The organism is Candidatus Mycobacterium methanotrophicum, from assembly GCF_023515995.1.
Classification (GTDB): domain Bacteria; phylum Actinomycetota; class Actinomycetes; order Mycobacteriales; family Mycobacteriaceae; genus Mycobacterium; species Mycobacterium methanotrophicum.
This window is the reverse complement of record NZ_CP097320.1, coordinates 340,411-565,619: the sequence shown is the minus strand read 5'-3', so window position 1 is coordinate 565,619 and position 225,209 is coordinate 340,411. Positions and strand designations below refer to the sequence as shown.

The following is a 225,209-nucleotide window of genomic DNA, read 5'->3' as shown; positions in this document are numbered from 1 at the left end:
GCGTCGGGGGTCCACGCCGGCCAAGCCGACGAGCCGACGAGGAAGCCGTCGTTCATCTGCGCGATGATGCGGGGGCCTTGCAGCGCGCTGTTGTCGTACACGGTTGTCGAATCGCATCGGCTGGTCGCGGCGGCGACGAGCCCCCAAAGACGTTGGTAGCGTTCGCGAATCTTATCCTCGGGCACATGATGTCCGCCGGCGCTGACGCGGTGCCGGACCCGCTCGACCGCGAGCTCCTCGGGGATCAGCATGACATGCAGGACGATCGTGTAGTCGCCCGCGTGGGCGGTATCGATCAGTTCGAGCTTTGACGGATGGGAGAACACCGTCTCGGCGATGAACGATGCGCCCACCTCGATGAGCCTGGCCCTCGTCTCTGCCGCCACCCGCGCAGCCTGATACGCATGCGAGGCGGGGTCATCGGGCCAGCGTTGTCGGGCGATCTCGTCGGCATTGACGAAGGCACTGCCGGGCAGCAGCGGCGCCAAGGTGAGTTCGACGAACGTCGACTTGCCGGCTCCGTTGGGTCCGACGACCAGATCGAGCCGCTTCATCGGGTGGGCGCGGCGCGGGCCTTCCTGCGTCGTGGCGCTCGCCGTTTCGTGGCCAGCACGACCGAGGACCCATCAGGGCGGTGCTCGACGATGTCACCGTTCTCGTCGAGGGCCACGGTGGTGATGCCGCGCTCGGCCAGCAGCGTCCCGTAATTCGATCCCGCCAATCTCTCTTCGACGGCCGCGGCGATCTCGGCGTTGAACACCGCGCCCTCTTCGACGCTCAGCTCGCGCAGCTCCAGATCGCCGGTCAGCGCGGCCTCGACCCGGCGCCGGGCCGCCGTCTGCTGACTCGACACCGCGCGTCCCACCCGCGCCCAGTGGTCGAGCTGCTGCTTGGCCGAGCGGCTTTGTCGCGCACCCTCGGCGGCCGCGCTGTCCATTAGGTCGGCGGCGACGCGGGTCACTCGATCAGCGGTGTTCGCCATAGCGCCTCCCTGATGTAGCAACCTGCTTCAACGGTAGCACATTGCTACAGGTTGAGCCGTATAGTCGATAGGACCGCCTACGACGTCCGCTGCGAAAGAGACCTCAAGGCGAACACCGTCAAAGGTGTTGCGGTACAGCAGCGGCCAGCCGTGCAGCAGGCCGCGCCACTGCAGCGGAACGGCGGAGGCTCCGTAGGCGGCACCGAGCAGACCGCCCGCGATCGCGGCGACGGTGTCGGTGTCATGACCCGCGCGCACAGCAGCATCGAGTGCCAGCCGAAAATGATCGGCACGGAATACCCCGCGAGCTGGATCGTCAACGGGGACGGGCGTGGTCGCGATCGCCGACCACGCGCGCGTCCAAAGCAGTTGGCTACTGCGCCGGGCGTCAGCGAGCAGACCTCGACAATGACGAGCTTCTGCGGCTCGCCGTGATTTCGGCGACTTCAGCGTCAGAGATCCATGCGCCGGTGTCGGGGTCACGCACCGCTCCGGGGTATTTGACCGGCGTCCAGGCATCCTCGCCGATGATGGCGATCGCCGCGGTTACCGAGCGGTTCTTGGTCAGCACCAGCCAGAAGCGGGTCCCGGCTCGCCGGCAGGTGGCCACGACGACGCCCTGGCCGCCTGGAGGACGAATCGCCGCGCACCAGGATCTGCCCGCTCACCCCGGCAGCACGCGCGGTGGCCACGGCTTGGGCGATCATGCGGGCTGCGCCTTTATCGGAGTTGGTCTTGCCCGCGCGCACTCGCGCCCCGGCGATCACCGGGGCAGCGTGCTTGGCGCTGATCGTGGCGACCAATGGGGAGAGCCCTTTGCGCAGGATCTGCATCACAAGCCCCAAGTGAGAAAACCTCAAATAAACAACTGTCCGAAAACGGCCGGGCAGGTCACCCCGACTGGAATGCTGCCGCGCGGCCGCGCATCCCGCCGCCATTGCTCGACACCTACGACCGTAATGGCGATGCGCGCCGCGCGCTCGACGCGATAACTCCTGCCCGCACCACACTGCCCGCGTGGCGTATCGTGCCGCCGGCCCCGGCCGAACAACTGCTGGGCCTCTATCACCAGGCCGAGGCGGAAACCGGCGCGGCGGGTCGCTACCTGGCCGCGAACAACTTCGCCACCGATCGCGATCACGCCATCTACCGCTACAACCATGCCGGCGACTATGTGCGCGCGGTGAATCAATACGCCGCGCTGATCGGTGGCGACCCCGCCGCGTTTGCCGGCTACTACCGATGGGACGTGTACTGCCGCACGACCGCTGGAGATGTGTTGCTGCCCATCGGATATTTTGCAGCAGAACCGATTCCGGCTGCGGACTACATCGCGGCCCACCCGCAGTGAGTCACGCTTTTGCAGCAGGGCGCCTGCGGCCGTAGCGGGTGATGGCAGCGGGCCTGACGTTCGATCGGGATCCGTCACGCCTATCCTGGCCCGAGTGGCCGAACCGTCCGTCGCAGAACTGCGCACGAAGTTGGCGAGCCTGACGTTTCGTGACACGGCCCGCCTGGGCAGGCGACTGAAGAATCTGCGCACCGCGGATCCGGCGAAGCTGAGGCAACTCGCCGCGCAGGTCGCCGCGGCCGAGGCGCTGGTTGCCGGCCGGCAGGCCGCGGTTCCGACGATCACATACCCGGACCTGCCGATTACCGCGCGGCGTCAGGAAATTGCCGACGCCATCCGGTCGCACCAGGTCGTAGTGGTCGCCGGCGAGACCGGATCGGGAAAAACCACCCAGTTGCCCAAAATCTGCCTCGAGATAGGTCGCGGCGTGCGCGGGATGATCGGGCACACCCAGCCTCGCCGGCTCGCCGCTAGGACCGTGGCGCAGCGCATTGCCGACGAGGTGGGCAGCCCACTGGGTGACGTGGTCGGCTACACGGTGCGGTTCAACGACCAGGTCGGGGCTCGCACCCTGGTCAAGCTCATGACCGACGGCATTCTGCTCGCCGAGATTCAGCGCGACCGTCGATTGATGCGCTATGACACCCTGATCATCGACGAGGCGCACGAACGCAGCCTCAACGTCGACTTCCTGCTGGGCTACCTTCATGGTCTGCTGCCGCGCCGACCCGACCTGAAGGTGATCGTCACGTCGGCCACGATCGAGCCGCGGCGGTTCGCCGACCACTTCGGCGGCGCACCGGTGGTCGAGGTGTCGGGTCGCACCTACCCGGTGGAGATCCGGTATCGACCGCTCGAGGTGCCGGTTCGCTCTGACGCGCAGGGCAATCCCGACGACCCCGACGACGAGATCGTTCGAACCCAGATCCGCGATGAGGTCGAGGCCATCGTGGATGCGATTCACGAACTCGAGTCCCAGCCACCCGGAGATGTCTTGGTGTTCTTGTCGGGCGAACGCGAAATCCGCGACACCGCTGAGGCTTTGAGCGGTCTGCAGCATACCGACGTCCTCCCGTTGTACGCTCGGCTGCCGACGGCGGAGCAGCAGAAGGTCTTCGCGCCGCACACTCGGCGCCGCGTCGTGCTGGCAACCAACGTCGCCGAGACATCCCTGACCGTTCCGGGCATCCGGTATGTCGTCGACCCGGGTAGCGCGCGCATCTCGCGCTACAGCCGGCGATTGAAGGTGCAGCGGCTGCCCATCGAACCGATTTCGCAGGCCTCGGCGCAGCAGCGGGCCGGGCGGTGCGGTCGCGTCGCGCCGGGCGTGTGCATTCGCCTGTACTCCGAGCACGATTACGACGCTCGGCCGCGCTACACCGACCCCGAGATCCTGCGGACGAACTTGGCCGCGGTGCTGTTGCAGATGGCGGCGCTCGAATTGGGCGATGTGCAGAATTTCCCGTTCCTGGACCCACCGGACCGGCGCAGCATCGGTGACGGTGTGCAGCTCCTGCAGGAACTCGGTGCGTTCGACCGGCAGGGCGAGATCACCGACCTGGGCCGACGGGTGGCGCGACTGCCCGTGGACCCGAGGTTGGCGCGCATGATTGTGGCCGCCGACAGCGAAGCATGCGTGCGCGAGGTGCTCATCGTGGCCGCGGCGCTGACGATTCCCGACCCGCGAGAGCGCCCCGCCGACCGGGACGAGGCCGCCCGCCAGAGCCACGCGCGCTTTGCCGACGAACACTCCGACTTCATCTCCTATCTCAATCTCTGGAACTATCTGCGGGCACAACGAAACGCTCTTACCGGCAATGCATTTCGCCGAATGTGCCGCAGTGAATTCCTGCACTATCTCCGGATCCGGGAGTGGCAGGATCTGGTCGGGCAGCTGCGTGGTATCGCGCGCGATCTCGGCGTCGTCGAATCCGCTGAGCCGGCCGACGCCGCACAACTACATGCGGCGCTGCTGGCAGGATTGCTCTCACACGTTGGGATGCGCCGCGAGGACGGGAAAGAGTTTCTCGGAGCTCGCAATTCACGATTCGTCTTGGCGCCTGGGTCGGCCCTGGGCAAGCGCCCGCCGCGCTGGGTGGTGGTGGCCGAACTCGTCGAGACCAGCCGGTTGTTCGGGCGCACTGCGGCGCGTATCCAGCCGGAGGTGGTCGAGCGGGTGGCCGGCGACCTCGTGCAGCGCAGCTACAGCGAACCGCATTGGGACGCAGCGCGGGGCGAGGTGATGGCCTACGAGCGGGTGACGCTCTACGGTCTGCCGCTCGTCACCCGCCGGCGTGTCGGGTATGCCCGGATCGAACCGGCGGTGGCGCGCGAGCTGTTCATCAGACACGCACTCGTCGAGGGGGACTGGCTGACCCGCCACCACTTCTTGCGCGACAACGCCCGACTACGGGCTGAAGTCGCGGAGTTGGAGGAGCGGGCCCGCCGTCGCGACCTCCTGGTGAGCGACGACGAAGTCTTCACGTTCTACGACAGCCGTATTCCCGCGGACGTCGTCTCGGCCCGGAATTTCGACGCGTGGTGGCGTAAGCAGCGGCACACCACGCCGGAGTTGCTGACCTTGAGCCGCGACGACCTGTTACGCAACGACGACGCCGACGCCGAGCGGCCGGACACCTGGCAATCCGGCGACGTCACGCTGCCGTTGAGCTACCGGTTCGAGCCCGGCGCCACCGACGACGGGCTCACCGTTCATGTTCCGATCGACGTGCTCGCCCGGCTTGGCGGCGACGAGTTCGCTTGGCAGGTACCCGCATTGCGGCAGGAGTTGCTGACGGCCCTGATCAGGTCATTGCCGAAGGACCTGCGCCGCAACTTTGTTCCCGCTCCCGACACCGCCCGTGCCGTGCTGGCCGGGATAACGGCGACGGACGGGGAGTCGCTGCTGGCGGCATTACAGCGTGAATTGCGGCGTCGCACCGGCATTATGGTTCCCATCGATGCTTTCGACCTGGAGAAGCTTCCGGCGCATCTGCGGGTGACCTTCGCCGTGGAATCCTCCGACGGCACCGAAGTCGCACGAGGGAAAGACCTCGCGACATTGCAGCAAAGGCTGGCGGCGCCGGCACGTCAGGCCGTAGCTACCGCTGTTGCCGGCGACCTGGAACGCGCCGGATTACGAAGCTGGCCAGCTGATCTCGACGATCTGCCCCGGGCGGTCGAGCGGACGGTCGAGGGACGCGTGGTGCGCGGCTATCCCGCCTTTGTCGATACCGGCAACGCCGTGGACCTACGCATGTTCGCCACAACCGGACAACAGGCCGACGCGATGGGCGCCGGCCTGCGACGGATGATCCGGATGAGTGTGCCATCACCGGTCAAAGCGATTGAGCGCCGGCTTGACCCGCGCACCCGACTGCTGCTGGGCAGCAATCCCGACGGCTCACTTGCCGCGCTTCTCGACGACTGCGCGGACGCCGCCGTCGACGCGCTGGTCACCGAACCGGTCTGGGAGCGCGACGCGTTCACCGCGTTACGCGACCGGGTCGCCACGACTTTGGTGGCGACGACGTCGGCCGTGGTGGGCGACGTCAAGGACGTGCTGGCCGTAGCGCACGAGGCGCAGGTGGCGATGCCCACCGAACCATCGGATGCGCAAGCTGCGGCGATCGCGGACGTCCGCGCTCAGCTGGATCGTCTGCTACCCCGGGGGTTTGTGACCGCGACCGGCGTTGCGCGCCTTCGCAATCTGGCCCGCTACCTGACCGCGATCCGGCACCGCCTTGGCCAGTTGACCGGCGGTGTCAACGCCGATCGAGAAAAAATGGCGACGGTGCACGCGGTCAGAGACTCCTACGACCAGCTGATCCGAGCGCTGCCGTCAGCACGCACCACCGCACCCGACGTCGCTGACATCGCATGGCAGATCGAGGAATTACGAGTGAGCTTGTGGGCCCAACAACTCGGCACCGCACACCCGGTCAGCCCGCAACGGATCTACCGGGCGATCGACGATGCCGCGCAACGTGATTGAAGCCGTGATCAGCTGCCGGCGCTGATGATCTTGATCGCAAAGATCAAGCTGTCGCCCTTCTCGATGCCAGCTTGCGGCATACCGTCGGGGTAGCCGTCGGCTGAGCTCATCGCGACACCGACGGTGGAGCCGACCTTTTGACCGGCGATCGCCTTCTGAAAGCCCGGTACGACGCCGCCGAGGGGGAACTGCGCCGGAGTACCGCGCTCGTTAGGAGCTGTCGAAGACTTTGCCGTCACGACCGTCAACGCCCATGTAGCACACCGTCACGGTCGCCGTGGGTGCCATGACCGGGCCGTCCCCGGCATGCAAGGTGTGGACCTGAGTCTCGGACACGCTGAACGGCCGTGTGACAGTGATCAACGGCGCGTTCTTATCCGTCGAACCCGTCACCGCCACGCTGCCGGTTGCCCCGCTCAGCGTCCACTCCGGGGTACCGGGACCGCCTGGAGCCTGGTGGGACAGCCGCTGTCAGCGGTCGGCGGCGCTGCTGCCGTCATGGCGGGTGCACTGGCGAGCGCGGTGGACGTGCTCGGCGCCGAAGACGGCTTGTCTGATCCGCATGCGGAGAGCGCGACGACCGCCCACGCAACGCTGGCGGCGAGCCCAATGGTGGAGGACATCCGGGAACAATTCACGGTCGCCACGTTACCGCCGAGCGTGAGCGAATCCATTAGGGTGACCGGGACGGCAGCTATGGCGATGCGCCACGCAGGCCCTCACAGCTATCGACACCGCCGAGCTTCCTGACGAATCGGTGACCAGCGCGATAACGCTGGCCGAGAACTCCGAGCGGCCACGCACCCGCGCTAGGCAGCCGCGGGAAGACGAGGCCGTCGAGGAGTTCTTGTTCAGGTCGCTTGCCAATCCGTCTCGCCGCCCGGTATGCGGCCGGGCGAAGGTTTTCGTGGAATGAACGCAGTTGGTTAACGCGAACCAGTTCGGTGACCTACCTGCGCCCCTCAATCAGGGCCGTCAGTCGGAGCAGCTTGCAGCTATAACTGCGAACCGATGGGTAGCGACGACTGTCGCTGCGCGTACTCGACAAACGCGTTCAGGGTGGCGATCAACCGCATGTCCTCGACGGTGCGGGCTCGGCTGTTAAGTAATTCGCCGGTGCACACAAGGTAGGCCAGACAGCGGGCACGGCTGATGGCGACGTTGAGCCGATTGCGGGAGAACAGGAAGTCCGCGCCGCGGGTGACGTCGTCACCGCTAGAGGTCGCCATGCTGAAAAAGACCACTGCGGCCTCACGGCCCTGGAACTTGTCGACGGTCCCAACCGGTACTCCGGCCGTGCGCGGGTCACTGTCTAGTCGGCCCCGAACCATATGAACCTGATCGTTGTAAGGCGCGACGACCATGAAATCGCCTGTGGCCAATGGCTTTACCACACCCTCGCGATCGGTCCATTTGGTGCCGATCAGCCGGCCAATCTCATCGGCGATGAGCTCAGCTTCCTCTGCGGAACAGGTGGTGTTGTCGTGGTGCTCGGCGCGAAGCCAGCGCAGCCCAGTTCCGGCGACCGTGGATTGTCGAGAGCAGTCGGAATGACTGCCCAACCGGCCCCCATAGATCTGCTCCGAGATGAATTCACATACATCGGGATGCATGCGGCGGGTCTCAGACAAAAAGACGCCTCGGTAGTCGGACAAGGTGGCGTCGGTGCTGAGTATGTGCTGGAGGACACTTTTCCCGCTCCCGTCGGAGTGGAGGGCCTGAGCGACCTGTGCCAGTTGCAGCGGATCACCCAGCAGTATCAAATTTTTGGCCGAGCACGACGCGGCCAAGGCGTCGGCGAGCGATAACTGGCCGGCTTCGTCGATCAATAGGACATCCACGGGCGCGCTCTGCATATGGTTGGACGAGAACAGCCAGGTTGTTCCGGCGACCAGGTTGAATTCGCTTTTCGCACAGATGGCGTTGCCGCCGTGAGTGATACCGAGAAGCCGGGTGGGATCGCTGCCGGCATTGCGTACCGCGTTGAGGCGTTCGGCATCACCATTGGCCTTGAACACGGCAAGAACTTCGTCCAGCAGATTGGCGATCGCATGGTGGCTCATCGCAGTGATACCCACCCGGAAGCCGGCGAGGATCAGGGCATGCACGAGATGCGCACCACTATAAGTCTTTCCGCTCCCCGGCGGTCCCTGAATGGCAACGTAGCTGTTGTCAAGCCGGGTCACCCAGTCGGTCACGTCGGACAGGTCGTCACTGAACTTGCCGCCAGCCGGCCTGGGTCCAGCGAACCGTGGCAGCTCTCGGCGCAGCAGCGACATCGTCACCGCGTTGTGCGGACGGTCTTCCAGCATATCGTCAGCGAAAGCTTGCAATGCCAGAGCTTTTGGCTTCGGATCGACCCAATCGTTTAACACCACCACCCGCGGCAAGTACCCTGTCTCCTCGAGCTTCTGGCGCCAGACCAGATCCACCTCGCCCGCCTCGCCGTCGAGCCGATCGATGGTTGCATAGCAAAGCTGAGCGTCCGGAATGACAAACATGACTGCACCGCCCTGTCGTGGGAACCGGTCACACGCCTGGGGCGGGAAGGTAAACCGCATCGCCGGGATGATCGGCTTGCCATTCTTACCGACCCGCGCGACAGACCCGATGGCCCTCAAGTCGGCCAGAGCGCCGGGGTTCTCCAGCACCTCCGCAGGGTCTTCTTTCAGAGCCGCCATCTTCGGCGCGATGTAGGCCCGCCACTCCCGCCACCAGTAGCCCAACAGGTCACCGAGCAGATACTGGTCCGTTTCCGGGTCGAACTGATGCAGACGGGTCACTCGCTCATCAAGCTCCGGAATGCCGGGTGGTGGTTCTAAATATGAGTCGCGCCAAGGCATCGCCGCGGGCCGATACTCGTTCAACCAATTACGCAGCGCCAGCGTCGCACGGACATCGTCTTCGTTGTAGGCCGCGATGGCGTCAAGATCGGATTGGTCCCTGTCGGCCATGTAGTGCTCATACCGGACGACGGCGCCCGCGCCTCTATCGATCTCATGACTGCGCTCAAAGTCGCTAAGTCGCTCAACATACTTCAACCCGTAAGACTCCACGCCCGCCTGAATGCTGTTGTGCGCCACGACATACAGATCGACGAATGCGCCTGTGTCGACCAACTGGGCCAAGGCTGCTTCCGCGACTCCGTGAGACTGGGTCAGTTTCTGCAATTCGGAGCGCTCGGTGTGGTTGTAGTGGAAGATGTGCATGTCCGGGAACTGTTCGCGGCGTTGCGTCAAGTAGTTCACCAATTCGGTAACCGCGGTGGATTCCTGCTGTTGATCATGGGCCCACCACGTTCGGTAGCGCCAGCATCCGTCGCTATCGCGTTCCAACAAGCCGAACAGGAAGAACAACCCGAGGTCGGCGCGCCAGAACGGGTCGCCCTCGAAGTCGAGAAACACATCCCCGTCGTCGGGCTGCGGCAGTTTTTCCAGGCCGTGCCCCCACTCCGTATCTGTGCCCGGAGTGATGAGCGAGAACGGCGGCGGTTCGTCGGGTCGCGAAGTTGCCCGAACCTGCAGTGCGGCCTGATCCGCCAACCGTGCCAGCCGCTCGGGTCGCAACCCGTCCACCTGGTCTGGGGTCTGCGCTAGCTGAGTCAACGTGGCAACGCCGGCAGTCGTCAACGCGGCGATGTCAAGCTGGCGAATGTCCGCCACATAGATCAGCGAGTCCTCGCTACGCCATTGCCGCTCGCAAAGCGAGTAGAACTCGCAGAACTCGCAGTGCGAGCACGGTCGCGGGACCGTCGGCCCCGTCGGGCCGGCGACCAAAGCGTCGGCAAGTTGGCTTCGCAACCGCCGCCAATAGGGAAGGAAATCGTTCACCCGCAACGTCTCCCGCCGACCCGAACCCAACCAGATATGCATGTGCGGTGGCGGTTGGCCGGTGAGCGCCTCGATAGCCTCGGAGTAGAAACACAGCTGAAGCACATGACCGGGCTTCGCAGCCTCCCGCGTCAACTTGGCATCCACCGCTTCATACGACACTGTGTGGCCATCGGCGACGCGCTCAACGAAGTCGGCGATACCGCGGACGCCGTCGTGGATGAACGGCATCTGATAAACCACGTCCCAGCCGTCCTCGAACGGATTTCCGCCCCGCTTCACCCACGCCGAGAACGTCTCACCGTCCCGCCGCGGTGAAACGTCGAGAATCGACTTACCCCGCCGTAGGTAATCTGCGCGGCATTCTTGCTCGTGGACGAGACCCTTCTGCATCAGCAGCCGGGCGAACGACCCGAACGATGGTTCGGGCTCGGTCAGAGAGCCGGTGTCGACCTGGTGCCGCAAAGTCAGGTAGTGCGGGCAGTCCACCCACGCGGTGACCTTGGAAGGCGTCATCAACCGTTGCATCGGGTGCCCCGCCGTCATCGCATCATCCTCCTCAACGGTGACCATATTCGGGTGGACGGACAACTGTGCCGCGTTTGCGGTCAACCCCGGTGGAGGCGCCGCCGATTCCACGTCGTGTTGAGGATCCTGCTCCTGCGTGTTGCCGAGCGGTATGCGGCGGGGAGAAGGCGCATCCGGAAAATGAACGTGCTAAACGTCCGCAATCGATCGGATGAATCGACGCCGCGATCCGGGACGCCGGGGGGCGTCCACGGTGTGTTGACGTTATCCATATAGTGACGCGTTCAATTCGGCAATCCGGTCACGAGCAAATAGCTTGTCGCCGTAGAGGTAGAGCTCGCTTGCTGGTGTCGGCCGGACCTCGGCGAGCCGGGAGCCTCGACTTCGAGGAGCTGTGGTGCTTCGAGGCAGCACTGACGTCGGGGACTGGTTGCTCGAGCATGGCTGGGATGTGTCGGTGCTGACGACCGAGGACATGATGGCCCTCTATGACCGCCACCCTCCGGAGGGCATCGGGGACGGGTCACCGGATACCTTGTTCGTGTCGGCGTAACGGTCGCTGTTGTAGCGACTAGGTCCTGTTACATGTAACATCGCCGTATGACTGAACGCAGAGTTCGACACCGGGTCGCCGCCCATCGGGAGCGTTTGCGCCGACAGGGCTTGCGGCCGGTGCAGATCTGGGTCCCCGATGTCCGGGCGCCTGGATTCGCGGCTGAGGCTCATCGCCAGTCAGCGTTGGCGGCGGCCAGTCCCCATGAAGCTGATGATCAGGCTTTTGTCGATGCGATCTCGTCGTTCGGCGACGACGAGGAGTGAGACGGGGCGAGCTCTGGACGGCCGCGGGCGGCAAGCACTATGCCGGCAAACCGCGCCCGGTGCTGATTGTCCAAGACGATCGGTTTGATGCGACGTCCTCGATTACGGTCTGCCCGTTGACCAGCGATCCCACCGAGATTCCGCTGTTGCGGGTTCCGCTGGATCCCGATGACAGCAACTGCCTGGATGCACCGAGCAGCATCATGATCGACAAGATCACGACGATGGCGCGGTCCAAGCTCGGTGCGCGCATCGGCAAAGTTTCGGATGCCGGTATGCTCGCGCTCTCCCGCAGTCTGGTGGTTTTCCTCGGCTTCGCATGAATAGGGCAGGCGCTGCGGCGCCCAACCGATCACACGAATCCTTCGTCGACGAGGATTGCGCCTTCGGAGGTGATGAGGTGGGCCTGACCGGAGCCGCCGACGATCCGGCACCAGCTCTTTACATCGAGAATGTCCTCCAGCAATGTGATGTGGAAGCCGCCGTACATGCCGGGCACGGGGAACCAGATCTGCTGGTCCGGAACCTCGTGCATGATCTCGACGGGCGGGTAGCGCAACACCTTTCGGGGATCGCGGCCGTCGTAGAGCACGCCACGGATTCGGCTGTCGATCACCTCGCCAAGGTGCTTGTCCAGCGCACGGATTTGCTCGGGCGCCAGCGGTGAGGGCGGTGGTTTCAGATAGCGCTCACGCAAAACCAGGAACTTGCGCTGCTGTACCGCAACACCTTTGACGGTGTTCGCCTTGAGGTCTCTTTCGCAGCGGATGTCGTAGGCGGTGCGTCCACGGGAATCAGTCAGCGAACGCAGGGCGCCGCGCCGGATCAGTTCTCCCGTGCCAGGCCGCTTGGTGTAGAACGGTGAACCACGCGGGTCCGCCGGGACCCCCGGTCGCGGCAACTTCTGCGATCGCGATCGCCATCGCGGTGTCGTCGGTCCACTCCCCGGCCTCCCAGCCGCGGCCACCGCCCATGGTGACCTCGAGCTCGGGACCGCGGGGCTGTCCGAACTCGTATGGCGCGCCGAGTGCGTCGCCTGCCGCAGTGCCTAACAGAACCCCTTCGACGCGGTCGTTTCGTGACGTCATGGCTACCATCCCCTCGACAAATAGCGTTTGCGCGTTTGTGAGCTAATTGCCTTCACTGTACGCTAGGGCACCGACATGACCGACCGAACGCACCGAGACACCAGCGGGCGCCGCCTGGCCGACTACCCGCGGCCGTCGGTCGCGGTCGACACCGCGGTGCTCACTCTGGATCCCGATCTGGGGCTTGCGGTCCTGCAGGTGCGCCGGCCCAACGGCAGGGGCTGGGCGCTGCCGGGGACGTTTCTGCACGAAGGTGAGACGCTCGCCGACGCCGTTGACCGTTCGCTACGAGTCAAAGCCAACGTGCGCGGATTACGCCCACGCCAGCTGCATGTGTTCGACGACCCGCACCGCGATGATCGCGGCTGGGTGCTTTCCGTCGCCCACGTCGACGTTGTGCAGGTCGATCGACTGAGCTCGCGCCTGGCTGCGGGAACCAGGCTGATGCCCGTCCGGGCGCCCGGGCGCCTGCCCTACGACCACGCCGACATCATCGCCCGGGCGGTCGATCACCTTCGGTCGTATTACCGCGACAAGCCGGATCCCGACTGGTTGCTCGGTGAGGAATTCACGCTGCGTGAACTTCGCCTGGCCCACGAAGCGGTCGCGGAAGGGACGTTGCAGCGTGACGCATTCCGCCGCGCGATGGAGTCCCAGCTGGTCGCGACCGGGACCATGACCACCGGGACGCGGGGACGTCCCGCGGAGCTCTTCCGGCGATCTGCCACGTATCGCTGATCACGCCGGTAGCACGGATGCGACTATGCTGCAGATGATTTGGACCTCAGCGGCCGACGGCTGCATCTCGTAGGCGTGGACATGGCAGGCGGTGCTGAGCCGATTCCAGGCCAGCGCCGCGTCGTCGGCAGCCTCGCCGGCGGCCAGGGCGCGCAACACAATCAACGTGCTGCGCATGGACGCACAGGACGCTGAGGCGTTCAGGGCCGCGCAACGCTCGTCGACGATCTCTTCGAGCGCCTGCCGGGCCAAGATAGCGGCAAGCCGCGGCGAAAGCCCGCCCGCGACAGAGTAAGTGAGGATGCGCTGCGCTGCCGCCAGCAGCTCGGCGGCGTTCATGCAAGCGCCAGCACTTCCTTGACCGTCCGCTCAAGGTCTCGGGCATCATCGATGTCGACCGGGCTGGCCGCGCCGTGCGCGCCCGCGTTGCCGATCTTCAGGCTACGACGCCGTTCCTGCTTGGAGTCCAGCCAGCCGGTCAGATCCGCAGCAGAGTTGCCATGCACGACCAATGCAAGTCGCGCTCCGGTCTTCTTGGCCGTGGACCAGGCTGTCTCTGAGACATCCCGTGCGACACCAGCCTTCGCCTGTTTGGTGAAATACGCTTGTCTGGCGGCTGATTCCAGTGCCGTTCGGAATAGCGGGGGCACCGCACGTCGTTTGATGTCGTCGGGCAAGCCGTCGTCGTTGATCAGCGCAAAGACATCGTCGACCTGACGGAGTGCCGGATTGATATTGTCGGGTAAAGATATTCGCGATGCCGTCTCGCGCACGACTTCGATGAGCCTGGCGTCGAAGCCGGTCTCCCGGATCACTGATGCCAGACGGTCGTCGTGAGAGAACACGATGACCTGATGGGTGCGGGCGATGTCGCCGAGCGCGTGGACGAACCCATCGATCTTGCTTGGGTCCATCGCTTGGATGGGATCATCGAGGACAACGAAGCGGAAAGGGCTGCCCGGTGCAGTCGCGCGCGGCAGAAACAGCGCCAGCGCCAGAGCGTGCTGTTCGCCCTGGTTCATCACCGGCAGCGCTTTGGTCGGTTCGCCGTCGACCGATCCATCCAATATGGCGTGCCGTCTGTTGGCCGTTCCGGCTAACGTGATGTCGCTCAAATCGACGTTGCTTCCTTGGCGTAGCTGACTCCAGATCGCGCGGGCTCGCGCGGCGATGGGTTCGAGCCGCCGATTGCGGAACATCCCGACTTTGTCGGTCATCCACTTCTTGGCGGCGGTCAATGTCGTGACCGTGTCGTCGAGGGCGCACGCCTGCTGCTCGACCGGAACCCAGGCCGCCAGTTGCGCAGCCAGCGGAGGCCAGGCGCTCTCCCGTTGTGACAGCGCATCTGCGGCCTGCGCGCGCAAAGCCTCCGCGGCGCCCAATGCCTCGACCACGGCCGATTCCAGGTGGTCGGCCATCGCGTGGTCATCGTCGGGAGCCGACGCGGCAGCTGATGACGCGGTTCGCAATCGGGTCGCGACGGCCGAGACATCCTCGAGCGACGGGCTTTCCAAAGCGGCCAGGGCCTTGAGCGCGGGTACCACCTGTTGCTGTGCGTCGTCGGCTCCGGTCGCCAGCGCGAGAAGTTCATCAAGCGATGCAGCCTTCTTGGCGAGCAGGCGGCTCGCGTGCTGCGCTCGCTCGTCGGCGGCGTTTGCGAGCACCTCGCGCAGTGCCTTGCGCTCAGCGTCGGCCCGGTCGCGTACAGATTTGGTCGTCTTCAGTTCGGCGGCAAGCCACTTCTCGGCGTCGGCGAGGACTTCCAGCCCGAGCAACTTGGCCAGCGCGTCATACAGCGCGGCCGGGCCGCCGTCGAAGGGTCGGCCGAGTTCGTCGTAGGACAGCATCGGTCGGTACACCTCCAACGGCCGCGACCAGCCCAGCCCCTCGGTGCCGTCCACCCTTTTTCTGCTGCGCCGTCTGCGTCCACACCGCACGCTGCGGCAATTCCGCACCCGTGGCCCAGTCCATGCCGACGGTGATGGGATCGCCGCCCTCTCTGGTGAATTCGGCGCGGATTTCGCAGGGGCTGGGGTGATGCAGGTTCTGCCACGACTGCTTCCACAGCGTTTCCTTGCGACGCCAGCGGTAGCTGGTACCGGTCAACACCAGCTCCAGGGCTTCGGCGAAACTCGATTTGCCGGAGCCGTCGCGTCCGCTGACCACGGTCAATCCGTGCGCCGGGTACAGCTGAAGCCGCGTCCGCTTGCCCGGAGTCGTCGCGGTGTCCGAGCGCGGCGAGCGCATTGAGCACCACGTCCTTGACGTCGGCGTGCACCAAGGCATCGGCGTCGAGCATTTCCAGAATGTCGTCTTGCACCGACTTCTCGGCCTGATCGATGTGCTCCGGCGCGGGGCTCTCCGGCGGTTCCGTCATGTCTACCATGCCGCGATTGAACAACGTCCGGGCGACAAGGTGTTGAGGATCGGCATCTACGGTCGGTTCCAACGGTGGCAGCCGGGTGATATCAGTGCATATGCTCTGATAGCATTCGCGGGATGAAGCAGCTGTTGCTCCGGGTACCCGAGGAGCTTCACCGACGGTTGGTCGCTCGCGCCAGGCGCGAGGGGCGCAGCCTCAACGCGGTCGCGACCGAGATTCTTGACGCGGCGGCCGATGCCGATAGTGGGGACCGGCGCTCGCAAGTACGCGCCGCGGCTGCCGCCGCGGGCATGCTGCGCACGGTGAACGCTCGGCCGGCCAGTTCAGCGCGACGGCGGCGGATCATCGAGTCGACCCGCGGCCTGGGGTCACAAATCGACCAGTTGCTCGCGCGAGAGCGCGAGCGGCCGTGATCGCGTACCTGGACTCCTCGGTCCTCGCCCGCGCGTACCTTGTCGATGAGGACGGACACCAACAGGCGGCCGCACTGCTCGCCGACCCGGCGATTGCAACCGTCACCGGGACATGGACACGGATCGAGGTTTCGGGCGCACTGGTTCGTGCCGCGCGCGCAGGCCGCGCTGACGAAAAGGGCTTGCTCGCACTGCTGGACGCCGACCTTGCGGGCCCGGTGATTGTGCTCGGCGCGCCGCAGGAGCAGGTCGAGCAGCACGCCCTGGAACTCGTTCGCCGACATGCGCTGCGCGCGATGGACGCCTGGCACCTGGCGGTCGCCGCACTGGTTGTCCCCCCGTTGTTGGAGCCCGGCGAGCCGCGGGCGTTCGCCTCGCGCGACGAGGCGCAACAGAAGGTCGCCGAAGGGCTCGGGTTCATCGCGATCTGATCGGCATCGACTCGGCGGCAGGTGTCGAGGACCGGTCGCTGGTGTCTGCACACTCAGCAACAAACGTTCGAATCGAGTTATCTCGATCGATCGGTCTGGGGTTTCGGTTGAGATCTTGCGCTCGGATCGTCGGGGGACTGGCCCGCAGATTGTGCCCGCATGGATGATCGTTGCCGTGTGGGAGCACCTGCGCCAGGACGGCGAGTTGACTCACCATGAGTTGCTCCACGAGCGGAACGTGAAGCGCTCGGCTTTTGTGTGCGCGTTGCTGGCGCAGTTCCCAGACGTCGTCGTCCGGTCGACTAGGCCGATAGTTCTAGAGCTGATTTCGCGCTGAACTGCGTTCATGCTCACCACGATTCACGTCCATGACGGCGGGAAGCTGATGTCCAGCCGCTCGGTCTGTCTGTACGCTGACCACGTCGGCACACCTGCAGGCTGCACGCGGTAAATGCCGAGCGCCGCGGCCACGACCCGGTCATGCTGCGTCGGCCACTGGATCTCGGATGCGACCTGCTCCAGTATGTCTCGGTCGCGCTCCAGCACCCGGTCGACAATCGACACCGCCGGCAGCGCACCACTCTTGTCACCGTTACAGCGGGCACAGGCCAGCACCAGATTGGCTAGGCCGTCGATGCCGACCAGGGACCAAGGCAGCACGTGATCGACCGGATTGTTCACGGGGAGATGCGTGCCACAATAGAAGCAGTGCGGTCCGAACACCTCCTTGAATGACTCCCGAACGGCAGTCAGCGCCGTGCGCTCACGACCAAAAAGGTGGCCGGCGACATCGGGAACCTTCTCGTAGAGGAACTTGTTCATTCGCCGCACGTCATCGACCCACATGATCTCCAACGCCGGCTTCAGCAGTCCCGCGAGCCGGGCAAGACCATGCGCCACGCCGGGTTTCAGTTCGATCGCGTCGCCGTGTGCGCGCAGTGTCGACCGTGAAACCTGGTCGTGCAGAAAAGAGTCGTCGTACAGAAACGGATCACTCGTCGACGAGCCGGGCAGTTTCTGCAGCCGATGTAGCGGCTGCTGCGCCAGGCACAGCGTGATCTCGTTGATCGCGTTTCGGTATGCAACACTGGCGCGCAGCCTGGCGATGTCTAGCGATGCACCAGTGTGCGTGCCGCCAGCGGCCTCACGTAACGCATTCGTGGCGATCAGGATTCGTGCGCGCGGCTGCGTGGACTGGCGCAGGTCATGCCCGTCGAATGGGCGCACCTGCTGCCAGTAGATCTCCAGCACCCGGTGCGCCAGATCGGGTATCGGCACGCTCAGCACATCGTCGGTTCGCTCGGGCATGTTCTCGATGCAGTGTTCGATCAGTGCCATCAGCGTGGCGAGCTTGTAGGTGGCCGTCCGCAGACCGGTTTCGAGGATTGCCACCACGCGTTGCCCAAGCCACAGGGGTTCTGGTGCATCAACGCCCATGGCTCATCCGCAACGTCCGCGCTGTCGGGTACAACTGCACTACGACATTATTGCGAGGGTGAGGGATGAGCGTGGGCAAACTGGTCCGGGACAAGATTCCCGACATCATTAGAGCCTCTGGACGCACACCGCGCGTGACGACGCCGGCTTCGCGCGAGTTTCAGCTCGCAATTACGGACAAGCTGGACGAAGAGGTCGCCGAACTTGTCGCCGCGCGTACCACGGACGCGGTCATCGAGGAGGCCGCTGACGTCGTCGAAGTGCTTATTGCAATGGCCGGCGAGCGGGGTGCGATTCTCGACAACATCCTGAAAGCCGCACATCGCAAGCGCACGGAGAGGGGAGGGTTCGGTCGACGGCTCTGGCTGGATGGGATCGACCAGTAGTCACTGCCGTAAGCTAAGCCGCAGGCCTGTCGCCCGCACCGCCCGCCGTTCGATCGCGAGTCTCACGGCTGCCTCCGATCCGACCACCCGAACCTTCTCCTTGGCCCGAGTCATCGCGGTATAGAACAACTCCCGGGTCAAAAGCCGCGAATCCTCCGATGGCATCAGCACTGTCACCTCGTCGGCCTGGCTGCCTTGGGATTTGTGGATCGTCATCGCGTGCATGGTCTCGACGTCGGAGAGCCGGCTGGTCGCGAAGTGCAGCGGCCCGCCGGCGCCCGCGATGACCGCCCGAAGGCCCTCGGCTCCCGCCATCACCACACCGGTGTCGCCGTTGTAGACCCGCAACCCGTAGTCGTTGGTCGTCACCAGGAGCGGACGGCCCGGGTACCACTCCGACCACGGCGGCTGGCCCGTGGCTTCGGACAGCCATTTCTCGACCTGCCGGTTCCAGTGCCGCACCCCGTACCGGCCTTCCCGATGTGCGCATAGCAGCCGATGCTCATCCAACGTCGCCAGCGCCACATTGCCGGCCCCCAGCAATGCCGCCTCCCGCAGCCGCAACGCATGCGGCAATAAGATCGGACGCAGCCCATCAGGGGCACCGGCTTCAATGAACTCGATATGTTCGTCGCCCGAGCGCAACAACTCCAGCGCCCGATCCGCGTCGCCAACCCGGATCGCCTCGGCCAGAAGACCGATTGCCTCACCGAACCGGTGCGATGTCCGCAGCGCCGCCACCCGCACGTCGCTGCGCGCTGACAGGCCGTCGACCAAGTCGGCCAGCACGGCACCGGCTTCCACCGACGCCAACTGGTCGGCATCGCCGACCAGAATCAGCCGGGCATCAGGTCGCACCGCCTCCAGCAGCCGCGCCATCAAAGTCAGCGACACCATCGACGTCTCGTCAACCACAATCACGTCGTGCGGCAACCGGTTTCCCCGATTGTGCCGAAACCGTGACGACGAGTCCGGCCGACTGCCCAGCAGCCGATGCAGGGTCATCGCCTGCAGCTCACCGAGCCGGTCCTGATCGGCGGCGTCCAGCTTGGCCACCTCATGCTGCACGGCTTCCTGCAGCCGCGCTGCCGCCTTGCCCGTGGGTGCGGCCAGCGCGATCCGCAGTCGCGACGTCCCCGCCTGCTCAGCGAGCAGGGCCAGCAGCCGCGCAACCGTCGTGGTCTTTCCGGTGCCCGGGCCTCCCGTCAGCACCGTAACCGCCTGCGCCAGTGCGATCTCGGCAGCCTCGCGCTGTTCTTCGAAACCGGTCGGGAAAAGTCGCTCGAAGGCGGGCGCATCGCCTATCGGTCCCGACACCCGCAATGCCAGCAGGTCGTCGCACACCTGCTTTTCCTCGCGCCAGTACCGGTCGAGGTAGAGCAGCCGATCGTCGTAGAGATGCAGCACCGGCGGCTCGCCGAGCAACGCACTGGCCCGCACCGTCGCCAGCCACCCCTCCGGCTCCGGCCACGGGACGTCCTCGACGCCGACCGCAGAGGCAATCGAAGCCAGCTCGATGCACACCGATCCGCTGCGCAGCCCGCGCACCAGGAGCGCCACTGCCAACGCCACCCGCTCGTCAGTCTCCTTGGCGAGAAAGCAGATCCGCTCGGCCACCCGCACATCCGAAACGTCCAGCACGCCCGCCTCGTTGAACGCCTGCAGCAAGCCGCTCACGCCGACGGCTGGCTCCACATCCGTGACGGTCATGCTGCGTGGCTTCCCTCGTCGAGCAGATCCGAGAGCGCCACCACCAGCTCGGCCGGGGGCTGCCAGCTGAACACCCCGCACGGCTGACCGTCGATCACCGGTGTGTCAGCACCGCACATGCCGCGCACGAACAGATACAGCACCCCACCGAGATGCCGTGTCGGGTCGTAATCCGGCACCCGCCACCGCAGAAAGCGATGCAGCACAACGATGTACAACAGCGCCTGCAGCGGATAGTCCGAGTGCAGCATCGCCTCGGCCAACCGCGCCTGGCTGTAGTCGGCGGCATTCTCGCCGAGATAGTTGGTCTTGTAATCCACCACCAGGAAACGGAAGTCAGGCAGCCGCAGCACCACGTCGATCGAGCCCGCCAGATATCCGCGCAGCGACTGGCCGCCCAACCCCGTCGACAAAAGCCGATCGGCATACGGCGCCACCGGGTCATCGGCCGCCACGTAAGCGCGCAGCAACTCACCCACATCGGACACCGACACATTCGGCGCAGCGCCGCGCACATCGCCGCCGGCCAGCGGGATCTCGAAGGCCAATTCCCGCAACCGATCCCGCAGACCGATCTGCCGCAACGTCATGCCGTCCGCCAGCGGACCCAACGACGTCTCATGCATCGGCACCAACGCTGCCGCCAACTCGGTGGCCGTCACGTCCACCGACCACCACCTCAGCTGCCGTGCCGCCTGAGCCTCGAGTTCGGCGGCGAAGTCCGCAGCGCCGGGATCGGCGGTCTCCAGCACCGCGTGCACCAGCGAGCCGAACGTCGCACCCGACGGCATCGCCGCCATCGGTGAGGCAACGTCGCTAACCGGGCTGGGCGAGGTGACGACAACGCCCTCCACCTCGTCGTCGCGCGCGTTGACCTCCGCCTCGCTCTGCACGCCGACCGGTTCTGCGCCGCGTACCAACGCCGAATACGAGGTCCGCCGCCAACTGGTGTCGATGGTGCGGTGAAAGTGCCGCACCTCGAAATCCGCCGCTGGCGGCAACTCTTCGGCAGCGGCGGGGGAGCCGATCACCGATTCCTCCACCGACGGCCCGCCCTCGGCCTGCCACTTTGTGAACAGTGCCCATGCATCTTCGTCGGTGATGGCCGATTCGCATGTGTCGGGCACGTCGGCCTCGCCGATGTCGCGTCCGCGCAACAATCGCGACAGGCCGCCATTGCGCTCATCCCATGACGGCGCCCACCACGCCACCACCTGTGTTTGGGCCCGGGTGAGCGCGACGTAGGTGAGCCGGATGTTGTTGCGGGCCTCTTCGGTCCGGTGCAGCTGCTCGACGTCGCGGCGATCGGGACTGTCCTTGCCGCCGATGTGCAGGCAGCGGGTGTCCTTCTCGTCGTGGTACAGCAGAATGTCGTCCCTGCGGACATTTCGGTTGAATGCGAACGGCAAATACACGACCGGAAACTGCAGACCCTTGGCCACGAACACCGTCATGATCTGCACCGCCGCGGCGTCACTGTCCACGCGGCGGTTGTGCTCAGCCGCGCGGTCGCGGCCGTCGCACTGACGTCGCAGCCAATCACGCAGTGCCGGAAGACCGTACCGTTCCCGATGCGCCGTCTGGTGCAGCAGCTGCGCGATGTGCGCCAGGTCGGTCATCTGCCGCTCGCCGCCCTGCTGGCGCAGCACCCGACGGCCCATGCCGCGCAGCTGGGCGGCCTCGAATACCGCCGCCACCCCGCGCTGCCGGGCCTGGTTTGCCCACTCCCGCAGTGTGGCCGCCACGCGATCGGTGAGCGTGTCACCGTCGGCGGCAAGGGTTTCCGCCGTCTCGCCGAAGAACATCGTGCAGGCGGCGGCGCGGACCAGCCCGCTGCGGTTTGGTGCGTCGAATGCCTCCAGCAAGCACATCCAGTCTTTCGCTGCCTCGGAGCCGAACACATCGGTGTCGCCGGTGTAGATCGCCGGGATACCCGCCGCCGCCAACGCATCGCGGCAGGGCCGCGCATCCTTGTGGTTTTCGACGATCACCGCGATATCCCCGGCGCGAACATGACGGCCGTCATACCTGGCGTCGCTGGCCAGCAGCGCCGCGATGTCGGCCGCCAGGTCGTCGGGAATGTGGCGGCGCAGCGCGTCGATCGGGACGTTGGCGGTGTCTTCAACGGCTCCGTAGCCGAGGGTGGGCCGTTTGACCACGCGCAGCCGAAACGGTGCGTTGCGCGGCGCGTCGGCCAGCCGATGTCCGTCGTAATGGGCGTCGACGTCGTGGACAACGATCTCGGGGTGGCCCAGCGCGGCCCCGCGCAGCACCGTCTGCACACTGTCGACCAGCGCGCGGTCGCCGCGCCAGTTGACACCCAGCGTGTAGCGGGCGTCGGCCGTGCGGGCCGCCGTGAGGTAGGTGTAGATGTCGCCGCCGCGGAAACCGTAGATGGCCTGCTTGGGGTCGCCGATCAGGATCAGTCTCGAATGGCCGGCGAACGCGCACTCCAGCACCCGCCATTGGATCGGGTCGGTGTCTTGAAACTCGTCGACCAGGACGATGCGCCAGCGGGCCCGCATCCGGTCGCGGGCCGGAGAGTCTTGCGCCTCAAGGGCTTTCGCGAGCCGGGTGAGCAGGTCGTCGAAACCCAGGATGCGCAGCCGGCGCTTGCGCTGCTCGAGCTCGTTGAGCACATCGGTGACGAAGCGCAACCGCACTGTGGCCGTGGTGTCCGGCTCGGGATCAAGCGGTCGCAGTTGCGCGCATGGGTCGTTGACGACAGTGCGGGCGAGGGTGAGCGCGTCCTTGTAGGTCAGCACCGGAGCGCTGTCTTGGCGCCCGAACCGCGCAAGGTAAAGGTCGTCGACGATTTCGGTGACTAGGTCATCGAGGCTTTCCTTGAGTTTGGCGTCGGCGGCGGTATCACCTGCAACGCCAAGAGACTTCAGCACCGATCCGCAGAACTCGTGTGTGGTGGCGATGGTCGCCGCGTCGAAATGCGCCAGCGCGTCGCGAAGCCGTGCCCGCCTGCGTGCGCGTTCGTCGCCGCCGGCGCGCACGAGATGCTCGACAAGGTCGCTGCCGGGTGGCACGCGACCGTCCAGGGCGGAAACCGCGTCGAAGATCTGGCTGCGCACGCGTTCACGCAGCTCCCGGCTGGCCGCGCGGTTGAACGTGATCAGCAGCATCTCGTCGAGCGTCGCGTCGGTTTCGGCGAGATATCGGGTGACCAGCCCGGCGAGCGCGAAAGTCTTGCCGGTGCCGGCACTGGCCTCCAGCACGGTGGTGGAGCCCGCTTTGGGCAGCGGCCCCAGCAACTCGAACCGGTCCATCAGCGGGGCTTCCCTTCGGCAATCAGCGCCGGCAGCCACAGCCGGGCGGCCAGCGCGCCGAGCCGGGTGTCCTCCCCCGGCATTTCGAGGCCCGGCGCGACGGGACCGAGCAGAACCTCGAATGGCGCCTTGAATCCCCACACCCTTGCATGCGCGGGTTCGCAGTCTTCGCCCTGGTGAAAGTTGTTGCTTTCCCACTTACTGCGGGCGTATTTCACCGGATCCTTTCCCTTGTGCCGTCTTTCCGCCCACGCATACGACGTTTTGAGCGGCAGCGGCAGCGGCTCGCGGTGCCCGGCGTCGAAAAGCCCGACCAGGTCACGCACAACGGCCAGCGCGTCGGGCGGCTTACCGAATGAGCAGACCTCGATGGCGTCTTTGGGGCCGCGCCCGACGCAGACCGCGCACCAGTCGCGACTAGGATCGCCGGCCGTGAGCGCAACCAATGAGATCCATGCCTGGAGTTTGTGTTTGGCGGCCAGCTTGGAGAAGGTCACCTCGACGAGGCGATCATCGAACACGCGACCCAGGGTGCCGGTCACGCGACGGCCATTACCGACGTCGATGGCGACGTCACGGGCATGTGCGGGCGTCCGCTGATGGCTTTGGGCGATGCTCACGAGTTGGGCGGCTGTTCGGCTGATCGTCTCGGCCATGCGCCAGCCGAGCTTTCCGGGCGGCAGTGTGCCGCGGCGCCATTCGGCGTTCATCGCCACCTTGGGGTCCATGCCGCGCATCATGTCGCGCAGCATCCGGTCGCCGACGGACCACTCGTCGAGCGCGTCGATCTCGACCGGCATCTGGTCTTTGACGGTGTCGAGGTCCCATGGCAGCGTGTAGTCGAGCTGGCGGAAGAAGCCTTTGACCGGGTCTTTGAAGAAGTCGAGCAGATCGGCCAGCGTGACGTCAGTGGCAGGTGGAGCGGGCAGCGGATTGGTGAAAAACCTTGCAGGCTCACAGCGTTTCCCGCTAGCGGACTCGGCGGCGGCCAGGGCGGTGGGGTCGAAGGTGAACGGCTTGCCGGGCACCAGTGCACCGGGTGTCACGTTCTTGACGTCGAACGGCTGCAGCGGGTGCTTCGTCACGATCTCCCCGCGCACTGGCGATTCCGTCGTCTGGTCCAGCGCATCGAGCAGCTCGGCCAGTGGCACCGCGGGCGGACACGGGTGCCCGGTGTGCTCGTCAGCGCCGGTGTACGTGATGACCAGGGTCTCGGTGGCCGCGCCGATCGCGTCGAGCAGCAATTGCCGGTCCTCCGAGCGGATGTCACGCTCACCGGTCATCGGCCCGCGCGCCAGCACGTCGTCGCCGTCGGGAACATTGAGCCGCGGGAACACTCCGTCGTCGAGTCCGACCAGGCAGACGACCCGGTGCGGCACCGAGCGCATCGGCACCATCGTGCACACGGTCAGCGTGCCGGTACGAAAGTTGGCCCGGGTCGGCCGCCCTGCCAGATGACCGGCCAACAGCGAGCGAACGTCGGGCAGCCGCAGCGGCGTCGAAGCCCGCGAACCCGCGTGCGCGAGCACATCGGCGAATTCCCGGCGCACCTGTGCGTGTTGCCAGGCGTCGTCCGAAGCGGCCAGGAGGTCGATTCCGATGCTCAACGACTCCAGCCACTCCGTTAAAGACTTCGTGCCGCTGAGCGTTTCGACGACGCGGTGTAGCCGTTCGACGTGTTCGGCCAGCCGCCCGGCCAGCTCGACCCGGTTGCTGCCGACGTCGTCGAGGGGCAGCGCGGTGCCGAGCCAGGCCTGCGAGTCGTCAGACATCGCCACGCCGGTCAGGATGCGGTCGACGCCGAACCGCCAGGTGTTGTGGACGACGCGTTCGAGCCCGTAGGTCGCGCGGTGCTGCGCGTCGAACCCCCACCGAATGTTCGAGTCGCGTACCCAGCCGGTGATCGCATCGAGATCGTCGTCGCTGAAACCGAACCGGGCGCGCACCGGCGCCCCCTGCGCCAGGTTGAGCACTTGGCTGGCGGTGGCTCTCGTTCCGGCGATCGCGAGCAGTTCGGCGGCCACCCCGAGCAGAGGGTTGGTGTGGGTCAGCGCGCGATCGGCGAGCCTGACTCTCAAGCGGTGTGCCGGGTGGCTGTCGCCCGCGGTCTCACCGAGCCCGAAGCCCGCGACGATCAGCGGCGCGTAGGTCTCGATGTCGGGGCACATCACCACGATGTCGCGCGGCTCCAGCGTCGGGTCGTCTTCGAGCAGGCCGAGCAGCACCTCGCGGAGCACGTCGATCTGGCGGGCCGGGCCGTGACAGGCGTGCACCTGCACGGAGCGGTCGTCGGGCTTGCGCCCGCGGCCCTCGGGTCTGACCGCGTTGGCGGCGATGTCCGCTTGCAGCCAGCCCAGCAGGGTATCGGGTTTGGTTGCCCCGCTTAAGAATTCGTCTGCGGCGCGGCTGGCCGGTAGTGCGCGTTGCAGTTCACGCAGGTCGCGGCCCAGCGTTTCCAGCAGCGGATGCTTGGCCTCCGTCCGGCTGGTGTCGTCGCGTCGAGGCACGGCGCCGTGCGTGTCGTTCAGCGACCGCCACAGGCCGTCGCTGGGATGCGGCAGCCACAAATGCAGGTCGTGGTGGGTGGCCAGGGCGTCGAGCAGCTCCACCTCGGTGCACGCCAGGCGGGTGTGCCCGAACAGCGACACTCGTGCCGGCAGGTCGGTGGGGCCCTCACGCAGCCGGGCGACGGTCTTGTGGTGACGGATATGCGGGGGATCGGCGGGGACGCGCTCGACCAGTGTTCGCCAGAGCTCCGGTTGCCAGGCCAGGTCGGCGTCGAGGCCGGCGGTATTGCCGTCCAGCCAGTCGGCCAGCAGGTGCGGACGCTGGCGCGCATACGACGCGAACAGCCCCGCCAGCCGGCGCGCCACCGAATACCGTCGACCCCGGCGCAGCTCGGCCTCCGCGTCGGTCGGCTCGAAGTGCCCCAAATGCGTTGCCAGCGTTCGACACCACGGCTCATCTAGTGAGGCGTCGATTGTTTCCAGCAGCGGCCACGTCATCGCGTCAGGCGACCATGCGTCGTCGTCGACCGTGCCGGTGATCTCGGCGATCAGCGAGGCCGGGCTGCGGAACGCCACCCCGGCGCACACCCCGTCGCCGCCGTTGGCAGCACCCAGCACATGCGAGAGATGCTGGCTCAGCCACCGCTCGATGCCGCGCGCCGGCACCAGCACCAGTTCCTCGGCGAAGGGGTCGGGCAGCGGGTCGGCCAGCATCGCGCCGAGCCGGTCGGCCAGGAGGTCGGTGCGTTCGGCGCGGTGCAGATGAAGCGGCATAGGGGTGCCACCATAGACCGCTAGACCGACGCCGCGCGGGGGTTCGCCTGTCATACCTTTCTGCCATAGTGAGCGCGTGCCGGCAGAAACCACCTCACCGCGTCTCACACCGAAATTCGTCGAGGCGGTGCGGTACGCGGCGGAGAAGCACGGGAGCCAGATCCGTAAAGCCAGCGATGTCCCCTACCTCGGGCATCTGCTGTCGGTGGCGGGGTTGGTCATCGAGGCCGACGGCACCGAGACGCAGGCCATCGCCGCGTTGCTGCACGACGCCGCCGAAGACCAGGGCGGTGAAGAGACGTTGGCGGAGATCCGCGAGAAGTTCGGCGCCGACGTCGCCCGGATCGTCGCGGAATGCAGCGACACGTTCGAGACGCCGAAACCGGCCTGGCGCCAGCGCAAGGAAAACTACATCCGCCACCTGCCGGACGCATCAGACGGCGCCATCCTGGTATCGCTGGCCGACAAACTCGACAACGCGCGCGCGATCCTGCGTGACTTCCGGGCACACGGCGACGAGCTCTGGCGGCGGTTCAGCGTTCAGGACCCGCAATTGCACCTGTGGTACTACCGGTCGCTATTCGAGGTATACGACCAGCGGGTCGACAACTGGATGGTCGACGAGCTTCGGGATGTGATCGGCGCGCTGGAGCAAGCGGTCAGCCAATCGAGGTAGAGTGCCACTTGGCGTTAGCTGCGTTAGTTGCGTATCCTTCGTAACAAGGAGCAATGTCATGACTGGGTTTTTTGTAGTGGAACCGGTCGCGGTCGATGAGCAGGGTCGTCGCGTCCCGGACGATCTTCCGGTGGAGACACCCGCACGCGACAAGCTCGAGAACGCCCTCCGCGCGTCGGGCTACGCCATCATCTCGGTCGATGCCGACGCGGCCGCACCCGCCAGTCGTACCGGCACGACGCAATTGCGTGCTGCCGTAAAGGCGTTGGTGAATGAGGCAGACGACTCGGAGCTCGACCGATTAGAGGCTGCGGCAACCGCTGAGTCACCCGATGATCTCGACGAGCGGTTCTGGGGCCCCGGCCCCGATTCGGTGACTGCAGCGAAAGCTGTTTTCGCCGACTTGAGTGACCAGTTCGCGCAGCGACAGCAATTGGCGGCCAACGGCATCAGCAGAGACGACGCAGCGAAGCTTCTCGGCATCACCGCACAAAGCGTCACTGCCAAGCTGGCTTCCCGGAAGCTTGTCGGCATCAAATCAGGTCGCGAATGGCGGCTTCCCACTTGGCAATTCGATCCTGACGTTCCCACCTGCGTGCTACCCGATCTGGACGCACTGCAAGCGGTATTCCCCGGCGGGCCGGTAAGCCTGTCGTCGTGGATGCTGAGGAGTCAGCCGGAGTTCGAAGGGCGCACCGCTCGCGAGGAGATGATCCTTCACGGCAGTGCACCGGTCATCGAACTCGCACGGGTACTGACCGCCACCGGATGGTAAAAAAGCTCGACCATCCGACGCGCCCGCTGCCGAAGGCGCCGTTCGTGTGGTGGTGGGAGCCGCGGCCGGAGGCAACCCGCTGGCGCTGGTGCCGCGTCTACCACCAAAGCAAGCACGCACCCGATGGGGCTACTTTCCGGGGATATGGGCCGCTTTCGCGACTCGACCACCATCAGCCGGCCGACCCACCGGTCGTTGCCCCGAGCAGTCGGCGAATCCTCTACGTCGGTGAAGATCTCGCAACCTCGGCCAGCGAGGCATTCGGCGAGAGCGGCAACGCGCGGCTTTGTCCTCGCTATAGGGTCTCAATCCTCGCACCGACACGGCGTCTCGCGATGTTTGACCTCGCGCGAAGCGGGTCAGCCATGGCGATCGGTGCCCTGCCGTCGCTTGCCGACGGAAGCGAGCCCCGACCGTTGACGCAGGAGTGGGCGCGCGCCATCTATGAAGATCAGCCGGCGGGACCGGAAGCCACCGGAATTCGCTACCGGACCGGCTACAACTTCGGTTACTCACTCGCACTATGGGATTGCGATGACGGCGTCGAAATCGTCCGCGACGTCCGCGGACATCGCCAAGACATGGCGCTCACCGACCCGCGCGTCCTGCTTCGTTTGCAAGTGCAAATGAGGAAGCGCCTGATCACCGTCACCACGGTGTCCTCGGATGAGTGCACCGAGTGCAAGAAGCCGACCTGAGTGTCGCACGCCTGCCGCTCCCGTGCGGTGGCAGCATGGTGGAGCTGAAAAGTCGCTCTGAGGCGGGCATTTCGCATAGTGGTTCGGCAGCGTGACGGGTGTGACAGATGCGACGCGCCAATGCGGAGGCTGCTCGCCTCACCCAATCGGAGAGGTCGGCCTTGTTCAAAACCCAAGCATCAGTTGGTCGCCGAGAGCATCGTCGTCGACTGTTGCAGGAACGACGGATTCGTGGAGAAGTTCGTCAAGGCGGGTTACATCGGCCAGCTCATCGGCACCCTGCTTAACGAGCGCGCAGTTCCCGGCGCCGCTGCCCCGCCCAGTCCATGATGCAACGCGGCCATACTGATTCTTGAGTGCCTCAGTCGCACCCGCCCATGCACCGCCACTCTCGTTATCAGTGGCTACGACGACTGTGCAGCGGGCCAGTCCGTAAATAATCTTGTTGCGCCCCATCGCGTTTCCGATTGAGAACGGCGCGGCGGGCGCGTAGGGCGTCATCAGACAGATCTGACCATTGGCCACACCGCGTCGGGTGCCTGGGCGCGAAACGGCCGGCTCGGGGGAGTCCGCGAGGACACCAACGACCTGCCCGCCCACCTCAAACGCAGCGTTCATCGCGTCCTGGTCGACACCACGTGCTGCCCCGGAAACCACGGGTAGCCTCGCCTTCACCGCCGTCCGGGCGATCTCACGTGCGACCTGGGAGCCTTCCTCGCAGATGTCCCGGGAGCCGACCACACCCACACCATCTGTGTCCAGCAGCGAGGCGTCGCCCACACCGTGGAGCACAACGGGTGCGGCAGGACCCAGTCGGGCGCGCAGCCGCTCAGGGTAGTGATGACCGACGCCGGTGATGGTCCAGATCCCGGAGTGGTCCAGCTTCTCGAGAGCGACTGCGATACCGGCAGCGCGGTCGGACAGCCGGGCAATGCGCTCGGCGTCCTCGCCCGAGATCGCCAGCGTGGACGCCAGCTGAATCGCCGTCATTCCCTGCAGCGCTGATGGCTCAACACTTCGGCGCAGCACCCAAAACTCTCCAGAGGACAAGGGCTTAACCGCCGACTCGACCAAGCGGCTGGTCAGCGCCAGCGCAGCCAAGTCCTGTTCGTCAAGCATCGTCATCCCTTTGTCTTGCCCACGGTAAACGGATAAACCGGGCCGCTACCCGCTGCCAGTAACAGGTCACCCAACACCGTTATTGTCCACCTTGAGTCCGCCACATCGTCGACAAGCAACGCCGGGCCTGTCGGCACGTTTCCGCGGATCGCGAACACCCCGTCGACGTTGCGGAGTTGTTGGGCGCTGTTTTCCATCAACTTCTGGGGAGCATTCTTCCGCACCTTAACGAGGCAGTCGGACAACGGCACTTGGAGTAGCCGCGCAAGGCGGCCCGCGAAGTTCGGGACCAGCGTGCGAGCGGGATCGAGGCTGGGCACATACACAAGCGTGCCGTCGAATCCAGGCATCCAATCCTGGACGAGCGTGCCCGCGGCCTCGACAAGCTCGTCGCTCAGGAGTCCGCCGCTGCGTTTCGCTTCAAGCAGTTGGTCGCCCCAGCCCGGGTCGGTGAGGTAGCACAACGCTCGGCCCGGCTCGACAAGATTCGCAATCGTCCCGGACCGGTGCCCCACCCATCTCTTGCGAGGCTCGATGGTGATCGACCGCCCCCTGATGAAGGTGAGGGCCTGAGCTATCAGGTTCGGACCCGCCTTTCCGTCATGGCGATAGCCCGTGCAGTTGTCGCACCGGCCGCAGGCGCTGGCATCGGACTGTGTCAGCGACGGTGAGGCAGTAGACGATGCCCGAACCGCTCAGGCGCGGGATCCACTGAGCGAGCCACGCCAGCCGCTCTACGACTGTGGGGATCCTGACGGCAGACAGTGACAAGCTCTCGCGATCGAGGCCGCCGCGGATGACCTTGAGTTCGGCGCCGAGTTGGTGGCGGATATCTTCGACCACACGGTCATTGGCGGTTGCCGTCGTGCAGAGCACAGGTACTCCCGACGGCATGCGCTCGAGCACTCGGACAAGACGGCGGTAGTCCGGGCGGAAATCGTGACCCCAGTCGCTGATGCAGTGCGCCTCGTCGATCACCAGAAGGCCGGCGTTGCGAGTGAGCGGCTCGAGGAGCCGGTCTCTGAAGTCGGCGTTGTTGAATCGTTCCGGGGACACCAGCAGGAGATCGACCTTCCCGCCGAGCAGATCCTCTTCGGTTTGTTCCCAATCGTCCTTGTTGCTGCTGTTGATCGTTCCCGCGTGCAGGCGCAACCGGGACGCCGCCTCGATCTGGTCGCGCATGAGCGCCAACAGCGGCGAGACGATGATTGTGGTCCCCGCACCCCTGTCCCGCAGCATGCGGGTGGCGACGAAGTAGACCGCGCTCTCGCCCCAACCGGTGCGTTGCACGACCAGAAGGCGACTGCGCTGTGCAACCAACGCCTCGATAGCTTCAAGCTGGCCCTCGCGGAACCGCGCTGAAGGGCCCAGCGCCCGCCGGAGGACCGCCAGCGCAGCATCCTCGAAACCCGTGGTCAACGCTTTACTGCCTTTCGCGGTGAACCGTGATTGACGACGGCGAGCTTAACCGGGGAGACCGACAGACCTCGGTGGATGCCGCCGGGAGCTGATCGCCTTACCGCCCCACGCGGCTCCATCGGAGATAATCGCTCCCGTGACGGCGAACCGAATGAACCGCGAGCAGTTCTTCCGGGTGGTGTGCGGGCTCGACGAGGATCGCCTGCGCAAGGCGCTGCCGTCGGTCACAGCAGGGTCCCAAACCTCATCTGCACCATTTCCGCCTCTTACCCGGCGTGGTTAGGCGCTCTTGTCAGACCCGGTCGTTATAGTGCGGGCATGCAGTCGCTGATGTATCCGTCGATCGACCTGGGCAGCACGTTCGACGTCCTTGACGCCGATACCTGGCGCCGCGGCGTGACCTATGCGCGGCAGGGCCGGGTGCGGAGCTGCGTCTGGGATCCGAAGCTTCACCGCCTTTTCGGCGCCGTCGACGGTAGCCAAGGCCGCGCGTACACAACAACGGTGCAGCTTCTGCCGGTAGACGCCGACACCTACGCACTCGGCAGCGGGTTCTGTAGCTGCCCGGTGCACGCGGACTGCAAGCATGTCGCGGCAATCGTCATCGCCGCCGCGGGGCCCACCGAGATGCGTGCCCCCAGTATGCCGGCTCCGCCGGCCGCCCCGCCATGGCAGCAGTCGCTGGATGCGCTTCTTCCGCCGGCTCCAACGGATGGCCGCATCGGGACACCACTGGCGATCGAGCTGAGCCCGTCGATGAGCGGGCCGGTGCCGATTCTCGACGCGCGGCTGGTGCGGCCCGGAAAGCGCGGCGGCTGGGTGGCCGGAGATCTGAGCTGGGACAAGCTACCCATGCTGCGCCACCGCGACTATCCCGACGCTCAGCTCCGCCTGCTGCAGGAGTTCTACGCGGCCTACCGGGCGTCGCGCTCGAATTCGATTGGCTACTACGGCTATTCGCACCAGAGTTATGGGTACGGCGACGGGAAGACGATCTCGCTGCTGCGATTTGAATCGCCGCAGCTGTGGCCGCTGCTGGACGAAGCGCGCCGGGTCGGGGTGCAGCTGGTGCAGGCACGGCCACTGCAGGAGGTGCCGGCCTATGCCGCGGCGCAGCTGTGCCTGGACGTCAGGGTCGACGACCCGGGCGATCTCACCGTGGAGCCCGTGCTTCAGGTCGACGGCGCCGCAACACGGCCCGTGGCGTTCATTGGAAAGTCGGGTCATGGCGTGGTATACGCCGACGGCGGGTTACGGCTGGCCCGGCTGGACAAACCGGCGCCGGAGGCGTTGCAGCGCATGGCACTCGGTGATAAGCCGCTGGTCGTACCCGCGGACCAGGCGCAGCGCTTCGCCGCGGAGTACTACCCGAGGCTGCGCCACATCGCGGCCATCACGTCGTCGGACGAGTCGTTCACCCCGCCCGAAATCGTCGGCCCGACACTGGTCCTCGAAGCCCACTACCAGGCCGAGCACCAGCTCGAGTTGGCTTGGCAATGGGCATACCGGTTGGGCGACTCTGATTTTCGCATTCCCGTAGGCACGTCGGAGTATGTCGCATACCGCGATCTGGGAGCGGAGAATGCGCTCGCCTTGAGCATCGAAGCGCCGTTGGAGCAGTTGGGGCTGCGGGCTGGCGACGGCACGCTCACCGGAACGTGGTTGTCCGGCCTGGAGACAATGCGATTCGCCACCGAACTTCAACCGCTGCTCGCCGAGCTTCCCGATGTCGCGCTGGAAGTGATCGGCGACCCGGTGGACTACCGGGAGGCGGGCGGCTCGCTCGTCATCGCGGTGACGACGGACGCGGTGGCCGGCGAGACGGACTGGTTCGACCTGGGTGTCACGATCAGCCTTGAAGGCAAACACGTTCCATTCGTCAGCGTGTTCACCGCGCTCGCGTCCGGGCAGTCGCACCTGCTGCTCGCCGACGGCGCCTATTTCGCCCTGGACAAGCCGGAGCTGGCGAAGCTGCGCCAGCTCATCGAAGAGGCCCGCGCGCTCACCGACGCCGAAGAGGGGCCACCGCGGATCAGCAGATTCCAGGTCGGGTTGTTCGACGAACTCGCCGAGCTTGGGGTCGTGACCCGACAGGCCGCCGAGTGGCGGCGCCAGGTCGACGGGCTGCGGGCGCTGCAGGGTCTGGAACCGGCCGCGGTGCCGACCAGCCTGCGCGCTGCGCTGAGGCCGTACCAAGTCGATGGGTTCTCGTGGCTGGCGACCCTGCACGGCCACGGGCTCGGCGGGATCCTCGCCGACGACATGGGCCTGGGCAAGACCGTCCAGTCGCTCGCATTGATCTGCCATGTCCGCCAACAGCATCCGGGCATGGCACCATTTCTGGTAGTCGCCCCGGCCAGTGTGGTGGCGAACTGGGCCGCCGAGGCCAGGCGGTTCGCACCCGAGCTGTCGGTTGTGTCGCTGTGCGACACGCTGCGCCGCGCCGGAGCCGACCTCGACCAGCTTGCGGCGGGCGCCGACATCGTGGTCACCTCCTACACGCTGTTTCGGCTGGATTTCGACGCCCACGCGGCCCGAACGTGGTCCGGGCTGATCCTGGACGAAGCCCAATTCGTGAAGAACCATCACGCCAAGACCTACCAGTGCGCACGCCGGTTGGCCGCACCGTTCAAGCTGGCGATCACCGGCACACCGATGGAGAACAACCTCATGGAGCTGTGGTCGCTGCTGTCGATCACCGCCCCCGGATTGTTCCCCAACCCGGTGAAGTTCGCCGAATTCTTCGCCAAGCCCATCGAAAAGACCGGCGACCACGAGCGTCTGGCACTGTTCCGGCGCCGCATCAAGCCATTGGTCAAACGCCGCACCAAGGAGCTCGTGGCCGCCGACCTGCCGGCCAAGCAAGAACAGCTCCTCGACATCGAGCTGCCGCCGCGGCATCGCGCCCTGTATAACAAGCGACTGCAACGAGAGCGGCAGAAGGTGCTCGGCCTGCTCGACGACATGCAGCGCAACCGGTTCACGATCCTCAAGTCTTTGACCGTGCTGCGACAGATGGCGCTGCATCCCGGTCTCGTCGACCCCGGACACGACACGCTGGCCAGCCCGAAAGTCGACGCGCTGGCCGAGCAGCTCCGCGACGTTGTCGACGGTGGCCACCGCGCGCTGGTGTTCAGTCAGTTCACCCGTTTCCTCGGCCGGGTCCGCAATCGCCTCGACGCCGAGGGAATCGATTACTGCTATCTCGATGGGCGAACCCGCAACCGTGCAACGGTGGTCCAGCGGTTCAAGGACGGAGACGCACCGGTTTTCCTGATCAGCCTCAAGGCCGGTGGGTTCGGGCTGAACCTCACCGAGGCCGACTACTGCTTTCTGCTCGACCCGTGGTGGAATCCGGCCACCGAGGTCCAGGCCATCGACCGCACCCACCGCATCGGCCAGACCCGCAACGTCATGGTGTACCGGCTCATTGCCCACGACACCATCGAGGACAAGGTGATGGCCCTCAACGCGCGCAAAGCCAAACTGTTCGCCAGTGTCATCGACGACGGTGACGCGTTCGGCTCCGCGCTGACCGCCGACGACATCCGCGGACTGATCGCCTGAGCGCACAACCGAGCGGCATCGCTTTGGCTCCCCAGCGCATCAGTGCAAGACGGCGACCCGAGCGTCACCTGCCGGCCGCACCCGTGCGGTGGCAGTATGGACAGGGACTGGCAGATGAGAGGACGCAGAGGACGCAATGGAAACGCGGTATCCCGCTGACGGACCGCTCAAGCCCATCGATAAACCCGTACGAGAACACAAGGGCGACTACGGAATCGATGGATCCTTCCATAGAGTCTCCGCGCGGGCACAGGCGATCGGAATCGCGGTGTACGCTGCCGCCTTGGCGGTGGGGTCCGGGATCAGCTTGGCTCGCGGCAAGCGGCGCACGGCAGCAGTGACGGGCGCATCGTCGCTCGGGATTGTCGCAAGCGCAGCCCTCTACATCCATGCCACCAGAGTCGGCAAGTTCGAAGTCTGGAACCAAATCTTCGACGACCTGCAGCTGCGCGGCGACGAGGCGGTGCTCGATATGGGATGCGGCCGCGGAGCGGTGCTGCTGGCCGCGGCCAAGCGGCTGCCGCGCGGGCGAGCGATCGGCGTCGACATCTGGCAGGCCGACCAGACCCACAACTCGGCGTCGGCCACCCTGGCCAATGCGAAACTGGAGAACGTCGCCGAGCGCGTCGAGCTGCACACCGCCGACGTGACCGCGCTGCCGTTCGACGACAACAGCGTCGACGTCGTCGTCAGTAGCCTTGCCATCCATAACATTCCGACGCACGACGGACGGCGCCGAGCCCTTTGTGAGGCGATGCGTGTGCTGCGTCCCGGCGGTCGGCTCGCCATCGTCGACCTGTGGGAGACCCGCCAGCACGCCGACCACCTCCGCGACCGCGGCTGGCACAACGTTCAGCGCCGCAGCGTCGGCTGGCGCATGTGGTACGGCGGGCCGTGGGTATCCGCCCGACTAGTCACCGCGATAAAGCCCGGGTGAATCACGCGAAAACGGCGATCAGGATCCCGATGCGCGCAGCTTGCTCGCCTACACTTTGCGGTCCAATGAAATTCAGCAGCCCGCTGCGGCATCCGCCCCGAGTACCGCGCGTCGAAAAGCCGCTCGCGGAAGGCCGTTTCCACTTGGACGACGGTCGTCGACTTGGCTACGCCGAATTCGGTGACCCAACAGGTGCGGTGGTGCTGTGGTTCCACGGCACACTCGGCGCTCGGCGCCAATTCCCGGTGCTGGGGCGGCGTGCCGCGGAGTACCTCGGCCTGCGGGTGATCGTCGTAGAGCGGCCAGGTACGGGGCTCTCCGATTCTCACCGGTACTCCGCGGTGACCGACTGGGTCGCCGACATGGGGCACGTGGCCGACACGCTCGACGCGAAGCGGATCGGCGTCGTAGGCCTGTCCGGGGGAGGTGCATATGCCTTGGCCTGCGGCGCGCTGCCGCCGATGGTGGATCGCGTGGCCGCGGTGGGCGTTCTCGACGGCACCGTTCCGGCGGTCGGTCCGGAGGTCACCGACGGTGGCGTCACCGACGTCGCCCGCCGGTTCAACCCCGTCATCACGCAATTGCGCCGGCCGTTGGCGGTCCTCAGTACCGTGCTGCTGGCACCGCTGATCCCGTTCGCGCATTACGCTTACGGGGTTTATGCCAGCATGTGGCCCGAGGACGACCAACGCGTACTCAACGACCCGGAAATCGAGGCGATCTTCGTCGACGACATGGTCAACGCGTTCCGGGGCCGCTGCCTGGCGATGGTCGACGATGCCCGGCTGTTGGGGCGGGACTGGGGTTTCCGGTTGGCCGACGTGAAGGTGCCGGTGCGGTGGTGGCATGGCGAGTCCGACCACGTCGTCCCGATCGCCGGCGTCCGCGCTGCTGTCTCACGCCTGCAGGACGGCGAGCTCACCGTGCGCTCAGAGAGCCACCTCGGCGGCTTCGCCAAAATCGACGAAGTGCTTGAGCACCTACGCGGATACCTTTGAACCGCAAAGGCTTTCGTCGCTACCTCAGCGACTCGCGCTCAACAAACTCGTCGAGCACCTTCACAGTCGCCATCGCTGACTTTCTATCACGCGGCGAGACTGTGCTCGATACGATCCTTGCGACCCGGACCGCCTAGTCGATTTCGTAGTGGGCGAATCGAGCCACGATCGAGGGAACCTCGGCGTGCAGCGATGCTCTATCCGGCGCAGGGCCCGGGGGAGTTCAATCCCGATCAGCGTCGACGATACCCACGGTGCCAGCGTGTGCGCGTCGAGCCAGTCGGCGAGGGTATTGCTTTCAGGTTCACGCCGTATCAGTTTCATTAAGGCCGACGTGCCGAGGCACAGCACCTGACTCGTTATGTTGTGCCGTCGACAAACACCGCCATCGATGCGGTAAACGCATGCAACGCGTTTCGCCCGGCGACCGGACCTATCTCCCCGGCTGCGAAGAAACCGGCCAGGCCACCCGAGCTGGTGCGGACGAAGTCCAGCCCGAATGCCTCGGCGGGCAGCCCGGACGCCAGCCACACCGCAACTGCGGGCTCGTCCTCGATCTCGCGGCGACCGGCCACCACCGTCTGGGCCACGCACCCAATCAGCGCGGGCGGGTCGAGCATCTCCTGCACTGCGTCGAGCGCCTCGGCAGCCTGGTCGCTGTGTGCTCGCGACCCAAGCAGCACGGCCAGGGACGGCGCGTCAGCTGCGAGCTCGTCGCACGCTTGCGCGGTAGCCTACACCGCGGCCTGGCGTGCGTTGGGCACGTTGGACACCCAGAACCTCCGCCAGCGCAATATAGGCGGCGCCACACCGAGACCACCTCAAGGTCGACGAGTTCTGGAGCGACCAGCGTGCCGCCGGCTAACCGTTCTCGCGCGTGGTCGCCGTCTGTGCCGTCGCCGCCCAGCGCTACAGCCAATACGCTCGCATCGACGTCGATCACGTTCTGCCCGAAAGTGATCGACGGCAGCTTTGAAAGACACACGGCCACCACGGTGTGCGGCGATGCGGTCGAAAACCTCATCCAAAGTGGGTTGAGCTGCGTCGGCGATCAGAGGGCTGCGAAGGTATTCCTGTAGGGACTGATGCGCGCGCGCCGCTCGCTCCCGCAGGACGCGGTGGGTGGCTTCGGGAACGTCTTTGATCTGAACCCTAGGCATGGCGCCAAGTTGGCGCTGCGGGCGCCGGAATGCAAGTACGGGTAACCGGCCCAGGGGGGATCAGTCGGGCTTTGCTTAACTGGGAATCCGTTACGTAACAGAAAGTCAGGGATATGACGATATGCCCGCCTCGTAGCGACAACTGAAGATCCCCCGACGCGTGGCCGCAAATTGTCGCGCCGAGGCGGGCGCAAAGCATGCGTGCTCTCCGAGAGGCCCGTGTGGCGGATGTGACTTAGCCCGCAGGCCACGCCACTGGCCGCCTCTCATGGAAGGATCCGTGCGGTGATTCTGGCCGTCGATCTCGGCAAGACGTCCTGCCGGGCCGCAGCAGCTGGCCGCAGGGCCGAAGCGGCGGGCGCGCCGGGCCTCGCCGCGCCTGGCGGCATCCGGGCCGCCGAACAGGCGATCCTTCGCGTCGCACGCGAACTCGGACCGGTCGACGAGGTAATCGTGGGCGCCGCCGGGGCGCTGGCAACGCCGGACGCGGCGCGCGCCCTGGGCGAGGCGCTGCTGGCCTCGCTCGGGGCACAACGCGTCGCGGTGACCAGCGACGCCGTGATCGCGCACGCGGGTGCGCTGAACGGCAAGCCCGGCATCGTGCTGATCGCGGGCACCGGCGTCGTGGCGCTAGCGATCGGCGCGGACGGCGCGCTTCGGACCGTCGACGGCTGGGGCCCGTGGCTGGGCGACGAGGGCGGCGGCGCGTGGATCGGTGCGGCCGGGCTGCGCGCGGCGCTGCGCGCCCACGACCGCCGCGGACCGTCCACCACACTGCTCGATGCCGCCCGCGCCCGCTTCGGCGCGCCCAAGACCTGGCCCGCGCAACTCAGCACCTCCGCCGCGCTCGCATCCTTCGCCCCCGATGTCCTCGCCGCGAAGGATGACGCCGCGGCGTTGGCGATCGTCAACGCCGCCGTCGACGCGCTCGCCGCGACGGCCCGCGCGGCCGGGGAGGGCCCGGTGGCGATGGTCGGCGGATTGGCGGCGATCTTGGAAGGGGTCGACGCGCTGCGCGGCCAACTCGACCTCGTCGCCGCCGCCGGCGACGCGCTCGACGGCGCGTTGCGGCTGGGGCCCATCCACGAGCCGCACGTGATCCGCGTGCAGGCAGCCCCCAAAGCCGTTGCCCCACAAGCACTCGACACGCTCGCCACCGAGGCCGCAAGGCCCGGTCTCGACGATCTCGACAGGTGGCCCATCGGCGAAATCGTCGCCTTACTGGTCAAAGCCGAGGGCGAGGCGCACGGCGCGGTGGCGGCGGCGGTCCCGCGGATCGCGGCGGCGGCTGAGGCGATCGCCGCGCGTCTGGAGCGTGGCGGCCGGCTGATCTACGCCGGCGCCGGAACGCCCGGGCGGCTCGGCGTGCTCGACGCGGCCGAGTGCGGGCCCACGTTCGGCACCGACCTCGTGCGCGGCGTGATCGCCGGCGGGCCGGCTGCGCTCACCGAGGCGATCGAGGGCGCGGAGGACGTGTTCGACCCCGCCGACCTCGCCGACCTGACCGCCGCCGACGCGCTCGTCGGGATCACGGCGTCGGGCCGCACCCCGTACGTGCTCGGAGCGCTTGAGCACGCGCGCGCGGTGGGCGCCCTGACCGTCGCGATCGTCCACAACCCAGGCAGCGAGGCGACGGCAGACGTCGTGATCGAATTGCTCACCGGCCCAGAGATTCTCGCCGGCTCCACGCGGCTGACTGCGGGCACGGCCCAGAAGGTCGTGCTCAACGCGCTCTCGACGAGCGCGATGATCGCGCTCGGCAAGGCCTACGGGCCGCGGATGGTCGACGTGCGCCCAACCAGCGCGAAGCTGCGCCGCCGCGCGGTGCGCATCGTCCGCGACGCAGCCGGCGTCGACGAGGAGGCCGCTGCCGAGGCGCTCGCCTCGGCGGGCGGTCACGCCAAGACCGCGATCGTCGCGCTGCTCGCGGGTATCGACGCGGCCGAGGCCGCTGTCCGGCTCGACCGGGCGCGCGGACGCGTGCGCGACGCGCTCAAGAGCCGATAACCGTCTCGGCGATTTCCAGCGCGAGCGGGTACGGCTCGGGTTCGTTGCGGTTGGTCAGCACGATCACTGTCAGCCGGCGCTTCGGGTAGCGCACGATCACGTTGCGGAAACCCACCGATTCGCCGGAGTGCCACAGCGTCTCGCCGGTGATGCGCCAGCCGTAGCCGCACCCGATGTCGGGGTCGTCGGTGTGCGTCGCGGGCGTGAACGCTGCCCGCAACGAGCCCGGCCGCAGCAGCCGCCCGTCGTACAACGCGGCATCCCATTTCGCGAGATCGTCGATGGACGAATAGATTCCGCCGTCGCCGAGCACCGCACTGGTCTGGTCCTGGTCGGTGCGTCTCCACCGGCCCGCCTCTTGCGTGTAGCCGAACGCCCGGTTGTTCACCGTCGAGATACCGTCCTCGTACGCCACGGTGTTTTTCATGGCGAGCGGTTGGAAGATGCGTTCACGCAGGAACGTCGCGAAGGTCTTCCCCGATGCCCGTTGCACGATCAATGCCAGCAACCCGTAGGCGCTGTTGCTGTACCGATAGTCGGTGCCAGGGTGGAAGTAGCTGCGATGCTGGGTTTCCAGCAGCCGCAGCACATCCGCGTCGTGCAACTGCACAGGGAAGGCTTCGCGGATCACGTCCTCGTAGTCGATGAGCCCGGACGTGTGCGTGAGCAGGTGGCGAATCGTCACCGTCTGGGCGGCATTCGGCAGCGACGGCAGCCACGTGCGCACGCGGTCATCGAGTTTGAGGCGGCCGTCCTCGGCCAGCAGCAGGACGCTCGCGGCAGTGAACTGTTTCGTCACCGATGCGAGCCGGTAGTTCGTCTCAGGCGTGGCGGGTGTGCCCGTTTCCAGGTCCGCGAGGCCGTAGCCTGCCCGCACGATCGGCTGACCGTCGCGCAGCACGAGTACGGCCCCGCCCGGCACGTCGCCTGCGTAGTTGCGCATCAACGCGTCGACTTTCGATTTCACCATCTGTGACTCTCAGCGGCCCGGAGCAGCGGTCGGCAGGCCGACGGCCGCTGCAGCGGCGAGGAGGCGTTCGTCATAGCAGACGAACGCGGTCAACTGGGTGCCGAACACTGCGCCCCGGGTCGCAAAATGGATCGCGTCGGTCTGCTCGCCACGTTTGACTCGGGCGAGCACGCCAGCGGTATTTTGGTTCAACTCGCGCACCGGGACTTCGGACGTCCGGCCATTATACTACATATAAGTCATACTTGCTGGTTTTAACCGGTTGTCACACAATCGATGGTGTAAGTTTATGTGTATGCGGACGAACATCGACATTGATGACGATGTCTTGCGTGAAGCCCAGCGCCTGCTCGGCACCCGAACGAAGCGCGACACCGTGAACCTGGCGCTTCGAGAACTCGTAGCGCGGCATCGTCAGATCGGCGTCCTCGAACTGCGCGGAAAGGTGCACTGGGACGGTGAGCTGGCCGAGAGCCGTCGCGGCCGGTCGTGATCGTCGTCGACACCAGCGTCTGGATCGACGTCTTGAACGACAACCCAACCCCGCAGGCGCAGCGTTGCGTACAGCTGCTCGAGTCGGGGGAACCCATCGCGCTCACCGACGTCATCCTGACCGAGGTTCTGCAGGGGCTGCGTTCAGATCGCGAGGCGGCGCTCGTCGAACGGCATCTGCGCGCCTTCCCGATCCTTCGTCTGGAGGGTCTTGATGATTTCGTCCTCGCGGCCAAGCTGTACCGCATGGCGCGACGTGCTGGCGTGACCATCCGGAAGACGCTTGACTGTTTGATCGCCGCCCCTTGCGTACATACCGGCGCCCCATTGCTTCACGCGGACCAAGACTTTGACCGCCTCGCCACCTGCACGCCGCTTCGGATCTGGTCGTCCTGATGCCGACTCAGTAGCGGTCGATCTTGCCTGGTGGACTGCGCGCGCCTCGGCGGCGCCGAGTCCGTGGAAACCGCTACTCCGACGCGCACCCTCGCGTGACACGCCGTCGCGGTTGCGACGAGACTGATCCACGTGCAGCTCCCGTTTGCCGATGCGGTGCTCAGCCTGCTGGGCCGTCGTGAGGGTGGGCGCCCCGTCATCGAGGAGATCGAGGACGAGGCGGTCGAATCCGGCGACGCCACCGATCTGCACAATAAGCTGGTAATCACGCACAACGGCTCCCATCCATCCCGGACCGGTCTAGAAGGCCTGGCCAGCAAGGCATGCGCGCGAACGGCCCTTACCATTGGAAGCGCCGTCCTGATACTCGTTGCGGCGGCCTCGGCCAGATACGCAGCACACACAGCAGCAAGTGGCAGGCAGCCCGGCCCGGCTCCTACAACCGAATTCGCGACGGTGTCAAAGCTGATGAACGATGCGATCGCCCAACAGCGGCTGCCGGGCGGCGTGGTGGTGATCGGGCATGGTGGCAGGATCGTGTTTCACCGGGCTTACGGCTCGCGCAAGCTTGCCGGCGAGCCGGGACTCGACGGATCGCCCGCCCCTGCGGAGCCGATGACCGAAGACACGATCTTCGACATCGCGTCGTTGACAAAGTGCCTCGCAACCGCGACTGCCATCATGCAGCTCTATGAACAAGGCAAAGTCCAATTCGACGATCCCGTGCAGACGTATTTGCCTGACTTCAACCCGGCCAATGATCCACGGCGGACACAAGTCACGCTTCGCATGTTGCTGACCCAGACCTCCGGCGAAGGGATAGACGTAAACCTGCGCGATCCTTGGGGATTAGGCCCGCCCGATAAAGCAGAAGGCATCCATCGCGCGCTTACCACGCCGCTGCAGTCAGCTCCCGGTGAGGTTTTCCGCTACTCCGACATCAACTACATCTTGCTTGGCGCACTGATCGAGAAACTGACCGGCGAGCCTGAAGACGTTTACGTTCTGCAGAATGTCTTTGCACCGCTTGGCATGACGGAAACCCGCTACCTTCCGCCGGTCAAAGCATGTGGCCCACACACGATCAGAGGAGCTGCGATCGCCTGGGCCCCGCAGCCAAGCGAGCTGGTCGCCTGTCCTGCAGACACCTGGAGCACCAGTCTGTTGCCGCGCATCGCCCCAACCGCAATCGACGACCAAAGCAACGCCGATCCGAGCAAGAATCCCGATTTCGGATACCTACTTCGAGGCACCGTGCATGACCCGACGGCGCGCCGCATGGGGGGAGTGGCCGGGCATGCCGGTGTGTTCTCGACGGCGGGCGACGTCAGCACCTGTGCGCAAGCCCTGCTCGATCGGCTTGCCGGACGCCCGAGCAAGTTTCCGCTCAAGCAAGCGACTCTGGAGTTGATGACAACTCCCGAGCAGCCCGGACATGCGGCTGGGCAAGTCGAAGCAGCCAACGATGCCGCCCGCGAAGCCATCGCAAAGACACCCAACACAACTGATCCGCTGCTCGCTCCGAACTATCCGGCGATCGAGGGACAGCAGCTGTTCGGCTTTGGCTGGGATATCGACACCGAGTTTTCCAAGCCTCGAGGCCTGATTTTTCCCATCGGTAGCTTCGGCGCCACCGGATTCACCGGAACCTCGATGTGGATGGACCCACGCTCAGATACCTACGTGATCCTGCTCGCGAACTCGATCCATCTGCAGGGCAGCCCACCGATCTCGAAGCTGCGCGGTGACGTGGCGACGGCCGCAGCGCAAGCCTTAGGGTGTTACGGCGTTGGAGCGGCACCGGATCGGGTATGTGGATCACACCTATTTGCGGGCGGAGCACCACGCAGCCGGTAACACGCACTTGGTCGCCCGTCAGGCCGGGATCGGGTTCGCGCAGGCGCTGGGCGGCGGGATGGTCGCCGCGATCGACGGGATGCGGTTCGTCGTGCCGGTACCCAGTGCCTACGCCCGACCGAACAGAAAATATTTTGGACCGAAACGAGGAATAACGTGGCTGAACATGATCAACGATCAGGCCTTCGGGATCGGCGCGAAGATCGTGTCGGGCACCGACCGGGACTGCCTGCACGCGTTGGATGTCATCTTCGGCAGCGGTGAGGGCCGCCGTGCCGATGTGATCGTGACCGATACCGGGTCTTACAGCGATCTGGTGTTCGGTCTCACGCATTTGTTGGGCAAGGAATACCGGCCCGCGCTGGCCGATCTGCCGGACCAGAAGCTGTGGCGCACCGACGCCGACGCCGATTACGGGGCGCTCAACCACGCGGCGCGGGGAAAGCTGGATTTGGGGAAGGTCCGTAAATGGTGGCCCGACATCGTGCGGCTGGTCGCCTCGATCTACACCGGCGCGGTCACCGCCTACGACGTGGTGCGGATGCTGCAACGCGACGGGCACCCCACCGCTTTGGGTGAAGCGATCAACACCTACGGGCGGATCTTCAAAAGCCTCCACATCCTGACCGTGATCGACGATGAGGACATGCGTCGCGACATCAAAGGGATCCGCAACCTGCAGGAAGGAAGGCACGCCCTGGCGGAGAAGGTGTTCCACGGCCGCAAAAGCCAAGTGTTCCAACGGTATTACGCGGGGATGGAGGACCAGCTCGGGGCGCTCGGGATCGTGTTGAACTGCCTGGTGCTGTGGAGCACGGTCTACATAGACGACGCATTGAATCAGCTTCGCGCGCAGGGCTATCTGGTACGCGACGAGGACGTCGCCCGGTTGAGCCCGTTTATCAGCAAACACCTCAACGTCCATGGACGGTATTCGTTCCACCGGCCCGAACTGGGAGCGGGCAGGAGGCCGCTGCGTGACCCCGGCGCACCCGACGACGAAGACGACGACGACGGACTCCCGCCAGAACCGGTGAAGGTTCAGGAGCCGGGCGGTGCGGGAGCCTGCGCATCGTGAGGTTCCAGCGCCCGGTAGAGCGTGGACCGGCCGACACGCAGATGCTCGGCGATGGCGGTGACCGATTCGCCGCGGGCACGTCGGGCGATCGCGATCGCCAGGGGTGTCGTCATCGACCGCAGGAGGACGTCCGCCCTTTCGGCCCTGAGCCAGCGCTGCGGCCAAACCGTCCAGGGTGCGCTCCCGGACCAGGTCACGTTCCATCTCCGCAGCCATCGCCGCGACCAGGAACAGCATCTTGTCGGCGATGCTCGACGCATCGGGTCTGTGCAGACCCGCGCAAATGCCGGTGAGGGTCTGCGGGTTGATCCCGCGCGCGTGCAGCTCGTCCTCGAGGAAGACCAGGTGCTCCTTCATCGAGCGGGCCACTCGATCGGGCTTGTAGATCACCAGCGTGTCGCCCGCCTTCAGCGTCTTCACCCCGGCACGCAGCTTCGGACGCTCCCCCCGAGTGCTCGCGGTCTCCACGATCACCTCACGGCAGTCCGCGCCCGCGAGCGCGTCGAGCTGCAGCTGATGATCCTGGCTCGTGGTGCTGATCCGGCAGTAGCCGATTCGGACGGTGTTGGTGTGCGAGACGCCCATACCTGGATCGTCCCTGTATCCGTCCTGGAACTCAATCGCCGGAGCTGGCTCCGAGACGGATTATGGGACACCGTGACCAGGGCAAACGGATCGTATCCGGGTCGTCCCGGATACGACCATATTCGGGACGCACGTCGCGGTCTCGCATAAGGGCCAGCCCGGTCGGTACAGTCCTGGGCAAATGCTGGTCAGTGACCTCAACCATTTCCTAAACCTGTCCGACGACGTGCCGGCTCCCGCGCGTCGCCTCGCGCAGCACTTCGCCGACATCGTGCGAGCGGCCACCGCCGGTCAGCGTGTCGATGAGCAGTGGACCAGCGCGCTGCCGTGCCGGCGCCGACCCGGGCGCCGACCCTGCTCGGGCCGGATCAGCCTCGTGCGCCACGACCCGCCGGCGTCGATCCGGTGGTGGTGCAGCAACTGCCCCGACGAGGGCGTCATCAGCAACTGGGAAAACTCGCCCTACGACCTTCGCCGCCGCCGGCTCACCGCCGTCGATGCGATCCGCGAGATCGTCCTCGACACTGAGGTCGCGGCGGCGCTGCGCGAGCTGCTCTTGCTGGACCCCGACTGCCAACGGCTGGTGTTCAGCATGCGTGCACACCCCAACGGGGCCGCTCTGCACGCCAGCGATGACGATCTGGAAGAACTGATCGGATTCGTTGCCGCCGAAGCCAACCACGAACCCAACCGGCGCCGGCAGCGTCGCCTCGACGCCGCTTTCGACGCCCTCAGCATCGCCGCTCAGAGGCCGCTGGTGACGTGATCGCAGTGCCGGACGACACCTCACGATCAGCGAGCGACAGGCGACATGGTGCGCCTCGGGACCGCCGGTGAGCGGGCTCGCCGACAGGGTCCTGCCACTGATTCGTACCAGGACCGATCTCCACCGATGGGCCACAGCCAACGACCACGGACGACGGATGCACGACGCTGTGGACATCCTCGATGCCGCGGTGCCGACGGCTGATCCAGCCGAGGCGTACTCGGTGACCCACAAAGCATTGGGCAGCGCGATCAAAGTCATCTCCCGCGCCGATGACTCCAGCGGCATCATCGGCGACGCCTGCCGGCGGCTTCTGGAACTGCATCCCAAAGTCGCCGCCGCCGCGAACGTTCCAGCGGCCAAACTCATCAACTGGATGATGACGTTCCAATTCGACGGCGATGTCGACTATTTCACCCTCGATCCAGTGGCCTACGCCCCCGCGCTGGGCGAGGCCGGGATAGTCACCTACCGGGCACGATTGACGCAGATCGAGGCCGGCCTGGGCCAGCATCCCAGCCAAGCCGATCGCTGGACATCGGGGCACTCACATGAGTGGTTCACCCTTGAGTGGAACGCCCGCAGGCTGGCCGTGCTCGACCGGGATATCGACGCGATCATCGCCACACATGCCCGGGACCGACGCGTCGCCGCCTGGCTGCAGGACACCGCCGAAGCATTCCAAGAGATCGGGCAGACCGACCTAGCCATCGATTGGGCCAAACAAGCCACCGACTTCGACGATGGCCACCAATCCCGCCGCGCCGCCGACTACTGGTGTGCACTCCTCGATGAACACCGGCCCCACGAGTCACTGCCCGCTCGCTTGCTGGTCTTCCGTCGTTGGCCGTCGGCCACAACGGCGGCACATCTGCACGCCGCAGCCGGCACCGCCTCTTGGCCTGGCGGCTATCAAGCAGAAGTCATGACCACACTCGCGTCGCGTCCCCGTGATGCCGTGATGTTCGCCCTGCGCACCCTCCGAGATGTTGAGTTCGCCTGGGATCTCGCGCACTCACTCGCCCTCACCGACGACCCGACATGGAGCGAACTGGTCAAGGCCTACGAGAAGATTGACCCACTAGCCGTCCTTCCCGTTCTGCAACGTCTCGTGGAAAGCGAACTGGTGGCGACCAACGCCCAGAACTATCGCTTCGCGGCGCGACGGCTGGCGAAGATGCGGCGACTGGCAGCCGGCAGCGACCACGCAGAAGCGGTTGACACGCTGATCGCCGAATTACGCGATACCCACCGCCGCAGACCACGGCTCCAACAGGAATTCGACCGCGCCGGACTGCCCTGACCAGACCGACCCGGTTTTGAACGTTGGACCCGTTAGTGTACGTTTCCGGTCCGATTCTCTCCCAGCGGTTATTCCGGTGGGGCTAAGAGCACTCGAAGCCCTCCCTTGACCAGACAAATTACCCGCTTACCTGCAGCCCGGCTGGCGGATCGTGTTGTGCCCGAGCTTGCGATTGTGCATGGGTTCGCGCGCCGACTTCTGGTGTTCGAGCTGCCGGATCAACTCATGCTTGGCTTCGTGAAGGGCGCGGGTGATGTCGCGGTTGTCGGCGACGGCCACGAGCGGCGCGAGACCAGGTAGGGTCGTGCGCAACGTGACCCGCTGCTCCTTGCGGCCGCGGTCCTGCAACGAGACTTCCAGGCTGACGTCATACGGGTCCCACCGGCCCAGATGCGTCTCGAGCGTAGCCAATGCCTCCAGCACGTGCGCACGTTCTTTGGCGACGAATCCCGCACCCATGTGCAGGACGTACTGGCCGAGCGGATTATGGGTTCTGTCGCGGGACCTTCTCATCGTGCTCATCGTGACCTCATCTCGGGCGATCTGGTTTGCTGAACGATCATGGCCAGCAGCTGCGGAAGTGGCACGGTGGCGATGCCGATGGCGCCGTCGTTGATCCCGTAGGGGATCACCAGGGTGTCGGCGTGGACGAGCGCGCCGCAGGAGTAGACGACGTTGGGCACGTAGCCGTTCTGTTCGTCGCGGGCGGGGCTGAGCAGCGGGCGTCGCAGCTGGCCGAGCACCCGGGTCGGATCGTCGAGGTCAAGCAGAATCGCGCCGATGCTGTACGTGCGCATGGGTCCGACGCCGTGGGTGAGCACCAGCCACCCTGCGTCGGTTTCGATTGGCGGGCCGCAATTTCCGAGTTGCAGCGCTTCCCATGCCTCGGCCGGCTGCTGGCAGGGCGAGGCGCTCGTCCAGACCGCCAGATGGTTGGCGAAGGCGATGGTGTTGGTCTCGCGGTCCGATCGCGACATGGCGGCGTAGCGACCGTGTATTCGTCGGGGGAACAAGGCCAAACCTTTGTTGGCCGCGGCCTTCCCAACGAGCGGGCCGGAGGTGAAAGACTGGAAGTCCTTGGTCTTGAGCAGTTGTTGGCTGATGTGGGATCCGCTGTAGGCCGTGTAGGTGGCGTAGTAGGTGACCGAGCCGTCGTCGTCGACGAACCGGACGAATCGGGCGTCCTCCATGCCGGCCTGCTCGGCCTGCATCGACGGCCACAGCACGCGCTCGGAAATCGATACGTCGCTGGGGAATTCGATGGCATAGGACCGCACGGCGATCGCGCGGATCAGGGCGGCCGTGCGCTCCCCGTGTGTGCGAGTGCTTAGGTGGGCCCGGAGGTTGTCGAGTCGCGCGTCGAGGTCGGATCGCGTGAAGCGGTCGCCGAGCGTATGTAAGACGTAGTCCGCGGCCTCGCCGGCATCGCCGATGCGGTCGAGTTCGCCGCGGAACACCGCGGCCTCGAGCGGCGCGCCCGACACGCTTCCGGTGGCGGCCAGGCGGGCCGGCTCATCGATCGTGGCCCGGCCCCCGGCGTCGACGACTCCGGTGCGGAACCCGATGGACGAGCGGTGTCCTTCCCCGATCCCCCGCACGCTCATCACGAATCGCAGGCTGCCTGCCGCCACATCTGTCTGGTCTGGGTGGGCCACAATGCTGGGGTTGCACAGCGCCGCCCCCTCGATGGCGTACTCCCTGGTAAAGGCCGCTCCCAGCAACAGTATTCGCGCGTCGCTGAGGCGGATGTCGGGATCCAGACGGTCGGCGAGCTCGTGGGCGTGCCGACGGAACGTGCCCAGGAGGTCACGGTGCCGTCCGTCGAAGCGGATGATGACGTCGTCCAGGGACGACCGAACGTCGTCGTCGGTCAGGGCGAGGATGCGCTTTAGCACCACTCCCGCTCGAGACTCCTGAGGCTCGAAGCCCTCCTGGCCGGGCACGAAGAGCTGGGTGATCACCCGCGCCAAATTGGCCGCGACCCGCTGAGGGTCGCGGGTGACAAGCCCGGTGCGCATCAAAGTCATTGTGAGACTAGCGAAAAGCGCTGCGCGTGTTGCAGGGTGGAGATCACCGCAAGGGTCGATTCCGCGCCCTGGTTGAGGTTGACGCACTCGGCGAGCAACCCGTCGAAACCACCACCGGTCTCCGTGTCCCACATGAGCAACCCGGAGTCGTTGGCGCCCTGGAACCAGGCGGCGCACGACCGGATCCCATCCGGCCAGAGCGCCCGCGGATCGGCGGCTGCGGCGCGTGCGCAGGCGTCGGCGAGGGTGGCCACCTCGATCGGCTGTTGATCGAAGGCGGGCCGGCTGTCCTGCCGTCCCCGGCCGCCCACCGGGGTTGGCGACAGGTGGCCGTCAATCGTGTCGTAATCGAGCAGCCACTCCAGCAGATCCAGGCCACGCTGTTTCAGGTCCGGGTCATCCAGCGCGACGCCGGCAGCGATCATCGCCTCAGGAAGAATCGCATTCGCGTAGGTGAGCCTTGGCTCGGGCCATGGCCAGTCGGACTTGGTCTTGGGTCTCGCGACGGTGACGGAGTAGTCGGCGAGGAGTCGCATCGCAGCGGAATTGCCGGGCTCGAAGGTGAGGAGTTCGGCGGCGCCGACGGCGGCGAACGCCATCGCCCGCGGCCACGGCGACCTGGCCTTCGCGGCGCGCTCGAACTGAATCACGGCGAGTCGGCGCACCAGACTGACGCCGCTGCGGGCGGCGGCGGTGCCGAGCCCCCAGATGCAGCGGCCCCAGTGGTCGTCCGTGGTGGGCTGGTCGGTCCAATGTCCGGCGGGGTCCATCCGGTTGCGGCAGGCGCCGTTGTAGGACTGGGCGTCGTTCAAGAACCGCAGGGCCTTGCCGGCAAGGCCCTTCACGGCACCCGGTGCGTCGGGCTCGCGGGTGGTGACGACGAGCACCCTGGCCATGTCGTCGGTGCAGTACCCGTGCTCACGGCGTGGCACGGTCATGCAGGCGTGCTCGAAGGTGGCGCGATGGTCCGTCATTCGCAACAGGTGCGCGAACACCGGATTGGGCGCGGCACCGCTCACGCCGGTGCCGATTGAGTGATCAACAGCCGTTGCGCCACGCCGACGTAGGCGTTGACGACGACGGGCCAGGCAATCGTCGGGGCCAGCCCGCGGGCTTCGGTGGCCATGGAGTCGGCGAGGTGCGGATCGGTCAACACCTGGCGCAGCGCTGCGACCAGTGCGTCGGGATCGTCGTGAGCAACGACGGTGCCCGCTCCGCTGCCGAGAAGCTCGACCGCGTGGGGGAAAGCGGTCGCGACGATCGGGCGGCCAGTCGCGAGGGAGTCGACCAGCACACCGGAGGTGACCTGGTCCTTCGAGTCATAGGGCAGGACGACGACGGTAGCCGTCTGGATGAGAGCGCTGAGCGCTTCCGGGGTGCGGTACACGGCGTCGAACAACACCGCCTCGGCGACGCCGAGGCGTTTCGCTTGCGCGACAAGTGCTTCGCGATACCTTTCCCCCTGCGCAACGAGGACTTTGGGGTGAGTGCGGCCGGCGATGATGTACCGCGGCGGGTTGGGCAGATTCTTGAGCGAAGCCATGGCGTCGATGACCCGCTCGATGCCCTTGCCCGGTCCCAGGAGGCCCCAGGTCAAGATGGTCGGCCGGTCGGGATGCTGCACGCCGTTGGTGCTGGGGAGTGCCGCGCCGTGCGGGATGGTGGTGACCTTGTGGCGGTCGACGGCGAAGCCTGCGCCTAGGCGTCGGCGGGCCACCTCCGACATCACAACCACTTGATCGGCCAATGCCATCACCGATTCGAGCACCGAACGTTGGTGTGGTGTCGGATGTTTGAGCACCGTGTGGACGACGACAATCGACGGGACGCGCAATCCGGCCATGATCTGGACGACTTCGTCTCCGTCAGGACCGCCATAAATGCCGTACTCGTGCTGGATGACGGCGACGTCGCTCTGGTTAAGGAGCTCGGAGGTTGCCTCTACGGACGAAGCCGAGCCGTTGACGAGCTCGCCGGCGACGTTCGGCTCCTCGGAGACGCCACCGTCGGCGATGCGCACGACGTTGACGTCGGCGCCTCTGGCTGTTAGCCCGACTGTCAGTGCCGCGCTAAAGGTCGCCAGACCGCATGGTGTCGGCGAGTAGGTGCTGAGGATGCCAAAGCTCGGCATGTACGAGAAGTGTTGCATCCCAAAGGGAGCAATCAACGGCTGAAACAACGATGGAGCATTCAAAATTATCCCGACTGAACGGTAAAACGATGTGTCCGGCGTGAGCGGATGCTCGGGCAGATCAGCGTCAGAAGCTGGGCCATTCCGGATCGGCTGGAAGTACCAACACCCCGACGCTACACCCTTACCGGTCGAAAGGAGTGGTCGTGGGTGCGCTGAGGTCGAAGAAGCGTTCGTCGAGCGGGCTTCAGCAGGCGGGGCGCGCCTAGAGTTGTCGTCAAACGCGGCGCTTTCGAGGATGCGTCGAAGTGCCGTTTGCACTGGTGGAGCTAAGGGGACTCGAACCCCGCGCCGAACCTGGGGAAACGGGCTCTGAACTGCGGGTTCGCCCGCCGTAGAAGACGCCGATGATCGCAACGGTCTGGTCCAACACGGCGAATGCAATAACGACCCGTCGCCTGAAGCCGATTGTGCGCAGTCCAGACTTGATGTCGTCGCGCGCGCTGCCGCGATGCGGGAATGCGGCCAGCTCCTCGCAGTAAGCGACGATCGCCTCCGTGTAGCGCGCCGCGACTTCGGCCGACCCCGCGGCGGCGATATAGCGGTACAGCTCGGCGAGCTGATCTTCGGCCTCGGGCGTGAAGACGACGCTGGGACTCACACGCTCCCGGCCTGCTCGGCGGCCAGCCGCGCCCGCACCCTCTGCGCAGTGACGGCGCGCGAAGGGTCGGCGACCACGGCGTCGTACGCGGCGGCAACCTCGTCACGAAGCCAGGCTTCAATAGCCTGATCGCGGGCGAACAATGCCCGCAGGCCCTCGCGGATCACCTCACTTTCGCTGGCGTAGTCTCCTGAGCGCACCCGCTCGCGGAGCGCTTCAGCCATGTCGTTTGGGAGTGTGATGCTCAATTGCCGCGTCGTTCGCATGAGCGACCTCCATTGCTGAGTAGGACTGAATCCTACTCCCACCTGCGCGGCGCCGGCGCCTGGGTGCTCAGGCGCGCCGCGAAACACGGATATGGCTGTGATCCAGCGAGGATCACGACCGCGGTGTCGATTTTGCGACGGATGGCCACGACCGCGCCGCGGCGCGGGCGAACGCCACCGCTTGCGATGTGACACGCTCTGGCTTCGCGACTCGACTGTCCGGCGCCAGCAGCCGAAGCCGCCGCAGCACGTCTGTGGTGTTCCTCGTTATGTGCGCCGCCGACGACGTCGTGATCGGTGTACGGTCGCGGTGCTTCCAACCGATGGCGTCGAGCATGGCGGCGACGAACCCGTCGGGGTCGTTCTCGCCGGCCGCGACCGCGATGAGGAAGAGAAGCCCGGCCTGCTCTTCGCACAGATCCTTCGACGTGAGCGGCATACGTTCGGCGAGCTGGAACCACAGCGCCGGCGGGTCGCTGCGTGCGGCCTTGCCCCGCACGGTCACCATGAGGCGCCCACGGTGCTTTCGCAGCAGGCCCATTCGCTGTGCGGATTCCAGGTAACGGCGAACATGTGTTCGCGGCTTGTTGGCTCTCAGTTCCGCACTCGGCCCCCATAGGCCTAAATCGAAGTTGATGCGGTACGCCCCTGCCGTCTCTGCGGACTGCGTCGCGTGACCGTGGTTGTGCTCTTAGCTAAGGCATCCAGCGTGCATTGCGGCCAAACTGGGCGACACCCCCGACCGAGGGAATTCCAGCCGCTCGTTCATCGCGGGTGGTCTTTGCCGGCCAGTTGGTCCAGCGCATGGTCCAGCACATCGGCGAGCACCCGAAGCCCGTCGCGCACCCCGCCCGACGAACCGGGCAGGTTGACCACCAAGGTCCGTCCCGCCACCCCGCATACACCCCGGGACAGCACCGAGGTCGGCACCTTCGGTAGACCGGAACGCCGGATAGCGTCGGCCAGCCCAGGAATTTCGTAGTCGAGCACCGCCGCCGTTTGGGCGGGGGTGTCGTCGCTCGGCGAGATGCCGGTGCCACCCGAGGTGATCACCACGTCGACCCCGTCGGCGAGAGCATCCCGCAGCGCCTGACCCACCGGTCCGCCGTCGGCGACAACCACCGGTTGCACCGACGGAAACCCGCGCTGCACAAGCCATTCCGAGATTATCGGCCCGCACCGATCTTGGTAGATGCCGGCCGACGCGCGGGTCGAGGCGATAATGACGCGCGCGGAGCGGTCTGCCATCACCGCTCCCAGGTTCCGTGCCGGCCGCCGTCCTTCCGCAACACCCGAATGTCGTCGATACGCGCAGCCGGGTCCACCGCTTTGATCATGTCGTAAAGCGTCAGGGCCGCCACGCTCACCGCTGTCAGCGCCTCCATCTCGACGCCGGTGCGATCGGTGCTGCGCACCGTCGCCGTGATGTCGATATCCGTGGAACCGACAGCGAAATCGACGTCGGCGCCTGTGAGCGCCAACCGATGACACAGCGGAATCAGGTCGCCGGTGCGTTTAGCGGCCAGAATGCCGGCAACTCGCGCGGTCGCCAGGGCATCGCCTTTGGCCAGTCCTCCCGTCGTAATCAGCTCCACCACCTGGGCGGAAGTACGCAGTGAGCCCGCGGCGACAGCGGTGCGCTTGGTGGCCGCCTTCGTGGTGACGTCGACCATATGCGCTGCGCCGTCGGCGTCGATGTGCGATAGCGGGTCAGCCACGTGTCCCATTCTGACAGGGCTCCGCTGGGTGGCTGGTGTTTTTCGCGTGGCGTTGACCGGGTAACTGGGCGCGGTAAGCGAGAATGGTTGGGTGAGTTTGGGTTTGACGCCGAAGCAGGCGGATTTGTGGCGGACGACGGTGGACTTCTGCGAGGGCCGGGTGGCGCCGGACTCGATTTACGGCGTGCTGCATCGGGAGTGCTTGAGCTTGTTCGGCGATGAGATGTTCGCTGACGTTTTCGCTGATGTGGGCCGGCGCAGTGTGCCGCCGATGATTGTGGCGGTGGTGATGGTGCTGCAGCGCATCGAGGGCCTCTCGGATCGGGAGGCGGTGCAGCGGTTCGCCTTCGACGCGCGCTGGAAGTATGCCGCCGGCGGGCTGGTCGGACGCAAGCGGGTGCTGGATTCGACCCCGCTGTATGACGCGGTGGCCACGATGGACACGGCCGCAGCCGCGACCTAAGGCCGGCGGCGATGCCAACCGGCCCACCAGGACCGCCTCTAGACCAGCCAAGCAACGGAATCACCAATCCCGACAACCGAATTCACCCGAGCTAGGCCACTCACGATCACGCGAGCACTACCCGATAGCCCGACCGGTCAACCAGCGCCCCCACAATGGCCGTTCGACACCAGCCACCTAGCGCAGGTCCCAGATCTGCACCTGCGAGCCGGCCGGAACGTCGGTGACGTCAGCAGGAATGTCCAGCAGGCAGTTCGCCGAGGCCAGCCACCCAAGATGATGTGACCCCGGCGGGCCGTGGCTCACGGCGGTGCCGGCAGGGTCGAAAACTCCGCGGCGGAACTGGCGTTTACCGGCCGGCGAGGTCAACGTCTCGGTCAGCACGGCGGATCGGCGCGGCCGGTGCGGAGCCGGCAACCCCATCGCTGAGCGCAGCGCCGGACGGATGAACACCTCGAACGACACCAGCGCACTGACCGGGTTACCGGGCAGGGTGACGATGGGTGTGCCGGCAACCCGGCCGGCGCCCTGTGGCATGCCGGGCTGCATAGCCACCTTGACGAACTCCACCCGCCCGTCACCGGCTCGGCCGAAGGCGTCCTTGACCACCTCGTAGGCCCCCGCGCTGACGCCGCCGCTGGTGATGATCAGATCGGACTCGGCGGCGTAGCGGTCCAGCAGCGCCGTGAATTGGGCGACGTCATCGCCGGCGATCGCGGTGGCAACCACTTCGGCACCGGCGGCGCGGACCGCGGCCGGGATCGGCGCGCCCGTCATGATGCGATGCGCGGTACCCGGCTGCAGTGCCGGAATGTCGGTCCGACCGGCCGGAATATCTTCTGCCACGGGCAGTTTCACGGGCCGTCCGGAGGTAGCCATCGCCACCTCGTCGGCACGGACGGCGTAGCCGTCCATCGCGGAGTCGTCGAAAACCGGCAGCGCCACCGTCGCAGTCACGTCGTCGAACAGCACCCGCCCCTCGGCGTCGGGCAGTTCGGCAGTGGCGCCGGGCCGGGCAGTGATCAGCCCGGCAACAACGTGTTGGTGCTCCTCGACCGACCGCATGGCGTCTCCAAAATATAGTTGGTGTCCATGGTGACGGGTTGCGGTCGGCAATGACGCTGGTAGTGCGCGCGGCGCTGACCGATCAGCCGATTTCGCTTGCCGAACACCAGGAACTGGTCAGCCATCATGCCGCCGGAGCCATCGTGGGCTTCGTCGGCATGATTCGTGACCACGACAGCGGGCGTCGAGTGCGCAAGCTCGAATATTCCGCGCATCCGTCGGCCGCCGACGTCCTCGCCGAGGTGGTGGCCGACATCGCCGCGCAATCGCCGGGGACGCGCGCTGTTGCAGTCAGCCATCGCATCGGCGTCCTGCAGATCGGGGAGGCGGCGCTGGTAGCCGCGGTCGCCGCCGATCATCGCCAAGCGGCGTTTGCTACCTGCGCACTGCTGGTGGACGCCATCAAGGCACGGCTGCCGGTGTGGAAGCGCCAATTCTTCGCCGACGGAACCGACGAGTGGGTGGGCTCGGCCTAGCGGCGTCGTTCAACCTCCGGCGAACGGCGGCAGGACATCGATCGTGTTGCCCGCCTGGAGCGGCTGGGCCTGGTCCCGTACCGCCACGCCGTCGCAGAGAAACGAGCACCGGGACAGTACGCGGGCGAATTCCTGGCTGCGGTTCGCCAACCCGTCGACAAGGTCGGCAACCGTGGCGCCGCAACGCATGCTCAGCTGCTCGGAATCAGACCCGGCGGCGGCGCGGGCGGCCGCGAAATACCGCACGGTGACCGTCTGACCCACGGAGTCAGCCACCAATTGCGCTCATCGGCCGCGCCGGCTGGACGAAGTCCGGGTCGTCGATGCCATGGCCGGCGGGTTTGTCCCACATCGCGGCCCGCCATGCGGCCTCGATCGAGGCGTCGTCGGCGCCGCCGCGCAGCAGCCCGCGCAGGTCGGTCTCCTCGTTGGCGAACAGACAGCTGCGCAGCTGCCCGTCGGCGGTCAACCGGGTGCGGTCACAGGTCGCGCAGAAGGGGTGCGTCACCGAGGCGATGATCCCGACTTTTCCGGTGCGTCCCGACGCGGGATCGGTGATCCGCCACAGCTCGGCCGGCGCCGAACCCCGCGGCGCTCGATCGGGTTTCAGCGCAAACGAATGCCGTCGCAGCTGTGCGAGGACCCGATCTGCGGAAACCGTGGCCCCGCGGCGCCATTCGTGTCCGGCATCCAGCGGCATCTGCTCGATAATCCGGAGCTGGTAGTCATGGCCGAGGCAGAACCGCACCAGCGACACCGCATCGTTGAGCCCGGTGCGCGGGTCCAGCACGGCATTCACCTTGACCGGTCGCAGACCGGCTTCCTGCGCGGCGGCCAGGCCATCCAGCACATCAGCCAGCCGGTCGCGGCGGGTGATCGCCGCGAAGCGGGCGTAGTCCACGGAGTCCAGCGACACATTCACCCGGTCTAAGCCGGCCCGCGCCAACTCGTCAGCACGCTTGGCCAACAAAACGCCGTTGGTGGTCAGCGCGATCTCCGGGCGCGGCCGCAGCGCGGCGGTTGCGGCGACAATTTCGTGAAGATGCTTAGCCAGCAACGGTTCTCCACCCGTGAACCGCACTTCGGTGATGCCCAGCCGAGTCACGCCGATTCGCACCAGCCGCAGAATCTCATCGGGCCGCAGCAGCTGCTCGGCAGCCGACCACGGCAGACCCTCGGCGGGCATGCAGTACGTGCATCGCAGGTTGCAGCGGTCGGTCAGCGACACCCGAAGATCGGTGGCGACCCGCCCGTAGCTGTCGATCAACGGGCCGGTGCGTGCGGGCTGGGTCAGCGGGCCAACCTGACGACGCCGCACCGAAGGCACACCGAGCGTCGTGATCATGACACCATCCGCAGCTGGTCGGGAGCAACGTTTTCATTATCCATCGGCGCAGCGCGATGAGGAGGAGCCGAGCCAACGTACGCCGCCTTCCTGCAGGTCACGGCATCATCTACCATCTAGATGTGCCAACGATGCGCATCCGTCAGGCAGCTGAACTGCTGGGGGTCGGCGACGACACTGTGCGGCGATGGATCGACAACGGCGCGTCGTCGGCCAGCCGAGACGACGCCGGCCGCAAGGTGATCGCCGGGCACGTCCTGGCCGAGTTTTGGCGCAAAAACGCACCGCCGTTGCCGCCGGACCCGCTGGGCGCCGGCAGCTCTGCACGCAATCGCTTCGTCGGTTTGGTCACCAACGTGATCAGCGACAAGGTGATGACCCAAGTCGAAATGCAATGTGGCCCGCACACCGTTGTATCCCTGATGAGCACGAAGCGGCAACGGAATTGAAACTGACGCCCGGCAGCCTCGCCGTAGCAATGGTCAAGGCCACGACCGTGATCGTCGAAACTCTTGAAGCGTTTGCAGATTGACGTAGTCGGGTACGCGGCGGCTGTGACGGATGCGGTCATCGAAAGGTGGAAGCGCAGTCAGTTGTATGAAGCGCTTCGCCTCAAAGGCTACGTCGCATTCAATTTGCCCCGGACGGTGAGCATGCTGGGCGCAGCGCTGCTGATCGGGATCGCCCTGGTCCATGTTTACGTGCTGACCAGCCGGCCGGAACTGCCGACGTACTTCTTCGTCTACACCGCGATTGTGGGAGCTTGCTGCCTGTTGGCTGCCGCGTCCCTGTGGCTGGGCCGTAATCCCGTTGTGCCGCAACGCGGCTGGTTCTTCGGCGATCTGGTTTCGGTGGTCTTCCTCAGCCTGTACCTGGCCAGCCGACCGGCGCCGCTGGCCGGACTGGTGGCGGTGACCGGCCGGTGGGACTTCGCCCCCGGCACATTCGCCGGCGCGTTCGCGCTGGGCTTCGTCGCCGTCCACATGTCGGTGCTGCTGGGCATCAACGTTGATCATCCGCAGCGGCATCGAGATCCTTTCCACTCATCCAAAGTTGTACTGGCATGACGACAGCAGACCCGGAAGCGAATGGGCGCGCTTCACCCGCAAGGTCATGCCGAGGGACAGGCTGTTCGACACCCTCGATGAGGAGGAGGACTACAGCCCGTTCATTTCGTTGCCCGGCCGCGCCGAGTTGGGCATCGGCCGGAACTGGCATTTCTTTGTGGTGATCGGCTGGATTCTGCTGGGGCTGTCCTACTACATCCTGCTGTTCGCTACCGGGCAGTGGCATCGCTACTGGCCCGGCTCGTGGTCGATCTTCCCGGAGGCCTGGGACGACATCGTCACCTACATGACCTTCAACCTGCCGCCGTTGCTGCCGGGTGAGCCACTGGACGCCATGCAGAAGCTGGCTTATGCGGGCGTCGTCTTCGGGCTGGCGCCCTTTCAGATCCTCACCGGCGCCGCCCAATCCCCGGCGATCGAAGCCAGATTCCCGTCGTACGTGCGGATGTGGGGCGGACGGCAATGGGCGCGCAGCCTGCATTTCCTGGGGCTACTCGCCTTCGTGGTCTTCATCGTCATCCATCTCTCGATGGTGTTCTTCTGGGGTTGGGGCCATCTGAGCGCGGCGATGATCTTCGGCTCGATTCGCAACCGCTACGTTGTCGCGTTGCGGCTGCGGCACAAAGAGGAGCTGGTCGTCTTTCCGGCTGATCTGCAGATTGCGCCCCACCAGCATCGGCGCCGACAGCCGTGTTCTGGCGTGCGCGGAGCCCAGGTCGGTGATTTCGGCGACTCGCCCATCGTCGGCGAGTCCGACGAGGGCATCATTGCGGTACGACCACACCGGATCGCGCAGCGGCGCACCGACCGTCGTCACGCTGACCTCGGGTTCGGTTTCCACCGCTGTCCCCGGCGCGACGCAGCCTGCAACCGCAATAACACTGACAGCCAACGGAAGCCACCTGCGCCGGACCCGACGCGCCACCATCTTCGCCATCTTCATAGCCCTTTTAAAGCCCCGATGTCAGGGGAAAGCAATACCCCAGAACCAGGCCCGGTTACACCTACGCTTCCAATATGGGCACTAAGGCCGGTATGGGCACTAAGCCTGATTCCACCGATGAATTGATTTGAGTTTTGCCGTGTCGGAATGAAGAAACTGCCCTCTGAGCTGGGATAATTGGAGTTTCCGCACAACAATTTTGCACCTACCCACCCACTGGCCCTGGGAACCGGCATGGAACACCCTGTGGCACAACATCATCGGCTACCAATCCAGCGCCTGAACCACCATCCACCCGCCCCGCCAACCAGGACCCAACAGGAAAAGCTGGACAGACCAGCGGCCCTGCCACACCCACCACCAGCCAACATCAAGATCAACAACTCAACCCCCGACCACAGGGTCCATCGGTGGAATCAGGCTAAGGCCAAAGGAAGTCGACTTCGAACGGCTGGCTGACGCATTGGACGACTACCGGTTCGCCTACCTCGTCACCGTCGACGACGACTATCGAGTGCACACCGTGACCGTCGAACCCGAGTTGCGTGAGCGCGCCATGAAGGTCGGGCCGGCCCGAGCGCTGCTGCGCCGCAACGCGAGCACTCCGGGGTTCGCGAAGGGCTGCCTGCATGACTGTGTGGTGTTCGCCGAGCCGTAAGCGAATTTTACGCCACTTTACAGCTGTGACCCGCGAGTTTACTACAGCGCCTGGCGCGGTGAAAGGTCGGCCCGCAGCGCCCGGTTGCGCCGACCGCAACTCGATCCGCGACCGCAACGACGGCATAAGTCAGGATCTGCACACCGCCGAAGACGGCACCGTCGCCGACCTGGCCTTCCCGACGCCGAGCCGTCGCGCCCGGTTCTCGCCGCGGCCGTATCTGCCCGCAGCAGAGCTGCGCGACGACGAGTTCACGCTGGTGTTCGCCACCGACAGGCTTGCACACCAATGGCGCACCATGACCAAGCCCGGAAAGGTGGCCAAGCTCAACAAACTCAACCCCGAACCGTTCCCGCAGCTGCATCCCGACGACTCGTGAAGATCCCGACGCCGCCGATCATGCCGACGAAGCTCCCCAGCGCGACCTTGCCGCGGCCGAGCCGGTCGGCGAATCGGCCACCGTAAAGTCGTGCGACCCAACCGAGCAGCGGCCCGACGAAGGCGATTTGGGCGGCATGCAGTGATGCCTGTGCGGCGCTTTGTCCGGCCGTGGCGAACGAAATCTGCAGCACCTGGACGGTGTTCTCCACCTGCGTCCTGGTCCTGCCCGTCGCGCGACCCCCTCGCCGCCCGCCTGCCATGCGACCCGGTCCTCCGGGTTCCAACCTGTGATCGTGTGCGGTCGCGCCACCGCGTTCGGCTTGACTTCGGCCGTCCCGAACGAAGGTAGGGATACGATGTTGCTGCCCCGCTGCGTACGGTTTCGCCGCCGTTAACATCGCCCTCACGCGAGTGCGCAGCGCGTGGAGAGCGGATGACACGTAGCACACTCACCTTGATCGCGGGCGCTCTGCGCGCCGTTCGGCGTTACGCCGGAATTTCTATATGGTGAGATTGAATTGATATCCCCAAACCAGAGCAGTGATGGTCGATGCGATACAACCCTCCGCCGAACTGGCCCAAGCCTCCTGATGGGTGGGTGCCGCCACCCGGTTGGTCACCGGATCCGTCATGGCCTCCGCCACCGCCGGGCTGGCGACTCTGGGTTGAAGAAAACGCCCCAAACCCGCACGGCGCCAAGCGGACGCTAAGTCGACTCGAGCACACCGGCGATGACGTGGAGTACTTCGGCGATGACCGCGCTTGGTCGGAGGATTCCGGCCCAGCGCCGGCTGCCGATCAGCTGGATCGCGAGATGCCGGCGGAAGCCCCGTCGCGGCCTACCGAGGTCGCTCCGGAAGAACTTTCGATGCAACATCTCGGCCGTTACGCCACCGTCAGGTGGGAAGATGAGCAGAAGTACGTCATCGGTAAAATCGTCGCGGTGTCCGGGGATTCGGGCGCGATTAGCGTGAAACTCGCGGGGGTCGAAACGCCGGTTTCTTTTCAGCGAGATGTAGCGTCCGACGGTCCTGCCAAACCGATTCTCCACGTGTGGATTTGAGGTTCCGCACGCGACGATGGTCCGGTAACTTTTACGGTCGTCGGCGCGTCCTTGGTTGTAGGAGGTGTGCGATGGGATCGGTTGACTACGTCGATGCGATGAACGCAGCGTTGGATCGGTTGCGCGGCACCGGCTTCTATATCGGTGGCTTCTTCGCCAACCACGGACCGATGGCCGCCGAGGCGTTAGCCAGGCTCGGTTACTGCGACGAGGTGGACGGCTGGGTCGACACCAATATCGGCCATCGCGAGCACGCGCCGCTGCCAACGCCCAGCGAGCCCATCGGCGATTGGCGGGCGGCGCTGGGTGATCGCAACCGCGGCGGCGATTGGGTGCAGCTCTTTCGCCAGGAACTGGCTGAGGCGCCGTGGCGCGATGTGCTGCGAACGTGGTGGCCGAGGCTGTTGCCGGGTTGCGCCGGGTCGCTCACCCATGGGCTGATTCGTACCGCCCACGCGGTGCGGTCGTTGCGCGAGACTGACCGGCCGAGTGAGCTGCAGATCGACGAACTTGCTCGTGCCCTGGGCTTCTGGGCGACGGTATTCGCCCCGCTCGCAACCAATCACCGCCCGGCCGGTGATCTTGAGGCCGCAGACGTGAACACAGCGCTAGGTCAGCTGACGGCCGAATACGCGGGCCACTACACCGCCACCAAACCGTCGTTCCCAGTCCCATTGATTCACACCATCACCGCGCCGGCCGCGATGCGACTGCTGTTGCCGGAGTTGCCCGCCAACTTGCATGCACCGTCCTTGTGCACGATGACGCGGGTCAATCGCGAATTGTTCGCTCGGTTCGGCGGTCAGCGGGCCTCGGATGGCACCGAAGCATGCGAAACCGACCGCACGTTCGCCGAACTGGCGGCCGAGGCCGTCGAGATCGGCGACGAGCATGCGATCAAGATGTGCGAAGCGGCCATGCGGGAAAACGCCGCACGCCCCGACGCCCGCTACCTCAGCGCCGCGAGCACCGCGGTAGATCTGATCCGCAGCCGCTGACGGCCATCACCGGAATTCTTCGGCGGAAGCTGGCCGCTTACGGCCGGGCGGAACCCGATCCCGTTGCCCGGCCCACGTAGCGGGCCGCGCTAGTCGGGTCGGGTTTGCTGTTCGATGTATTGCTTGATAACGATCAGGGGTGCACCGTCGCAGGAGGCGGCAAAGTAGGACAGGTTCCAGAAGTGCTTGCCCCACAGATATTTCCGCACGCGGTAGGGATAACGTTGGCGTCGCCGACGAGACGACACGCCTTTGAGCCGGTTAACTAGCTCGGACCGGGCACGGCCGGGCGGATAGTGCACCAGAAGATGGACGTGGCCGGGCTCGCCGTTGAATTCGCGCAGCTCGGCACCAACACTAGCCAGACCTCGCGAATGAGGTGTCGCCTGACGGTCAGCACCGGATCGGCGAATACAGGGCGGCGGTACTTGGGGCACCTTACTGCCCGTCCGGCCTGACATTGGGCCGCTTGCTGCAGGAGCCCATGTGGTGGACTGGTCCTTTACGCTCGCCGGACCGGCTCGAACTGAGTGGCTTTGATCGTTGGTTCGGAGTCGTTTGATCACGAATCTCCACGAATTTCGGAGTCGGTGCGTCGCGGCGAAGTCGTTGATTGTGAATTTCGCAGTCACCGGCGGTGCACCGGCCGCTGGTTACGCTCGGAGGTCCGGTTTTCGGGGTCGAAGGTGGTCATACCTGGTGGCATGAGCCGTCTTTGTCGTGCGTGTTTTACCTCTTGGCTTGCCGCGGTGACGATTTCTTTGACGGTTGCAACGATGCGTCTGGGTTCCGCATGCAGTGCGCGTGCCGCGGCCCGGATGGCCCGAGGAGTGGTGAAAAGCTGCGACGGGCGCACCTCGTGGTTGAGCACACGGATGAGCATTTGCGTGGCGTCAGGGTGGCGGGCAATGTCGTGCATCACGTGGGTAACCAATGGCGAGGATGCACCCGGTGCGCCCATATCCTTTGCGAACCAGTATATTTCGTAGGCGTCGTCGTCTCGCCAACGCCACCACCGCTGCATTCGTCACCACCCGAATCGGACCTACGCGACTGCCGTCTGCGATGAGAGCATCGAGTTCGGGCCAGGCCCGGATGCCGGCGGCGAAGCTAGAGCAATTGATCCGCGTCATCGAGATCTGAGAACTACCCCGCCCCAGGAATCCGATTTCATCCGCGCGTGAACGGATTGCCCAGCTGTATCCCCTCGATGAGCCGACCGTCGTTGAGATCCTCCGTCCACGAAGCGTCGCAGCGCAATTCGGCGGCACCGCGCACGATCATGGCATCCCAGAAGGAAAGCTGGTGACGACTCGACCAGGTCGCAGCGGATGACGTCGGCGGGCTGACCGTGATGAGCGCCGCGATAACGCTGGCGAACAGTACCTCGATGCTGTTGAGTGCATGGAAAACTAGGCGTCCGGTCCCGAGACCGATCTGCCTCGTCACGTTGGGCGCGCGGAACTTCAGCGGTGCTTCCAGAAACGAGGTGGCGAGCACCATGCCCAGCCACACGAAGATCAAAGCGACGGCGATCGCGGGCCCGGGGCTCATCTGGAGTTTCCTTGCGGCGTCAGGTGCGCCAGGCATAGGTCCGGTTCGACGAAGGCGTCCAATCGGTCGACAGTGACCGGTGCCCTTTGGCTTTCGAGAACTCCCTGCATCAGACCTAGGTGGATCGGGCACACGACGTCGCTTCGGGCCTCGGCGAGTTCGAGGAATGGGCAGTGTCGCAAGCCGATCTGCTGCTCTCCCCCGGATTCGCGGCGTCCGGGCGCGAATCCGAGATCATCGAGCACGTCGACGAGGTGGTCGATCGATTCCCTTGCACCCCTCCTTTTCCCGTGTGACACCGATACATTCAACTGCCGCCCCCACGTACGCCCCCCGGCTTGTGCTTTGGTACTGGGATCGCCATCGACGGAAAGACTTATCGCAAGGATTTCGGCGAGCAGTCGATAATGGCGCGGTCCATTGTGGTCCATCTGCGGGATCGCGCGAAACATCAGCGGTGGGCGCCCCGGTCGTTTGTAGTCCGACTCGACCTGCTCCACCCGGCCGTCGCTGACCAACGTGTCCAGATGGAAGCGGACGGTGTTGGGATGTACGCCCAGCGCATCGGCAATCGCGCGGATACTCATGGAGCTGGGCGCTGCCTTCAACATTCGCAGTACATCGCGACGTCGACCTGGCTGCTCCTCGGGAGACACGACGGCGCTCACGCTTCCACGGAATCCTGCTTGGGCAGGCTTGCCACCAGCGGCGCATCGATGCCGAGTGGGCCGATTTTGGCGGCCCCGCCCGGTGACCCCAGGGGCTCGTCACGGCCGGGCAGGGTTTCGGAGAAGAACGCCGCATTGTCAGCTTGATAGGGCTGCAACTCTTCGGGCAGGTCGTCCTCGTAATAGATCGCCTCGACCGGGCAAACGGGCTCGCACGCGCCGCAGTCAACACACTCGTCGGGATGGATGTAAAGCGCCCGGCCCCCCTCGTAGATGCAATCCACCGGGCACTCCTCGACGCATGCCCGGTCCATCACGTCAACGCATGGCTGTCCGATCACGTATGCCATGGCGTCGAGTTTACACAAGCTGTCTTGTACAAAGTAGGAACTGTGCGTCCGATGGCCGAGAAGACCCGGTGGTAGTGCTGGTGGCACCAGGCGGTGAACAGCCGGTTGAGCTCATCGAGCGAAGAGACTGCGCCGGCGGCCGCGATCTCGACCAGGAACTGGTCGCGCATGGCGCGGTTCCACCTCTCGATTTCCCGCGTCCCTGCGGTTTTCCCGGGCTGCTGTGCACCAGCCGGATATCCTCTACCCAAACGGCAGCACCAGCTTCCGCGACGTCACCACCGGCAACAACGGCGGCCTACACCGCCGCCACAGGCTTGGGGCCCCTGCACCGGCCAGGGCAGCCCCGACGGACAAGCCCTACTCAACGCACTCACACCCTCACCACCGACCCCGGCGGCTCGTCAAATCCACGTGACTAGCGCCGCGCACGCCGGTGACATTAAATGCAAGAACCCGAACGGCTCACCACACCTGGACACCGGACTCGTCCTCACCGCATCCGGGGCAACCTTCGCATCGAATCGGGGCATGTTGCCGTCACTGCGGTGAGCTGTCAGGAAACGAGCGCTGTGACGGTCACGGTCGTGTCGGCGAGCGCTGCGCCGCCGATGTTGCCGATAGGCTCGTCGAGGGCCGCGACAGGAAGCCACTGAATGAGCTCCGGTAAGACAACCCCTTTGGGTTGCTGCACTGTCACGATCATAGCCATTGTGCCGCTGGGGATTTCACCGGGAATAAAGGGGCAGGTGATCACCCGCCCGGTAGCGGCTGCGAGGTGGATCGCGTTAGACAGTACGATCACGTACAGTTCCTGGTCGGTGTCGCGGCGCGGCGTGATATCGCCGGGCGTGATCACAGGCCAGCGGCCCGATTCGACTGATAAACCTTCTCCGCGTAGGCGTCGATATCGAGCGTTGGCACAGTGCGTGTGATGTAGTTCTGCAGCGAGATTCGGAGATGCTCGTTGTGCAGGGCTCGTTCGATCATCTCTGAGCGATTCAGCCCGGCTGCCTGGGCGTCCGCATCAGCCGCCGCCAGCACGGCCTGATCGATCGTCACCGAAACCTTATCCTTAGCCATACCACTTATCCTACTTTAAGTAGGACAATCGTCGAGCACGAACTCGGTCGCCGCGATCGCCGCCACGCGCCGTCACTCATGTATTGGTCGGCCTCGCCGCGGTGGCGTTGACCGGCGCCGGCGCTGTGGTTGGCGCGGAGTCGAATAAGACGGTGAGGTCGCTGCCCTGGTAGGCGTTGCACTCCGCGGTGCGGGCCGCGATGTCGGCGCTGTTTGTGAACTGCCATGCGGCTGGGGTGGGGTCTCCGTAGGAGCACGCCTACCTCATCGCCCGAAAGCACTAGCCACACCTGTAAATGTATTCCGCCGCAGGGCGGCTGCCGTCGGGTTTCTCCCCAACCCAGATAGGGTTGCGATCGTGTCTCCGAAGTGCGCGCCCGTATCGACCAGATTGATGCGCAGATCGTCCAACTCCTAGCGGCCCGTCAGAAGCTCGTCAAGCAGGCGGCGCGCTACAAAGCCGACGAGCACGCAGTGCACGCACCGATCGCCGTGCCGCCATGATGACGCGCCTGCACAAGCTCTCGATTCAGGAAGACGTCTCACCCGAGATGGTGCGCCGCGTATACGACGCCATGATCGACGCCTTCATCGACCTCGAACTTCACGAACACGCACAAATCACGGAAAAGGACCGCGGCAGCTAAGCAGCGTGCCAAGACCGTGCCGGGTGAGCACGTCACCAACACCCACGAGGAACGGCAGCGTCGGAGGGGCGGATGAGCAAGAAGGCTTTCAGTGAGCCGGTGCCTGTATCCGGTGGTGGTATCGCGCCCTCGGGTGCAGAACCCCGCGACATCCCGCTGGTGCAGTTCATCCAAAAGCTCACTGGGCCGGTGCTGACGCATCTGCCGGCTCCGCTGCTCAAGCGCGTACTGCGAGGAATGCGCCAAGAACGGCCACCGAAGGCGATCGGCGCCCGAGTCGACGTCACCCAGAGTTCCCACGACGGTGTAGCGGTGACCTGGCTGGCGCATCCCCATCACCCGGCCGGTGTTGTCGTGTATCTGCCTGGAGGTTTGTATGTGGCAGGACCGGTTGCCCCGCAATGGAAATGGCTGGCAGAAATCCAGCGTCGAACCGGCCTGGCCGCAGCGACCGTGTGCTATCGCAAGCCGCCTGAGCACCCCCATCCGGCGGCTCTCGATGACGCGGTAGCGGTGATCGCGTCGCTGCATCGAAGCGGTGAACTCGCCGAGGGGAGGTGGGTGTTGGCCGGCGACAGCGCCGGCGGCCACCTTGCTTTAGCTGCGTGCCAGCGGCTGCGTGACACCGGCGGACCTATGCCGGCGGGGCTGCTGCTGACCGCTCCGCTGGTCGATATGGAGTTCGCCTATCCGCAGACCGCTGCTGCGATCAAGGCCGACCCGACCTCGACCGAGGCGACATTCTGGTGGGGATTCAAGCTGTATGCCAACGGCACACCGCTCGATGACCCGACGTTGTCTCCGATCAACGCGCCGCTTAACGGTTTGCCCCCTGTGCACTTGAACGTCGGGACCCGGGATCTGTTCCTGTTCGACAACCGCCGCCTGCGCGATGCGCTCCAACACGCCGGTGTCGAGCTCGCCTACATCGAGCAGCAAGATGCCAAACACGCCTACCCCCTCAGAACGCACACCCCCGAAGCCCAATGGACCATCCACGACCAGGTCCGGTGGCTGCAAGACGTGATCGCACGCACTACGCCTCAATTGGGATGTTAACTAGTCGGGCCATTTCACGGGGCGGTCGCCGGTTGCCGGCGCGGCCATGTCGGGACCCGTGGCTACATTATTCGAATGCATGTTCGACACAGTGAATCTCTGCCGCGCTACGTGTCCCACAGCATTTGCGGCCGCTGGACAATATCGCCTGGTTCTAGGTCCAGAGGCCTGCTCGATGCCGCCGCAGAACTAGCACGCCAACTCGGCTGCCTCAGCCACGCAAAAGAAACCAGTTACGGCTGCAAGTTCAACCTGATAAGCACCCGGCCAGACGCAACCCCCAACGTCCGCACCATCCTCGACGTCACGCCCGTTCCTCACGGCAAGGGTTACTCCGGAGAAGCGGGCATCTCCATGCAAATGCTCGATCGAGCCATCGCGCGACCCGAGCTGCGAGTCGACGTCATCTGCTACGACGGCGCATTCCGCGGCAAACACATCGACCACGCGATGAAACGCGGCATGATCGCCCTGGTCCCCACCCACTCCGGCACCGCGGTGCCCACAGCTTTCGACGTAATCAACTGCGGCTGCGGAGACCGCCACGAGATCTGGACCGACAAAGGCCGTCTCCACGAACGGACCGTCCTCGACACCGGCGAAACCCACCTACACCCCCTACCGGTGCACAAGGTCTACGACCGCCGCACCGCCAAAGGCACCTACCGCTGGTACATCAAGTTCGCCACCACCTGCGGCGCCCTTCAGACCACACGAATCGACATCACACCCGAAGACCGCAAAAAGGGCTACAACCGCGCCGAACACCTGCGCCAGCACACCAAAACCGACCAAGGAAACAGCCTCTTCGACCGCTGCTACGGCTGGCGCGAAGACTCCGAATCACTCAACAACACCCTCGACGGCGACCGCATGACCGCCCACACCGCCACCCGTCAACACAGTGTCATGATCGGATTCGCCTTAGGCCGCAACGCAATCGCCGCATTCATCCACCAACGGAACCAACAACCCGCAGCAGCCTGAGCACCCCACCAGGGACAACCCTGCCCACCATCGAGTCACACCAATCTCACCCAGCGCATCAACAACGCTGGCCGCGCCAGCACCACGTTCCTACGGCCCGATTCCGCCGATTCGCAGCTCGCCGCCTAGCATGAATCGTCCCTATGGGTTTTCAACACCTATTTCGATAGGTCCCGCGCCCTCGTAGCTCAGGGGATAGAGCACGGCTCTCCTAAAGCCGGTGTCGCAGGTTCGAATCCTGCCGGGGGCACTAGTGTTTTTGCAGGTCAGCGCCGTTAGCTCTGAGTTTAGCCCTGAGTCTCAGCTTCGTCTGGTCGGTGCTTGGTCGGTGATTGTTTGGCATCAGATGACTCGCGTTGGCTGGCGATGGTCAATCGCGCGGCAGCGTCGAGTCGTGAAGCGATGTCGTCAAGGTCCGTCGGGAAAAGACCCGCGTAGTGGTTGAGCGTGGTCGCCGCCGATTCGTGACCCAACAGGCGCGCGACCGCGACGACCGACGCACCTTCCTGGATAGCCAGCGATGCCGCGGTGTCGCGCAGATTGTGAGGAGTGATTTTCAAGCCGAGCGCCGCGACCGTGGAATCAAAAACGTCGCGTCGCCAGTTCCGGTTGCGAAGCGGTGTGCCGGACGCGGAAGGAAAGACCAATTCGCCTCGGGGCTGGAGCGCTTTGTAGTTTGCGAGCTCGCCGGACACGATCTCGGGGACTGGCACTGTGCGGGCCTGATGATTCTTCACCGGCGACATCTCACCCCGCGGCGCCTCCTCTGAATACGCCCGAACGACGCGCAAGGTCCTACTTTCCAAATCGACATCGGACCATCGCAATGCCGCTAGCTCGCCCCACCGCAAACCGCAATAGCCAGCGACGAGCACCAGCAGCCGATCCCTCGCCGCGTCAAATACTCCCGCAAGCCGCCAAAGTTCGTCATGGGTCAAAGGCCGTGGGTCATTGCCCTGCACCTTGGACAGACGGATCCCCGCGGCGGGATTGCGCTGGATTGCGCCGTCGCGCACGGCATAGTCGAACACCCGTCGCAAAACGCCAAGCGCGTGGCGGGCGGTCGCGACGGACTGCGTTCGCGATAATTCAGCGGCCCAGGCCTGTACCTCGGACGGTCTTACCGAGACGAGTGGCCGGCGCCCGAAGGTACCGGCGATCTGCTTCGCAATCACCCCACGAATCTTGCGAAGAGTGGCCGGCTGCCGAGCCGGCTGGGCGTCCAGCCAGATCTGGCACCACTCTCCTACGGGCCTGTCCCCCGCTGCGGGATCAGACCACACCCCGGATCGCAGGCTGTCCGTCTGGCGCCGTTCCCATTCCTGCGCATCACGTTTTCTTTGAAAAGTCCTCGACGCGACATAACGGCCTCGGTAATAGATACGTGCGCGATAGACCCGTGTGCCACCGGGACCGATACGTCCCTCAATCACCCTGCTTGCCAGCGTGATTCACGGCGAATGTCGAGCCACTCATCGACCTCGCGAGAATCCCATCGGAGCGCAGTTCCGATGCGGATTGCCGGTGGGCCATCGCCGCGCAGCCGCCAAGCACGGATGCAGCCCACGCTTACCGTTAGCCGCTCCGCCAACTCTTGGATCGTCAGCAACGTACCGAGGGGATGCCTATCATCCTGCGGCTTCGACTGTTTCGAAACCGCAGTCACCTTTGCCGGTATCTGGGATGCAGCCATCGTGGTCCTTTATTGCGGTATGCGATTAGTTGCGATCATCGGATACCACTTCGCTGTCTCGCTACCGCCGCAGCCAACTTTGCCCAAAATTGGGCTCATCTACGAAACCCGAAGTTTCCGCCCAGGGTTTTCGGGGCTTCCGCTACCGCACACGGGTACATGTCACCTTCGATACCAGTAAAGAAAATCCTCACGTGCGACGCGAGGTCGCGCATGGCGAGTGGACTCGCAGATTGGAGGCCGGTCATGCCGGGTGCGTAGTTCTCGATCAGTGTTCCAGATCGATCCCCGCCCTGGCGTGCGTCGACGGGCCGTGTCCGTGGGGGTGCGAAGCCCAGGGTAAAAGCCTAAGGGCCCCTGTTCCGTCTGGGGGAGCAACCGGGCGAGGGGAAGGCCGGACGGGTGAACGAAAGTGAACCCTCGATGATGCCTCGTTATTTCTAACCCTGGACGACGGGATGAATACCTGGGTGATAGGGCCTGGCCGCTGGAAGGGGCGGCAAGCGGCGACCGGGCAGTGAGGGCCGGTCGTGGGAACACCGCTGGCCTCGGGGTATAGGGGGCACCCACCCCGGCCGTGTCTCGTGTGCGTGGAACGTGGAAACCCCGTCGGGGTCCGGGCCGTCTTGGTCCGGTAGGCCGATCGCAAGAGGGGCGGAATCCCTCGGCGGGACAGGATGCCCAAGAAGCGGATGTCGGTGGCCGAAAGGCGACGGGACTCACGACAGCGTGGCTGCTGCTCCAGGCGGTCGTCGTGGGGAACCGACCGGATGCCGGCTTGTGCGGCCGGACTCGAAAGGGTGCTGACGTGGGCAGGTGAGCCTTTGAACACCGAGGCCGATGGCTTGGATGAACCGAAGGGGCAAGTTGGACACCATCGCGGTGAACGGACCCGAGGACGTCGCGCTCGACTGGGACGGCATTGACTGGCGTGCCCACGAGCAGAACGTAATCCGGTTGCGGCGCAGGATCTTCAAGGCGACGCGGGAGCAGGACTGGGCCACGGTCCGGTCGCTGCAGAAATTGATGCTGGGTTCCTGGTCGAACACGCTGGTCAGCGTGCGGCAGGTTACCCAGCGCAATGCTGGGCGTCGAACGGCCGGGATCGATGGGGAGGTTGCCCTGTCGCCGGAGGGGAGAGCGAACATGGCGGTGCGGGTGCATGACTCGCGGTCGTCGTGGGAGCCCTTGCCGGTTCGGCGCGTGTACATTCCGAAGGTTGGCGGCAAGCAGCGTCCGCTCGGTATTCCGGTGTTGATGGATCGGTGCCACCAGGCGCGGGTCCGCAACGCGCTGGAACCGGAGTGGGAAGCCCGGTTCGAAGCCCGCTCGTATGGGTTTCGGCCGGGACGCAGCTGCGCCGACGCAATTGGCGCCCTCTACATCACACTGAACGGGCCTCGCTCCCGACGGGTGTGGGTTCTGGATGCCGATCTGTCGGCCGCGTTCGACAGGATCGATCATGTCCGGCTGCTTGACGCGCTCGGCGGATTCCCCGCGCGGGAACTGATCGAGCGTTGGTTACGAGCCGGGGTGATCGAAAACAGACGGTTCGCGCCGACCGAGGAGGGTACTCCGCAGGGCGGCGTGATCAGTCCGTTGTTGATGAACGTGGCGCTGCACGGGCTGGAGGAGGCCGCCGGGGTCCGTTATCGTCGAACCGGTGTCAACGCCGGGACAACGGTTGCGGGAACCCCGATTCTGGTCAGGTATGCCGACGACTTCGCGGTCTGCTGTCATAGCCGGCAGCAGGCCGAGCAGGTCAAGGCGCAGCTTGCCCAATGGCTGGCGCCGAGGGGGCTGGTCTTCAACGAGGATAAGACACGCATCGTGCACCTCGAAGATGGCTTTGACTTTCTCGGTTTTAACCTGCGCCGATACCGGCGTGGTGGTCGGCCCGGCAAGTTGTTGATCACACCGAGCCAGGATGCGGTCAGGCGAATCCGGCGCAGGCTCGCCGACGAGGTACGCAGGATGCGTGGCTCCAACGCGATGGCCCTTATCGCCAGGCTCAACCCGATCATCCGGGGTTGGGCCGCCTACTACCGGGGGGTGGTGTCCAGCAAGGTGTTCGCGGCGCTGGACAGCCACGTGTGGTGTCTTACCTTTCGGTGGGCGCGCCGCACCCACCCCAATAAGTCGAGGAAGTGGGTCGTGCGCCGCTACTTCGGCAGGTTCAACCGGTTCAGGAATGACCGGTGGGTGTTCGGCGCCCGCGATCGGGTGCTTGACGATCGCGGGGGCATTGCCCACCTGATCAAGTTCTCTTGGACCGGAATCGTCCGGCACCGGCTGGTCGCGGGCGGGGCGTCTCCAGACGACCCCGACCTGACCCAGTACTGGGCCGTGCGGCGGCGAAAGATGTTGGCCCCGTTGGATAGCTACAACCTGCGCCTGCTCGCTGAGCAGGACGGGCGCTGTCCATTATGCGGGGACTACGTCCTTACCCCGGATCAGCCCCCGCAATCCCCGCACGAGTGGGGGCGCTGGTGGCTGAGCATCGTCAAACGGGCGATCGCCGCCGACTACCTCACCCATCACGGGCGAGGCGGCACGCCGGACGGAAACCGAACCCGCCTGGTACACACCTCATGCCACCGCCGCCTTCGGGCTCGCCGTGGCACGAGACCGGCACCCGCAACGCTCTCGGGGCTTGCTTGAGCCGTGTGCGGGGAAACTCGCTCGCGCGGTTCTGAGGGGGCCCCGGCGCAGCAATGCGCCGGGGCTACCCGACACGCCAGCGTCGACGACCATTGTCGACGACCATCGCGTCATCTTGTGGTCGCAGCACATTCCGCTAAGTCGAACTGACAGGATTGGGACCTGCGCCCACTTGACCCCCAGTCGGACATCGGTTGAATTTCGTTGTCGTGCAATGACTCTCAATGGGCTACGACCAGCAGAAACCGTCTCAAGTCGTCCCCCGTAGATTGCCCTTATTCGCACCTAGTTGACAAGGTTGTGACAACGTCGGCGCCAGGGCATGGGCTGTCGCATTGTCTGCACCGTTTGCTAACACACGTCTCGACGCAGCTCGGATCACTCGGGCCCCGAGTTCGATCCACTGGCGCCGCAAAACACGCTCCTGCATGCGTCAACGCACATGCTCCACCTCGAGTGCGTCGATCGTCAGCGTGGCGAGACGGTCCGTCTTGGTCGCGTTCTTGAACAGGCTCGCGGTGTATCCGCCGTACTCGGCTTCGCCCTTGTCCTTCATCGTGTGCAGAACCTTGGCCGTCAACTCGGTGGCCTGCGCGAGGGTCGGCGCCCAATCCGCCGCGTGGTCTTGGATCCCGGCCAGGTCCAGCTGGGCGAACACCATGTGGGCGATAAGGCGGTTCCCGTGGACCGCGTAGCCCTTGGTCCGATTGTCCAACCCAGTCCGCAGACGGTCGAGCTCTTGGTCTACGGCACGGAGGATCTGGACCGACCGCCAGACGCGCAGATGGTTGGTCTTGGCGTTGAACAGCGACTTGTACGGCGACTTGGTGGTGTCGTCCCACAGCCGGCTAACTTCGCGTTTCGCCTGCGTGGCCAAGCTCGCTGACTGGGCACAGGCCAAGGCCACCGCGGCCTCGCCGAACTCGCAGCCCTTGTCCGGCTCGGGGCGTGCCTCGCCGCTGCGGATCGCGTAGGTGAGGTTGTCGACGGAGAAGTCATCACGCAGGCGCGCCTGCTCCGGATCGAGACCGACGAAGTCTCGGCCGCCGATCACGTTCTGCGTGTTGGTCGCGCGGGTGACGCGCTTCCCGAAGTCCTCGGGGGCTGACTCCAGCGAGATGAACCGCACCATCACGCGCACCGAATCCAGCTCGGCCTGCTTGCCCTGGCGCAGGGCCCGGGCCAGCGTCCCGACGGTCTGGGCGCCGTTGACGACGCTGACTCCTTTGAGTCCGAACGTGCCCTGCCGGCGTTCGGGTCCGCCGGCCGGCGCCTTATCGATCGACTCGCAGAGGGCGGTGACGCCGTTGTTGAAGTACCAGAAGTTCTCGGGGGTGTCGACGATCGTCTCCAGGACGGAGTTGTTGACCTCGGAGTTCGGGAGGACCACTCGGACGTTGCGCGAGAGTAGGAAGTCCCCGTGGTCACGCAGCCACCCGGCGACCTCAGTTCCGCTCACGTGCCCGTAGACCGCGTCGGGTGGGCCTTCGAGCCGCCCCCAGTCGGAGAGTTCCACCGTGAGGTCGATTTGGCTGGACCGGGTCTCGTCGACCAGCAGCTTGTAGATGAACCCCTGGTTCGCATAACTGAAGACCGCGACCTCGGTCGGCTCGTTCAGCGTGGCGACGTAGTCGTCCATATGCCCGCGCACGTTGTCGGCGACTGCCGGCGTGCCCATCGACGCGAAGATGACTTCGATCCGCAGGTCGGTGTTCAGCAGAATGTCATCCAGTTCGGGGACCCGGGCGTTCACCTTGTCGTTGAAACGCGCCCAATTCATCGAGACCAGGTCGGCCAGGCCCTTCTGAAACTTCATCATGTCCTCCAGGGAGGCGCCCTTGGTGCCCGCGTCCGACCACTTCGACTGGACAACGTAGAGGCGGGGAGTCTCCGAGTCGACATACGCGATGGCGTCGATGCCGTTGTCATCCGGACCGTCGGTCACCGACCGTGCTGCGTCCTCGTCGCTCTGCCGCGCAACCTTGGTCAGGACGAATGCGGCGAGTGCACGGGTGAGTTGCGCTTGTTCGACGTGTTCCGCGCTGTGAGCGCCCAGATCGGAGACGTCGATGTGGGGGTAGGTCGTGTCCTTCAGCCGCCGCTTGATCTGCGCCACGTGCAAGTCGCCCACAGCCGACCCCTCGCTTTCCTGTACGGTTGACCCCGAAGTCTATTGGGATGCGCGGCCCTTCGACGCCGCTCTGGAGCTCGCGGCGCTGTTGCGCCGCGCATACACCTCAGAGGGGACGTCTTGTCGGCCCGCACGGCTACCCTGCTGCCGTGGCAGACAAGAGTGTGCAGGCCTTCTCGGTGGGCACGATCGAGGCTGTGGCCAAGGTCGTCGGCGAGCTCTACAGCGGGTCGGAGTTGACCCGGATCCTGGCGTCGGTGAACCTGCCGGACCCGCTCGGTGAGGGCATGACGAAGTGGAAGCGTCTCGCGGCGAGCATGCAGGAGCAGCAGTTCAACCAGCGAGACGGCCGGCCGATCCTCGCGCTCATCATCGCGGCGATGGCACCCGACCGCACCCTCGACCGCCGCGCCGCTGCCAGTGTCACGCGCGATGAGCTCACGCAGATCCTGTCGCTGTCCGGGTACGCCGTACGGTAGGACGGGCGCATCGGCAGGGCGACACGCACGACGACCGCATCGGAGGCCGCGGCCCGCAGCGAGCGGCTTCACAGGCTACTAACCGCTCGGGAAGCGCACTCCGAAGTGGTACGGCACTGCCGACCCGAGCTACTGCGGAAAGACTGCTACGAGGCAGTGTTCGAGGCCGTCAAAGGACTCGGGGCTCGCCTGCGGGAGAAATCGGGACTCGACGAGGACGGCCGAGCCCTTGTGCAGGCAGCGCTACGGGGAAAGCCACGCGTACTCCTCACGGACTGCGCGACAGTCACGGAGCGCAACGAACAGGAGGGTGTCGCGCTTCTGGCCGAAGGTCTCTTCGCGGCGTTCCGAAACCCCGCCGCGCACGAACCCCGTCTCGTCTGGGAGGTGTCGGAGCAGGACGCCCTCGACGTGTTGGGGACGCTGTCGATGATCCACCGCCGCCTCGACACGGCGCGTCTTGGTGGGACGACGGCGCCGTGACTGCCGGGGACCTCGCCACATAGGGGCCGGCAATGTCGCGCGTGGGCTCCATCGTGGTCCTACGTTTGCCCTGGACAGCAGTAACGAAACCGCTCACCACCTCAAATACAGGACGCAGCCCCTGACCCGCCTGGACGAAGCCAGATGCCTTCCGCTTTTCAGGCGGAGTTCGGGCCTACACCAATGTGTTTCAGCCGGTCAGATCAGACGCGCGACCGGCATTCGGACGTGTTGGATCAGTCGGTCTGGCTCGTTGGCCCCATATTGGCCCGGCCCCCCCCCCATGAGATGACCCAAATCGGCCGCAACTGACAGGCTGGATGCAGTGCAATTTTCTTGCGTGTGGTCCGATGGGCACCACGCGCGCATCCCGATCTGGGAGCAGTTTCACGGCGCCGGCTCAAGCATCAGGCCCCACGGCGTGGTGACGTTGGTGAGCGGTTCGGGCGGCGGGTCGGTGAGCGCGATGAGGTCTCCCGCCAAGCTCGCGGTGCCGCGGCCCTCGAAGAGTGCGACGCAAGCGTTGCCGTCCAGGCGGGACGGGAACCGGACGGCGCCGGCGCCTCGGTCAAAAAGGTCCGCGGCGATCGTCTGCGTGATGGCGCGGCGACTGGTGGTGATCTCGTGTAGATCGAGGTGCCGCAGGTCGTGCTCGAGCAGCAGTTCGACGTGGCGATGCTCGATCTCCTGGCGTGTGGGGACGTCGGTCAGGTCGATCAAGGGGCCATCGAGCTTGAGGACTGTGGGAACGAGGACGTGCTGTATGCGCCACTGCGCAGTGACCGGCTTCTCAGTGAAGTCTTGAGCGGCCTCGGGTCCGTAGCGCTCGACATGGCGGCGCAGTGCGCCGAGGTTCGGCCGGAAGTCGGCTAGCACCTCGCGGAGACACGTTTCGGCCGAGTCAGCGCAATAGAGCGTGCGGAAACGGCGGTGGACGTCGTCGAAACGGTGACTGAACTGGTACAGCTCTAGCGGAGTGAAGCCGAGCGGGTCAGCGTAATAGCCGACCCGCCACAGGGTTCGCCCTTGCTCGGGCGCCGCGATCACGACTGGAAGCTGGCGACCTGCCGTGCGGCCCGTACGACCATCGCGAACTCCGCGGTGTCGATCGCCGCACCGAGCACCTCGATCGGCGCGCGATCGTCCAAGCGCGTGTTGGTGCCAAACAGCCACGCCCGCGCCGTCTTGTCGTCGTAGGCGTCGACCAGCATCCTGACGACCTTGTAGCCCTCGCGTAACCGGCGCTCGGTCGCGCCGTGAGGTTCCGGGCCGCCATTGCGCGCGTAGCGACCGATTTGTTTGGCGTCAGCCAAGCCGGCCATCGCCGCCGCGACGCGTTGGCCGACAGCCTCTTGCAGATATGCGGCGATCTCGCGGATCGAAAGCGTCGCTGCCTCATCATCCAGCCGCTGCGCCGCAGGGACGGTCAAGACCGGCATATCGCACCTCCATATTGATCTACCCGAGACGTTACCATATAAGCGCCTGATAACACACCCATAAGCTACACCAGATAGCACACCAGGCGGCCCGACCTACGGTTCACGGTTGGAGAGGTCGAAACAGCATGTTCGCAGCAAAAATGCCGCCAACACGCCTCTCGCTGGCCACGATTCGACCTCTAAGGTATGAGCTAATGGGATCCGAACAGCGAGCTTCGCTCGATAGGTTCTTGTTCGGGGGACGCTGTTCACCGAGCCGCCGGTTGGTGAGCGTCGTTATGAGCTGAAGCGTTGGTCGACTTCTAAGGCTAGATCACGCCCCGGCCGGTGGTGAGGGTTCCTGTAGCACTGATGGGGTGGCGTGCCGCCGAGCACTTATCCATTAGCTTGTCGCCGGGTGCCCTTGGGCTCGAACATGTTTGATGACCAAGGAGGTGCTGATGATTTTTGTCGGTGACGATTGGGCGGAGGATCACCACGACGTTCATCTGATGGATGACACCGGGGCGCGGCTGGCTTCACGTCGATTACCCGAGGGACTTGCCGGGATCGGCGAGTTCCATCAACTCTTAGCCCGTCACGCCGAAGAACCAGAGCAGGTCGTGATCGGGATTGAAACCGACCGTGGGTTGTGGGTCGAGGCGCTCGTTGCGGCCGGCTACCAGGTGTATGCGATTAATCCGCTGGCAGCCGCCCGCTACCGCGACCGTCACCACGTATCAGGGGCCAAGTCCGATGCCGGGGACGCCAAACTCTTAGCCGATCTGGTGCGTACCGATCGACACAATCACCGCCGAGTCGCCGGTGACTCCGCTGATGTGGAGGCGGTCAAGATCTTGGCTCGGGCACATCAGAATTTGATCTGGACCCGCGTCCAGCACACCAATGCGCTGCGCTCGGCGCTGCGTGAGTATTACCCGGGCGCTCTGGAGGCCTTCGATGATCTGCACGACCGAGACGCGCTAGCGATCTTAGGCCGCGCACCCAGCCCGACCCAAGCTGCCGGCCTGAGTTTGTCGAAGATCCGGTCTGCACTCAAAGCCGCTGGGCGACAACGCAACCTCGACGTCCGTGCTCACGACATCCAAACCGCTCTACGAGCCGAACAGCTCGCCGCCCCAGCCGCCGTCACTGCTGCGTTCGCAGCCGGCACTCGTGCCATGGTCGGCATCATCGCCGAACTGAACCGCCAGATCAGCGACCTCGAGACCGAGTTGGCGACGCATTTTGAGACACACCCGGACGCCGACATCTACCGCTCCCTGCCAGGACTTGGTGTCATCCTCGGCGCCCGGGTGCTCGGTGAGTTCGGGGATGACCCGAACCGGTTCACCACCGCCAAGTGTCGCAAAAACTACGCCGGAACCTCACCGCTGACTGTCGCGTCGGGCAAGAAACGCGCCGTGCTGGCCCGCCACGTCCGCAACCGCCGGCTCTACGACGCAATCGACCAATGGGCGTTCTGCGCGCTGAACGCCAGCCCTGGCGCCCGCACCCACTACGACGCGCGCCGCACTGCCGGAGACTCCCACCACCAAGCACTACGAGCCCTCGGCAACCGGCTCGTCGGCGTCCTGCACGGCTGCCTACGCCACCGAACCCAATACGATGAACACAAAGCCTGGGCGCACCGTCAAATCCACCCCGACACTCAGGCCGCTTGACAACTACGAACCTGGGATGTCTAGCCGGTCGCGGTCTCCCCCGGTACGCGCGGTCTCATAGCTGCAGGCCACCGACGTTCAGCCGTCCGACCTGTCTCGCCCCGTCCCGCTCGTTCGCATCGGTTCCGCCGTGTTCGGTGTCCAAATCCGTGGCCAACCCGTTGAGCGACAAGGACAGTCGCCCCGCCGCCTCAGTCGCGTTTTTCATGGGTAATCGTCATTATCAATGATTAACAGCCTTGCATTCCGTATCAGGCGGTCCGCCAACATGTTTGGGGTCTATGGCTTGTAGTGTACCGCCCTCCAATGGCTCGGATAAGGCTCCACCGGACCGCCAGCCCGAAGGTGCTGGGGAACGGCCCGATCCGGTCAGGTTCTGGCAGGAGCCGTCCGACCCCGAGTTCGGCCTGTCGGGCATCGACGCGTGGCGTGTCCAGCTGGTGTGGGGCACAAATCTGCACAGCAGGATCTGACGGGGGCTCGCTAGGGTTTCGTCAGCGCCGGGCGCAGGCGCGTCGGTGAGATCTCGGCGCCCGCGGCAAGGTCGTCGACCAGCACTGCGGCCCAGCCGACCAGACCGTCGACGTCTACGAAGTGCGGCGCCGGATGATCCACCTCGCCCAGGTGACCGGACCCGCGCCGAAGCAGAGTGCTCGCACCGCCGAGGTTGCCGCGCTGGACGTGGGTGATGCCGACTGCGAGCTGGGCCAGGCCTTGCCATAGCGGTCTCTCGTCGTCGGGGCCGCTCTTCCACGCGGCCTCGAGCACCTCGTGCGCGTTGAACGCCAAGCCCCGGTTCAGTAGATCCTGCGCGTAGGCGAGCGACTGGATCGGTGGTAGTTCGAGATCGTCCGGGATGCGGGGCACGCCCTTGCTGCCCGGCGGAAGGAGTCGGCCCAGGGCGTCGCGGGGTCGGGTGTTGCGAGGTCGGCCGGATTCGTCGCGATCGCGTTCGGCCATGAGTTCATCATGACCCCAGCGGGTACTAGATCTCCTAACCAGGCCCCCTAGTTCGGGGACCTCGCCGTCGCCGACTGCGCTAGGAGGAATACGGAGAGGACAGGTGCCGTGACATGCCAAACCGCCTCAGCCACTACGTGGGAAGCATATCCTGCCAGGTTTTGGGCGCCGACGAGCTGACGAGGTTGGATTGCCGATACAGCTGCCGATCCGGACCGACATACCCACCGGTGCGCGGGTCGTAATGAACGACGGCCAACGATGGACCAGGCCTAGAATCGTTGCCGCCGAACGAACTCGGAGCCGCATGAGTCCCCTCGCCTGCCGGCCCGGCGGGCGGCGATGGAGCGTCGGGAACGTCAATCGGCGCGAGGGGCGGTAGCCCCGGCGGCTCCGCTTGGGGTGCGTTGGCCGCCGGCGGCGGGGCTGGGTTCGGGGCGCCGGCTGGTGCTCCCGGCGGCGGAAGCGGTCCTGCGGGTGGAAGCGGTCCCGGAGGCCGGGGCGTTCCCTCCACCGGTCCGAAGATCCTGTCGCGGTAGAAGCCGACCCGGTCGTCGGGCGGGATGCCCTGCGCGAGCAGGTTGGGATCCAGCGGGTAGGTGCCGAAGATATGCTGGCGCATCGCCAGCGGTTCGAATGGCTTGTCGCTGTTGCAGATCTCGACTGTCGGCGCGCGCTTTCCCGGGTGCCCCATACATGGGTAGTTGCGCGCGCCGCGAACCGCGATCGGCGAGTCCTGCGGCAGTTTGCAGTACAGCCCGTCGGGGGTATCGAGCGTGGTGGTGTCGGCTGGGGAACGCCATTGGCTGGGCGGGAGGAAACCGACCGTGCAGGCCGGCGGATCGTTGACGGTGATAGAGAAGTCGCTCTCGGCCATCCCGGTCGGGTTTTTATTACCAACAAGCGATTGGATAACGGCGGTGAACGGCGGTAGCAACACCAGTACTTGTTCCAGCGAAGCGTGGTAGGTGACGGCGATCTCGCCGACAGTGGTCAGATTGGCCAGCAGCACCGGCAGTGTCGGTTTGATTTGGTCGAGCAGCCGGGACACCTCGTTCAGCGCTGCGGGTCCCGTGTCCAGCAGGCTGCGCACCTGTGGGTCGTCGGTCACCACCTGCCCGGCGACTCCGGAAAGGCTGCGTGCCCATAGCCGGATCGCGTCGGTGGTCTGCGCTTGGGCGTCGAGAAACGGCGCGGTGTCCTCGGTAAGGGTTCGGGTGCGGTCGGCGACGCCGTTGAGATCACCGGAGAGCTGCGCTGACGAGTCGAGCAGCGAACCGAAATCGTAACCGGCCCCGTTGAATGCCTTGAAGGACTCGTCGAGCAGTCCGCTGAGCTTGCCCTTGGGGATGCTGTTGAGCAACGCTCTGGTCTGATCGAGCAGCGGGCCGACCGGCTGCGGGATCGTGGCGTCGCCCGCGGCGATGACTGAGCCGTCGTGCAGGTAGGGCGGCGAGCTGGTTCGCGGCCGTAAATCCACGTACTGTTCGCCGACCGCCGAGATGCTGCGCACCTCCGCTTGCAGGTCTGCCGGGATCTTCGGCGACGAGCCGAGAGAGAGTGTGGCTTTGGCGCCGCTGGAGGTCAACGTGACCGCGGTGACCTTGCCCACCTGCGCGCCGCGGTAGGTCACGTTGCTGAACCGGTAGAGGGCGCCGCCGTCGGGTAACTCCAGCGTGACCGTCATCCGCCCGATACCCAGCAGAATCGGCACCTGAATGTAGGAGTAGGCCAGCACGGCCACCCCGATGATCCCCGTGATCGTGAAGATCGCCAGTTGGATACGGACGAAACGGGTGAGCATCAGCTGGTCCCGTCCGCCGGTGGGATCGCGTACGGCGGCATCGGCGTTTGCGCGGGTCCCCTCTCGGCCGGGTCCGGTGGGCCCAATAGCGGCCGCGGTGGCGGTGGCACCGGTGGCGGTGCGCCCGGTGGTGGTAGCGGCAGCGGTACGGCCGGTACCGGGGCGGGCGCCGCGGTGGGCGTCAGCGGGGCACCGACAGGTGGCGCCACCGGCCCGGGAGCTGACGGGTGAAGCGGATCGGGCGTGTACTGGTACTGCAGGTATCCGGGGTCCCCGGGTGCCGGCACCTGTTCGGCGCCCAACCGTCCCCAGTGGGTGCCCAGCAGCACGCTCTTCCTGAGCCGGGCGTTCGTCAGGTCGAGGGTGAAGAACCCGTTAACGTAGTCGCCTCGGATGTCGCGGTCGATGACGTTTTGGTTGAACGGGTATGTCGGCGCGTACGCGAGGACCGCGTCGAGATCCGGCCCGACGTCGGCGAGCGCACGGATCGTCGGCTCGAGGTTTTTCAGGTTCTTGACCAGATCGGCACCCGCGTCGTTGACCAGCCTGGTGGCGGTGTCGCTGAACACGCGCAGTTTGTCCAGGGCGGTGATGATGCGGGGCCGCTCGCTGATCAGCACATCCAGCGCGGGCGGTATCTTGCGCAGCGCTTCGGTGATGACGTCGCGTTGCCCGGCCAACGCGCCGGCCAGCCGGTTCAGTCCGTGTATCGAGGCGACGAGGCTGCCGCGTTGTTCGTCGAGGGTGCCCACGAACTTGTCGAGGCGCTCAAGCAGGTCGCGCACAGCGCTTTGATGCCCGGACAACGCGGAGTTGAAGTTGTGGATGATGTCGCCGATCTGTCCCAGTCCTCCGGCGTTGAGGACGACGGACAGCGACGACAGTGTCTGCTCGGTCGATGGATAGGTCGACGACTTGTTGAGCGGGATGGTCGCGCCCGGTTTGAGTCGTCCACTGCCCGGCTGGCCGGGCGGCGGATTGAGTTCCAGATGCATCGATCCCAGCAGGCTGGTCTGGCCGACACTGGCCACCACGTTGGCGGGCACGACGACATCACGCTTCACCGAGATCTCAACGTCGGCATGCCAGGCTTTCACCGCCATTTTGCCGACGCTGCCCACCACGACGTCGTTGATCAACACCGGCGAATTCGGTTCCATCGTACCGACATTCGTGATCTCGACGTGAAAGATGTCAGCGCCCGTTCCGCGTCCGACCGCCCCGGGCAGCGGAAGCGAGTTCACCCCGTTGAACGTGCATCCTGTCGCCGCGAGCATGACGGAGCAGACGATGCCCAGCACCCGTTGCGCCAGCACCCGGGGGGTCACGGCTGCGTCCCTTCGGCCGGCAACAGGCCCGGGATGTTTGCCGGCGACGGTGGGGGCGGCGATTGGCCGGGCTTGGTCGGCGCTGGTGGTTCGGGCATTGCCGCTCCCGGTATCCGTCCCGGCGGCGGTGGTGGCGGTATCTCGGGAATCTCGCCCGGCAGCCCAGTATAGGCGGACACCGCGGGCGGCAGCTCGGGCGGACCGGCCTTGGGGCCCTCGCCGCCGGGTGCCAGCCGCTGCTCGGTGTAGACGATGTTGTGCTTGTCCGCCGAGGGCGCCAAAAAGGGGTTAATCGAAATAGGGAGTTCGTTGAAGTTGAACAGCGACAAGGGGTTGAACACCCGCAGCGCCGGGCTGAGATACAGGCTGCACAGCTTGCCCGATTCCGTTGCGGTGACGTTCTCGATGGCCCCGAGCTGCGAGCAGTACGCGTTAACCGGGTTGGTGAAGTTGGGGACCGTAAACGCTCCCTTGATGGATCCCGTGTCGGGGTTGTAGTCGTTGTAGCCGTTCGCGAGCGCGTTCGGCGTGACGTGCAGGACGTTTTCCAGCGCCATGTGGTTATCGACCAGCACCTGGGTGAGGTCGGCCAACCGCTGAATCTGCTCGGAGGTCTGGTCACGACTTCCCGCGATGAACCGCTGCACCTCGGCTGGCGTTTGAGGCTGAGGAAATCATCGACGAGACGGGCGGCTGGGCTCAACATCAGTCGGATCCGGGCATGTACACCGACACCCTGAACTATGCGGTGTACGGCGAAGTTTCGTCGAAGCTTGTCTTGGCTCATCGGGTCGCGTTGGATGTGCTCGACAAAAGGGTCTGCTGCACGGAAAGGTGGCAGGTCAAGATGTCACCTATTCGTGCAGCAGACCCAACCGAGCGCACGGACGCACGCTGGCGCGGGCGATCCATGCCGCAGACCTTCACGCACAGCGGCATATCGCGCTCGTGCAGCCCGAGCTCGTCCAGCCCCAATGGCACCGTCAGCCAGCGGACCAATGCGTAGCGGTGCGGCCGCACGCAAATTCCGCTGCCCCGCGGTAGATGTAGAAGGCCGTACCCGTCCGTGCCGATGGCGCCGGTGAAAAAATCGCAGTCGTCTGGCCCGGGCCGTCACCACGTGTGAATCGAACGGGGGCACTCGTCGGCGTGCACCGCGGGATCGACCCACAGCGCCGCAGCCGCGCCCTCGCCTCGCACGCCCTCACGTTAAGCACTTCCACGGACACTGACCGGAAGCGGCGCGGCCCCTGCCGTGAGCGCCGCGCCCTCTTGTGCGCTCTGCGGCACGTCAGTCGCGGCACTGGGCGCACCTAGCGCATCCGGCGGCGCGACCGTTTGTGCGCCCGCCGATTTCAGCACCGCGCGCACCTCGCTGACTTTGACGCCGGCCAGCTCGGCGATCGCGGTCAGCGTTTCCCCGCGGTCCAGCATTCGCGACACCGCCGTCGCGCCCGCCTGGCGGTGTTCGTGACGGCGCCGCTCGCCCTCTGCGCGAATCTCGACAACGCGGCCCTGCTCCCACTCGTCGACCGCCGCCAGCCGACCCAGCTCGACCAGAAACGACGCCGCGTCATCGACGTTCTCCCGCTCACGTTGCAACCGAGCCTCGTTCGCGCGGGCCTGCGCTTCGCGAACCTTTTTGCGCGTTTCGGTTTTCGAGCTGATATTCGCCATGACCGCACCATACGACGCGGTCAACCCGCGTCTCTACCATCACCCACAACATCGCCCTGTCCCCATTTGTCCCCATCCCCCGTTTCCCAGTCCCCCACTGCACCAGTACAACCCGACTCACGTCCAAGCGCCTCCCACCAGAGACCACCGCCACCAACCGTTTTCGACCAGCCCACGAACCACACACCTCTTGCATTAAGGTCACGAACCGGTAACGCCATTTCGTCCGTACGGAATTGCGGTAGCATGTCAACATGTCTGAGCGGTCTGTCTGTCCGCGCTGTCATGGGCAGCTGCCGGCTCCCGAAGGTAAAGGTCGTCGACGCTTGTGGTGCTCGCAAAAGTGTCGCCGGGCCGCCTACGAGGAACGCCGAGCTGCTCGCTCCGGAGCGATCGGGTTGCGGGTCGAGCGCGTTGTGGAGCGGGTCGAAAAGCCGGTGTGGTGCGTGGAGTATCGCGACCGCGTCGTTGAGGTAATTCCACCGCCACCAGACCCGACCCAGGCGGCCGCGATCGTCCTTACGTCGCCGCGCGCGTGCCGCGTGGTGCTCGACAGCTTGACCGACGCCGCAACCCTGGGCACCTTGCATCGCAGTGAGCACGGTGCCACCGTTCGCGCGGCCGCGCGCCTGTTGACGGCGCTTCGGGAAGCCGGGCTGTTGACCTAGTCACCGGGGCTACGGCCCGCGCCCGCGGTGCAGCGCCCCACGCCTCGGGGCGCGGCCGCGCTGACGCGCGTCCTCCTGACCTATCGCCCTCGCGGCGCGCAGCGACCTAGTCAGCGTGCGCGGCCGCGGTTCGCCGATGCGGCCGCGCCGTCAACGAAGCGGCGGACATCAGACAGTCGGAGGTGGCGTGCCCTCGCGTACCGCGTGACTATCCGCGATCAAGTTATTTCCGAGGCATTGGTAGATCGCCTCCCGCAGTGTCTCTTACGCTGCGGCCATGCAACTTCAGCGCGAGCACACACAAACATCCAGCGGCCGATGCCTAGAACTGCCGTGCGGTCGCTCGTGCGCGTTTACACAGCTTCGTGGCGCTCCGACGAAGGGCTGAAAGCGATGGGACGCAAAAGTCGCCACAAGCTCGAGCGCAGGCTTGCCCAATTGCAATCGACTCCCAAACAAGTTCAGCGTGCGACGCTAAAGGCCCAACGACGCGCCGGGAGCGTTCCACCGACCGTCGAAGCCTATGAGCGCGTCGCTGCAAGCGGCCCGACACGACTTATTGAGGCACTCATTGGCCGCCACCGGACTCGGATCGACAATCTTGATGCGGTTGCTCAACTTTCGATGAACCACAGCCGTGGGCCTCTGGTGTCGGTGTGCCAATTGGATGCGATCTTTATCCGCCAAGGTCATCAGCTCAGCCAGCATTCGCCGCCGCATGAGAGCCCATGGCCTACGCACCTGTCCTGGAGTTTGGAAAGCACCATCGCGGCACTGCGCTTAATGCTGGCCGGCCAAACCATCGGCGCAGCAATCATTTTGCGGCAGCAACTCGGCCGATGGACACTACTGCTGGCGCGGGCTGGACCTGTCGTGCAGCGTCGCGGCGAGCCGATCGAGTCGTTTATCGCCAGAGCATGGACGCAGCGCGCGATGGATATGCTCGGCCGATATACCTTTGACATCGCACTTGGTGACAGGTTCGATGACGTCGACGACCACCCACGCACGACGGGTGCCATCAACACCGATCATGAGCATGTATCAATCGACGAACGGCCCCTATGCCCTGCCTACGTGTACCACACACTGTGTGAGCTCATCGACGGACAACACGCTGATCAACGGGTCGAGTGCCAGGTTGTGCGCGACCTCGACGCCGAGCCCTTACCGACCGATACAAATGGTCCGGCCGACATTCTGTTAGATGCGTTGGCGCTGTGCATGATTCAGATGCGACTGGCCGCAGTTACGACGTACGCCGTCTCCACAGACCGCGAGACGATGCGCGGCATGTCTCTGGTATCGCCGCCGCCCGAGCGAAGCCCCGGCCAGCACCCCTCGCAAACCCCAGTACCCGTTACCAAGTCGGTGCCCACCCGACTGCCGCCAGCCCTTGTGTCGCTGGTTGACCGCGAGTTTGCCGCCTTCGACGCTATCGCCGAGCTTGGGCCGCTCTACACCGACTACCACACCGCGCTTGCCGACGGACACACCGCGCAGCGATGGACACCCCAGCAACTCGCCGAACTCACCTTTGCCGCGCATCGGTTCTCACGGCTCCTAATCACCTCCAACGCCCGCGACCAAGACCGCCAAATCTCAGATCAGCGTCTCAAGATCCACCAACACCTCACCCCCGGGCCCCCTTACATCTTGACCGCGGAGTTCGCAGCGTTGTGCGCGCTGTGGAACCCGTCCCGACCCGAGATCGCCGCCCCAGCGACACGGATCTCCTCGACGCTGCTCGCCGGATACTGGCTCTGGATCGAAGAAGACGACCGCGCCATGGCCATACTGCGATGCACACTGCACCAAACAGCTCGACTGCGCACATGGCACCTCCACCCCGACTCCGCGCAAGCATTGCAGTCCAGGTCTGCGACCACCCCGCCCCGCTGGATCACCATGGCTGGCTGGTCGAAATTCCACCCGCTTGATCGCGCCCTATTCGAGTTCGCTCACGCCAACCGAGAAAGCCGCCTCGACGCCGCAACAATCTTGAACGATCACCGCAACGATCCCGAAAGCCCCGTAGCGCAACGGCTAGCCCGACAGACAGCTCTGGACACAGTCACCGTACTCGCCGCAGCCGAAACACTCAGAGTTGTTGCTGCACAACAATCACCAGCTATAGCCGACACCATGCGCGAAGCGCTAAGTCAGCGCGGACTCGACGTACCGCCCAACCCGGTCCGCTGGCCGGCCCCGCGCTGATCGCAACACGACACGCCAGCGGTCGCTGCGGACGTTCTGCGCCGGATGGGAGCGTTAACCGTGGCAACCCTGACGAGTTGCGGGCGCCGGGTTAACCGCCGTGGAACCGTAGCGACGGGCCGTTCGGCGGCGGTTCATCCATTGTTGCAAGACCGCCGAACCCCAGCTCGTCGAGGGCCCGGATCACTTCGCTTGACGGGATGCCGTGATAAAACGACGGGGCATGGACCTTGGCCTTCAAATCTTTGACCTCGCCTCCGAGGCGGTCGATCCGTTCCTCGGGTGTGGCAGGCGATGGCGGTTCGTAGCCCGCGGCGCCGGCGCGGGACGTGTGCAAACTGTCCTCGACCACCAGGCCGATGACTCGACCGTCGTGCGCGACGATGGGCCCACCGCTATTACCCGGCCGCGCAATCGCCGAATATAGGAACGTCTTCTGCCGGGACATTGTCTCCGACGCCGGATTGACCACCTCACCGCGCTGCACGGTAATGACCATTTCGGCAAGCATCGGCACGTGCGGATAGCCGAATAGGTAGACGTCATCGGCCCACGCCGGATCGCGGAACGCCATTCCCGCGAGCCGCGGCATGCCTTTGCCCGCCGCCGCCCGAATTTCGATAACTGCGACGTCGATTTTCTCGTGCGCGTGGACGACAAACTCGCAAGCCACCTGTTCGCCGCCGCTGGTCGACGGCGTTACTGCGGGGGACGTGCCCGGCGCCAGCGCGGCTACGACATGCTTGTTGGTGACGATGTGCGTCGGGTCGAGTACCAGCCCGCTGCCCCAGCGGGGGTCGCCGGCGGCGTCGGTGCCGGCGATTTGGACGGTCGCCGCGTTGTAGCTCCGAATGATTAGCTCGGCGCCGAAAACTTCCGATAGCCATAGGTACCCGCCCACCTGGCCGGGCGACGCGCCACCCTGCGTGAGGTATCGCTCGGCCATCAGCGGGATGTTGGCCGTGCCGCATGGCAATAGGAATGTAGCCCGCTCCATCGCGCGGACGATTCGGGTCAGCGCGACGACGTTCCCGGCATCGCGAAGCCCACGGGTATGGAGATACTTCGAAAAGTCCGCAACCGTCCAGGCATCGAAATTCGTCGGATGAACCGTCTTACCGATCGCCGCGGCGACGACCGGATCGTGAGGCATCTTGAAGAACCCGTGCGCGCCAACCGCCACCGCCACCCGCCAGTCGAGCGTGCCGGGCTCTAGGTCTGCGGGCGTGGGCTGCTGTGGCGACGCGTCGTTGCCACCGCCCGCGTTGTCGGTGGTGTTAACCGTCACGGCACCAACGCTATCGACGGCCGCGCCGGAGCAGGTACCTCGACATGCCCGGGCGGGCGTTCGCCCTAAGCGAATATGCGCGGCGGCAGGTTCTGCCACCACGTCGCACCATAGGCGTCATACCGCCGACCGCTGGCGAACTGCGTCTGAAGGAATGTCACAGTGTCGGCATACGGCGCGGTATAGCGCGAGTATCCACCCTCCCCGGTCACGTTGGGGATTGAACCGGGAACCGTACCGGCTCAACAAGCAGCGCCTCATCGAGCTGGCCTCCGAATCTGCGCGCGCCCTCATCCGATAGAGGGTCTCTATGAGCGGCGGTGTAACGGAAGCATTCCCCGGACCAGGCCGTCGTACCGCGAGCCTCGACGCGCTGAACAAGCCCCTCGTCGAGGGCTTGGCTCACACGAATACCCCTTCAGCCATGGCGTCTATGAGGGCTAAGACACGCTGATACTTACCGTCCCGCACAAGGTCGGCCGGCTTACGGTGCTTCAGCAGTCGATTCGGCGCGAACATCCACACATTCGCTTGGTCGCGCGGAAGTACTTCGGCGAGCGCATCGGCAACGTAGGCCAGCTCGATCAGGCGCTGCTTGTTGAGCCGTTGCGGGACCACCTGACCTGCAGTCCACCGCGCCACGGAGCGCGGCGACGCATCGACGATCCCCCCGACCTCCTCATACGTCAGCCCCAGACGATCGATCGCGCCGGACACCGTCGCGGCGAGCGCATTCACAGCCATGAGCCTGTCTTCCTTTTGTCATCCATTATGTCATGTAGTATGACATGAAATTAGCCCTCAACGCGAGGAACAACCGGCGCATCGAGATCTAACCAGATCCGCGCTTTTTCTCTTGGCGCTCTTGGTATTTCAGAAAACCGTCGACCGCCTGAGGCGTTACCCCGAGCTGCCGCGCAATCCAGGATGTGCCCCGCCCTAACCCGATCAGCCGTCGCGCTGCATCGCGGCGCCGCCGACGGGCCACACTAATCTCGGCGGTCAGCCGCTCCATATCGGCGTGAGCGGCCAGCAGCGCAGCCAGGGCGCGCCCTTCGTCATCCACACCACCGATTGTTTCAGGCCGCCTTGAAACCGCTCAACCAGTATCGCGCAGAAAATTCACGCCGGGATCAGCCGTCCTGCCCGCCGCGGCCAACACACCGTTGAGTAGGTCCTCCAGCTCGACGGCGCTGTAGCGGGTGGTGCAGCGCGGCGACAGCCATAAGCCCGCCAACCGGCCGGCCGGATCGAGCGACACCACCACGTCCTGCCCACCGACCCACTCGACGTTCGCTGGCGCACTGGTGAGCAGCGCCTCGACTCGCTTCACCCGCGCCAGCACCTGTCCGGTCAGCCTGTCGTACTCCTCCCCCGAAGGCTGCAACGCATCCTCGGCGGTCGAGGCCATGCCGGTCTGACGTTGCCGACGTCGACTACCGCAGCACGTGGCGACAAAGCGAGCATAGACAGCCAGTTCATGCTGTGCCCGAAGATTTTGCGAGACCTGAAACATCATGGTCGCCAACACGTTCACACACACAACGTCGTTCGCGAGTTCAGCCGACGACAAACACATCGCCGCCGGCGAGAACCCGACCGACGCCGTCCGGCCATCGCATCCAACCCGAACCCGAACAACGCCACCAGGACTCGCCGCCTCTACAAAGCGACCAGCTGCCGCCATTTGAAGACCTCCAAGTTTCAAGGCTATCTTGAAGCTTGGACAATACGCTGCCCACTACCGCATTTCAAGGCCATCTTGAAAGGCGGTCGAAAAGCGACGTCAGCGTGACTCAATCTCCCAATTGCGGTTGCTTCCGGCTCATCATCACAGACAGCCTGGCGAATCCCGACGCAGCATCGCGACCGCCTCCCCGTACACCGGCGGTAATCCCGCCAGCACGGCTGCACGCTGCTCCGGGCCAATGCAGCCTGTAGCCAGCATCCTCATCCACTCCCCTAAAACGCCCGCATCTTGTTGCGGTGTACGCGGCACGCCCTGCTGTCCATTCCCTGTGAGCATGGATCCGTACATAATGGCCACTACGATCTTGTACGCCTCCTCAAGAGCAGTGACCGCCTCTGCCGCCAACCGCGTCATGGACTCCACGAACATTTCCCACGCGGGTACACCACCGATCTCCGGCGGCAAAAACTGCGGTGCGTCAACGACTTCTGCCGCCCACTGCGCCTGCTCGCGATGCAGCCAGCCCAATTCCTTATATCCAGCCGTGAAGAGGCTGTCGTGTATCTCGCGGTCCCGCGCGACCGCGGTCGGATCCGCCCACGGCTCTGCCGACCGGTCGCGCACGCGCTCCGGCTCGAGAACGCAGACAGCGTGGAACTCACGCAGCGACGCAGCCCAATTAAGGGCCGCCATACGCATTGCGAAGGCCAAACTCTGCAGCTGGAAGCGAAGCTCCAAAAGCCGCTCAACCGCAGCCGGCGCAACCTCAACACACTGTTGGGCCCTATCCGCGTTTCCAATCGTCGCTATCACAACCCACAACGCCGCCGACTCGACACCGGCGACCAACCTCTGATGACGTGAGCCAAGCGATGCCAGCTGATCACAGCTACGATCCATACCTCTCACCGACCGCGGCCGTCTTCGACCACCCGTACGAGTGGTTCCGCAATCCGCACGAAGTCGTCCTGATCGGCGAACACAGCCGCCGCATAAAGCATGTCCGCCCACACCGCCCCGCCGGTGACGAGCTGCTTGTCACGGGCCGGACCAGAAAGCCCCCAAACCATTTCCATCGCACGGGCAACCTGCCACTGCCCCCGGTAGAGCTCGCGCGCGCCCGTGTCGGCCGTGGCCGGATCGGGCCGGCCAGCGCTGGTGTTCACAAAGCACACGAGCATCTGAAGCCCATAGTCGTCCCACACCTTGTCCTTTGAGCAATCCTCCACACCCGTGCGATTCCATAGCTCCCGCAACAGAGGCGGCACCTCCACGCCCTTTCTAGCTGCAGTTGTGACGGCATCCATCATCTTTGCCGCCATCGACACCGTGATCTGATTGTCGATCTCCCGCGTCTCGGGCTCCGTGCTGGCAAGCCGCGCAACCCGCAGATAAATCTCGGGTTGCAGCGCTTCGAGTCTGTGCTGATGCAGATCATCAAGAACCGGTTCGCGGTACTCCTCGTTCATGCTGCGAGGCGCACTCACCCCGTACTCCACACCGGGTCCGCGGCCATAGACACTGTTCTTGGTTACGCCCAGCGCGACCAGCCGCGAGCCTTGTCGAGCCCGAAGCTTGCCGTATTCCACCAGCACCTGGGCGGGATCTTTACAGCCAAACCAGTGATCGCGGAACTCATTGTCGACCAGCTTGTCTGACGCCAGCACCCGAGCCGACCGCGGCAAGAAAACTCCCCACGGTATGTAGCCGAAACCCTCGTTGGAGGTCACCACGCACTCAGTCGCGCCGCCAGCTTCGCTGCGGAAAATCCCGACCGCCCACTCGATGCACGGATACTTCGCGCCGTCACAATCCCGACGCAGCTTGAGCGCCAACGCTTTCGCGGCGGCTAACTCCGCTGACTCGGTTGGTCCACGTGAGCTCGCACCGCAACCGGCGACCGTACTTGCCGGCACCAGCACCGCCCCTGCCGAACCCGCGCCTGAAGGTGATGCACCGACCGACCCCATCGATCCACTGGAAGGGATAGCACTGCCGGCGGGTGACAGCACCGGCGCGCCAGGACCCGCCGCTACCGGAGCCCCCATCCCTGGAGCAGGAACCATCATCGAAGCAGGTGCTGCACCCGCCATGCCCGAAGATCCTGCACCGGACGCGGACGCCGCTGCAGCGGCGCCCGGGCCAGACCCCGCAGGCGCCGCCGCGCCCGGCCCGCTCAAAGCTGCCGCGGGCGGAACCGACGCTGTCCCCGGCGCGGATGTACCGCTACCGGTCGCCGGCGGCAACGACAGAGCTGATCCGGTATTTGGCCCAGCTGCCACGCCTTGAGTGAACCCTGTTGCCGCACCACCGATCTGACTTGTCTGCGCAGTAGTCGAAGAACCACCGCCAGGCACACCACTGAGGCCTGCGGCCTGCGCCCCAGCTGGCATCGACGTCACGCCGCTCGCTGGACCTAGTCCTCCCAATCCTGCGCCTCCGCTGGACATCGGGCTGAGCCCGAGGCCGCCAGCCGACGACAACCCGCTCCCACCGAGGCCGCCGCTACCGGCGGGAGCGAGCCCCGCAGGCAGCGCTCCCAAAGCAGCATCCATCGAGGCGCGCTGGTCCTCACCATCAGGTTGCGACGTGGGCGCGCTTGCATCGTCAGCGATCGTCTTCTTTCTGCGCTGCTCTTCACCGCTAGGTTCGGCCGCAGCCGCGTCACCAGTTTCGTGTGACGTTTTTGGGGCGCGTTGAGCGGCTCCTCCGGGTCCAGGATCGTCGGTCTCCGACTCCGCGGGAGCCGGCGCAGCCGGCGGTGGTGCTGTTGGCGCGCCTCGTCCTACGATCCCGGCCACCAACGGCGTGACAGCTTCAGTTGCTTTTCCGTGGTGGGCGACGACAGCGACCGCGAACTCGGCATGCGTAGCCATCGCCCGGGCGCGAGCCCCGTCGATGATGGCTTCTCTGGCCGACGGCGGCGAAGCCGCGATTTCCTGATGAGCTTGGAATTCGATCGCTTTCAGGCGATCGATCAGCTCGTATCCTCGTTCAGCTGCCTGTTTGGCAGCCTTCGCGATCGCCTCCCGGATAGCGGCGTGATTGTCGTGGTCTACCGCGAGCTCTCGATGCACGGTGATCAGAGCTTCGCGCGTTGCACCCTGACTCGTTTCTGACAGCCGTTGGGCCGCCACTCGATACGTATCAGCCGCAGACTCGGACTCCTGGCAAGCATCGCAAAAACTGGTTGCCGCGCTAGCCGCTGCCTCGTGGGTAGTGGGCCACAACTCCGGGGGAATGATCTCGTCGGTGTACGGACCCGTCTTCTGAATCGCTGCCACGAGCGCCTACATCCCACACGAGGCTTTAATCTTGTTGGCAGCGGTCATCGATCGAGTCGCCGCGGCATTAGCTTCGATGTCAGCGCCAGGCTGCGCATCTGCAGCAGCGACGTCCACGATCGCCTCCAGGTATTCGTTAATCGGTGCGGCAACATCCTGGGGCGTAGAGACAGGGAGATGTTGGCGAAGCCAAGAGACTTCGACGGCATTCACAGCCTCTGCTTGCGCCAATGCGTTTGCCGTTATGAGGTTTTCCCTCTCGGAGGGAGAGTTGATGAATGGCTTCCGCGCGGTGTTGACCGCGATTGCGACCGCCCGCCACCTGTCACAGGCGTCTTTCCTCGCCGCGACAGCTTGATCAGTGCTTGCCTCGGTTGAGCGTGCCGGGGCAGTGGACGAGGGTCGAGTGCCATTCGACGGCGACGAGGATCGCGACAAAGCCACCCCGGCCATCGTTGCCGCTGCGGTCGCCAGGATAAGTGCTGCTATCGCGACCAGTGACGGCCATCGCACCTTTGGGGCGCCCGGGATTCTGGCACCGTGCGGCGCCGCGTCCGATGGTTGCAGTGGATTCGTCACAACGCTCCGAGGAGCTTTTCGTTGTCGTTGTTCATCGTTGCCAATTCACCCAGACCTGCCACCGCCCGAGATGCCACCGCCTGGCCTCGCGTGCTCACCGCGGAGGCCACAGCGTTGTCCGTCGATCCCGCCCAGGCCAGCAACGCCGATACCGCACCATCAAATGCGTTCTCGCTCTTCGCGGCCGGATCGGTAACAGAGTGCACCTCCACACCCGCAGCTTGCCTAGTAATCGCGGCTGCCGCAGGTGGGTCTATCGACAACCTCGATGCGTCAGTCATCCTGACCCGCTCGCGCACGTTGCAAGATGTGTGGGGGTACCGGAATGCCATGTTGCTGCCCGAATTCCACAGCTTCTCGCGCGTTATGGACAGCAGCGGCGGCTGCCCGCGCCCTTACCGCTTCGGCGGCATCGGCCACCTGTTCCCTAACTGATTGATTCGCCGCTTCGACCTCTGCCCACATTGAGCCTGGCGGTAGACCCGGGGCCAGTCTCATCGGTGGCGACGCCGCCGCGACCTTGGCGCCGAGGTCCGACAGAGCGATCGTTGCATCCATGAAATCAGTTGCGGCGCGGTCATCCCGCGCGTCAGCCGACTTTCCGGCTTGCTCGTTCTCATCAGTCATGACCGTCAGGATAAGAATCGATCGCGCAAATTTCTACTGGGACCGCCAAGATTGTCCGAAACTCATTGCAATGAGCAGGAATGTGGGCAGGAATGAGCAGCTTTAGGCGGAACTCTAGGGCAGGAAAAGCAGCTTTGGCATTGCTGCACAGCCGTTTTCGAATACCAGCGCACGGCCTATGGGTGCTCTAGACTCGCCCGGTTACATGATCACACCAGGGCCTGGTCGGCTTGTGGAACAGCTAGGAAGGGTGGCCAATGACGAATCGTAGCGGCTCTGAGAACCGCAGACGCAACATCGTTCTGCACATACGGGTTGATGAGACCGAAAAGAAGTTAATTGACCGAGCCGCAAAAAGTCGGGGACTGAGCATTCCAGAACTACTTCGCCGCAGCGCCTTTCGCAGCATCGCAGGCAGTCAGAGATCTACGCCTCGGGAGTAGTCCATGCGAAGTGCAGCCTCCTCACGCCGTCCAAACAGTGCATCGGCGAGAACCGTTCGCACAGATCACGTAGGCGCCTTACGGGACGATGAGGTCGCGGCGCACCCTCTCGATGTACTCCCTCGTTGTGCACTTGCCGCGAACCACGTCAACGAGAGCCTCGATATCTGCGCGTTCGGGCTGCCAGCCTTCGAGGACATTGTCAGCGACCGCGACAATCACGACCCGACGTTCATCGCTGGTCAGGCCGTCGAAAAGGTCTGGCCATCGTTTCGTCCACGGGGATCCGCTTAACTCGCTTATCCAGCAGATTCTACCCCGCAACGCCCGCTCCCGAGGCTGTGCGTCGAGAAGTTGACCTGCCGCAGTGGGGCCTCGTTTGTTCACACGTCGGGGCGACAAATGTTGAATTTTAACGATTTTCGGAACTAACTCACGAGCGGTGCTAGACGCAGTCAAGGCCGGCGACTTACGTTGCACGCCATGCAAGACCGTATAAAACGGATGAGACGTCACGAGCGCTGGTGGTCGCACTGTTACGCGGCGCGACCCCCAAAGCTGTTCGAGACAAGGCCTCATCTTGGGAACAGCTATCAACTCACCGCATCATTCTGTGTAACAGCGCAACTCCTCGCGACCGGCGGCACCCGCCATTCGAAAGCTCCGGCGCAATGAGCTGGAAGGCCCTGGATTGGGCGACGGAGCTCGACATCGATTCCTCAACAGCGAAATTCATTCTCCTCCTACTCGCCAACAAAGCGGACGAGAACTTTTCCTGTTTTCCGTCGGTAAGCACTCTGATGGCCGAATCCGGCGCCGGCCGAAGCACGGTCCTACGTGCCCTCAAGAAACTTGAAGACGACGGCCTCATTACCCGCAACCCGCAATTCCACGATTCCGGAGCCCGGCGGGCCACTCGCTATTACCTCAATCATCCGCTCGCGCCACACCTGGCTTTAACCCCCCGTCCCGATACGGGACCCCCCCGTCCCGATACGACACCGGCCCCGTCCCAACCGCGGACGGGAGGGGTGTCAAATCGGGACCCCACGGGGGTGTCAAATCGGGACCCCTTGAACCCCACATCCGAACCACCAACCGAACCACGGTCCGACGTCTTAACTGTCATAAAGGCGCTGCCATGGAAAATTAGCCCACCGGACGCCCGCGGTGTCGCACCGGCGCTCGCTGATGCTTTGGCCTCCGGCTGGACAATCGGCGGCCTGGTAGCTCATCTGTCTCGTAATCCGGACGGCATTCGCTACCCGGCGCGGGTTTTAGCTCGTCGGCTCTCGGAACTCCCCGAACCTCCCACGCCGCATGCTCCGGCTTTGGCGTGGTGCGGTGAATGTGAAGATCCGCAATCTCGCACGATCACGGTCACGCTGCCAGACGGAACCGACGCAGCGGCTTTTTGCCCACGATGCAGTACCCAGGGAGCTTTCAAGAGGCCTGCCTCGCCGACACGTTCGAGTGAGAGGAGGTGAATTATGGCGCAAAACAACGTCTTTGATGACCTTCCGCTACTCCTCGCGGTTCCTCGCGCTGCTGCCCTGCTGGGAATCGGCCGCGCGGCCGCTTATAGGCTCGTCGCGTCGGGCGAACTGCCCGTACGCCGGCTTGGCGGTCGTGTCTACGTGGTCACCGCTGGTCTCCAAGAGCTCGTGGCGTCATGAAAGGCTCAGTGCGCAAGCACGGATCGAAGTGGCAATATCGATTCGCGGCCCCGAGAGGGATTCCTCGACCGGCCAATACCCGTGGATAACCAAGGGCGGCTTCGACACTGAGAAGGGGGCGTGGCAAGCCTGCCGCGAAGCGATGCGCGAAGCTGATCGAGGCCGAGTCGTCAAACCGTCCCCGTAATGGCCCTGTTTGTCACTGTGACACTTCTCGCCTAGCCGATTGTCACAGCCTCTCGCAACACATTCCATTTTTGATGGATAAGATTGATTATCCATCTTTTCTCTGTCACGCATCGATGCGTGCCCGACAATCCAGCGCCGGCCTCAGCGCCCACGCCCGCGCGCTCCGGCGATGCTTTAGATCCTGGCGACGCCGAGTTGTTCCCAAGCAGAATGTCCGCATGGCGATAGAGTCGCTGAACTTCCTCACTAGTGCACGCCATATCGAAAGGCTGATGGATGGGCAAGAAGGCCGAGGTCATCGACATCGTCGCCGACGAACTGGCACTGTCGCTTGTGGGATGGCAGGTGGAAGACGCTCAAGCTCGTCTCGTCACCGAGTCTCATGACAGGACTGACCACGAGCAGCAGGTGGCCTTCTCGGCCACCCTCCGCTTTCTTTCTGAGGATTGGAGCGACCGGTTCAAGGACAGCGATGGTGACAACTATGCCCCGGAGGTCTTCCTAACTCTGAACCGGCGCGACACTCCCGCCCCATCGAGTAACTACAGGTGGGTCGTTCTCGAAAAGATCAAGAAGGCCAAAAAGGGCTTGATCCGCGTTTCCGCCCAGAGCGACACCTGGACATGTCACGCGCCGCTAACAGCGAAAAACATTGACCTCCGGCTGACGGCCTACGATCTTGCCGAGGTTTCGGATGTGTACATCAACTCCAAGCTCAGCCTTACCTGTCCGACGACCACGCCGCTCGAAATCATCGTGGTGGAAGAAACCAGCGCCGACGCCCCTCGTACGAAGGTTTTCGTTGCGAACGCCTACGTGTCGAAGGGCGACTACCGTTCGACACTTACGGTGCACACCGAAGGCACCTTCGAATTCGGTAGCGCGGAGGATCTTCTTAAGGCATACCTGGACCAGTGTGCGTGGGAAGATCCGAAATCCACGGTGAAGGACTCCGCGCCATTCCAGGTGAACCTACCGGAGATCAGATTCGAGATCCTGGACGACACCGGGTTCCTTCTCGACGATCGAACTTGCAGGTTCTATGGGCACATCCCGGTCGACGGCCAAGGAAACGTGCCCCGCCGCCAGCCGCGGTGGATCGACCGCAACGTCCTCAACATCAGTGACTTGCCAGGCGATCCGCACCGGGTCGTGGTGCGCGTGACGGATGGCGATGAATGAGTGAGCTGACTCAGCACCTAGCAGCATTGCAGGCACGACTGGTTGACGAGCACAAGCAGGCTCCCGGCCTGTTCGGGGAGATCGCCCGAATGGAAGACCTGCTGGCTGACACCTATCGCAACCGCGTGCCTTACGAGCTGTTACAGAACTCGGACGACGCCGGATCCACCATCGTCACCATAACGGGACTTGGCGACAAGACCTGGTCCTGGGCGAACAATGGCCGACCACTGACCTCGGCAGATGCCGAGGCACTATGCCGAAGTGCGAGCTCAACCAAGCGCCGAGGCGGTGACTCCATCGGATATCGCGGCATCGGGTTCAAGTCCCTCGCCGCGATCGCCTCCCGCATCGACATCCGATCCTCGGACGTGGCTTTCGCCTTCGACCGAAATGTCGCTGCCCTGCTGCTCGGCGAGCAGTCAGCGTCTGCAGTCCCGCTGATCCGGATCCCGTGCGAGATCCGCAGCGCCGATAGGACCGACGGCGCAACCTTCACGATCTCCGGACGCGACGGCGGTGATGCTCCACTGGACGCTATCGACCCCACAAGCCTGCTGTTCCTCCGCCACGTCGACCGCGTCGACATCAACACCCCCGAACGAGCTGTCACCATTAGCGTGGACCGTGACGACTCGGGGGTGACGCTCCACGATCAGGCCGGATCCGCGAGCTTCGGGCTGCTCCAGCATGGGACTGCGATGATCGCCGTTCCTCTCGATGCACGCGCCCAGTCACTGACCGGGCTTCGCGGCCGCCTCGCTTGCGGCCTGCCGCTAGACGATGAGCCGGGACTGCCCGTCGCGGTATCTGGAGACTTGCTGACCGATCCATCGCGCACGCACGCCGTTGTCGGCGATGAGTCGACTCAGCGGGTACTCGCGGACGCCGCCTCCGCCATTGCACATCAACTGAGCACGCCAGAGGCTCCGTTGTCCCAGCGGCTCTGGGAGCTCATCCTGGAAGGCGAGGACCTTCGCTCTCTCTTGGTGTCCTCACATGCAACGGCGAGTAACGCACTACTCACTGCCCTGCAACGCGCGATGACGTCCCGGCCGAAACCCTTCGCCTACTCGCCGCTGCCCTTGACGGCCGACGACGTCACCCGCATCTTCCCTGCAGGTGCACCGGCGGCGCTGTACACGAAGCAGAACCAACCCAGCGCACGCGCACTGAAAGCCGTTCTGGGACTGGACATCCTCGACGTCCAGCAACTCGTCAACGAACCTGTGGTCGAGCAGCTGTCCGACGATCTGATCGCACAACTGGGCGCGCACCTGGGCGAGATGGCCCGTAGCTACGGCAGGCAGCTCACCCCCGCTGAGCAACGCATCGTCGACAGGGCGCCGGTCGCATCGCCGCCCTCCCCACCGATCATCGCCCAGCGCACCGCAGAAGATGCGCACCGAGGAGAGGTTCCCACGGCGGCGGAGCCACTGTCAGACATTGTTTCCCGTTGGCGCACTGCCGAAGTCGCGACCATGGCGTACCTCAACAGCCGCGGCTGGCGCCTCGAAGATGTCAGCGGACAGAACGTCGGGTACGACCTCTCTGGCAGCAACCCTGCCGGAGAGCCCGTGCGAATCGAGGTAAAGAAGGTCGACCACGCGGACGCGCGATTTGCCATGACGAACAACGAGATGTCGTTGATGCTCGCCTCCCCGGGCGGCTACTTGCTTGCGGTTCTCATCGGGGACGGCCGCTACGTCAGGCTCATGCTCATCGACCCCAGCAACGAAGGGCTCCCGAAGGAACGGGTCTGCCGCAGATGGGACTGGGAGTTCACCGATTGGGCACGCTTCGCAACGGTCGTCGACTGACTGATCGCCCAGTCAACCGGCCTCACGCTCCGCCCGAACATCCGTCGGCGCCGAGCTGAAGCAGACCACGCAGTTTTGCGTGAATGCAACGAAGCCCTGAACCGCCGAGCTACCACCAGCACACTGGGCGATCATGGTGACGGCGAAAGCCGCTTGTGTCGAGGGCGCCGAGCACCTAGTTGATGGTGAACAAGGTGATAATTGGCTTGAGGTCGTACTCACCTTTTCGCTTCAGAATCCTTGCGCGACTCGGGGATTGACCCTCATGCCGTGGCGGGTGTGGTCGTGAGTGAAGATCATTCCGTCCACATCAGCAACGACTGTCCAGTCGAGTGCGTGATAGGTCCGGTAATCCAGCCGGACCCCCACATCGATCTCATCCATGTCGCCGCCGCCGAAGTGGAGGCTGCCGGCCGGATTTACCGAGACCAGGTTGCACTGGACTCCCGTCTGAGGGTCGGTGAACCTGCCGACACACGCCACGCTGTCGTTAAGCACCTGACACAGCAAGTGCCGCGATTTGGATTCGAGTATCACGCCGCTATCTCCGTTGGGTCCCATGGGCTTTAATTGCGGCGCCATCGCGAGCGGAGGTGCGGTTCTCATGTAGGGCGTCGGGCCCGTGGCGGTCGGTGACGGCGTCACGGTCGAGGTCGCGGTTGGATGGCGGCGGTACCCAGTCAGAAGTCGTTCGAGATGACCCACCGTGGTTGGTCGCGGCACAGCCTGTCCCATTCAAACCTGTGATCGTCGCGATGCCGATCGCGATCGCGATGCACGCCAGATTTGATTGCAGGCAAAGCTTTTGGTTGCGGCAATCCGGTGAAATGAATTGCAGACCAATCATCAGTTAGCTGTCTGCAGCTTCTTGGCCGCGGCCGCGGCCCTGCGGAGATCGTTCGTTATTACATTCAGGCCGAGCAGATTGACCACGCGGCGAAGGACCTCTTCCTCGGAAACCGCTGCACCGAGCGAAACTCGATGTCGGTACTCCACCATCTCTGCGGGCGGGATGATATCGACGCTACGTGGGCCTCGCTGTCGCGCAATGACTTTCGGCTGGCTGAGCAACCTGTATGTTCTTGGCTTGTTGCCCGGTTGGTTGAGCGGGTTCTCTGAGGTGATGAGTTGCTGTCGTTCAGCTGCTGAGATCGCGCGGTTGACCAGTCGCGTGAATTCTTCGTGCGAATCGCTGCTGTCTGAGCACTTCTTGTAGACCTGGTGGATGCGCCAGCCCATCACCGGGCCCTCGACGGCAACGATCCGCACCACGTTCTTGACCACCCGCTCGAGTGTCACCCCAGCAACAGAAGGCAGCGATTCCGCGAAGACGGGATATGGCTGCAGTCCAACGGGTTGCGCTGCAGCAGCAAGTTGCTCGACGGTAGCCTCGGCTGCGACCTCGTGTTCGCCTGCCGCCAGGCGCTGCGCTGTCAGGCGCCGCGGCCTGTTGGCGTACTTGTCTGATGGTGTGGCCGGCTTCCTCGGAGGTACGGCCGGCCTATCACGTGGGCTGGTCGGCGCCTTCATCAGCTTTGCCGGCGTCGAAACTTGCTCTGCCGGTGTCGGATTAACACGCGGAGCGGGCGGGTAGGACTTCGGTGGTGCGCTCGCGCGACCGTTCGGCGGCGCGGACTGTCCGAAGAGCCGCTCGCGCTCGGATGCGATGATCTCGCGGGCCAGCTCAGCTTCGGAGACGTCGTAGGCTTCGGGAGCGCTTTCGGCGGTGGCGCTCTGGCGCGCGAAGCTCTCGAACAACTCCTTTTTGCGGGCCAGGATCTCTCGCAACCGCAGGTCCACTCCTTCATCGGACAAAAGTCGGTGCACCTGAACGGATTCCAGCTGACCCATACGGTGCGCACGGGCGATGGCTTGCCATTCGGTCGTGGGCTTGACCTGAGGTTCGCAGATGACGACCACAGATGCAGCCTGAATATTCAGACCCACTCCCCCTGCAAGAATCTGGGCGACGAGCACAGCACCTTTCCTGGTAGCAGAGAAGTCGTCGACCATGACCTGACGCTGACTGGCCTGCACCGATCCGGTGAGCGGACCAAACACACGGCCGGGAAGGTGTCGCGCGACCCCTCGCAGAACTTCCAGGAAGTGCGAAAAGACAACGACCCGCCGGCCATTGGACTCTGCCTCGTCGACGATCTCAATCAAGCGTTGCAACTTGGCGGACTTGAGCGCCTGGTTCATGCCGGCTTGGCGCAACGCCATGAAGTTGCCCTGATCCAGCGCGGCGCGGTACGCGGCGAGATCAGCGTCCGACATCGGGATCCACTCCTCGACCTCGACGAGCTCGGGGAGTTCAGTCAAAACGTCTTCTTGATTGCGCCGCAGATACGCGCCAGCCACTTGGCGACGAAACTTGCTGGGCGCATACTCGTTCGCGTCGAGAACCAGGTCGGGGCGCAGGTAGCCGACCAAGTTGCGGAACTCGTCGATTCGGTTCTCCAACGGCGTCCCCGTCAGCAGCACAGCCCGCTCGCAGGAGTCGATCAGCCGAGTAGTTCTCCGCGTTCGTTGGGCTTCAGGATTTTTGATGTAGTGCGCCTCATCGACCACCACGCAGCCCAATTGCGGCATTTCAACGTTGTTCTCGAGCCAGGGCAGCGTCTCAAAGGTCGTGACGGCGACACCGGCGTTGCGGATCCAGTTCTTCGCTGCCCAGTGCCGGTCGGGTCCGTGGAGGCGATGCGCCGCCAACTTCGACTTCGACGAGACCTCGCGGACCCAGTTCGTCACCACCGCAGCCGGGCAGACGACCAGAAAGCTTTGTTGACCTTTGGCGCGCAAGTGCGCCAGCACGGCGATGGCTTCAACCGTCTTCCCCAGACCCATCTCGTCACCGATGATGACCTTGCGCTGGGCCAAAACAAAGCGGGCGCCGAAGCTTTGGTACCCGCGCAGCGATGCCGCAAGATAATCGGTCTTGAGCTCGATCGCCCGGACCGCGTTGACGATGTCTTCCGGGAGGTCCCCGTGGGTCTTTTCTTCATCTTCGGCGATAAAACCGAGCTCAGCCAGCAGCGCGAAATAGTCCGCCGGGTGGGCGACAAAGTCGTCCCAGAGGTCGTCGGACTTGGGCGACGTACCGGCGCCGGCGATGAGCCGTGACCGCTGAAGCAGCGCGTCGAGGCGGGCACTGAACTGCTCAACTGGGCGGTCCGGAGCGCAGAACACAGCCAGGTGCGTCACTGACCGATCGATCGCCTTGGCCAAGGTGGCGAGCTCTTGGGCTGACTGCATCTCGGCTGCACCGCCGGCGTTCTTGCGAAGTTGGTTCCAGATCCGCAGACGCCGCAGCAGTTCAGTCGCTTCGGGCGTGCGTGCCCTGATGTCGATTCGCGCCGGCATTTCGTCGAAGGTCGTCTGCCACAGTGTCTGCGCGGCGCCAAGGATCCGGGCCGCTGTCGTGACTCCGATGCCGGGCAAGTTGTCCAGCCCCGGGAACTGCAGAACCTCGCTCACCGTGGTGATTCCAGCATCGGTCAGAGGTGTGGTGCGGATCTTGTCGCGGGTGGCCTCGCGTAGCCGGTCGACACCCATGTCGGCCATGATCCGGGCGGTCTCGGCGCGCCGCACCCCGTTTCCTGCGTCGACGGCCGCGGCGCGGCATTTCGCCTCTTCGGCGACAACACCCAAGACCCTTCCCGCCGCTTCCACGAAGCCGGGGAACTTGCTGAGAGCGAGTACTTCAGCGGGTTGGCCGAGGTCAGACGTGCGACGGCGCAGACCACCGCGTTCGGACAACGCATCCGAAACGGCGATGCCGCCCAGGGGTTTCGGTTTCTCGGTCGCGACGCGCTCCAGTTCGGCGCGCAGACCGTCACTAATGAATTGCTTGTGATAGCCCCGCAGATAGTCAGCAGCCTTATTTGCAGAATCGCGAGTCCCGCTGCCGGAAAAGAACCGCCGAACGCCAATAACCGCTTGCACGTCATGAACCGACCCGGCTACGTTAGCGGTCAAGTTAGCGAGTTGCTTCCGGAAGTTGTCCGAGGTTTTCGGCAGCCCGTCATACCTGGCAATGTCTTCGAGTCGCTCGGTGTCGGTTGCGCGAAGTGGCATCACCCGCCAGGCAGTCTGGCCGTCCTCAGGGACCTCCACGACAGCGTCGCGAAGTGCGTTTTTCGCAGCGACGGATGCGTTGGCGACCTTAGCGCGTTCAGCGCGAACACGGCTTGCGGTGTCGATCCAGCCAGTAACCTCATGCGTGATGTCACGGAGTTGCTGGCGTTCGTCGCGTTTCATGGATCCTATGGGTTGGCGGCGGGATTGCAGCGAACGTTAATCGACTGGTCCGACGGGCGCACATAGACCCTGACGTCGGTGGGGGCGATTAGCTTGGTGCATCGATCTATTGGGGAGACATCATGCTGCTAGAAGAACTCAAGCCCGGCTTGCGTATTGACGGGGTGATTCCAGCCCAGGTCATCACGGTGATTTTCGCTCAATGGCATGGGACCGACGCGCTGGAGCTGACATACAAGACCAACGACGGTGTTCTTGGTCAGCAGGTTGTGTTCCGGAAGGACCAAGACAACCTCACCGTCGCCCAGACCGGCAGCCGTCCGTTCGACGCCAGCGCGTCGGACTTCAAGCTGGTCGCCGAGGCCCAGCGGATCACGTTGGCCGGCCTGTTTGATCCGATGCTGGCCGTGGCCACCAGCGATGTGCGCCCGCTCCCTCATCAGATCCGCGCGGTCTACGGCGAGCTGCTCCCCCGCACTCCCCTGCGGTTCCTGCTCGCTGATGACCCGGGCGCCGGCAAGACCATCATGGCCGGCCTCTACATCAAGGAGCTGCTGCTGCGCGACGACGTCCGCCAATGCCTGATCGTGGCTCCCGGCGGTCTGGTCGAGCAGTGGCAAGACGAGTTGTTCTTCAAATTCGGGCTGCGATTCGACCTGCTCACCAATCAGCTGATCGACGCCAATGTCAACCTCAACGTCTTCGAAACCAACCCGCTGTTGATCGCGCGGATGGATCAGCTGTCCCGAAACGAGGAGTTGCAAGCGCAGCTCAAGGAGACCGAGTGGGATCTGGTCGTCGTCGACGAGGCTCACCGCATGGGCGCGCACTACTTCGGCGGCAAGCTGGAAAAGACCAAACGTTTCCAGCTCGGCGAGTTGCTCGGCACCATCACCCGCCACCTGTTGCTGATGACCGCGACCCCCCATTCCGGGAAGGAAGAGGACTTTCAGCTTTTCCTGACGTTGCTCGATCGCGACCGCTTCGAAGGCAAGAACACCAAGACGGCCGACACCACCGGCATCATGCGTCGCATGATCAAGGAAGATTTGCTGACCTTCGACGGCAAGAAACTGTTCCCTGAGCGCCGCGCCGAAACCGTGCCCTATGAGCTAACGGAGTTGGAGTACGCGCTCTACGCGCAGGTCACCGACTACGTGCGCGAGGGCATGAACCGGGCCGACCGCGTCGGCGGCAAACGTAAGAACACCGTCGGGTTCGCACTGACTGTGCTGCAGCGCCGGCTGGCCTCCAGCCCCGAAGCCATTTACAGGAGCCTGGTCCGGCGTACCGAGCGTCTCGAACGCAAGAAGCAGGAAATCCTCAACGGCACCTACACCGAAAAAGAGCCCACCGTCGACTTCGAGGGCCTCGACGGCGACGACTACAACGCCGAACAGATCGAGGAGCTCGAAGAAGAGCTGCTTGACGCCGCTACCGCGGCACAAACCGTGGGCGAACTCGACACTGAACTCCTCGAGCTCGCCGAGCTGACCAAGCTCGCCAAGCAGGTCCGCGACTCCGGCACCGACCGCAAATGGACGGAGCTGAGCAAAATCTTGCAAGACGAAGCCTTGACCGTGGACGGAAACGGATGGCCGCGCAAACTCATCATCTTCACTGAGCACCGCGACACCCTCGATTATTTGGCTAGCAGGATCCGCTCCCTTCTCGGCAAACCCGCTGCCGTGCAAGCGATTCACGGCGGTGTGCGACGCAAGGAGCGGCGGATGATCACCGAAGAGTTCACCAAAAATCGGGACTGCCAGATCCTGCTGGCCACCGACGCCGCCGGCGAAGGCCTCAACCTGCAAGCCGCTCACCTGATGGTCAACTACGACCTGCCATGGAACCCCAACCGTATCGAGCAACGCTTCGGTCGCATCCACCGCATCGGTCAACAAGAGGTATGCCGGCTGTGGAACATCCTTGCGAGCAACACCCGTGAAGGTGACGTCTTCGCCCGGCTGCTATCCAAGATCGAAGAGCAGCGAAAGGCCTACGGCGGCAAGGTCTTCGACGTGCTTGGAGAAGCGTTCAGCGAAACACCGTTGCGGGACTTGCTCCTTGAGGCGATCCGCTACGGCGAGCGGGACGACGTGAAGGCCAGGATGCATGAAGTCATTGATCACCAAGTGGCAGAGGGTCTAAAAGAACTGCTCGACGAGCGAGCACTGGCTTCGGATCATCTCGCCGACGCCGACCTGGCCAAGCTGCGCGCAGCAATGGATGAGGCGCGGGCACGGCGACTGCAACCGCACTACATCGAGCTGGCCTTCAAGGCCGCGTTCACCCGACTCGGCGGCCGCATCGCCAAACGAGAACGCGGACGCTACGAAATCGCCAACGTCCCAGCGCAAATACGCGCCAGCAAGTTCCAGCCGATCGCCACCAAATACGACCGTGTTGCCTTCGACCTCGAGTACGTCCAGTACGAAGAGTCAGCACGCGCCGACCTGCTCGCTCCCGGGCATCCACTGCACGACGCCGTCATGGACGAGGCGATTCGCCACCTCGGCGGCACGCTCAACAACGGGACCGTGCTGGTATCGGCCACGCTGGAGGAGCCCCATCTTTTGGTCGGCGTCGTCGAGGAAGTCGCCGACGCTACCGGCGCCGCGGTATCGCGCCGGTTCGGCTACGCCTACGTGGACAGCGTCGGCACGGTCTCTCCCGCCGGGCCAGCACCATATTTGGACTGTGTCGCTGCGCCCGAGACATCAGCTGTTGCAGCCGCCCGTCGACTTGGCTGGCTTGCCGACGCCGAGGATCGCGCCACGAGCTGGATCATCACCACTCAGCTGCCGAAGTACCTCGCCGAGGTTAAGCCGCGCCGGGCAGCCGAGCTTGGCAAAGCCCGAGCGCTGGTGGTCAAACGCCTTGAAGGGGAACGTGATCGGCTGCTCCTCGACGCTGCGGTGGCCTCCGAGAAAGAACGGGCCGGCGATAAACCCAAAGAGTCGGCTGAGAGCCTCAACCGTAAAGCCGTCGAGCTCGATGCGCGGTTACAGCGACGGCTGGCGCAGCTCGATAAGCAGGCGCTGATGTCAACCAAGCCACCCCGCATCGTGACCGCCGCGCTCGTGCTGCCAGTCGCCTTGGTCGATGGCGACCTGCCGGCGTCTGCGCCGATACATGCCAAAGAAACCAAAGAGGTCGAACGGCGCGGCGTCGAGCTCGTCATGGCGACCGAACGAGCCTTGGGACGTGCGCCGGTCGAACAATCCTTCACCAACAAGGGATTCGACATTCTGTCCTGCGATGCCAGCGGGGACACCTACCGCATCGAGGTCAAAGCCAGACTGGCTGGAGCCACTGACTTTTTCGTCACCCATAACGAAGTGATACTCGGCAAGAACGCCGCACCTCGCTACCGGCTGGCCTTGGTCAAGGTCGATCCTCAGGGCCCCAAGCACGACGAGACCCGTTACGTCGCCGACCCGTTCGCGTCAACCGACCTTGGGGACTTCGACGCCACCGGCGTTCGTGGTGATTGGAACAAGACGTGGAACAAAGGAATTGAGCCGTTTTGATGACAACCGACACGCCTGCGCAGAAGCGAAAGTTGATTGAGGTCGCGCTTCCGCTAGAAGCAATCAACCGGGAATCTGCGCGCGAGAAGTCGATCCGCCACGGCCATCCCTCCACATTGCATCTCTGGTGGGCGAGGAGGCCCCTAGCCGCGGCGCGGGCGGTTCTGTTCGCTCAACTCGTCGACGACCCGTCGTCGCATCCCGATGAATTCCCAACTGAGGAGCTACAACGCAAAGAACGTGAACGGTTACACAAGCTCATCGAGCGTCTGGTGGTTTGGGAAAACATTCGCGATGAGAAGCTTTTTGCTGAGGCGCATGCCGAGATCCTAAAGTCCACTGGCGGCAATCCTCCACCAATCCTCGATCCATTCGCCGGCGGAGGAACCATCCCGCTGGAGGCACAGCGACTCGGCCTGCAGGTGTACGCCTCTGATCTTAATCCTGTTGCGGTGCTTATCAATAAGGCCCTGATTGAGATACCACCTAAATTCCGCGGTCAACCGCCATCGTTCCCTGGCCTTGCCGACTCACAGATCCGCCAGTGGAAGGGCGCTGCGGGGCTCGCTGAGGACGTTCGAGCGTATGGCGGCTGGATGCGAGACGAAGCCGAAAAGCAGATCGGACACCTTTACCCCAAAGCCGTGCTCACGGACGGCTCGAATGCCGCGGTCGTCGCCTGGATCTGGACTCGAACTGTTACGTGCCCCAACCCTGCCTGCGGCATCGAGATGCCCTTGCTTCGGTCGTGGTGGCTCAGTAAGAAGAAAGGCGGCGAAGCGTACGTCTTGCCGTCAATCGTCACCGATCCGGCTCACCCATCCGGGCAACGGGTCGCGTTTCGTATCGGCGGTGACGGGAAGATGGATAAGCCGTTTTCTGTCGTCGATGGAACAGTGGGGCGGACCGGCGCCCGCTGCATCGCCTGCCAGTCCGCTGTCCCGTTGAGCTACATTCGCAGTGAAGGCCGCGGGAAGCGGATCGGCAGGCTGATGATGGCGGTCGTTGCAGAAAGCGGACGGCGGCGCGTATTTCTTCCGCCGTCCGCCGAACAGGTGGCCGCTGCGAACGTTGAGCCGCCGGCGGAAACTATCACCGGCTCGCTCGGTTTCTACCCGAGGGACCTCAAGGCTCCGACTTACGGACTAACGGAATTCACGGATCTATTTACCGCCCGGCAACTGAACGCGCTCACGACCTTGAGCGACCTCGTCGCGAAGGCACGTGAGCGCGTCGAGGCAGATTCAGCATCGAAAACCTATGCCGATGCAGTCGCGACTTACTTGGGTCTCGGCGTTAGTCGGTTGACCGATATCGCCAATGCGCTATGCCGGTGGGAGAATACAAAAACGCAGGTGCGAAATCTTTTCACGCGCCAAGCAATTCCGATGCTTTGGGACTTTGCCGAGGCACCTCCATTTGGCAAGGCGGCGGGCTCGTTCGAAGTAAGTCTTGGCAATCTCGCCAACGCGATTGTCGATGCTGGCGGACCGCCGGCGGTTGCAGAACAGGGCGATGCTTCCAGCCGATCGTATGCGGGTGCGCTCGTCAGCACCGATCCGCCCTATTACGACAACATTGGCTATTCAGACCTTTCGGACTTCTTCTACGTATGGCTGCGAAGAACGCTTCGGCCGGTTTATCCCGATTTGCTCTCAACAATGCTGGTCCCAAAGGCAGAGGAGCTCGTCGCGAACGCTTATCGCCATGACGGTGCAGCTGGCGCGAAGCAGTTCTTCGAGGCAGGATTTCGTCGGGTGTTCGCGCGTATCCGCGAGACGGCGCTCGTGGACTTCCCCATCACCGTCTACTACGCCTTCAAACAGTCCGAGTCAGATGACTTTGGCGAGTCGTCGACCGGCTGGGAGACTCTCCTTGAGGGGATGATCCAAGCAGGATGGGAGATAACCTCAACCTGGCCGATGCGCAGCGAGCTGGCGAACCGGATGATGGCCAGCGGAATGAATGCGCTCGCTTCATCGATCGTATTGTCACTCCGACCCCGTTCCGAGGTGGCCCCGACCACCGACCGTAGGGGTTTCATCGGCGCGCTCGAGGCTGAGTTGCCGACTGCTCTTCGTCAACTGCAGCAGGGATTGATTGCGCCGGTGGATCTTCCGCAGGCAGCAATCGGCCCAGGTATGGCGGTTTTCAGTCGCTATGCAGCGGTACTTGAGCCGGATGGATCGAGCATGGCGGTGCGCTCGGCACTGGCACGCATCAACGAAATTCTCGACCAAGTATTAAATGAGCAGGAAGGTGACTTTGACTCGACCTCTCGCTTCGCCATCGCTTGGTATCGTCAACACGGTTACGGCGTCGGGAAGTTCGGCGATGCCGATAACCTCGCGCGGGCGCGGAACACGAGCGTCGACGTCATGGACCGCGACGGGGTTCTGACTTCTCGCGCGAACAAGGTACAGCTGATCAAGCCCGCCGACCTAGCCGCGCACTATGACGTGGTTGCCGACCCCCGCACGAGCAATTGGGAAGCACTCCACCACCTAATTAGGGTGCTCGAGGATGGCGGTATAGCACCAGCGGGGGACTTCCTGCGCGCTGCAGTGAGTCGCCCCGACGGCGCTGTCGATAGCGACCTCGTCAAAGAACTCGCCCACCTCTTGTTCCGGATCGCCGAGGGCAGCGGCTGGACCATGGATGCGTTGAGCTTCAACAACCTAGTTACCAGTTGGCCAGAGATCCTAGACGTCGCGCGCGCCGAGGCTCCAACAGTAAGCCCGCAGAGCACCTTCGACTTCGACGAGGAGGACGACTGACATGGCGTTGAGCAATCGCGATCGCATTGACCGCATGTTTCAAGTCACCGCGCCAATTCTGGATGACTTCATCGCCTCGGTGATCGGCCAGGGCGACCCGGCCATCGGTGCAGCCTGGCCTAAATTGGTGCAGACCAAAGATTCCAAGAACAGTGCACCGTCTGACAAGACCTATGATCCTCGCGACCCGCAAGTGCAGCTGCGGATGCTGACTGAAGGCAATATCACCGCTGGCTTCAAGCCCGGCTGGTACCCCTTCGATAAGACAATCGGCAAAGCCGGCCAATCCTTCGCCATTGAGCTCCGGGAAGTGCGCAACACCTGGGCGCACAACGGAACCTTCAGCGACGACGACGCCTACCGCGCACTCGACACCGGTGAACGGCTGCTCAAACTGGTTGGCGCCGCGAAGGAAGCCGACGAGGTGCACGCGATCCGGCTCAACCTGCGTAGGGTCACCGCCGATAAGGACGACAAGAAAACGCTCAAGGCCGCTGTCGACAACCCTGAAGCCACCGGTCTGAAACCGTGGCGCGAGGTCTTGCCGCCTCACGACGACGTTGCGACGGGAAACTTCGCGGCCTCCGAATTCGCTGCGGACCTCTATAAGGTCGCCTTCGGTGGGGAACAAGATTCCGGTTATTCCGACGCCGTCGAGTTCTTCCGCCGCACATACTTGACCCAGGGATTGACCGACCTTGTCGGCCGCGCCGTGCGTCGGCTCTCCGGTGACAACAACGCACCGCCAGTCATTAACCTGCAGACCAACTTCGGTGGCGGCAAAACACATTCAATGCTTGCGCTCTGGCACGTCGCAGCGGGACTACCGGTCGGAGAGTTTCCGCAGGAGACGCAGGAGCTTCTCACCAAGAACGGCTATGCCGGCGCCAAGGTCAACCGGGTCGCTATCGTCGGCAACCACTTCAGCCCTTCCGGGGAGACCAAGACTGACGGCACCCACGTCAATACCATTTGGGGTGAACTGGCCTGGCAACTCGGAGGTCCTGAAGCCTACGCAATTGTCGCCAAGGCCGATGCCGACCGGACCACGCCTGGCGAAGCGCTGCATGAGCTACTCGCGAAATACTCGCCCGCCATCATATTGATCGATGAATGGGTCGCCTACGCTCGGTCTCTCGTCGGGCGTGACGACCTGGCCGGCGGCACTTTCGATGACCAGTTCACCTTCGCGCAATCACTCACAGAGACGGCCAAGGGCAGTCCCGGTGTTCTGCTGGTCATTTCGATCCCGGCATCCGAATCGGGCGAAGACTCCGACAAGATTGCCGCCGGCAATGCCGAAGAGGTCGGCGGTACTCACGGGCTCGAAGCGCTCAAGCGGTTGCAGAACGTGGTGCGCCGCGTTGCCGACCAGTGGCGGCCCGCTTCCTCTGCAGAGGCCTACCAGATCGTCCGGCAACGCCTCTTCGTCCAACCCGATGGCGCGGCACTAGCAGCCATCGGGGCGACAGCCCGAGCTTATGTCGACATGTACCGCAAGTACACCGACGACTTCCCACGCGAATCCCGCGACAGCGCATACGAAGAACGCATCAAACGGACCTACCCCATCCACCCCGAGTTGTTCGATCGACTCTACGAAGAGTGGTCATCGCTGGAACGATTCCAGCGCACCCGCGGCGTGCTCCGCTTGATGAGCACCGTCATCCACGCACTATGGACCGGTGAGGATGCCTCGCCCCTGATCATGCCGGGATCAATCCCTCTGGCGACGGCCAACGTCAACGCCGAACTCACGCAGTATCTGCAGGATTCGTGGAAAGCGATCATCGACGCCGACGTCGACGGACCCAACTCTGAGCCGGCGCGAATCGACAAAGAGAAGCCGTTGTTCGGTCAACGATCGCTGACAAAACGCCTTGCACGAGCTGTGTTTTTCGGGGCGGCGCCAACCATTGGTGCAGCGCACAAGGGTCTCGAGACACAGCGCGTGTTCCTGGGTACTGCCGTGCCCGGCGACGTGCCCGGCAACTTCCACTCCGCGCTGACACAGTTGGGTGATCGGGCAACCTACTTCTACTCCGGGTCAGGCAAGTACTGGTACGACCTGCAGGCCAACATCACCCGCACCGCAAAGGACCAGGCCGAGCGCCTTCACAAGGAGGATGTCTGGGCTGAAATCGCGCACCGGCTGCAGGTTCAGGCCAAGACCCGCGGCGACTTCGCCGGCGTGCACGTCTGCCCCGAATCCAACGCCGACATCCCGGACACCGATGAAGCCCGCTTAGTCATTTTGCATCCCAAAGTGGCGCACAAACGCGGAAGCGATTCACCAGCCAAGGCTTTCGCCCAGAAGGCGACCGAGCAGCGTGGAACCGCCAACCGCACCAACCGCAACATGCTGGTCTACCTGGCAGCCGACGACGCCCGGCTGGAAGAACTCGATACCGCCACACGGGATTACCTCGGCTGGACCCACGTTCTGGCCAGTGAGGCCGAGCTTGATCTCGGTCACAACCAGAAAAACCAGGCCACCAGCCGACAAGCGCAGGCCGACCAGACCGTGAAGTCTCGCCTGTTGCAGACCTTTACCTGGGCACTGGTGCCCTCCCAGCCCGACGCCGGTGCACCGTTCATTGTGCGTGAGACCAAGGTCGAGGGCCAATCCGAGTCGCTTGCCGAACGTGTTTCTCGCCGGCTGGGAAGCGACGGGGACCTGTCCACCCGTCAGGCCGCTGTAACCATTCGCCTGGCGATCAACAAGGTTCCGCAGGTCTGGAAAGACGGCCACGTCAGTCTCGGCTCGCTGTGGGGGCTGTACTGCCAGTACCCCTACATGCCGCGTCTGCGGGACCGAAAAGTGTTGGAGGAGGGCATCCTCGATCTGCCGATGATCTGGCAGACGGACGCATTCGCCCTGGCAACCGGATTCGACACAACCAGCGCCCGGTACGTCGGGCTGTGGATTCCCGGGGACACGAACTCGGCGCCATCCGAAACAGATTCGCTACTACTCGTGAGGCCGGATGCTGCCGTCCAGCAGCGTGATCAAGAAACGCCCGTCGATGACACCCCGGATTCAGATCCACGACCCCCGGCGTGGATCGGACCTGCGCCCGGCTCTGACCACGGGCACGTCGATGTTGCGTTCCCTACTCGCTTCTACGGTGTGAAGACGCTCAGCTCGGACAAGATCGCAATGGATTTCAAAAACATCGCCGACGAGGTGATCGCGAACCTACGCGATCAGGGGATCAACTTGGTCGTCAAGATCGAGATCGAGGCTGTCGACTCAACAGGGTTCGACGAGAACAAGATTCGCACCGTCTCTGAGAACGCCAAGACCCTGAAGTTTGATCAATCAGGCTTTGAGTCGGCATAGGCACCTAACTCGATAGCCCGAATTGGAGGTAACGAGATGTCACGGTGCGCCCCATGCATTCAATCGACGCCATTCCTCAAATACACGCGGTTCCAGACCAACGGGAACCTTGACGACCTGTGACAGCGAATAACAGTCTTCCTCGGCCGATGGAAGCCGAGTTCGTCACAGTCGGTGTCGATCTCGCGTCGCAGCCCGATTCGTCATGGTCGTCAAAGCCGCCCGCTGACTACACCGCGCTGGGTGGCATGGGTTACCCGGCCTCAGAGCTCTTGATCTGTCGCTCGAGTGCCAGCTGCAGATCGATTCGCACCTGCTTCGTTGACGACCAGCGTTGTCGACGACGTCGTTAGGCGTCGTAAGGGTGCAGGGTGAACGAAGTGCAATGTTGAGGTTCCACAGCCCGGAAGTGGCGTTGGTCTACGGTGGCGATGTCGGTAATCAGCAGTCTTTCAGCGGTGGCGATGACTGACGCGTCGACTGTTCCCAGCGGGAAGCCTCTGTAGCGCGCGACAAGTTCGCGGATTCGCGGCCAGTCTTGATCCGTGACCGGTTCAATCCTGAAGTCGTCTTCGGCCAGGTCGTTGAGGAACCGGCGTTCAGCTTCGACGCCCAGGCGGTGGTTGATCATGTGGGTGACTTCGGGAATAACCAGGACTGGGACGATGAACGGCCCTGGATGTTCTTCGAAGAATTCAAGTGACGGCGCGTAGTGGTCGTCGTTAACGTCGGCGTAGGCGATCAGCGGGCCTGCATCGACCACGATGTCGGCTATTGCCAGACCTCCGTGGCGAGGATTTCATCGACGCGTTGTGAGCTGTCGGCGTGGCCGCTGCGGCCCGCGGCCGCGGCGTGGAGGCGGCGCCGGCGGCGTGGAGATTCCGCGGGTCGACCGGACTGGGCGGCCAGCGATAGTGCTATCTGTTGGCCCGGCTGGGTCAATGTGAGCCAGGGTCCGGTCTCCCAGGTTGGCCGGATGTTGCGGTGTTCAGCTTGTGCAACAACGTTATTCAGGGCAGCGTCTGCGGCGGCCGGATCGGTGATTGGGTGTTCGCCGTCCGAGGAATGTTCTGTGAGGTTGACCAGCCCGTCGGCGAGCAGCGTCCGGACCGTGGCGAGGGTGTCACCCCAGACTTGCGCCGGTGCCGCAAAGGGGGCTTCATCGACGACATGCCACTGTACGAGTCGTAGCGGCACTGGCTCGGATAAGGCGTCGAGTAACACGCGGTCGCGCAGCGCCTCGTACAGGGCTCCGTGGTCGCGGGTGGATTCTGTCGCGGGATCACCTGCGTCAGAGGTTGTTTCGGTGTCGTTAGGGTTGTCTATTAGACCGATGGGCTTGCCGAGGACTGGGCGATGCGAGCGGTCGGGGATCGGGTCATCGGGGGCGAAAATTCGTCGCATCGAGTCGTTGAGGAATGGCTCTACACGGAGGTGCTCGTCATCGTCAACGGAGAATCGCACCGACAGTAAGTGGGTGTGCATCGCACCAATCGTGTATTCACGTTCTCCGACGGGCACGATCAGCGGCTCAACAATCAGCAATTCGTAGTATCTGTTGAAGGCGAGTTCCATTCCGCCTTGCTCGGCGTCGTCTAGTTGGCCGGCCGGGAAGGATACGGCTGGACCGGTCGCCCACGTGAATGCGTCCCATTCGCTGTCGACGGCGTGGCCCATGACGAGGCGGCCAGCGTCTTTCACCGCCTGCGCGTCTCGTGCGGTCACCGTGGTCAAATCTGGGATCAGAATGGGACCGTCCAGGCTGGCCTGAAGAATCGCCAGCGAGCGTAGGTACTCCATGAGCGACTCGGGAAACACCGCTTCGGACGGAGGTGCTTCACGGTAATCGACGAAGTCTCCGAGCTCCCAGGAGACCTGAAGGACGTTGGGTTCACGGAAATCTTGGAGGAATTCGATACTGGGCAGAGCGGCGATGACGTCGGCACCGACGATGGGAGCCCTGCTGAATGTCAAGACGCCTGTCATGGTCGCGGTGTCGGTGCTTAGGGCGAACTTCAGGAAGCCTGTTCGGTCGGTACCGCGTTCGGTAACGACGTCGGCGGTGCGCTCAACCGCGACGGAGAATGGCAGTTCCGGACCTGTCGTATCGTCAGGACGGCGGATACGGAAGCGTGCCTCGAAGGTCTCGTGGAGGCCTGCGGCTAGCCAAAATGCGCGCTGAGCGCCGGGCAGCGTCCTGCGTGGTGGCGCCACTATCTCCTCTACCAGGAGAAGACGCGGCCGCGGCGACTCCCAGCTCTCGTCAAGTCGCGCCACCACAGGATTCGGCAGTGTGGCGGGCAACCCTGCCTGCGGCACTCAGCACCTCCTTACCGATTCGCCAGCGCGCTCACCCCAATTGTGCGCCAACTCCCGCGGAAACTGCAGGCAACCGCTAGCGGCACCATTTTTGACGTGGCATCTGGCCTGAGAGTAAGCGGTAATCATCCGCCACACGTCAACCGGTCGCCGGGCACCTTTTTGTACCGATGACGGACAGCTTAAGGATTGGCCACAGGGAATATTCGCGTAGTCGATCCTGTCGGCGGCCCCAGCGCTGCCGGCTGGGCGTCGAGCGGGAAACCGTTGGCGACGATGGCGACATCACCTGCCCACCCGACCACGAAGGGGACCCGAGGTCGCCCACAGCGGCTGGACCGCGGGGTTTTTCGACGAGATGTCGGGCCATGCCCTGCTGCTGGGCGACGAGTTCGCCGTCACCGGCGAACTACACGTGAAGTTCTTCAAACCGATTCCCATCCAGCGGCTCCTGACCAGCATCGCCCGCGTCATCGGACGCAGCGGCCGCGAGGTCTACGTCGAAGCCGAACTCTGGCTCGCCGACCACCTGCTGGCCACTAGCCACGCGGTCATGACCCGACGACCCGGCTCACACTTCACCCGTCACCGGCAGTGCCTGAGCGCATATAACGCAGACCCCCACGGCAGCGAGCGTCCACCTCGCCCTGACCAGACGATCCTATCAACGCGGCCATCAAGCATCCGATATGCGAGCGACGATCGGCCACGCCGTGATCACGGCGACTTACGCGCCTGCCGCTCGGTCAGGGCCGGCTAGCACCGTCGTCAAGGCGTCGGCGCCCAGTCCCTCATCGCACAATTCGAAATAGTGCGGATCGGCCCGCTCGTCGACGGTGGTGCCATTTGGCGCGCCGGTTGGGATCTCGATGCACGACAATCAATTCGAAATCCTCCAACTTGGAGTGGTGATCGCGCGCCGATTGGCACTCCGCGACTGCTAGATCCGCCGATGCCGGTGGTCACGGCTCGGCTCGGGTGGGGTCGTCGTCATCGACACGCAACCATGGTGTTGCGGCCTCGTCGTGGAAGCGGGCACTCACTTGCGGGGTTGTGCCTGGCGGCACGGTGTAGAGCACGATCGCGCTTTGGCCCGGCGCGAGCCCTGACGGAAAACCGTCGGCGACGTGGCCCACCAGCGCGTCGTTGAGGATTGGGCGTGCGTGGCTGGCGACCGCGCCGCTGACGACCCGGGCTTGGCCGGCTCCAAGCCTACGCCCCAAGCTGGCGGCCAGGCCGTCTCCGATGATGCGGCTGAAGACCTCATCGAGGGAGATGACGTCTTTGGCCAGCCGCACCCCGTCGACGATGTGCCCGGAGCTGTCGACGGCGTTGACTTCGACGTGCAGTCGGGTGACGGGCCCCGCGCTGTGGTTGGCGAGCTGGATGCGCCACACGTCGGGGCCCAGGAAGCTCAGCGAGGTGCGGTAGCTCAAGACCTTGCGGGCTTGGTCGGCTTTGGTGCTGCGAATGACCACGGTGCCCAAATCCATGTTGTTGAGGTCGTTTTCGATCGCGTCGCGCACCTTGTACTGCAGGTCTTCGACGCTGGCGTAATCGCCCAGCAGGCCCTCGCCCTGCAGCTGTTGTTTGAAGGCGTTGAGGCGGGCGATCTCGTCTGGTTTGGTGTCGCGGGGGAAAGGCTCGGTGGAGAAGTACACGTGCACGGGTTTACCGTCCCGGTGTGCCTCGATGATCTCGTGCGCGGTGCCCGACACGGCGTCGTCGGTGGCGGTGCCCAGGCGGGCGTTGAACACCGCGATCACCGCATCGCAGCTGCGCACCGCTTGGCGGTCGATGATGTCTTGTGGGGTTCCGCCCAATTCGGGGACGGCGTGGGTCTCCCAACGCCACGGTGCCAGGATGATCTGCTCGCGTTCGGCACGGGCGCTGTTCCAGCCGTAGAGCCCCTTTTCGATGGCGTCGCGTTCGCGCATCGTGTCGCCGGGTGAGGCGATCAAGACTTTGAGCACGTGGGCGTCGAATGCCATGCCGGTCTCCCTGGAAGCGGTCGGATGATCTCCTTCCTTGCTACACCACGGCCCCGACATCGCGGTCCGCTCAGCAGATCCCACCACAATCAGGTTGAGGCTGCGGCCCGCGGGATATCCGCGGCTGTCACCGTTAGATCAGTAGGGAACGCCTCCGGGTCTTTGTACCCGGAGGCGTTCCCTCAGGTTCCGCGACTGTCCGGCAACGGGGTCTCCGCCGAGTCACGCGCCATAGCGCAGGCGACGATCGGCGTCGTCGTCGATTTGATGCATACTCCCCGCCTTCGGCAGCGGCCCGGAATGTTGGACGAGCCCAGCGTTCTCGTACATGCGATGGTCTGCCCGCTGAATTGCATTCCAATGCAATGCCTTCAGCTTCTATTGACTAGCTGCCGCGAACACAACAGCGGCAGCCGATAATCCACAGTTCCGTCAACCGCGAGAGGTGCAGCCGATGCGTCACGGCGATCGTCGTAGTCGAACAGTTTCGTTTACTAGTTTGGAAGGAAGGGACGAGCGTGACAGGTCCCGTACCCATCGGCCGAACGCGTAACGCGGATGATGGATAACCGGGATTATCCATCGGGTGCGGAACGTCGGCGTGGCGCCCGAAAGGCGTTGCAATAGCACAGCGCGTTTCGTCGCCTCGCCGCTAGACCGGACCCCCTCACCGAGCAGCTCCAGAACAGATGGCCAATGCCGTCCTATGGTCGGTGCTTGGTCGGTGAATCCGCGACACGCCGTGGTACGAGATGGCGAACGATGACGCTAAATCGCCAGCTCACAACAGCTTTCATGGCCGCGACCGGGAAAGCTCGGAGGCTCTCCTAAAGCCGGTGTCGCAGGTTCGAATCCTGCCGGGGGCACCACCTGACCAGGCGATATGCAAGCCCGTGCAAGGTTCGTGCGACAAGGTGCGGCTCCATCCCGAATGGAGCGCCATGACTGCCAACTATCCCGTCGACTCGACGACCCGGCGCTGCTGCGGCGGCATCGGCGCCCACGTCCGCGGCTGCCCCGGCTCCGGGGTCCGCGAGCCCGCCGACCTGGAACTCGCGCTCGGCGAACTGAAAGCTTGCCGCGACCACCTGACCGCGGCCCTCACTGAAGCCCGCTTCGTCTCGATGCGCCTCGCCGGCCGCGCCGGCCGCGCAAGCGAGCTGCTCGGCCTCATCGACGACGCGATGCTCCACGCCGAGCAGCTCGCCGTCGTCGTCCAGGCAGACCTACACTACGAAGACGCGACAGGGGAAGCGAAGCTATGACCGACCGCCCATGGGCCCAAGACGAGAAGCAGGGGGGCGCAGTGAGAACACCGATCCGTCACGTGACATATCTCGCCGCGATGCTCGGCCACCGCCGTGTGGCTGCCGTTGGCCACCGCCCGCGCCGACACCCCGCCCGACCCGCACATCCCCGACCCGGCGACCGGATACTGTCCCGGCGGCGGCATGGGCAACATGTTCGAGGGCTACTGCGACGGCGCACACTACCCAGACGGCACCTACTGGCATCGCCTGCTGTACGGCGGCTGGACGTTCCCGTGGTTCAGCCAAGACGGCGGGGCGCCAACCCAGTTGGGCCTGTCGTGCGTGATCGACCCAGATGGCGGGCCGATCCCACACAACCTGCGCCGGCCGGCGGATGCGGCGACGCAGTCAAATAAGCCCGACGAGGATACCAACAGAAGCTAATACGACGGGGTTATGTGCGAGTACCCGGAGCCCGCGCGTCTTACCCCTTTCCGCGCGCGGGCCGCTCGTGCTCCCCGCGAACGCGGGGATGATCCGGGGCGCTTAACACTTTCCGCGCGCGGGGCCGCTCAAGACGGTGGCCCCGCGCAGGAAAGTAACCGTGGCTGGTGAGGCCGCGCGGGGCCTCCCTCCCCCCCAATGTTTGCTGGAACACGCAGAGACTTTGCCGGCCCCACGTTAGCCCGCGCAGGGGTTCCGCTCCCGCCGCGCGGCTGACCAGCGATAAACACGCCAACCCGGAATTACGCGAGTGTATTTCCGCAGGTCATTTCTGAAGGAGCGGGGCCGGTCAAGACCTAATTTCTGTATTGTTTTGATTCGTTCTGCGAGCTTCCTGGTCCTGGCTGGGCACGTCGAAGTAGGCGCCGGGGTCAAGGCTCGGGCGGAGCCCGACCGCGCAGCGGCCGTAGGGCCTTGACGCCGACGCCGTTCGGCGCATGCTGTTCAGGGCAGGGAGGTCGGAGTCGGCTGTTGTGCTTTCGACTTGGGTAACAAAGTGGTCGTCGACGTCTTCAGTGCCGGTTTCCCGGTGCGGGGCAGGCGATGGGGCTGCCGGTCATTCCTTCGCCGCGGTGTGCGGCATGAAGCGGTTCGCAGGGACGGTCGGTCGGGATCAATCAGAAGGGGCGACCTCGCCGGGTTCGGGGGTCATGACCTGCACGATCCGCAACCGACCGAGTCTGGGAGTTCACGCCGCCCGCGGTGGGTGGCGCAGGGCACGGATGTGGTGATCGCGCAGCCCGTAGAAGACGAGTTCGAGCTGTCTTCGGGCGGCAGCCACGGCGCCGATATTGCGGTTGCCGCGGCGATGAGCGACCTGTTCGCGGATCGCGCCGATGTGACTGGTTTTGGGCAGGATCTTCACCGATTCGATGGCCGCCCACCGCACCAGCCGCGAGCCCTGTTTGGTGATCCGGCCGCGGTGCACCACGGTGTCGGATTCGCGGTGGGAGGGCGTCAGCCCGGCCCAACAGGTCAACTGGGCGGGGCCAGGGAAGCGGTGCACGTCACCGATCTCGGCGACGAACACCGCCGCCAGCACCGGCCCGATGCCGGGAATCTGCTGGATCGCGGTGTAACCGGCGTCGTGGTTCAGCCGACGCTGCACCAGCCCGGTGAACAGGTCGATCTCCGCGTCGAACCCTTCGATGAACCGGCGCAGCGACGCGATCCGCTCCTTGTACGGGGCGGGCATTGTGACCTTGTCCAGCAGGAGGTTCCCCTCGACGCCGAATAGGTCGCTCATCGGCGCCCAGACACCGCCCTTGGCCAGAACCGCATGCACATGGGCCTTGCACTGTGATCGCATCGCGACCAGTTTGGCCCGGCGCCGCACGAGTTCTCGTAGCTCTCTGGTTTCCGGTGGCGCGATCCACGCATGCGGCAGTCGCCCCATCCGCAGCAAATCCGCCAGATCTGCGGCGTCGCGTTGGTCGTTTTTGACCCGCCGATACGAAAACGCCTTCACCCCGAGCGGGTGCGCCAGGTGCACCGTCGCTCCCAATTCGGCGAGCGCATCGGCGGCCCAGTACCACCCGTAAGTGGCCTCCAGCACCACGTCCGGCGATTCACCGGCACGAGATATCACCTCAGCCAGCACGTCACGGTCGTTGAGAATCTGTACCGTCTCCAGGTGCTCGCCGGTCTCGCCCATCCGCACCAACACCGATCGGCGACGATGCAGATCCATACCAACAAATTGCCGACCCTCATACAATTCGCTCACAGGGGCCTCCTTCGTCGTAACAAACGTGAGCACCCCGAGCATGCGCGCTCGGAACGGACACGAGGAGCGCAGGCCCCGCTCCTTCATGACATCAGAGACGTGCGAGGTTCAAAAACAAGAAAATGTTGTAAATTCCTTGTTGGCGTTAGGGAGGGGGGTCGCATCGAACACGTGTTCATGATGGGAAGCCCCCCTAACATGTTTGCTGGCAGCGAGTTCGTGGATTGCGGGTTTCCGCAACTGCCCCGACCAGCATGTGCGGCTTGGCCTTGCCTCTACGCCGGCTGAGGTGTACACCTCACGTCGTTGTCCTGAAACCCGGCAACGCAGCGTTGCGCCCTACTACGCTCTCCTCACGTCGGTCGGCACGGGGTGAAAGTTCATTTCACGCCCCGATCAGCTATGTCAAGAGTCCTGATCACACCGGAAGCAAGGGGCAGCAGTATGCAGGGGAGACAGGTCGCCGCTGCACTCGCTGCGACGGCGATATTTCTCGCGGGCTGCTCAGCGCCGTGCAGCAACACAGCCACCTCAACCGTGACCGTAACGGCCACACAGACAATCACCGAAACGGGTGACCTACACACCGTCACCGGCACCACCGCCACAGGCACTGGTGCCACCACCACCGCCACAGGCACCACCGCCAGGCGCCACCGCTCTATGTCGAGATGGTCAGTACTCGTCAGCAGACAGCGGTCCGGTTCGTGTTCCCGCCGCGGTGGCGTTCAAGCGTGGCTGGGTAACTGAAGTTGACATGACCTCGAAAACGAAACTCATCTTGATCTCGGGCATTGCCCTACTTGCGGCCCTCGTTATCGGAGTAACTATTTGGGGCGCTAGCAGAGAACAGGCAAGCAGCGCGTCGCAGCCAGTCCCAGCTCCGTTGTCATCTGCGGTCGCCCCGCCGCCACGGGCACAGGTTGGCGACTCTGCCGCCGAGCTGGCGAAGCTTGCGGCCCTACCTATCAAGGGGCGTGCGCCGAAAACGGGATACAGCCGTGGCCTTTTCGGACGTGCGTGGACCGACGATGTGACGGTGCTCTACGGGCATAACGGCTGCGACACCCGCGACGACATACTGCGGGTTGATCTCGTCACGGTCGTCATCAAACCGGGATCGCACGGCTGCATCGTCCTCAGCGGCGTCTTGCATGATCCCTACAGCGGGACCACGGTCCGATTCCAGCGGGGCCAGGGCACGTCGGCGCAGGTCCAAGTTGACCACGTGGTCGCGTTGCTAGACGGATGGCAAAAGGGGGCGCAGCAGTGGGATGACGCCAAACGCCGCAACTTCGCCAACGACCCGATCAATCTGCAGGCCACCATCGGGGCGCTGAACCAGCAGAAGAAAGCCGGCGACGCGGCAACGTGGCTGCCGCCCAACAAGTCTTATCGCTGCACGTACGTTTCCCGCATTGTCGACGTCAAGGCCACTTATGGGCTGTGGGTCACGCAGGCTGAGCACGATGCGATTGCTCACGTACTGACGGACCCCGCTCTGTGCCCTAGTGGCCGCTAGAGCCCGAGTTTGCAGTCCCGGCGTAGCCCGAGCTGACGCATAGCCTTCCCTCCTGATCGTCGAAAACGGGTCTACGCGGGCACCTGCTGGGCGGCCAGGCCGGCGGCGGCCTGACCGCCCAGCACTTTGGATACTGTGGCCGCGTACCACTTCGCGCCGCCCTGCGCGGTCGGCACGCCTGCTTGTGCCGGCGATCTGTTTTCCGATGACGCCGCGGATTTTCCGCTCTGTCGCCGGTGCTCTGGCGGGCTGAGCCGCCATCCAGATCTCACACCATTCGCGGACCGGACGTTCACCTGCCTTGGGATCGGCCCATGCGCCTGTCTTCAGTGTCTCGACCTGCTTACGTTCCCACTCCTGTGCATCGCGTTTCCGGGCAAACGTCCGAGACCCTCCCCCTTCAACCGCCAGGATCGAATGCAGCCGACGCTTACCGTCAGCCGATCCGCCAGTTCCTCGATGTTCAGTAGTAGAGGCTGTCGCCCAGCATGGCGACCCAAGTCCTCGACCGTCACCATCGCCCCTTCTCACGTACACGTGTGCTCACGCGCCGCCATCCGGTGGCTTGTGTCCGAATACCTTTGCCCCAGATATGAACGCCAATCCCGCGCACCGCGGAAGCCCTCAGACCGACGCACATACGCCGAAATGGCAAGCGCCCGCCTAGGAATCGCCAACATGGCCATCTCCTAACTCCGATTGAAGGAGCTGCCATGGGTCACGATTCAGGGCCGACCAGCGCCACGAATGGGTAGCAATCACGCGCTCCCGGACGAAGGGAGCCCGGAACCGCCGAAACTGGCCGCCGATAAATGAGACTCCCACGCCCGACGACAGCCCGAGCGGCGACACATCCGTATCACTCCGCCACCCATCTCCGAGAACTGCCGTTGCCGCATATGTGGATTGGACACCGAAGCACACTCTCAACGACGCGTTGTCTCTGATGTCCGTGGGCAACGAATCGGCCGTCGGCTTTTGCGTCCCCTGATGGGCCAATCGCCGGTGTCGTGTTTAGGAGTTGGACGCCGAAACCACAGCGAGGATTCACAACCCTCCGAATTTTGACGCACTGCAGGCGGCGTTGGCCGAGGCTGATCAGCGACGCGTTCGGCCGGATATGTAGTGGCTCTTCGCACGCTCCGTCGCCTTGAGTGGCGCTCACCGGCACCTGGCTTCGATCGCGAGTGTCAGTGACCCCGGCTTGCGCCGTGTCCAATCGCACTATGTCGCTGGTCGGTTGGGTGCGCCCCTATCTCGCGAACGGCATCACGCCGACGAACACCACATAGTCACCAGCCAAGCCGCGGCTCCACAACACGGCGAGATCGTCGACCGATGAGGACCGCACGGGCACCTTCCACATCTTCGAGCCGTTCGATCCCGTGATTTCTTCGCGCCGGGCCTGGGCACTGTCCGGGTTCTGGTCGATCAGTTCGAGCACGTCGCAGATCGCGTCCCAGGTCTGATCGTCGGCAGATTGCTTCAGCGCATCGAGCTGCGCAGCAGCTTCGGGTGCGTACTCGATGCCCACTTACCGGCGCCGCTTATACGTGCGTTTCACAGCAGTGGACGGGTCGTCGACGAACTCCTCGATACGCGCACGGTCGGCAACCGGGAGCGCCAGATAGCTCGCCTGGGCCGCCGACATGACCACGGCCGGTTCCAACACCAGCACCCCACCCGGTTCCTCGCGGAGCAAATAGGTCGAGTCCGGGTGGCCCGCCAGCGTGACGCGACCGCGGCTGTCAGTGCGGATCATCTCACTCATCCCACCATCTTACCCGTTGCAGGTTGAACCCACAAAGGGTACAGCCCTCTCGACACCGGTGCCCACGCAACGCGCAGGTCTACGCATCCCGCGAGAAGTGGCACCCCGACGACCCTCACGAATATGGGTGCCGTCGCGGCGGATTCATCATCTCCGCGGCGCGCGAGTTAATGGTCGAACATCCGGCGATGCGGCCCGACCTGACCGACGCACAGTTGCCGACCGACGAAATCACGCCAGATGACGTCGCGCTGAACACGTTGTGCGAGTTCGACCTAGCGTATTGCTTCATAGTGGACGCCATGGGCACAGGGCGCGGATCGGCTTATCCGTCATCGGCCGCGTTCGACGAAGATAGGGCAAAGCCCATCGCCCAGCGCATCGTGGCCGACCCGGACGTCAGGCATCGACTATTCCCGAACGTTGATGACGGCACTATTGCTAAAGCCATCCAAGAGGTCTACGACGTGGCGGTGCGTGAGTCGGCGAACAACTATGGCGGTCGCTGGTGGGATATGCCGCCCAGCGTGGTCGCCTGGGTCAGTGAGCACCTGCCTCGCTCCTAGTCACCGGCACGTCGCGCCAAAAGACGGGCCGCGGCCGCAAGTGGTCCTCCCCTGGCATGGCGGCGCAGCCGTCCTCCTCCAGGCGGTGGATAATCCAGGCGCCGGCAGCGGGCGGGGGCGAATTGATCTTCAACATCGTCGCGGCGGGTGCTGCCCAGGGGCCACGGGGTTACTCTGTGGCCGTGGCGGCAGGAGCCGAGCGGCTGATATCGTCGATGCCGGGATTTTCAAGCGCAACGTGTTGGCCGTCTTCGGGCGATCGCCCGCCCCGACGCCGTTTGCGGTGACGATCGAATGACACGCGCCCAGGTTCTCATTACCGCCGCGGAGTTGGGCGATCAACTCCGCGCAGGCGATCCGGTGACGATTCTCGACGTGCGCTGGCGGCTGGATGAGCCCGACGGCCGCGCAGCGTATCTGCAAGGGCATCTACCGGGCGCGGTGTACGTGTCACTCGAGGACGAGCTTACCGACCACACGATCACCGGGCGGGGACGCCACCCGTTGCCGTCGGGCCGCAGCATCGAGGTGGCCGCGCGACGGTGGGGCATCCGGGACAGCGTGCCCACCGTCGTCTACGACGACTGGAATCGAGCCGGTTCGTCGCGGGCATGGTGGGTACTGACCGCGGCAGGCATAAAAAGCGTGCGCATTCTGGACGGCGGCCTGTCGGCCTGGCGGTCGGCCCGAGGTAGCTTGGCCACCGGCCCGGTCACGTTGCAGGCCGGCAATGTGACGGTGTTGCACGACGATTTGCATACCGGGGCACTGCCGACACTGACGGCGCAGCAGGCGGCTGAAGCCGACGTGACGCTGCTCGATGCGCGGGCGCCCGAGCGGTTCCGCGGTGACGTCGAGCCGGTCGACCCTGTTGCCGGTCACATCCCCGGCGCGAAAAATCTTCCCAGCGGCCACGTGCTGACAGGCGATGGCACGTTTCGCGCTGAAGGCGAGCTCAGCCGACTGCTTTCCGATCACGGCATCGGTCGCGATGCACCAGTCGGCGCCTACTGCGGTTCGGCTATCACCGCCACCGTCACGCTCGCGGCGCTGGCCACACTGGGATACCACGCCGCGCTGTTTCCGGGATCGTGGTCGGAATGGAGTTCGGATCCATCCCGCCCCGTTGCCCGCGGATCCGACCAGCCGGTTTCGCTGCAGAGGTTTGTGAAGCGCGCCCGACGGTAATGCGCCTAAGACAGGCGGGCGGGTAGGTCGACCTGCGTGCTCGCCTAGGTCTCGTCGGTTCAGCCGAGAGCTGGCGGGGCCGTCTCCTCCGGTCAGCAAACCGGACCATCTCGGCTGCGGCCAGCCGCTGAAAAGCGCACGGATCAGCGCGATCCGCCGCCGCGCAGCGATGACGCCAACGCCCACACAGAGCACAGCACCGCCGCAGCCGCGGCAGCGCCACCCACGTAAAGCCCGTAAGCGGCCGACACCGGTGGCTTGACGTTGACGTCGTAATACCAAACCGTCAGCGCGACAACCAGCAGCGAGATCGTCAGCGCCGCAACTGAAGCCGGCCGTGTCGACAGTCCCCTGCCGATCATCGCGCCCGCCACGAGCAGGATCGAGGACAACAACAGGATCAGCTGACCCGGCCCGAAGCCCGGCGGAAGGTGCAGGCTGCCGATGCTGCCGCCGATGGCGTTCGCCCAACCGCCGCCGTTGACACCTGTGGTCAGCCATGGCAGCCACGCGCTCAACGACACCGTCGCGGCGAACAGCGCAACTAACCAACCGGGGCGGCGGCGGGTCATAGTGCGACATTAGCGCGGGTATAAGGAGTGCAATCGGATAATAAGGCGGTAAATGGCATGACACTGCTCCCCAAATGGGCCCAGGAGCTGGATCTGGTGCCACACTCCGAGGGCGGCTGGTACAAGCAAATATGGCGCAGCAATCTGACGCTCAGCCAGTCTGCCTTGCCATCCGACTACCCCGGTCCGCGCACCGCCAGATCGTCGATACTGCTGCTGCTGATGCCGGGCCAGCAGTCGGCATGGCACACCGTGCGCAGCGCCGAGTTGTGGCTGCACCATCGGGGCAGTCCGCTTGTGCTAGATGTTGGAATCGAACGAGACAGCGCCACAACGCATTTGCTCGGTAACGATATCCTTGCCGGCGAGCACCCGCAGGTGGTAGTCCCATCCCGGCACTGGCAGCGGGCCCGCCCGCGCGATGACGAGCCCGCCCTGGTCAGTTGTGTGGTGGTGCCTGGCTTCGACTACGCAGACTTCGGCCTGGGTCCCGCTGACTAGCGCAGTGGCGAAGACAAGTTTAACGCGGCGCCGGTCGGGTCGCTCGCCGCGGCGAGCCGTCCGTCGGGGGTGTCTTCGGCCGGCCGTAGCACCGCGCCACCGTTGTCGGTGATCAGCTGCAGCGTCTTGTCGACATCCTCAGCCCCGGGGCAGAATCCCGGTGCCGTCCATCCCACCGAGCGACTGCTGGTCACCGAACCAGCCTGTCGCATAACGGAACTCGACGGCGTCGGAGATCTGCCCGGTCTGCCCGAAAACTTCGAAGTAGAAGTCGACAGCGGCGCGCCGTCACGGGTGGGCATTATGACTTCCTGATCCGTCACGAGGCCCCGAAGCGAGGTTGACCGTGACCGACGCGGCCTAGAGCCGAAGAATCATCGCGAAGCCGCGACATGGGTCAAGTCGGCGCGAACACCGTGACGAACTTGTTCAACGAGTTCCGGATATCGCTCCGCAATGCGGCGGCGACGATCATGCCGATCGGCCCGAACAGCGCCGGGCCACCGAGATGCACATCGAAGCTGACGACCGAGTCACGGTTGCCAGGGCCCTTCGGCTTGACCCTCGCGATCAACATGACTTTGACGCCGCCGACACCGTCACCGTTGAGCGTCATCGTCTCGGGCGGCTTCAGGTGCACAATCGTCCATTTGATTCGGTTAGGCATGCCCTTGACTTCGACGATCGACTCGATCACGGTGCCCTTTTCCAACTTCTCGGGCAGCTTGCTCCGCCACACCCGGTGGATGGTCAGCCACTCCTTGAAGCGGGACAGATCAGATGCACTCTCCCAGGCCTTTTCGGGCGGCAGTGGTACGTCGATAGATCCGGAAAGCTTCGCCATGAGTTAGCCCAACAAGTCCTTGGCTTTGTCCAGCAATCCCATGAGTCCGACCCTACCGATCGGGCACGTCAAAACTTCAGGTGGTGGCTGACATCGCCAACCTGGTCGATGAACATCGTGCGGCTGTCGAACCACCAGACGCCGTCGAGCCGGTGAAAGCTGTCCTTGTTGTGCCCGGTCACGATCACCTGCAACGGCAATTGCGGCGTGGCCTGCGTGACGCAGTAATATGACCGGCTACGTGCGGTGCCACCGGCCTCGTCGATCTCCAGCTGCACATTGCTGGTGTTGTGCCTGGTCTTCGGTGTTCGGTCGTCGTCGTAGATGCGGACGCGGCCATCTCATACATCCGACGCACCCCGGCAGCGCCGGTGAACACGGTCTCCGGCGGGCCATTTTCGGCTCCGCAAATCCGGCCGTGCGCGAAAAGGCCAGCCACCGCGTCTAGGTCACCTACATCGAGTAGGTCACCGACATCGACGAGACCGCGCGGCTGGTCCGCGCCGCCGGACGCGAAGTGGTTTCCGTCATCGCCGACGTACGCGACCTTGCTCAGCTGGAGGCCGGAATACACTCTGCCATCGACGATCTGGCCGAGATCGACATCGTCATCGCAAATGCCGGCGTGATGGCGATCGGCGAGAGCGACGCCCATTCCGAGCCGGTGTTCAACGCGATCGTCGACACCAACCTCAAGGGTGTGTGGCACACGCTTGTCGCCACGGTGCCATCCGTCATCCGCAAGGCTCGGGGCGAATCCGTCGTCCTGGTGCGTTCATCGCAAGGCCTCACCGGCCGCGGCGGTGACGGCAGCGCCGCGATGTTCGGCTACGCAGCGGCCAAACACGGCATCGTGGGAATCATGCGCTCGGTGGCCAATGCCTACGCGCCGCACAGGATTCGGGTGAATTCCGTACACCCCAGCGGGGTGTCGACGCCGATGATTCTCAAGACTTCGTGGTGAACAGGATGATCGAGAACCCCGATCCTGCGGTCTCACAGATGCTGCTGCCGGACGTGCCGCTAGTTGAGCCGCAGGACGTCACCGAAGCGGCGCTGTGGCTTGTGAGCCCCCGAGCGCGCTACGTGACGGGCGTGACGTTGCCGGTCGACGCCGGTCAGGTCGTCATATAGCCGCGCGCCACCACGGGTCCAAATCCCCAGTCACCGTGGGGCACACCCGCTCCCCCGGCCTGGGTACCGCGACGTAAACGTGGGCGGCGTCGGCCGCGGCCAGCAGCCGCTCGACCGGTTCGCCCCACGGATGCGGTGCCAGCCGGAAGGTGCACCAGTGGATCGGCACCAGAAGCCCGCCGTTGACGTCGACGTGTGCCTGGACCGCCTCCTCGGGATTCATGTGGATGTCGGGCCACGACCTGCTGTAGGCGCCGATCGGCAGCAACGTCACGTCGAATGGTCCGTGTGCGGCGCCGATCTCGGCAAAGCTCTTCGTGTAGCCGGTATCGCCGCCGAAGTACGCCCGATGCTCCGGACCGACGATCGCCCAGGACCCCCAGAGTGTGCAGTTGCGGTTGAGGAAGCGACCGGAGAAGTGCCGGGCCGGAGTGCAGATCAGGTTGAGTTCCTCGACCCGCGTGTGCTCGTTCCAGTCGAGTTCGATGATGCGCCCGTCGGGGATACCCCAATCACGCAGGTGCGCACCAACACCGAGCGGAACGACGAACGGGGCCCGCTGGCTGCGAGCCAGCGCGACGACGGTGTCAATGTCGAGGTGGTCGTAGTGGTCGTGGCTGACGACAATCGCGTCCAAGGCCGGCAACGCGTCCAGCGACACCGGCGGCGGATGCATGCGGCCCGGGCCGACGACATCCGAAGGCGAACAGCGGTCACTCCACACCGGGTCGGTGAGCACGCGATACCCGTCGATCTCCAGCAACGCCGTCGAGTGACCGAACCAGCTGACCGCGATCTGGCCGGCCCCCGCGTCGAAGGCACGGGCATGCACCGTTACCAACGGGATATCGGCCGGGGGCCGGGTCGCGGCGCGGGCGCCGATGACCTCCCATACGACGTTCCGCTGTTCCTCGCGGTCGATGCTGAACTGCGAAGCCGGTTCCAGGTTGACGAACACACCGTCGTGGAAATTGGGTGACCGCTCGGCCACCGCACGGATGTCGGCAGGCTGCGCACCGAGCGCGGCCGGCGCACCATGCAGCGCGCGCAGCACCCACCCACCGGCCACCAGCGAGGCCGTGCCGGCCGCCAGTCGCAGCGCCCCGCGCAACGTCCCCAGATCAAGCCCCCTGGAATCTCGGTGGCCGCTTCTCCACCCGGGCCACCTGCGCTTCGATCACATCTTGGCTGGCCCAGGCCTTGTCGAACAGCTCCTTGTGCACCGGCGACGCCTCTTCGATCGAGCCGTCGTCGTTCAGCACCCGCTTGGCGTGCTGCAGGGCCAGCGGCGCCAGGCCGGTGATCTCGGCGGCCCAGGCCTGCGCGTCCTCCAGCGTGCCGATCCGATTGGCCATTCCGGTCTGCAGCGCCGCCTCGGCGGTCAACTTCTCCGCCGCCAGCAGCATCGCACGGGCCCGACCGTGACCGGCCAGCCATGCCAGTCGCCGGATGCTCCAGTTGTCAAGCGCCAGACCGTATCTCGAGGAAGGGAACTGGAAGAATGCATCGGGTGCGACCACGCGCAGGTCGCATTGCATCGCCAGTTGCAGACCCGCGCCGATGGCCGGCCCGTTGATTGCGCCGATCACCGGAATCGGCGCCGCGTCCATGGCTTTGTGCAGTTCGATGAGCCGGTCGGGATAGTCGGCGGCGAATGCGTCGCCGCTCAAGTCGGCTCCGGCGCAGAACACGGTGCCCTGGCCGGTCAGCACGATCACGCGGGCATTCTCCCCAGCCGCCTTCTCCAGGGCCTCGCGCAGCTCCTCGACCAACTCAGAGTTCAATGCGTTGCGCCGTTCCGGACGCCGCAGCTCAATGGTCAGGACGTCTTCGACGCGGGTGAGACCGATCATGGCGACAAGCCTATCGAGCCGGCGGATCAGCCCGAAATCGTGACCAGCTGCCAGTCGCCCGGCAAGCCACGGGCCTTGACAGTCTCGCCCTCGGCTTCCACATGCACCGTGAGAGCGCCCAGTCGCAGATCGGTCAGCGCCACCCGTCCCCACGCGGCGGGCAAGTGCGCTGCCACCGACAACCTGCGATGTGGCACGTCAGGCTCGAGTCCCAAGAAAGATCGCAGCAGCAGCAGCGGCGCGGCGCTCGACCATGCTTGCGGTGAGCAGGACGTCGGGTAGGGCACAGGCGAACGGAACTGGGAGCGGGGGAACCCGCAAAATAATTCGGGCAGCCGGCCGCCGAACTCCTCGGCCGCGTCGAGCAGGCCGGTCGCCAACCGCTCGGCCAGCGGGACCGCGCCAGGTATGTGGCGGTACCGCAGTAATCCGGCCACCGCAATCGCGGTGTCGTGCGGCCATACCGAGCCGTTGTGATAGCTCATCGGGTTGTAGGCGCCCATCGTGGTCGCCAAGGTGCGCAAACCGAACCCCGTATCCATCTCGGGGCCCGAGAGCCGCTCGATAATCGTCGCGACATGCTCGTCGGTCGCGATGCCGGTCCAAAGGCAATGACCGACATTGCTGGTCAACGCGTCAGCCGGGCATTTTCGCCCGTCGAGGGCGATCGCATACCAGCCTTGCTGCGGAAGCCAGAACACCTCGAGGAACTTGGCACGCAAAGCCTGCGCACGCTCGCGCAGGCGCGTCGCCGTCGGCTGGTCGCCGAACGCCTCGGCGAGCTCGGCCCGCCCCAGCAAGGCCGCATACAGGTAGCCCTGAACCTCGCACAGCGCGATCGGCGCCTCGGCGGTGCGCCCGGCGGCGTCGTTGACGCCGTTGAAGCTGTCCTTCCAGCCTTGGTTGAGAAGCCCGCGGTCGGTGGCGCGCTGGTATTCGACGAAGCCGTCGCCGTCGCGATCGCCGTAGCGCTCCGCCCAGGCCAATGCGGCGTCGGCCGCCGGGAGCAGGGACCGGACCGCGGCTTCGTCGGCGCCCCACCGCCAGCATTCGGCCAGCAACATCACGAACAGCGGCGTCGCATCGATCGAGCCGTAGTAGATGCTGCCGCCCAGCACATCGTCGCTGGCCGGGCCGCGGCGGATCTCGTGCATGATCCGGCCCGGTTCTTCCTCGGTAACGGGATCGACACGCCGGCCCTGCAAACCGGCGAGCCGCTGCAGGGTGCCGACCGAGAGGCCGACCTCCAAGGGCAAGGCCATCCAGGCGGTCAGCAAGCTGTCGCGGCCGAACAGCGTCATGAACCACGGCGCCCCTGCTGCGACGACGGGCCTGCCACGGCCGGTTTCGTCGTGCATGAGCAACGCGCCCAGATCGCTCTCGGTCTGCCGCAGCACCTGCGACAACGCCGGGTGGTCGGTGACGACGGTAGTGGCGGTGTCGCGCCACGCCTCGATCTTGCGGGCCGGGGCGCTGGACTCCACCTGCTCGCCGCGCCGAAACCGCGTGCTGATCTTCTGATTGGCCCACGTCGGCTGCAGCACGATCTCGGTCTGCCAGCGCTCTCCCGGCGGCACCACCACCCGCCAGTTCAGCGACCCGGGCAGCACGACGGGGTGCCCCGTCGCCGACACCGTTAGTCCCCGCAACTGGTCCCCCCGCTCACGCAGGACGAGCTCCCCGTCGCTGACCGCCATGTCCGCACCACCGACTGACACCCGGCCCTCTTTGATGGCGAACAAATCGGCGAAGTCGGCGTCGGCGTGCAGCTCCAACGACACCACCGTGCTCTCACGGTCGAGATTGTGCAGCGAGATGGTTTCGCGCAGCCCGTCGGCGATCAGCCGCTCGCGCACGACCAGCAGTGTGCTGTCGGCGCGCCCGGCACGCGGCGCCCGGCGCAGGATGAACTGGGCGGCGAATGCCTCACTCGACTCCACCGAGAGCGACTCGGCGACTTGGCCGTCGACCCGCATCTCCCAGCGCGACAACACCCGCGCGTCACGAAAGAACAATCCGTGCGGCTTACCGTGCAGCACATCGCCGTGGCGGTCGGACAGGCAGAACGTCGCGCCTTCGACCAGGGTCACGGTGTCGGTGCCGGACCCGATGCGGGCCGGCGCACCGGTGTTGAACCCGGTAGTGGAGATCATGCAGTGGCCTTGTCACCCAGGTCCGCGACACCCGTGAGGCGTTGCATCGAATCCGTCGCCGCGGCCTCACTGGACTGGATCTTCGACTGCCGCACGGCCTTTCGGTAGATCCGCTCGTACCCGCAGCCAAGCCGCGCCACGTCGAAGTTGTCGGCAACATGGTCGCGGCAGGCCAGCGGATCGATCGCTCGGGTCTGTTCGATCGCGGCCGGCAGGTCGGCGGGTCGCTCGCATACAAAGCCCGTCACACCGTGGACCACCACCTCGGGCACCGCGCCACCGCGCAGCGCGACGACGGGGGTGCCGCACGCCATCGCTTCGATCATCACGATCCCGAACGGCTCCTCCCACTGCACCGGAAACAGCAGGCACCGCGCACCGGCCAGCAGCTCGCGCTTGCTGATCGCGTCGGCCTCGCCGAACACGTGGTCGTTGTCGGTGAGCAGCGGACGCACGCATTCCTCGAAGTACGCTTTCTCCGCGGGTTCGTTGCACTTGCCGGCGATGACGAGCGGAATGCCCACCTCGTGCGCGGCCTGCACGGCCAGGTGGGCGCCTTTGTAGGGAGCGAACCGCCCAAGGAACAGGGCATAGTCGCCTTTGTCCGCCTGGTACGGCCAGTCGTCTATCCGCAGCGCATTATGCACGCGGCCAATCCAATTCAGGTCGGGCGCCAGCTCGCGTTGGCGGTCGCTGATGGCCACCAGTCCCACATCGCGGCCGAGCTCGCGGTAATACGGGTACAGGTCCTCATCGATGGGTCCGTGCACCGTCACGACGGTTGGCAGCCCGAGAGCCTGGTAGGCCGGCGCATTCAACGGGCCGGCGAAGGTGTGGTCATGCACGATGTCGATGCCGTCGGCCGCGGCGACGCGAGCGACCGCGCCGCGCACCTTCAGCGCGTGCATGACCTCGGGATAGGGCTCGCCCAGTCGTTCCGGCACCGTGCGATCCCACAATGGCATGAACTGCGCCGCGGTCCCGGCCGCCCCGGCGCCGAGCACGGTGACATGATGACCGCGAGCGACCAACGTGTCGGCGAGGTCTGCCACGACAGCCTCAACTCCGCCGTAACCCGTCGGCGGGATATCGAAATACGGGGGCGCGACCAGCACGATCCGCAGCGGACGTGCGGCATCCAAGCCATCAGACCACAAGACGAAATCAGCGCTGCGCATCGATGTTTCCTTCCTTCCGCCTCCACCACGCGCATTAGCACTTTCGATCGACGAGTGCTAATTATGGTCGGTCGAGTGCGGTCTGCCAAGTCCTGGTGAGCCGGGCCGCGACGATCGCAAGCGCGGCGAAGCCGGGCACAGCGGGTCGCCGCCAACGGGCGCAGCGGGCGATGGCTACGCTCATGCGGTGAGCCGGATCGGGCCCGACGAACTGCGGGACGCGGTGCTTGATGCGGGATCCTTCGCCAGCTGGGATACCGAGCCGGTCGCGGTCGCGACAACCGATGCATATGCGCGCGAGTTGACCGCCGCCCGGGCCGTCACAGGCCTCAGCGAGTCGGTGATCACGGGTGAAGGCCGGATCCACGGTCGGCGTGTGGCCGTAATCGCCTGCGAATTCAACTTTTTGGCGGGTTCGATCGGGGTGGCCGCGGCCGAACGGATCACCACCGCGGTCGAGCGGGCGACATGGCAACGCCTGCCACTGCTGGCGTCGCCTAGCTCCGGCGGCACCCGGATGCAGGAAGGCACCGTCGCCTTCGTACAGATGGTCAAGATCAGCGCCGCGATCGAGCTGCACAAGCGGGCGCACCTGCCCTACCTGGTGTACCTGCGCCACCCGACCACCGGCGGGGTGTTCGCGTCGTGGGGGTCATTGGGTCATGTCACGATCGCCGAGCCCGGCGCCTTGATCGGGTTCCTGGGCCCCCGTGTTTATGAGCAGCTCTACGGCGAACCGTTTCCGCCGGGCATCCAGACCGCCGAGAACCTGCAGCGCCACGGCGTGATCGACGGCGTCATCCCGCTCAAATGGCTGCGCCGCACGTTGGCGCGGACGCTGAAGGTGTTGGTCGACGCGCCCTCGGCGCCGCCGGCTGTCCTCGACGACCAATCGATGCCCGATATACCGGCATGGGACTCGGTGGTGGCGTCGCGACGACCCGACCGTCCCGGGGCCCGAACTCTGCTGCGACATGGCGCAACTGAGCGTGTGTTGTTGTCGGGTGCCGGCCAGGGCGAAGTAGTCGCTACGTTGCTGGCACTGGCGCGCTTCGGCGGCCAGCCCGCCGTCGTGCTGGGTCAGCAACGTGTCTTCGGCGGGATAGTCGGTCCAGCCGCCCTGCGCGAAGCCCGGCGCGGCATGGAACTGGCCGCCGGCTTGCGACTGCCGCTGGTGCTCGTCATCGACACTGCCGGTCCGGCATTGTCGGCGGCGGCCGAGCAGGAAGGGCTGGCCGGCGAGATCGCGCATTGCCTGGCCGAACTCGTCACACTGGCAACTCCCACGGTGTCGATCCTGTTGGGCCAGGGCAGCGGAGGACCGGCGCTGGCAATGCTGCCGGCCGATCGGGTGTTGGCGGCGCAGCATGGCTGGCTGGCGCCCCTGCCGCCAGAGGGAGCCAGTGCCATCATGTTCCGGGACACAGCTCATGCCGCCGAACTGGCTGCAGCACAATGCATCCGGTCACACGACCTGCAGGCGTCCGGCATCGTCGACGTCGTCGTGCCCGAGCATCCCGACGCGGCCGAAGAACCTATCGCGTTCTCCAAGCGGCTGTCCCGAGCCATCGCCCGCGAAATACATGCGCTGCGGGCGCTACCTGAGGGTGAGCGCCTCGCCGTTCGTCTTGAACGCTATCGGCGGATCGGGCTGCCGTGAGCCGGTCACCGGCGCCAGCGGACAGGACCGGCCCGCAGGGCGGGCCCAGGGTCCGCAGGAGTCTCGACCTGGTTTACCCGTACCCGGGTCGCAGGGGTGTCTTTGGGAACCCGGTGGGCGCGGTCGTACTCCGCGCGACGGTGCGGATCACGAAGCACCGCGTAGGCGGCCAGGATTTGGCGTAGTCGCTCATCGGCCCCGGAATTCGATTCGCCGAAGCGTCTGTCGGGGTGACAGTCACGCAGTTGCCGCCGATAGGCGTGCGTGATTTCGGCCTGCGTCGCGGTCGGCGAGACCCCGAGCACACAGTAAGCATCAGTCATCTGGAGGCACCGCGCCTTTCCAGCCGGGCCGGCAGTCGTATGAAGGGGTGGGCGCGTTTTGGGTCAACAGCGCGCCCACCCCGCCGATGACGTTCGTGCGGTCCACCAAAACGGCCACAATCAGTGGCGACGCGCGCGATCCCGCGTCAGCCGCTGTCAATCCATCCAAATCCTCCTGGACGGCACGAGTGTCACGGCCGTCGTATCGACTGTCGACGCATCACCTCCTCGTCGTGATCCAACACGTGGGCCACCACACCGGCCCTAGCCTTTAGCGTGGATCGCCGCCTGCTGTTGTCCGTTGTGGCTGATTGCAATGCGGCGGGGCTTGGCCTCTTCGGCCACCGGAATCGCGAGCCGCAAAACACCGTCGTGATAGCTGGCCTCGATCTTGTCGGTTTCGAGGTTCTCCCCGAGGAACAATTGCCGGCTGAACACGCCGCGCGGGCGCTCGGCCGAAACCATTTCCCGGCTCTGATCCAACTCAGGGCGTTCGGCGTGGACGGTGAGCACGTTGCGCTCGACGTCGAGGTCGAGTGAATCAGGATTCACTCCTGGCAGGTCGAACTCGACGATGAACTTGTCGCCTTCGCGCCACGCGTCCATCGGCATGACGGCCGGCCGGGCTGCGGTGCCTAGCACCTGCTGGGCCCACCGATCCAACTCACGGAACGGATCCGTGCGCATCAACACCATGACTCAAACCTCCCAAGTCGTAGAGAGATGACCTATGTCTATCGACATAGCTTTGTAATAGCACTAGAGACATACTTATGCAAGGGGTAGTCGCGATGTTTTTCATCAGCCCCAATAAGGGCCGAGCTTGAAACTTCACTTGCTTCGCCAGCACTCGCCAGCACTCGCCAGCACTCGCCAGCATTCGAACGAATCGCGGATAATCTATCGTTATAAACATAGCTTTGTCGTGTCTACTATGATAGCTTTCTGTAGGTGCCAGTCGATGTGATCATACGAACGGAGAAGCAGTTGACTTCCCACGACACGACACCGCGGTCTGGCCGCGGCGTCTATGGCATCTCGGTGGCGTCCGAGCTGTCGGGTGTCGGACCGCAGACCTTGCGGCTCTACGAGCGTTGGGGGCTGCTGACTCCGTCTCGCACCCAGGGAGGCACGAGGCGCTACAGCGACGACGACCTCGAGCGGCTGCAACGAATCAGCGAACTGGTCGACCAAGGGATCAATCTGGCCGGCGTGGTCCAGATACTCGAACTAGAAGACAAGAACAGCCAACTAGAATCCGACAACACTGTGTTGCGGTCCGACAACGCCGAACTCAAGTCTGGCCGCACCGGATCTACTAGCGCACATCCAGAGAAGCGGAGGAGGGCCGCCAATCATGACTGACGTGCACAAGGTCGTGGCAGCCGACGAAACGCCTGAAGCCGACGCCATCGAACAACATCGTGTGGTCGACCCTGATGACGAAACCGGCCTCGATACTTCCTATCTCGCAGATGTCGCCGATCGCGACGCCAACCCGGTCGATGTAATCGACCAGGCCGTCGTCGTCCGGGAGCCCGTCGACGACTGAGCGCCAAATGCTGACGTCGGACACCCGCATGGTGATCGCCGCTGACCGCCGGCTTGCCGCAATGTCTCGATGACTAGCCAGGACACGATCGCGTTGCCCTTGGCGGGGCGGGACCGTACCGCGTTGCAGGCGGTCAACTTCTTCATGGCTGACATGGAGGCCGGCATGGGCCCGTTTCTGGGAGTCCTGCTGGCCAGCCGTGGCTGGACCACCAGCTCCATCGGCACGGTCATAACGCTGGGCGCCATCGTTGGCATGTGCGCTGTGGGCCCGGCAGGCGCGATCGTCGACGCCACATCCCGAAAGCGGCAGTGTGTCATCGTTGTCGGCCTCGGTGCCGTGGCAGCCTCGGCGGTGATCCTGACCTCGGGACATTTTTGGGTCGTCGCGGCCGCCCAGGCCGTGATGTGTATCTCCGGGGCGACGATCGCCCCCGCGGTCATCGGCATCACGCTCGGTGTGGTGGGCCAAGCGGGTTTCACCGCGCAAAATGGCCGCAACCAGGCATACAACCATGCGGGCAATATGGTCGGCGCGGCGCTGTCGGGACTGCTGGGCTGGCTTTTCGGGTACGCCGGGGTCTTCTGGCTGGCGGCGGGATTCGCGATGATCGCCATCGGGTCCACCCTGGCCGTCCCCGCCGCCCACATCGACCATCACGTTGCACGCGGAGAAGCCCACCGCGCCGACCAGCCGGCGGTCTCACCGGTACGAGTACTTCTGCGATCCCGGCCACTGCTGGCGGTGGCCGCCGCGGTGACGCTGTTCTGGCTGGGAAACGCGGCGATGCTGCCGCTCTACGGGCTGGCCGTCGTCGCAACGAACGCGAACCCCTTCACCACCGTCGCGAGCACTGTCGTGGTGGCCCAGGCCGTCATGATCATCGCCTCGCTGGCCGCCATGCGAATCGCCCAGACCCGCGGCTACTGGCTGGCGATCATGATCGCGTTCACCGCACTACCCCTTCGTGCGATCATCGCTGCCGGCGTCATCAATACCTGGGGTGTCATCCCGGTGCAGGTGCTCGACGGTATCGGCGCCGGCATGCTGTCGGTGGCGGTGCCCGGGCTCGTGGCCCGCATATTGGACGGCACCGGCCACGTCAACGTTGGCCAGGGCGCCGTGATGGCCGCGCAGGGCCTCGGCGGCGCGGTCAGCCCGGTCCTGGGCGGCGTTGTTGCCCAACACCTTGGATTTCCAGTTGCTTTCCTGATGCTCGGCGGCCTTTCGATAGGCGCGCTGATCATCTGGTTCGGGTGCGCGGCCATGTTGCGCCGCGCCGGCGCTGCCGCACCGCTAGGCGTCCGGCAGCCCGAGATAGCGCTGGATCGTCGGGCCGAGCCAGTCGACGATCTCGTCGCGCGTCATTTCGACGACGGGCGCTAACCGCAGCACGAAATCGACGCTAGTTCCGCAAAGTTCGAGTAACGAGCGCGCTACCGTCAATCTCGCCAAAAAAGCGGACCTGCCGGACAGCCGCCGCGCCGACGCACCCCTCGACGGGTGTTCCCACAGCTAGGGCGGACAATCAGGCATCATGGGCGGCATGGACACTGGTGCGATCTCACCGCGGGTTTTGGTTGTCGACGACGACTCCGACGTGCTGGCCTCGTTGGAGCGCGGACTGCGGTTGTCCGGGTTCGAAGTGTCGACCGCAATCGATGGCGCCGAGGCCTTGCGGAGTGCGACCGAGACCCGGCCGGATGCGATCGTGCTCGACATCAACATGCCTGTGCTGGACGGCGTCAGCGTGGTCACCGCGCTGCGAGCGATGGACAACGACGTCCCGGTCTGTGTGCTCAGTGCCCGCAGCTCGGTCGACGACAGGGTGGCCGGCCTCGAAGCTGGCGCCGACGACTACCTGGTCAAACCCTTCGTGCTGGCCGAGTTGGTGGCGCGGGTGCGTGCGCTGCTGCGCCGCCGCGGATCCACCGCGACCTCGTCCTCGGAAACCATCACGGTCGGCCCGCTGGAAGTCGACATCCCGGGCCGGCGGGCCCGAGTCAACGGCGTCGACGTCGACCTGACCAAGCGTGAGTTCGACCTGCTGGCCGTGCTCGCCGAACACAAGACCGCGGTGCTGTCGCGCGCGCAGTTGCTGGAACTAGTGTGGGGTTACGATTTCGCCGCAGACACCAACGTCGTCGACGTATTCATCGGGTACCTGCGGCGCAAGTTGGAGGCCGGTGGCGGCCCGCGGTTGCTGCACACCGTCCGCGGAGTGGGATTCGTACTGCGCATGCAGTGACGGAATTGGGCATGAACTTCTTGTCGCGGATCTTGACCCGTACGCCGTCGCTGCGTACCCGGGTGGTGGTGGCGACGGTCCGCCGTGGCGGCCAGGTCGAGTCGAACTCCGACATCACGCTGCCAAAGCTGGGCGAGGGCTATGCCGACACCTGTGTCGACGGGATTTGTGCATTCTCCATCAGCGCCGCAGCCGTTTTCGCCTGGCTACTGGCCACGTTCGCGGTGCGACCGTTCGAACGGTTGGCTCAACAGACCAGGTCCAGCGACGCCGGCGACGAGAGACCGCAGGTTGAAGTGCGTGGCGCCACCGAGGCCGTCGAGATCGCCGAAGCCATGCGCGGCATGCTGCAACGAATCTGGAACGATGCGGACCAACCTGGAAGTGCTGGCCACCCTGGACCTTCCCGACGAGCAACGCAAAGAAGTGCTCAGCGACGTGATCCGAGCCCAATCGCGCATCGAGGCCACGTTGTCCGCGCTGGAGCGGCTGGCCCAGGGTGACTTGTCGACGTCGGAGGATCACGTGCCGGTCGACATCACCGAGTTGCTCCACCGCGCGGGGCCTGGCACTGGTAGCCCAGCAGGCGCACCTTCATGGCGGTACGGCGTCGCTGGAAAACAGCCCGCTGGGTGGAGCGCGTCTGTTGCTGCGGTTGACTGGCCCGAGCTGACCTACTCCGAGTCGGAGTCATCCGTAGCCGAATGCCGCACCGGCACTTCACGTTTGACGCGCCGAATGGTCAGCGCGAGCGTCAGCAGCAGGCCGAGCAGGAACGCCACCGCGACCAGACAGTAATTCACCTGGCCCATCAGTGTGCTCCGATCTCACGTGAGCCGGGCATGTCGTCGAGGGCCTGCTCCTCGCTGGTGCGCCTGACCGATACGCGCGCCACCAGCAAGGCAACCGCCGAGCCGATAACGAATGCCACCAGGTAGCGCAGCCATTGGATGACGAAGTCCATGGGCGAATTCTCCTTAGCCAACGATGATTTCGACGCGACGATTCTTCGCTTGACCTTCTAGGCTGTTGTTGTCAGCGACCGGGTCGGCAGCACCGCGACCGTTCGCCGTCAGGTGATCACGAGTGACGCCTCGGGCAATCAGGTAATCGGCGACGGCGTTCGCCCGGTTGGCGCTCAACGGAATATTGATGGCGTCGTTGCCGGTGTTGTCGGTGTTGTCGGTGTAGCCGTTGATAATCACGTTCGCGCCCCGGCAGGCCTTCAGCTTGCCGGCAATCTGATCCAATGTCTGCTCGACGGCCGACGAAAGCGCCGCCCCGTCGGTGGCAAAGGTGATCGGCCCCAAGGCTTTGACATCTGATCGCAGGTGGGCGCAGATGTTGCCCGGGCCAAGAGCCGGCACCGGGCCGGGCGGGGCGCTCGCCGTGACGGGGCCGCCGATGCCCATCGTGTCAACGATATTCAAATTCGGCCAGTCCGCGTCGGCTGCTTGCTCGATAGCGTCTTGCTGACCGCCTGAACTCGTCGTCCCGATCAGCGTGATGGTGTCCCCCTTGACGGCGAGGCCGAAGTCTGGAACGGATGCCGCCGCTTTGAAAACCGCTGCGGCATTGGAGAAATCAAGCGACGTGATATCCGGGTTGATCCGGATGTTGTCGATAACGTTGGTATTCGGTCCGAAGCCCCCGTTCAGCGCCGCCAGTAGCGACTCCTTTGCCCCATTGCTGGGCATGTCACCGGAAAGCTTGATGTCGTTGCCGCTGCGTGTAATTGACACCGGTGCTAGCGCTATTGCCGGAATCGTCGGCGTGCTCGGCGCGCTGCCCGGTGGCTTAGGTGCAATCAGGGTCGGTAACGCGCCGGTCGGACCGTTGGCTCCCTCTCGCGTCCGGTCCATTTCGCCATAGCCGATTACCGCCAGCAGCAGCGGAATAACGATCAGCCCGGCCAACCACGCCAGGCCCGGAACCCGCCGATAGAATTTCGATGTGCGCCGCCATTCGGTGGCTTCGGGTGCTTCATCGGAACCGGCCATCGGCCCTCCCTTGAGATTAACGGGTGCTGAGCAAGTCGATCACGAAGACCAACGTCTTGCCCGACAACTGATGCCCGGAGCCAGCCGGCCCGTAAGCTTGCGCCGGCGGGATCACCAGCTGACGCCGGCCGCCCACCTTCATACCGGGAATACCGTCCTGCCAGCCCTGGATGAGCCCGCGCAACGGGAACTCGATCGGCTCGCCGCGACCCCATGAGCTGTCAAATTCTTCGCCGGTGTCGTACTCGACCCCGACATAGTGCACCTCGACGACGCCGCCCGACACGGCTTCGGGTCCGTCGCCGACCAACAGGTCTTCGATGACGAGCTGCGCGGGCGCTGGGCCGCGGGGAAAGTCGATCTCTGGTTTGCTTGGCACGGATGCGACCCTAGTCCGGCACACTTGACCCGCGGAAGGGGACCAAAAATGAGCGACAACGCAGACAATGCCGCCTTGGCGCATATCCACGACCTGGTCGCGCAGGAGAAAACCCTTCGAGCGCAGCTACAGCACGGCGATATCAACGCATCCGAGGAGCGCGAACGGCTGCGCCGCATCGAGGCCGAACTCGACCAGTGCTGGGACCTGCTTCGGCAGCGTCGAGCGCTGCGCGAGACCGGTGGCGACCCGAGGGCTACCTGAGCTGATCGATGGCTGCCGACCCGGGGGGTGTCGACGTAGTCGTCGTGGGCGGCGGGCACAACGGCCTGGTCGCCGCCGCATACCTGGCCCGGGCCGGCCTACGGGTACGGCTGCTGGAGCGGCTGGGACACGTCGGCGGCGCCGCGGTGTCGGCGCAGGTTTTCTCTCGCGTCGAGGCCCGGCTATCGCGCTATGCGTACTTGGTGAGCCTGCTGCCGACGCGCATCACCGACGATCTGGGTGCGCCGGTGCGGTTGGCCCGACGGCCATATTCGTCCTACACCCCCGATCCGGATACGGCCGGGCGCACCGGCCTGCTGGTCGGACCGGATTGCACGTTCGATGCCATCGGTGCACCCGACGATGAGCGGGCCTTCGCGGCGTTCTACCGGCGCTGCCGCCTGGTGACCGAGCGGTTGTGGCCGACGCTGCTGGAACCGTTGCGCACCCGCGAGCAGGCCCGCCTACGGGTAGTCGCCGGCGGCGACACTGAGGCCGCCGCGGCGTGGCGGGCCATGGTGGAGCGACCGATCGGCGATGCGATCGCCGATGCGATCGGCAGCGACCTGGTCCGCGGCGTGGTGGCGACCGACGCGCTGATCGGCACCTTCGCCCGGCTCGACGACCCGTCGCTGCGGCAGAACGTCTGTTTCCTGTACCACCTGCTCGGCGGCGGCACCGGCGAATGGCGCGTCCCGGTCGGTGGCATGGGTGCCGTGAGCGCGGCGCTGGCCGCCGCGGCGGTACGCAAGGGAGCCGAAATCGTCACGGGCGCCGAGGTTTACGGAGTCGATCCAGACGGCGAGGTGCGCTATCGCCGAGGCGACGACGAGCACGTGGTGCGCGGCCGGTTCGTGCTGGCCGGCGTGACACCGACCGTGCTGGCCGGCCTGCTGGGTGAGCAAGCACCGCCACCGACTCACGGCGCTCAGGTCAAGGTCAACATGGTGGTGCGACGACTGCCCCGGCTGCGCGACCCCAGCGTGACACCCGAGCAGGCGTTCGGCGGGACGTTGCATATCAACGAAACGTGGACGCAGCTGGACGCGGCGTATTCTCGGGCAGCCGCCGCAGCGTTACCGGAACCCTTGCCGTGTGAGATCTATTGCCATTCGCTGACCGACCCGACCATCCTGTCCCCCGGGCTGCGTGAATCGGGCGCTGCGACCTTGACGGTCTTTGGTCTGCATACGCCCCATTCACTGAACGCCTCTCGTCACCAATTGACCGATGCCGTGCTGAATTCGCTGAATTGCCTTCTGGCCGAACCGATTCAGGACGTGCTGCTGGGCGATGCGGACGGCCTGCGCTGTATCGAGACGACCACCACCGTCGACCTGGAGCATGCGCTGGGCATGACCGGCGGCAACATCTTCCACGGCGATCTGCACTGGCCGTTCGCCGACGACCACGACCGGCTGGACACCCCGGCCCGGCGGTGGGGCGTGGCCACCGCCCACGACCGAATTCTGCTGTGCGGCGCGGGTGCCCGGCGCGGCGGAGCGGTCTCCGGAATCGGCGGTCACAACGCCGCGATGGCGGTGCTAGGTTCACTGGCGAGCAGACGCAGAATCGCATAAATTCCGCCTCGCGCATGCGAGTCTGTGTCTGCTCGCCAGGGGTGCTCGCGGAAGAAACCTACCGCGCGTCGATGGTGGCGTAGCCGCGCTCGGTGGAGCCGGTGTAGATCTGACGGGGGCGACCGATCTTGCTGTCGCCCTCGTCGTGCATCTCGCGCCAATGCGCAATCCAGCCGGGCAGCCGCCCGAGCGCAAACAGCACGGTGAACATCCGGGTCGGGAAGCCGAGCGCCCGATAGATCAGGCCGGTGTAGAAGTCGACGTTCGGGTAGAGCTTGCGCTCGATGAAGTAGTCGTCGGTCAGCGCCGCCTCTTCGAGCTCCTTGGCGATGCTCAGCAGGTCGTCGTCGCCACCCAGCTTGCCGAGGATCTTGTCGGCCTGTTCCTTGACGATGCGCGCCCGCGGGTCGTAGTTCTTGTAGACGCGGTGTCCGAAGCCCATCAGCTTCACCCCGGCTTCGCGGTCCTTGACCTTGCGGACGAACTCACCGACGTCGTCGTCGCTCTTGCGGATCTTGTCCAGCATTTCCAGCACGGCCTGGTTGGCGCCGCCGTGTAGCGGGCCCCACAGCGCGTTGATGCCGCCGGAGATCGAGGTGAACAGGTTGGCCTGCGACGAGCCCACCAGGCGGACGGTCGACGTCGAACAATTCTGCTCGTGGTCGGCGTGCAAGATCAGCAGCATGTCCAGCGCCCGCACGATCTCGGGATCGACGTCGTAGGGCTCGGCGGGCAGACCGAACGTCATCCGCAGGAAGTTCTCCACCAGCGTCAGGTTGTTGTCCGGGTAGAGGAACGGCTGACCAACCGACTTCTTGAAGGCGTAAGCGGCGATGGTGGGCAACTTGGCCAACAGCCGGATCATCGACAGCTCGACCTGCTCGTTGTCCATCGGGTCGAGTGAGTCCGGGTAGTAGGCGCTCAATGCGTTGACTGCGCTGGACAGCACCGGCATCGGGTGGGCGTTGCGCGGGAAGCCGTCGAAGAATCGCTTCAGGTCCTCGTGCAGCATCGTATGCAACTGGATCTGTCGAGCGAAGTTGGCCAGCTGCTCCTTGGTCGGCAGCTCGCCGTAGACCAGCAGGTAGCTCACTTCGATAAACGTCGACTTCTCGGCGAGCTGCTCGATCGGGTAGCCGCGATAACGCAGGATGCCGGCGTCACCGTCGATATAGGTGATCGCGCTCTTGCATGGGGCGGTATTGACGAAGCCGTTGTCGAAAGTGGTGTAGCCGCTCTTGGACAACAGCGAGCCGAGCGCGATCCCGTCGGGTCCCTCGGTGGCGTGGACGATATCGAGATCCAGCTCACCGCCCGGGTAATGGAGAGTGGCGGAGTCGTCGGTTGCGGCCACTGGAACCCCTTTGCGGTCTCGGCGGATGCTGGCCCTAAGCGGTTGCTTACGGCTGACGGTAGTCGTTATCGGGACGGCGCGCCTGCGCGGGGGCGCAGTCCGGGTTCGATGGCGACTCGACGCTGAGATCCGGCTCAGGGCTGCAGGCGTTGGATGTGACCATCTTTGACACGAATCCGATTGTGCAGCCGGTTTTCGCGGCCTTGCCAGAACTCGACAACCTCGGGCGCGATCCGGTAGCCGCCCCAATTCGGCGGAACCGGGACCTGCTCAACATTGGCGAATCGGGCCGTCACCTCGGCGAGCTGATCGACCAGCGCCGCGCGGGAGGCGACCGGACGGGACTGATGCGACGCCCAGGCGCCCAGCTGCGAGCCCCGCGGCCGCTTAGCCCAGTAGTCGCCGGTGGCCGCCGCATCGACCTTGGTCACCGGGCCGCGGATATGGAACTGCCTGTTCAGCAAATACCAGGGGAAGGTTGCCGATGCGTACGGTGTCGCGGCAAGTTCATCACCTTTGGCCGAATCGTAGTTGGTGAAGAATGTGAGTCCGTCCTCGTCGACGCCCTTGCACAGCACCGACCGGCTGACCGGTTTTCCGGAGTCCACGGTGGCCAACACCATCGCGTTGGGCTCGGCGATCCCCGCCCGCGCGGCATCGCCAATCCACTTGCGCAACAACGCAAGCCAACCATCGGCTAGCCAGTCGACGTCGAGGTCAGGGCTACCGTCTTTCTCGACGGAGCCGTACTCCACCCGCATCGCGGCGAGGTGCTCGTTGTCGGGTTCTGCCATCGCGCCAACGCTACTCCCGCAGACCACTCGCCCGTTACCGACCGGTAGCGGCCGGCCGAGCGCGCGTGGGAGAATTCAGGCATGACGGTCATCCCGGACAAGATCCCGGAGAATTTCGTTGCCGGCCTCGAGGGTGTGGTCGCTTTCACAACGGAGATCGCCGAGCCCGACAAGGACGGCGGCGCCCTGCGTTATCGCGGCGTCGACATCGAGGACCTGGTGAGCCGCCGGATCACCTTCGGCGACGCCTGGGCTTTGCTGGTGGACGGAAAGTTCGGCCACGGACTGCCGCCCGCCGAGCCGTTCCCGCTGCCGATCCACAGCGGTGATGTGCGGGTCGACGTGCAGGCAGGCCTGGCGATGCTAGCCCCGATCTGGGGCTATCGTCCGCTGCTCGACATCGACGACGCGACCGCCCGCGACCAGCTCGCGCGCGCGTCAGTGATGGCGCTGTCCTACGTCGCCCAATCTGCCCGCGGTGTCTACCAGCCGGCGGTTCCGCAGCGGGTCATCGACGAATGCTCGACGGTCACAGCCCGTTTCATGACGAGGTGGCAGGGCGAGCCGGATCCCAGGCATGTCGAGGCCGTCGACGCATACTGGGTCTCGGCCGCGGAGCACGGAATGAACGCGTCGACGTTCACCGCGCGGGTGATCGCATCGACCGGCGCCGACGTGGCGGCCGCGCTGTCGGGCGCGATTGGGGCGATGAGCGGCCCACTGCACGGCGGGGCGCCGGCGCGGGTATTGCCGATGCTTGACGAGGTCGAGCGAAGCGGCGACCCGCGCGGTCTGGTGAAGGGGATTTTGGACCGCCACGAGAAGCTGATGGGCTTCGGGCACCGCGTGTACCGCGCCGGAGACCCGCGCGCACGGGTGTTGCGGGCCACCGCCAAGCGGATGGGCGCGCCGCGCTACGAAGTCGCGGCGGCGCTCGAGCAGGCAGCGCTCTGCGAGCTGCGGGAGCGGCGTCCGGACCGGCCGATCGAAACCAACGTCGAGTTCTGGGCCGCGGTGATCCTCGACTTCGCCCGGGTGCCGCCCAACATGATGCCGGCGATGTTCACCTGCGGTCGCACCGCCGGATGGTGCGCGCACATCCTGGAACAAAAGCGACTGGGCAAGCTGGTTCGCCCATCGGCCATCTATGTCGGCCCGGATCCGCGCAGCCCGGAATCCGTCGAAGGCTGGGCCGAGATCTCCAAGGCCTGACACCGGCGTCGGTGTCGGTGGCCGGTGATGAGATTGCGTCGCGACCCGGGTCAATCCGCACTGTCCCCGCATCTGGTCGTCGATTACGCCGTCTGCTGGCGATGGGCCAGCAGACGGGTTAGTTAAAAGACAGCCTTCTGCACCTGGTCGGAAAACCTGGTCGGGCCCCGAGGTATCGCCTTCGGGAAGCTTGCCCAGCGCATTCACGATTTCTTGGTTGGCGCCATGGCTCTTGGCATGCGAGATGAGGTCCTGCTTGCTGCACGGGTAGGAAACACCTGCCAGCGTCTTTTGCAGATCAATGGGATTGGCCATGAGCTCACTCCAGCGTCCGGATAGCTGTTGTTCGATTTCCCCTCGGACTCGGGTAACCCGCGTTTTGGCTCTTAACCCTTGATTCCTAAGCCAATTGGCGCAGCCGGTCAGCCAGCCGGCGCCGCAGCGGCGGTGCCGGCGCGGTGGCCGCGACCGCCAGCATGTCGTCGATCGAGGTGAACTTCTTGCGGGGCCGGTCGGCCTGCTTTCCGCGGATTACCTCTGCGGCGTCGATCGCCCGCCAGCCGGCGGCGTCGACGACGGCGGGCTGGCGCCGGCGCACGAGCTTGTCCAATGCCGACGGCTTGCCGTCTGGATCGCGCAGCAGGCCGTCGTTGAAATCGTCGACCAGCCGCTGCACGGTCTGCAGTGCGCATGATTTGTTGGTGCCGATGAATCCCGTCGGGCCGCGCTTGATCCAGCCTGCCACGTATGCGCCGTGCACGGGTTGACCGGAGTCGGGGTCGATCACCCGGCCTCCGTCGTTCGGCACGACTCCGGCGATGTCGTCGAAGGGTAGGTCGCGAACAGCCTTGCCGTGGTAGCCGATCGAAGTCAACACCAGACCGGCCGCGAGCTGACGTATCTCGTCGGTGCCGGTGACGCCGAACTCCATACCGTGGGCGCGCGCCTCCCCCAGCACCCGCTTGGGTGTCAGTCGGTAGGCCAGCCGGATCCGCGGGCGTAGCGGCGGGCCGGACCCGTCGCCGAGCTTGCTCAGGATCTCCAGCTTCTGCTTGGTCACGGCGTCCGAGACGCTTGCCAGGTCGCGCAGCACCAGCTCGCGGTCGGCGGCGGCGAGCACAACATCGGCGGTGGTCGTCAGCCCGATCAGCTCGGGCAGCGTAAACGCCGAGTGCGCGGGCCCGCGCCGGGCGGCGATCACCGCCTCCTGCACCCGCGAGGCGCGCAACGCCTGCAAGGCGTGATCGGAAATGTCGGTGCGAGCCAGCTCGTCGGGGCCGGCGGTGAGCACGCGAGCGACGTCGAGGGCAACGTTGCCGTTGCCGACCACGACGACCCTTTCGTGGCTGAGATCCACTGCTAGCTCGGTGAACTCGGGATGACCGTTGATCCAGGCCACCAACTCGGTGGCGGTGGCTGTGCCCGGCATGCCCATGCCGTCGATGTCCAGTCGGCGGTCGTTGGGCGCGCCGACGGCGTAGATGACCGCATGGTGGTACGCCAGCAGGTCGTCATGGCTCACGTGCTTGCCGACCTCGACGTTGAGGAAGAACCGGAATTCGCGGCGACGGGCGATCCGGTCGAAGAGCGCAGTGACCCGTTTGGTGGTCTGGTGGTCCGGTGCCACCCCGGCGCGAACCAGCCCGTACGGGGTGGGCAGCTTCTCGAACACGTTCACCTGCACGCCGGGTTGGGTAAGTAGTTCGTCGGCGGCATACATCGCGGCCGGCCCGGATCCCACGATCGCGACGGTCAGCGGGCGCCGACGGTGCCGCCGCACCTCGGGTGCGGGGATCACCGGCGCAAGCTTGGAGGTGGGCGGCAGTTTCTGGCCGGCCGGACGGGACGCGTGATCCGGGTAGTAGAACAAGGCGTTGAGCGCGACGAACGGTTGCTGTTCGGGGGCCAACCGGGAATCGGGCGCGATAGCACCGACCGGGCAGGCGCTCACGCAGGCACCGCAGTCCACGCACGCCACCGGATCGATGTAAAGCATCTCCGCGGTAGCGAAGCCCGGCTCATCCGGAGACGGGTGAATGCAGTTCACCGGGCAGGCGTAGACACAGGACCCGTCGCTACAGCACGACTGGGTGATGACGTGCGGCATAAAAGCGGGTCCGCTAGGCGGCCGGAGCGACGACGAGGTGCTGGCGCTGCGGTTCGCTGCGATACCGGGAGGGCCTGCCGTTGATCTTGCAGATCCGCCAGATCAACTTGGCCAACGGGTTCATCAAACCGGTGTCGTGGCAAAGCATCCGGACGTCACCGAACATGTCACGCAGCATCTGAGCCGATTCCGGCGAACGGAAGAACACGTCTTTGCGGACCTGACGCGGGATGTCGAACTCCTGCCAGAACGCCTTCGGGGGCACCACGATCGCCGAGCAGAGGGTCCGCATCGTGACCGGCACGAACAGCGAGAGCCAGAACCGCTTGCGGCGCGGCAGCTTCGGCACGCGCTTGCGCAGATATTCGTGCGCGAACGAGATGTGGCGGGCCTCTTCGGCCACGTGGATGGCCATCACCCGCTCCATGATCGGGTGCAGCACTTTCCCGTCGGCGCCCTCGCGCAAGACATTCTTCTGGGTGTGATCGATGGGCTCTTCGCCGGCCAGGATGCCGAACCAGAACGGAATCGGCAGCGGCCCGGCCGCCAACGGAATCAGCGGTTGGATCCACGTCAGCAGCCGCGGCATACCCGGCACGTCGGCGCCGATGTGGTTCACCATCTCCTGGAACATCATCGTGTGGTTGCACTCTTCGACCGCCTCGTGCAGGCAGTACCGGTACTCCGGTGACCCGTTGGGCACCCAGAACGCATACTCCATCAAGCCGCGGATCAGGATCGACTCGAAGTGCAGACCGACCTTGGCGACGTTTGCCTGACGCCACATGCCGATCTGGATCTGCCGTTCTTCGGACTGCGCCTGGTACCAGGGATGCCGGCCCAGCGGGTCGGTCAACGGCAGTTTCCAGCGCGGGTCGTTGTCGGTGACCGCAAACTCGGGAGACTTCCAGTCGATGTCGGTGTACGGGTTGAAGTTGCGCCGCACCGACCCCTCGGACAGTGTGGTCAGCAGCTCCACGTACTGCAGGTCGTCCTGGACATCCATGTTTCGGCGCCAACGTCGCACCAGCTTCGTCCGTGCCCGCGTTTGGACAGTTCCAGCCTGGGCCATCCCAGCCTCCCAATGAGGTTTACATTCTGATAGGCAATGTCCACCGACAGTACCGCAGGTAACGCAAACTTTCTAGATCCTGGATTTCCAGTGCGGTGCGCCCGTGAACATGTGCACACTAGGACGTGCGTCACATAAATCCGCACGTCGCATGCGCCGCCGGACCACGTGGCCGTCAGCCAAGGCGCTATCACTAGCCTGGTGATCATGGCTGACCAACTCACGCTTCCCGACAACATCAAGCCCGGCGACGGACGGTTCGGGTCCGGCCCGTCGAAGGTCCGACCCGAACAATTGCACGCCCTCTCCACCAGCGCCGCTCCGCTTTTCGGCACCTCGCACCGCCAAGCGCCGGTGAAAGACTTGGTCGGCCGCGTGCGCAACGGGTTGCGGGACTACTTCTCGGCGCCGGACGGCTACGAGGTGGTGCTGGGCAACGGCGGAGCGACGGCATTCTGGGACGCCGCGGCGTTCGGGCTGATCGACAAGAAGTCGTTGCACCTCAGCTACGGCGAGTTCAGCTCGAAGTTCGCCTCAGCGGTCACCAAGAATCCGTTCGTCGGCGAACCGATCGTCATCAAAGCCGACCCGGGCAGCGCGCCCGAGCCGCAGAGCGACCCGTCGGTCGACGTGATCGCATGGGCGCACAACGAGACCTCGACCGGGGTCGCGGTTCCGATAACGCGGCCCGACGGCGCCGGCGAAGCGCTGATCGTCATCGACGCCACCTCCGGCGCCGGTGGCCTGCCCGTCGACATCGCCGACACCGATGCCTACTACTTCGCGCCGCAGAAGAACTTCGCCAGTGACGGCGGGCTGTGGCTGGCGATCTTGAGCCCGGCCGCACTGGGCCGGATCGAGGCCATTGCCGCGTCCGGGCGCTGGGTACCGGACTTTCTGTCACTGCCGATCGCCGTGGAGAACAGCGCCAAGAACCAGACCTATAACACTCCGGCCATCGGCACGCTGGTGCTGCTGGCCGAACAGATCGAGTGGCTGCTGGGCAACGGCGGGCTGGAGTGGGCGGTCAAACGCACCGCGGATTCGTCGCAGCGGTTGTACCGCTGGGCGCACGAACGGCCTTACACGACGCCGTTCGTGGCCGACCCGCGGCTGCGCTCGCAGGTCGTGGGCACCATCGACTTCAACGACGACGTCGACGCGGCGGCGGTAGCCAAGGTGTTGCGCGCCAACGGCATCGTCGACACCGAGCCGTACCGCAAACTCGGCCGCAACCAGTTGCGGGTCGCGATGTTCCCCGCCGTCGAGCCGGACGACGTCAGCGCGCTCACCGAGTGCATCGACTGGGTGGTCGAGCGGCTGTAGCCCGCCGGTGAGAAAACAAGCCCTGGTGGCTACCGCGTGTCAAAAGGGTAACGGCCGCCGCCTGCACTAGAGTCCGCAGCTGACAGGCCTGGCGCGCTGGTCTGCGAGGAGCCTGCGAGGAGACACCATGCGGGAGCTCACAATCGTCGGACTCGACGTTGACGGCAAACACGTCGTCTGCGAGAGCACTCTCGGCAACGGGGATCCGGACGAGAAGTTCAAGATTCCGGTCAACGACCGGCTAAGGGCGGCGGTGCGCGGCGACGGGGCCAGGGTGGGTCAAACCCATATCGACATCGAGGTCACCGCCATGCTGCGTCCCCGGGAAATTCAGGCTCGTATCCGCGCGGGCGCATCCGTCGAGCAGGTGGCGGCGGCCGCCGGGGTGGATATCGAGCGGGTGCAGCGGTTCGCCCACCCGGTGCTGCTGGAACGCTCGCGCGCCGCCGAGTTGGCAACGGCCGCGCACCCCGTCCTCGCCGACGGTCCCGCGGTGCTGACGCTGCTGGAAACCGTCACGTCGTCGCTGCTGGCCCGTGGTCTCAATCCGGACCTCACCGCATGGGACGCCTGGCGCAACGAGGATGGCCGCTGGACGGTCCAGCTGGCCTGGAAGGCGGGGCGTTCCGACAACGCCGCCCACTTCCGCTTCTGCCCGGGCGCTCGCGGCGGAACGGTCACCGCCGTCGACGATGCCGCCAGTGAGTTGATCGATCCCAACTTCGACCGTCCGCTACGGCCGGTGGCCCCGGTCGCGCAGCTGGACTTCGACGAGCCGGCACCCCCGCCGCTGGAACGCCCGACGGTCGAACCCACCAGCGAGCCGACGCGCAGTCGACGCGGCAAGCCGGCCGTACCGGCGTGGGAAGACGTGCTGCTGGGTGTCCGATCCGGGGGACAGCGCTAGCGGAATAGCTCCATCGACACCAAAGCCAGCCAGGCGCCTGTCACGCCCACACCAATGCCGAGTAACAACCAGCGCAGCACCGCGGCACGCCGCCATCCCCACAGCGTCGGCGCCAGTCCACCGGCCGCGACGATATTGAGCCCGACGGCCAACAACGGATGCACCCGAATCAGGCCGAGAGTCAGCACCACGACGGCGACCCCAGTCACCGCTGCGACAAACCCGGCCACCGCCAAACCTGTTGCCCACGGCGTGGATTCGTCGCCGCCGCGGATCATCTACCGAGCCTAGCCTGATTGCCCGGTTCCTCGGCCGGTTGCACCGCCGGCATCGTCACCGCGCGACCCGCTCGTAGAACGCCAACGCCGCCGCGGTGGCGACGTTAAGCGAGTCGGTGCCGCGCGACATCGGGATGCGCACCCGCAGATCGCTCGCCTGCAGCACGGCGCTGCTCAAGCCCGGCCCTTCGCCCCCGAGCAGCACCGCGACCCGCTCGTCACACACCGCCGCCATCGCCTCGGGCAACGGCGTCGCGTCTTGGCTGGGAGTCATCGCTAGTAATCGAAACCCCTTGTGGTGCAACGTCTTCAACTGCGCCGGCCAGTCGGTTGCCCGCGCATAGGGCACCAGCAGGGCATGCCCCATCGAGACGCGCACCGCCCGCCGATACAGTGGATCAGCGCAGCCGCTGCCGAACACCACCGCATCGACGGACAGCCCCGCGGCGTTGCGGAAGACCGCGCCCAGGTTTTCGTGGTCGTTGACGCCCTCGAGCACCGCGACGGTCCGAGCGCTGTCGATTACCTGCGCGAGGCTGCGCTCAGGCTCACGACGCGCCGCGGCCAGCACCCCGCGGTTGAGATGAAAGCCGACCACCTCGGCCATCACCTCTGCGGACACCCGATAGAACGGCGCGGGATTACCAGCCAGATCTGCCTTGAGCTCGGCGAGTCTGCGGTCGGTGCCGAGGAAAGCCAACGGCGAAAAAGGCGAGGCCAGCATGCGCTGCACCACCAGCACACCCTCGGCGATCACCAGCCCCTTGCCGCGCGGCAGATCGGGTCGACGGTCGATGCTGTTCAAGTCCCGGAAAGAATCCGCCCGCGGGTCGTCGGGATCGGTGATATCGGTGACGGCCACATCACCGACGCCGTCGGCACAGTCAACGTCGGGTGAGCTCAAGGGCTTTCTTCGACAAGGGCCAAGATCAGGTCCGCGGCATCGCGCAACGTGTCGCGTTCGGCGCCGCCCAGGTTCCTGAGCCGCTGCGCGAGCCATTCCTGACTGGCTCGGCGTTCGGCCTCAAGAAGCTCTTTGCCGGCCGGCGAAACCGAAACCAAGACCTGCCGGCCGTCGTCGGGGTGGGCAACGCGGTCAACCAAACCCAGGTCGGCCAACGAGGCGATGACCCGCGTCATCGACGGCGGGCGAACCCGTTCCCTGATGGCCAGCGCACCCGGGGTCAGCGGGCCGAAATTGGCCAGCGTTGCCAGCGCTGAGAGCTGCGACAACGACACCGGGGACTGCGGTCGCCGGAACCGCAGCTGGCGGGCAAGCCGCATGACCGCCAACGACAGATCACTAGCCAACCGGCTATCGCGATCGATCACAGCGCGAACGTTACGACAGAACGTCCAACCGTCAACACGGAATCGCCGACTCGGGGCCAAGGCCGATGTACCCGGCTATCGTGGATCCGATGTCTGTAGAACCCGGCGACAGTCTCCATCCGCCCGTGCTGCCCGCTGCGCTGCTGGAAGTATGGCCCGTCGTCGCCATCGGCGCACTGGCCTGGCTGGTTGCCGCCGTGGCCGCGTTCGTCATACCGGCGCTTCAGACCTGGCGACCGGTGACGCTGGCCGGATTGGGTGTCGGGCTGCTGGGCACCACCATCTTCGTGTGGCAGCGCGACGCCGCCCGCCGTGGCGCGCGTGGCGCACAATCCGGATTGAACTACCGCCACCATCCCCCGAGCTAGGAGACATGCATCCAATGGCAGCGCCGCTGTTGCAAGCACAGATCGATATCACGGCACCGGTCTCGAAAGTCTGGTCGCTGGTCAGCGATTTTCGCCGCATGCCCGAGTGGAGCCCGCAATGTCGGTTGATGCGGCAACTGGGTCCGCTGCGCCGCGGCACCCGCACTATCAACATCAACCGCCGCAACCGGTTGTTCTGGCCGACGACATGTACCGTCGTCGAGCTGATCCCGGACCAGAAGCTGGCGTTCAGGGTCAACACCAACAACACGATCTGGAGCTACGAGCTGCAGCCGATTCCCGAGGGCACCCGGGTGATCGAGAGCCGGCACGCGGAGAACGGGACCACGCCGGTCTCGAGTATGGCCGTGAACGCGTTCATGGGCGGGACGGCGAAGTTCGAGCGTGAACTGGTGGACGGCATGAACACGTCGCTGGCCAGGATCAAAGCTGCGGCTGAGAACGGCTAACTGAGCTCGACGGGTTTCTCGTTGACATCCAGCACCCCGTCGTCGTAGGGGTCATACGTCGGCGAGCCGCTGCCCGCGGGGGCCGGGGTGTCGGAATGTGCGCCGCAGCCGTATTCGAAGTCGACGACATGCCCGTCAGCGGACAACTCGTTGCCGCATACCCCGAACATCGCGCCCAAGGATCCGGCAAGCGGCAGGAAGAAACCGCAATCGCGGCACACCCGTTTGGTGGATTGCGCCATCTGCGAGGACGGTCCGTAGTCGCCGTCGTGCCAGCGTTGCGCCGCCTCCGAGCGGCCCCACGCGCTCATCACCCGGCGCCGTCCCAGACCAATCTCTACCGCGACGTCGTCCACCTCCGGATCACCCGAAGCCAGGTAGCCGGGCACCAACCGCGGATCATCGGGCAGCGGCGCCAGCAGGTCTCCTGGGCTGAGGTCACCCGGCCGGACCCGCTGCTCCCAGGGCATCCACTCCGGCGCCAGCAATGACGTCGGACCCGGCACCAGCACCAATTCGCTGATGGTGGCGTGATCAGCTCCGGGGTAGGCGGCCACGACGACGGCCCACTGCCAGCCGCGATAACCCGGCAGATGGGCGAGGAAACGGTGGGTGGCGCTGGTCGGATCTTCATAGCCGACGCCGAGGTAATCACCCACCGTGTCGGCGCCACTGAACTCGGCGACGGCCGCCCGCGCCTGCTCGACGGCAGCGGTGAGAACGGCCACCAACTGCGGCGACCACTCTTCGGTGGTCGCCGCAGCCGACTCCGGATCGGATCGGGTCACATTGTCCGCTGTTTCCATATGCCGTCAATACTGCCCTAGAGCGGTGGCGTCCGGCCACACCGGTCGCCTACCCATCGCACCGGCCGACATCTGTGAGAATTGAGGCATGGCTGGACGGCGGCGCGATCACCCGGATAACGGCCGGGCGTCTGCCGACCGCCGCACCCGCACCCGGCCCGCAGCCGAGCACCCTGGTATGGCCAATTATCCGGCCGACGAACCGGACTACCGCCGACCCGACCATCGGCGCCGCCCGCCGCCGACGCCCAGCGCCAACCGCTACCTGCCGCCGCTGCACCATCAGCCCGAGCCCAACCGTCGCAGCGAGCCGCCATCTGCTGGCACAGGCGCCGAGCGGGTCACCGTCACCCGCGCGGCCGCGCAGCGCAGCCGCGAGATGGGTTCGCGGATGTACGGGTTGGTGCAACGCGCCGCCACCGCCGACGGCGCCGACAAGTCCGGGCTGACTGCGCTGACCTGGCCGGTGGTGGCCAACTTCGCGACTGACGCCGCGATGGCCGTGGCGCTGGCCAACACGTTGTTCTTCGCCGCGGCCACCGGGGAAAGCAAGGGCAGGGTCGCGCTCTACCTGTTGATCACGATTGCGCCGTTCGCTGTTGTCGCACCGCTGATCGGTCCGGCGCTGGATCGGCTACAGCACGGCAGGCGCGTCGCGCTGGCGGCGTCGTTTGCACTGCGCACCGGGCTGGCGGTGGTGCTGATCAGCAACTACGACAGTGCCACCGGGAGCTTCCCGTCCTGGGTGTTGTATCCCTGCGCGCTGGCGATGATGGTTTTCTCGAAGTCGTTCAGCGTCCTGCGCAGCGCGGTGACACCACGGGTGATGCCCCCGTCGATCGACCTGGTGCGCGTCAATTCCCGGCTGACCATGTTCGGGCTGCTCGGTGGCACGATCCTGGGTGGCGGCATCGCCAGTGGAATCGAATATGCCTTCACCCACTTGTTCGGATGGCCCGGCGCGTTATTCGTCATCGTTGCGGTCACTGTTGCCGGCACCTTGTTGTCCATGCGAATTCCGCGCTGGGTCGAAGTGACCGCAGGCGAGGTTCCCACCACCTTGAGCTATCGCACCCACCCATCCCGCCGAAGCTGGCCGGAGGAGGTTCGCAGAGCGGGTGGGGCTCTTCGGCAACCGTTGGGCCGCAACATCATCACCTCGCTGTGGGGGAACACCACCATCAAGGTTATGGTCGGATTCCTGTTTTTGTATCCGGCGTTTGTCGCCAAAGCGCGGGACGCCAGTGGATGGGTGCAACTCGGCATGCTGGGACTTATTGGCGCCGCGGCAGCCATCGGCAATTTCGCCGGCAACTTCACCAGCGCACGGCTGCGGCTGGGCAGGCCGGCGGTGCTGGTGGTGCGCTGCACTGTGGCGGTGACCGTGGCGGCGGTGGCCGCAGCGGTGGCCGGCAATCTGCTGACCGCCGTGATCGCAACCCTGATCACTTCAGGGTCGAGCGCAATCGCCAAGGCGGCATTGGACGCGTCCTTGCAGGACGACCTGCCCGAGGAATCCCGCGCGTCGGCGTTCGGGCGCTCAGAATCGAGCCTGCAGCTTGCTTGGGTGCTCGGCGGCGCGCTGGGTGTGCTGCTCTACACCGAGCTGTGGGTCGGCTTCAGCGTCGTTGCAGCCGTGCTGATTTTGGGATTGGCGCAGACCGTGGTCAGCTTCCGCGGCGACTCGTTGATCCCCGGCTTGGGCGGAAACCGGCCGGTGATGGTCGAGCAGGGAGGTGGTCGCAACGACCACGACGCCGCGGCGGCCTCATGGGAGTAAAGCCAACTGCGAAGTTCGGCGTGCTTGCGGCTGTGCTGATAGTGGCCGCGACGGCTTCCGGAGTCGGCGCATGGGCGCTATCGCGCGGGCGCGCTCCACTACACCCGGAGATCAGCGCATACTCCCACGGTCAGCTGACCCGAGTCGGACCCTACCGTTACTGCAAAGTACTTGACCTCAACGACTGCGAAAACCCAAGGGCGCAAGGCGAGTTGCGGATAAATGCGCGCGATCCGGTGCAGCTGTCGGTGCCACCGGCGATCGGCCGGGCACCGTGGTGGCTGTTGCGGGTCTATGAAGATACGGTCAACCCCGCGACCACCTTCTACCGGCCCGACAGCCGACTGGCGGTCACCATCCCCACTGTCGATCCCCAGCTGGGGCGCCTGACCGGGATCGCCGTCCAGTTGATGACTGTGGTCGTCGACCAATCCGGCCAATTGCATGGTGTCCCCCATGCCGAATGGTCGGTGCGCACCGTTTGGGGCTAGGCGCCGCCGTGGCCGACAGGTACCTGTTCTGCCGGAAGCGACGGCCCCGGCGGTGTGCCGTCACCGAATAGCCTGCCGCCCAATGCTTCCCGGCCATGCGGCGTTAGCCAATTGGCCAGCTCGGGCCCCTTTGGCACGATGCGGGTCGGGTTGATGTCGGCGTGCACGATGTAGTAGTGCTGCTTGATCTGGACGAAGTCGACCGTATCGCCGAAACCCGGCGTCTGGAACAGGTCACGCGCATAAGCCCACAGCACCGGCATCTCGGACAGTTTGCTTCGATTGCATTTGAAGTGCCCGTGATAAACGGCGTCGAAGCGGGCCAAGGTCGTGAACAAGCGGACATCGGCTTCGGTGATCGTCTCGCCCACCAGAAACCGCTGATTTTCCAGTCGATCGCTGACCCAGTCCAGAGCCGTGAACAACCGGTCGTAGGCCGCCTCGTAAGCCGACTGCGAGCCGGCGAAGCCGCATCGGTACACGCCGTTGTTGATTTCGCTGTAAACCCTTTTGTTGACCTCGTCGATCTCGCTCCGCAGCGCCTCGGGGTACAACTGCGGAGCGCCATCACGTTGGTAGGCGGTCCATTCCGTCGACAGGTCCAACGTCAGCTGTGCGAAGTCGTTGGTGACCACCGCGCCCGTCGGCACGTCGACGATTGCCGGGACGGTGATGCCCTTCGGATAGTCGGGAAAGCATTTGAAATAGGCGTCCTGCAAGCGAGGGATGTTCAGCACCGGGTCGACGCCGCCGGGGTCGAGATCGAATGTCCAGCTGCGCTTGTCATGGGTGGGGCCGCAAAACCCAATGGAGATAGCATTTTCCAGTCCCAGCAACCGCCGGACGATGATCGCGCGGTTGGCCCACGGGCACGCGCGTGCGACGATCAGCCGATACCGGCCCGGCTCGACCGGATAGCCGTCGCGGCCGTCGGCGGTGATGCGGGTCGCGATGTAGTTGGTGTCGCGGGTGAATTCGCCGGCCTGGGCGACGTATGTCATGTTAGGAGTCGGCCGCGGTCAGGAACCGCCGAGCCAGATTGGACTCGGTGGACGCACCGGTTTCCCAATGCGCGATCCACGGTCCAGTGCCCTCGGACTGGTCGACGATCCCGTTTTCGAGCCAGGTGTAGCGGCCTTGCAGCACCTTGCGCGCCAGCGCAATGTCGGTGCTGTCGGTGTTGTCCCACAACGCATTGAACAGCGCCTCCACCCGCAGGGTGGCCTGCTCGCAGAACGCGTCGGCCAGCTCGTATGCCTGCTCACCCTGGGCTCGGTCGGCAACTCGCTGAGCCTCGGCCCGCACGCACGAGGCCGACATCGCAAACAGTTCCGCGCCGATATCCACCACCCTCCCGAGGAATCCCTGCTTCTGTTCCAGCGCGGCCTGCCAACGTGCCATCCCGTAGAAGGTGTTGCGGGCCAGCTTTCTCGCGGAGCGCTCGACAAATCGCAAATGTTTTGCCAATTCGCCGAACTCGCGATAAGCCCCGGGACGTTGGCCCTCACCGAAAACCAATTGCGGCAACCACTTTGCGTAGAACCCGCTCGCGCCAACCGCAGCTTTGGCCTTCTGGCGCACATCGGCTTTGGGATTCGCAAGGTCACCGGCCGCAGTCAGGTGGGCGTCGACAGCCTCACGCGCGATCAGCAGCCGCATGATCTCACTGGAGCCTTCGAAGATGCGGTTGATCCTCAGATCGCGTACCACTTGTTCGACCGGCACGGCCCGCTCTCCGCGTGCGGCCAGCGACTCGGCGGTCTCATAGCCTCGGCCACCGCGGATTTGCAACAGTTCGTCGCCGATTACGCAGGCCATCTCGCTCGACCACAACTTGGCCAGCGCCGCCTCGATCCGGATGTCGTTGCGGCCCTCGTCGGCCATCTGACCGGACAGCTCCAACACCGATTCGAGCGCGTAGCTGGTCGCGGCTATGAACGAAAGCTTGCTTGCCACCGCCGCGTGTTCGCCGATGGGTTTGCCCCACTGCACCCGCTCGCACGACCACTCTCGACCGATTTTCAGCGACCACTTGGCGGTGCCGGCTGCTATCGCGGGTATTGCGAGTCGGCCGGCGTTCAGGGTGGTAAGGGCGATCTTCAGGCCGGCGCCCTCTCGACCGATCAGGTTTTCCGCCGGCACCCTTACGCGGTGCAGCCTGGTGACACCGTTTTCGATTCCGCGCAATCCCATGAACTTGTTGCGCCGCTCGACGGTGATGCCCGGTGAATCGGCCTCGACAACGAACGCGCTGATCCCGCCCCGGTGCCCCCCGCTCTTGGGCACGGCAGCCATCACCACCAGCAGGTCGGCGACCACACCGTTGGTGGTCCACAACTTGACGCCGTCCAGCTCATAGGCCTGTCCGTCGTCGACCGGAGTCGCCGTCGAGGCCATCCGCGCTGGGTCGGAGCCGACATCCGGCTCGGTCAGCAAAAACGCCGATATCGCCCCGGCAGCACACCGGGGCAAAAACTTCCGCTTCTGTTCCTCAGTTCCGGCGAGTTTGAGTGGTTCGGGTACGCCGATCGACTGATGCGCTGAAAGCAGCGCACCGAGACTGGGATGCACGGTCGAAACCATCTGCAGTGCGCGGTTATACGCGACTTGCGACATGTTCAGCCCGCCGTACTCGGACGGAATTTTCATGCCGAAACAACCGAGGTCGGCAAGGCCTTTGACGCATTCGTCGGGGATCTGCGCATCGCGCTCGATGACGCTGCCGTCGACCGTGTCGAGGAATTGCCGCAACCGAGCCAAGAACTTCTCGGTGCGAGCGGCCTCTTCGTCAGAGGGTTTGGGAAACGGGTGAACGAGCTCAAGCGGAAAACGACCGAGGAATAGCTCCTTGGCCAAGGATGGCTTATCCCAACCGCTTTCGCGAGATTCCTCAGCTACGGCTCTCGCTTGTTCCTCGCTGACCTGTGCCTGCTGTGCCATCGGACTTCCCCTCACTGAAAAGCGACTCCGGCGGTGCGTCTCGGTGACCAGTGTTCCCCGAGAAGCGCGCGGGCACACGCGTTTGTCCAACGAGGTAGAGCTAGGCGTCGAGTTCCTGGGCCACTGCTTTGACCACTTCCGAGACCCTGCGAGCAGTTTTGCGGTCCGGGTAGCGGCCCTTGCGCAGCTCGGGCTGCACGGTGCTCTCCAGCAGGGTGATCATGTCCTCAACCATGCCGTGCAGTTCGTCCGGGCTGTGCTTGTGTTCGCCGGTGCCCTCCCGACGGGTCCGGGTCAGGCTGGGCGGCGGGTCGATCAGTTTGAGACTCAATGCCTGGGGCCCGCGACGTCCGGTGGCAACGCCGAATTCAACGCGTTGCCCCGCCTTGAGGCCTTCGACGCCGGCAGGCAGCGCAGAGGAGCGCACGTAGACGTCCTCGCCGTCCTCCTGGGATAGAAAGCCGAAGCCCTTCGCGGCGTCGTACCACTTCACCTTGCCTGTCGGCACCGGTCTCACCTGCTTGTCTGACGGATAACTAAGGATGGGCGACACAACGAAGCGCCCCGCCTGCCCAGGACGCGATGACGACCGATCCTACTCGGACGCCGGCCCGCCGAGCACCCGGTTTGCCGGTAGGGTGGCGTTACCGTTGGAGGAAACAATGCGCCTGGTCCTGAACGTCATCTGGTTGATTTTCGGTGGCCTTTGGCTGGCCCTCGGCTATCTGCTGGCGGCGCTGCTCTGCTTCCTGCTCATCGTCACCATTCCCTTTGGGTTCGCAGCGTTGCGCATCGCATCTTATGCGCTGTGGCCGTTCGGGCGGACGATCATCGACAAGCCCGGCGCAGGCACCGGCGCGCTGATCGAGAACATCATCTGGTTGCTGTTGTGCGGAATCTGGCTTGCGATCGGGCACCTGCTCAGCGCGGTGGCGATGGCGCTGACGATCATCGGTATTCCGCTGGCGCTGGCCAACCTCAAACTGATCCCGGTGTCGCTGGCGCCGCTGGGCAAGGAGATCGTGCCGGTCGACCAAGCCAACCGACCCGCATCAGTGGCGGGATACCGCTGACCGTTCGTCTTTACCTGGACACCCGCCCGCCGGCCCTGACCAGTCGCTGTTGTGAGTTCGGTCACATAACGGATTGATCACAGGACGGCAACAGCTTAATGTCGGGGCCTCGCGACCTGCACGGATGAGGCGGCTTCCTGGCGTTTTTTGCGTCGACGGGAAGCGAAACGCCGAATTCGGCAAAAAATGACTCCGCCGCGCTCACCCGCTAGCGTCATCCGCGGCCTAGCCGAATCTTCCTGAGCGGTGGCCTTTCTCGCCTATAGCGCCGAGCTCCATCCATAGGCGAGAACTCGACAACCTATGGATGGAGACGGGGGACCCACTGGTCTGCCGAAATCGGACCGGGAGCCATCCGTGGCTCCTTGGGGTGAAGCCATCGCCGTTTGCATCAAATGCGGCGTGGCCGGGCGACCTCTCCCGCCCGAACCCGACAGCTGACCTCGTGGGCGCATCAAGAGAGGACGTCTTCGCGTATGAGCGGACGGCATCGCAAGCCAACCACGTCGAACATCAGCGTCGCCAAACTCGCATTCAGCAGTGCGGTGATCGGTGGCGGTGGCATCGCACTTGCGGGTCACGCATCTGCGGCTACCGATCAGCAATGGAACGCGGTCGCCGGCTGCGAGGCGGGCGGCAACTGGTCCATCAACACCGGCAACGGGTATCACGGCGGGCTGCAGTTCTCGCAGGGCACCTGGGCCGCCCACGGCGGCGGCGAATTTGCGCCATCCGCCAACCAGGCCACCCGCGAACAGCAGATCGCCGTCGCCGAGCGGGTGCTGGCGACCCAAGGCCGGGGCGCGTGGCCGGTGTGCGGCCGTGGACTCGGGGCCGCGACGCCGCGCAATGTCCTCGCCAACACGTCCGCACCGGACGCGCCACCGCCTGCCGATGCACCACCGGACGCACCGCCGCCGCCCGCGCCGGACGCACCGCCGCCGCCACCGCCTGCCGATGCACCGCCGGACGCACCGCCGCCGCCACCGCCTGCCGATGCACCACCGGACGCACCGCCGCCGCCACCGCCTGCCGATGCACCACCGGACGCACCTGCGCCGCCCGCGCCGGACGCACCGCCGCCGCCCGCGCCGGACGCACCGCCGCCGCCCGCGCCGGACGCACCGCCGCCGCCCGCGCCGGACGCACCGCCGCCGCCCGCCGTCGACGCACCTGCGCCCGAGGCTCCCGAACCTGCGCCCGCTGAGCCGGCCGCGGTCGACGCCCCGCCACCGCCGGATGCACCGCCGCCGGCTCCTCCGGTGGCTGAGACGATGGACGTCCACCCAGCCACTGCCGTGGCGCATTGGACCTTCGCCGACGACCGTGCCCCCGGCTTGCCGACGGTGCCAGGGCTGCCGACGGACCCGGCCGCCGCGGGCTCTGCAATACACGACCTGCAGGTACCGCCGCAGCTCGCACCGTTGCTAGATCCGGCGAACCTGCCGGACACCAGCAAAGGGCTGCCCGTGACGCCGCCGCAGAACATGGCCCCGAGCTATGTGAAAGACCTGCTCAAGGCCATCCATTCGCAACAGGTCAGCGGTAACCCGGCCCTGTCGTCGCTGGCTTAGCCGACGCGCCGCCTAGCGGTTGACTTCCGTGACGGGATGTAGATAAGGCAGCTCCTCGGCTGGCAGCGGAAAGACCACGTCGCCGTAGGGAGACAGTGCGCCGGTCCGATCGGTTGCCAGTTCGCTGACCGCGTGGTCGTCTGGATCGGTCGTCGGCCAGCCTTTGTCGACGTAACGGGTCTTCTGCGCTTTGTTGTCAGCGTTGTTAGCCACGCGTCCCATTCTGACAGGTGTTGCCCAGTGACGACGGCCCGGCTCTTGCGTCCACATCAGCCCGCCGCCTCGCAAGGCCTTCCCCTGCGACTGCTTTACGCTGGTCAGCAATGACGCAACAAACCCCGGGCATCCCGCTGGGGTCCTGGCTGGCCGACTTGCCCGACGAGCGGCTGATCCGTCTTCTGGAGCTGCGGCCCGACCTTGCTCAGCCGCCGCCGGGAAGCATCGCGGCCTTGGCCGCCCGCGCCCAGGCCCGACAGTCAGTCACGGCCGCCACCGACGAACTGGACTTCCTGCGGCTTGCGGTGATCGACGCGCTGCTGGTTCTGCACGCGGACAGCGGGTCGGTGCCCGTAGCCAAGTTGCTCGCCCTGATCGACGGTCGGGCGCCCGAATCCGACGTGCTCGACGCACTCGACGACCTCAAGCAGCGCGCCCTGGTTTGGGGGGACGCCGAATTGCGAGCCGCCCCCGACGCCGCTGCCGGACTGCCTTGGCATCCAGGGCAAGTGACTCTGGAAGACGCGTCGGCCAGCGCCGAGCAGATTGCCGAGCTGATCGACGGCCTCAACGAGCCACAGCGGGAACTGCTGGGCAAGCTGCAGGACGGGTCGCCGCTGGGGCGCACTCGCGATGCCGCCCCCGGCGCTCCGGCGGATCGGCCGGTACCACAGCTACTCGCGATGGGGCTCCTGCGCCGAAGCGACGCCGACACCGTGATCCTGCCGCGCCACGTCGGGCAGGTGCTGCGCGGCGAGCAACCGGGGCCGGTGCAGCTGACCGCGCCCGATCCCGTAGTTGCCACCACTACATCCGCCGACGCCGACGCCGCAGCCGCGGGCGCGGTCATCGACTTGCTACGCGAAATCGATGTGCTGCTACAAACACTCGGGTCGGCACCAATTTCCGAGCTGCGCAGCGGCGGGTTAGGAGTGCGTGAGGTCAGGCGCATGGCAAAGGCGACCGGCATCGACGAAAGCCGGCTGGGCCTGATCCTTGAGCTGGCCGCCGCTGCAGGCTTGATCGCCAGTGGGCTGCCCGATCCGCAACCGGTCAGCGGTGAGGTGCCCTACTGGGCGCCGACGGTGGCCGCCGACCGGTTCACCGAAGGGTCCGCCGCCGAGCGCTGGTATCTGCTGGCCAGCACCTGGCTTGATCTGCCGGCCCGCCCGGCGTTGATCGGGACTCGCGGACCTGACGCCAAACCGTATGCGGCGCTTTCAGATTCGCTGTACTCGACGGCGGCCCCGCTGGACCGCCGGCTGCTGCTGGACATGCTGGCCGAGCTGCCGGCCGGTGCGGCAGTGGACAAGAGCACCGCGTCGGCGGCGCTGATCTGGCGACGGCCGCGCTGGGCCAAGCGGCTACAGCCCGCGCAAGTGGCGGACCTACTGGAAGAGGCGCACCTGGTCGGTCTGGTGGGCCGCGGCGCGATCAGCACGCCGGGCCGCGCGTTGGTTGACCACGGCACAGCGGACGGCGACGCCGACGTTGTCGACGCGATGGCGCATGCCTTACCCGCGCCGGTCGACCACTTCCTGGTTCAGGCCGACCTGACGGTCGTGGTCCCCGGGCCGCTCGAGCGTCATCTCGCCGAGGAGCTGGCGGCGGTGGCCACCGTCGAGTCGGCGGGCACCGCGATGGTGTACCGCGTCAGCGAGCAATCGATCCGGCATGCGCTGGACATCGGCAAAACCGCCGACTCGTTGCACTCGATGTTCGACAAGCACTCCAAAACCCCTGTGCCGCAAGGGCTGACCTACCTGATCGACGATGTGGCACGCCGGCACGGGCAGCTGAGGATCGGCATGTCCGCGTCGTTCGTGCGATGCGAAGACCCGACGCTGCTCGCCCAGGCGGCGGCTTCCGCCGAGACCCGAGCGCTGGATCTGCGGGTGCTGGCCCCGACGGTGGCGATCTCCCGTGCGCCGATCAGCGAAGTGCTCGCGGCCTTGCAGGATGCCGGCTTCGCCCCAGCCGCCGAGGACTCCACCGGCACGATCGTCGACATCCGGGCCCGCAGAGCCCGAGTGCCCACGCCACAGCGTCGTCGGGTGCGCCGGACTATCGCGCGCCCGAGCGGGGAAAGCCTGAGCGCGGTCGTCGCGGTGCTGCGAAAGGTGACCACCGCGCCGTTCGGCAATGTCCGGATTGACCCGGCGGTGGCCATGTCGCTACTACAACGTGCCGCCCACCGGCAGGACACCGTGGTCATTGGCTACGTCGACGCCGCCGGGGTCGCCACCCAGCGGGTGGTGTCGCCTATCACCGTGGCCGGCGGGCAGCTGGTGGCGTTCGATTCCGCTTCGGGACGCGCACGCGAGTTCGCCATCCACCGCATCACCTCGGTGATGCGCGCCGGCGACGGCCCAGAGCGCAGCGATGCGGAGGAGCGGCGCTAGATGTCAGGGGACGAAATAATGGGTCGCTATGCGCGCCGGCGACGATCCAGAGCGCAGCGATGGGGAGGAGCGGCGCTCTATGCCTAACGGGCCGTTGATCGTGCAATCCGATAAGACCGTGCTGCTCGAAGTTGACCATGAGCTTGCCGGTGCTGCGCGCACAGCGATCGCGCCGTTCGCCGAGCTGGAGCGCGCACCCGAGCATGTGCACACCTACCGCATCACCCCGCTGGCACTGTGGAACGCGCGCGCCGCGGGCCACGACGCTGAGCAGGTGGTCGATGCGCTCGTCAGCTACTCCCGCTACGCCGTCCCGCAGCCGCTGCTGGTCGACATCGTCGACACCATGGCCCGCTACGGGCGGCTGCAACTGGTCAAGAACCCGGCCCATGGTCTGACGCTGGTCAGCATGGACCGTGCGGTGCTCGAGGAAGTGTTGCGTCACAAGAAGATTGCACCAATGCTGGGCGCGCGGATCGACGACGACACGGTCGTCGTGCATCCCAGCGAACGGGGCCGGATCAAGCAGATGCTGCTCAAGATCGGCTGGCCCGCTGAGGATCTGGCCGGCTATGTCGACGGCGAAGCACACCCGATCAGCCTGCGGCAGGACGGCTGGCATCTGCGCGACTACCAGGAGATGGCCGCCGACTCGTTCTGGGCGGGCGGATCAGGTGTGGTGGTCCTGCCCTGCGGGGCGGGCAAGACACTTGTCGGCGCGGCAGCCATGGCGAAAGCCAGCGCGACGACGCTGATTCTGGTCACCAACACCGTCGCAGGCCGGCAGTGGAAACGCGAACTGATCGCCCGCACGTCGCTGAGCGAAGACGAGATCGGCGAATACTCCGGGGAACGCAAGGAAATCCGCCCGGTCACCATCGCCACCTATCAAGTGATCACCCGTCGCACCAAGGGCGAGTACCGCCACCTGGAGCTGTTCGACAGCCGTGACTGGGGGTTGATCGTTTACGACGAGGTGCACCTGCTGCCGGCGCCGGTGTTCCGGATGACCGCTGATCTGCAGTCTCGGCGGCGGCTGGGGTTGACGGCCACGCTGATCCGCGAGGACGGCCGCGAGGGTGACGTGTTCAGCCTAATCGGCCCGAAACGCTACGACGCGCCGTGGAAAGACATCGAGGCACAAGGCTGGATCGCGCCGGCGGAATGCATCGAGGTACGGGTCACGCTGACCGACAACGAGCGGATGCGCTACGCCACCGCCGAAGCCGACGAGCGTTACCGAGTCTGCTCGACGGCCCACTCGAAGATCGCGGTGGTCCGCTCGATCTTAAGCCGCCATCCCGGTGAGCCGACGTTGGTGATCGGCGCCTACCTGGACCAGCTCGACGAGCTGGGCGAGGTGCTGGACGCCCCGGTGATCCAGGGCTCGACCAAGACCGCCGAGCGCGAGGCGCTGTTCGACGCTTTCCGCCGCGGTGAAGTGAACACGCTGGTGGTGTCCAAGGTCGCCAATTTCTCCATTGATCTTCCAGAAGCTGCTGTGGCCGTGCAGGTTTCGGGCACATTTGGCTCTCGACAGGAGGAGGCGCAGCGGCTGGGCCGGCTACTGCGACCGAAGGCCAGCGGCGGCGGGGCGGTGTTCTACTCGGTGGTGGCCCGCGACAGCCTGGACGCCGAGTACGCCGCGCACCGGCAACGGTTTCTGGCCGAGCAGGGATACGGCTATGCCATCCGCGACGCCGACGACCTGCTGGGCCCGGCAATCTGAAGCGACACGATGCTCGCCGACGCGGCGCCCGGTGAGCGCGCGGCAGCCCGTGGGTTATCTTGGCGACCATGGCTGTCACGGTGATACTCGAACTCAGGTTCAAGCCCGGCGAGGTCGCCGCGGGGCGCGAACTCATGGGCCGCGCACTGCAAGACACCCGGGCGTTCGACGGGAATCTGCAAACCGACGTGCTCATCGACGAGGACGACGAGGCGCACTGGCTCATCTACGAGCTGTGGGATTCGCTCGACCACGACGAGGCCTATCGCAGGTTTCGCGCCGGCGCAGGCGAGCTGACGCAGCTGCCCCCATTGCTGGCCGCCCCGCCGGTCAAGACTAGGTACACCACCAGCGACGTCTAACTCAGCGCGGGAATCACTTCCCTCTCGAACAGCTCGACGCCGGAACGGTCGTATGCGGCCTCCGGGAAGTAGCAGATGACATACTCGCAGCCCAGCCCGCGCAGCTGCTGCAGCCGCTCGATGACCTGTTCGGCGGTGCCGGATGCCGATTCGGGTCCGGTGACGCCGCGGATCATCGCGTCGGCCGCGGATTGCGGTATGTAGCCGACAAGCCGGTCGCGGACGCGCCGCAACCGGTCTTTGACGTCGGCATCCGAGGCGCCGATCACGGTATTGACGTTGACCGAGCGCACGATCGCGTCGTAGTCGGCGCCGACGGCGCGGCAATGCCCCGCAAGCACTTCGGACTTGTGCGCAAACCCGGCGGGCTGGGGTGTGAAGTTGGTGTACCGCGCGTACTTCGCCGCAATGCGCAACGTCACCTTCTCGCCACCGCCGGCGATCCACAGCGGAATACCGCCGGCCTGCAAAGGCTTCGGAGCGACGATCGCGCCGTCGACCTGGTAGTGCCTACCGGCGAAACTGACCTTGCCGTCGCGCCAGGCGTCGCGCATAATCTGCACGCCTTCGTCCAAGCGGGCCAACCGCACTCCCGCCGACGGGAATCCGTAACCGTATGCGCGCCATTCGTGTTCGTACCAGCCACCGCCGATGCCCATCTGGATACGCCCACCCGAGATGATGTCGGCGGTGGCCACCACCTTCGCCAGGTAGACCGGATTGCGGTAACTCATGGCCGTGCACATCTGGCCGAGCTTGATCCGCGACGTCGTCGCCGCGTAGGCCGACATCAGCGACCACGCCTCGTGGGTGGCTTCGGCGGTCGGCATCGGCACGGTGTGGAAGTGGTCGTAAACCCACAGCGAGTCCCACGCGCCGCCGTCGGCGTAGGCCGCCAAGTCGCGCATCACCGGCCAGTGCTTGTCGACGTCGATGCCGGCCAGATCCAGCCGCCAGCCCTGGGGGATGAAAAGTCCGAAACGCATAGCTTGGGACTCTAGCCCGGCGCCGTCAGATATCGAGGGCACCAGCCGCAGCAGCTCATGCGGTCGCCACGAGTTCTGCAGCGTCGCTGTGGAGTTGCGCGAGCCCAGGATCGAAGGTGGCGGGTCGACCATTGTGCATTCGAGCCAGCTGCGCCAGATATGCGTCGGTCACCCTGTCGATGACCGATAACGCCGGCAAGGTCGACATCGGCGAACGAGACGCTGTCCGGCCAGAATTCGTGCCGCTGATCCGCGGTGATCGCGACGATGAGCTCTCGTGCCACATCCGACGTCTGCCCTTCCCTGAGCAGCAGGCGTAGCAGGCCGCCGTGTGTCATCGGGCAAGAGGCAAACGCTACCCCGGTTGACGACAGCCAGTCCTGCGCCGGTTCGTGGTGAATGTGATCGGCCACCACCAGCGCGGTCAGGACATCGGCGTCGAGCAGTGTCGTCGTTCCTCCTCTAAGGACCTCACCCGCTCGGATGTCACCACGGCGCCAAGCGTGACCACCGGCAACCCCGTTCTCACACTTCGAGACACCTCAGCGCAGTGGCCGTGACCCAATCCTCGACGCATGAGGTCGGCGATCGTCTCGCTCAGGGTGCGGTGGGTGTCGCGAGCGATCTACTGCGCCAACGGTCGACCTCACCCTCTGCGTCAGCGAACCTTGGGCGCCGTTTGCGCCAAGGACTGTCGACCCTCTGGTCTCTGCGAGGGGATGATTGCAACGCCGTGAATGGGCCGCCGGTCGCTGTGGTTCTTGCCGCCACATTCCCTGTGGAGGCGGTTATCGGTATTTACGATGCGAGCCGCCACCGGAAGAAGTAGGTCTCCCGTGTTACTGAGTGCCTGGTCAGAACCAGTGATCGGGACCTAAGACCTCCATTTGGTGGCTAACGGCTCGCCCTACGCCATTGTCGCGTTTCATACCGTTGGCGAAAAGCAGCCACATACCCCGACAAGCCACGGCAGAAAGCAGGGACGGCAATGCGATCACAACGCCTCCGGTCGCTGGTCAACGCGCAAGGTCCGTTCGCCTCGGTCTTTTTCGATGATTCGCACGACAGTCTGGATGCTGTCGAGCAACTCGAAGCGAAATGGCGCGATCTTCGTAAACATCTCGAGGAACAGGGAACAGACGCTGAAGTCATCGACAGGCTCGACGATGCCGTCCTACACCATCGACCGGCTATGGGTCGGCGCGGGCGCGCGCTGATCGCGACCCGCGAGCAAATACTTGTCGACGAATACCTGATCAGCCCACCGGCAGCCCCGGTCACCCGCTGGTCGGATTACCCCTAGATCGTGCCGTTGATAGAACTCGAGATGCGGCGACCCACTATGTATTCGCCACGGTGGACCACGCCGGTGCGGACGTGATGCTTATCAGGACGACACCATCAGGTCCAGGAGCGTCGACGGCGGTGGCTATCCGGTCCACAAGCCGGTCACCGCCGGCTGGAGGGGACAGGTGATGACTTCGGCGCTCCTGGGCAGGCTGCTGGAGACCGCGGAACGGGAAGCCAAGCGGCTCGAGGACTCCTACATCTCGGTCGAGCATCTGGTGCTGATGCTAGCCAAGGAGGGATCGGCAGCCGCCGCCGGGCGCATCCTGGCTTCCCACGGGATCACCCGCGAATCGTTCCTGAAGGCGTTAACCGCGGTGCGTGGCAACCAGCGGGTCACCCCTGCCACACCCGAGGCGCCCTATCAGGCGTTGAAGAAGGACGGCCCTGTCTACGGCGCCCGGCCGTTGCGCTGCCACATTGCCCGCGAGGCGCAAACCTGCATCGGTCGGGCCCTGCTGCGCGGCGACATCGTGGCGGGCGCCAAGATCCAAGTCAACGTGGCCAACGGCGAACTGGCTGTGAGCTGTTCGGAGCCGGCGCTGGCCACCTAAGGAAAGCAGCACATGGAAACGCACATCGTTCAATGCCCGAACTGTGGGCGGCGCAACAGAGTACCCGTCGCCGGGTCGGGAAAACCACGCTGCGCCCAGTGTCACCGCTGGCTGCCCTGGATCGCTGAGGCCGGCGATCACGATTTCACCGAGGTCGTCGAGAAGTCTTCGATTCCTGTGCTCGTGGACCTATGGGCTCCCTGGTGCGGACCGTGCCGGATGGTCAGTCCCGTGCTCGAACAGTTGGCCACCGAACGCGCGGGCGACCTGAAACTCGTCAAGATCAACGTGGATACCGCGCCGGCGGTTTCCCGGCGTTTCGGGGTGCAGGCGGTCCCCACACTGCTGATCGTCGACCACGGCCGGCTGCTCGCACAGCAGGCGGGCGCCGCCTCCGTCACGGCGCTCAGATCCTGGCTGGACCAAGCCCTTTCGGACGGCGCCACCGAGTAGGCCCGGCCGTGACAGCGGTAGAGATCGACCCCGCCCGCGGTCGCCAACCCGCGCCCAGAATCTGCGAGGCGTGCTCCGAATTTGGCTTTGGGATATCGCCGCCGCCACCGACTCCGCTCACTGCGGCGCCAACCGATCACACAACACGTTCACGGTGTCAGCAGGTTCCTTCCACATGTGAAAGGTGTTTCCGCCCGCTGCATCTAGCGTCTCGTCAGCAATGGCTAGCGCGTGCAGACCTGGCATGGGTTTGCCGGCGATCGCGATCACCCGGCGCTGTTCGGTGGTGAAGATGCGGACCCACATCCCGCACCCAACGCCCGGTCGCCGGCCAGAACCGATCCCACATAGTGCGGGCTTAGTTCCCGCGAGCAGCGAGAAGTTGCCCCTGTGAGTTCTGCCCGGAGTCGAAGACGACGGTCATCTCGGTGTCGGGCTATCTGGCGGTCGGTGGACGCTGGTGGTGGCGTGCGCGAAAATGCCGTATGCCTAACGTTAGTGAACCGACGAACGCAGATCTTCGTACCGAGCTGCTCAGCTTCGAGCAGGCATCGGGTGCGCACCCTGATCATCACCAGCAAGCAGAGCTTCTCGTCTAGCATGGCGAAGGCAACGATGTCGGCGCGTGCCTGACCATCTGCGGCTGGCGCTCGGCCACGACACCGTTGAGCTAGCTGCTCGCCGACAACGGCCTTGCCTCGCACGCAGCAACGACGCTACAGGTCGCCGCGGCGGGGGCGGTGGAGACCAGCGCCCGAACCCGCGGTCGACGACCCGTTCGCGCGCGTCTTCCTCGACGAGGCCGGCCCGGGAATCTGGAGTCTGCACTGGAAGAACTCGTCGAACAAACACCGTCCGCACCGCCATGAAGCCCACCATCGCCGGCACCGGTGCTCTCGCTGGCAGGCCCCTCTCGGGCAAGCCTTCCGCCATGCGCTCCCGCCAGGCGCCGTCCGCAGGCACCGGGGTAATAGGGCTGCCGTTGTTGACACCAGGTCACTTGCTGCGACGTCATCGAGAATCGGGCCATGACTTCATCGCCGCCACGGGTCCACATCAACACTTTTCCCTGTGGCCCGCTTGCGCGGGCGTATCGGCGCCGATAATCGACGTGATCCAGTAAAACTATGGCATGTCAATCGCGGCCAACGCCGCCGGACCGCTGATCGGCGCGCCGGTGGCGCGCCTTGTCGCCGGTGCTCGCCGCAAAATAACATGGACAATCGCTATTGTCCCAGGTCACAAAGCATTTCCACTGTTCACACGTCGATCAAGTCACCGGCCCATCCATGGATCGTGGCTAAGCTCCTCACCAACAGGAGAACATCGTGGCAGACGATCTATCCACCGACCAGCAGCCGAAGTTCGCGGACGTCGTGCTGTCGGGTGGCGGGGTGAAGTTCATCGGCCTGGTGGGCGCCGTCGTCGCGCTGATGGACGCCGGATACACGTTCAAGAGAGCATCCGGCGTGTCGGCCGGCTCGGTGGTTGCGGCGATCCTCGCGGCTGCGTCCCAAGGTGACCAGCTGAGCGGCGAGGAAGTCAGGCAACTCGCGTTGTCGGTGCCGTTGCGCAAATGGCGCGACGCCGCCCCTGTCCCCTTCCTCGGCCCTGCGTGGGGGCTGCTACGGAGCGGGAGCATGTACCGCGGCGACTTCGCCTACGACTGGATACGCAGCGAGCTGAAGAACCTGGGTGTGACCACCTTCGGCGACCTGGCCCTCAACGAGGACCACCTGCCCGAGGAGCGGCGCTACAGGCTAGCGGTCACCGTCGCCGACGTGACGATCGCGCAGCTGGTGCGACTGCCATGGCACTACCGGCGGACCTACGGGTTGGACCCCGATGAGCAGCTGGTCGCCGACGCGGTTCGCGCCTCGATGGCGATCCCGTTCTTCTATCCCCCGGTCAGCTTGACCAGCGCCACCGGGCGCACCTCCACCCTGGTCGATGGCGGCGTGTTGACGAACTTTCCGATCGACTCCTTCGACCGGTCGGACGGCAGACCGCCGCGCTGGCCCTCGTTCGGGGTCACGGTGATACCGAGGCTCAACGAGGGCGTCGAGGAAGTTATGCCCGCGCTGAAACCGCTGCGTCTTTTCGAACAGACGTCTTTATTGGAAAGCCTGCTCACCACCATGCTGGTGGGCCATGACCAGACCCAGCTGAGCCGGCCGTGGGTCCGTGCCCGAACGATCGAGGTCGAATCGAGCGACGTGGGTCTGCTCGACTTCGATATCCCCAGAAAGCGTCTCGAAGAGTTCTACGAGAAGGGCTATGCGGCTGCCCAGGAGTTCCTGTCGAGCTGGGACTGGACCGAATACCTCGACCAGTTCCGGCATTCGCGCTGGCGGCTGCCTCCTTCGAAGTGAAGTGACCCGACGACGCCGGCTGCGGCCGGGAACGGGGTCGCCGCGGGCTGTCGGCGGCGGCACGAAGGGACAGCTGCGCGACTACCTGGTCGTCTCCTAACTGCCGCAACACGGGCACGGTGTGGGAGCTGTCCTTCGACCGCGCCCGCTAATCGAATATGTGTTCGGGTATAGCGGGGTCGACTGACTGGTGAGTGCGTCCGAGTGGCTCGTGTGTTGGGCCGGGCCGAGAGCTGATCGCCCAGCGGCACTTTGCGCGCCGACCGATCTCCGGCATGCCGAACGTCACTTGCGGCTGCGGGCTGAGGTTTCAGGCAAAATCGCGGTGCAGTAGTAGTTGTCCGGCGCGGGCCCCCGCTCGCCGTTGACGGAGGGCACTGGTAATGCGTTGTCGGCCAACACCTGGCTGATAAGGATGCGATTCACCACGCGCCAGCCCAGCCCGGTCAGATAGTCGGCGACATCGTTGCGGTGACCGGGATAGCCCAGGTCGTCGAGGCTGACGTCGAGGCCATGCTCATACCACTTGCGGGCTGCTGCCGTCAACGCTTCCCGGCCATCTGGGGAGTTCCAAAAGATGTCGGCGACGAATCGGCTGCTATCGCTGCTGAGCGCGGTGATGGTGTCCAGCAGGCGATCCTGGGCTGGCGGCGGCAGGAACGCCAGCAAGCCCTCGGCGCTCCATGCGGTGGGTTTGGCGGGGTCAAACCCGGCCTGGCGAAGCGCCGCGGGCCAGTCGTATCGCAGATCGACCGGCGCCATCCGCAGCTCAACCGTCGGCTGGGCGCCTAGCGCCGCGAGCGTGGCGCTCTTGAATTCGAGCACTTTGGGTTGGTCGATCTCGAACAGCGTCATATCCGACGGCCAGGACAGGCGGTAGGCGCGCGCGTCTAGTCCGGAAGCCAAGATCACGGCCTGGCGGATACCAGCCGCTGTCGCCTCGGCAAAGAATCTGTCGAAGTAGTGGGTCCGCGCCGTCATCGAGTCAGTCATCCGTTGCATGCCCCACGGCGCGTCGGCAACGTCGACCTCAGCCGGATCCAGCTCACCGGTCGCCCAGCGTGTGAAAAAGTCAACGCCGACCGCTCGGACCAGCGGCTCAGCGAAACGGTCCGCGATAAGCCGGTTATCGCTCCTGCTCGCGCGGGCCCTGCCCGCGGCCACCATCGTGGCGGTGGCCCCCACGCTCGATGCCAGATCCCACGTGTCGTTATCGCTTCGCGTCATGATGAAGTTCCTGCAGTTGGTTGCCCGGTATCCACGGTCCACAAGTTAGTTAGCAAGCGTAAAGAGAGGTCGAGGCTTTCGCGCCGCCTTTCACCAACACGCATACCAGCTTGTCGCTCACGAGAACACGCTAGCGGCCAGGGCGGCGAGGTTGAGCGGTGGGGCGTCGGTCATCCACACCTGGGTGCGGCCGGTCGCCAGCTGGTCTGCGGCCGGATACACCCGCCATGCTTGCTGGCGGACCATCACGGTGTGGGTGAGCGCCACAGCGTGAAACCGGGTCGGCATCTCGATCGTGTCGATGATGGCGCCGCGGCGGCCCAGCTCGGTGAGCGCGCGAGGGTTGGCTTTGGTGACGGTCACTTGGCGCCAAGGCCGCCACCACGGAAGCAAGTTAACCATGTCCACTTTTTGGGAGAACCCCAACAGCATCGGCCACCGACTCGTCGGCGCCGGTCAACACCTGCGCGGCATTGACCGCTTGGGCCCACACCCCGTTCAGCGTCTTGTGGTGTGCGCCCAACTGGTCGCGATGCTGCTGGTGGACGCCGCTGACAGCACGGTGGAATTGCTGCGCTTCGGCGAAATCGCCGAAAATTCCCGACGCCGAATCTGCGCCGGCGAGTGCCTCGGGCGCGTCTCGCGCCGACCCCGCGGCACCCGTTGATGCTGGCAAATGGGAGCCCGGGCAGATCGGATCCGTGGCGGCGGACGGGAGTCGCCACGATGTCATGATCGGTGTTGGCCGCCGTGAGCAGGGCTGTGAGGGTCGCAATAGTTGTCCGTCATCGAGCCAGGCATTGTGGGCGGGCGGCCTGCTCGCGAGTGGCGAGATCAGGGCTTTGCACCAGCCGCCGATACGCCTCGACGAGGTTGCCGTCGCGGTCATCGACAGGTACGCCAGCGCGGAATCGTTCCCATTCGATAGGCAGCAGCACACGGAGGCCGCGGTAGAGCCAGTCGATCTCTTGTGGCCGGCTCATCGTGACTTCGACCAGGATGATGCCGGTAACGCGTTCAGGGTGGCGTTGTGCGTAGGCGAGGATCAGCGTCGATGCCCACGATCCCCCGTAGAGCAGCCATTGACCAACGTCCAAATGCTCACGGAGAACTTCGATGTCGGCAAGCAGATGTTCGGTGGTGTTGCACCCCATGTCGGTAGTGGGATCAGCAGCGTTAGGCAACCTGTCGACCGCGCCAGCCGCAGCGCGCGAGCAGACGCAGAATCGCACGCGGAATGCCCGCGCAATGCGATTCTGCGTCTGCTCGCGCGGGCTCACGTCAACGAGTCCGGCGGTAGGAACCGGTCACCGTAGCGGGCCGCCAGCTCGCGCGCCCGGGCGACGAACGCGTCCTTACCGGTACCGCCCGCGCCGGAGTAGCCGACGATGTACTGCGCGCTGCCCCCGGTCCACGGCGGGAAACCGATGCCCATGATCGACCCGATGTTGGCGTCGGCGGTCGACGTGAGAACGCCTTCGTCGAGGCACTTCTGGGTTTCCAGCGCCTCGGCGAAGAGCATCCGGTCGATCATGTCCTGTAGCGGCGGCGCCGACGAACCGGATTTGAACGTCTCGCGCAGGCCCGGCCACAGCCGGGTGCGCTTGCCGTCGACGTATTCGTAGAAACCCGCTCCCTTCAACCGGCTGGGCCGGCCGATCTCGATCATCTTCTCGATGACGGCTTCTGCCGGGTGCGGCACGTATGTGCCGCCGGCATCCTCGACACCCTTGCGGGTGGCGGCGGCGATCTTGTGCATCAGCTCCAGGTTGAGCTCGTCGGAGAGTTGCAGCGGCGGCGCCGGATAGCCGGCCTGCGAACCCGCGCGTTCGATACTGGCCGGCTCCACGCCCTCGCCCAGCATCGCCAGCGCCTCGTTGATGAACGTGCCGATGACCCGGCTGGTGAAGAAGCCGCGGCTGTCGTTGACGACGATCGGGGTCTTGCCGATGGCCAGCGTGTAGTCGAACGCGCGGGCCAGCGCTTCATCAGAAGTCTTGCGGCCCTTGATGATTTCGACGAGCGGCATCTTGTCGACCGGTGAGAAGAAGTGGATTCCGATGAAGTTCTCTTGGCGCTTGACCCCCGTCGCCAGACCGGTGATCGGCAAGGTCGACGTGTTCGACCCGAGCAGCGCGTTAGGCTCGACGACGTCCTCGATCTCGCCGAACACCTGGTGCTTGAGTTCCTGGTTCTCAAAGACCGCCTCGACGACGAAGTCGACGCCCTTGAAGTCGGCGGGGTCAGCAGATGGCGTGATGCGGTCCAGCAGCGCCTTGCTCTTCGCCTCGGTGGTCTTGCCACGTTGAAGCGCTTTGGCCTCAAGCTTTTCCGAGTAACCCTTGCCCTTCTCCGCGGCCTCGATGCTGACATCCTTGAGCACCACGTCGAACCCGGCCTTAGCCGACACGTAAGCGATGCCGGCGCCCATCATGCCCGCGCCCAGCACACCGATCTTGCTGATCTTGACCGGTTCGATTCCGTCGGGCCGCGAGCCGCCGCCGTTGATGTGCTGCAGGTCAAAGAAGAACGCCTGGATCATGTTCTTGGCGACCTGGCCGGTGACCAGCGAGGTGAAATACCGGCTCTCGATGCGGCTGGCGGTGTCGAAGTCCACCTGCGCGCCCTCGACGGCCGCGTCCAGGATGGCCCGCGGCGCCGGCATCGGCGCGCCCTTGAGTTGCTTTTTCAGCAGCGCCGCGAACGACGGCAGGATGCCGGCCAGCGCGGGGCTGGACGGGGTGCCGCCGGGTATCTTGTAGCCCTTGGCGTCCCACGGCTGAGTGTGCGAGCCGGGGTTGGCCTTTATCCAAGCCTTCGCCCTCGGAACCAGTTCCTCGACCGAGCCGACGAGTTCGTCGACCAGCCCGATCTCCTTGGCCTTGTCCGGCTTGAACCGGGTGCCCTGGGACAGGATGTTCATGAACGCGTTCTGGATGCCGAACATCCGCACGGTGCGGGTCACGCCGCCGCCACCCGGCAGCAGGCCCAGCGTCACCTCGGGCAGCCCGACGACCAGACCCTTGACGTCGGCGGCGATCCGGTGGTGACACGCCAATGCGATCTCCAGGCCACCGCCGAGCGCTGCACCGTTGATCGCGGCCACCACCGGCTTGCCCAGCGTCTCCAGGGCGCGCAGGTCACGCTTGATCGACTCGACGGTGTCGAACGCCTCGCCGGCATTCTCCGGGCCGAGTTTGATCATGCTCTTGAGATCGCCGCCGGCGAAGAAGGTCTTCTTCGCGCTGGTGATGACCACGCCGGTGATTGAATCCTTCTCCGCAGCAAGGCGTTCGACGGCGTTGTGCATCGACTGCTGGTAGTGCGCGTTCATCACGTTGGCCGACCCGGTCGGGTCATCCAACGTCAGCGTGACGATGCCGTCGGCGTCCTTGTCCCACGCAATGGTGTTCTCTGCCATGGTGTTAAACCCTCTCGATGATGGTGGCCACGCCCATGCCGCCGCCGATGCACAGCGTGATCAGCGCGCGGCGCGCCCCCCGGCGCTCAAGCTCGTCGACCATGGTGCCGGTGATCATGGCGCCGGTGGCGCCCAGCGGGTGGCCCATCGCGATGGCGCCGCCGTTGACGTTGAGCTTCTCGTCCGGAATGCGCAGGTCCTTCTGGAATTTCAGCACCACCGACGCGAACGCCTCGTTCAGCTCGAACAGGTCGATGTCCTCGATCGTCAGGCCGGCGCGGTCGAGCACCTTGCGGGTGGCCGGCATCGGGCCGGTGAGCATGATGACCGGGTCGGCGCCGCTGGTGGCGGTGGCCACGACACGGGCCCGCGGGGTCATATTGCTGGCAGCTCCCGCCTTTTCACTGCCGACCAGCACCAGCGAGGCCCCGTCGACGATGCCGGAGCTGTTGCCGCCGGTGTGCACGTGGTTGATCTTCTCGACGAAGTGATACTTCTGCAGCGCCACGTCGTCGAAGCCGCCCATCTCGCCGATGCCGTCGAACGCGGTCTTCAGCTTGGCCAGGTCGTCGGCTGTGGTGCCGGGCCGCATGTGCTCGTCGTGGTCGAGGATCACCAGACCGTTCTGGTCACGCACCGGCACCACCGACTTCGCGAAGTAGCCACCAGACCAGGCCTTGGCAGCCCTCTGCTGGCTGCGCAGCGCATAGGCGTCGACGTCCTCGCGGGAGAAGCCTTCGATGGTGGCGATCAAATCCGCGCCGATACCCTGCGGCACGAAGCCGAGCTGGTAGTTGGTCTCGGGGTCGTTGGCCCAGGCGCCGCCGTCGGAGCCCATCGGGACGCGGCTCATCGACTCGACACCGCCGGCCAGCACCAAGTCGTCCCAGCCGGAGCGCACCTTCTGCGCGGCGATGTTCACCGCTTCCAGCGCGGACGAGCAGAACCGGTTCAGCTGGACGCCACCGGTGGTCTCGGGCAGCCCGGCCGCCAGCACCGCGGTGCGGGCGATGTCGCCGCCTTGGTCGCCGATCGGGGACACCACCCCGAGGATCATGTCGCTGATCAGGGTCTCGTCCAGGTCGGGGAAGCGCCTGCGCAGTTCGTCGACCAGCCCGACCACCAGGTTCAGCGGCTTGACCTCGTTCAACGACCCGTTGCGCTGCTTGCCGCGCGGCGTGCGGATGGCCTCGTAGATGAAGGCTTCTTCGGACATTGGGTGATTCCTCTTCAACATGTCGTTTTCGGATCTGTCCTCGGGACGCTAGTCCCTGTCGGCCACTCTAACAGGGGGCCGATCAACCTGTTGGTTGGGCCGCGTTGGCGCCGAGTGTGCGGCTGGCCGCACACTCGAGCCCTGCGCCTTAAGCTCGTCACCCATGACGGTGTCGCGACTGCAGCCCTATGCGACCACGGTGTTCGCCGAGATGTCGGCGCTGGCGGCCCGGGTCGGCGCGGTGAACCTCGGGCAGGGCTTCCCCGACGAGGACGGGCCACCGGCGATGCTCAAGGCCGCCCAGCACGCCATCGCCGAGGGCGTCAACCAGTACCCGCCGGGAATCGGCGTCGCGGCGTTGCGTGAGGCGATCGCCGCGCAGCGCAAGCGGCAGTTCGGCGCCGACTACGACCCGGACACCGAAATCCTGGTGACGGTCGGGGCCACCGAGGCCATCGCGGCCGCGGTGATCGGCCTGGTCGAGCCCGGCGCCGAGGTGATCTTGATCCAGCCGTTCTACGACTCCTACTCCCCCGTGGTGGCGATGGCCGGCGCGCAGCGGATCGTCGTGCCGTTGGTACCCGACGGTCGCGGCTTCGTGCTCGACGTCGACGCGTTGCGGCGCGCGGTGACGCCGCGCACCACGGCGTTGATCCTGAACTCGCCGCACAACCCGACCGGCACCGTCCTCAGCGAGGCCGAGCTGGCCGCCATCGCAGACGTCGCGATCCAAGCCGACTTGCTCGTCATCACCGACGAGGTCTACGAGCATCTGGTGTATGACGGTCGCCGCCACCTGCCTCTCGCCGGTTTCGACGGGATGGCCGAGCGCACCATCACGATCTCGAGCGCCGCGAAGATGTTCAACTGCACCGGCTGGAAGATCGGATGGGCTTGCGGGCCAGCCGAACTCATCCTCGGTCTGCGAGCGGCCAAACAGTATCTGAGTTACGTCGGGGGTGCACCGTTTCAGCCGGCGGTGGCGCACGCGCTGAACACCGAAGGAAGCTGGGTGGACACGCTGCGAACTTCGTTGCAGGACAAGCGGGATCGGCTGGCACGCGGATTGGCCGAGATCGGCTTTCGGATGCACGACAGCGCGGGCACCTTCTTCTTGTGTGCCGATCCGCGTCCGTTGGGTTACGACGACAGCACGGCGTTCTGCGCCGCGCTGCCGGAAAAGGTCGGCGTCGCCGCAATCCCGATGTCGGCGTTCTGCGATCCCGCTGCCCCGGGGCGGTCGCAGTGGAATCACTTGGTGAGGTTCACCTTCTGCAAGCGAGACGACACCCTCGACGAGGCGGTCCGCCGACTGGCACTACTGCGAACGATCTGAGCCGATAGCGGCCATGACCCGTCGTCGCAGCCCCTCGGTTGCGGCGCTGAGGATCGTTTGTGTGCCGACGACCACCAGGACGGCACGGAGCCGACGTCGGCCAGCGCCTCCAGGATCACCTCCGGCGGCGCGTCGATGAGGATCTCGCGCGATGCTCGTACGGCCACCACGCCAAAGCTGGCAAGACGACCCGGTAAACGGGCGTACGAAGCGTTATCGAGTTGGCCCGGCACTTCAGCGGCGGACAATCCCAGTCCGGCGAGCAACTCGGCGAAGAATTGCGGCTCGATTGCGCCCACGGCCATGTACTTGCCGTCCGCGGTTTCATCGCAGCGATAGAACGGAGCGCCGCCCGCACCCGGGGCCGTGTCTCTGTCAAGCGTGACCTTTCTTCACCGCGAGCACCCGCTGGCGTAAGCCCTCGGTCCCCGTGTCGATCGTCCCTTTGGTGGCGCGTTTCAGGACGAAGCCACGTGTAGGCCACGACTTGCTCGTCGGTGAGCCCGGCCGCCTTTATCTTCATCTTGGCTTTGCTCGGCCGTCCATCTTCGTGTCTGTCCAGGACCTCGGAGCTCTGATGCGGCGGCGACCACTCGGTCAGCGACTCCACATCGGCGATGACGTCGAGGAGCTCCGCCGGGGTCGCCTCGATGACTATTTCGCGGGTTTCATTGACTGCCATGTCCGGACGATAGCGAGGCGGCGCCGCGCGGACGGCGCTTTCGACCGCACACGCGTACCGTCGTCGTCGTGACTGTTCCTAGTGAATACGCCTACACAGTTGGTGACTACCTGCTCGACCGCCTGGTAGAACTCGGAGTTACCGAGGTCTTCGGCGTGCCCGGCGACTACAACCTCGAGTTCCTGGACCACATTGTCGACCATCCGGACATCCGGTGGGTCGGAAACGCCAACGAACTCAATGCCGGCTACGCCGCCGACGGGTACGGACGGCTCCGTGGGATGTCAGCTGTGGTAACCACATTCGGCGTGGGTGAGCTATCAGCGGCCAACGCGATCGCCGGAAGCTACGCCGAGCACGTGCCGGTGGTCCACATCGTCGGAGGACCTTCGAAAGACGCACAGGGCACCCGCCGGGCTCTGCATCACTCGCTGGGCGATGGCGATTTCGAGCACTTCTTCCGGATAAGTCGGGAAATCACCTGTGCCCAAGCAAATCTCATGCCGGCAACGGCCACCCGGGAAATCGACCGAGTGCTGTCCGAGGTGCGGGAGCAGCGGCGGCCCGGGTATCTGCTGCTGCCCATCGACGTGGCACGCTTCGAAACCGAGCGCCCTGCAGCCCCGTTGCCACACTACACCGGCGGTACCAGCCCACGGGCACTTGCTTTGTTTATCGAAGCCGCAACCGAACTCATCGCCGACCACCAGTTAACCGTGCTGGCGGACCTTTTGGTCCATCGCTTGAACGCCGTCAAGCAGCTCGAGGCGCTGTTGGCCGCCGACGTGGTGCCGCACGCCACGTTGATGTGGGGCAAGAGCCTCGTCGATGAGAGCGCGCCGACCTTCTTGGGCATCTATGCCGGAGCGGCCAGCGCCGAACCGGTGCGCCGGGCGATCGAAGAGGCGCCGGTGCTGGTAACGGCCGGAGTTGTGTTCACCGACATGGTCAGCGGATTTTTCAGCCAACGCATCGATCCGCTCAGGACCATCGACGTTGGAGTGGAGCAGAGCACCGTGGGCACTGCGGTGTTCGCGCCGCTGGAGATGGAAGCCGCGCTGGAGGCACTGACCTCGATTCTCGTCCGGCGTGGGATCACCTCGCCGGCGGTCGCAGCGACGTCCGACGACGTGCCGCTGCAATCCCCGGGCCGCCACGAGCCGCTTAGCCAAAAACTGTTGTGGGACCGGTTTTGCGAAGCGCTCACACCCGGCAATGTGGTGCTGGCAGATCAGGGCACCTCGTACTACGGCATGGCCACCCACCGTCTGCCCCGCGGCGTAACCTTCATCGGCCAACCGTTATGGGGTTCAATCGGATACACGCTGCCCGCCACACTCGGCGCGGGGCTGGCGGCCCGGGACCGCAGGCCGGTGTTGCTGATCGGCGACGGCGCCGCGCAGTTGACGGTCCCGGAGCTCGGCGCCTTCTCGCGGGAAGGGCTGTCGCCGGTCATCGTGGTGGTCAACAACGACGGCTACACCATCGAGCGGCTGATTCACGGGAAAGACGCACCCTACAACGACATTGTGGGCTGGAATTGGGCCGACATTCCCAGCGCCCTTGGTGTGACCAATCACCTGACGTTTCGGGCTCAAACCTACGGGGAGCTCGATGACGCCTTCATCGCAGCAGCGGATCACGGTGACCGGATGGTGCTCATCGAGGCGGTCGTGCCGCGCCTCGATGCGCCGAATCTGTTGACCGAACTGGCCCGGCCGACTTCTCCAGATGGCAGCACGCGGCGATGAGCGAGCGCAGTGCGTGCCGGCAGCGACCGCAGTCGGCGCCGGCGCCGCATGAAGTGGCGATCTGATTGGTCGTCGACGCCCCGTCGGCGACGGCGTCCGCCGCTTGGCCGGTGATGCCGTCACACAGGCACGCGAACATCGAGGGATCCGTTCACCCGTCGATCCGTATCATGTCGAAGAATTTGCCCACAAACACGGGCGGGTAGGCGCCCCTGCCGGCGCCATCGATCCACGGCGCAGCGGGGTCGGGGTGTTCGATCCACCGCCGTGCACGCTCGTCGTCGTCGAGCTCCTGCAGGATCATCACCTCGTGCCCGTCATCGAAGGCCCGGAAGAGCCGGGTTTCCCGAATGCCCGCAGCCTCGAATCGGCGCAGCGCACCGCGGATCTCGGCGACCAGACTGCCCACATCGGGTATCGATGCGGTCGCAGCGACCACGATGCCCGGCGCCGTTTCAGCCGGCGCGCCGGCTTTGAACCGTTCGACGATCTCACCGGCGAAGACCGCCGGAATGTCTCCTACGCCAACGGCGTCGAACCAGTCGAAGAACACCCGGGAGCGCAGCAAGTCGACAATCGGCTCGCGGCTGCGCACACCGATCGTCACCAGGACACGACCGTAGTCACGTGTCGACGTGTAGACCAGCACATGGCGCGCACCGATACCGGCGAGCGCCGATCTCCGGCTTTGCAGCAGCGGCCACACCTGTGCCGGGTTCGGCACGGAAAAGTCCGACGCGATCACCATCGAATGCGCTTGCGGATCCGCGGATCTCACCGAAGTCGGTCCTTCATCACCTTGCCTGTTGTGTCCAGCGGCAACTCGTCGAGAAACTCAAATGTACCGCGGCGCTTTGAAACCAGCCATCCGGTCGCGGCACCAGGCGATCAGATCATCCTCGGACACCGCCGCCTTTCGGCACGACGAACGCCTTGCCCACCTGGCCGAGCCGCTGGTCGGCAAACACCGATCACCGCGACTTGAGCAACCACGGGGTGTTCCAAGCGCCTGTCCGAGGGTTTCGCGCTTCCACCAGCCCGCTTCCTCATACCGCGTGAGCAGGTCAGGGGGAATATTGCGCATTGGCTCAGGACTCCGGCCGCAAACGTTAGGGTCATAGAAAAGTCAGTCGAGTCGTGAGTCAAGGGGCCGATGCTATTCTCCGCGCAGGAGAATGCCAATAGCGCACGATGGGAAGCGGCGCATGGTGGACGTCGAGTTCGACGCGGGTCTGGCCCTGCTGACCATCAACCGGCCGCACGCCCGCAAGGCCATTTCTCTGGACACCATGGACCAGTTGGAGAAGGCGCTCGATGCGGCTGAGGGCGATATCAAGATCGGGTTCCTCGACGCCGACCCGGTAGCGGGGCGCGACTCCGGCGGCGCCGCGGCGCCTGGCGCTTTTTTATCCGCGGCCAGTCCTGCTTGACCCAGGTGGCGATCGCCTCGTCGTCGCGTTCGACCGCGCGTCGCGCTGGGCGCTGTTTGCTCCATCTCAGCCGCTCCCGCAGCAGCGTCCACGTCTGCGTTTGGCCATAACGGACGCCGGTCAACGTCTCGATCACATCGGCCACCCGCGCCAGGGTCCACATCTCGGTCGGGAAGCCATTGGCCCGTGGGCCGTTCAGCAGTCCTGCTCGACCTGCGCCAGCTGCTCGTCGGACAGCTTCGGTAACCGGCCGGCCCGGCCCGCGCCGGCCGGCCCCTTCTTGCCCTCGGCCACGAAGGTCCGATGCCAACGCGACGCGGTCTGCGCCGTGACACCCAGCTTGTCTACTACGTCGGCCTGACGCTTGCCGCGGGCGAGCATGCCGGCTGCTGCCATCCGCCGGTCCTTGAGAGCTTGAAAGTCCCGCCGCGCAGGCACTCTGGAGCCCGTACCCGACCGCCGTCTACCAGACTTTCTTGCCACACGCCAATTGTCCTATACCGCAATGCGAATCCCACGCAGCGGCTCACCGTATTACCGAAATATCTTTAATTCGGGCTCTTCCGGGTCGGGTCATGCCGGTGGATCCTGGCCGCCAAGCCGAGGGGTTTCTCAGGCTTCAACCGACAAGATGAGCACGCCGACGGTGATGGCCAGGCCAACGGTGGCGTACCCGACGGCAAGGATCCCAGTGCGCGCTGTCATCGCGCCACTGCTTCGTGCTTTGCCGATCAGCACGACCACGATCGTCAGGGCGAACGCCATCGTCGCGGCGACGGATCGGCCCGGGAAGGGCAATTCCTTATGACGCAGCAGGATCAACATGCCGATGGCGAGGAACCCGATCGCCGTGCGCTCCCATGACAGTTGGGTGCGCTCGGCCTGCAGGCCGGCCTCGCCGGTCGGTGCGATCACGCTCAGATCCTAACCAGCACAACGATGACCAGGACAGCCACTGCCACCGAGGCAACGCCGACGGCGAAGGGGATGCGGCTAGTCGGCATTTCCGCTCCGCGGCGCATGGCCTGCTGCGTGCGCTGCCAACGCCGGACCGAGAGTGCGGCGAGCGTGCCGCCCGCGGCCACCAGCAGCACGCTGAGAGCTAGGCGCACGTCGCGAACGCTGAAATTCGGGGCGAGTTGCATCAGGGCGACCCCGCCGGCGACCAAGCCCAGCGACGTGCGAATCCACGCCAGGAAGGTGCGTTCGTTGGCCAGCGTGAACCGATAATCGGGTTCGTGTTCCTCAGTCGGTGTCACGGCGACGTCAGCGCGGTCACAGGGCGGGACAGTACTGCCAAACAGTCAGCAGTGTCTGTGAATCCGTCATCTTCTTTCAATACTCCTTCTGATTTATCGCCATTTCGCCCAAGTCGAAATTCGAAGTTTCGATCATACCCGGAACCTGTCAACCTGAATGAGGCGCCGTTGCGCGGTATTTACCGAGCGTCCTCCTTTGGATGGTTCGGGGTAAGCCCGAGGGGTCGGCCTGCCAATGGCCGCCGGACGGGCCGCAGCTGCGCTGCGGCTCTGCAGAGTGCGAGGGCCGAGGCGCTTTCGGGCCGCGCGACCACCACCGGGACGCCCCGGTCGCCGGATTCGCGAAGCTCGACGTCCAAAGGTATCTGTCCGAGAACCTGGCAACCGATTTCGGTTGCCAGTTGTTCGCCGCCACCGGCGCCGAACAACCTGCTGGGCTGCGCGCAGTGCGGGCAAACCAGTTCGCTCATGTTCTCGATGACTCCCGCGACCGGCATCCGCACCTGCTTTGCCAGCGCGCCCACTCTGCTGGCCACCGAACGAGCCGCCAGTTGGGGGGTGGTGACCGCTACCAGTGCGGCGTCGGGCAGCAGCTCGAGCACCGAGAGCGTCACGTCGCCTGTGCCTGGAGGCAGATCCAGGATCAGCACGTCAAGGTCTCCCCAGAAGGTGTCGGTGACGAACTGGGTGAGCGCCTTGTGCAGCATCGGGCCCCGCCACACGATCGGCTCGTTGGAGCCGACGAAGAAACCCAGTGACATCAAGGCGATGCCGTGCGCGTGGACCGGAATCATCCGCCCGTTCATCGCGACGGGTGCGCGGTGCACCCCGAAGAGCTGTGGCACGGAATATCCCCACACGTCGGCGTCGATCAGTCCGACGCGACGGCCCTGTCGAGCCAGCGCCACAGCGAGATTCGCGGCAATACTGGATTTGCCGACGCCGCCTTTTCCGCTTGCGACCGCGTATATTGCGCGCGGATCTGAGGGGGCGCGGCCCTCGATCGCGTAACGAGCGGCGAGGTCACGTTCGTCGGGCGACATTGTCGATAGTCTGACCTCGCAGCGCTTCACCCCGGCGACCCTCTCGGCTGCGGCCGCGACATCGTGTCGAATCTGTTCGGACATCGGGCAGTTCGGGGTTGTCAAAGCGATGTCGACGCGAACCCGGCCGCGACGACCGGCCCCGACGTGTCGCACCATGCCCAATTCAGCTAGCTGACAACGAAGTTCGGGGTCGACAACATCACCCACGGCTGAACGTACCTGGGAAGCGAGCATCTGCCGGTCGGTCACGGCGCCGACTCTGCGAGCGTTGCCAACACCGCGGCACTGCGCGCGGCGCGGGCAGCCCACCACTGCGAGGTTGGGTCGCCTCGTTCGCCGTGACGGATCGCCCACGTTTCGGCGTGCGCGCAAAGCCACCGCAGTGTGGCCCGTTTGTCTTGGCCGAGCATCGCTTTCAGCGCGAACCGACGCTCCCCGCGCCGGTATCCCACGCCGATAGCCGCTGCCCCGGACCACAAGGCGCGATGGGTGAGCACCATTCCGCATTTGATCGGACTGACCACGGCGTCAAGCAACTCGTCGAATCCGCAGGCTTCGTCCAGAGGATCGGGGGCCGCGCGCAACGCCAGCGGCAGCGATCCGAAGGCCCGTACTCGGGGCTGCTCTTCGGTCAGCGCCGCCAGGGTGAGGTCGGCCCACGCCGTGATCGCATCGCAGCCCAGATCCGCGACGGCGCAAAGATAACCGGCCGCCCAAGACCAGATGTGTTCGAAGAACAGTGCATCGGCGACGAGTCGATCATGGTCGGCGCCGGTGTCCCGCAGACCGGCGTAACACATCAACAGCACACCGAGATGGTCGGCGTCGGCGGGGGGATCTACGCCGGCCGCGCGCCAGAACCCCTCGATTCGGTCGAGCCCTTGCCCGCCCAACGCGCCTTGCGGGTTCAGGTGGATAGCCGCATGCGGCGGCGCCGCCAGGATGAATGTTTCGGTGTGGTCGGCGGCGCTGATGCGGGGAAGGCTCAGGGCGTCGGTCACCTGATCGGGCGCCGGCGGCGGCGAGTAGGCGACCGCGCCGAGCGCACGGAGCAATTCGCAGCGGCCGGCGGCGGCCTGCAGCACAACATCGGCCGTCGTCACCGGGCTGGAATCCGGTAGGCGTCATCGGATGGCTTGAGCGGACGCAGCAGCCAATGCGGACGGCGGGTTCCATCCGGTGTCACCATCGGCGCGGTGCGCGTCATCGCCAGCCACTGGCGATACACCTCGCGCGCCTTGGCGGTGTCCACGCAGATGTCGCCGGCCCGATCCTCAGAGCCGGCTGGCCTTACCCGCACCGCCTGATGCCAGCAGTGCATTCCCGAGATCGGGTCGGGGTGAACCGGGAATACGAGGTTTTGGTGCACACCGGTGTCACCCCACCAAATGCGCTGAGTATCAGGGTCGCTGCTTTCATACGGTTGTACGGGCCGCAGCCGTCGCATCGACCAGGCGGGCCCGTCGCGGTCCAGGTCGACGACAGCCATCATGGCGCGCGCCCCGTTCGGCTCGGCCGCGGTGCGCCAGCGCCCCATATGATGGCTGCAGGCGACCACGCCCGGGCGGATGCCCTCGGTGATCCAGGCTTTGGCGACGAAATGCCCGATCGCGGTCTCGACCCGCACCAGGTCACCGGTTTTCCCAATACCGAACCGTGCCGCGTCGGCGGGGTGAATCCACACCGGATTGGTGTGGGCCAGTTCATCGAGCCACTTGGAGTTGGCGCTGCGGGTGTGCACCTGCGTCGGCAGCCGAAACGTCGAGAGCAGCACCACCTGATCGTCGGCGAGCTGATCGGGATGCACGTGGCTTTTGATGTAGCCTGGCAGCGCGTGCTCGGGCCAACCCCATGCCGCCACCGTCGACGAATAGAACTCGAGCAGACCCGACGGGGTCGGAAATCCCCGCAGGATCCGCCCGTCCACGCGCACCCCGACCGCCCGTCGCCCCTGCGAGTCGGGCTGCGGCGACGCGACCGGAACCACATTGACGGCGTCGCGTTCGGGCGCGGCGGTATACACCCGGCCGGTCGGGCTGACATGCGAATCCAGCAACTCCTCGGCGGGAACCTCGTGTTCGTAGATCGCGCCGACACCCCGCGCGATCTCAAACGCCCCGTAGCGGCGCATGAACTCCAGCGCAGTCAAACCTTCCTGCGCGGCCCGTTCGGGCAGCCCCGGCACGGAGTTGTCGAACATCCAGCCGTAATACTCATCGACGGTGAGCTTTTCGCCGGGCCGGGCGCGCGACTCGTGGTATTGGCGGATGCCCAGGCTGCCGTCCGGGTCGATCCGCCAGGACAGCTCGATCCAAAACTCGTTCTCCTCCCACACCTCGCCCGGGTTGACTTGGCGGGTGTCGCTGATCGACTCGCCCAGCCGCTGCCGCGCCTCGCGCAGCACGGGCTGCCGAAACCCGATCCACTGGCCGTCGTACTGCTCGTAGGAGTGGCTGTCGTGCCGCTCTGAGGCATGCCCCATCGGCAGCACCCAGTCCGCCAGATACGCCGACTCGCTCCACGTCGGGGTCAATGCGACATAGCAGCCGACGGCCTGCTCATCGGCGAGCACCTCCATCCACGACAAGCCGTCGGGATTGGTCCACACCGGGTTGTACACCCGGTTGAAGTAGACGTCGAGGCGGCCACGACCGTCTTTGATCAGATGCGGCAGCAGGAACGACATCTCGTTCTGGGCCAGTGGATACTCCAGTGGCCAGCTGAGATCCTGCCACACCGCCGGATGCGGCGGTGTGTGAATCGGCTTGGGCACGAACTTATTCCAGGCGTTGGGAAACGTGCCGCCCTCAGTGCCCACCGCGCCCAGCAGCGCCGAGAGCAGGAACACCGTCCGCGACACCTGCCATCCGCCGAGATTGGCGGCGGCGGCCGAACGCCAACAGTGCGCGGCGAACCGGGTGCCGGCCTGGGCCACCGTTTCGGCGACTGCCCGCAGCGTCTTCGCGGCGATTCCGGATTCGGCGGCGACAGCGTCGAAGGTGTACGCGTCGTACAAGCGGCGAAGCTCGGCTTCGAACGAGGCGAAGGTCGGGGGCAGCTCGGGCGCGCAGGCTTGCAGGTACTCAGCCCAGTTCCACCACCGGCGGACGAACTCCCGGTCGTAGCCACCGGTGGTGATGAGGTGGCGGGCAATGGCCAAGTTGATCGCAGCCTCGCTGCCGGGCTTCGGCGAAAGCCAGTAATCGGCGTGTGTCGCGGTGTTCGACAACCGGGTGTCGAGCACGATCAGCTTGGCTCCGTTCGCCCGGGCCTCGGTGATCCGCTGCGCGTGCGGGTTGAAGTAGTGCCCGGTCTCCAGATGCGAACTGATCAGGTAGATGACCTTGGCGTTGGCGTGGTCGGGGCTGGGTCGATCTATACCCATCCAGAACTGGTAGCCGGTGCGGCCCCCGCTCGAGCAGACGTTGGTGTGCGAATTGTGGCCGTCGACCCCCCAGCTGGCCAGCACCCGTTCGGTGTAGCCGTCCTCGCCGGGGCGTCCGAGGTGCACCATGATCTCGTTTTGCCGGTTCTCGGTGATCGCGGCGCGCAGGCGTTGCGCGAGCGCGTCGAGCGCCTCGTCCCAACTGACGCGCTGCCACCGTCCGCCGCCGCGAGGACCAACGCGTTTGAGCGGGTAAAGGATCCTGTCGGGGTCGGTGACCTGATTTATAGTCGCCGGGCCCTTCGCGCAGTTTCGCCCCCGCGACCCGGGATGTTCGGGATTGCCTTCGAACTTGCGGACCTGCAGCGAGTCCCGGTCGACGTAGGCCAAAAGCCCGCAGGCCGATTCACAGTTGAAACACGTCGTCGGCACCAGCAGGTAGCTGTGCTCGACGCGCCGCGGCCACGACCGCGAGTCCAGCTCCACCCAGTTGTCCCAGCGCTCTTTAGGCGGAAACGACGCCAGATGGACAGCGCTGGGACCCTGATAGAAGGTCTCGCCGCGCTGCTCGACGGCATGGCGGGCCGCCGACACCCGCCTGGCGAGTTGGTCGATCTCCGCTGATGTGGATTTTCGCATCGCTGTTCCTTTCCCAGCCTCACGTCCCAGCCTCACGCCCCAGCCTCAAGCCCCAGCCTCAAGCCAACGGAACCGACTGCCCGGCTTGGACGTATGCGTGTTCGTGGGCCAGCAGCCCGATCAGCACGCACGGCACCACGGGCCAACCGATCCACGGCGCGGCAACCGCCACCGCGACACCGCCGATGCCGACCCAGAAGAACGGGGCGAACCGGCCCCAGACCATCTCGTGGATCGCCAGTTCCGCGTGCGCGGTGACGTGCGGCAGCGCCACCTCAGCCCACACCAGCAGCATGTGGACGGCGGCGGCCGCCATAACGATCGTGATGGCTACGAATGTCCGGTGCGGGGCATAGCCGGCGGCCAGCGAAAACGGCAGCAGGCCAGCCGCGCCAGCCAGTACCGACTGCAACGTCAGATGGATGGGAAGCAAAGCGCTTTGCCACAGGTCGCGAGCTTTGGCCTGGGCGAACAGAAAAGCGGTGTAGTACGCGGTGACAACCGCCGAGGGCACTGCAATGATTCCGCTGAGCCGTTGCAGCCACCCCACACCGAAGATGACGGCCAGCAGGTACACGCTGAGGATCCCGCCGTAGCCGGCGAGCATGAATCCTCCGCGCACCAGCCAGCTACGCCACTGGTGCCGGGTGAAGATCAGATAGAAGCGAAACGGGTGCTTCAGATCCCAGGTCAAAAGGACGCCGGTGATCGCCAAAAACACCAGCGAACCAACCGGGGCGACCCATCTTGTCAGCGCGTCGTTCCAGCCGTTCACACCAAACAGCGTCAAGGCTATCGCGACCATCAGCAGGCCGGCCGCCACGCTCTTCGTCCACGTGTAGAGACTCACCCGCCATCCCCACGGCGCCCGATGGGGGACGTCGTAGGACACCAGCGCTGCCGCTGAGGAGGTCGGACCAGCCGAGTGGCCCGCCGCCACCAATTGGACATCGTTGGGCCCCTGAGTCGCCCACGCGTAGAGGCCGCCGTCCGGCCGGCGCGCCGCCAACGGATCCAGCGTGGCCTGGTGGGCGCCAAGGTAAAAGACCCCCGGCGCGGTTTCCTTTTCCGGTCGTCGCACCACAACAGGATGCCGGTAGATAAGCTCAGTGACCTTAGCGGAAGGATCCTCTAAGTCCCCGACAAGAATCGCCTCGGTGGGACACACCGTCACGCATGCGGGTTCCAACCCGACGTCGAGACGGTGGGCGCACATATTGCACTTCTCCGCGGAATGATCCTCCGGGTTGATGAATATGGCGTCATAGGGGCATGCGGCCATACACGCTTTGCAGCCGATGCAGATGCTCTTGTCGAAGTCGACGATCCCATCGGGGCGCTTATACATCGCCCGAGTGGGGCAGGCTATCACGCACGGGGCGTCGGTGCACTGATTGCACCGCGTCACCTGAAACGCGCGGCGCGCAACCGGGAACTCGCCGACATCCACAGATTTGACGTAGGTCCGGTTCACGCCCAGCGGAACCTCGTTCTCGCTTTTACATGCGGCGCTACACGCGTGGCAGCCGATACAGCGAGTCTGGTCGAGAACCTTCACCCACCGCCCGACTTCGGGGGAGTCAACAGACATCTTCCTGACTTTAGCGCGTGATCGGCTTGGCTGGTCCGCCGGCGCAACCTTCGCGCTCACATTCGGGTCAAGCAACTCGCACGCCCCACTTCCGTATGTGGTAGCTGGCCTGGTCTACCGGCTTCCGGTGCCGGTACAGCCGTTGAAGGCTTTCGGGGCAATCGCGATCGCGCACCGTTTGGGCTCCGATGACATCGCCGCAGGCGCCCTCTTGATGGGTTTGATCTTTGCGGCGCTCGGGGCGTCGGGCTTGTCGGATCGGATCGCCAAAGTGTTTCCGCTTCCTATCATTCGGGGCGTTCAGCTGTCGGTGGGACTGCTGTTTTGCCAGTTGGCGTGGCAACTGGTGGCCGCGACGCCGAACACATTCACCGACCACCGGCACTCAATCTGGCGGCTGGCCGGCGCGACCGCGGCGGTCATCGTAGCGGCGCTGCTGCTGCGGCGCCACCAGATCACGCTGGTCTTCGTCGCCCTGGCCGCAGTGGCGATGGTGCTGACGTTCCACGGCTCAGTCACCTTCGGCCCGTCGGCGGTGCACAGCCCGCACCTGAGCAGGACCGCGTTCACTGCCGCGGCAGCCGCCTTGGTGGTGCCGCAGTTCCCGTTGTCATTCGCCAACTCGTGCCTGGCCACCGCGGACGCTGCGCGCACCTATTTCGGCGACGCCGCCGCGCGGGTGCGCCCGGGGCGCCTGGCAATAACCATGGGTCTGGCCAACCTGTTCGCCGGCGGCATCAGCGGGATGCCAGTATGTCACGGCGCGGGCGGAATGACAGCGCATCGCAGCTTCGGCGGCCGCAGCGGCGGTGCGCCAATCATGCTGGGGAGTGTGCTAATACTGCAGCGGCTTTCGACGCTGGGCTTCGACCCGACCCGTTTCCAGACCGAGCCGCCAGCCTGCTACCGGGCCTCCTAATGAGTATTAGCGGGTCCGGCCTTCGGGCAGACTTGCTACGGTAGCGGCCGGTGGGTGAGCACTGATGCCTCCTGGATTTCGAGTCCTGATGTCAGATCGTCGCCCCCACCGGTTCGCCCGGGAGAAGGGATCGCTGATGGGATGTCGTGCCCGCCCCGCGTGGCGTGAGCACTGCTTCATTAGGTTGCCGAGAGCTCTCCCGCACGCTGCCGGGCTGTAACCCGGACAACTGCAGACAGGAGCGAGGAGTGGCGAAATTGCTGTACGTGGGCGACGATTGGGCGGAAGATCATCACGACGTCGAACTGATGGACTCGGCGGGACGCAGGCTGGCCAGGGCGCGGCTGCCCGAGGGCGCGGCCGGGATCGCGCGGTTGCACGCGATGATCGGCGCCGAGCTGGGCGCCGACGCCGACATGGCCGAGGTGGCGATCGGAATCGAGACCGACCGGGGCCCGTGGGTGGCCGCGCTGATCGCGGCCGGATACACCGTGTACGCGGTGAACCCGCTGTCGGTGGCCCGGTACCGGGAGCGGCACAGCGTCTCCGGCGCCAAGAGCGACCCGGCGGACGCACACACGCTGGCCGACATGGTCCGCACCGACTCGCACCAGCTGCGCCCGGTGGCCGGCGACAGCGCGGCAGCCGAGGCGGTGAAAGTTGTTGCCCGCTCGCACAAGACGATGATCTGGGACCGCACCCGCCACACCCAGCGGCTGCGGCACGCGCTGCGCGAGTACTTCCCCGCCGCGCTGGAAGCCTTCGACGATCTCGACGCGGCCGATGCGCTGGAACTGCTCGGCAGAGCCCCCGACCCCGCGTCGGCGGCGAAGCTGAACCGCAGCCAGATCCGGGCCGCGCTCAAACACGCCGGTCGCCGCGACATCGACACCAAGACCAGCCGGATCCAGGACGCGCTGCGCGGCGAGCAGCTCGGCCGCGACCCGGTGATCACCACCGCGTACGCGGCTGCCACCCGCTCGATCGTGGCCGTGCTCACCACCCTCAACGAGCAGATCGCGATCCTGCAAGAGCAGGTGGAGGAGCATTTTCACCGGCACCCGGACGCTGAGATCATCCTGTCGCAGCCCGGCCTGGGACCGATCCTCGGCGCCCGGGTGCTCGCCGAATTCGGCGACGACCCAGCACGGTACGCCGACGCGAAGGCCCGCAAGAACTACGCCGGAACCAGCCCGATCACCCGCGCCTCCGGCAAGAAGAAGGTCGTGCTCGCGCGGTTCGTGCATCAGGACAGGCTCATCGACGCGCTGATGACGCAGTTCTCCGCGCTGCGCGCCTCGCCCGGCGCACGCGCCTACTACGACAAGCAACGCGCCCGCGGCCTCGGCCACAACCCCGCGCTGCGCCAGCTCGCCAACCGGCTCGTCGGAATCCTGCACGGCTGCCTCAAGACCCGCACGCTCTACGACGAAGCCACCGCCTGGCCGTCCCACAATCAAGATCAACAAACCGCCGCTTGACATTTAAGCTCCTGGGATGTCTGACAGCTACCCGGACCGGACTCACACCGGCAGGCGACGACGAGCTTTTTTTGATCAGGTCATGACCTAAACAATCACCTCCTGACCACTGGGCGCACCGGCTGCAGTACTAGGCGATCAAACGAAGCCGCTCCGACATTGGCCCGGGCAGCTTTCACCTGCCTCTTGACAAACCAGGCCTACATATCAGGCGTCAGTTGCCTGTGTCGTTATGCGGGCGTGTCGCTACTACGTGTCCGAGCCGCGTCCGGCTGGCGGGGCTGTGGTTGGACGAGGACCGCAGTGAAAAGCCAGCAGCGCGAAGCGATTCTTCAGGAGGTGGTTGGCGTAGGTTGAGCGTGAACAGCAGGTGCTCGACGCATTTTCGTCGCGTCGTGTCAACGTCGGCCGACACCCTGGCGGACGACTACGACGTCGCCGATCTGCTGCACACCTTGGTGGCGCAGTGTCGAGTTGCTCGACGTCGCCGCGGCTGGCCCGACGCTGGCCGATCAGCGGGGTAGCCGGCAGGTGCTGGCGTCTTCGGAAAGGAAAGTCCATAATTTTGCCTGGGCAATCAACTGGCCCGCCTGGAAATCCGGCTGATGTTCGAGACGCTGCCGCCACGAATCAAGCACATCGGGCTAGCGGGAGACGTCGCAGGGTGCGCAGCGACTTCGCGAACGGGATCCAGCGGTACCGATCCGCGTCACCACTCACCGAGGGGAGTAACCGTGCGTGCGCTGTGTGTTTTGCACGACGCCGTGTCGTCCACCGGCCTGATCGGCGATGCGCTGTCCGATCGACGCTGGAAGGTGGATGAATTCCTGGTGGTGCCTGCGGATCGACACGACTCACCGAACATCGAGGTGTCCTTTCCGGACAATTCGGACTACGACCTACTGGTGGTGCTAGGCGCGCCGTGGGCCGCCTATGACGACGTGGGCATAGGCCGATGGCTAACGCCCGAGCTACGGTGGCTGTCCGGGGCGGTCGCGGCCGGCGGTGCCGTGCTCGGCATCTGTTTCGGCGCCCAGGTACTGGCACGGGCGCTGGGCGGTTCGGTCGCCCGGTCGAAGGACCCGGAAGTCGGTTGGGTGCGTATCGACTCCGACGTGCCCGCGCTGATCCCGGCCGGCCCGTGGTTCCAATGGCACTACGACAGTTTTACCCCGCCACCGGGCGCGATCGAACTGGCCAGGAACGCCGCTGCCGTGCAGGCATACCGGGTCGGCCGCAGCCTGGGCGTGCAGTTTCATCCGGAGGTAACCACGGCCGGAATCAAGCGCTGGTTGGACAACGGGGAAGAGACGCGGGCCCACCCCCACGTCGTAGATCCAGCCGAACTGCTCGCAGAGGCTGATCGGCAGGCCGTCGCGGCACGCGGCCGCGCGGACGCGCTCGTCGCGGGCTACTTGGACCGGGTATTTCGTTTGTAACGATGGGAAATCTTGGGCTGGCGGCTGTTGGCCACGTCGAAGTAGCGATAGCTGCTAGCCGGCGTGCCGTGGCGGCCATCATGGCCGCGCTGGCCGAAGTCGAACTCGAACTTGGCCGCGAGCGTGATGTCGTGTCCCGGCAATCCCGCCGCGCGCGGGATTGCCGGCCACCGAACCCCCAACTCAGCGCTGAGCGCCAAGAGCAGTTGCTCCGTCTTGCCGCGACCGGTGAACTTGTGCGCGGTCTGGCCGAAGCATTCGGGATGGGACGGGCGACCGCGTGCCGCTATCTGAAGAGTTGATCCTAAGGGGGCCCCGAGTTGCGGTTGGCGACAAGGAGCAGAACTGTCTGAGGGAAACCGTTTCCGTTAGGTTTGGGGGTATGGCGTAGGTTTGGGGGTATGGCGGCTGGTCCCGATGGTGGGGATGTGCGGCGGCGGGCCGGCTGGTTGCCGCTGGATCAGGATGATTTGGAGTCCTGGCTTGAGGGGCACCGAGAGCGGGTGGAAGCAAAGGGTGAGCACGTAGCGCTCCATCCGGTGCTTACCGAGCTCCAAGAGTTGATCGACACCGACCCGGTGGTGCGGTTGTACGTCAACGAGATGATCTCCCAAGTGCCGCGAATCAAGCGGTACCGCAAACGGCACCTGGAGAGTGTGCCGCAGCTGGTGCGCCTGATCAATGAGGTGTTGACGATGGCGCCCGAGTTCGGTGAGAACGTGGTAACTATCCCGCTAGGCGCGATCTTGGACTGGGCGACGGGAACCCCGGCGGGGTTGGCCGCTTTCCGCGACCCACGCATCAACGCGATGCTGAAGAAGATCCTGACCGCGTGGTGTGAGTTCCTCAGCGGCCCCGATTCGCTTACGTGCTCAACGATTCGCCCACGGGCTGGAAGTGTGCTGCGGCCCAACGGGCGGTGGGGATCGAGCAATATGAGCACGACCCGCACGACGAGCACTGGGGCTTTGTCTCCTGGAACGACTTTTTCACCCGACGCTTCACCGACGGTGCACGTCCGGTCGCCTCACCGCAGGACGACACGGTGATCGTCAGTGCCTGTGAGTCCACGCCGCACCGGATCAGCACCGACGTTCAGCGCCAGGACCGGTTCTGGATCAAGAGCCGACCCTATTCGCTGCAGGACATGCTGGCCAACGACGACTCGGTCGAACAGTTCGTCGGCGGAACCGTCTACCAGGGCTTTCTGAGCGCCACCAATTACCACCGGTGGCACAGTCCGGTCGCCGGGACGATCGTGCGGGCGTTCCTGAAGGAGGGCACCTACTACTCCGAAACCGACTCGCAGTCCTACCTGGCCCATGTCGCCGCGCGGGCGATCTTCCTCATCCAAGCCGATGATCCGGTCATCGGCCTGCTGGCCTTCGTGCCGGTCGGCATGGTGGAGGTCTCCTCCTGCAACATCCACCCGAACATCACGGCGGGCTACCACATCGCCAAGGGCGAAGAACTCGGTTACTTCCAATTCGGCGGCTCCACGCACTGCCTGGTCTTTCGCCCCGGCGCGATCGCCGACTTCACCCTCGCGGCCATCCCACAGCCACAGAACCCCCACGCGCCGCTAGTACGCGTCCGATCACAGCTCGCCACCGCCAACACCACTGCGTGAGGCCGGGCAGACGGGGATCTGAGCAGGCGCCTGATCCCAGACAGCTCCTGGCCGGCGGATCGCCGGAGTGCAAAAGTACACCCCGAACGACCAACCGTCGAGGGGTCGCCGTGGCTGTCCAGCCAGGTTCGCCCCTAACTGGCAGGCGGTTCCCCGCGACTAGTACACGTTCAAGGCCGGCGTCCTGCAAACATCGCCTGTAGCTTCACGAGGCATATTTCCGGCACGAATCTGTCTGCGCAAGCAACGCCAACGTCCGGCGTGGCGCGCATTCTCTCTGGCCAGTTCCCCACCATCGAAGGGATGCACGTTTACTGCGGTAAGTATGCAGGTAGCCCGCATATCTCGGGCTGCACAATGGAGATTTCTACCGATAAACGGCGCAGCGTCCTACGATTCGCCGCGCTGGAGGCCCAGACGGGTGAGTAGCATCGCGTCGTCCTGCGACATTCCGTCGATGTACTCGCCGTCCCAGGCCATGTCGCCGGCAATGGCCACTACCTTGCCCATGTGCTCGCGGAAGCTCTGACCGACGGAATGGCAGATCGCCAGCGTCGAGTACAGCGTGGGCAGCGGATCGTGCCAACCACTGCCTGCGTCTCGCACCTGTGCGAGGTCACCGATCGTCTCGGGCAGACGGTCCAGACGATCAGCGAAGCCATCGGCCAGCACGGCGAAAGCGAGCTGCACTCGGCCCCCAGGCTGGAGCACGAACGTCTCGGGCCGCGGGGCGAGCAGCCCCGCCGCCAGCTCTTCTCGCGGCATCAGCAGCAGGCCGTCGGTGGCGCGTGGATTGCACTCCACGAAGGTCAGGCCGTCATCGGTCATCAGGAAGTCAAAGGAGATCTGGCCCGTATAGTCCAGCTCGGCCACGATCGGCTCGATCAGCTTCAGCGACTCCGTTGCGTCGACAGCCTCGAACTGGATGCCCGTGCTGTGCTTCCGCTGCCGAGGGATTCGGTACATCAGATGCGCACTGACACGGCCCTGGTGAGCGGTGCTGTAGGTGCAGACCGTCTCACCGTCCACGAACGGCTGCACCAGCCAGGGCGACGCCGGCGTGGGTTGGACCTCGGATATCTCCAGCGCGCCGGCCAGCGGACCAGTGTTAGTCAGACAGCCGGCCCCGCCGCGCGAAAAGGCGGCGCGCGCAAAGTACCTTTCGAGGTGATCGATAGCCTCACGCAGCTCGCCGTCGGAGGCCACTAGGACGGCCTCGGTGTTGCGCGACGCTGATTTTGAGGATGGTTGCGACACTGACGGTGCACACGGTTTCGTGCGGTTTGGGGCGTCAGCTTGACGATGGGACACGCCCAGCCGTCGGCGAATATGCGCCCGGGAGGCCGGGTGGTGTGGTGAACAACACAGACTTCACCAATTTTTCGGTGCCGTGGATTCAGCCGGACCGGTCGGGCGGTGGCCGCAGCAGACGGCCACCTGTGATGAGCACGATCAGCTGCCATCCCGAGGCCTCCAGAACGGCGCCGAAGAAGCGCCGGACGGCCGCGGCAGCACCCAGTGCATCGACCGCGTACGCCAACGGTGTTCGGTCCGCTACAGGCAAGACGGGGTCTTCACGGGCCAGGTTGACCCGGCCGTGCACCTCGGCGGCGCGCTGGCAAAGCCATGGACTACCGGTACGTGCCGCGCGCAGCCAGCCACGCACCGTATCGGCGGGCACACCCAACCGCTCGGCGATCGATCGATGCCCCTGGCCGGCGGCGGCGGCCAGCAGTGCCGATCGATGGTGTCGGCGTCGTCGGCCCGGCCGGGCACGCACCAGGCCGGCAGGAGCACCTGCGTGCGGCCGCAGGCCGGGTTGATACAGCGCACCCGGGCCGGACGCAACTGACGGCGTGCACCGCCGCGGGTACGCACCGACCGCGACCGCGCAAATCCATGCTTGCGGAACCGCCCACCACAGCCCGGGCACACCACTCGCCCTTCGCGCAGCCCCGCCTGGGTCTCGTGAGGGTCGGCAACGACGATCACCGCGATGGGCTCCTGGCATAGATTCCACAGTCTCCTCGCCCGCTGACATCGACAAGGGGCGATCGGTGTTGCAGGCTTGCAAACCACCTCGGGTCAGCGCAACCACCGGCACACCGCGTGCCCCCTACCGGAATCGCCCCTGGTCCGACCCAGTCACCGCGACACCATGACCACCAGAGCTGATCAAGAACACTGACGCCAAACCCCTCCGTGGTCGTCATACACCGTGACGCTCAACACTCTCGGCGATCGGAAGCCCGAGGTGCTTGACCAGCCGCGCGAACGCCCCCTTGTGATGCAGACGGGCCAGCGTGGCAAACGGCGAGGCAAAGATCTTCGTGACCCGACTGAGCCGCTCGATCTGAGTGGAAATGTAGAAGACCTCTTCGAAAGCCGGGATGATCACGTCGATCTCGTACTCGCCGACGATCCGTTCGAGCTCGGCGAGGAAGCCCACCGTGTCGCTGCGCGCCGGCGGATAGACGAAATGACCCGCCAAATACTTCGAATGGTTCCCCGCCGACAGCATGTGGTCGTCGCCGGCATAGACCTCGCAGCCCTCAGCCGCCAGCATGCGCACCATCCCCAGCGCGAACGGCATCCGCGAGCTAGTGACCAATACCTTCATGGGTCCATCTTGGGTCAAACCCCAACGCAAGGAACACGCGCAAGCAAGAGCCGCCGAGGTCACCGAGTCACTGGGCACTGCATATCGACCTACATCGCACGAGCACTTCGGCCCCGACTGGAACCGATTTCCGATCGCTCTCCTCCACCACGCCAGGGCTCCAGCGTCTGAGATCAAGTTCGAATACGGGACTATCTCATGCCAGCATGAAATCCGTGGCACAAGCCCGCATCGGCGTCGTCGGTCCCCGCCTTCGTGGATCGATCCCGGCGTCGTCGGTGCCACATGGCTGGAAATACCGCCGGGGAAAGAGAATCGGGTGAACAGCTTCTTCAGTCCGGACTCGTCGCGGCTGACGTCGGGATAGATCTCCGAAATACCTTGAGATAGTCGGACACTCCCTCGCGTGTCTTACCTGCGGTTTCGCAGGCGAAATCAAAGATATCACATAAGCACAGCGTTGTATGCGTCCGAAGATCACCCCCGCGCTCGCCCGGCTCGACCCGCGGGCCGCGCTGCGGCGAAGCGCCCGGCGACGCCAGCGCCGCCAGATCCGGGACTGGCGGCGGGTAGCCGCCCAACCCACCACCGATGAACCCACCACCGAGAGGAATCACAAAAATGCATGACCAGATGCTCCGCGTCGCCTGCACGCTGCTCGACCTCGACGCCCTCGCCTGCCCGGAAGCGCAGGTGACCCGCCGCATCGCGCGGCGCGTCGTCAGCGCCGCCAAAGACGCCCCGCCCAGCGAGTACGGGCTGGCGATGCGCAACCTGGCGGCCGCGAGCCTGCGGCTGTTCGCCGACAACGGCCCCGACGTCCGCGCCGAGTGGGTCGCGGCGCGCGCCGAGCTGGACCAGCATTGGCCCCTCGTCGGCGCGTAGAGGCACGAACATGGCCGGCCCGGCGTTGTGGTTACCGTTGCGGTAGCCCCACGCCGGGCCGTCTGAGAGGCTTACAGGCCCCGATGAAGGCGAACCGGCCGGCCGAGGACCACGGTGAACGCGACGACCCGCCCGGCGGTGAGCGCCCAAGCTGTCCCAAACCCCCCTTGACTTTTCTTGCGCCCAAACAACTTTGGGGTACCACATCCCGGTCAAACCGCGCAACAGCTTCATGGACGGCCTCGGCCGCAAAGCGTTGGGCGACACGGCAAGCCTCCCGGCGACGGAGTCCACCATCGGCGGCGGGTTCGTCGGGCAATTGCCGCCAATTCAAACGCCGTTCGCCGTCGGTATTGGCTATGAATTGACAAGGGTCGCAGGGCTTTTCCCCGGAGCGATGATGCCCGGCCCGTCAGCTACCTGGCTGTCGCACACGTCAAACACCAACGAGCCCAACCGGGTTCCCGAGGGCAACACGAAACCCTATCTCGGCCCGATCATCGCGGAGAACCAGGTCATCCCGCAGAAAATAGCCAGCATCGTCAACTTTTCTTTGGAAGCATGGCAGGACACCGGCAGCTACGGTGAGGCGGCGTTCGCCTCTCGGCTCCCAGTCGAATTGGAGCGCGCCGTCTGGAACACCGAAAGCCTCTACCTGTTGCAGGCGACCACCGGCAGCACGAACGCCATCGAGGGCGGCCCGGTTAACGCGAGCTTCGACGGCATCTTGAACGTGTCGGGCACCTTGACCCGCGAGGTCGCCACCGGCGAAAACCCGTTGGACACGTTGAGCCAGGCGTTCAACGATGTGCGTGTCGGCCCGGCGTTCTCCTGGCCGGACTTAATGCTTGTGCACCCGACGACGTTCAACGCGCTGCGCCGCATCAAGGACTCCGAGGGTCGCTACGTGATGAACCTGCTGGCCGGCCCCCTGGGCTTGACGGCAGACGGCTCCGCCCCGGTGTGTCAGCCGGCTTTGGAAGCCAACGTCTACAGCATCACCCCGCAAGGGTCTTCGCCGTTCGCCGGGCATCTGTGGGGTGTGCCGGTGGCGCTGACCACGCAGGTGCCGTTGGGCACCGCTGTGGTCACCTCGGTCGCGGCAGGTGGCGGCATGTACTGGACACGCCTGGCGATGCTGATCATGTTCAACATGTGGAGCGGCGGAGAGTGGGAGAATAACTTGCAAAGCTTCCGCGCAGAGGAACGTATCGCCCTCTCAGTGCAGCGCCCCTCGGCGGTCAACATCGTCACAGGTTTGCCGACCTCATGACCGCGCTGACCCCTAAGCGGGTGAAAGCCGGTCTGCATCAGCCGGTCCCGGTCGAGGACGCCCCGAAGTTCCCGTTCCATGACCCGAAGCTGGCCGTCAAACCGGAGGTGCGTTTCATCTCCGGGGGCGACGAGGAGGCTGACTCGGCGCTGGCCGTGGCCATCGAAGCGGCCACCCCGAGGCTGACCGTGCGAGTCTGCGCGCCGTTCCGGGTGTCCCACGGCGGGCGCCACTACAAGGGCGGCGACATCGTGGAGGTTCCCGCCGACCAGGAACACCGCTGGTGGCTTGCCGCCGGCTGGGTCCAACTAGCGCAAGGAGAAAACCCGAAATGAGTTATCAGACAGGACAAGTCAACGTCGGCACCACGCCCACGTTGATCGCGATGACCGGCTACCCGCCCGACAACGACGGCATCCTGGTCACCGCGTCGGCGGCGTGCTTCGTGGGAGGGCCCGACGTGTCGACGTCTACCGGCTATCCCATCCCGGCGTCGACCGCGGTCCTGATTCCCACCAGCGGATCCCATTCCGGCTCCACCGAGGGCGGCCTGTACGGCGTCGTCGCCTCCGGCACCGCAACCGTGTCGTTCATCGTCCCCGGCTAAAGAGAGAGAACACCATGGCCTACAAACCTCAGCTGCGCCAAGACGCCCCGCCGTTCCCGCCTGGGCGCGTCGAGCACAACCCGGCCCCCACCTTCCCCGGCGCGCCCACAGAGCAGATCCCCCGCGTAGGCGGCACACCGCCCGGCTCGGCGGTCACCTGGCCCGCCCAGCCCACCGCGGAGGGCACCACAGTTCGCCGCACCATCGCGGCGGTGGCCCCGCGCGGCCCGGACCTGTCCGCCCGCCCGGTCGAATACCCGATCGACTCCGATGGCTAGCCCGTTCGTGGCGCCGCAGTTCCCGCAGCCCACCAGCAAGCCGGCCCCGAAGTTCCCGGCCAACGGGCTCGTGCAGCAGCCGACCACCGTGCCGCCCGGCTCCCCGAAAGTGCAAGACGCCCAGGACACGGCCAGCCTGATTCACGACTTCGGCGGTTTCCCTGATTTTCCCGGCCCGGTCACCGCGGCACCGCACGGCGATGAAGGACCCCCCGAAACGCCCACTCCCCAACGCCTTACAGCGACACCGGTGGCGACGACTTCTCCGCCTACCTGTCCGCGTTCGCCCAGCGGCAAAGCGCCGTGCAGCCCTTCATAGCGGAGCCCTGATGGCCGACATCACCTACCCCACCATCGACGGCTGGGTCATGCCCAACCCCGAACCCGGCCTAGAGCCCTACGCCGGCCTCGACATCCGCGACTCATGGTCAGCGGTCCAGCAGCAGGCGTGGCGCGTCGAACGGATGATTTAGACCCGGCCGCCGGCCCGCACGTTTGTCACGATTCTGGCGGGCCGGCGACCGCACCACCGACACGGTGTTCAACTGTCACCTTGTACTACAGTTGAACGTCACCATCGACGACCTTCGACCGTCACCATCGAGCGGCGGAAATGTGTCAGGTGTTCAATTTCGAACACCTCGGCAAGCGCGTCCTCATCAAGATCAGGTGTTCCATTTTGCTACAGTTGAACGTATGGATGATCTACCTGACAAGCGGACCGGCGGCATGAGCATACGTGCGATCGCCACAGCCCTCCGCGTCAGCCCAAACACCATCCTCAAGGGTCTACGCGAATCCCCCGGCTACGCACCGGACGAAAACGGACGTATCGCCGTCCGCCGCGTGCAAGGCATCGACGGCAAGATTCGGCCCAGCCGCCGCTTCGACACCACCGCCCGCGACGACGCCATCCGATCAATGCGCGAAACCGGCTCAACCATCCGCGCTATCGCCGCCGAACTCAACTGCTCCATCGGCACCGTCCACCGCGTGCTCAGCAAAAGCCAGCAAACAATACAGACACGCTAAGGAATCTCGAGCAAACTAGAGAGTCTGGCTAAGCATTCCCTAGGGGGGCTTCCCACCATGGCGTTTCCGTTTCGCGACCCCCCTCCCTAACGCCAACAAGGAATTTACAACATTTTCTTGTTTTTGAACCTCGCACGTCTCTGATGTCATGAAGGAGCGGGGCCTCCGCTCCTCGTGTCCGTTCCGAGCGCGCATGCTCGGGGTGCTCACGTTTGTTACGACGAAGGAGGCCCCTGTGAGCGAATTGTATGAGGGTCGGCAATTTGTCGGTATGGATCTGCATCGTCGCCGATCGGTGTTGGTGCGGATGGGCGAGACCGGCGAGCACCTGGAGACGGTACAGATTCTCAACGACCGTGACGTGCTGGCTGAGGTGATATCTCGTGCCGGTGAATCGCCGGACGTGGTGCTGGAGGCCACTTACGGGTGGTACTGGGCCGCCGATGCGCTCGCCGAATTGGGAGCGACGGTGCACCTGGCGCACCCGCTCGGGGTGAAGGCGTTTTCGTATCGGCGGGTCAAAAACGACCAACGCGACGCCGCAGATCTGGCGGATTTGCTGCGGATGGGGCGACTGCCGCATGCGTGGATCGCGCCACCGGAAACCAGAGAGCTACGAGAACTCGTGCGGCGCCGGGCCAAACTGGTCGCGATGCGATCACAGTGCAAGGCCCATGTGCATGCGGTTCTGGCCAAGGGCGGTGTCTGGGCGCCGATGAGCGACCTATTCGGCGTCGAGGGGAACCTCCTGCTGGACAAGGTCACAATGCCCGCCCCGTACAAGGAGCGGATCGCGTCGCTGCGCCGGTTCATCGAAGGGTTCGACGCGGAGATCGACCTGTTCACCGGGCTGGTGCAGCGTCGGCTGAACCACGACGCCGGTTACACCGCGATCCAGCAGATTCCCGGCATCGGGCCGGTGCTGGCGGCGGTGTTCGTCGCCGAGATCGGTGACGTGCACCGCTTCCCTGGCCCCGCCCAGTTGACCTGTTGGGCCGGGCTGACGCCCTCCCACCGCGAATCCGACACCGTGGTGCACCGCGGCCGGATCACCAAACAGGGCTCGCGGCTGGTGCGGTGGGCGGCCATCGAATCGGTGAAGATCCTGCCCAAAACCAGTCACATCGGCGCGATCCGCGAACAGGTCGCTCATCGCCGCGGCAACCGCAATATCGGCGCCGTGGCTGCCGCCCGAAGACAGCTCGAACTCGTCTTCTACGGGCTGCGCGATCACCACATCCGTGCCCTGCGCCACCCACCGCGGGCGGCGTGAACTCCCAGACTCGGTCGGTTGCGGATCGTGCAGGTCATGACCCCCGAACCCGGCGAGGTCGCCCCTTCTGATTGATCCCGACCGACCGTCCCTGCGAACCGCTTCATGCCGCACACCGCGGCGAAGGAATGACCGGCAGCCCCATCGCCTGCCCCGCACCGGGAAACCGGCACTGAAGACGTCGACGACCACTTTGTTACCCAAGTCGAAAGCACAACAGCCGACTCCGACCTCCCTGCCCTGAACAGCATGCGCCGAACGGCGTCGGCGTCAAGGCCCTACGGCCGCTGCGCGGTCGGGCTCCGCCCGAGCCTTGACCCCGGCGCCTACTTCGACGTGCCCAGCCAGGACCAGGAAGCTCGCAGAACGAATCAAAACAATACAGAAATTAGGTCTTGACCGGCCCCGCTCCTTCAGAAATGACCTGCGTAAATACGTTGGTATGGTTCTGTGACCTGCGTAAACGCACCCTGTGTGCAATAGCGACCTGCGGAAACGCCAGCAAACGCCGGCGACCGTCGCCCGGTTTCCAGCAAACGTTGGGGGAGGGGCACCCCCGCGCGGGGCGCGTCACCATGCCGTGGTTGAGGCCGCGCGGGGGCATCCGTCTTGAGAGGTGCCCGCGCGGACCTCGGGGAAAGGGTTAAAGGCGCGCGGGGCTCCCGGTACAAGCCTAGTTCACACTCTCACTCGATTTCGCGTCCGCTCATCGGCACGGCTTGCCGGCCTTGTCCTTTTGAGGTATTCGGCCAGCCCGAGAACGTATTCCGCTGGCGTGTAGCCGGTGCCCTCCGCTGCGGCCTCGACCTCTTTAACACAGTCCTCGTCGAAGCCGCAAAATTCGATGATCAGGTCGTATATGTGCAGTAGGTCGTCGAGGCGGCAGCTGGGCTGGCGTTCGATGACGAGTTGCTGTATTTCGTGGGCTCCGGCGACGGCCGAGGGTTTCAGGCCTGGCGGCAGGAATTCGTTCACCAGCGTGTCGGCCAGCTTGGTTTCCGGTACGAAGCGCGTCTCGCCGGTTTGGGTGTGTGCGATCTTAATGATCTGCGCCATGACTGGTGATGCCTTTCTTGGTTGTTCCGGTCCCTGCGGCCGGCAGGCCGCAGGCGTTCCGTCTGTGTTGCCGCTTCACTCGATGTCGCTCATGTCTCGCCGTCGGCTTCGTTCATCCGCTCGCATTCCTCGGCGGCGTCGATGAGCGCTCTGGCGACCTGGCAGGCGCGCGCCGAGGTCAGCGGGTGCTCGTCGCGCAACCGGGCGACGGCGATCCCGCGGCGTGTCACGCCGTCCTCGAACTACACCCCGCGCAGGTAGACGCGGCAGGCGCGGCCGCGGTCGTAGGGGCAGTCCAGCGGCACCTCCCACGAGCTGCCGGTGAAGTTGCGCGCCCCGTCGAACCACGGGTTGACTTGCGTCGCCCCGGCAGGCTCGGGAACCTCGCTGCCGGTGCAGCCGCGGACGTGGCGCCCGATGCCGCCGCAGCAGCGCCGGGTGGTGGAGTCGATGGGGTGGTCGGTCATGGTCATGGCTGCCTTCCATGCTGGTCGCGGGCGGGTTAGCTGTCTCAAAGATATTTCATGCCACAGCGCACGTCTGCGACCTCGTTTTAGCAGGTCACGCATAGCGTTAGGCGTGCTCAATTGTCGAATACGAACCCTCGAGGTAGGTGTTGGCGACCAGCGCCGGACCCCCGTGCCCGGGGCCGGCGACGTAGAACATGTCCAGGTCGTACTTCGTGATGACCCGGTTGAGGTGCACGTAAATGAAGTTCTGCCCCGGCGTGGTGCCCCAATGCCCCACCACCAGCGGTTTGACATCCGAGAGCGCCAGCGGCCGCTTCAACAACGGATTGTCGTACAGATAGATCTGGCCCACCGACAGGTAGTTCGCCGCCCGCCAATACGCGTCCATCTTGTGCAGCAGTTCCGGTTCCAACGTTTGGGTGCTCGTGATGGGTGTCCTTTGCTCGACACGTCCGGGGTGCTCTGGCGGTTGAGTTCGTGGCTTGTCGGTGTCATGGCGCGGAGTCGGTGAGCAGCCGGACGAGCTGGCGCTCGTCCAGTGCGGTCCAGGAGCCGCGGGCGGCGGGCCACTGATCGGGTTCGTCCTCAAGGCCACGCACCGCAGCCGCGCGGGGTCCGCGCTGATCCGGCGCGGCAACCGGCGTCCTCACCCGGGGGGATCGCATGTCGCGGCAGATCAGCCAGTAACTCCACCCGATCCACGACATGACGATCAGCGCGGCGATCACGGCCGGCTTTCCGCGGCGGGGGTTCCGTTGGGCACCGCTGCCGGGACGGGAATCGGTGGCTGTGGCTCTGGTCGGACTGCTGCGCGGCTTTCCTGGGCCAGGAAGTTTCCGAGTTCGGCGATGGTCGACATCAACGGTGCCGGGAACACGACGGTGCTGTTTTTGTCGACGCCGAGCTCGACCAGGGTCTGCAGGTTGCGTAACTGCAGTGCCAGCGGGTGGCCCATCATGGTGTCCGAGGCGTCGCCCAAGGCGGCAGCGGCCAGCGATTCACCTTCGGCGGCAATAATTTTCGCGCGCTTCTCCCGCTCCGCTTCGGCTTGGCGGGCCATCGCCCGCTTCATGCTGTCGGGCAGTTGGATGTCTTTGAGCTCCACCAGGGTGACCTGCACACCCCATTCGATGGTGATGACGTCGAGGATCGCGCGGATGTCGAGGTTGATCTTGTCGGTCTCCGAGAGCGTCTCGTCCAGACTGTGCTGGCCGACCACCTTGCGCAACGTGGTTTGGGCGATCTGATCGATCGCGGCGTAGACGTTCTCGATCGCCACCACCGACTTCACCGCGTCGACGACCTTGAAGTAGGCCACCGCCGAGACGTCGACGCTGACGTTGTCGCGGGTGATGATCCCCTGGGACTGGATCGGCATCGTCACGATCCGCAGCGAAATCCGGTGCAGCACATCGATGAACGGAATGATCAGCCGCAACCCGGGTTGGCGTTCTCCGACCACCCGGCCCAGCCGGAACAGCACGCCGTTCTCGTATTGCTTGACGATCCGCACCGCCAGCACCAGCACCAGCAGTGACAGGACGATCACAACAACGACGACGACGCCCAGCGCGTTCATCGCCGTGCACCCGTCGGCGAGCCGTGCTGGGGGGTGCCCGCGGCCACGCCATAGCCAACCGTCGTTGTTCGCAGGCGCGGTAAGGGGGCGAATCGAGTGGAAAAACTCTGTGGGACAGTCATGGTGATCCTGATCTGCAGACGATCACCGGCGCGTACGGGCCTCGGAGCCAACGCTCCTCAAGTTCTGCGGCGGACAGCCGAACTCATCCCAAACCAGCTGAGATTCCCAGCACCTCCCAGGCTACACCCTGGGACTGACCCGCCGAATCCCGTTTGGAGCGAGACCCTTTGCAACGCTTACCAGCGTTGCTGGCCACCGACGGATGCAGGCGCGAACTCGCGTTCCCCTGTCGCGCCAATCACCCGGTCAGCATCCCCAACCCGTACGCGGCTACTGGTGACACACCGGTCTAGCCGCGCGGAACAGGCACCGCGGGGTTCCGGAGCCGTCCCCTGCGCGCTCCCGCTTAAGGCAGCGCACTAGCCTCGATTTTGCACGGAACTGGGGGCGACACGCGCTTGAGTTGGCGAAAGTGCCTGCCCGGCAAGGGATAATGAGACTTCTCAAGGGTCCATCGTTCCAGCGGGGAGGCACTTTCTAGGTGAACGGTATTGCAGGGCGGACGCGGGTGAAAGTGCCTGGGGACGGCCACGGCGTGGTGTCGCATGCCGGGGTGGGGATTGGTTGGGAATGTTGCGGGAGTCGGCCGATCTGACCGGATTGTCTTTCGCAGGTCACCGTCGCATTGGCCGACACGTATAAGGGTCCGTGGCCGTCAAGTGTGGAATGGCCACATCCCACTAACCTGCGCCTGGCCGCGTCAGCGGTGTCGCACCGGCGGTGTGCGCGCTGCACCAGTCACAGCGGCGACGGCCACCGGTTCCGGCCCGGCCGGTGTTGTGGCTGGTAATTTCCCGTGCGCAGGGACAGTCGGGATTGTCGTGGTAGACGGGGTCTGCGGCACCGGTGCCGGTGTGGAAGGCGGCGATCGTCGCCATGGTATCGACACCGTGCGCAGCCGAGTCACCGGCGAGCTGTCAATGTCTGAGGCTGCTCCCCGTGGGTAGCGCCGGCGGGTCTGACCGGGTCGAGGATGCGGTAGGCGATGAGTTTGATGCGGTCGGTGACAAGTGCCCAGACGATGGCGTAGCCCCAGACGAAGGCGACCCGCTGCCAGCCGAGCGGTGTCATCAGTACCCCGAAGCCGGCGAGCAGCGTCGCGATGGCCTCGGCGCCGAGCACGGCCAGTACGAGGATCCGCTTGGGCCGGATGGACCAGAACGGCCCGCGGGTACGGGTGAGGAAGATCGTCATCGACCCGGCGACCGACAGCATCAGATACATCAGTGTCTGCAGCTGATCCCGGTCGAGTTTGAAGACGTGCTCGCCCAGGTAGAACAGTCCGAACGCGGCGATCGGCCCGATGACACCCAGGACGGTGGCTATCCCCAGGACCAGGCGCATGTTCCACGCCTCGGGGCCGTTCTTGTACTTCACGTTGTCGTAGGCGATGGACAAGATCGCGCCGTCGTTGAGCAGCGCGAGGACGACGATCATGATCGCCGTCACGGGAAAGAAGCCGAAGACCAGGATCGCGGCGGTCACGAACAGCAGCACCCGCAACGTCTCGGAGATGCGGTAGATCGCGTAGCTGTTCATCCGCTGGACGATCCGGCGGCTTTCCTTGATCGCGTCGATGATCACCGACAGGCCCGGGCTCAGCAGCGCCATGGACGCCGCCGCGCGCGCCGCGTCGGTCGCACCGGACACGGCGATGCCGCAGTCGGCCTTCTTCAGCGCTGGGGCGTCGTTCACCCCGTCACCGGTCATCCCGACGATATGGCCGTGCTTCTGCAGCACATCGACGATGCGGTACTTGTGTTCGGGGAACACCTGGGCAAAGCCGTCGGCCTGTGCGATCGCCGTCGCCTCGGCCGCCGTTACCTCGTCCTTGACGTCGCCCAGCCCGGCGGCGTCAAGAATCCCGTCGCGCATCCCGAGTGCCTTGGCGGTCTCCCGGGCGATGGCGATGGCGTCGCCGGTGACCATCTTGACCCTCACACCCATCTGTTCGGCAGTCGCGATGATCTCTTTGGCGTCGACGCGGGGCGGGTCGAACAGCGGCAGCACGCCCAGGAATCGCCACGGTCCGTCGCCGTCGGCGCGGGCGACCCCCAACGACCGGAAGCCGCGCTGGGCGAACTCTTGCACAGCGGTGTCCACGGCGGCCTGCACCTCGGCCGCGTTGCCGGCCAAGGCGAGGATGACCTGCGGTGCGCCCTTGCTCACCTTGAACGACGGCTTGCCTGCGATCTCGACACTGGCCTCGGTGCGCTTGTGGACCGCGTCGAAGGGTTCGAAGTGGACCACGTGGTAGGCGTCGAGTGCCGTCGGGTCGGTCAGTCCGGCCAGGACGGCCAGGTCGATGGTGTCGTTGTCGTCGACGCGCGAGGCCAGCGCACCGGCGAGGATGACGTCGCCGGTGCTCACCCCGTCCACGGCGAACGGATCGCCCAAAGTCAGCTTGTTCTGGGTCAGGGTCCCGGTCTTGTCCGAGCACAACACGTCCACGCCGGCGAGTTCCTCAATGGCGACCAGCCGGGTGACGATGGCCTGCTTCTTGGCGAGCAGGCGTGCGCCGACGGCCATGGTCACCGACAGCACGGTCGGCATCGCCACCGGGATCGCCGCCACGGTGAGCACCAGGACGAACTGGACTGTATTGAGGAAAGGGTTGCCGCGCAGGGTGGACACGACGACGATCAGCACCACGATGGCCAGCGCGAGCAGGATCAGGAACTTGCCGATCTGCAGCACCGCCTTTTGGAAGTGGCTGACGCTGTCGGCGGCTTGGACCAGTTCTGCGGTGTGGCCAAAGTAGGTATTCGTACCGGTGGCGTACACCAAGGCGCTGATCTCGCCCTGACGCATGATCGATCCGGAGAACACCTTGTCGCCCGGTCCGCGGCTGGCCGGCAGCGACTCCCCCGTCAGCGCGGACTCGTCCACCTCCACCGAGTCGCCGTCGAGCAGGCGGGCGTCGGCCGACACGATGTCGCCGAGCCGCAGCCGGATGACGTCGCCCGGCACGAGTTCGCGCGCCGGGAGGGTAACCGACGTGCCGTCGCGTAGTACCCGCGCGTTGACCGCCAGTTGGGCTTTGAGGGCGTCGATGGCTTTGCCCGCGGACCGTTCCTCCCAGAACCCGATGAACGCGTTAGCGGCGAGCAGCACGAGGATGACGATGAAATCCGGCCAGTGGCGCAGCACGCCCGACAAGATGACGGCGACCTCGATCATCCACGGGATCGGCCCCCAGAAGTAACCGAGAAACTTCAGCAGCTGGTTGTTTTTCTTCTCCGCGATCTCGTTCGGCCCGTAATGAATCAGGCGTTTGCCGGCCTCGGCTGCGCTGAGCCCGTTCACCGAACTCGCGAGCTGTTGTTCCAGCTCGGGCATCGGCAGCGACTTCAGGTCCCCATGCGGGTCGGCCTTGGCCGGCGCTGGCGAGTTCTGGGATGGGGATTTCTGATCCTCAGTGGTCATGGTTGGCTCTCTGACCTACTCGTCATCGTCGGGGTGTTTCGGACGTCGCGAAGTCACTCAAGTATCACGCGTGGACCGGTCCCGCCGACGGGTAACCGCCGCGGCGAGCGATCAACGACATGAAAATCGGCGCGGCGATCACGGCCGGCCCCCGGCGGAGGTTCCGTTGGCCAGCGCCGCCGGGACGGGCATAGGTGGCTGTGGCTGTGGCTCTGGCGCGGCTGCTGCGCCGTTTTCCCGGGCCAGGAAGGTTCCGAGTTCGGCGATGGTCGACATCAACGGAGCCGGGAAAACCACAATGAACGTGAGGTATTCGTGTAAGTGCCTCTCGTTCAGGAGAGACTTCAACGCCGGAGCCACAGTAGGTAATTTACCGCTACGGTGAGACTAAATCGGACTCTCAATCGGACTGCGCGATGTCGCGGCTGGACCCCTATGCAGTGCATGCTCATGACGGCCCGGCCAGGATCAGCAGTCACAAGTGTCCACTGGTGGGCGCCGCGGCGCTTGGTCGGTCACTAGGGCACCGTCATGGCACCAACTGACAACCAAGGAGGGACGACCCCAATGACGAGTGACACCATCCCCACTGTGACTAGCACCGACGCTGTCGCCGCCAACGACTACGCCGTGCTACGTGACCACATCGAGACGGTCGCCACGCTGGCACGCACCGCGGAGCGCAGCGCCGCGATTCTTCGGGCCGGCGGTGGTGTTCACGGTGCCGGCCGGAGATGGGCGTGCGGGATCCTCGGCCCGGCCGGATCGGTCCGGGCGATGTGCCGGTTCAGGTCGGCGCCGCCAGGAGCCGGCCTTGGGTGTGCAGGCCGATCAGGGTCCACAGAGGCTCGGTCAGGCCCAACCGCTGGCGGGCCGCGTATGCGGCTGCGGCCAGGACGGTGAGCGCGTCGCGCAGCGGGCTGGCGGCGCGGGGCAGCTGGTTGAACGCGTCGGGGTCGAGCCGGATGAGGGCCTGGCTGCCGCGCTGCCACAACCATTGCAGATGAACGTGATGCGTGGCGCGGCGCATCCAGCGGCGCACGGTCGACGGTGAGCGGTCCAGTGCGGTGGCGATACGGCGATGTCCGTGGCCGTCGGCCTTGCTGGCCAGGGCGGTGCCGATCACTTCGGTGGTGTCAGCCAGGCGTGGCTGCACGCTGGCCGGCAGCAGAATTTGGGTGCTGGCGCAGCGGGTGCATCGCGCCCGCCTCGGGCGCACGTCGAGGATCTGGGCGCCGAGCCTACGCACCCGCCGGCGGTGGCCGTATCCCCACCGCGTGAGGGTGCCGCCGCATCCAGAGTGCGGACAGCCGATCTGGCCTGTACCCAGGGCCTGCTCGGCCCACTCGGCGGTGCGGACGACGATCACCAGACGCTCGGATGGACATGAGGCACCAGGATGGTCTACCACGGCGCGAGTCGGGAAGGGGTCATCTCGTGCTGGCAGCTCGGCGCGGAAACGCCGCTGCGTCAGTCGATCCCCTCGCCACGATCCTCCGGCATGCGCGCCGTCGACAACCACCGTCACCCAGAACTTGTCGAGACTGATCGCACCTCTTGGTTGTCAAAAAGGCAACATCCGCGGCATCGCGCCCTGTGTTGATCCACAACAGAGTCCGGCAACCTCTCGTCTCGTGGTCTCCCTCTGCAACGACCGTCAGGCATCCCGAAACGCGAGTAGGTCTTCCAGTCGCACCGTCGCGAAACCGATTACCGCGTCATCGCGCTCATCGGCGGCAGGCGTCAACACCGGCGCCCATAGCTGACCCGAGAATCCTTGGATGATTCGAGTAGGGCAAGTAACCGGTCCGCTGCCCTTGCCGATCATGTCGCCCGCGCAGCGCTGCTTACTGTAACTCAGCCCAAGGGTACTTCGTCGGTCCATACCTTGAAGCTCGTCAATGTGTTGGGGCCGAACGTGTTGCTGAGCGCGACGTCGGCGGCGTCGCGGCCACGAGCGATCAACACCCTGCCGATCCGCGGGGTGTTGTGGCGCGCGTCGAAGGTATGCCATTGCCCGCCGAGGAACACTTCAAACCAGGCGGAGAAGTCCATCGGATCGTCCACTGGGGGTACACCGATGTCGCCGAGGTATCCGGTGCAGTAGCGCGCGGGGATGTTCATGCAGCGACAGAAGGCCACGGCAAGGTGCGTGAAATCACGGCAGACGCCGGTCCGGTCGTAAAAAGCTTCTAGCGCCGTCCGTGTCATGCGCGCGTGCTCGTAGCCGAACGTGAGATGTCGGTAAACGTAGTCGCAGATTGCCTGAACGCGGCCCCATCCCGTTGGCGTCTCCCCAAAGAGATTCCACGCCGTTTCGGACAGCCGATCGGTTTCGCAATACCGGCTCCCGAGCAGGAACACAAGGGTCTCCTCGGGCAGGTCCCGCACGGAAATCTGTTGTGCCTGCGGAGAAATGGAGTCGGGTAGTCCGGTGTCGTTGACGAGCGCATCGGCCGACACGCGCGTGCGGCCCTTCGGCGCAACAATGCGGGTGCACCAGTTGCCGAATCCATCACGATAGGCCGTCATCGGAACCGGCGGGTCGATCACCAGGTCGTCACGGCCGACCAGATCGGACACGCGGGTGAAGTGCACGTTGAGGTTGAAGATCATCGGGGTGGGCTGCGGGCAGTCGTAGATCATTTCGAAGCCGACGTGAATCTGCATTATTTCTCTCCGGTAGCCGTCAGGTGAGGACGCGCATGATTGTCGACGTCGGTGGTGGAAAAGGTTCTCACGTGTGCTCCTTGGCGCAGCGCGTGCATCATGGCGCGCTCACGCCGCACATGCCGTGCGTAACGAATCGATCAGCACGCGCCGCAACGCCGTCCAGCGCCGGCCCGCGGCAAAAACGATGCCCTGGTTGACTTCCAGTTCGATTCCGACGTAGTCGCTCTGCGCGAAGCGCACACGCAAGTGCGAGGTCAACCCGTCTCCTTTTCCGGCATAGGGATAGTTGCGGCGTACGCGAAGCTCCGGAGCCAAACTGGCCAGAGTTTCTTTCCAGCGGGCGCAGACCTCGGACTCCCCGCGCCGACCGGGATGGTAGAGCAAGCCCACATCGGTGCCACGCACCTTGCCATCGAGCTCCGCAGTAAAGCTGTGCGACGAAATGTGGATGACGCGATGCCCGCGCGACACTGCTTGCTTGACGAGCCGCTCGACTTGCATGCGATAGGGCCGGTAATACCGTTCGACGATTTGCGCGCGGGTCTGGGCCGGCGCGCCGCGTGTGACCGCCGAAAAAAGTTGTGGATGGCCGATCGAGCGATTGAGGTCGATAAGCAGACGGCTGACAGTCGAAGCCACAAGTGGCGTCGCGAAGGCACTGGCGAGTGCCTTCGCCATGACTAGCGACCCGGCATCGTAGCCACGGTGGGAATCCAGCAGCGCCCGTTGCCCCCGAAACAAACACCGATAGGGCGCGGGTACGCGGTTACCGCCATGTTCACAGGTGATGATGAAGGCATCCACCATGACAACCCGTCACCACCGCAGATCGGGCAAATGGCGAAACACCTGCCGCACACCATCGCCCCATTCGTCGCTAAGGGCGGTGAAATAGGCATCCCCCTCATCGAATCGCCGCCGCCACAGCACTTCGAGGCTGTCGCGTTCGTAGCAAATCAGGTCGATTGGCATGCCCACTGACAAGTTGCTGCGCATGGTCGAATCGAAGGACACCAAGACACACTTCGTGGCGTCTGCGAGGGGCGTGTGTTGGGTAAGTACGCGGTCGAGGATCGGCTTTCCGTACTTGGTTTCACCGGTCTGCAAGAAGGGCGTGTCCGTCCCCGCTTCGATGAAATTGCCTTCGGCATAGGTCCGGAACAGCCGCATCGGCTCGCCGAGGATCTGCCCACCGACGATGAACGAGGCATCGAAGCGGATGCCGTTCTCTTCCAGGTACCCGGCGTCGCGTTTTTCGATGTCGCGCGTCGCGTCGGAGACCAGCCTCACGACGTCGAACATCGTCCGGGCGCCCAAGACATTGGTGGCCGCGTCCCCGTCAGCGCAGCGCTGCGTCAATACGCTGATGACGGCTTGGGTTCCGGCCAGGTTCCCCGAACTCAGCAGAACGACAACGCGGTTGCCGCGACGCTCGAACACCGTCATCTTGCAGAACTTCGCGAAGTTATCCACCCCGGCATTCGTGCGAGAGTCCGAGGCGAAAATCATGCCCTTGTCGAGCATTACTCCGATACAGTAAGTCACGCGATGCACCTTCTGTGCACTTGATCCCGCCGTTCACATTGCCACCACGGGCTTCTGGCCGTGTGGCAGACGTACAGGTGAGAGCGATTCCCGATCCCAGATTTGATCCTGCGCCGATGCCTTCGCGAACACCGAGCTTACGCCACTTGGCGAGCGGCAGCAGCTCGTAGGGACGAACCTGCGTTACTCCCCGCTGCTGTCGTCGCCGTGGTTTGAGGACGCGCAGCAGGCCTCCGCCCTGCCTTTATGCCGACGCGCCCGAAGCACCTGGGCGAGTGCCACGCCCCGAAAGCGCATCTCGTCTGCTAATTCTCTGGTGGGGTGACAATGGTCGGGCTGCGAGGATTTGAACCGGCGACCGCTTGACCCCAGGAAACAGCGGTAGCACGTCCTGCCTGCTCGCACACGCTATGCGCGTATGTGTCGTCGGGAGAAGCGTATGCATGCACGCAGATCGTTCGTCGGCGCAAAGGTCGTGTGGTCCCAAGATGGTCCCCAGACGTGTCGTGCGCCGGTGCCGGTGCCCTCTCGCTTGACTGGAAGTCAACGTACTGCCATTGTGAGTACATGACTTCGATGAAGGATGGCCGCCTGCAGCTGCGCGTCGACGCAACCTCCAAGCGACGGCTGGAAGAGGCTGCCGCCGAGGCACACCTGAGCGTGACGGCGTTCGTACTGCAGGCCGCCAACCAGGCCGCCGACAATGTGCTCGCCGAGCGGCAGACCATTCACCTGTCCCCCGACTCGGCGGCCATTTTCGCCGAAGCTCTGAACCAACCGGCACGGGTTAACGAGCGGCTGGCGGCGACGTTGAAGCGGCCAACGAAGTTCACCTGGCTCGACTGAAGTGCAGTTCTACCGGCCGACCCTGCTCGACCCGGAAAGACACCGGCGCGCCGAATTCACTTCGGGCAATTCATCCCTGGACGATTGGCTGCGCCGCTACGCCGGCCAGAGCCGGCGCGGCAACACTGCAGCGGTTTGGGTGATCGCCGACGCCACCTACCGGGTCGCCTGCTACGCGACTTTGTCGATGACATCGGTGGGTCGGTTTGCAGGTCCCACACCATTGGCGAAGGGCGCCCCATTGCAGGTCCCCGTGCTCCTGGTCGGCCGGCTAGCCACCGACTCCCGCGTAAACGGGCTTGGGCTAGGCGCCCAGATGGTCAAACACATCCTGGCGACGGCAGCCGAGCTGAACGTCAAAGCAGCATGCCGAGCTGTCGTGGTCAATGCACTCAACCCGGCCGCCTTCAGCTGGTGGCAGCGGTTCGGCTTCGACCCGTTCGATGCCGAGGACTCGACAAACCTGGACCTCTACCTGCTGACCAGGGACGTCGCCGCCACACTCGCGAGACTCTGGGCCAGCGGATTCCCGGCACGCAGAGTGTAAGTCGTGGAGGAGCGGTTTCCCGGCGAGTTTCAGACGTTGCGCGCCAATGACGTCCGATTGCGCCGGCTGCTCGCGCCGAGCGGGGCGCAGGCCCGCGCCGTCGATCGCGATCAAGCAACTCTGACAGGTGCGCCGGCCGCGCCTGTGGACATGCGGTCGGCACCCGACGACAAGATCCGTCTCTATGCGAGCCTGTTTCGGTGCCGCACCGATGTGTACGCGCCCCGCTGGGAGAGCAGACGCGACGGGCGATCAGGGTGGATGCCTGCCATCAACTGTTGCGCGGCACTTTCGATGACGACGATCCCGTCGTTGAAAACGGCGACGAAGATTTGGCCGTTCGTAGTCAGCGTGACGCGGTCCTCGGCGAGGTGACGCGGTCGTGGCAGTGATGACGCCATGATCCGGCGTTGCTGGTGACGACGAACGGTTCGGCGGTCAGGATCGACGGGGCTGCACGATGGGTAGGCACGACGGGACCACCCCGGGGTCGATTCGCCCGGAGATGTGATGCAGTCAGCCTGGAGGGGCGAGCAGCCTGCCGAGGGTGCAGATGCCGACCATCGTCCAAGGCGGGTCGGTAAACCCGAGCCGGTCGCGGTCCCAGCGGGCGGCCGAGCCGAGCACCGATAAGGTGTCAGGAGTTGATTGCCGACGAGTTGCAGCTCAGTGGAAGGGTCGGGGGCCACCTCGACCAGTCGCTGAACGCCGCGCTCAAATATCCACTGCAGGTGCGCGGGCGCGGCGCGGCGCAGCCAGCGCCGCACGGTCGACTCCGGCCGGTGCAGGCGGGCGGTGATGCGCCGGTACCCGAAGCCCTTGGCTTTGTGCAGCAGCGCATCCCCGGTCACCGCTGTGGTGCCGGCACGGCGTGCCTGGAACGCCGCCGGCAGCACGATGTGAGTGGATTCGCAGTCCGGGCAACGCACCCGCCGCGGTCGCAGCGTCACCGTCGCGTTGCCGTGCGAACGGATGGTGCGACGGCGTCCGAAACCCCATTTGGCGAGCCGGCCATCGCATCGTGGGCACCGCAGAGTCCCGGCGGCGAGATTGTCCTCGACCAGCTCGGCCGTTCGGGCGACCATCACAGTCGCGGCCGACAGTCATGGTCCACCAGCCTTGCCTACCACAGTCCGATTCCGGCAGGGGTCAATTCGTTTTGGGGACAACACCTCTCGACACCGATCGCCACCGCCGATGACGACCAAGGATTCGACCGCCACCATGCACTCGATCCACCAGCCATGACGGGATGCTCACCAGGCAGGCCGACCTTCATGTGCACGCTGATGATGGAGACGAACATCATTTCAGGTAGCAGTCCGTCGTATCACCAATGACGATCCAACCCCTCGTGGTCGCCAACCAGAGAGACGGTCAAGTGCGCCACGAGGCGCTGGATAGATCGAGAGGTGGTGAGAGACCGTCTCCGTCGGGCCGTCGCAGCGGCTCGGGAGAAGCTGGGGGCAGTCCGATCCGGGGAACGCCGGTGAGGGTGGCAAGCGGCCCCGACAAAGGCGAGGCGTGCCGGCACTGCCAGACGGCGCGGGCTCGCCGAGCGAGGTCAGAAGGTACAGCGTAAGCGAACCAGTGGTTGACGCCCCGTAACCTCTCTGCCGGCTCAAATCTGGTGGATATGGGCCGGGATGCAGTGCACAGCCTCCACCGCGACGCCCGCGAGGGCATTTGTGGTGGAGGTTGACTCCGAAGCCGTCTTTGACCGGCGGTGGGGAGGCCGCGTCGAAGGTCTGCGGCGTAGGCGCGCCGATGCTGCCGGGGTAGAGCTGGGTGCCTCCCTGACCGATCGATCGTTCGGTGAACGTGGGAACCACCCCGCGCTCCGCCCACCCGGTCCGGGCAGCCGGTCCGGTTCGGGTGGAAGGCCCGTGTCCGGCCGAGGAGCGCTGGGGTGGGGCGGAGGTCCTGATAGTAGTCGCGGGCGTGACGACCCGTCGTGGAGGTCGCGAGAGGCGGCCGCAGGGCAAAGGGGACCAGCAAGACAGCAGTGGAAGTTCTGGAATATCAGGAGGAGTGGTCGCCGGTGAATACCGACGAATTCGAGCACGCCGTATGTGAGGCGCGCCGACGGGTACTGAAGATCCAGACCAAGCTGCACCGTTGGGCTCGCGATGCTCCTCATCGCCGGTTCGACGACCTGTTCAACCTCGTTGCCGACCCCGCAGCTCTGATCCCACCGACTTACGGGCCGGGATCGACGACCCGGCAGGCTCGGTGGCCGGCAGTCTGGGGGTTGCCCGAGTCGCTGGCGAAGGCATCGACGTTCGCAGTGCACGCGATACCGGGTGCCGACGGGTGCCGGGGTGACCTTATTGCGAGTTGACCAGGGGAACGACACGGTAGCGGTCCGCCGCGCCCCGCCCGGCACAACCCGTCCTGAGCCCTCACCGGCATGCCGAGTTGTCGCTGCGCGGCCTGGCCCGCGTGCGTTTGCCAGCGGAGGCACAGTTGCGGGACGGGTCCTGACGAGTCCCGGATCCTCCGCCGTCCAGGGCGACTCGCCCTGTTCGGGCTTGGCAAGCCCGATCGGCGCTGGGGAGCGCCCTGCGGAGCACTCACCTCGTGAAGATCACCGCGGCGACGGCCGCCGAACTGAAAATCCTCACCGCAGCACCGGATGGACCGGGCACCGACATCGCGCATAGCCTGCACCAGTTTTCCCTCGACGCGCGGCCGCGGTACCGACATATCTGGGTCTGAGCGTCGTCATTCCCGCAGTGATCCGCTGTTCACGTCCACCTACCTCATCGACGGCCGCCCACCACATCCTCGCCAAGATCAACACCGGCGACGATGACGGGCACTGCGGCGTCCATTGAGCACTGGATATCACTGAAACCAGCCGCGGCAGGCCACGCCCGCGGGGTGTCGCCTCAACGACGTTGGAAGCTCAACCAGTCCGGGATGAGGCCAGCCGTCCCGTCGCTGTCCTCACCGAGCAGTCGCTCGTGCCGGACGTTCCGGTGACAACCGCACACCTGGGATCACCATGACCACTCCACCCACTCGGGGAACACCGAAACCAGCTCCTGCACGGTACTTTCCGATTGTTAACGTCTTGTGCCTGCTCAGGCATGACCGCCCAGATCGCCTATGCTGCGATCCGGCCGATGACGTACGGCTTCCGGACCGGACGCCATGACCACTGACACACCGCATGTCACGCCGCGCCACTCGGCGGGCCCACCCGAACCGGGCCGCGACGTGAAATCGGCGCCCATGCCCGAGCTGGAAGAGGAGCTGGACTACTCACCGGCCGGGTTGAGTCAGGCTGAGGCTGCGAAGCGGTTGACGCAGTACGGGCCCAACGAGATCGCGGAACACAAGACCAGCCCGCTGTTCAAGTTCCTCGGCTGTTTTTGGGGCCCGATCCCGTGGATGATCGAGGTCACCGTCATCTTGTCCGGCGGGCTCAGGCACTGGCCGGATTTCTTCATCATCCTGCTGTTGCTGGTGGCCAACGGTGTGGTCGGCTGCACCTCCGAACGACAGGCCGGCAACGCCGTTGATGCCCTCAAAGCCAAGCTGGCAATGAACGCCCGCGCCATCCGGGCCGGCGCTTCGGTCACTGCGCCGGCCCGGGAGCGGGTGCCCGGTGATGTGATCCGGCCGCGCCTGGGTGACATCGTCCCGGCCGACATCCGGCTGCTCGACGGCGACGAGATCGAGGTCGATCAGTCCGCGCTGACCGGGGAGTCGCTGCCCGCCACGTCGCGGCCGGTCCTCTCCATGATCGAGGACCTCGGGTCCGTAAACCACGGACGCAACCGGCAAGTTCACTGCGACCCTGGGACCCGGAAAAGAAGTAGTCGACGCTCCGCCAGGCAAAGACATCGATCAGCAGTTGACACTGCTAGGACAACCAGCCGGAACCGCCGCGTGTGTGACCAGTTCCCGTTTGACGGCGCCGAAGTCACCGACAAGCTCTTCGAGTCGCCCGCCTCAATTGCTGTTCGACCAGGCCGAGGATCGCCTGCACACCATCAAAGCCGTGATGACCCGGGCGTTCGGTGCGTGACCCGTGGTGTCGATGCGGATCGTGATCGCCCTGGGGGGTAACGCACTGCTGGCGCGCGGGGACAAGCCCGATGCCGCCATCCAGTTCGCGCACCTGCGGACGGCCGCCGGGGCGATTGCGCCGTTGGCGGCGCAACACGATGCGG

The 225,209-nt window shown here is 65.2% G+C and carries 224 protein-coding genes, 1 tRNA gene, 34 pseudogenes and 1 riboswitch (2 of these 260 only partly in view); of the genes and pseudogenes, 120 read left to right on the top strand and 139 right to left on the bottom strand.

Annotated elements, in window-relative coordinates:
- From M5I08_RS03050 to M5I08_RS03035, 4 genes and pseudogenes are all read right to left on the bottom strand, one after another.
- On the bottom strand, window positions 1–554 hold the 5' portion of the coding sequence (locus M5I08_RS03050) for an ATPase (RefSeq protein WP_219068325.1). It extends 19 nt beyond the left edge of the window; only the first 554 of its 573 coding nucleotides appear in the window; it begins with the start codon at window positions 552–554; its stop codon lies beyond the left edge, outside the window.
- Window positions 551–982 carry a TA system antitoxin ParD family protein gene (locus M5I08_RS03045; protein WP_219068326.1) on the bottom strand — a complete coding sequence of 144 codons (432 nt, stop codon included), beginning with the start codon at window positions 980–982 and terminating at the stop codon, window positions 551–553. Before M5I08_RS03045 ends, M5I08_RS03050 begins: the two co-directional genes overlap by 4 nt.
- A 27-nt stretch (window positions 983–1,009) precedes the next feature.
- A pseudogene (locus tag M5I08_RS03040) lies at window positions 1,010–1,336 on the bottom strand (ADP-ribosylglycohydrolase family protein); the annotation flags it as partial.
- A 55-nt stretch (window positions 1,337–1,391) separates the two neighbouring features.
- Window positions 1,392–1,812: pseudogene (locus tag M5I08_RS03035) on the bottom strand (IS1380 family transposase); the annotation flags it as partial.
- Window positions 1,813–1,844: 32 nt separating this feature from the next.
- On the opposite strand from M5I08_RS03035, the pseudogene M5I08_RS03030 reads away from it, so the two are divergent.
- Both M5I08_RS03030 and hrpA read left to right on the top strand, forming a co-directional pair.
- Window positions 1,845–2,333, top strand: a pseudogene (locus tag M5I08_RS03030) (lytic transglycosylase domain-containing protein); the annotation flags it as partial.
- Between the two features lie 94 nt (window positions 2,334–2,427).
- Window positions 2,428–6,327, top strand: coding sequence for an ATP-dependent RNA helicase HrpA (gene hrpA, locus M5I08_RS03025; protein ID WP_219068327.1), 3,900 nt, complete (start codon window positions 2,428–2,430; stop codon window positions 6,325–6,327).
- An 8-nt stretch (window positions 6,328–6,335) separates the two neighbouring features.
- Here hrpA and M5I08_RS03020 read toward each other — a convergent pair.
- Window positions 6,336–6,950: pseudogene (locus M5I08_RS03020) on the bottom strand (FKBP-type peptidyl-prolyl cis-trans isomerase).
- A gap of 134 nt (window positions 6,951–7,084) precedes the next feature.
- On the opposite strand from M5I08_RS03020, the gene M5I08_RS03015 reads away from it, so the two are divergent.
- Window positions 7,085–7,243: a hypothetical protein gene (locus tag M5I08_RS03015; protein WP_249763093.1), complete on the top strand. Its 159-nt coding sequence runs from the start codon at window positions 7,085–7,087 to the stop codon at window positions 7,241–7,243.
- Window positions 7,244–7,322: 79 nt separating this feature from the next.
- Here M5I08_RS03015 and M5I08_RS03010 read toward each other — a convergent pair whose 3' ends face one another.
- Window positions 7,323–10,703 carry a TM0106 family RecB-like putative nuclease gene (locus M5I08_RS03010; protein ID WP_219068328.1) on the bottom strand — a complete coding sequence of 1,127 codons (3,381 nt, stop codon included), beginning with the start codon at window positions 10,701–10,703 and terminating at the stop codon, window positions 7,323–7,325.
- A gap of 379 nt (window positions 10,704–11,082) precedes the next feature.
- Here M5I08_RS03010 and M5I08_RS03005 point away from each other — a divergent pair, with 379 nt between their 5' ends.
- Genes M5I08_RS03005 through M5I08_RS02995 form a run of 3 tightly spaced genes read left to right on the top strand, consistent with a single transcriptional unit; the run spans window position 11,083 to window position 11,827 of the window.
- Window positions 11,083–11,238 (top strand): hypothetical protein, encoded by a 156-nt coding sequence (locus M5I08_RS03005; RefSeq protein ID WP_219068329.1) that lies wholly within the window; start codon window positions 11,083–11,085, stop codon window positions 11,236–11,238.
- A gap of 47 nt (window positions 11,239–11,285) precedes the next feature.
- Window positions 11,286–11,504, top strand: a complete 219-nt coding sequence (locus M5I08_RS03000) for an antitoxin MazE family protein (RefSeq protein ID WP_219068330.1) — start codon at window positions 11,286–11,288, stop codon at window positions 11,502–11,504.
- Window positions 11,501–11,827, top strand: a complete 327-nt coding sequence (locus M5I08_RS02995) for a type II toxin-antitoxin system PemK/MazF family toxin (protein ID WP_219068331.1) — start codon at window positions 11,501–11,503, stop codon at window positions 11,825–11,827. Before M5I08_RS03000 ends, M5I08_RS02995 begins: the two co-directional genes overlap by 4 nt.
- Window positions 11,828–11,856: 29 nt before the next feature.
- On the opposite strand, the gene M5I08_RS02990 is transcribed toward M5I08_RS02995, so the two are convergent.
- Both M5I08_RS02990 and M5I08_RS02985 read right to left on the bottom strand, forming a co-directional pair.
- Window positions 11,857–12,405: a hypothetical protein gene (locus tag M5I08_RS02990; protein WP_249763468.1), complete on the bottom strand. Its 549-nt coding sequence runs from the start codon at window positions 12,403–12,405 to the stop codon at window positions 11,857–11,859.
- A pseudogene (locus M5I08_RS02985) lies at window positions 12,392–12,592 on the bottom strand (ADP-ribosylglycohydrolase family protein); the annotation flags it as partial. The gene M5I08_RS02990 and the pseudogene M5I08_RS02985, both read right to left, overlap by 14 nt.
- A gap of 75 nt (window positions 12,593–12,667) precedes the next feature.
- Here M5I08_RS02985 and M5I08_RS02980 point away from each other — a divergent pair.
- On the top strand, window positions 12,668–13,330 hold the full coding sequence (locus tag M5I08_RS02980; RefSeq protein ID WP_219068333.1) for an NUDIX hydrolase: 663 nt from the start codon (window positions 12,668–12,670) through the stop codon (window positions 13,328–13,330).
- Here the strand turns inward: M5I08_RS02980 and M5I08_RS02975 are convergent, their stop codons facing one another.
- Genes M5I08_RS02975 through M5I08_RS02965 form a run of 3 tightly spaced genes read right to left on the bottom strand, consistent with a single transcriptional unit; the run spans window position 13,331 to window position 15,577 of the window.
- On the bottom strand, window positions 13,331–13,669 hold the full coding sequence (locus M5I08_RS02975) for a hypothetical protein (RefSeq protein ID WP_219068334.1): 339 nt from the start codon (window positions 13,667–13,669) through the stop codon (window positions 13,331–13,333).
- Window positions 13,666–15,177 (bottom strand): P-loop NTPase family protein, encoded by a 1,512-nt coding sequence (locus M5I08_RS02970; RefSeq protein WP_249763091.1) that lies wholly within the window; start codon window positions 15,175–15,177, stop codon window positions 13,666–13,668. Before M5I08_RS02970 ends, M5I08_RS02975 begins: the two co-directional genes overlap by 4 nt.
- Entirely contained in the window at window positions 15,119–15,577 is a 459-nt protein-coding gene (locus tag M5I08_RS02965) for an AAA family ATPase (protein ID WP_249763090.1), read from the bottom strand. Before M5I08_RS02965 ends, M5I08_RS02970 begins: the two co-directional genes overlap by 59 nt.
- Here M5I08_RS02965 and M5I08_RS02960 point away from each other — a divergent pair.
- The 4 genes from M5I08_RS02960 to M5I08_RS02945 all read left to right on the top strand — a co-directional run bounded on the left by M5I08_RS02960 (window position 15,555) and on the right by M5I08_RS02945 (window position 16,894).
- Entirely contained in the window at window positions 15,555–15,833 is a 279-nt protein-coding gene (locus M5I08_RS02960; RefSeq protein WP_249763089.1) for a hypothetical protein, read from the top strand. The two genes, M5I08_RS02965 and M5I08_RS02960, sit on opposite strands and share 23 nt — an antisense overlap.
- Window positions 15,830–16,126, top strand: coding sequence for a FitA-like ribbon-helix-helix domain-containing protein (locus M5I08_RS02955; RefSeq protein ID WP_219068335.1), 297 nt, complete (start codon window positions 15,830–15,832; stop codon window positions 16,124–16,126). The genes M5I08_RS02960 and M5I08_RS02955 overlap by 4 nt, the downstream gene beginning before the upstream one ends.
- Complete coding sequence (locus M5I08_RS02950; protein ID WP_219068336.1) at window positions 16,123–16,557, top strand: type II toxin-antitoxin system VapC family toxin; 435 nt, start codon at window positions 16,123–16,125, stop codon at window positions 16,555–16,557. Before M5I08_RS02955 ends, M5I08_RS02950 begins: the two co-directional genes overlap by 4 nt.
- A gap of 163 nt (window positions 16,558–16,720) precedes the next feature.
- The gene (locus tag M5I08_RS02945) at window positions 16,721–16,894 is read left to right on the top strand and encodes a hypothetical protein (RefSeq protein WP_219068337.1); all 174 of its coding nucleotides are present in this window, start codon (window positions 16,721–16,723) and stop codon (window positions 16,892–16,894) included.
- Window positions 16,895–16,917: 23 nt separating this feature from the next.
- Here M5I08_RS02945 and M5I08_RS02940 read toward each other — a convergent pair whose 3' ends face one another.
- A complete protein-coding gene (locus M5I08_RS02940; protein ID WP_219068338.1) occupies window positions 16,918–17,994 on the bottom strand; it encodes an HNH endonuclease in 1,077 nt (358 codons plus the stop codon).
- 65 nt (window positions 17,995–18,059) lie between these two features.
- On the opposite strand from M5I08_RS02940, the gene M5I08_RS02935 reads away from it, so the two are divergent.
- Entirely contained in the window at window positions 18,060–18,380 is a 321-nt protein-coding gene (locus tag M5I08_RS02935; protein WP_307728235.1) for a nucleoside triphosphate pyrophosphohydrolase, read from the top strand.
- On the opposite strand, the gene recD is transcribed toward M5I08_RS02935, so the two are convergent.
- From recD to recC, 3 genes are read right to left on the bottom strand one after another with little or no spacing between them, the layout of a single operon-like run.
- On the bottom strand, window positions 18,381–20,090 hold the full coding sequence (gene recD / locus M5I08_RS02930; RefSeq protein WP_219068339.1) for an exodeoxyribonuclease V subunit alpha: 1,710 nt from the start codon (window positions 20,088–20,090) through the stop codon (window positions 18,381–18,383).
- The gene (gene recB, locus M5I08_RS02925; RefSeq protein ID WP_219068340.1) at window positions 20,087–23,368 is read right to left on the bottom strand and encodes an exodeoxyribonuclease V subunit beta; all 3,282 of its coding nucleotides are present in this window, start codon (window positions 23,366–23,368) and stop codon (window positions 20,087–20,089) included. The genes recD and recB overlap by 4 nt, the downstream gene beginning before the upstream one ends.
- Window positions 23,368–26,649, bottom strand: coding sequence for an exodeoxyribonuclease V subunit gamma (gene recC, locus M5I08_RS02920; protein ID WP_219068361.1), 3,282 nt, complete (start codon window positions 26,647–26,649; stop codon window positions 23,368–23,370). Before recC ends, recB begins: the two co-directional genes overlap by 1 nt.
- 76 nt (window positions 26,650–26,725) lie before the next feature.
- Here recC and M5I08_RS02915 point away from each other — a divergent pair, with 76 nt between their 5' ends.
- Genes M5I08_RS02915 through M5I08_RS02905 form a run of 3 tightly spaced genes read left to right on the top strand, consistent with a single transcriptional unit; the run spans window position 26,726 to window position 28,798 of the window.
- Window positions 26,726–27,325 carry an HD domain-containing protein gene (locus M5I08_RS02915; RefSeq protein ID WP_219068341.1) on the top strand — a complete coding sequence of 200 codons (600 nt, stop codon included), beginning with the start codon at window positions 26,726–26,728 and terminating at the stop codon, window positions 27,323–27,325.
- Window positions 27,326–27,383: 58 nt separating this feature from the next.
- Window positions 27,384–28,100: a helix-turn-helix domain-containing protein gene (locus M5I08_RS02910; RefSeq protein WP_219068342.1), complete on the top strand. Its 717-nt coding sequence runs from the start codon at window positions 27,384–27,386 to the stop codon at window positions 28,098–28,100.
- Window positions 28,094–28,798, top strand: a complete 705-nt coding sequence (locus M5I08_RS02905) for an RES domain-containing protein (RefSeq protein ID WP_219068343.1) — start codon at window positions 28,094–28,096, stop codon at window positions 28,796–28,798. The genes M5I08_RS02910 and M5I08_RS02905 overlap by 7 nt, the downstream gene beginning before the upstream one ends.
- A 165-nt stretch (window positions 28,799–28,963) precedes the next feature.
- On the opposite strand, the gene M5I08_RS02900 is transcribed toward M5I08_RS02905, so the two are convergent.
- From M5I08_RS02900 to M5I08_RS02890, 3 genes are all read right to left on the bottom strand, one after another.
- A complete protein-coding gene (locus M5I08_RS02900) occupies window positions 28,964–29,923 on the bottom strand; it encodes a DNA-processing protein DprA (protein ID WP_249763088.1) in 960 nt (319 codons plus the stop codon).
- Window positions 29,920–30,432, bottom strand: coding sequence for a hypothetical protein (locus M5I08_RS02895; protein ID WP_219068345.1), 513 nt, complete (start codon window positions 30,430–30,432; stop codon window positions 29,920–29,922). The genes M5I08_RS02900 and M5I08_RS02895 overlap by 4 nt, the downstream gene beginning before the upstream one ends.
- A gap of 85 nt (window positions 30,433–30,517) precedes the next feature.
- A complete protein-coding gene (locus tag M5I08_RS02890) occupies window positions 30,518–31,336 on the bottom strand; it encodes a DEAD/DEAH box helicase (RefSeq protein ID WP_219068346.1) in 819 nt (272 codons plus the stop codon).
- A gap of 151 nt (window positions 31,337–31,487) precedes the next feature.
- Here M5I08_RS02890 and M5I08_RS02885 point away from each other — a divergent pair.
- From M5I08_RS02885 to M5I08_RS02870, 4 genes and pseudogenes are all read left to right on the top strand, one after another.
- Window positions 31,488–31,553 (top strand): annotated as a pseudogene (locus tag M5I08_RS02885) (hypothetical protein); the annotation flags it as partial.
- A gap of 101 nt (window positions 31,554–31,654) precedes the next feature.
- Window positions 31,655–34,903: a DEAD/DEAH box helicase gene (locus M5I08_RS02880; RefSeq protein ID WP_219068348.1), complete on the top strand. Its 3,249-nt coding sequence runs from the start codon at window positions 31,655–31,657 to the stop codon at window positions 34,901–34,903.
- Window positions 34,904–35,039: 136 nt separating this feature from the next.
- Complete coding sequence (locus M5I08_RS02875; RefSeq protein WP_219068349.1) at window positions 35,040–35,840, top strand: class I SAM-dependent methyltransferase; 801 nt, start codon at window positions 35,040–35,042, stop codon at window positions 35,838–35,840.
- 65 nt (window positions 35,841–35,905) lie between these two features.
- Window positions 35,906–36,838, top strand: a complete 933-nt coding sequence (locus M5I08_RS02870) for an alpha/beta fold hydrolase (protein ID WP_219068350.1) — start codon at window positions 35,906–35,908, stop codon at window positions 36,836–36,838.
- A gap of 461 nt (window positions 36,839–37,299) precedes the next feature.
- On the opposite strand, the pseudogene M5I08_RS02865 reads toward M5I08_RS02870, so the two are convergent.
- Window positions 37,300–37,611, bottom strand: a pseudogene (locus M5I08_RS02865) (FIST N-terminal domain-containing protein); the annotation flags it as partial.
- Between the two features lie 48 nt (window positions 37,612–37,659).
- On the bottom strand, window positions 37,660–37,998 hold the full coding sequence (locus M5I08_RS27240) for a FitA-like ribbon-helix-helix domain-containing protein (protein WP_373368818.1): 339 nt from the start codon (window positions 37,996–37,998) through the stop codon (window positions 37,660–37,662).
- Between the two features lie 285 nt (window positions 37,999–38,283).
- Between M5I08_RS27240 and M5I08_RS26495 the strand changes: the two are divergent.
- Window positions 38,284–38,955: pseudogene (locus M5I08_RS26495) on the top strand (BadF/BadG/BcrA/BcrD ATPase family protein); the annotation flags it as partial.
- 147 nt (window positions 38,956–39,102) lie between these two features.
- A complete protein-coding gene (murQ, locus tag M5I08_RS26490) occupies window positions 39,103–40,005 on the top strand; it encodes an N-acetylmuramic acid 6-phosphate etherase (protein WP_307728236.1) in 903 nt (300 codons plus the stop codon).
- Here the strand turns inward: murQ and M5I08_RS02855 are convergent.
- Entirely contained in the window at window positions 39,992–40,906 is a 915-nt protein-coding gene (locus M5I08_RS02855) for a serine hydrolase domain-containing protein (RefSeq protein WP_249763086.1), read from the bottom strand. The genes murQ and M5I08_RS02855 overlap by 14 nt on opposite strands.
- A gap of 78 nt (window positions 40,907–40,984) precedes the next feature.
- On the bottom strand, window positions 40,985–41,146 hold the full coding sequence (locus tag M5I08_RS02850) for a hypothetical protein (protein ID WP_249763085.1): 162 nt from the start codon (window positions 41,144–41,146) through the stop codon (window positions 40,985–40,987).
- A gap of 124 nt (window positions 41,147–41,270) precedes the next feature.
- On the opposite strand from M5I08_RS02850, the gene M5I08_RS02845 reads away from it, so the two are divergent.
- The 4 genes from M5I08_RS02845 (at window position 41,271) to M5I08_RS02830 (ending at window position 44,798) form a co-directional block, all read left to right on the top strand.
- Complete coding sequence (locus tag M5I08_RS02845; protein WP_219068353.1) at window positions 41,271–41,468, top strand: type II toxin-antitoxin system VapB family antitoxin; 198 nt, start codon at window positions 41,271–41,273, stop codon at window positions 41,466–41,468.
- A complete protein-coding gene (gene vapC, locus M5I08_RS02840; protein WP_219068354.1) occupies window positions 41,465–41,863 on the top strand; it encodes a type II toxin-antitoxin system VapC family toxin in 399 nt (132 codons plus the stop codon). Before M5I08_RS02845 ends, vapC begins: the two co-directional genes overlap by 4 nt.
- A 468-nt stretch (window positions 41,864–42,331) precedes the next feature.
- The gene (locus M5I08_RS02835) at window positions 42,332–43,720 is read left to right on the top strand and encodes a serine hydrolase domain-containing protein (protein WP_219068363.1); all 1,389 of its coding nucleotides are present in this window, start codon (window positions 42,332–42,334) and stop codon (window positions 43,718–43,720) included.
- Entirely contained in the window at window positions 43,677–44,798 is a 1,122-nt protein-coding gene (locus M5I08_RS02830) for a Tn3 family transposase (RefSeq protein WP_219068355.1), read from the top strand. Before M5I08_RS02835 ends, M5I08_RS02830 begins: the two co-directional genes overlap by 44 nt.
- Here M5I08_RS02830 and M5I08_RS02825 read toward each other — a convergent pair.
- A complete protein-coding gene (locus M5I08_RS02825) occupies window positions 44,762–44,911 on the bottom strand; it encodes a helix-turn-helix domain-containing protein (protein ID WP_219068356.1) in 150 nt (49 codons plus the stop codon). The two genes, M5I08_RS02830 and M5I08_RS02825, sit on opposite strands and share 37 nt — an antisense overlap.
- A gap of 85 nt (window positions 44,912–44,996) precedes the next feature.
- Window positions 44,997–45,383 (bottom strand): annotated as a pseudogene (locus tag M5I08_RS26485) (recombinase family protein); the annotation flags it as partial.
- A gap of 181 nt (window positions 45,384–45,564) precedes the next feature.
- Between M5I08_RS26485 and M5I08_RS02820 the strand changes: the two are divergent.
- Together M5I08_RS02820 and M5I08_RS02815 are read left to right on the top strand one after the other, a co-directional pair.
- Window positions 45,565–46,149, top strand: coding sequence for a hypothetical protein (locus tag M5I08_RS02820; RefSeq protein WP_219068357.1), 585 nt, complete (start codon window positions 45,565–45,567; stop codon window positions 46,147–46,149).
- 157 nt (window positions 46,150–46,306) lie between these two features.
- A complete protein-coding gene (locus tag M5I08_RS02815) occupies window positions 46,307–47,452 on the top strand; it encodes a DUF6880 family protein (protein ID WP_219068358.1) in 1,146 nt (381 codons plus the stop codon).
- Between the two features lie 126 nt (window positions 47,453–47,578).
- Here M5I08_RS02815 and M5I08_RS02810 read toward each other — a convergent pair whose 3' ends face one another.
- From M5I08_RS02810 to moaC, 9 genes are all read right to left on the bottom strand, one after another.
- The gene (locus tag M5I08_RS02810) at window positions 47,579–47,965 is read right to left on the bottom strand and encodes a hypothetical protein (RefSeq protein ID WP_249763084.1); all 387 of its coding nucleotides are present in this window, start codon (window positions 47,963–47,965) and stop codon (window positions 47,579–47,581) included.
- Between the two features lie 5 nt (window positions 47,966–47,970).
- Window positions 47,971–49,479: a glycoside hydrolase family 130 protein gene (locus M5I08_RS02805; RefSeq protein WP_370328564.1), complete on the bottom strand. Its 1,509-nt coding sequence runs from the start codon at window positions 49,477–49,479 to the stop codon at window positions 47,971–47,973.
- Window positions 49,476–50,498 (bottom strand): glycosyltransferase, encoded by a 1,023-nt coding sequence (locus M5I08_RS02800; protein WP_249763082.1) that lies wholly within the window; start codon window positions 50,496–50,498, stop codon window positions 49,476–49,478. The genes M5I08_RS02805 and M5I08_RS02800 overlap by 4 nt, the downstream gene beginning before the upstream one ends.
- Window positions 50,495–51,610, bottom strand: a complete 1,116-nt coding sequence (locus tag M5I08_RS02795) for a glycosyltransferase (protein ID WP_249763081.1) — start codon at window positions 51,608–51,610, stop codon at window positions 50,495–50,497. Before M5I08_RS02795 ends, M5I08_RS02800 begins: the two co-directional genes overlap by 4 nt.
- 277 nt (window positions 51,611–51,887) lie before the next feature.
- A complete protein-coding gene (locus M5I08_RS02790) occupies window positions 51,888–52,271 on the bottom strand; it encodes a type II toxin-antitoxin system RelE/ParE family toxin (protein ID WP_249763080.1) in 384 nt (127 codons plus the stop codon).
- Window positions 52,268–52,495, bottom strand: a complete 228-nt coding sequence (locus tag M5I08_RS02785; RefSeq protein ID WP_249763079.1) for a ribbon-helix-helix domain-containing protein — start codon at window positions 52,493–52,495, stop codon at window positions 52,268–52,270. Before M5I08_RS02785 ends, M5I08_RS02790 begins: the two co-directional genes overlap by 4 nt.
- A 154-nt stretch (window positions 52,496–52,649) precedes the next feature.
- Entirely contained in the window at window positions 52,650–53,045 is a 396-nt protein-coding gene (locus M5I08_RS02780) for a hypothetical protein (protein WP_249763078.1), read from the bottom strand.
- Window positions 53,046–53,302: 257 nt separating this feature from the next.
- The gene (locus M5I08_RS02775) at window positions 53,303–53,785 is read right to left on the bottom strand and encodes a MogA/MoaB family molybdenum cofactor biosynthesis protein (RefSeq protein WP_219069861.1); all 483 of its coding nucleotides are present in this window, start codon (window positions 53,783–53,785) and stop codon (window positions 53,303–53,305) included.
- Window positions 53,785–54,264: a cyclic pyranopterin monophosphate synthase MoaC gene (moaC, locus tag M5I08_RS02770; protein ID WP_219069863.1), complete on the bottom strand. Its 480-nt coding sequence runs from the start codon at window positions 54,262–54,264 to the stop codon at window positions 53,785–53,787. Before moaC ends, M5I08_RS02775 begins: the two co-directional genes overlap by 1 nt.
- Window positions 54,265–54,427: 163 nt before the next feature.
- Between moaC and M5I08_RS02765 the strand changes: the two are divergent.
- Window positions 54,428–54,700 (top strand): annotated as a pseudogene (locus M5I08_RS02765) (transposase family protein); the annotation flags it as partial.
- 195 nt (window positions 54,701–54,895) lie between these two features.
- Here M5I08_RS02765 and M5I08_RS02760 read toward each other — a convergent pair.
- Window positions 54,896–55,783, bottom strand: coding sequence for a molybdopterin molybdotransferase MoeA (locus M5I08_RS02760; RefSeq protein WP_219069867.1), 888 nt, complete (start codon window positions 55,781–55,783; stop codon window positions 54,896–54,898).
- 50 nt (window positions 55,784–55,833) lie between these two features.
- On the opposite strand from M5I08_RS02760, the gene M5I08_RS02755 reads away from it, so the two are divergent.
- Window positions 55,834–56,259 (top strand): molybdenum cofactor biosynthesis protein MoaE, encoded by a 426-nt coding sequence (locus M5I08_RS02755; RefSeq protein ID WP_219069869.1) that lies wholly within the window; start codon window positions 55,834–55,836, stop codon window positions 56,257–56,259.
- A gap of 9 nt (window positions 56,260–56,268) precedes the next feature.
- Here the strand turns inward: M5I08_RS02755 and M5I08_RS02750 are convergent, their stop codons facing one another.
- Together M5I08_RS02750 and moaA are read right to left on the bottom strand one after the other, a co-directional pair.
- Window positions 56,269–56,535, bottom strand: a complete 267-nt coding sequence (locus M5I08_RS02750) for a MoaD/ThiS family protein (protein WP_370328563.1) — start codon at window positions 56,533–56,535, stop codon at window positions 56,269–56,271.
- Complete coding sequence (moaA, locus tag M5I08_RS02745) at window positions 56,528–57,604, bottom strand: GTP 3',8-cyclase MoaA (protein ID WP_219069873.1); 1,077 nt, start codon at window positions 57,602–57,604, stop codon at window positions 56,528–56,530. The genes M5I08_RS02750 and moaA overlap by 8 nt, the downstream gene beginning before the upstream one ends.
- A gap of 122 nt (window positions 57,605–57,726) precedes the next feature.
- Between moaA and M5I08_RS02740 the strand changes: the two are divergent.
- The 5 genes and pseudogenes from M5I08_RS02740 to M5I08_RS02720 all read left to right on the top strand — a co-directional run.
- Window positions 57,727–58,136 (top strand): annotated as a pseudogene (locus tag M5I08_RS02740) (TOBE domain-containing protein).
- A gap of 22 nt (window positions 58,137–58,158) precedes the next feature.
- Window positions 58,159–58,671 carry an oxidoreductase gene (locus tag M5I08_RS02735; protein WP_249763077.1) on the top strand — a complete coding sequence of 171 codons (513 nt, stop codon included), beginning with the start codon at window positions 58,159–58,161 and terminating at the stop codon, window positions 58,669–58,671.
- A pseudogene (locus M5I08_RS02730) lies at window positions 58,613–59,269 on the top strand (cytochrome b/b6 domain-containing protein); the annotation flags it as partial. The gene M5I08_RS02735 and the pseudogene M5I08_RS02730, both read left to right, overlap by 59 nt.
- A gap of 760 nt (window positions 59,270–60,029) precedes the next feature.
- Complete coding sequence (locus tag M5I08_RS02725) at window positions 60,030–60,272, top strand: hypothetical protein (protein ID WP_219069905.1); 243 nt, start codon at window positions 60,030–60,032, stop codon at window positions 60,270–60,272.
- A gap of 91 nt (window positions 60,273–60,363) precedes the next feature.
- Window positions 60,364–60,648: pseudogene (locus M5I08_RS02720) on the top strand (hypothetical protein); the annotation flags it as partial.
- On the opposite strand, the gene M5I08_RS02715 reads toward M5I08_RS02720, so the two are convergent.
- Window positions 60,608–60,862: a hypothetical protein gene (locus tag M5I08_RS02715; RefSeq protein WP_219069877.1), complete on the bottom strand. Its 255-nt coding sequence runs from the start codon at window positions 60,860–60,862 to the stop codon at window positions 60,608–60,610. The pseudogene M5I08_RS02720 and the gene M5I08_RS02715 sit on opposite strands and share 41 nt — an antisense overlap.
- A gap of 527 nt (window positions 60,863–61,389) precedes the next feature.
- On the opposite strand from M5I08_RS02715, the gene M5I08_RS02710 reads away from it, so the two are divergent.
- Together M5I08_RS02710 and M5I08_RS02705 are read left to right on the top strand one after the other, a co-directional pair.
- The gene (locus M5I08_RS02710) at window positions 61,390–61,716 is read left to right on the top strand and encodes a hypothetical protein (RefSeq protein ID WP_219069879.1); all 327 of its coding nucleotides are present in this window, start codon (window positions 61,390–61,392) and stop codon (window positions 61,714–61,716) included.
- 71 nt (window positions 61,717–61,787) lie between these two features.
- Window positions 61,788–62,714, top strand: coding sequence for a questin oxidase family protein (locus M5I08_RS02705; RefSeq protein WP_219069909.1), 927 nt, complete (start codon window positions 61,788–61,790; stop codon window positions 62,712–62,714).
- 89 nt (window positions 62,715–62,803) lie between these two features.
- Here the strand turns inward: M5I08_RS02705 and tnpA are convergent.
- From tnpA to M5I08_RS02665, 8 genes and pseudogenes are all read right to left on the bottom strand, one after another.
- Window positions 62,804–63,064: pseudogene (gene tnpA, locus M5I08_RS02700) on the bottom strand (IS200/IS605 family transposase); the annotation flags it as partial.
- Between the two features lie 278 nt (window positions 63,065–63,342).
- Window positions 63,343–63,636, bottom strand: coding sequence for a hypothetical protein (locus M5I08_RS02695; protein WP_219069883.1), 294 nt, complete (start codon window positions 63,634–63,636; stop codon window positions 63,343–63,345).
- Window positions 63,637–63,884: 248 nt separating this feature from the next.
- Complete coding sequence (locus M5I08_RS26480) at window positions 63,885–64,268, bottom strand: hypothetical protein (protein WP_307728260.1); 384 nt, start codon at window positions 64,266–64,268, stop codon at window positions 63,885–63,887.
- Window positions 64,265–64,879 (bottom strand): helix-turn-helix transcriptional regulator, encoded by a 615-nt coding sequence (locus M5I08_RS02685; RefSeq protein ID WP_219069906.1) that lies wholly within the window; start codon window positions 64,877–64,879, stop codon window positions 64,265–64,267. The genes M5I08_RS26480 and M5I08_RS02685 overlap by 4 nt, the downstream gene beginning before the upstream one ends.
- Window positions 64,880–64,932: 53 nt before the next feature.
- Window positions 64,933–65,286 carry a ferredoxin gene (fdxA, locus tag M5I08_RS02680; RefSeq protein ID WP_219069885.1) on the bottom strand — a complete coding sequence of 118 codons (354 nt, stop codon included), beginning with the start codon at window positions 65,284–65,286 and terminating at the stop codon, window positions 64,933–64,935.
- Between the two features lie 65 nt (window positions 65,287–65,351).
- Window positions 65,352–65,524, bottom strand: a pseudogene (locus M5I08_RS02675) (integrase core domain-containing protein); the annotation flags it as partial.
- A 318-nt stretch (window positions 65,525–65,842) separates the two neighbouring features.
- Window positions 65,843–66,145 (bottom strand): toxin, encoded by a 303-nt coding sequence (locus M5I08_RS02670; protein WP_219069889.1) that lies wholly within the window; start codon window positions 66,143–66,145, stop codon window positions 65,843–65,845.
- Complete coding sequence (locus tag M5I08_RS02665; protein WP_219069891.1) at window positions 66,142–66,369, bottom strand: ribbon-helix-helix protein, CopG family; 228 nt, start codon at window positions 66,367–66,369, stop codon at window positions 66,142–66,144. Before M5I08_RS02665 ends, M5I08_RS02670 begins: the two co-directional genes overlap by 4 nt.
- Before the next feature lie 369 nt (window positions 66,370–66,738).
- On the opposite strand from M5I08_RS02665, the gene M5I08_RS02660 reads away from it, so the two are divergent.
- The 5 genes from M5I08_RS02660 to M5I08_RS02640 all read left to right on the top strand — a co-directional run bounded on the left by M5I08_RS02660 (window position 66,739) and on the right by M5I08_RS02640 (window position 69,312).
- Window positions 66,739–66,873 carry a chorismate mutase gene (locus M5I08_RS02660; RefSeq protein ID WP_219069893.1) on the top strand — a complete coding sequence of 45 codons (135 nt, stop codon included), beginning with the start codon at window positions 66,739–66,741 and terminating at the stop codon, window positions 66,871–66,873.
- Entirely contained in the window at window positions 66,870–67,016 is a 147-nt protein-coding gene (locus M5I08_RS02655) for a hypothetical protein (protein WP_219069895.1), read from the top strand. The genes M5I08_RS02660 and M5I08_RS02655 overlap by 4 nt, the downstream gene beginning before the upstream one ends.
- A gap of 72 nt (window positions 67,017–67,088) precedes the next feature.
- The gene (locus tag M5I08_RS02650) at window positions 67,089–68,075 is read left to right on the top strand and encodes an alpha/beta hydrolase (protein WP_219069897.1); all 987 of its coding nucleotides are present in this window, start codon (window positions 67,089–67,091) and stop codon (window positions 68,073–68,075) included.
- 360 nt (window positions 68,076–68,435) lie between these two features.
- Window positions 68,436–69,062: a hypothetical protein gene (locus tag M5I08_RS02645; RefSeq protein ID WP_249763075.1), complete on the top strand. Its 627-nt coding sequence runs from the start codon at window positions 68,436–68,438 to the stop codon at window positions 69,060–69,062.
- A gap of 177 nt (window positions 69,063–69,239) precedes the next feature.
- A tRNA-Arg gene (locus tag M5I08_RS02640) sits at window positions 69,240–69,312 on the top strand.
- Window positions 69,313–69,349: 37 nt separating this feature from the next.
- On the opposite strand, the gene M5I08_RS02635 is transcribed toward M5I08_RS02640, so the two are convergent.
- Entirely contained in the window at window positions 69,350–70,237 is an 888-nt protein-coding gene (locus M5I08_RS02635; RefSeq protein WP_249763074.1) for a tyrosine-type recombinase/integrase, read from the bottom strand.
- A 254-nt stretch (window positions 70,238–70,491) separates the two neighbouring features.
- The gene (locus tag M5I08_RS26475; protein WP_219069899.1) at window positions 70,492–70,755 is read right to left on the bottom strand and encodes a helix-turn-helix transcriptional regulator; all 264 of its coding nucleotides are present in this window, start codon (window positions 70,753–70,755) and stop codon (window positions 70,492–70,494) included.
- Between the two features lie 849 nt (window positions 70,756–71,604).
- Between M5I08_RS26475 and ltrA the strand changes: the two genes are divergently transcribed.
- Window positions 71,605–73,416 carry a group II intron reverse transcriptase/maturase gene (ltrA, locus tag M5I08_RS02630; RefSeq protein WP_219070869.1) on the top strand — a complete coding sequence of 604 codons (1,812 nt, stop codon included), beginning with the start codon at window positions 71,605–71,607 and terminating at the stop codon, window positions 73,414–73,416.
- A 433-nt stretch (window positions 73,417–73,849) separates the two neighbouring features.
- Here ltrA and M5I08_RS02625 read toward each other — a convergent pair whose 3' ends face one another.
- The gene (locus tag M5I08_RS02625) at window positions 73,850–75,547 is read right to left on the bottom strand and encodes an AIPR family protein (protein ID WP_219068438.1); all 1,698 of its coding nucleotides are present in this window, start codon (window positions 75,545–75,547) and stop codon (window positions 73,850–73,852) included.
- A gap of 149 nt (window positions 75,548–75,696) precedes the next feature.
- Between M5I08_RS02625 and M5I08_RS02620 the strand changes: the two genes are divergently transcribed.
- Window positions 75,697–76,026, top strand: a complete 330-nt coding sequence (locus tag M5I08_RS02620) for a hypothetical protein (RefSeq protein ID WP_249763073.1) — start codon at window positions 75,697–75,699, stop codon at window positions 76,024–76,026.
- 105 nt (window positions 76,027–76,131) lie between these two features.
- Complete coding sequence (locus tag M5I08_RS02615) at window positions 76,132–76,509, top strand: TIGR02391 family protein (RefSeq protein ID WP_249763072.1); 378 nt, start codon at window positions 76,132–76,134, stop codon at window positions 76,507–76,509.
- A 387-nt stretch (window positions 76,510–76,896) separates the two neighbouring features.
- On the opposite strand, the gene M5I08_RS02610 is transcribed toward M5I08_RS02615, so the two are convergent.
- Together M5I08_RS02610 and M5I08_RS02605 are read right to left on the bottom strand one after the other, a co-directional pair.
- A complete protein-coding gene (locus M5I08_RS02610; protein ID WP_219068437.1) occupies window positions 76,897–77,556 on the bottom strand; it encodes an RES family NAD+ phosphorylase in 660 nt (219 codons plus the stop codon).
- Window positions 77,553–77,948: an XRE family transcriptional regulator gene (locus M5I08_RS02605; protein WP_219068436.1), complete on the bottom strand. Its 396-nt coding sequence runs from the start codon at window positions 77,946–77,948 to the stop codon at window positions 77,553–77,555. Before M5I08_RS02605 ends, M5I08_RS02610 begins: the two co-directional genes overlap by 4 nt.
- 443 nt (window positions 77,949–78,391) lie before the next feature.
- Here M5I08_RS02605 and M5I08_RS02600 point away from each other — a divergent pair, with 443 nt between their 5' ends.
- Window positions 78,392–79,615, top strand: coding sequence for an IS110 family RNA-guided transposase (locus M5I08_RS02600; RefSeq protein WP_219068445.1), 1,224 nt, complete (start codon window positions 78,392–78,394; stop codon window positions 79,613–79,615).
- Between the two features lie 55 nt (window positions 79,616–79,670).
- On the opposite strand, the gene M5I08_RS02595 is transcribed toward M5I08_RS02600, so the two are convergent.
- Entirely contained in the window at window positions 79,671–79,823 is a 153-nt protein-coding gene (locus M5I08_RS02595; RefSeq protein WP_219068435.1) for a hypothetical protein, read from the bottom strand.
- 73 nt (window positions 79,824–79,896) lie between these two features.
- Between M5I08_RS02595 and M5I08_RS02590 the strand changes: the two genes are divergently transcribed.
- Window positions 79,897–80,088 (top strand): hypothetical protein, encoded by a 192-nt coding sequence (locus M5I08_RS02590; RefSeq protein WP_219068434.1) that lies wholly within the window; start codon window positions 79,897–79,899, stop codon window positions 80,086–80,088.
- Window positions 80,089–80,098: 10 nt separating this feature from the next.
- Here the strand turns inward: M5I08_RS02590 and M5I08_RS02585 are convergent, their stop codons facing one another.
- The 4 genes from M5I08_RS02585 to M5I08_RS02570 all read right to left on the bottom strand — a co-directional run bounded on the left by M5I08_RS02585 (window position 80,099) and on the right by M5I08_RS02570 (window position 84,354).
- Window positions 80,099–80,575, bottom strand: coding sequence for a DUF309 domain-containing protein (locus M5I08_RS02585; protein WP_219068433.1), 477 nt, complete (start codon window positions 80,573–80,575; stop codon window positions 80,099–80,101).
- Window positions 80,576–80,708: 133 nt separating this feature from the next.
- Window positions 80,709–82,379 (bottom strand): MCE family protein, encoded by a 1,671-nt coding sequence (locus tag M5I08_RS02580; protein WP_219068432.1) that lies wholly within the window; start codon window positions 82,377–82,379, stop codon window positions 80,709–80,711.
- Complete coding sequence (locus M5I08_RS02575; protein ID WP_219068444.1) at window positions 82,379–83,656, bottom strand: MCE family protein; 1,278 nt, start codon at window positions 83,654–83,656, stop codon at window positions 82,379–82,381. The genes M5I08_RS02580 and M5I08_RS02575 overlap by 1 nt, the downstream gene beginning before the upstream one ends.
- Before the next feature lie 47 nt (window positions 83,657–83,703).
- Window positions 83,704–84,354 carry a hypothetical protein gene (locus M5I08_RS02570; protein ID WP_307728237.1) on the bottom strand — a complete coding sequence of 217 codons (651 nt, stop codon included), beginning with the start codon at window positions 84,352–84,354 and terminating at the stop codon, window positions 83,704–83,706.
- A gap of 74 nt (window positions 84,355–84,428) precedes the next feature.
- Here M5I08_RS02570 and M5I08_RS02565 point away from each other — a divergent pair, with 74 nt between their 5' ends.
- Complete coding sequence (locus M5I08_RS02565) at window positions 84,429–84,713, top strand: hypothetical protein (protein ID WP_219068431.1); 285 nt, start codon at window positions 84,429–84,431, stop codon at window positions 84,711–84,713.
- A gap of 203 nt (window positions 84,714–84,916) precedes the next feature.
- Here the strand turns inward: M5I08_RS02565 and M5I08_RS02560 are convergent, their stop codons facing one another.
- Window positions 84,917–85,384, bottom strand: coding sequence for a hypothetical protein (locus M5I08_RS02560; RefSeq protein ID WP_249763071.1), 468 nt, complete (start codon window positions 85,382–85,384; stop codon window positions 84,917–84,919).
- Between the two features lie 254 nt (window positions 85,385–85,638).
- Here M5I08_RS02560 and M5I08_RS02555 point away from each other — a divergent pair, with 254 nt between their 5' ends.
- Both M5I08_RS02555 and M5I08_RS02550 read left to right on the top strand, forming a co-directional pair.
- Complete coding sequence (locus M5I08_RS02555) at window positions 85,639–86,052, top strand: hypothetical protein (RefSeq protein ID WP_219068430.1); 414 nt, start codon at window positions 85,639–85,641, stop codon at window positions 86,050–86,052.
- Between the two features lie 663 nt (window positions 86,053–86,715).
- Window positions 86,716–88,269: a hypothetical protein gene (locus tag M5I08_RS02550; protein ID WP_249763070.1), complete on the top strand. Its 1,554-nt coding sequence runs from the start codon at window positions 86,716–86,718 to the stop codon at window positions 88,267–88,269.
- A gap of 91 nt (window positions 88,270–88,360) precedes the next feature.
- Here M5I08_RS02550 and M5I08_RS02545 read toward each other — a convergent pair whose 3' ends face one another.
- The 7 genes and pseudogenes from M5I08_RS02545 to M5I08_RS02515 all read right to left on the bottom strand — a co-directional run bounded on the left by M5I08_RS02545 (window position 88,361) and on the right by M5I08_RS02515 (window position 93,082).
- Entirely contained in the window at window positions 88,361–89,422 is a 1,062-nt protein-coding gene (locus tag M5I08_RS02545) for a S1 family peptidase (protein WP_219068443.1), read from the bottom strand.
- A 382-nt stretch (window positions 89,423–89,804) separates the two neighbouring features.
- Window positions 89,805–89,963, bottom strand: a pseudogene (locus M5I08_RS02540) (hypothetical protein); the annotation flags it as partial.
- The gene (locus M5I08_RS02535) at window positions 89,960–90,301 is read right to left on the bottom strand and encodes an antitoxin Xre/MbcA/ParS toxin-binding domain-containing protein (protein ID WP_219068428.1); all 342 of its coding nucleotides are present in this window, start codon (window positions 90,299–90,301) and stop codon (window positions 89,960–89,962) included. The pseudogene M5I08_RS02540 and the gene M5I08_RS02535, both read right to left, overlap by 4 nt.
- Before the next feature lie 88 nt (window positions 90,302–90,389).
- A complete protein-coding gene (locus M5I08_RS02530) occupies window positions 90,390–90,623 on the bottom strand; it encodes a LuxR family transcriptional regulator (RefSeq protein WP_249763068.1) in 234 nt (77 codons plus the stop codon).
- Window positions 90,624–90,656: 33 nt separating this feature from the next.
- Window positions 90,657–90,968, bottom strand: coding sequence for a hypothetical protein (locus M5I08_RS02525; RefSeq protein WP_249763067.1), 312 nt, complete (start codon window positions 90,966–90,968; stop codon window positions 90,657–90,659).
- Between the two features lie 420 nt (window positions 90,969–91,388).
- Window positions 91,389–92,096 (bottom strand): hypothetical protein, encoded by a 708-nt coding sequence (locus tag M5I08_RS02520; protein ID WP_249763066.1) that lies wholly within the window; start codon window positions 92,094–92,096, stop codon window positions 91,389–91,391.
- 56 nt (window positions 92,097–92,152) lie between these two features.
- Window positions 92,153–93,082, bottom strand: coding sequence for an EspK C-terminal domain-containing protein (locus M5I08_RS02515; RefSeq protein WP_219068425.1), 930 nt, complete (start codon window positions 93,080–93,082; stop codon window positions 92,153–92,155).
- A 242-nt stretch (window positions 93,083–93,324) separates the two neighbouring features.
- On the opposite strand from M5I08_RS02515, the gene M5I08_RS02510 reads away from it, so the two are divergent.
- Window positions 93,325–93,540 (top strand): hypothetical protein, encoded by a 216-nt coding sequence (locus M5I08_RS02510; RefSeq protein ID WP_249763065.1) that lies wholly within the window; start codon window positions 93,325–93,327, stop codon window positions 93,538–93,540.
- Between the two features lie 541 nt (window positions 93,541–94,081).
- Window positions 94,082–94,366 carry a hypothetical protein gene (locus M5I08_RS02505; RefSeq protein WP_219068423.1) on the top strand — a complete coding sequence of 95 codons (285 nt, stop codon included), beginning with the start codon at window positions 94,082–94,084 and terminating at the stop codon, window positions 94,364–94,366.
- 740 nt (window positions 94,367–95,106) lie between these two features.
- Here the strand turns inward: M5I08_RS02505 and M5I08_RS02500 are convergent.
- Together M5I08_RS02500 and M5I08_RS02495 are read right to left on the bottom strand one after the other, a co-directional pair.
- Entirely contained in the window at window positions 95,107–95,322 is a 216-nt protein-coding gene (locus M5I08_RS02500; protein ID WP_249763064.1) for a hypothetical protein, read from the bottom strand.
- Between the two features lie 61 nt (window positions 95,323–95,383).
- On the bottom strand, window positions 95,384–95,737 hold the full coding sequence (locus M5I08_RS02495; protein ID WP_219068421.1) for a hypothetical protein: 354 nt from the start codon (window positions 95,735–95,737) through the stop codon (window positions 95,384–95,386).
- Window positions 95,738–95,994: 257 nt separating this feature from the next.
- Between M5I08_RS02495 and M5I08_RS26470 the strand changes: the two genes are divergently transcribed.
- Window positions 95,995–96,180: a plasmid mobilization protein gene (locus M5I08_RS26470; protein WP_219068420.1), complete on the top strand. Its 186-nt coding sequence runs from the start codon at window positions 95,995–95,997 to the stop codon at window positions 96,178–96,180.
- 78 nt (window positions 96,181–96,258) lie between these two features.
- Here M5I08_RS26470 and M5I08_RS02490 read toward each other — a convergent pair whose 3' ends face one another.
- Window positions 96,259–96,402, bottom strand: a complete 144-nt coding sequence (locus M5I08_RS02490; protein WP_219068419.1) for an antitoxin VbhA family protein — start codon at window positions 96,400–96,402, stop codon at window positions 96,259–96,261.
- A 449-nt stretch (window positions 96,403–96,851) separates the two neighbouring features.
- Between M5I08_RS02490 and M5I08_RS02485 the strand changes: the two genes are divergently transcribed.
- The 4 genes from M5I08_RS02485 to M5I08_RS02475 all read left to right on the top strand — a co-directional run bounded on the left by M5I08_RS02485 (window position 96,852) and on the right by M5I08_RS02475 (window position 101,047).
- On the top strand, window positions 96,852–97,667 hold the full coding sequence (locus M5I08_RS02485) for a helix-turn-helix domain-containing protein (protein ID WP_219068418.1): 816 nt from the start codon (window positions 96,852–96,854) through the stop codon (window positions 97,665–97,667).
- 3 nt (window positions 97,668–97,670) lie between these two features.
- Entirely contained in the window at window positions 97,671–97,856 is a 186-nt protein-coding gene (locus M5I08_RS26465; protein ID WP_255564726.1) for a helix-turn-helix domain-containing protein, read from the top strand.
- Between the two features lie 465 nt (window positions 97,857–98,321).
- Window positions 98,322–99,227, top strand: coding sequence for a hypothetical protein (locus M5I08_RS02480; RefSeq protein WP_219068417.1), 906 nt, complete (start codon window positions 98,322–98,324; stop codon window positions 99,225–99,227).
- Window positions 99,224–101,047 carry a sacsin N-terminal ATP-binding-like domain-containing protein gene (locus tag M5I08_RS02475; RefSeq protein WP_219068416.1) on the top strand — a complete coding sequence of 608 codons (1,824 nt, stop codon included), beginning with the start codon at window positions 99,224–99,226 and terminating at the stop codon, window positions 101,045–101,047. The genes M5I08_RS02480 and M5I08_RS02475 overlap by 4 nt, the downstream gene beginning before the upstream one ends.
- A gap of 231 nt (window positions 101,048–101,278) precedes the next feature.
- Here the strand turns inward: M5I08_RS02475 and M5I08_RS02470 are convergent, their stop codons facing one another.
- Window positions 101,279–101,584, bottom strand: coding sequence for a hypothetical protein (locus M5I08_RS02470; RefSeq protein ID WP_219068415.1), 306 nt, complete (start codon window positions 101,582–101,584; stop codon window positions 101,279–101,281).
- Window positions 101,585–101,893: 309 nt separating this feature from the next.
- Entirely contained in the window at window positions 101,894–105,307 is a 3,414-nt protein-coding gene (locus tag M5I08_RS02465; RefSeq protein ID WP_219068414.1) for a DEAD/DEAH box helicase, read from the bottom strand.
- 122 nt (window positions 105,308–105,429) lie between these two features.
- Between M5I08_RS02465 and M5I08_RS02460 the strand changes: the two genes are divergently transcribed.
- The 3 genes from M5I08_RS02460 to M5I08_RS02450 are packed head-to-tail and all read left to right on the top strand — an operon-like array spanning window position 105,430 to window position 114,960.
- Complete coding sequence (locus M5I08_RS02460) at window positions 105,430–108,840, top strand: helicase-related protein (protein WP_219068413.1); 3,411 nt, start codon at window positions 105,430–105,432, stop codon at window positions 108,838–108,840.
- Window positions 108,840–111,617 carry a DUF1156 domain-containing protein gene (locus M5I08_RS02455; protein ID WP_219068440.1) on the top strand — a complete coding sequence of 926 codons (2,778 nt, stop codon included), beginning with the start codon at window positions 108,840–108,842 and terminating at the stop codon, window positions 111,615–111,617. The genes M5I08_RS02460 and M5I08_RS02455 overlap by 1 nt, the downstream gene beginning before the upstream one ends.
- A gap of 1 nt (window position 111,618) precedes the next feature.
- Window positions 111,619–114,960 carry a Swt1 family HEPN domain-containing protein gene (locus M5I08_RS02450; RefSeq protein WP_219068412.1) on the top strand — a complete coding sequence of 1,114 codons (3,342 nt, stop codon included), beginning with the start codon at window positions 111,619–111,621 and terminating at the stop codon, window positions 114,958–114,960.
- A gap of 349 nt (window positions 114,961–115,309) precedes the next feature.
- Here M5I08_RS02450 and M5I08_RS02445 read toward each other — a convergent pair whose 3' ends face one another.
- Together M5I08_RS02445 and M5I08_RS02440 are read right to left on the bottom strand one after the other, a co-directional pair.
- Window positions 115,310–115,723, bottom strand: a complete 414-nt coding sequence (locus tag M5I08_RS02445; protein WP_249763063.1) for a type II toxin-antitoxin system VapC family toxin — start codon at window positions 115,721–115,723, stop codon at window positions 115,310–115,312.
- An 8-nt stretch (window positions 115,724–115,731) separates the two neighbouring features.
- On the bottom strand, window positions 115,732–117,279 hold the full coding sequence (locus M5I08_RS02440) for a hypothetical protein (RefSeq protein ID WP_219068411.1): 1,548 nt from the start codon (window positions 117,277–117,279) through the stop codon (window positions 115,732–115,734).
- Window positions 117,280–117,637: 358 nt separating this feature from the next.
- On the opposite strand from M5I08_RS02440, the gene M5I08_RS02435 reads away from it, so the two are divergent.
- Window positions 117,638–118,039: a PaaI family thioesterase gene (locus M5I08_RS02435; protein WP_219068410.1), complete on the top strand. Its 402-nt coding sequence runs from the start codon at window positions 117,638–117,640 to the stop codon at window positions 118,037–118,039.
- 202 nt (window positions 118,040–118,241) lie between these two features.
- Here the strand turns inward: M5I08_RS02435 and M5I08_RS02430 are convergent, their stop codons facing one another.
- On the bottom strand, window positions 118,242–119,270 hold the full coding sequence (locus tag M5I08_RS02430) for a DUF4062 domain-containing protein (protein ID WP_219068409.1): 1,029 nt from the start codon (window positions 119,268–119,270) through the stop codon (window positions 118,242–118,244).
- A 914-nt stretch (window positions 119,271–120,184) separates the two neighbouring features.
- On the opposite strand from M5I08_RS02430, the gene M5I08_RS02425 reads away from it, so the two are divergent.
- Entirely contained in the window at window positions 120,185–120,535 is a 351-nt protein-coding gene (locus M5I08_RS02425) for a hypothetical protein (protein ID WP_249763062.1), read from the top strand.
- A gap of 96 nt (window positions 120,536–120,631) precedes the next feature.
- Complete coding sequence (locus M5I08_RS02420) at window positions 120,632–120,964, top strand: hypothetical protein (protein WP_249763061.1); 333 nt, start codon at window positions 120,632–120,634, stop codon at window positions 120,962–120,964.
- Window positions 120,965–121,712: 748 nt separating this feature from the next.
- Here M5I08_RS02420 and M5I08_RS02415 read toward each other — a convergent pair.
- Window positions 121,713–122,750 carry an IS110 family RNA-guided transposase gene (locus M5I08_RS02415; protein ID WP_249763049.1) on the bottom strand — a complete coding sequence of 346 codons (1,038 nt, stop codon included), beginning with the start codon at window positions 122,748–122,750 and terminating at the stop codon, window positions 121,713–121,715.
- Window positions 122,751–123,507: 757 nt separating this feature from the next.
- Here M5I08_RS02415 and M5I08_RS02410 point away from each other — a divergent pair.
- Window positions 123,508–124,263 (top strand): annotated as a pseudogene (locus M5I08_RS02410) (HNH endonuclease family protein); the annotation flags it as partial.
- Between the two features lie 1,261 nt (window positions 124,264–125,524).
- Here the strand turns inward: M5I08_RS02410 and M5I08_RS02405 are convergent.
- Together M5I08_RS02405 and M5I08_RS02400 are read right to left on the bottom strand one after the other, a co-directional pair.
- Window positions 125,525–125,806, bottom strand: a complete 282-nt coding sequence (locus M5I08_RS02405) for a hypothetical protein (protein WP_219067645.1) — start codon at window positions 125,804–125,806, stop codon at window positions 125,525–125,527.
- Window positions 125,807–126,043 (bottom strand): hypothetical protein, encoded by a 237-nt coding sequence (locus M5I08_RS02400; RefSeq protein WP_085192742.1) that lies wholly within the window; start codon window positions 126,041–126,043, stop codon window positions 125,807–125,809.
- Window positions 126,044–126,231: 188 nt separating this feature from the next.
- Between M5I08_RS02400 and M5I08_RS02395 the strand changes: the two genes are divergently transcribed.
- Together M5I08_RS02395 and M5I08_RS02390 are read left to right on the top strand one after the other, a co-directional pair.
- Complete coding sequence (locus M5I08_RS02395) at window positions 126,232–126,609, top strand: hypothetical protein (RefSeq protein ID WP_219067644.1); 378 nt, start codon at window positions 126,232–126,234, stop codon at window positions 126,607–126,609.
- A 294-nt stretch (window positions 126,610–126,903) separates the two neighbouring features.
- Window positions 126,904–127,797, top strand: a complete 894-nt coding sequence (locus tag M5I08_RS02390; RefSeq protein ID WP_219067643.1) for a sulfurtransferase — start codon at window positions 126,904–126,906, stop codon at window positions 127,795–127,797.
- A gap of 143 nt (window positions 127,798–127,940) precedes the next feature.
- Here the strand turns inward: M5I08_RS02390 and M5I08_RS02385 are convergent, their stop codons facing one another.
- Window positions 127,941–128,369: a hypothetical protein gene (locus tag M5I08_RS02385; protein WP_219067642.1), complete on the bottom strand. Its 429-nt coding sequence runs from the start codon at window positions 128,367–128,369 to the stop codon at window positions 127,941–127,943.
- Between the two features lie 57 nt (window positions 128,370–128,426).
- Between M5I08_RS02385 and M5I08_RS02380 the strand changes: the two genes are divergently transcribed.
- Entirely contained in the window at window positions 128,427–128,870 is a 444-nt protein-coding gene (locus M5I08_RS02380) for a cupin domain-containing protein (RefSeq protein WP_219067641.1), read from the top strand.
- Here M5I08_RS02380 and M5I08_RS02375 read toward each other — a convergent pair.
- From M5I08_RS02375 to M5I08_RS02365, 3 genes and pseudogenes are all read right to left on the bottom strand, one after another.
- A pseudogene (locus M5I08_RS02375) lies at window positions 128,867–129,152 on the bottom strand (VOC family protein); the annotation flags it as partial. The gene M5I08_RS02380 and the pseudogene M5I08_RS02375 sit on opposite strands and share 4 nt — an antisense overlap.
- A gap of 115 nt (window positions 129,153–129,267) precedes the next feature.
- Window positions 129,268–129,714, bottom strand: coding sequence for a type II toxin-antitoxin system Rv0910 family toxin (locus M5I08_RS02370; protein WP_219067639.1), 447 nt, complete (start codon window positions 129,712–129,714; stop codon window positions 129,268–129,270).
- 68 nt (window positions 129,715–129,782) lie between these two features.
- Window positions 129,783–130,180 (bottom strand): annotated as a pseudogene (locus M5I08_RS02365) (nuclear transport factor 2 family protein); the annotation flags it as partial.
- 6 nt (window positions 130,181–130,186) lie between these two features.
- On the opposite strand from M5I08_RS02365, the pseudogene M5I08_RS02360 reads away from it, so the two are divergent.
- Window positions 130,187–130,848, top strand: a pseudogene (locus M5I08_RS02360) (SDR family oxidoreductase); the annotation flags it as partial.
- Here M5I08_RS02360 and M5I08_RS02355 read toward each other — a convergent pair.
- From M5I08_RS02355 to M5I08_RS02340, 4 genes are read right to left on the bottom strand one after another with little or no spacing between them, the layout of a single operon-like run.
- Window positions 130,841–131,959, bottom strand: coding sequence for an MBL fold metallo-hydrolase (locus M5I08_RS02355; protein WP_219067638.1), 1,119 nt, complete (start codon window positions 131,957–131,959; stop codon window positions 130,841–130,843). The pseudogene M5I08_RS02360 and the gene M5I08_RS02355 overlap by 8 nt on opposite strands.
- Before the next feature lie 10 nt (window positions 131,960–131,969).
- Window positions 131,970–132,701 (bottom strand): enoyl-CoA hydratase, encoded by a 732-nt coding sequence (locus tag M5I08_RS02350; protein WP_219067637.1) that lies wholly within the window; start codon window positions 132,699–132,701, stop codon window positions 131,970–131,972.
- A 26-nt stretch (window positions 132,702–132,727) separates the two neighbouring features.
- Window positions 132,728–134,854, bottom strand: a complete 2,127-nt coding sequence (locus M5I08_RS02345) for an amylo-alpha-1,6-glucosidase (protein ID WP_219067636.1) — start codon at window positions 134,852–134,854, stop codon at window positions 132,728–132,730.
- Window positions 134,851–136,032, bottom strand: a complete 1,182-nt coding sequence (locus M5I08_RS02340) for a glycosyltransferase family 4 protein (RefSeq protein WP_219067635.1) — start codon at window positions 136,030–136,032, stop codon at window positions 134,851–134,853. The genes M5I08_RS02345 and M5I08_RS02340 overlap by 4 nt, the downstream gene beginning before the upstream one ends.
- A 187-nt stretch (window positions 136,033–136,219) precedes the next feature.
- On the opposite strand from M5I08_RS02340, the gene M5I08_RS02335 reads away from it, so the two are divergent.
- Window positions 136,220–137,692, top strand: a complete 1,473-nt coding sequence (locus tag M5I08_RS02335; RefSeq protein ID WP_219067634.1) for an acetyl-coenzyme A carboxylase carboxyl transferase subunits beta/alpha — start codon at window positions 136,220–136,222, stop codon at window positions 137,690–137,692.
- 5 nt (window positions 137,693–137,697) lie between these two features.
- Here M5I08_RS02335 and M5I08_RS02330 read toward each other — a convergent pair whose 3' ends face one another.
- Window positions 137,698–138,015, bottom strand: coding sequence for a J domain-containing protein (locus M5I08_RS02330; protein WP_219067633.1), 318 nt, complete (start codon window positions 138,013–138,015; stop codon window positions 137,698–137,700).
- A 264-nt stretch (window positions 138,016–138,279) separates the two neighbouring features.
- The gene (locus tag M5I08_RS02325; RefSeq protein WP_304502943.1) at window positions 138,280–138,711 is read right to left on the bottom strand and encodes an Hsp20/alpha crystallin family protein; all 432 of its coding nucleotides are present in this window, start codon (window positions 138,709–138,711) and stop codon (window positions 138,280–138,282) included.
- Between the two features lie 291 nt (window positions 138,712–139,002).
- Here M5I08_RS02325 and M5I08_RS02320 point away from each other — a divergent pair, with 291 nt between their 5' ends.
- The 5 genes and pseudogenes from M5I08_RS02320 to M5I08_RS02295 all read left to right on the top strand — a co-directional run bounded on the left by M5I08_RS02320 (window position 139,003) and on the right by M5I08_RS02295 (window position 142,488).
- Window positions 139,003–139,380, top strand: a complete 378-nt coding sequence (locus tag M5I08_RS02320) for a MerR family transcriptional regulator (RefSeq protein WP_219067632.1) — start codon at window positions 139,003–139,005, stop codon at window positions 139,378–139,380.
- Window positions 139,373–139,567 carry an Rv3202a family protein gene (locus M5I08_RS02315; protein WP_219067631.1) on the top strand — a complete coding sequence of 65 codons (195 nt, stop codon included), beginning with the start codon at window positions 139,373–139,375 and terminating at the stop codon, window positions 139,565–139,567. Before M5I08_RS02320 ends, M5I08_RS02315 begins: the two co-directional genes overlap by 8 nt.
- Before the next feature lie 69 nt (window positions 139,568–139,636).
- Window positions 139,637–140,911 (top strand): annotated as a pseudogene (locus M5I08_RS02310) (MFS transporter); the annotation flags it as partial.
- Between the two features lie 193 nt (window positions 140,912–141,104).
- Window positions 141,105–141,815 carry a two-component system response regulator PrrA gene (prrA, locus tag M5I08_RS02300; protein ID WP_219067629.1) on the top strand — a complete coding sequence of 237 codons (711 nt, stop codon included), beginning with the start codon at window positions 141,105–141,107 and terminating at the stop codon, window positions 141,813–141,815.
- An 11-nt stretch (window positions 141,816–141,826) separates the two neighbouring features.
- Window positions 141,827–142,488, top strand: a pseudogene (locus tag M5I08_RS02295) (HAMP domain-containing protein).
- 1 nt (window position 142,489) lies between these two features.
- On the opposite strand, the gene arfC reads toward M5I08_RS02295, so the two are convergent.
- From arfC to M5I08_RS02275, 4 genes are all read right to left on the bottom strand, one after another.
- A complete protein-coding gene (gene arfC, locus M5I08_RS02290; RefSeq protein WP_219067628.1) occupies window positions 142,490–142,627 on the bottom strand; it encodes a channel accessory protein ArfC in 138 nt (45 codons plus the stop codon).
- A complete protein-coding gene (gene arfB, locus M5I08_RS02285; RefSeq protein ID WP_219067627.1) occupies window positions 142,627–142,779 on the bottom strand; it encodes a channel accessory protein ArfB in 153 nt (50 codons plus the stop codon). The genes arfC and arfB overlap by 1 nt, the downstream gene beginning before the upstream one ends.
- Before the next feature lie 13 nt (window positions 142,780–142,792).
- Window positions 142,793–143,731, bottom strand: a complete 939-nt coding sequence (gene arfA, locus M5I08_RS02280) for a channel-forming protein ArfA/OmpATb (protein WP_305883649.1) — start codon at window positions 143,729–143,731, stop codon at window positions 142,793–142,795.
- A 100-nt stretch (window positions 143,732–143,831) separates the two neighbouring features.
- Complete coding sequence (locus M5I08_RS02275) at window positions 143,832–144,194, bottom strand: FKBP-type peptidyl-prolyl cis-trans isomerase (protein WP_249763060.1); 363 nt, start codon at window positions 144,192–144,194, stop codon at window positions 143,832–143,834.
- Window positions 144,195–144,218: 24 nt separating this feature from the next.
- On the opposite strand from M5I08_RS02275, the gene M5I08_RS02270 reads away from it, so the two are divergent.
- Entirely contained in the window at window positions 144,219–144,458 is a 240-nt protein-coding gene (locus M5I08_RS02270) for a DUF2630 family protein (RefSeq protein ID WP_370328562.1), read from the top strand.
- Window positions 144,459–144,466: 8 nt separating this feature from the next.
- Window positions 144,467–146,038: a phytoene desaturase family protein gene (locus M5I08_RS02265; RefSeq protein WP_219067623.1), complete on the top strand. Its 1,572-nt coding sequence runs from the start codon at window positions 144,467–144,469 to the stop codon at window positions 146,036–146,038.
- A gap of 58 nt (window positions 146,039–146,096) precedes the next feature.
- Here the strand turns inward: M5I08_RS02265 and M5I08_RS02260 are convergent, their stop codons facing one another.
- Both M5I08_RS02260 and pdxH read right to left on the bottom strand, forming a co-directional pair.
- Entirely contained in the window at window positions 146,097–147,392 is a 1,296-nt protein-coding gene (locus tag M5I08_RS02260) for a citrate synthase (RefSeq protein WP_219067622.1), read from the bottom strand.
- Between the two features lie 134 nt (window positions 147,393–147,526).
- The gene (pdxH, locus tag M5I08_RS02255) at window positions 147,527–148,186 is read right to left on the bottom strand and encodes a pyridoxamine 5'-phosphate oxidase (RefSeq protein ID WP_219067621.1); all 660 of its coding nucleotides are present in this window, start codon (window positions 148,184–148,186) and stop codon (window positions 147,527–147,529) included.
- Between the two features lie 81 nt (window positions 148,187–148,267).
- Between pdxH and M5I08_RS02250 the strand changes: the two genes are divergently transcribed.
- A complete protein-coding gene (locus tag M5I08_RS02250; protein WP_219067620.1) occupies window positions 148,268–149,398 on the top strand; it encodes a citrate synthase 2 in 1,131 nt (376 codons plus the stop codon).
- A gap of 231 nt (window positions 149,399–149,629) precedes the next feature.
- On the opposite strand, the pseudogene M5I08_RS02245 reads toward M5I08_RS02250, so the two are convergent.
- The 3 genes and pseudogenes from M5I08_RS02245 to M5I08_RS02235 form a co-directional block, all read right to left on the bottom strand.
- Window positions 149,630–149,713: pseudogene (locus M5I08_RS02245) on the bottom strand (DUF2795 domain-containing protein); the annotation flags it as partial.
- A gap of 85 nt (window positions 149,714–149,798) precedes the next feature.
- Window positions 149,799–151,505, bottom strand: a complete 1,707-nt coding sequence (locus M5I08_RS02240; protein WP_219067619.1) for an FAD-dependent oxidoreductase — start codon at window positions 151,503–151,505, stop codon at window positions 149,799–149,801.
- 13 nt (window positions 151,506–151,518) lie between these two features.
- Window positions 151,519–152,577 (bottom strand): AurF N-oxygenase family protein, encoded by a 1,059-nt coding sequence (locus M5I08_RS02235; RefSeq protein ID WP_219067618.1) that lies wholly within the window; start codon window positions 152,575–152,577, stop codon window positions 151,519–151,521.
- A 207-nt stretch (window positions 152,578–152,784) separates the two neighbouring features.
- On the opposite strand from M5I08_RS02235, the gene serC reads away from it, so the two are divergent.
- On the top strand, window positions 152,785–153,903 hold the full coding sequence (gene serC, locus M5I08_RS02230; RefSeq protein ID WP_219067617.1) for a phosphoserine transaminase: 1,119 nt from the start codon (window positions 152,785–152,787) through the stop codon (window positions 153,901–153,903).
- Window positions 153,904–154,030: 127 nt separating this feature from the next.
- A complete protein-coding gene (gene sepH / locus M5I08_RS02225) occupies window positions 154,031–154,810 on the top strand; it encodes a septation protein SepH (protein WP_219067616.1) in 780 nt (259 codons plus the stop codon).
- Here sepH and M5I08_RS02220 read toward each other — a convergent pair.
- The 3 genes from M5I08_RS02220 to M5I08_RS02210 are packed head-to-tail and all read right to left on the bottom strand — an operon-like array spanning window position 154,807 to window position 156,420.
- Window positions 154,807–155,088, bottom strand: coding sequence for a DUF2537 domain-containing protein (locus tag M5I08_RS02220; protein WP_219067615.1), 282 nt, complete (start codon window positions 155,086–155,088; stop codon window positions 154,807–154,809). The genes sepH and M5I08_RS02220 overlap by 4 nt on opposite strands.
- A 55-nt stretch (window positions 155,089–155,143) precedes the next feature.
- The gene (locus tag M5I08_RS02215; RefSeq protein WP_249763282.1) at window positions 155,144–155,950 is read right to left on the bottom strand and encodes a TrmH family RNA methyltransferase; all 807 of its coding nucleotides are present in this window, start codon (window positions 155,948–155,950) and stop codon (window positions 155,144–155,146) included.
- Between the two features lie 38 nt (window positions 155,951–155,988).
- On the bottom strand, window positions 155,989–156,420 hold the full coding sequence (locus tag M5I08_RS02210; protein ID WP_219067613.1) for an Rv0880 family HTH-type transcriptional regulator: 432 nt from the start codon (window positions 156,418–156,420) through the stop codon (window positions 155,989–155,991).
- A gap of 89 nt (window positions 156,421–156,509) precedes the next feature.
- Here M5I08_RS02210 and M5I08_RS02205 point away from each other — a divergent pair, with 89 nt between their 5' ends.
- Window positions 156,510–156,788, top strand: a complete 279-nt coding sequence (locus M5I08_RS02205) for a DUF2530 domain-containing protein (RefSeq protein ID WP_219067612.1) — start codon at window positions 156,510–156,512, stop codon at window positions 156,786–156,788.
- 14 nt (window positions 156,789–156,802) lie between these two features.
- Window positions 156,803–157,258 carry an SRPBCC family protein gene (locus M5I08_RS02200; RefSeq protein WP_219067611.1) on the top strand — a complete coding sequence of 152 codons (456 nt, stop codon included), beginning with the start codon at window positions 156,803–156,805 and terminating at the stop codon, window positions 157,256–157,258.
- On the opposite strand, the gene M5I08_RS02195 is transcribed toward M5I08_RS02200, so the two are convergent.
- Window positions 157,255–158,064: a DUF3027 domain-containing protein gene (locus M5I08_RS02195; RefSeq protein ID WP_219067610.1), complete on the bottom strand. Its 810-nt coding sequence runs from the start codon at window positions 158,062–158,064 to the stop codon at window positions 157,255–157,257. The two genes, M5I08_RS02200 and M5I08_RS02195, sit on opposite strands and share 4 nt — an antisense overlap.
- Before the next feature lie 178 nt (window positions 158,065–158,242).
- On the opposite strand from M5I08_RS02195, the gene M5I08_RS02190 reads away from it, so the two are divergent.
- Window positions 158,243–159,844, top strand: coding sequence for an MFS transporter (locus M5I08_RS02190; protein WP_249763281.1), 1,602 nt, complete (start codon window positions 158,243–158,245; stop codon window positions 159,842–159,844).
- A complete protein-coding gene (locus M5I08_RS02185; RefSeq protein WP_219067608.1) occupies window positions 159,835–160,335 on the top strand; it encodes a DUF2771 domain-containing protein in 501 nt (166 codons plus the stop codon). The genes M5I08_RS02190 and M5I08_RS02185 overlap by 10 nt, the downstream gene beginning before the upstream one ends.
- Here M5I08_RS02185 and M5I08_RS02180 read toward each other — a convergent pair.
- The 3 genes from M5I08_RS02180 to M5I08_RS02170 form a co-directional block, all read right to left on the bottom strand.
- On the bottom strand, window positions 160,332–161,336 hold the full coding sequence (locus M5I08_RS02180) for a glutathione S-transferase family protein (RefSeq protein ID WP_219067607.1): 1,005 nt from the start codon (window positions 161,334–161,336) through the stop codon (window positions 160,332–160,334). The genes M5I08_RS02185 and M5I08_RS02180 overlap by 4 nt on opposite strands.
- 1 nt (window position 161,337) lies before the next feature.
- Window positions 161,338–163,275 (bottom strand): acyl-CoA dehydrogenase family protein, encoded by a 1,938-nt coding sequence (locus M5I08_RS02175; protein WP_219067606.1) that lies wholly within the window; start codon window positions 163,273–163,275, stop codon window positions 161,338–161,340.
- 100 nt (window positions 163,276–163,375) lie between these two features.
- Window positions 163,376–163,783 carry a cold-shock protein gene (locus M5I08_RS02170; RefSeq protein WP_219067605.1) on the bottom strand — a complete coding sequence of 136 codons (408 nt, stop codon included), beginning with the start codon at window positions 163,781–163,783 and terminating at the stop codon, window positions 163,376–163,378.
- Window positions 163,784–163,937: 154 nt separating this feature from the next.
- Here M5I08_RS02170 and M5I08_RS02165 point away from each other — a divergent pair, with 154 nt between their 5' ends.
- The gene (locus M5I08_RS02165; RefSeq protein ID WP_219067604.1) at window positions 163,938–164,348 is read left to right on the top strand and encodes a YccF domain-containing protein; all 411 of its coding nucleotides are present in this window, start codon (window positions 163,938–163,940) and stop codon (window positions 164,346–164,348) included.
- Between the two features lie 256 nt (window positions 164,349–164,604).
- Window positions 164,605–164,816, top strand: a riboswitch (cyclic di-AMP (ydaO/yuaA leader).
- 8 nt (window positions 164,817–164,824) lie between these two features.
- A complete protein-coding gene (locus M5I08_RS02160; protein WP_249763059.1) occupies window positions 164,825–165,922 on the top strand; it encodes a transglycosylase family protein in 1,098 nt (365 codons plus the stop codon).
- A 12-nt stretch (window positions 165,923–165,934) separates the two neighbouring features.
- On the opposite strand, the gene M5I08_RS02155 is transcribed toward M5I08_RS02160, so the two are convergent.
- Complete coding sequence (locus M5I08_RS02155) at window positions 165,935–166,144, bottom strand: hypothetical protein (protein WP_370328561.1); 210 nt, start codon at window positions 166,142–166,144, stop codon at window positions 165,935–165,937.
- 101 nt (window positions 166,145–166,245) lie between these two features.
- On the opposite strand from M5I08_RS02155, the gene M5I08_RS02150 reads away from it, so the two are divergent.
- From M5I08_RS02150 to M5I08_RS02140, 3 genes are all read left to right on the top strand, one after another.
- Entirely contained in the window at window positions 166,246–168,540 is a 2,295-nt protein-coding gene (locus tag M5I08_RS02150) for a helicase-associated domain-containing protein (protein WP_219067601.1), read from the top strand.
- 79 nt (window positions 168,541–168,619) lie between these two features.
- A complete protein-coding gene (locus M5I08_RS02145; protein WP_219067600.1) occupies window positions 168,620–170,269 on the top strand; it encodes a DNA repair helicase XPB in 1,650 nt (549 codons plus the stop codon).
- A 68-nt stretch (window positions 170,270–170,337) separates the two neighbouring features.
- On the top strand, window positions 170,338–170,631 hold the full coding sequence (locus tag M5I08_RS02140; protein ID WP_219067599.1) for a putative quinol monooxygenase: 294 nt from the start codon (window positions 170,338–170,340) through the stop codon (window positions 170,629–170,631).
- Here the strand turns inward: M5I08_RS02140 and M5I08_RS02135 are convergent.
- A complete protein-coding gene (locus M5I08_RS02135) occupies window positions 170,628–171,617 on the bottom strand; it encodes an LLM class F420-dependent oxidoreductase (RefSeq protein ID WP_219067598.1) in 990 nt (329 codons plus the stop codon). The genes M5I08_RS02140 and M5I08_RS02135 overlap by 4 nt on opposite strands.
- Window positions 171,618–171,796: 179 nt before the next feature.
- On the opposite strand from M5I08_RS02135, the gene M5I08_RS26290 reads away from it, so the two are divergent.
- The 4 genes and pseudogenes from M5I08_RS26290 to trxA all read left to right on the top strand — a co-directional run bounded on the left by M5I08_RS26290 (window position 171,797) and on the right by trxA (window position 173,971).
- Window positions 171,797–171,937, top strand: coding sequence for a hypothetical protein (locus tag M5I08_RS26290; protein WP_219067597.1), 141 nt, complete (start codon window positions 171,797–171,799; stop codon window positions 171,935–171,937).
- Between the two features lie 668 nt (window positions 171,938–172,605).
- Window positions 172,606–173,086: pseudogene (locus tag M5I08_RS02125) on the top strand (baeRF2 domain-containing protein); the annotation flags it as partial.
- 6 nt (window positions 173,087–173,092) lie between these two features.
- Window positions 173,093–173,518, top strand: a complete 426-nt coding sequence (locus tag M5I08_RS02120; RefSeq protein ID WP_219067595.1) for a Clp protease N-terminal domain-containing protein — start codon at window positions 173,093–173,095, stop codon at window positions 173,516–173,518.
- A gap of 12 nt (window positions 173,519–173,530) precedes the next feature.
- Complete coding sequence (trxA, locus tag M5I08_RS02115; protein WP_219067594.1) at window positions 173,531–173,971, top strand: thioredoxin; 441 nt, start codon at window positions 173,531–173,533, stop codon at window positions 173,969–173,971.
- A gap of 117 nt (window positions 173,972–174,088) precedes the next feature.
- Here trxA and M5I08_RS02110 read toward each other — a convergent pair whose 3' ends face one another.
- A complete protein-coding gene (locus tag M5I08_RS02110; RefSeq protein WP_219067593.1) occupies window positions 174,089–174,277 on the bottom strand; it encodes a hypothetical protein in 189 nt (62 codons plus the stop codon).
- Between the two features lie 817 nt (window positions 174,278–175,094).
- Between M5I08_RS02110 and M5I08_RS26460 the strand changes: the two are divergent.
- Both M5I08_RS26460 and M5I08_RS02105 read left to right on the top strand, forming a co-directional pair.
- Window positions 175,095–175,179, top strand: a pseudogene (locus tag M5I08_RS26460) (hypothetical protein); the annotation flags it as partial.
- Between the two features lie 120 nt (window positions 175,180–175,299).
- The gene (locus M5I08_RS02105; RefSeq protein WP_219067592.1) at window positions 175,300–176,343 is read left to right on the top strand and encodes a patatin-like phospholipase family protein; all 1,044 of its coding nucleotides are present in this window, start codon (window positions 175,300–175,302) and stop codon (window positions 176,341–176,343) included.
- A 285-nt stretch (window positions 176,344–176,628) separates the two neighbouring features.
- Here the strand turns inward: M5I08_RS02105 and M5I08_RS02100 are convergent, their stop codons facing one another.
- The 6 genes from M5I08_RS02100 to M5I08_RS02075 form a co-directional block, all read right to left on the bottom strand.
- Complete coding sequence (locus M5I08_RS02100) at window positions 176,629–177,570, bottom strand: class I SAM-dependent methyltransferase (RefSeq protein ID WP_219067591.1); 942 nt, start codon at window positions 177,568–177,570, stop codon at window positions 176,629–176,631.
- A gap of 117 nt (window positions 177,571–177,687) precedes the next feature.
- A complete protein-coding gene (locus M5I08_RS02095; protein ID WP_219067590.1) occupies window positions 177,688–177,972 on the bottom strand; it encodes a hypothetical protein in 285 nt (94 codons plus the stop codon).
- Window positions 177,965–178,246 (bottom strand): DUF2563 family protein, encoded by a 282-nt coding sequence (locus tag M5I08_RS02090; RefSeq protein WP_219067589.1) that lies wholly within the window; start codon window positions 178,244–178,246, stop codon window positions 177,965–177,967. The genes M5I08_RS02095 and M5I08_RS02090 overlap by 8 nt, the downstream gene beginning before the upstream one ends.
- A 109-nt stretch (window positions 178,247–178,355) precedes the next feature.
- Window positions 178,356–178,754, bottom strand: coding sequence for an alpha/beta fold hydrolase (locus M5I08_RS02085; protein ID WP_370328560.1), 399 nt, complete (start codon window positions 178,752–178,754; stop codon window positions 178,356–178,358).
- Between the two features lie 92 nt (window positions 178,755–178,846).
- Entirely contained in the window at window positions 178,847–180,991 is a 2,145-nt protein-coding gene (locus tag M5I08_RS02080) for a 3-hydroxyacyl-CoA dehydrogenase NAD-binding domain-containing protein (protein WP_219067587.1), read from the bottom strand.
- Between the two features lie 4 nt (window positions 180,992–180,995).
- The gene (locus M5I08_RS02075) at window positions 180,996–182,207 is read right to left on the bottom strand and encodes an acetyl-CoA C-acetyltransferase (protein WP_219067586.1); all 1,212 of its coding nucleotides are present in this window, start codon (window positions 182,205–182,207) and stop codon (window positions 180,996–180,998) included.
- 163 nt (window positions 182,208–182,370) lie between these two features.
- Here M5I08_RS02075 and M5I08_RS02070 point away from each other — a divergent pair, with 163 nt between their 5' ends.
- Window positions 182,371–183,543, top strand: coding sequence for a pyridoxal phosphate-dependent aminotransferase (locus M5I08_RS02070; protein ID WP_219067585.1), 1,173 nt, complete (start codon window positions 182,371–182,373; stop codon window positions 183,541–183,543).
- A 194-nt stretch (window positions 183,544–183,737) separates the two neighbouring features.
- Here the strand turns inward: M5I08_RS02070 and M5I08_RS02065 are convergent.
- Together M5I08_RS02065 and M5I08_RS02060 are read right to left on the bottom strand one after the other, a co-directional pair.
- Window positions 183,738–183,896 (bottom strand): annotated as a pseudogene (locus tag M5I08_RS02065) (CoA transferase); the annotation flags it as partial.
- Window positions 183,897–183,918: 22 nt separating this feature from the next.
- Window positions 183,919–184,225: pseudogene (locus M5I08_RS02060) on the bottom strand (SRPBCC family protein).
- A gap of 68 nt (window positions 184,226–184,293) precedes the next feature.
- Between M5I08_RS02060 and M5I08_RS02055 the strand changes: the two are divergent.
- Entirely contained in the window at window positions 184,294–185,976 is a 1,683-nt protein-coding gene (locus M5I08_RS02055) for an alpha-keto acid decarboxylase family protein (RefSeq protein WP_219067584.1), read from the top strand.
- On the opposite strand, the gene M5I08_RS02050 is transcribed toward M5I08_RS02055, so the two are convergent.
- The 3 genes and pseudogenes from M5I08_RS02050 to M5I08_RS02040 all read right to left on the bottom strand — a co-directional run.
- Complete coding sequence (locus tag M5I08_RS02050; RefSeq protein ID WP_219067583.1) at window positions 185,885–186,115, bottom strand: (2Fe-2S)-binding protein; 231 nt, start codon at window positions 186,113–186,115, stop codon at window positions 185,885–185,887. The two genes, M5I08_RS02055 and M5I08_RS02050, sit on opposite strands and share 92 nt — an antisense overlap.
- A gap of 12 nt (window positions 186,116–186,127) precedes the next feature.
- Window positions 186,128–186,724, bottom strand: coding sequence for a fatty-acid--CoA ligase (locus tag M5I08_RS02045; protein WP_219067647.1), 597 nt, complete (start codon window positions 186,722–186,724; stop codon window positions 186,128–186,130).
- 26 nt (window positions 186,725–186,750) lie between these two features.
- Window positions 186,751–186,981 (bottom strand): annotated as a pseudogene (locus M5I08_RS02040) (AMP-binding enzyme); the annotation flags it as partial.
- A 200-nt stretch (window positions 186,982–187,181) separates the two neighbouring features.
- Between M5I08_RS02040 and M5I08_RS02035 the strand changes: the two are divergent.
- Window positions 187,182–187,304: pseudogene (locus tag M5I08_RS02035) on the top strand (enoyl-CoA hydratase/isomerase family protein); the annotation flags it as partial.
- A 4-nt stretch (window positions 187,305–187,308) separates the two neighbouring features.
- Here the strand turns inward: M5I08_RS02035 and M5I08_RS26455 are convergent.
- From M5I08_RS26455 to M5I08_RS02000, 8 genes are all read right to left on the bottom strand, one after another.
- Window positions 187,309–187,569 carry a helix-turn-helix domain-containing protein gene (locus M5I08_RS26455; RefSeq protein ID WP_370328559.1) on the bottom strand — a complete coding sequence of 87 codons (261 nt, stop codon included), beginning with the start codon at window positions 187,567–187,569 and terminating at the stop codon, window positions 187,309–187,311.
- A gap of 32 nt (window positions 187,570–187,601) precedes the next feature.
- Window positions 187,602–187,802, bottom strand: a complete 201-nt coding sequence (locus tag M5I08_RS02030; RefSeq protein WP_249763058.1) for a helix-turn-helix domain-containing protein — start codon at window positions 187,800–187,802, stop codon at window positions 187,602–187,604.
- A 216-nt stretch (window positions 187,803–188,018) separates the two neighbouring features.
- Window positions 188,019–188,321, bottom strand: a complete 303-nt coding sequence (locus tag M5I08_RS02025) for a DUF202 domain-containing protein (RefSeq protein ID WP_219067580.1) — start codon at window positions 188,319–188,321, stop codon at window positions 188,019–188,021.
- A gap of 2 nt (window positions 188,322–188,323) precedes the next feature.
- Complete coding sequence (locus M5I08_RS02020) at window positions 188,324–188,665, bottom strand: YidH family protein (protein WP_219067579.1); 342 nt, start codon at window positions 188,663–188,665, stop codon at window positions 188,324–188,326.
- Between the two features lie 179 nt (window positions 188,666–188,844).
- Window positions 188,845–189,945, bottom strand: a complete 1,101-nt coding sequence (locus tag M5I08_RS02015; RefSeq protein ID WP_219067646.1) for an Mrp/NBP35 family ATP-binding protein — start codon at window positions 189,943–189,945, stop codon at window positions 188,845–188,847.
- Between the two features lie 11 nt (window positions 189,946–189,956).
- Window positions 189,957–190,814: a molecular chaperone TorD family protein gene (locus M5I08_RS02010; RefSeq protein WP_219067578.1), complete on the bottom strand. Its 858-nt coding sequence runs from the start codon at window positions 190,812–190,814 to the stop codon at window positions 189,957–189,959.
- Window positions 190,811–193,735: a molybdopterin dinucleotide binding domain-containing protein gene (locus M5I08_RS02005; protein ID WP_219067577.1), complete on the bottom strand. Its 2,925-nt coding sequence runs from the start codon at window positions 193,733–193,735 to the stop codon at window positions 190,811–190,813. Before M5I08_RS02005 ends, M5I08_RS02010 begins: the two co-directional genes overlap by 4 nt.
- Window positions 193,736–193,793: 58 nt before the next feature.
- A complete protein-coding gene (locus tag M5I08_RS02000) occupies window positions 193,794–195,326 on the bottom strand; it encodes a 4Fe-4S dicluster domain-containing protein (RefSeq protein WP_219067576.1) in 1,533 nt (510 codons plus the stop codon).
- Window positions 195,327–195,423: 97 nt separating this feature from the next.
- On the opposite strand from M5I08_RS02000, the gene M5I08_RS01995 reads away from it, so the two are divergent.
- The 7 genes and pseudogenes from M5I08_RS01995 to M5I08_RS01970 all read left to right on the top strand — a co-directional run bounded on the left by M5I08_RS01995 (window position 195,424) and on the right by M5I08_RS01970 (window position 200,795).
- Entirely contained in the window at window positions 195,424–196,245 is an 822-nt protein-coding gene (locus M5I08_RS01995) for a putative sulfate/molybdate transporter (protein WP_249763057.1), read from the top strand.
- A gap of 257 nt (window positions 196,246–196,502) precedes the next feature.
- Window positions 196,503–197,726 carry an IS110 family RNA-guided transposase gene (locus M5I08_RS01990; RefSeq protein ID WP_249763280.1) on the top strand — a complete coding sequence of 408 codons (1,224 nt, stop codon included), beginning with the start codon at window positions 196,503–196,505 and terminating at the stop codon, window positions 197,724–197,726.
- 395 nt (window positions 197,727–198,121) lie between these two features.
- Window positions 198,122–198,250, top strand: coding sequence for a hypothetical protein (locus tag M5I08_RS26100; RefSeq protein WP_256469581.1), 129 nt, complete (start codon window positions 198,122–198,124; stop codon window positions 198,248–198,250).
- 210 nt (window positions 198,251–198,460) lie between these two features.
- Window positions 198,461–199,165 (top strand): type 1 glutamine amidotransferase, encoded by a 705-nt coding sequence (locus tag M5I08_RS01985; protein ID WP_249763056.1) that lies wholly within the window; start codon window positions 198,461–198,463, stop codon window positions 199,163–199,165.
- A gap of 2 nt (window positions 199,166–199,167) precedes the next feature.
- Window positions 199,168–199,467 (top strand): hypothetical protein, encoded by a 300-nt coding sequence (locus M5I08_RS01980; RefSeq protein ID WP_370328557.1) that lies wholly within the window; start codon window positions 199,168–199,170, stop codon window positions 199,465–199,467.
- A gap of 99 nt (window positions 199,468–199,566) precedes the next feature.
- Window positions 199,567–199,974 (top strand): annotated as a pseudogene (locus tag M5I08_RS01975) (phophatidylserine decarboxylase associated domain-containing protein); the annotation flags it as partial.
- 59 nt (window positions 199,975–200,033) lie between these two features.
- The gene (locus tag M5I08_RS01970; protein WP_370328556.1) at window positions 200,034–200,795 is read left to right on the top strand and encodes a phosphatidylserine decarboxylase; all 762 of its coding nucleotides are present in this window, start codon (window positions 200,034–200,036) and stop codon (window positions 200,793–200,795) included.
- Between the two features lie 390 nt (window positions 200,796–201,185).
- Here M5I08_RS01970 and M5I08_RS01965 read toward each other — a convergent pair whose 3' ends face one another.
- The 4 genes and pseudogenes from M5I08_RS01965 to M5I08_RS26450 all read right to left on the bottom strand — a co-directional run.
- Complete coding sequence (locus M5I08_RS01965; RefSeq protein ID WP_249763054.1) at window positions 201,186–202,001, bottom strand: ATP-grasp domain-containing protein; 816 nt, start codon at window positions 201,999–202,001, stop codon at window positions 201,186–201,188.
- A gap of 190 nt (window positions 202,002–202,191) precedes the next feature.
- On the bottom strand, window positions 202,192–202,728 hold the full coding sequence (locus M5I08_RS01960; protein ID WP_249763053.1) for a helix-turn-helix domain-containing protein: 537 nt from the start codon (window positions 202,726–202,728) through the stop codon (window positions 202,192–202,194).
- A gap of 276 nt (window positions 202,729–203,004) precedes the next feature.
- Entirely contained in the window at window positions 203,005–203,388 is a 384-nt protein-coding gene (locus tag M5I08_RS01955) for an ATP-grasp domain-containing protein (RefSeq protein ID WP_249763052.1), read from the bottom strand.
- Between the two features lie 270 nt (window positions 203,389–203,658).
- Window positions 203,659–203,790, bottom strand: a pseudogene (locus M5I08_RS26450) (phosphoketolase family protein); the annotation flags it as partial.
- Between the two features lie 246 nt (window positions 203,791–204,036).
- Here M5I08_RS26450 and M5I08_RS01945 point away from each other — a divergent pair.
- The 9 genes from M5I08_RS01945 to M5I08_RS01905 all read left to right on the top strand — a co-directional run bounded on the left by M5I08_RS01945 (window position 204,037) and on the right by M5I08_RS01905 (window position 208,763).
- Complete coding sequence (locus M5I08_RS01945) at window positions 204,037–204,300, top strand: hypothetical protein (RefSeq protein WP_219070782.1); 264 nt, start codon at window positions 204,037–204,039, stop codon at window positions 204,298–204,300.
- A gap of 232 nt (window positions 204,301–204,532) precedes the next feature.
- Window positions 204,533–205,573 carry a phage major capsid family protein gene (locus tag M5I08_RS01940; protein WP_249763051.1) on the top strand — a complete coding sequence of 347 codons (1,041 nt, stop codon included), beginning with the start codon at window positions 204,533–204,535 and terminating at the stop codon, window positions 205,571–205,573.
- On the top strand, window positions 205,570–205,908 hold the full coding sequence (locus tag M5I08_RS01935) for a hypothetical protein (RefSeq protein ID WP_219070786.1): 339 nt from the start codon (window positions 205,570–205,572) through the stop codon (window positions 205,906–205,908). Before M5I08_RS01940 ends, M5I08_RS01935 begins: the two co-directional genes overlap by 4 nt.
- The gene (locus M5I08_RS01930) at window positions 205,905–206,180 is read left to right on the top strand and encodes a hypothetical protein (protein WP_219070788.1); all 276 of its coding nucleotides are present in this window, start codon (window positions 205,905–205,907) and stop codon (window positions 206,178–206,180) included. The genes M5I08_RS01935 and M5I08_RS01930 overlap by 4 nt, the downstream gene beginning before the upstream one ends.
- Window positions 206,181–206,194: 14 nt before the next feature.
- The gene (locus M5I08_RS01925) at window positions 206,195–206,458 is read left to right on the top strand and encodes a hypothetical protein (protein WP_219070790.1); all 264 of its coding nucleotides are present in this window, start codon (window positions 206,195–206,197) and stop codon (window positions 206,456–206,458) included.
- A complete protein-coding gene (locus M5I08_RS01920) occupies window positions 206,451–206,777 on the top strand; it encodes a hypothetical protein (RefSeq protein WP_219070791.1) in 327 nt (108 codons plus the stop codon). Before M5I08_RS01925 ends, M5I08_RS01920 begins: the two co-directional genes overlap by 8 nt.
- Before the next feature lie 10 nt (window positions 206,778–206,787).
- A complete protein-coding gene (locus tag M5I08_RS01915) occupies window positions 206,788–206,931 on the top strand; it encodes a hypothetical protein (protein ID WP_219070793.1) in 144 nt (47 codons plus the stop codon).
- A gap of 196 nt (window positions 206,932–207,127) precedes the next feature.
- A complete protein-coding gene (locus M5I08_RS01910) occupies window positions 207,128–207,490 on the top strand; it encodes a helix-turn-helix domain-containing protein (RefSeq protein WP_249763050.1) in 363 nt (120 codons plus the stop codon).
- A gap of 235 nt (window positions 207,491–207,725) precedes the next feature.
- Window positions 207,726–208,763, top strand: a complete 1,038-nt coding sequence (locus tag M5I08_RS01905) for an IS110 family RNA-guided transposase (protein ID WP_249763049.1) — start codon at window positions 207,726–207,728, stop codon at window positions 208,761–208,763.
- A 678-nt stretch (window positions 208,764–209,441) separates the two neighbouring features.
- On the opposite strand, the gene M5I08_RS01900 is transcribed toward M5I08_RS01905, so the two are convergent.
- From M5I08_RS01900 to M5I08_RS01875, 6 genes and pseudogenes are all read right to left on the bottom strand, one after another.
- Window positions 209,442–209,819, bottom strand: coding sequence for a hypothetical protein (locus M5I08_RS01900; RefSeq protein ID WP_219070891.1), 378 nt, complete (start codon window positions 209,817–209,819; stop codon window positions 209,442–209,444).
- Window positions 209,820–209,908: 89 nt separating this feature from the next.
- Complete coding sequence (locus tag M5I08_RS01895; RefSeq protein WP_219070890.1) at window positions 209,909–210,049, bottom strand: hypothetical protein; 141 nt, start codon at window positions 210,047–210,049, stop codon at window positions 209,909–209,911.
- Between the two features lie 12 nt (window positions 210,050–210,061).
- Complete coding sequence (locus M5I08_RS01890) at window positions 210,062–210,292, bottom strand: hypothetical protein (RefSeq protein WP_249763048.1); 231 nt, start codon at window positions 210,290–210,292, stop codon at window positions 210,062–210,064.
- A 112-nt stretch (window positions 210,293–210,404) separates the two neighbouring features.
- Window positions 210,405–210,677: pseudogene (locus M5I08_RS01885) on the bottom strand (phosphoketolase family protein); the annotation flags it as partial.
- A 103-nt stretch (window positions 210,678–210,780) separates the two neighbouring features.
- Entirely contained in the window at window positions 210,781–211,017 is a 237-nt protein-coding gene (locus tag M5I08_RS01880) for a hypothetical protein (protein WP_219070096.1), read from the bottom strand.
- On the bottom strand, window positions 211,014–211,868 hold the full coding sequence (locus M5I08_RS01875; protein ID WP_249763047.1) for a slipin family protein: 855 nt from the start codon (window positions 211,866–211,868) through the stop codon (window positions 211,014–211,016). The genes M5I08_RS01880 and M5I08_RS01875 overlap by 4 nt, the downstream gene beginning before the upstream one ends.
- Before the next feature lie 604 nt (window positions 211,869–212,472).
- On the opposite strand from M5I08_RS01875, the pseudogene M5I08_RS01870 reads away from it, so the two are divergent.
- Window positions 212,473–212,643 (top strand): annotated as a pseudogene (locus M5I08_RS01870) (IS1380 family transposase); the annotation flags it as partial.
- A 251-nt stretch (window positions 212,644–212,894) separates the two neighbouring features.
- Here the strand turns inward: M5I08_RS01870 and M5I08_RS01865 are convergent.
- The 6 genes from M5I08_RS01865 to M5I08_RS01840 all read right to left on the bottom strand — a co-directional run bounded on the left by M5I08_RS01865 (window position 212,895) and on the right by M5I08_RS01840 (window position 219,614).
- Window positions 212,895–215,417: a plasma-membrane proton-efflux P-type ATPase gene (locus tag M5I08_RS01865; RefSeq protein ID WP_219070303.1), complete on the bottom strand. Its 2,523-nt coding sequence runs from the start codon at window positions 215,415–215,417 to the stop codon at window positions 212,895–212,897.
- Between the two features lie 138 nt (window positions 215,418–215,555).
- Window positions 215,556–215,765, bottom strand: a complete 210-nt coding sequence (locus M5I08_RS01860; RefSeq protein ID WP_219070305.1) for a hypothetical protein — start codon at window positions 215,763–215,765, stop codon at window positions 215,556–215,558.
- A 439-nt stretch (window positions 215,766–216,204) separates the two neighbouring features.
- Window positions 216,205–216,786 carry a helix-turn-helix domain-containing protein gene (locus M5I08_RS01855; protein ID WP_219070301.1) on the bottom strand — a complete coding sequence of 194 codons (582 nt, stop codon included), beginning with the start codon at window positions 216,784–216,786 and terminating at the stop codon, window positions 216,205–216,207.
- Window positions 216,787–217,274: 488 nt separating this feature from the next.
- Complete coding sequence (locus tag M5I08_RS01850) at window positions 217,275–218,087, bottom strand: transglutaminase-like domain-containing protein (protein ID WP_219070299.1); 813 nt, start codon at window positions 218,085–218,087, stop codon at window positions 217,275–217,277.
- Window positions 218,088–218,195: 108 nt separating this feature from the next.
- Window positions 218,196–218,897, bottom strand: a complete 702-nt coding sequence (locus M5I08_RS01845; RefSeq protein ID WP_219070297.1) for an N-formylglutamate amidohydrolase — start codon at window positions 218,895–218,897, stop codon at window positions 218,196–218,198.
- A gap of 9 nt (window positions 218,898–218,906) precedes the next feature.
- Window positions 218,907–219,614, bottom strand: a complete 708-nt coding sequence (locus M5I08_RS01840) for a proteasome-type protease (RefSeq protein ID WP_219070295.1) — start codon at window positions 219,612–219,614, stop codon at window positions 218,907–218,909.
- A gap of 588 nt (window positions 219,615–220,202) precedes the next feature.
- On the opposite strand from M5I08_RS01840, the gene M5I08_RS01835 reads away from it, so the two are divergent.
- From M5I08_RS01835 to M5I08_RS27235, 3 genes are all read left to right on the top strand, one after another.
- Window positions 220,203–220,481: a type II toxin-antitoxin system TacA family antitoxin gene (locus M5I08_RS01835; protein ID WP_249763046.1), complete on the top strand. Its 279-nt coding sequence runs from the start codon at window positions 220,203–220,205 to the stop codon at window positions 220,479–220,481.
- A gap of 1 nt (window position 220,482) precedes the next feature.
- Window positions 220,483–221,028 carry a GNAT family N-acetyltransferase gene (locus M5I08_RS01830; protein ID WP_219070291.1) on the top strand — a complete coding sequence of 182 codons (546 nt, stop codon included), beginning with the start codon at window positions 220,483–220,485 and terminating at the stop codon, window positions 221,026–221,028.
- A gap of 150 nt (window positions 221,029–221,178) precedes the next feature.
- Window positions 221,179–221,403, top strand: a complete 225-nt coding sequence (locus M5I08_RS27235) for a TOTE conflict system archaeo-eukaryotic primase domain-containing protein (RefSeq protein WP_373368834.1) — start codon at window positions 221,179–221,181, stop codon at window positions 221,401–221,403.
- A 413-nt stretch (window positions 221,404–221,816) separates the two neighbouring features.
- On the opposite strand, the pseudogene M5I08_RS27230 reads toward M5I08_RS27235, so the two are convergent.
- Window positions 221,817–222,113 (bottom strand): annotated as a pseudogene (locus M5I08_RS27230) (DUF6431 domain-containing protein); the annotation flags it as partial.
- Window positions 222,114–223,033: 920 nt separating this feature from the next.
- Between M5I08_RS27230 and M5I08_RS01820 the strand changes: the two are divergent.
- The 4 genes from M5I08_RS01820 to M5I08_RS01805 all read left to right on the top strand — a co-directional run.
- Complete coding sequence (locus tag M5I08_RS01820) at window positions 223,034–223,369, top strand: hypothetical protein (RefSeq protein WP_249763044.1); 336 nt, start codon at window positions 223,034–223,036, stop codon at window positions 223,367–223,369.
- Between the two features lie 239 nt (window positions 223,370–223,608).
- Window positions 223,609–223,746 carry a hypothetical protein gene (locus M5I08_RS01815; RefSeq protein ID WP_219070915.1) on the top strand — a complete coding sequence of 46 codons (138 nt, stop codon included), beginning with the start codon at window positions 223,609–223,611 and terminating at the stop codon, window positions 223,744–223,746.
- Between the two features lie 438 nt (window positions 223,747–224,184).
- The gene (locus M5I08_RS01810; RefSeq protein WP_249763043.1) at window positions 224,185–225,105 is read left to right on the top strand and encodes a cation-transporting P-type ATPase; all 921 of its coding nucleotides are present in this window, start codon (window positions 224,185–224,187) and stop codon (window positions 225,103–225,105) included.
- Window positions 225,077–225,209, top strand: partial view of a carbamate kinase gene (locus M5I08_RS01805; protein ID WP_219070856.1) — the start only. 824 nt of this gene lie beyond the right edge of the window; only the first 133 of its 957 coding nucleotides appear in the window; the start codon lies at window positions 225,077–225,079; the stop codon falls past the right edge of the window. The genes M5I08_RS01810 and M5I08_RS01805 overlap by 29 nt, the downstream gene beginning before the upstream one ends.

Coding starts and splice junctions, on each gene's coding strand:
- M5I08_RS02970 (WP_249763091.1), bottom strand. CDS start 15,177: ATGCTGTCCTACGACGAACTCGGCCGACCCTTCGACGGCGGCCCGGCC.
- M5I08_RS02195 (WP_219067610.1), bottom strand. CDS start 158,064: ATGGAAACAGCGGACAATGTGACCCGATCCGATCCGGAGTCGGCTGCG.
- M5I08_RS02485 (WP_219068418.1), top strand. CDS start 96,852: ATGAGCTGGAAGGCCCTGGATTGGGCGACGGAGCTCGACATCGATTCC.
- M5I08_RS01840 (WP_219070295.1), bottom strand. CDS start 219,614: ATGCTCGACAAGGGCATGATTTTCGCCTCGGACTCTCGCACGAATGCC.
- M5I08_RS02150 (WP_219067601.1), top strand. CDS start 166,246: ATGACGCAACAAACCCCGGGCATCCCGCTGGGGTCCTGGCTGGCCGAC.
- M5I08_RS02110 (WP_219067593.1), bottom strand. CDS start 174,277: ATGTGGGTCCGCATCTTCACCACCGAACAGCGCCGGGTGATCGCGATC.
- M5I08_RS02785 (WP_249763079.1), bottom strand. CDS start 52,495: ATGGCTGAAGCGCTCCGCGAGCGGGTGCGCTCAGGAGACTACGCCAGC.
- M5I08_RS02875 (WP_219068349.1), top strand. CDS start 35,040: ATGGAAACGCGGTATCCCGCTGACGGACCGCTCAAGCCCATCGATAAA.
- M5I08_RS02220 (WP_219067615.1), bottom strand. CDS start 155,088: ATGATCCGCGGCGGCGACGAATCCACGCCGTGGGCAACAGGTTTGGCG.
- M5I08_RS02325 (WP_304502943.1), bottom strand. CDS start 138,711: ATGGTGTTGATGCGCACGGATCCGTTCCGTGAGTTGGATCGGTGGGCC.
- M5I08_RS02455 (WP_219068440.1), top strand. CDS start 108,840: ATGACAACCGACACGCCTGCGCAGAAGCGAAAGTTGATTGAGGTCGCG.
- M5I08_RS01850 (WP_219070299.1), bottom strand. CDS start 218,087: ATGCAGATTCACGTCGGCTTCGAAATGATCTACGACTGCCCGCAGCCC.
- M5I08_RS02685 (WP_219069906.1), bottom strand. CDS start 64,879: ATGTTGAAGGCAGCGCCCAGCTCCATGAGTATCCGCGCGATTGCCGAT.
- M5I08_RS02145 (WP_219067600.1), top strand. CDS start 168,620: ATGCCTAACGGGCCGTTGATCGTGCAATCCGATAAGACCGTGCTGCTC.
- M5I08_RS02045 (WP_219067647.1), bottom strand. CDS start 186,724: ATGGTGATCGCGTCGGACTTTTCCGTGCCGAACCCGGCACAGGTGTGG.
- arfB (WP_219067627.1), bottom strand. CDS start 142,779: ATGGACTTCGTCATCCAATGGCTGCGCTACCTGGTGGCATTCGTTATC.
- M5I08_RS02835 (WP_219068363.1), top strand. CDS start 42,332: ATGAACGATGCGATCGCCCAACAGCGGCTGCCGGGCGGCGTGGTGGTG.
- M5I08_RS02650 (WP_219069897.1), top strand. CDS start 67,089: ATGAGCAAGAAGGCTTTCAGTGAGCCGGTGCCTGTATCCGGTGGTGGT.
- sepH (WP_219067616.1), top strand. CDS start 154,031: ATGCGGGAGCTCACAATCGTCGGACTCGACGTTGACGGCAAACACGTC.
- M5I08_RS01920 (WP_219070791.1), top strand. CDS start 206,451: ATGGCTAGCCCGTTCGTGGCGCCGCAGTTCCCGCAGCCCACCAGCAAG.
- M5I08_RS02160 (WP_249763059.1), top strand. CDS start 164,825: ATGAGCGGACGGCATCGCAAGCCAACCACGTCGAACATCAGCGTCGCC.
- M5I08_RS26480 (WP_307728260.1), bottom strand. CDS start 64,268: ATGAGCCCCGGGCCCGCGATCGCCGTCGCTTTGATCTTCGTGTGGCTG.
- M5I08_RS02665 (WP_219069891.1), bottom strand. CDS start 66,369: ATGGCTAAGGATAAGGTTTCGGTGACGATCGATCAGGCCGTGCTGGCG.
- M5I08_RS02395 (WP_219067644.1), top strand. CDS start 126,232: ATGCGGCCCGACCTGACCGACGCACAGTTGCCGACCGACGAAATCACG.
- M5I08_RS02075 (WP_219067586.1), bottom strand. CDS start 182,207: ATGTCCGAAGAAGCCTTCATCTACGAGGCCATCCGCACGCCGCGCGGC.
- M5I08_RS02135 (WP_219067598.1), bottom strand. CDS start 171,617: ATGCGTTTCGGACTTTTCATCCCCCAGGGCTGGCGGCTGGATCTGGCC.
- moaA (WP_219069873.1), bottom strand. CDS start 57,604: ATGATCACGACGCTCGGTGTGCCTTCGGTGCGGCGTCGTCAGGTTGGC.
- M5I08_RS02235 (WP_219067618.1), bottom strand. CDS start 152,577: ATGGCCCAGGCTGGAACTGTCCAAACGCGGGCACGGACGAAGCTGGTG.
- M5I08_RS02590 (WP_219068434.1), top strand. CDS start 79,897: ATGGCTTGTAGTGTACCGCCCTCCAATGGCTCGGATAAGGCTCCACCG.
- M5I08_RS02340 (WP_219067635.1), bottom strand. CDS start 136,032: ATGCGCAGCGCTGATTTCGTCTTGTGGTCTGATGGCTTGGATGCCGCA.
- M5I08_RS02905 (WP_219068343.1), top strand. CDS start 28,094: ATGGTAAAAAAGCTCGACCATCCGACGCGCCCGCTGCCGAAGGCGCCG.
- M5I08_RS02810 (WP_249763084.1), bottom strand. CDS start 47,965: ATGAGAAGGTCCCGCGACAGAACCCATAATCCGCTCGGCCAGTACGTC.
- M5I08_RS02015 (WP_219067646.1), bottom strand. CDS start 189,945: ATGCTCGCTTCCCAGGTACGTTCAGCCGTGGGTGATGTTGTCGACCCC.
- M5I08_RS01865 (WP_219070303.1), bottom strand. CDS start 215,417: ATGACCACTGAGGATCAGAAATCCCCATCCCAGAACTCGCCAGCGCCG.
- M5I08_RS27240 (WP_373368818.1), bottom strand. CDS start 37,998: ATGCCTAGGGTTCAGATCAAAGACGTTCCCGAAGCCACCCACCGCGTC.
- M5I08_RS02870 (WP_219068350.1), top strand. CDS start 35,906: ATGAAATTCAGCAGCCCGCTGCGGCATCCGCCCCGAGTACCGCGCGTC.
- M5I08_RS01945 (WP_219070782.1), top strand. CDS start 204,037: ATGCATGACCAGATGCTCCGCGTCGCCTGCACGCTGCTCGACCTCGAC.
- M5I08_RS02430 (WP_219068409.1), bottom strand. CDS start 119,270: ATGGCATTCGACGCCCACGTGCTCAAAGTCTTGATCGCCTCACCCGGC.
- M5I08_RS02825 (WP_219068356.1), bottom strand. CDS start 44,911: ATGACGACACCCCTGGCGATCGCGATCGCCCGACGTGCCCGCGGCGAA.
- M5I08_RS02190 (WP_249763281.1), top strand. CDS start 158,243: ATGGCCAATTATCCGGCCGACGAACCGGACTACCGCCGACCCGACCAT.
- M5I08_RS02940 (WP_219068338.1), bottom strand. CDS start 17,994: ATGGGCGTTGATGCACCAGAACCCCTGTGGCTTGGGCAACGCGTGGTG.
- M5I08_RS02655 (WP_219069895.1), top strand. CDS start 66,870: ATGATGACGCGCCTGCACAAGCTCTCGATTCAGGAAGACGTCTCACCC.
- M5I08_RS02030 (WP_249763058.1), bottom strand. CDS start 187,802: ATGGCAGCAGCCGGCATGCTCGCCCGCGGCAAGCGTCAGGCCGACGTA.
- M5I08_RS02175 (WP_219067606.1), bottom strand. CDS start 163,275: ATGGCACAGCAGGCACAGGTCAGCGAGGAACAAGCGAGAGCCGTAGCT.
- ltrA (WP_219070869.1), top strand. CDS start 71,605: ATGAACCGAAGGGGCAAGTTGGACACCATCGCGGTGAACGGACCCGAG.
- M5I08_RS26290 (WP_219067597.1), top strand. CDS start 171,797: ATGACCGATAACGCCGGCAAGGTCGACATCGGCGAACGAGACGCTGTC.
- M5I08_RS02095 (WP_219067590.1), bottom strand. CDS start 177,972: ATGGTTAACTTGCTTCCGTGGTGGCGGCCTTGGCGCCAAGTGACCGTC.
- M5I08_RS02200 (WP_219067611.1), top strand. CDS start 156,803: ATGGCAGCGCCGCTGTTGCAAGCACAGATCGATATCACGGCACCGGTC.
- M5I08_RS01915 (WP_219070793.1), top strand. CDS start 206,788: ATGGCCGACATCACCTACCCCACCATCGACGGCTGGGTCATGCCCAAC.
- recC (WP_219068361.1), bottom strand. CDS start 26,649: ATGCCGCTTCATCTGCACCGCGCCGAACGCACCGACCTCCTGGCCGAC.
- M5I08_RS02165 (WP_219067604.1), top strand. CDS start 163,938: ATGCGCCTGGTCCTGAACGTCATCTGGTTGATTTTCGGTGGCCTTTGG.
- M5I08_RS02555 (WP_219068430.1), top strand. CDS start 85,639: ATGTCTGAGCGGTCTGTCTGTCCGCGCTGTCATGGGCAGCTGCCGGCT.
- M5I08_RS26455 (WP_370328559.1), bottom strand. CDS start 187,569: ATGTGGACCCTGGCGCGGGTGGCCGATGTGATCGAGACGTTGACCGGC.
- M5I08_RS26470 (WP_219068420.1), top strand. CDS start 95,995: ATGACGAATCGTAGCGGCTCTGAGAACCGCAGACGCAACATCGTTCTG.
- M5I08_RS02780 (WP_249763078.1), bottom strand. CDS start 53,045: ATGGTGACCGTGCGGGGCAAGGCCGCACGCAGCGACCCGCCGGCGCTG.
- M5I08_RS02580 (WP_219068432.1), bottom strand. CDS start 82,379: ATGCTCACCCGTTTCGTCCGTATCCAACTGGCGATCTTCACGATCACG.
- M5I08_RS02775 (WP_219069861.1), bottom strand. CDS start 53,785: ATGGCAGACCGCTCCGCGCGCGTCATTATCGCCTCGACCCGCGCGTCG.
- M5I08_RS01930 (WP_219070788.1), top strand. CDS start 205,905: ATGAGTTATCAGACAGGACAAGTCAACGTCGGCACCACGCCCACGTTG.
- recD (WP_219068339.1), bottom strand. CDS start 20,090: ATGACCGTCACGGATGTGGAGCCAGCCGTCGGCGTGAGCGGCTTGCTG.
- M5I08_RS02050 (WP_219067583.1), bottom strand. CDS start 186,115: ATGTTCGCGTGCCTGTGTGACGGCATCACCGGCCAAGCGGCGGACGCC.
- M5I08_RS02370 (WP_219067639.1), bottom strand. CDS start 129,714: ATGGCGAAGCTTTCCGGATCTATCGACGTACCACTGCCGCCCGAAAAG.
- M5I08_RS02955 (WP_219068335.1), top strand. CDS start 15,830: ATGAAGCAGCTGTTGCTCCGGGTACCCGAGGAGCTTCACCGACGGTTG.
- M5I08_RS02820 (WP_219068357.1), top strand. CDS start 45,565: ATGCTGGTCAGTGACCTCAACCATTTCCTAAACCTGTCCGACGACGTG.
- M5I08_RS02385 (WP_219067642.1), bottom strand. CDS start 128,369: ATGACCCGCCGCCGCCCCGGTTGGTTAGTTGCGCTGTTCGCCGCGACG.
- serC (WP_219067617.1), top strand. CDS start 152,785: ATGGCTGACCAACTCACGCTTCCCGACAACATCAAGCCCGGCGACGGA.
- M5I08_RS02315 (WP_219067631.1), top strand. CDS start 139,373: ATGACTGACGTGCACAAGGTCGTGGCAGCCGACGAAACGCCTGAAGCC.
- prrA (WP_219067629.1), top strand. CDS start 141,105: ATGGGCGGCATGGACACTGGTGCGATCTCACCGCGGGTTTTGGTTGTC.
- M5I08_RS02205 (WP_219067612.1), top strand. CDS start 156,510: ATGTCTGTAGAACCCGGCGACAGTCTCCATCCGCCCGTGCTGCCCGCT.
- M5I08_RS02605 (WP_219068436.1), bottom strand. CDS start 77,948: ATGCCGGTCTTGACCGTCCCTGCGGCGCAGCGGCTGGATGATGAGGCA.
- M5I08_RS02705 (WP_219069909.1), top strand. CDS start 61,788: ATGGGATCGGTTGACTACGTCGATGCGATGAACGCAGCGTTGGATCGG.
- M5I08_RS02070 (WP_219067585.1), top strand. CDS start 182,371: ATGACGGTGTCGCGACTGCAGCCCTATGCGACCACGGTGTTCGCCGAG.
- M5I08_RS02565 (WP_219068431.1), top strand. CDS start 84,429: ATGTACACCGACACCCTGAACTATGCGGTGTACGGCGAAGTTTCGTCG.
- M5I08_RS02240 (WP_219067619.1), bottom strand. CDS start 151,505: ATGCCGCACGTCATCACCCAGTCGTGCTGTAGCGACGGGTCCTGTGTC.
- M5I08_RS26475 (WP_219069899.1), bottom strand. CDS start 70,755: ATGGCTGCATCCCAGATACCGGCAAAGGTGACTGCGGTTTCGAAACAG.
- M5I08_RS02760 (WP_219069867.1), bottom strand. CDS start 55,783: ATGCGGTCGGTCGAGGAGCACCAACACGTTGTTGCCGGGCTGATCACT.
- M5I08_RS03045 (WP_219068326.1), bottom strand. CDS start 982: ATGGCGAACACCGCTGATCGAGTGACCCGCGTCGCCGCCGACCTAATG.
- M5I08_RS02965 (WP_249763090.1), bottom strand. CDS start 15,577: ATGCGCTCGCCGCGCTCGGACACCGCGACGACTCCGGGCAAGCGGACG.
- M5I08_RS02005 (WP_219067577.1), bottom strand. CDS start 193,735: ATGCGAAAATCCACATCAGCGGAGATCGACCAACTCGCCAGGCGGGTG.
- fdxA (WP_219069885.1), bottom strand. CDS start 65,286: ATGGCATACGTGATCGGACAGCCATGCGTTGACGTGATGGACCGGGCA.
- M5I08_RS02185 (WP_219067608.1), top strand. CDS start 159,835: ATGGGAGTAAAGCCAACTGCGAAGTTCGGCGTGCTTGCGGCTGTGCTG.
- arfC (WP_219067628.1), bottom strand. CDS start 142,627: ATGGGCCAGGTGAATTACTGTCTGGTCGCGGTGGCGTTCCTGCTCGGC.
- pdxH (WP_219067621.1), bottom strand. CDS start 148,186: ATGGCAGAACCCGACAACGAGCACCTCGCCGCGATGCGGGTGGAGTAC.
- M5I08_RS01890 (WP_249763048.1), bottom strand. CDS start 210,292: ATGACCATGACCGACCACCCCATCGACTCCACCACCCGGCGCTGCTGC.
- M5I08_RS02560 (WP_249763071.1), bottom strand. CDS start 85,384: ATGGCGAATATCAGCTCGAAAACCGAAACGCGCAAAAAGGTTCGCGAA.
- M5I08_RS02535 (WP_219068428.1), bottom strand. CDS start 90,301: ATGGCTGTGAATGCGCTCGCCGCGACGGTGTCCGGCGCGATCGATCGT.
- M5I08_RS02080 (WP_219067587.1), bottom strand. CDS start 180,991: ATGGCAGAGAACACCATTGCGTGGGACAAGGACGCCGACGGCATCGTC.
- M5I08_RS02475 (WP_219068416.1), top strand. CDS start 99,224: ATGAGTGAGCTGACTCAGCACCTAGCAGCATTGCAGGCACGACTGGTT.
- moaC (WP_219069863.1), bottom strand. CDS start 54,264: ATGGGACACGTGGCTGACCCGCTATCGCACATCGACGCCGACGGCGCA.
- M5I08_RS26465 (WP_255564726.1), top strand. CDS start 97,671: ATGGCGCAAAACAACGTCTTTGATGACCTTCCGCTACTCCTCGCGGTT.
- M5I08_RS02525 (WP_249763067.1), bottom strand. CDS start 90,968: ATGGCCTCGACCGCCGAGGATGCGTTGCAGCCTTCGGGGGAGGAGTAC.
- M5I08_RS02330 (WP_219067633.1), bottom strand. CDS start 138,015: ATGACTGATGCTTACTGTGTGCTCGGGGTCTCGCCGACCGCGACGCAG.
- M5I08_RS02805 (WP_370328564.1), bottom strand. CDS start 49,479: ATGACTTTGATGCGCACCGGGCTTGTCACCCGCGACCCTCAGCGGGTC.
- M5I08_RS02845 (WP_219068353.1), top strand. CDS start 41,271: ATGCGGACGAACATCGACATTGATGACGATGTCTTGCGTGAAGCCCAG.
- M5I08_RS01940 (WP_249763051.1), top strand. CDS start 204,533: ATGGACGGCCTCGGCCGCAAAGCGTTGGGCGACACGGCAAGCCTCCCG.
- M5I08_RS01980 (WP_370328557.1), top strand. CDS start 199,168: ATGGGAAATCTTGGGCTGGCGGCTGTTGGCCACGTCGAAGTAGCGATA.
- M5I08_RS02595 (WP_219068435.1), bottom strand. CDS start 79,823: ATGAAAAACGCGACTGAGGCGGCGGGGCGACTGTCCTTGTCGCTCAAC.
- M5I08_RS02100 (WP_219067591.1), bottom strand. CDS start 177,570: ATGACGCGAAGCGATAACGACACGTGGGATCTGGCATCGAGCGTGGGG.
- M5I08_RS02000 (WP_219067576.1), bottom strand. CDS start 195,326: ATGTCTGTTGACTCCCCCGAAGTCGGGCGGTGGGTGAAGGTTCTCGAC.
- M5I08_RS02900 (WP_249763088.1), bottom strand. CDS start 29,923: ATGACGATGCTTGACGAACAGGACTTGGCTGCGCTGGCGCTGACCAGC.
- M5I08_RS02815 (WP_219068358.1), top strand. CDS start 46,307: ATGCACGACGCTGTGGACATCCTCGATGCCGCGGTGCCGACGGCTGAT.
- M5I08_RS02390 (WP_219067643.1), top strand. CDS start 126,904: ATGACACGCGCCCAGGTTCTCATTACCGCCGCGGAGTTGGGCGATCAA.
- M5I08_RS02575 (WP_219068444.1), bottom strand. CDS start 83,656: ATGCTCGCGGCGACAGGATGCACGTTCAACGGGGTGAACTCGCTTCCG.
- M5I08_RS01900 (WP_219070891.1), bottom strand. CDS start 209,819: ATGGCGCAGATCATTAAGATCGCACACACCCAAACCGGCGAGACGCGC.
- M5I08_RS01935 (WP_219070786.1), top strand. CDS start 205,570: ATGACCGCGCTGACCCCTAAGCGGGTGAAAGCCGGTCTGCATCAGCCG.
- M5I08_RS02545 (WP_219068443.1), bottom strand. CDS start 89,422: ATGCCTCACGATCCGGTCGTCGCCGCGGCGATCGGTAAGACGGTTCAT.
- M5I08_RS01955 (WP_249763052.1), bottom strand. CDS start 203,388: ATGCCGTTCGCGCTGGGGATGGTGCGCATGCTGGCGGCTGAGGGCTGC.
- M5I08_RS02935 (WP_307728235.1), top strand. CDS start 18,060: ATGAGCGTGGGCAAACTGGTCCGGGACAAGATTCCCGACATCATTAGA.
- M5I08_RS02795 (WP_249763081.1), bottom strand. CDS start 51,610: ATGCCGAGCTTTGGCATCCTCAGCACCTACTCGCCGACACCATGCGGT.
- M5I08_RS03000 (WP_219068330.1), top strand. CDS start 11,286: ATGACTGAACGCAGAGTTCGACACCGGGTCGCCGCCCATCGGGAGCGT.
- M5I08_RS03010 (WP_219068328.1), bottom strand. CDS start 10,703: ATGACGGCGGGGCACCCGATGCAACGGTTGATGACGCCTTCCAAGGTC.
- M5I08_RS02460 (WP_219068413.1), top strand. CDS start 105,430: ATGCTGCTAGAAGAACTCAAGCCCGGCTTGCGTATTGACGGGGTGATT.
- M5I08_RS02975 (WP_219068334.1), bottom strand. CDS start 13,669: ATGAACGCCGCCGAGCTGCTGGCGGCAGCGCAGCGCATCCTCACTTAC.
- M5I08_RS02465 (WP_219068414.1), bottom strand. CDS start 105,307: ATGAAACGCGACGAACGCCAGCAACTCCGTGACATCACGCATGAGGTT.
- M5I08_RS02345 (WP_219067636.1), bottom strand. CDS start 134,854: ATGATCTCCACTACCGGGTTCAACACCGGTGCGCCGGCCCGCATCGGG.
- M5I08_RS02755 (WP_219069869.1), top strand. CDS start 55,834: ATGACGCTGGTAGTGCGCGCGGCGCTGACCGATCAGCCGATTTCGCTT.
- M5I08_RS01875 (WP_249763047.1), bottom strand. CDS start 211,868: ATGAACGCGCTGGGCGTCGTCGTCGTTGTTGTGATCGTCCTGTCACTG.
- M5I08_RS27235 (WP_373368834.1), top strand. CDS start 221,179: ATGCGGTCGGCACCCGACGACAAGATCCGTCTCTATGCGAGCCTGTTT.
- M5I08_RS01845 (WP_219070297.1), bottom strand. CDS start 218,897: ATGGTGGATGCCTTCATCATCACCTGTGAACATGGCGGTAACCGCGTA.
- M5I08_RS02140 (WP_219067599.1), top strand. CDS start 170,338: ATGGCTGTCACGGTGATACTCGAACTCAGGTTCAAGCCCGGCGAGGTC.
- recB (WP_219068340.1), bottom strand. CDS start 23,368: ATGGACCGGTTCGAGTTGCTGGGGCCGCTGCCCAAAGCGGGCTCCACC.
- M5I08_RS02945 (WP_219068337.1), top strand. CDS start 16,721: ATGATCGTTGCCGTGTGGGAGCACCTGCGCCAGGACGGCGAGTTGACT.
- M5I08_RS02120 (WP_219067595.1), top strand. CDS start 173,093: ATGACTTCGGCGCTCCTGGGCAGGCTGCTGGAGACCGCGGAACGGGAA.
- M5I08_RS01835 (WP_249763046.1), top strand. CDS start 220,203: ATGACTTCGATGAAGGATGGCCGCCTGCAGCTGCGCGTCGACGCAACC.
- M5I08_RS02495 (WP_219068421.1), bottom strand. CDS start 95,737: ATGACTGATGAGAACGAGCAAGCCGGAAAGTCGGCTGACGCGCGGGAT.
- M5I08_RS02380 (WP_219067641.1), top strand. CDS start 128,427: ATGACACTGCTCCCCAAATGGGCCCAGGAGCTGGATCTGGTGCCACAC.
- M5I08_RS02350 (WP_219067637.1), bottom strand. CDS start 132,701: ATGATCGGTCTCACCCGCGTCGAAGACGTCCTGACCATTGAGCTGCGG.
- M5I08_RS02250 (WP_219067620.1), top strand. CDS start 148,268: ATGACGGTCATCCCGGACAAGATCCCGGAGAATTTCGTTGCCGGCCTC.
- M5I08_RS02980 (WP_219068333.1), top strand. CDS start 12,668: ATGACCGACCGAACGCACCGAGACACCAGCGGGCGCCGCCTGGCCGAC.
- M5I08_RS02265 (WP_219067623.1), top strand. CDS start 144,467: ATGGCTGCCGACCCGGGGGGTGTCGACGTAGTCGTCGTGGGCGGCGGG.
- M5I08_RS02645 (WP_249763075.1), top strand. CDS start 68,436: ATGCTCGATCGAGCCATCGCGCGACCCGAGCTGCGAGTCGACGTCATC.
- M5I08_RS02155 (WP_370328561.1), bottom strand. CDS start 166,144: ATGGGACGCGTGGCTAACAACGCTGACAACAAAGCGCAGAAGACCCGT.
- M5I08_RS02450 (WP_219068412.1), top strand. CDS start 111,619: ATGGCGTTGAGCAATCGCGATCGCATTGACCGCATGTTTCAAGTCACC.
- M5I08_RS02600 (WP_219068445.1), top strand. CDS start 78,392: ATGATTTTTGTCGGTGACGATTGGGCGGAGGATCACCACGACGTTCAT.
- M5I08_RS02435 (WP_219068410.1), top strand. CDS start 117,638: ATGTCGGGCCATGCCCTGCTGCTGGGCGACGAGTTCGCCGTCACCGGC.
- M5I08_RS01925 (WP_219070790.1), top strand. CDS start 206,195: ATGGCCTACAAACCTCAGCTGCGCCAAGACGCCCCGCCGTTCCCGCCT.
- trxA (WP_219067594.1), top strand. CDS start 173,531: ATGGAAACGCACATCGTTCAATGCCCGAACTGTGGGCGGCGCAACAGA.
- M5I08_RS01810 (WP_249763043.1), top strand. CDS start 224,185: ATGACCACTGACACACCGCATGTCACGCCGCGCCACTCGGCGGGCCCA.
- M5I08_RS02880 (WP_219068348.1), top strand. CDS start 31,655: ATGCAGTCGCTGATGTATCCGTCGATCGACCTGGGCAGCACGTTCGAC.
- M5I08_RS02400 (WP_085192742.1), bottom strand. CDS start 126,043: ATGAGTGAGATGATCCGCACTGACAGCCGCGGTCGCGTCACGCTGGCG.
- M5I08_RS02180 (WP_219067607.1), bottom strand. CDS start 161,336: ATGACATACGTCGCCCAGGCCGGCGAATTCACCCGCGACACCAACTAC.
- M5I08_RS02910 (WP_219068342.1), top strand. CDS start 27,384: ATGACTGGGTTTTTTGTAGTGGAACCGGTCGCGGTCGATGAGCAGGGT.
- M5I08_RS02585 (WP_219068433.1), bottom strand. CDS start 80,575: ATGGCCGAACGCGATCGCGACGAATCCGGCCGACCTCGCAACACCCGA.
- M5I08_RS02480 (WP_219068417.1), top strand. CDS start 98,322: ATGGGCAAGAAGGCCGAGGTCATCGACATCGTCGCCGACGAACTGGCA.